General features: G+C 66.9%; 200 protein-coding genes, 2 tRNA genes, 22 pseudogenes and 1 riboswitch (1 of these 225 cut by a window edge). Of the genes and pseudogenes, 121 read left to right on the top strand and 103 right to left on the bottom strand.

Going from position 1 to position 226,279, the window contains the following annotated elements:
* The first annotated feature begins 46 nt into the window (after positions 1-46).
* The 5 genes from ACFQE0_RS25245 (at position 47) to ACFQE0_RS25225 (ending at position 4,440) form a co-directional block, all read left to right on the top strand.
* On the top strand, positions 47-1,306 hold the full coding sequence (locus tag ACFQE0_RS25245) for an adenylate/guanylate cyclase domain-containing protein (protein ID WP_378974574.1): 1,260 nt from the start codon (positions 47-49) through the stop codon (positions 1,304-1,306).
* 80 nt (positions 1,307-1,386) lie between these two features.
* Positions 1,387-1,515: riboswitch (TPP riboswitch) on the top strand.
* Between the two features lie 71 nt (positions 1,516-1,586).
* Positions 1,587-2,804, top strand: a complete 1,218-nt coding sequence (gene thiO, locus ACFQE0_RS25240) for a glycine oxidase ThiO (protein WP_378974572.1) — start codon at positions 1,587-1,589, stop codon at positions 2,802-2,804.
* Complete coding sequence (gene thiS, locus ACFQE0_RS25235; protein ID WP_378974569.1) at positions 2,801-3,013, top strand: sulfur carrier protein ThiS; 213 nt, start codon at positions 2,801-2,803, stop codon at positions 3,011-3,013. The genes thiO and thiS overlap by 4 nt, the downstream gene beginning before the upstream one ends.
* Positions 3,014-3,016: 3 nt before the next feature.
* Positions 3,017-3,817, top strand: coding sequence for a thiazole synthase (thiG, locus tag ACFQE0_RS25230; protein WP_378974567.1), 801 nt, complete (start codon positions 3,017-3,019; stop codon positions 3,815-3,817).
* Entirely contained in the window at positions 3,814-4,440 is a 627-nt protein-coding gene (locus ACFQE0_RS25225) for a thiamine phosphate synthase (protein ID WP_378974564.1), read from the top strand. The genes thiG and ACFQE0_RS25225 overlap by 4 nt, the downstream gene beginning before the upstream one ends.
* On the opposite strand, the gene ACFQE0_RS25220 is transcribed toward ACFQE0_RS25225, so the two are convergent.
* The 6 genes and pseudogenes from ACFQE0_RS25220 to map form a co-directional block, all read right to left on the bottom strand.
* Entirely contained in the window at positions 4,437-5,183 is a 747-nt protein-coding gene (locus ACFQE0_RS25220; RefSeq protein ID WP_378974562.1) for a proteasome-type protease, read from the bottom strand. The genes ACFQE0_RS25225 and ACFQE0_RS25220 overlap by 4 nt on opposite strands.
* Positions 5,184-5,210: 27 nt before the next feature.
* Positions 5,211-6,035, bottom strand: a complete 825-nt coding sequence (locus tag ACFQE0_RS25215) for a transglutaminase family protein (protein ID WP_378974559.1) — start codon at positions 6,033-6,035, stop codon at positions 5,211-5,213.
* 58 nt (positions 6,036-6,093) lie between these two features.
* Positions 6,094-7,040, bottom strand: a pseudogene (locus ACFQE0_RS25210) (alpha-E domain-containing protein).
* Positions 7,041-7,097: 57 nt separating this feature from the next.
* Positions 7,098-8,534 (bottom strand): circularly permuted type 2 ATP-grasp protein, encoded by a 1,437-nt coding sequence (locus ACFQE0_RS25205; protein WP_378974557.1) that lies wholly within the window; start codon positions 8,532-8,534, stop codon positions 7,098-7,100.
* A gap of 105 nt (positions 8,535-8,639) precedes the next feature.
* Positions 8,640-9,379 (bottom strand): annotated as a pseudogene (gene radC, locus ACFQE0_RS25200) (RadC family protein).
* A gap of 7 nt (positions 9,380-9,386) precedes the next feature.
* Positions 9,387-10,211, bottom strand: coding sequence for a type I methionyl aminopeptidase (gene map, locus ACFQE0_RS25195; RefSeq protein WP_378974554.1), 825 nt, complete (start codon positions 10,209-10,211; stop codon positions 9,387-9,389).
* A 210-nt stretch (positions 10,212-10,421) separates the two neighbouring features.
* On the opposite strand from map, the gene ACFQE0_RS25190 reads away from it, so the two are divergent.
* The 3 genes from ACFQE0_RS25190 (at position 10,422) to ACFQE0_RS25180 (ending at position 12,019) form a co-directional block, all read left to right on the top strand.
* Positions 10,422-10,676 carry a zinc-finger domain-containing protein gene (locus ACFQE0_RS25190; protein WP_378974552.1) on the top strand — a complete coding sequence of 85 codons (255 nt, stop codon included), beginning with the start codon at positions 10,422-10,424 and terminating at the stop codon, positions 10,674-10,676.
* Positions 10,677-10,692: 16 nt separating this feature from the next.
* Positions 10,693-11,898, top strand: a complete 1,206-nt coding sequence (locus ACFQE0_RS25185) for an FAD-dependent monooxygenase (RefSeq protein ID WP_378974550.1) — start codon at positions 10,693-10,695, stop codon at positions 11,896-11,898.
* A 34-nt stretch (positions 11,899-11,932) separates the two neighbouring features.
* A tRNA-Leu gene (locus tag ACFQE0_RS25180) sits at positions 11,933-12,019 on the top strand.
* Between the two features lie 7 nt (positions 12,020-12,026).
* Here the strand turns inward: ACFQE0_RS25180 and ACFQE0_RS25175 are convergent.
* A complete protein-coding gene (locus ACFQE0_RS25175) occupies positions 12,027-12,611 on the bottom strand; it encodes a PAS domain-containing protein (protein ID WP_378974548.1) in 585 nt (194 codons plus the stop codon).
* Positions 12,612-12,780: 169 nt separating this feature from the next.
* On the opposite strand from ACFQE0_RS25175, the gene ACFQE0_RS25170 reads away from it, so the two are divergent.
* Positions 12,781-13,155, top strand: coding sequence for a hypothetical protein (locus ACFQE0_RS25170; RefSeq protein ID WP_378974545.1), 375 nt, complete (start codon positions 12,781-12,783; stop codon positions 13,153-13,155).
* 4 nt (positions 13,156-13,159) lie between these two features.
* Here ACFQE0_RS25170 and ACFQE0_RS25165 read toward each other — a convergent pair whose 3' ends face one another.
* The 5 genes from ACFQE0_RS25165 to ACFQE0_RS25145 form a co-directional block, all read right to left on the bottom strand.
* On the bottom strand, positions 13,160-13,426 hold the full coding sequence (locus ACFQE0_RS25165) for a DUF6894 family protein (RefSeq protein ID WP_378974543.1): 267 nt from the start codon (positions 13,424-13,426) through the stop codon (positions 13,160-13,162).
* 76 nt (positions 13,427-13,502) lie between these two features.
* Entirely contained in the window at positions 13,503-15,188 is a 1,686-nt protein-coding gene (locus tag ACFQE0_RS25160) for a methyl-accepting chemotaxis protein (protein ID WP_378974540.1), read from the bottom strand.
* 156 nt (positions 15,189-15,344) lie between these two features.
* Positions 15,345-15,740: a hypothetical protein gene (locus tag ACFQE0_RS25155; RefSeq protein WP_378974538.1), complete on the bottom strand. Its 396-nt coding sequence runs from the start codon at positions 15,738-15,740 to the stop codon at positions 15,345-15,347.
* 96 nt (positions 15,741-15,836) lie between these two features.
* Positions 15,837-16,565: a YoaK family protein gene (locus tag ACFQE0_RS25150; protein ID WP_378974535.1), complete on the bottom strand. Its 729-nt coding sequence runs from the start codon at positions 16,563-16,565 to the stop codon at positions 15,837-15,839.
* 56 nt (positions 16,566-16,621) lie between these two features.
* The gene (locus tag ACFQE0_RS25145) at positions 16,622-18,217 is read right to left on the bottom strand and encodes a gamma-glutamyltransferase family protein (RefSeq protein WP_378974532.1); all 1,596 of its coding nucleotides are present in this window, start codon (positions 18,215-18,217) and stop codon (positions 16,622-16,624) included.
* Positions 18,218-18,317: 100 nt separating this feature from the next.
* Here ACFQE0_RS25145 and ACFQE0_RS25140 point away from each other — a divergent pair, with 100 nt between their 5' ends.
* Positions 18,318-19,853 carry a cation:proton antiporter gene (locus ACFQE0_RS25140; RefSeq protein WP_378974531.1) on the top strand — a complete coding sequence of 512 codons (1,536 nt, stop codon included), beginning with the start codon at positions 18,318-18,320 and terminating at the stop codon, positions 19,851-19,853.
* Here ACFQE0_RS25140 and gshB read toward each other — a convergent pair.
* Together gshB and ACFQE0_RS25130 are read right to left on the bottom strand one after the other, a co-directional pair.
* Complete coding sequence (gshB, locus tag ACFQE0_RS25135) at positions 19,850-20,806, bottom strand: glutathione synthase (protein ID WP_378974528.1); 957 nt, start codon at positions 20,804-20,806, stop codon at positions 19,850-19,852. The genes ACFQE0_RS25140 and gshB overlap by 4 nt on opposite strands.
* Positions 20,807-20,837: 31 nt before the next feature.
* Positions 20,838-21,125, bottom strand: a complete 288-nt coding sequence (locus tag ACFQE0_RS25130; protein ID WP_378974525.1) for a hypothetical protein — start codon at positions 21,123-21,125, stop codon at positions 20,838-20,840.
* A 401-nt stretch (positions 21,126-21,526) separates the two neighbouring features.
* Between ACFQE0_RS25130 and ACFQE0_RS25125 the strand changes: the two genes are divergently transcribed.
* Positions 21,527-21,712: a hypothetical protein gene (locus tag ACFQE0_RS25125; RefSeq protein WP_378974523.1), complete on the top strand. Its 186-nt coding sequence runs from the start codon at positions 21,527-21,529 to the stop codon at positions 21,710-21,712.
* Positions 21,713-21,816: 104 nt separating this feature from the next.
* Positions 21,817-22,599, top strand: a complete 783-nt coding sequence (locus ACFQE0_RS25120) for a hypothetical protein (protein WP_378975697.1) — start codon at positions 21,817-21,819, stop codon at positions 22,597-22,599.
* 10 nt (positions 22,600-22,609) lie between these two features.
* On the opposite strand, the gene ACFQE0_RS25115 is transcribed toward ACFQE0_RS25120, so the two are convergent.
* The 3 genes and pseudogenes from ACFQE0_RS25115 to ACFQE0_RS25105 all read right to left on the bottom strand — a co-directional run bounded on the left by ACFQE0_RS25115 (position 22,610) and on the right by ACFQE0_RS25105 (position 26,124).
* Positions 22,610-23,209, bottom strand: a complete 600-nt coding sequence (locus tag ACFQE0_RS25115) for a DUF1254 domain-containing protein (protein ID WP_378975695.1) — start codon at positions 23,207-23,209, stop codon at positions 22,610-22,612.
* Positions 23,197-23,867 (bottom strand): annotated as a pseudogene (locus ACFQE0_RS25110) (DUF1214 domain-containing protein). Before ACFQE0_RS25110 ends, ACFQE0_RS25115 begins: the two are co-directional and overlap by 13 nt.
* A 10-nt stretch (positions 23,868-23,877) precedes the next feature.
* Positions 23,878-26,124: a transglycosylase domain-containing protein gene (locus tag ACFQE0_RS25105; protein ID WP_378974520.1), complete on the bottom strand. Its 2,247-nt coding sequence runs from the start codon at positions 26,122-26,124 to the stop codon at positions 23,878-23,880.
* A 223-nt stretch (positions 26,125-26,347) separates the two neighbouring features.
* Here ACFQE0_RS25105 and ACFQE0_RS25100 point away from each other — a divergent pair, with 223 nt between their 5' ends.
* A complete protein-coding gene (locus ACFQE0_RS25100; protein WP_378974518.1) occupies positions 26,348-26,869 on the top strand; it encodes a YcgN family cysteine cluster protein in 522 nt (173 codons plus the stop codon).
* 46 nt (positions 26,870-26,915) lie between these two features.
* Here the strand turns inward: ACFQE0_RS25100 and ACFQE0_RS25095 are convergent, their stop codons facing one another.
* Both ACFQE0_RS25095 and ACFQE0_RS25090 read right to left on the bottom strand, forming a co-directional pair.
* Positions 26,916-27,566, bottom strand: a complete 651-nt coding sequence (locus tag ACFQE0_RS25095) for an NrsF family protein (protein ID WP_378974515.1) — start codon at positions 27,564-27,566, stop codon at positions 26,916-26,918.
* The gene (locus ACFQE0_RS25090) at positions 27,563-28,123 is read right to left on the bottom strand and encodes a sigma-70 family RNA polymerase sigma factor (RefSeq protein WP_378975693.1); all 561 of its coding nucleotides are present in this window, start codon (positions 28,121-28,123) and stop codon (positions 27,563-27,565) included. The genes ACFQE0_RS25095 and ACFQE0_RS25090 overlap by 4 nt, the downstream gene beginning before the upstream one ends.
* A 478-nt stretch (positions 28,124-28,601) precedes the next feature.
* Between ACFQE0_RS25090 and ACFQE0_RS25085 the strand changes: the two genes are divergently transcribed.
* A complete protein-coding gene (locus ACFQE0_RS25085) occupies positions 28,602-29,411 on the top strand; it encodes a glycosyltransferase family 2 protein (RefSeq protein ID WP_378974513.1) in 810 nt (269 codons plus the stop codon).
* Here ACFQE0_RS25085 and ACFQE0_RS25080 read toward each other — a convergent pair.
* The 3 genes from ACFQE0_RS25080 to ACFQE0_RS25070 all read right to left on the bottom strand — a co-directional run bounded on the left by ACFQE0_RS25080 (position 29,395) and on the right by ACFQE0_RS25070 (position 31,280).
* The gene (locus tag ACFQE0_RS25080; RefSeq protein WP_378974510.1) at positions 29,395-30,189 is read right to left on the bottom strand and encodes a creatininase family protein; all 795 of its coding nucleotides are present in this window, start codon (positions 30,187-30,189) and stop codon (positions 29,395-29,397) included. The two genes, ACFQE0_RS25085 and ACFQE0_RS25080, sit on opposite strands and share 17 nt — an antisense overlap.
* Positions 30,190-30,259: 70 nt before the next feature.
* Complete coding sequence (locus ACFQE0_RS25075; protein ID WP_378974507.1) at positions 30,260-30,796, bottom strand: protein phosphatase CheZ; 537 nt, start codon at positions 30,794-30,796, stop codon at positions 30,260-30,262.
* Positions 30,797-30,896: 100 nt separating this feature from the next.
* Entirely contained in the window at positions 30,897-31,280 is a 384-nt protein-coding gene (locus ACFQE0_RS25070) for a response regulator (RefSeq protein WP_238250447.1), read from the bottom strand.
* 242 nt (positions 31,281-31,522) lie between these two features.
* On the opposite strand from ACFQE0_RS25070, the gene ACFQE0_RS25065 reads away from it, so the two are divergent.
* Positions 31,523-32,509 (top strand): bifunctional riboflavin kinase/FAD synthetase, encoded by a 987-nt coding sequence (locus ACFQE0_RS25065; protein WP_378974504.1) that lies wholly within the window; start codon positions 31,523-31,525, stop codon positions 32,507-32,509.
* A 49-nt stretch (positions 32,510-32,558) separates the two neighbouring features.
* On the top strand, positions 32,559-32,777 hold the full coding sequence (locus ACFQE0_RS25060) for a DUF2093 domain-containing protein (RefSeq protein ID WP_378974502.1): 219 nt from the start codon (positions 32,559-32,561) through the stop codon (positions 32,775-32,777).
* A gap of 127 nt (positions 32,778-32,904) precedes the next feature.
* Here ACFQE0_RS25060 and lpxK read toward each other — a convergent pair whose 3' ends face one another.
* Genes lpxK through ACFQE0_RS25045 form a run of 3 tightly spaced genes read right to left on the bottom strand, consistent with a single transcriptional unit; the run spans position 32,905 to position 36,007 of the window.
* Positions 32,905-33,900: a tetraacyldisaccharide 4'-kinase gene (gene lpxK, locus ACFQE0_RS25055; protein ID WP_378974500.1), complete on the bottom strand. Its 996-nt coding sequence runs from the start codon at positions 33,898-33,900 to the stop codon at positions 32,905-32,907.
* Positions 33,900-35,219 (bottom strand): 3-deoxy-D-manno-octulosonic acid transferase, encoded by a 1,320-nt coding sequence (locus ACFQE0_RS25050; protein ID WP_378974497.1) that lies wholly within the window; start codon positions 35,217-35,219, stop codon positions 33,900-33,902. Before ACFQE0_RS25050 ends, lpxK begins: the two co-directional genes overlap by 1 nt.
* On the bottom strand, positions 35,216-36,007 hold the full coding sequence (locus tag ACFQE0_RS25045) for a lysophospholipid acyltransferase family protein (protein ID WP_378974495.1): 792 nt from the start codon (positions 36,005-36,007) through the stop codon (positions 35,216-35,218). The genes ACFQE0_RS25050 and ACFQE0_RS25045 overlap by 4 nt, the downstream gene beginning before the upstream one ends.
* A 211-nt stretch (positions 36,008-36,218) precedes the next feature.
* Here ACFQE0_RS25045 and ACFQE0_RS25040 point away from each other — a divergent pair, with 211 nt between their 5' ends.
* Together ACFQE0_RS25040 and ACFQE0_RS25035 are read left to right on the top strand one after the other, a co-directional pair.
* The gene (locus tag ACFQE0_RS25040) at positions 36,219-36,755 is read left to right on the top strand and encodes a VIT1/CCC1 transporter family protein (protein WP_378974493.1); all 537 of its coding nucleotides are present in this window, start codon (positions 36,219-36,221) and stop codon (positions 36,753-36,755) included.
* A gap of 20 nt (positions 36,756-36,775) precedes the next feature.
* Positions 36,776-37,738 carry a metallophosphoesterase family protein gene (locus ACFQE0_RS25035; protein WP_465264095.1) on the top strand — a complete coding sequence of 321 codons (963 nt, stop codon included), beginning with the start codon at positions 36,776-36,778 and terminating at the stop codon, positions 37,736-37,738.
* A 10-nt stretch (positions 37,739-37,748) separates the two neighbouring features.
* Here the strand turns inward: ACFQE0_RS25035 and ACFQE0_RS25030 are convergent, their stop codons facing one another.
* The gene (locus tag ACFQE0_RS25030; protein ID WP_378974489.1) at positions 37,749-37,898 is read right to left on the bottom strand and encodes a hypothetical protein; all 150 of its coding nucleotides are present in this window, start codon (positions 37,896-37,898) and stop codon (positions 37,749-37,751) included.
* A gap of 347 nt (positions 37,899-38,245) precedes the next feature.
* Between ACFQE0_RS25030 and ACFQE0_RS25025 the strand changes: the two genes are divergently transcribed.
* Positions 38,246-39,616 (top strand): amidase family protein, encoded by a 1,371-nt coding sequence (locus ACFQE0_RS25025; RefSeq protein ID WP_378974487.1) that lies wholly within the window; start codon positions 38,246-38,248, stop codon positions 39,614-39,616.
* Here ACFQE0_RS25025 and ACFQE0_RS25020 read toward each other — a convergent pair.
* The 5 genes and pseudogenes from ACFQE0_RS25020 to ACFQE0_RS25000 all read right to left on the bottom strand — a co-directional run bounded on the left by ACFQE0_RS25020 (position 39,613) and on the right by ACFQE0_RS25000 (position 46,969).
* Positions 39,613-40,740, bottom strand: a complete 1,128-nt coding sequence (locus tag ACFQE0_RS25020) for a M20/M25/M40 family metallo-hydrolase (RefSeq protein WP_378974485.1) — start codon at positions 40,738-40,740, stop codon at positions 39,613-39,615. The genes ACFQE0_RS25025 and ACFQE0_RS25020 overlap by 4 nt on opposite strands.
* Positions 40,740-42,209 (bottom strand): M81 family metallopeptidase, encoded by a 1,470-nt coding sequence (locus tag ACFQE0_RS25015; protein WP_378974483.1) that lies wholly within the window; start codon positions 42,207-42,209, stop codon positions 40,740-40,742. The genes ACFQE0_RS25020 and ACFQE0_RS25015 overlap by 1 nt, the downstream gene beginning before the upstream one ends.
* 40 nt (positions 42,210-42,249) lie before the next feature.
* Positions 42,250-44,582: pseudogene (locus tag ACFQE0_RS25010) on the bottom strand (penicillin acylase family protein).
* The gene (locus ACFQE0_RS25005; protein ID WP_378975691.1) at positions 44,579-46,123 is read right to left on the bottom strand and encodes an acetolactate synthase large subunit; all 1,545 of its coding nucleotides are present in this window, start codon (positions 46,121-46,123) and stop codon (positions 44,579-44,581) included. The pseudogene ACFQE0_RS25010 and the gene ACFQE0_RS25005 overlap by 4 nt, the downstream one beginning before the upstream one ends.
* A 132-nt stretch (positions 46,124-46,255) precedes the next feature.
* Positions 46,256-46,969, bottom strand: a complete 714-nt coding sequence (locus ACFQE0_RS25000) for a sigma-70 family RNA polymerase sigma factor (RefSeq protein ID WP_378974481.1) — start codon at positions 46,967-46,969, stop codon at positions 46,256-46,258.
* A 186-nt stretch (positions 46,970-47,155) separates the two neighbouring features.
* On the opposite strand from ACFQE0_RS25000, the gene nthA reads away from it, so the two are divergent.
* The 3 genes and pseudogenes from nthA (at position 47,156) to ACFQE0_RS24985 (ending at position 48,783) form a co-directional block, all read left to right on the top strand.
* On the top strand, positions 47,156-47,803 hold the full coding sequence (nthA, locus tag ACFQE0_RS24995) for a nitrile hydratase subunit alpha (RefSeq protein ID WP_378974479.1): 648 nt from the start codon (positions 47,156-47,158) through the stop codon (positions 47,801-47,803).
* Positions 47,800-48,460 (top strand): annotated as a pseudogene (gene nthB / locus ACFQE0_RS24990) (nitrile hydratase subunit beta). Before nthA ends, nthB begins: the two are co-directional and overlap by 4 nt.
* A complete protein-coding gene (locus ACFQE0_RS24985) occupies positions 48,457-48,783 on the top strand; it encodes a nitrile hydratase accessory protein (RefSeq protein WP_378974477.1) in 327 nt (108 codons plus the stop codon). Before nthB ends, ACFQE0_RS24985 begins: the two are co-directional and overlap by 4 nt.
* Before the next feature lie 4 nt (positions 48,784-48,787).
* Here ACFQE0_RS24985 and ACFQE0_RS24980 read toward each other — a convergent pair whose 3' ends face one another.
* Positions 48,788-49,675 carry an MBL fold metallo-hydrolase gene (locus ACFQE0_RS24980; protein ID WP_378974475.1) on the bottom strand — a complete coding sequence of 296 codons (888 nt, stop codon included), beginning with the start codon at positions 49,673-49,675 and terminating at the stop codon, positions 48,788-48,790.
* 168 nt (positions 49,676-49,843) lie between these two features.
* Between ACFQE0_RS24980 and ACFQE0_RS24975 the strand changes: the two genes are divergently transcribed.
* From ACFQE0_RS24975 to ACFQE0_RS24960, 4 genes are all read left to right on the top strand, one after another.
* Positions 49,844-50,071 carry a hypothetical protein gene (locus tag ACFQE0_RS24975; protein WP_378974473.1) on the top strand — a complete coding sequence of 76 codons (228 nt, stop codon included), beginning with the start codon at positions 49,844-49,846 and terminating at the stop codon, positions 50,069-50,071.
* An 82-nt stretch (positions 50,072-50,153) separates the two neighbouring features.
* Positions 50,154-53,576: an acyl-[ACP]--phospholipid O-acyltransferase gene (locus ACFQE0_RS24970; protein WP_378974471.1), complete on the top strand. Its 3,423-nt coding sequence runs from the start codon at positions 50,154-50,156 to the stop codon at positions 53,574-53,576.
* 47 nt (positions 53,577-53,623) lie between these two features.
* Positions 53,624-55,666, top strand: coding sequence for a penicillin-binding protein 1C (pbpC, locus tag ACFQE0_RS24965; RefSeq protein ID WP_378974469.1), 2,043 nt, complete (start codon positions 53,624-53,626; stop codon positions 55,664-55,666).
* Positions 55,667-55,756: 90 nt separating this feature from the next.
* Positions 55,757-56,809 (top strand): cytochrome-c peroxidase, encoded by a 1,053-nt coding sequence (locus ACFQE0_RS24960; protein ID WP_378975689.1) that lies wholly within the window; start codon positions 55,757-55,759, stop codon positions 56,807-56,809.
* A 142-nt stretch (positions 56,810-56,951) separates the two neighbouring features.
* Here ACFQE0_RS24960 and ACFQE0_RS24955 read toward each other — a convergent pair whose 3' ends face one another.
* The gene (locus tag ACFQE0_RS24955) at positions 56,952-57,131 is read right to left on the bottom strand and encodes a hypothetical protein (protein ID WP_378974467.1); all 180 of its coding nucleotides are present in this window, start codon (positions 57,129-57,131) and stop codon (positions 56,952-56,954) included.
* 227 nt (positions 57,132-57,358) lie between these two features.
* Here ACFQE0_RS24955 and ACFQE0_RS24950 point away from each other — a divergent pair, with 227 nt between their 5' ends.
* Positions 57,359-58,411, top strand: a complete 1,053-nt coding sequence (locus ACFQE0_RS24950) for a hypothetical protein (RefSeq protein WP_378974465.1) — start codon at positions 57,359-57,361, stop codon at positions 58,409-58,411.
* A gap of 7 nt (positions 58,412-58,418) precedes the next feature.
* Here the strand turns inward: ACFQE0_RS24950 and ACFQE0_RS24945 are convergent, their stop codons facing one another.
* Positions 58,419-59,123 carry a MarC family protein gene (locus ACFQE0_RS24945; RefSeq protein ID WP_378974463.1) on the bottom strand — a complete coding sequence of 235 codons (705 nt, stop codon included), beginning with the start codon at positions 59,121-59,123 and terminating at the stop codon, positions 58,419-58,421.
* 33 nt (positions 59,124-59,156) lie between these two features.
* On the bottom strand, positions 59,157-59,891 hold the full coding sequence (locus tag ACFQE0_RS24940) for a class I SAM-dependent methyltransferase (protein ID WP_378974461.1): 735 nt from the start codon (positions 59,889-59,891) through the stop codon (positions 59,157-59,159).
* A gap of 148 nt (positions 59,892-60,039) precedes the next feature.
* Here ACFQE0_RS24940 and gloB point away from each other — a divergent pair, with 148 nt between their 5' ends.
* The 9 genes from gloB (at position 60,040) to lpdA (ACFQE0_RS24895) (ending at position 72,051) form a co-directional block, all read left to right on the top strand.
* Positions 60,040-60,810 (top strand): hydroxyacylglutathione hydrolase, encoded by a 771-nt coding sequence (gene gloB / locus ACFQE0_RS24935; RefSeq protein WP_378974458.1) that lies wholly within the window; start codon positions 60,040-60,042, stop codon positions 60,808-60,810.
* A 349-nt stretch (positions 60,811-61,159) separates the two neighbouring features.
* On the top strand, positions 61,160-61,735 hold the full coding sequence (locus ACFQE0_RS24930) for a TetR family transcriptional regulator (protein ID WP_313898749.1): 576 nt from the start codon (positions 61,160-61,162) through the stop codon (positions 61,733-61,735).
* A gap of 381 nt (positions 61,736-62,116) precedes the next feature.
* Positions 62,117-63,079 (top strand): malate dehydrogenase, encoded by a 963-nt coding sequence (gene mdh / locus ACFQE0_RS24925; protein ID WP_378974455.1) that lies wholly within the window; start codon positions 62,117-62,119, stop codon positions 63,077-63,079.
* A gap of 116 nt (positions 63,080-63,195) precedes the next feature.
* On the top strand, positions 63,196-64,392 hold the full coding sequence (sucC, locus tag ACFQE0_RS24920; protein WP_378974453.1) for an ADP-forming succinate--CoA ligase subunit beta: 1,197 nt from the start codon (positions 63,196-63,198) through the stop codon (positions 64,390-64,392).
* 2 nt (positions 64,393-64,394) lie between these two features.
* Entirely contained in the window at positions 64,395-65,279 is an 885-nt protein-coding gene (sucD, locus tag ACFQE0_RS24915) for a succinate--CoA ligase subunit alpha (RefSeq protein ID WP_378974450.1), read from the top strand.
* Between the two features lie 147 nt (positions 65,280-65,426).
* Entirely contained in the window at positions 65,427-68,432 is a 3,006-nt protein-coding gene (locus ACFQE0_RS24910) for a 2-oxoglutarate dehydrogenase E1 component (RefSeq protein ID WP_378974448.1), read from the top strand.
* Between the two features lie 89 nt (positions 68,433-68,521).
* A complete protein-coding gene (gene odhB / locus ACFQE0_RS24905; protein ID WP_378974446.1) occupies positions 68,522-69,799 on the top strand; it encodes a 2-oxoglutarate dehydrogenase complex dihydrolipoyllysine-residue succinyltransferase in 1,278 nt (425 codons plus the stop codon).
* 32 nt (positions 69,800-69,831) lie between these two features.
* Positions 69,832-70,587 carry an SDR family oxidoreductase gene (locus ACFQE0_RS24900; protein WP_378974444.1) on the top strand — a complete coding sequence of 252 codons (756 nt, stop codon included), beginning with the start codon at positions 69,832-69,834 and terminating at the stop codon, positions 70,585-70,587.
* A gap of 63 nt (positions 70,588-70,650) precedes the next feature.
* Complete coding sequence (lpdA, locus tag ACFQE0_RS24895) at positions 70,651-72,051, top strand: dihydrolipoyl dehydrogenase (RefSeq protein ID WP_378974442.1); 1,401 nt, start codon at positions 70,651-70,653, stop codon at positions 72,049-72,051.
* Between the two features lie 3 nt (positions 72,052-72,054).
* Here lpdA (ACFQE0_RS24895) and ACFQE0_RS24890 read toward each other — a convergent pair whose 3' ends face one another.
* Both ACFQE0_RS24890 and ACFQE0_RS24885 read right to left on the bottom strand, forming a co-directional pair.
* Entirely contained in the window at positions 72,055-73,029 is a 975-nt protein-coding gene (locus ACFQE0_RS24890; protein ID WP_378974439.1) for a tyrosine recombinase XerC, read from the bottom strand.
* A 36-nt stretch (positions 73,030-73,065) separates the two neighbouring features.
* Positions 73,066-73,461, bottom strand: coding sequence for a (R)-mandelonitrile lyase (locus tag ACFQE0_RS24885; RefSeq protein ID WP_378974437.1), 396 nt, complete (start codon positions 73,459-73,461; stop codon positions 73,066-73,068).
* 121 nt (positions 73,462-73,582) lie between these two features.
* Between ACFQE0_RS24885 and ACFQE0_RS24880 the strand changes: the two genes are divergently transcribed.
* Positions 73,583-73,903, top strand: a complete 321-nt coding sequence (locus tag ACFQE0_RS24880; RefSeq protein ID WP_378974434.1) for a YnfA family protein — start codon at positions 73,583-73,585, stop codon at positions 73,901-73,903.
* A 3-nt stretch (positions 73,904-73,906) separates the two neighbouring features.
* Here the strand turns inward: ACFQE0_RS24880 and ACFQE0_RS24875 are convergent, their stop codons facing one another.
* On the bottom strand, positions 73,907-74,482 hold the full coding sequence (locus ACFQE0_RS24875) for a peroxidase-related enzyme (RefSeq protein WP_378974432.1): 576 nt from the start codon (positions 74,480-74,482) through the stop codon (positions 73,907-73,909).
* Between the two features lie 107 nt (positions 74,483-74,589).
* Between ACFQE0_RS24875 and ruvC the strand changes: the two genes are divergently transcribed.
* The gene (ruvC, locus tag ACFQE0_RS24870) at positions 74,590-75,225 is read left to right on the top strand and encodes a crossover junction endodeoxyribonuclease RuvC (protein ID WP_378975687.1); all 636 of its coding nucleotides are present in this window, start codon (positions 74,590-74,592) and stop codon (positions 75,223-75,225) included.
* Positions 75,226-75,245: 20 nt separating this feature from the next.
* Here ruvC and ACFQE0_RS24865 read toward each other — a convergent pair.
* Both ACFQE0_RS24865 and ACFQE0_RS24860 read right to left on the bottom strand, forming a co-directional pair.
* Positions 75,246-75,329 (bottom strand) — tRNA-Tyr (locus ACFQE0_RS24865).
* 386 nt (positions 75,330-75,715) lie between these two features.
* The gene (locus ACFQE0_RS24860) at positions 75,716-76,024 is read right to left on the bottom strand and encodes a hypothetical protein (RefSeq protein WP_378974429.1); all 309 of its coding nucleotides are present in this window, start codon (positions 76,022-76,024) and stop codon (positions 75,716-75,718) included.
* A 50-nt stretch (positions 76,025-76,074) separates the two neighbouring features.
* Between ACFQE0_RS24860 and ACFQE0_RS24855 the strand changes: the two genes are divergently transcribed.
* Complete coding sequence (locus ACFQE0_RS24855; RefSeq protein ID WP_378974427.1) at positions 76,075-76,476, top strand: DUF3597 domain-containing protein; 402 nt, start codon at positions 76,075-76,077, stop codon at positions 76,474-76,476.
* Positions 76,477-76,524: 48 nt separating this feature from the next.
* On the opposite strand, the gene ACFQE0_RS24850 is transcribed toward ACFQE0_RS24855, so the two are convergent.
* Both ACFQE0_RS24850 and ACFQE0_RS24845 read right to left on the bottom strand, forming a co-directional pair.
* Entirely contained in the window at positions 76,525-77,655 is a 1,131-nt protein-coding gene (locus ACFQE0_RS24850) for a polyamine ABC transporter substrate-binding protein (RefSeq protein ID WP_378974424.1), read from the bottom strand.
* 2 nt (positions 77,656-77,657) lie between these two features.
* A pseudogene (locus ACFQE0_RS24845) lies at positions 77,658-78,013 on the bottom strand (RidA family protein).
* Between the two features lie 218 nt (positions 78,014-78,231).
* On the opposite strand from ACFQE0_RS24845, the gene ACFQE0_RS24840 reads away from it, so the two are divergent.
* Complete coding sequence (locus tag ACFQE0_RS24840; protein WP_378974422.1) at positions 78,232-78,495, top strand: GlsB/YeaQ/YmgE family stress response membrane protein; 264 nt, start codon at positions 78,232-78,234, stop codon at positions 78,493-78,495.
* Positions 78,496-78,557: 62 nt separating this feature from the next.
* On the opposite strand, the gene ACFQE0_RS24835 is transcribed toward ACFQE0_RS24840, so the two are convergent.
* From ACFQE0_RS24835 to rpsO, 3 genes and pseudogenes are all read right to left on the bottom strand, one after another.
* Positions 78,558-78,779: a YgaP-like transmembrane domain gene (locus ACFQE0_RS24835; RefSeq protein ID WP_378974419.1), complete on the bottom strand. Its 222-nt coding sequence runs from the start codon at positions 78,777-78,779 to the stop codon at positions 78,558-78,560.
* Between the two features lie 148 nt (positions 78,780-78,927).
* Positions 78,928-81,155: pseudogene (pnp, locus tag ACFQE0_RS24830) on the bottom strand (polyribonucleotide nucleotidyltransferase).
* Positions 81,156-81,359: 204 nt separating this feature from the next.
* Entirely contained in the window at positions 81,360-81,629 is a 270-nt protein-coding gene (gene rpsO / locus ACFQE0_RS24825) for a 30S ribosomal protein S15 (RefSeq protein WP_378974417.1), read from the bottom strand.
* Between the two features lie 245 nt (positions 81,630-81,874).
* On the opposite strand from rpsO, the pseudogene ACFQE0_RS24820 reads away from it, so the two are divergent.
* Positions 81,875-83,307: pseudogene (locus ACFQE0_RS24820) on the top strand (APC family permease).
* Here ACFQE0_RS24820 and ACFQE0_RS24815 read toward each other — a convergent pair.
* Together ACFQE0_RS24815 and ACFQE0_RS24810 are read right to left on the bottom strand one after the other, a co-directional pair.
* Positions 83,258-84,157 carry a formyltransferase family protein gene (locus ACFQE0_RS24815; protein ID WP_378974414.1) on the bottom strand — a complete coding sequence of 300 codons (900 nt, stop codon included), beginning with the start codon at positions 84,155-84,157 and terminating at the stop codon, positions 83,258-83,260. The pseudogene ACFQE0_RS24820 and the gene ACFQE0_RS24815 overlap by 50 nt on opposite strands.
* A complete protein-coding gene (locus ACFQE0_RS24810; protein WP_378974412.1) occupies positions 84,109-84,867 on the bottom strand; it encodes an SDR family NAD(P)-dependent oxidoreductase in 759 nt (252 codons plus the stop codon). The genes ACFQE0_RS24815 and ACFQE0_RS24810 overlap by 49 nt, the downstream gene beginning before the upstream one ends.
* A gap of 309 nt (positions 84,868-85,176) precedes the next feature.
* Between ACFQE0_RS24810 and ACFQE0_RS24805 the strand changes: the two genes are divergently transcribed.
* A complete protein-coding gene (locus tag ACFQE0_RS24805) occupies positions 85,177-87,153 on the top strand; it encodes a capsular polysaccharide biosynthesis protein (RefSeq protein ID WP_378974409.1) in 1,977 nt (658 codons plus the stop codon).
* Here the strand turns inward: ACFQE0_RS24805 and ACFQE0_RS24800 are convergent.
* Positions 87,071-88,543 carry a capsule biosynthesis protein gene (locus ACFQE0_RS24800; protein ID WP_378974408.1) on the bottom strand — a complete coding sequence of 491 codons (1,473 nt, stop codon included), beginning with the start codon at positions 88,541-88,543 and terminating at the stop codon, positions 87,071-87,073. The two genes, ACFQE0_RS24805 and ACFQE0_RS24800, sit on opposite strands and share 83 nt — an antisense overlap.
* A gap of 292 nt (positions 88,544-88,835) precedes the next feature.
* On the opposite strand from ACFQE0_RS24800, the gene ACFQE0_RS24795 reads away from it, so the two are divergent.
* Positions 88,836-90,020 carry a polysaccharide biosynthesis/export family protein gene (locus ACFQE0_RS24795; RefSeq protein ID WP_378974405.1) on the top strand — a complete coding sequence of 395 codons (1,185 nt, stop codon included), beginning with the start codon at positions 88,836-88,838 and terminating at the stop codon, positions 90,018-90,020.
* 70 nt (positions 90,021-90,090) lie between these two features.
* On the opposite strand, the gene ACFQE0_RS24790 is transcribed toward ACFQE0_RS24795, so the two are convergent.
* From ACFQE0_RS24790 to ACFQE0_RS24780, 3 genes and pseudogenes are all read right to left on the bottom strand, one after another.
* Complete coding sequence (locus ACFQE0_RS24790; RefSeq protein WP_378974403.1) at positions 90,091-91,455, bottom strand: aminotransferase class I/II-fold pyridoxal phosphate-dependent enzyme; 1,365 nt, start codon at positions 91,453-91,455, stop codon at positions 90,091-90,093.
* Positions 91,452-98,949: pseudogene (locus ACFQE0_RS24785) on the bottom strand (SDR family NAD(P)-dependent oxidoreductase). Before ACFQE0_RS24785 ends, ACFQE0_RS24790 begins: the two are co-directional and overlap by 4 nt.
* A 306-nt stretch (positions 98,950-99,255) precedes the next feature.
* Entirely contained in the window at positions 99,256-100,587 is a 1,332-nt protein-coding gene (locus ACFQE0_RS24780; RefSeq protein ID WP_378974400.1) for a UDP-glucose dehydrogenase family protein, read from the bottom strand.
* 265 nt (positions 100,588-100,852) lie between these two features.
* On the opposite strand from ACFQE0_RS24780, the gene argB reads away from it, so the two are divergent.
* From argB to ACFQE0_RS24765, 3 genes are all read left to right on the top strand, one after another.
* On the top strand, positions 100,853-101,746 hold the full coding sequence (gene argB / locus ACFQE0_RS24775; RefSeq protein WP_378974398.1) for an acetylglutamate kinase: 894 nt from the start codon (positions 100,853-100,855) through the stop codon (positions 101,744-101,746).
* 121 nt (positions 101,747-101,867) lie between these two features.
* A complete protein-coding gene (locus ACFQE0_RS24770) occupies positions 101,868-102,602 on the top strand; it encodes a pyrimidine 5'-nucleotidase (protein WP_378974395.1) in 735 nt (244 codons plus the stop codon).
* The gene (locus ACFQE0_RS24765) at positions 102,599-103,009 is read left to right on the top strand and encodes a metallopeptidase family protein (protein WP_378974392.1); all 411 of its coding nucleotides are present in this window, start codon (positions 102,599-102,601) and stop codon (positions 103,007-103,009) included. The genes ACFQE0_RS24770 and ACFQE0_RS24765 overlap by 4 nt, the downstream gene beginning before the upstream one ends.
* Before the next feature lie 9 nt (positions 103,010-103,018).
* Here the strand turns inward: ACFQE0_RS24765 and ACFQE0_RS24760 are convergent, their stop codons facing one another.
* Positions 103,019-104,356, bottom strand: a complete 1,338-nt coding sequence (locus tag ACFQE0_RS24760) for an aminotransferase-like domain-containing protein (RefSeq protein ID WP_378974390.1) — start codon at positions 104,354-104,356, stop codon at positions 103,019-103,021.
* Between the two features lie 104 nt (positions 104,357-104,460).
* Between ACFQE0_RS24760 and ACFQE0_RS24755 the strand changes: the two genes are divergently transcribed.
* Together ACFQE0_RS24755 and rplS are read left to right on the top strand one after the other, a co-directional pair.
* A complete protein-coding gene (locus ACFQE0_RS24755) occupies positions 104,461-104,664 on the top strand; it encodes a translation initiation factor IF-2 (RefSeq protein ID WP_378974387.1) in 204 nt (67 codons plus the stop codon).
* A gap of 134 nt (positions 104,665-104,798) precedes the next feature.
* The gene (rplS, locus tag ACFQE0_RS24750) at positions 104,799-105,200 is read left to right on the top strand and encodes a 50S ribosomal protein L19 (RefSeq protein ID WP_378974385.1); all 402 of its coding nucleotides are present in this window, start codon (positions 104,799-104,801) and stop codon (positions 105,198-105,200) included.
* Between the two features lie 84 nt (positions 105,201-105,284).
* Here rplS and ACFQE0_RS24745 read toward each other — a convergent pair whose 3' ends face one another.
* The 4 genes from ACFQE0_RS24745 to ACFQE0_RS24730 all read right to left on the bottom strand — a co-directional run bounded on the left by ACFQE0_RS24745 (position 105,285) and on the right by ACFQE0_RS24730 (position 108,709).
* The gene (locus ACFQE0_RS24745) at positions 105,285-105,890 is read right to left on the bottom strand and encodes a LysE family translocator (protein WP_378974383.1); all 606 of its coding nucleotides are present in this window, start codon (positions 105,888-105,890) and stop codon (positions 105,285-105,287) included.
* A gap of 57 nt (positions 105,891-105,947) precedes the next feature.
* Positions 105,948-107,144, bottom strand: coding sequence for a lytic murein transglycosylase (locus ACFQE0_RS24740; protein ID WP_378974381.1), 1,197 nt, complete (start codon positions 107,142-107,144; stop codon positions 105,948-105,950).
* A gap of 153 nt (positions 107,145-107,297) precedes the next feature.
* Complete coding sequence (leuD, locus tag ACFQE0_RS24735) at positions 107,298-107,900, bottom strand: 3-isopropylmalate dehydratase small subunit (RefSeq protein ID WP_378974378.1); 603 nt, start codon at positions 107,898-107,900, stop codon at positions 107,298-107,300.
* A gap of 71 nt (positions 107,901-107,971) precedes the next feature.
* The gene (locus tag ACFQE0_RS24730) at positions 107,972-108,709 is read right to left on the bottom strand and encodes a HisA/HisF-related TIM barrel protein (protein WP_378974375.1); all 738 of its coding nucleotides are present in this window, start codon (positions 108,707-108,709) and stop codon (positions 107,972-107,974) included.
* A gap of 6 nt (positions 108,710-108,715) precedes the next feature.
* Between ACFQE0_RS24730 and ACFQE0_RS24725 the strand changes: the two genes are divergently transcribed.
* Complete coding sequence (locus tag ACFQE0_RS24725) at positions 108,716-109,759, top strand: hydantoinase/oxoprolinase family protein (protein WP_378974372.1); 1,044 nt, start codon at positions 108,716-108,718, stop codon at positions 109,757-109,759.
* Entirely contained in the window at positions 109,756-109,956 is a 201-nt protein-coding gene (locus ACFQE0_RS24720; protein WP_378974370.1) for a hypothetical protein, read from the top strand. The genes ACFQE0_RS24725 and ACFQE0_RS24720 overlap by 4 nt, the downstream gene beginning before the upstream one ends.
* A gap of 66 nt (positions 109,957-110,022) precedes the next feature.
* Here ACFQE0_RS24720 and hpnH read toward each other — a convergent pair whose 3' ends face one another.
* Complete coding sequence (gene hpnH, locus ACFQE0_RS24715) at positions 110,023-111,186, bottom strand: adenosyl-hopene transferase HpnH (RefSeq protein WP_378974367.1); 1,164 nt, start codon at positions 111,184-111,186, stop codon at positions 110,023-110,025.
* A gap of 535 nt (positions 111,187-111,721) precedes the next feature.
* On the opposite strand from hpnH, the pseudogene ACFQE0_RS24710 reads away from it, so the two are divergent.
* Positions 111,722-114,384 (top strand): annotated as a pseudogene (locus ACFQE0_RS24710) (MMPL family transporter).
* Between the two features lie 67 nt (positions 114,385-114,451).
* Here the strand turns inward: ACFQE0_RS24710 and hpnK are convergent.
* The 5 genes from hpnK to ACFQE0_RS24685 form a co-directional block, all read right to left on the bottom strand.
* Positions 114,452-115,291: a hopanoid biosynthesis-associated protein HpnK gene (gene hpnK / locus ACFQE0_RS24705; protein WP_378974365.1), complete on the bottom strand. Its 840-nt coding sequence runs from the start codon at positions 115,289-115,291 to the stop codon at positions 114,452-114,454.
* A gap of 124 nt (positions 115,292-115,415) precedes the next feature.
* Positions 115,416-116,849: a hopanoid biosynthesis associated radical SAM protein HpnJ gene (gene hpnJ / locus ACFQE0_RS24700; RefSeq protein WP_378974362.1), complete on the bottom strand. Its 1,434-nt coding sequence runs from the start codon at positions 116,847-116,849 to the stop codon at positions 115,416-115,418.
* Positions 116,850-116,896: 47 nt separating this feature from the next.
* Positions 116,897-118,105: a bacteriohopanetetrol glucosamine biosynthesis glycosyltransferase HpnI gene (gene hpnI / locus ACFQE0_RS24695; RefSeq protein WP_378974359.1), complete on the bottom strand. Its 1,209-nt coding sequence runs from the start codon at positions 118,103-118,105 to the stop codon at positions 116,897-116,899.
* Between the two features lie 49 nt (positions 118,106-118,154).
* Positions 118,155-118,808, bottom strand: coding sequence for an MlaC/ttg2D family ABC transporter substrate-binding protein (locus ACFQE0_RS24690; RefSeq protein ID WP_378974357.1), 654 nt, complete (start codon positions 118,806-118,808; stop codon positions 118,155-118,157).
* The gene (locus tag ACFQE0_RS24685) at positions 118,799-119,917 is read right to left on the bottom strand and encodes an HpnL family protein (RefSeq protein ID WP_378974355.1); all 1,119 of its coding nucleotides are present in this window, start codon (positions 119,915-119,917) and stop codon (positions 118,799-118,801) included. The genes ACFQE0_RS24690 and ACFQE0_RS24685 overlap by 10 nt, the downstream gene beginning before the upstream one ends.
* Positions 119,918-120,130: 213 nt before the next feature.
* On the opposite strand from ACFQE0_RS24685, the pseudogene ACFQE0_RS24680 reads away from it, so the two are divergent.
* A pseudogene (locus ACFQE0_RS24680) lies at positions 120,131-121,306 on the top strand (amidinotransferase).
* A 114-nt stretch (positions 121,307-121,420) separates the two neighbouring features.
* Here the strand turns inward: ACFQE0_RS24680 and ACFQE0_RS24675 are convergent.
* A complete protein-coding gene (locus tag ACFQE0_RS24675; protein WP_378974353.1) occupies positions 121,421-122,419 on the bottom strand; it encodes an alpha/beta fold hydrolase in 999 nt (332 codons plus the stop codon).
* 74 nt (positions 122,420-122,493) lie between these two features.
* On the opposite strand from ACFQE0_RS24675, the gene ACFQE0_RS24670 reads away from it, so the two are divergent.
* The gene (locus ACFQE0_RS24670) at positions 122,494-122,964 is read left to right on the top strand and encodes a hypothetical protein (protein ID WP_378974350.1); all 471 of its coding nucleotides are present in this window, start codon (positions 122,494-122,496) and stop codon (positions 122,962-122,964) included.
* A 9-nt stretch (positions 122,965-122,973) separates the two neighbouring features.
* Positions 122,974-123,819 (top strand): 3-deoxy-8-phosphooctulonate synthase, encoded by an 846-nt coding sequence (gene kdsA, locus ACFQE0_RS24665; RefSeq protein ID WP_378974348.1) that lies wholly within the window; start codon positions 122,974-122,976, stop codon positions 123,817-123,819.
* A gap of 12 nt (positions 123,820-123,831) precedes the next feature.
* Here kdsA and ACFQE0_RS24660 read toward each other — a convergent pair whose 3' ends face one another.
* Positions 123,832-124,503: a class I SAM-dependent methyltransferase gene (locus ACFQE0_RS24660; RefSeq protein WP_378974346.1), complete on the bottom strand. Its 672-nt coding sequence runs from the start codon at positions 124,501-124,503 to the stop codon at positions 123,832-123,834.
* Positions 124,504-125,128: 625 nt separating this feature from the next.
* On the opposite strand from ACFQE0_RS24660, the gene ACFQE0_RS24655 reads away from it, so the two are divergent.
* Positions 125,129-125,440 (top strand): hypothetical protein, encoded by a 312-nt coding sequence (locus tag ACFQE0_RS24655; RefSeq protein WP_378974343.1) that lies wholly within the window; start codon positions 125,129-125,131, stop codon positions 125,438-125,440.
* A 62-nt stretch (positions 125,441-125,502) separates the two neighbouring features.
* On the opposite strand, the gene queF is transcribed toward ACFQE0_RS24655, so the two are convergent.
* Entirely contained in the window at positions 125,503-125,955 is a 453-nt protein-coding gene (gene queF, locus ACFQE0_RS24650) for a preQ(1) synthase (RefSeq protein ID WP_378974341.1), read from the bottom strand.
* 202 nt (positions 125,956-126,157) lie between these two features.
* Between queF and eno the strand changes: the two genes are divergently transcribed.
* The 10 genes from eno (at position 126,158) to ACFQE0_RS24600 (ending at position 137,964) form a co-directional block, all read left to right on the top strand.
* The gene (gene eno / locus ACFQE0_RS24645; protein WP_378974338.1) at positions 126,158-127,447 is read left to right on the top strand and encodes a phosphopyruvate hydratase; all 1,290 of its coding nucleotides are present in this window, start codon (positions 126,158-126,160) and stop codon (positions 127,445-127,447) included.
* 131 nt (positions 127,448-127,578) lie between these two features.
* Positions 127,579-127,890 carry an FtsB family cell division protein gene (locus tag ACFQE0_RS24640; protein ID WP_378974336.1) on the top strand — a complete coding sequence of 104 codons (312 nt, stop codon included), beginning with the start codon at positions 127,579-127,581 and terminating at the stop codon, positions 127,888-127,890.
* A 168-nt stretch (positions 127,891-128,058) separates the two neighbouring features.
* A complete protein-coding gene (gene pdhA, locus ACFQE0_RS24635) occupies positions 128,059-129,123 on the top strand; it encodes a pyruvate dehydrogenase (acetyl-transferring) E1 component subunit alpha (protein WP_378974334.1) in 1,065 nt (354 codons plus the stop codon).
* Positions 129,124-129,181: 58 nt separating this feature from the next.
* A complete protein-coding gene (locus ACFQE0_RS24630) occupies positions 129,182-130,615 on the top strand; it encodes a pyruvate dehydrogenase complex E1 component subunit beta (RefSeq protein WP_378974331.1) in 1,434 nt (477 codons plus the stop codon).
* Positions 130,616-130,717: 102 nt separating this feature from the next.
* Positions 130,718-130,966 (top strand): DUF5076 domain-containing protein, encoded by a 249-nt coding sequence (locus ACFQE0_RS24625; protein ID WP_378974328.1) that lies wholly within the window; start codon positions 130,718-130,720, stop codon positions 130,964-130,966.
* Between the two features lie 11 nt (positions 130,967-130,977).
* On the top strand, positions 130,978-131,172 hold the full coding sequence (locus ACFQE0_RS24620; RefSeq protein ID WP_378974326.1) for a hypothetical protein: 195 nt from the start codon (positions 130,978-130,980) through the stop codon (positions 131,170-131,172).
* Positions 131,173-131,174: 2 nt separating this feature from the next.
* Entirely contained in the window at positions 131,175-132,581 is a 1,407-nt protein-coding gene (locus ACFQE0_RS24615; protein WP_378974324.1) for a pyruvate dehydrogenase complex dihydrolipoamide acetyltransferase, read from the top strand.
* A 113-nt stretch (positions 132,582-132,694) separates the two neighbouring features.
* Positions 132,695-134,134 (top strand): dihydrolipoyl dehydrogenase, encoded by a 1,440-nt coding sequence (lpdA, locus tag ACFQE0_RS24610; protein ID WP_378974322.1) that lies wholly within the window; start codon positions 132,695-132,697, stop codon positions 134,132-134,134.
* A gap of 558 nt (positions 134,135-134,692) precedes the next feature.
* Positions 134,693-135,625 carry a class I SAM-dependent methyltransferase gene (locus tag ACFQE0_RS24605; protein ID WP_378974319.1) on the top strand — a complete coding sequence of 311 codons (933 nt, stop codon included), beginning with the start codon at positions 134,693-134,695 and terminating at the stop codon, positions 135,623-135,625.
* Positions 135,626-136,041: 416 nt separating this feature from the next.
* Positions 136,042-137,964, top strand: coding sequence for a glycosyltransferase family 2 protein (locus tag ACFQE0_RS24600; RefSeq protein ID WP_378974316.1), 1,923 nt, complete (start codon positions 136,042-136,044; stop codon positions 137,962-137,964).
* Between the two features lie 117 nt (positions 137,965-138,081).
* On the opposite strand, the gene ACFQE0_RS24595 is transcribed toward ACFQE0_RS24600, so the two are convergent.
* Positions 138,082-138,357: a hypothetical protein gene (locus ACFQE0_RS24595; protein ID WP_378974313.1), complete on the bottom strand. Its 276-nt coding sequence runs from the start codon at positions 138,355-138,357 to the stop codon at positions 138,082-138,084.
* A 90-nt stretch (positions 138,358-138,447) separates the two neighbouring features.
* Positions 138,448-138,654, bottom strand: coding sequence for a hypothetical protein (locus ACFQE0_RS24590; protein WP_378974311.1), 207 nt, complete (start codon positions 138,652-138,654; stop codon positions 138,448-138,450).
* A gap of 92 nt (positions 138,655-138,746) precedes the next feature.
* Between ACFQE0_RS24590 and ACFQE0_RS24585 the strand changes: the two genes are divergently transcribed.
* Together ACFQE0_RS24585 and ACFQE0_RS24580 are read left to right on the top strand one after the other, a co-directional pair.
* Complete coding sequence (locus tag ACFQE0_RS24585; RefSeq protein WP_378974309.1) at positions 138,747-139,736, top strand: threo-3-hydroxy-L-aspartate ammonia-lyase; 990 nt, start codon at positions 138,747-138,749, stop codon at positions 139,734-139,736.
* A gap of 100 nt (positions 139,737-139,836) precedes the next feature.
* Entirely contained in the window at positions 139,837-140,214 is a 378-nt protein-coding gene (locus ACFQE0_RS24580; protein WP_378974306.1) for a HesB/IscA family protein, read from the top strand.
* Between the two features lie 20 nt (positions 140,215-140,234).
* On the opposite strand, the gene ACFQE0_RS24575 is transcribed toward ACFQE0_RS24580, so the two are convergent.
* Both ACFQE0_RS24575 and ACFQE0_RS24570 read right to left on the bottom strand, forming a co-directional pair.
* Positions 140,235-141,290 carry a diguanylate cyclase gene (locus tag ACFQE0_RS24575; protein WP_378974303.1) on the bottom strand — a complete coding sequence of 352 codons (1,056 nt, stop codon included), beginning with the start codon at positions 141,288-141,290 and terminating at the stop codon, positions 140,235-140,237.
* Between the two features lie 195 nt (positions 141,291-141,485).
* Positions 141,486-142,973 (bottom strand): DEAD/DEAH box helicase, encoded by a 1,488-nt coding sequence (locus tag ACFQE0_RS24570; protein WP_378974301.1) that lies wholly within the window; start codon positions 142,971-142,973, stop codon positions 141,486-141,488.
* 627 nt (positions 142,974-143,600) lie between these two features.
* Between ACFQE0_RS24570 and ACFQE0_RS24565 the strand changes: the two genes are divergently transcribed.
* On the top strand, positions 143,601-144,494 hold the full coding sequence (locus ACFQE0_RS24565; protein ID WP_378974299.1) for an outer membrane protein: 894 nt from the start codon (positions 143,601-143,603) through the stop codon (positions 144,492-144,494).
* 177 nt (positions 144,495-144,671) lie between these two features.
* Positions 144,672-145,169, top strand: a complete 498-nt coding sequence (locus tag ACFQE0_RS24560; protein WP_378974297.1) for a PRC-barrel domain-containing protein — start codon at positions 144,672-144,674, stop codon at positions 145,167-145,169.
* A gap of 56 nt (positions 145,170-145,225) precedes the next feature.
* Here ACFQE0_RS24560 and parE read toward each other — a convergent pair whose 3' ends face one another.
* The gene (gene parE / locus ACFQE0_RS24555) at positions 145,226-147,280 is read right to left on the bottom strand and encodes a DNA topoisomerase IV subunit B (protein ID WP_378974295.1); all 2,055 of its coding nucleotides are present in this window, start codon (positions 147,278-147,280) and stop codon (positions 145,226-145,228) included.
* Positions 147,281-147,578: 298 nt separating this feature from the next.
* Here parE and ACFQE0_RS24550 point away from each other — a divergent pair, with 298 nt between their 5' ends.
* Positions 147,579-147,764, top strand: coding sequence for a hypothetical protein (locus tag ACFQE0_RS24550; protein ID WP_378974293.1), 186 nt, complete (start codon positions 147,579-147,581; stop codon positions 147,762-147,764).
* 47 nt (positions 147,765-147,811) lie between these two features.
* Here ACFQE0_RS24550 and topA read toward each other — a convergent pair whose 3' ends face one another.
* The 3 genes from topA to ACFQE0_RS24535 form a co-directional block, all read right to left on the bottom strand.
* Positions 147,812-150,496, bottom strand: coding sequence for a type I DNA topoisomerase (gene topA / locus ACFQE0_RS24545; protein ID WP_378974291.1), 2,685 nt, complete (start codon positions 150,494-150,496; stop codon positions 147,812-147,814).
* A gap of 138 nt (positions 150,497-150,634) precedes the next feature.
* A complete protein-coding gene (locus tag ACFQE0_RS24540) occupies positions 150,635-151,555 on the bottom strand; it encodes a molybdopterin-dependent oxidoreductase (RefSeq protein ID WP_378974289.1) in 921 nt (306 codons plus the stop codon).
* Positions 151,552-152,433 (bottom strand): cytochrome b/b6 domain-containing protein, encoded by an 882-nt coding sequence (locus ACFQE0_RS24535; RefSeq protein ID WP_378974287.1) that lies wholly within the window; start codon positions 152,431-152,433, stop codon positions 151,552-151,554. Before ACFQE0_RS24535 ends, ACFQE0_RS24540 begins: the two co-directional genes overlap by 4 nt.
* A 155-nt stretch (positions 152,434-152,588) precedes the next feature.
* On the opposite strand from ACFQE0_RS24535, the gene ACFQE0_RS24530 reads away from it, so the two are divergent.
* From ACFQE0_RS24530 to ACFQE0_RS24515, 4 genes and pseudogenes are all read left to right on the top strand, one after another.
* Positions 152,589-153,542 carry an aspartate carbamoyltransferase catalytic subunit gene (locus ACFQE0_RS24530; RefSeq protein ID WP_378974285.1) on the top strand — a complete coding sequence of 318 codons (954 nt, stop codon included), beginning with the start codon at positions 152,589-152,591 and terminating at the stop codon, positions 153,540-153,542.
* 132 nt (positions 153,543-153,674) lie between these two features.
* Positions 153,675-153,997: pseudogene (locus ACFQE0_RS24525) on the top strand (phosphoribosyl-ATP diphosphatase).
* A complete protein-coding gene (gene coaA / locus ACFQE0_RS24520; RefSeq protein ID WP_378974283.1) occupies positions 153,994-154,965 on the top strand; it encodes a type I pantothenate kinase in 972 nt (323 codons plus the stop codon). Before ACFQE0_RS24525 ends, coaA begins: the two are co-directional and overlap by 4 nt.
* A gap of 112 nt (positions 154,966-155,077) precedes the next feature.
* Positions 155,078-155,401, top strand: coding sequence for a hypothetical protein (locus ACFQE0_RS24515; protein ID WP_378974281.1), 324 nt, complete (start codon positions 155,078-155,080; stop codon positions 155,399-155,401).
* Positions 155,402-155,410: 9 nt separating this feature from the next.
* Here the strand turns inward: ACFQE0_RS24515 and ACFQE0_RS24510 are convergent, their stop codons facing one another.
* Positions 155,411-155,626: a hypothetical protein gene (locus tag ACFQE0_RS24510; protein ID WP_378974279.1), complete on the bottom strand. Its 216-nt coding sequence runs from the start codon at positions 155,624-155,626 to the stop codon at positions 155,411-155,413.
* Between the two features lie 228 nt (positions 155,627-155,854).
* Between ACFQE0_RS24510 and ACFQE0_RS24505 the strand changes: the two genes are divergently transcribed.
* Positions 155,855-156,001 carry a hypothetical protein gene (locus ACFQE0_RS24505; protein WP_378974277.1) on the top strand — a complete coding sequence of 49 codons (147 nt, stop codon included), beginning with the start codon at positions 155,855-155,857 and terminating at the stop codon, positions 155,999-156,001.
* A gap of 8 nt (positions 156,002-156,009) precedes the next feature.
* Here the strand turns inward: ACFQE0_RS24505 and ACFQE0_RS24500 are convergent, their stop codons facing one another.
* Positions 156,010-156,501 carry a hypothetical protein gene (locus ACFQE0_RS24500; protein ID WP_378974274.1) on the bottom strand — a complete coding sequence of 164 codons (492 nt, stop codon included), beginning with the start codon at positions 156,499-156,501 and terminating at the stop codon, positions 156,010-156,012.
* A gap of 69 nt (positions 156,502-156,570) precedes the next feature.
* Entirely contained in the window at positions 156,571-157,836 is a 1,266-nt protein-coding gene (gene serA, locus ACFQE0_RS24495) for a phosphoglycerate dehydrogenase (protein ID WP_378974272.1), read from the bottom strand.
* A gap of 249 nt (positions 157,837-158,085) precedes the next feature.
* Here serA and ACFQE0_RS24490 point away from each other — a divergent pair, with 249 nt between their 5' ends.
* From ACFQE0_RS24490 to trpB, 7 genes are all read left to right on the top strand, one after another.
* Positions 158,086-158,934, top strand: coding sequence for a transglutaminase-like domain-containing protein (locus tag ACFQE0_RS24490; RefSeq protein WP_378974269.1), 849 nt, complete (start codon positions 158,086-158,088; stop codon positions 158,932-158,934).
* 262 nt (positions 158,935-159,196) lie between these two features.
* The gene (gene rpsA / locus ACFQE0_RS24485) at positions 159,197-160,909 is read left to right on the top strand and encodes a 30S ribosomal protein S1 (protein WP_378974266.1); all 1,713 of its coding nucleotides are present in this window, start codon (positions 159,197-159,199) and stop codon (positions 160,907-160,909) included.
* Positions 160,910-161,238: 329 nt separating this feature from the next.
* Positions 161,239-162,204 carry a signal peptide peptidase SppA gene (sppA, locus tag ACFQE0_RS24480; protein ID WP_378974264.1) on the top strand — a complete coding sequence of 322 codons (966 nt, stop codon included), beginning with the start codon at positions 161,239-161,241 and terminating at the stop codon, positions 162,202-162,204.
* Positions 162,205-162,263: 59 nt separating this feature from the next.
* Positions 162,264-162,572 carry an integration host factor subunit beta gene (locus ACFQE0_RS24475; protein ID WP_378974262.1) on the top strand — a complete coding sequence of 103 codons (309 nt, stop codon included), beginning with the start codon at positions 162,264-162,266 and terminating at the stop codon, positions 162,570-162,572.
* A gap of 15 nt (positions 162,573-162,587) precedes the next feature.
* Entirely contained in the window at positions 162,588-162,956 is a 369-nt protein-coding gene (locus ACFQE0_RS24470; RefSeq protein ID WP_378974260.1) for a LapA family protein, read from the top strand.
* A 46-nt stretch (positions 162,957-163,002) separates the two neighbouring features.
* The gene (locus ACFQE0_RS24465; RefSeq protein ID WP_378974258.1) at positions 163,003-163,638 is read left to right on the top strand and encodes a phosphoribosylanthranilate isomerase; all 636 of its coding nucleotides are present in this window, start codon (positions 163,003-163,005) and stop codon (positions 163,636-163,638) included.
* 95 nt (positions 163,639-163,733) lie between these two features.
* Positions 163,734-164,975 (top strand): tryptophan synthase subunit beta, encoded by a 1,242-nt coding sequence (gene trpB, locus ACFQE0_RS24460; RefSeq protein WP_378974256.1) that lies wholly within the window; start codon positions 163,734-163,736, stop codon positions 164,973-164,975.
* Between the two features lie 28 nt (positions 164,976-165,003).
* On the opposite strand, the gene ACFQE0_RS24455 is transcribed toward trpB, so the two are convergent.
* The 4 genes from ACFQE0_RS24455 to ACFQE0_RS24440 all read right to left on the bottom strand — a co-directional run bounded on the left by ACFQE0_RS24455 (position 165,004) and on the right by ACFQE0_RS24440 (position 168,083).
* Positions 165,004-165,564, bottom strand: coding sequence for a ComEA family DNA-binding protein (locus ACFQE0_RS24455; RefSeq protein WP_378974253.1), 561 nt, complete (start codon positions 165,562-165,564; stop codon positions 165,004-165,006).
* A gap of 104 nt (positions 165,565-165,668) precedes the next feature.
* On the bottom strand, positions 165,669-166,391 hold the full coding sequence (locus tag ACFQE0_RS24450; RefSeq protein ID WP_378974251.1) for an RlmE family RNA methyltransferase: 723 nt from the start codon (positions 166,389-166,391) through the stop codon (positions 165,669-165,671).
* A gap of 20 nt (positions 166,392-166,411) precedes the next feature.
* Positions 166,412-167,491 carry a Ppx/GppA phosphatase family protein gene (locus tag ACFQE0_RS24445; RefSeq protein ID WP_378974248.1) on the bottom strand — a complete coding sequence of 360 codons (1,080 nt, stop codon included), beginning with the start codon at positions 167,489-167,491 and terminating at the stop codon, positions 166,412-166,414.
* A gap of 118 nt (positions 167,492-167,609) precedes the next feature.
* Complete coding sequence (locus ACFQE0_RS24440; RefSeq protein ID WP_378974245.1) at positions 167,610-168,083, bottom strand: response regulator; 474 nt, start codon at positions 168,081-168,083, stop codon at positions 167,610-167,612.
* Between the two features lie 272 nt (positions 168,084-168,355).
* Here ACFQE0_RS24440 and ACFQE0_RS24435 point away from each other — a divergent pair.
* The 8 genes and pseudogenes from ACFQE0_RS24435 to ACFQE0_RS24400 all read left to right on the top strand — a co-directional run bounded on the left by ACFQE0_RS24435 (position 168,356) and on the right by ACFQE0_RS24400 (position 174,578).
* A pseudogene (locus ACFQE0_RS24435) lies at positions 168,356-169,143 on the top strand (cold-shock protein).
* 100 nt (positions 169,144-169,243) lie between these two features.
* The gene (locus tag ACFQE0_RS24430; RefSeq protein ID WP_378974242.1) at positions 169,244-169,492 is read left to right on the top strand and encodes a hypothetical protein; all 249 of its coding nucleotides are present in this window, start codon (positions 169,244-169,246) and stop codon (positions 169,490-169,492) included.
* A 140-nt stretch (positions 169,493-169,632) separates the two neighbouring features.
* On the top strand, positions 169,633-169,977 hold the full coding sequence (locus tag ACFQE0_RS24425; RefSeq protein WP_378974240.1) for an iron transporter: 345 nt from the start codon (positions 169,633-169,635) through the stop codon (positions 169,975-169,977).
* Positions 169,974-171,488 (top strand): PepSY-associated TM helix domain-containing protein, encoded by a 1,515-nt coding sequence (locus ACFQE0_RS24420; RefSeq protein ID WP_378974237.1) that lies wholly within the window; start codon positions 169,974-169,976, stop codon positions 171,486-171,488. Before ACFQE0_RS24425 ends, ACFQE0_RS24420 begins: the two co-directional genes overlap by 4 nt.
* Positions 171,485-171,832, top strand: a complete 348-nt coding sequence (locus tag ACFQE0_RS24415; RefSeq protein ID WP_378974234.1) for a DUF3325 domain-containing protein — start codon at positions 171,485-171,487, stop codon at positions 171,830-171,832. Before ACFQE0_RS24420 ends, ACFQE0_RS24415 begins: the two co-directional genes overlap by 4 nt.
* Positions 171,833-172,041: 209 nt before the next feature.
* A complete protein-coding gene (gene adh / locus ACFQE0_RS24410; RefSeq protein ID WP_378974231.1) occupies positions 172,042-173,565 on the top strand; it encodes an aldehyde dehydrogenase in 1,524 nt (507 codons plus the stop codon).
* A gap of 129 nt (positions 173,566-173,694) precedes the next feature.
* Entirely contained in the window at positions 173,695-174,120 is a 426-nt protein-coding gene (locus ACFQE0_RS24405) for a DUF779 domain-containing protein (RefSeq protein WP_378974228.1), read from the top strand.
* A 53-nt stretch (positions 174,121-174,173) separates the two neighbouring features.
* Positions 174,174-174,578, top strand: coding sequence for a cupin domain-containing protein (locus ACFQE0_RS24400; protein ID WP_378975686.1), 405 nt, complete (start codon positions 174,174-174,176; stop codon positions 174,576-174,578).
* A gap of 1 nt (position 174,579) precedes the next feature.
* Here ACFQE0_RS24400 and ACFQE0_RS24395 read toward each other — a convergent pair.
* From ACFQE0_RS24395 to gap, 6 genes and pseudogenes are all read right to left on the bottom strand, one after another.
* Positions 174,580-175,601, bottom strand: a pseudogene (locus ACFQE0_RS24395) (tetratricopeptide repeat protein).
* A complete protein-coding gene (locus ACFQE0_RS24390) occupies positions 175,598-176,251 on the bottom strand; it encodes a thiamine phosphate synthase (RefSeq protein WP_378974226.1) in 654 nt (217 codons plus the stop codon). The pseudogene ACFQE0_RS24395 and the gene ACFQE0_RS24390 overlap by 4 nt, the downstream one beginning before the upstream one ends.
* Before the next feature lie 36 nt (positions 176,252-176,287).
* Entirely contained in the window at positions 176,288-177,355 is a 1,068-nt protein-coding gene (gene fba, locus ACFQE0_RS24385) for a class II fructose-bisphosphate aldolase (protein WP_378974223.1), read from the bottom strand.
* A 195-nt stretch (positions 177,356-177,550) separates the two neighbouring features.
* The gene (locus tag ACFQE0_RS24380; protein ID WP_378974221.1) at positions 177,551-178,753 is read right to left on the bottom strand and encodes a phosphoglycerate kinase; all 1,203 of its coding nucleotides are present in this window, start codon (positions 178,751-178,753) and stop codon (positions 177,551-177,553) included.
* 32 nt (positions 178,754-178,785) lie between these two features.
* Positions 178,786-179,268: a hypothetical protein gene (locus ACFQE0_RS24375; RefSeq protein ID WP_378974219.1), complete on the bottom strand. Its 483-nt coding sequence runs from the start codon at positions 179,266-179,268 to the stop codon at positions 178,786-178,788.
* Between the two features lie 84 nt (positions 179,269-179,352).
* Positions 179,353-180,356 (bottom strand): annotated as a pseudogene (gap, locus tag ACFQE0_RS24370) (type I glyceraldehyde-3-phosphate dehydrogenase).
* Positions 180,357-180,789: 433 nt separating this feature from the next.
* On the opposite strand from gap, the gene ACFQE0_RS24365 reads away from it, so the two are divergent.
* Together ACFQE0_RS24365 and ACFQE0_RS24360 are read left to right on the top strand one after the other, a co-directional pair.
* The gene (locus tag ACFQE0_RS24365; RefSeq protein WP_378974217.1) at positions 180,790-181,080 is read left to right on the top strand and encodes a DUF4164 family protein; all 291 of its coding nucleotides are present in this window, start codon (positions 180,790-180,792) and stop codon (positions 181,078-181,080) included.
* A gap of 4 nt (positions 181,081-181,084) precedes the next feature.
* Entirely contained in the window at positions 181,085-181,480 is a 396-nt protein-coding gene (locus ACFQE0_RS24360; protein ID WP_378974215.1) for a cell division protein ZapA, read from the top strand.
* Between the two features lie 7 nt (positions 181,481-181,487).
* Here ACFQE0_RS24360 and ACFQE0_RS24355 read toward each other — a convergent pair whose 3' ends face one another.
* Positions 181,488-182,156, bottom strand: a complete 669-nt coding sequence (locus ACFQE0_RS24355; protein WP_378975684.1) for a GntR family transcriptional regulator — start codon at positions 182,154-182,156, stop codon at positions 181,488-181,490.
* A gap of 203 nt (positions 182,157-182,359) precedes the next feature.
* Here ACFQE0_RS24355 and mdcA point away from each other — a divergent pair.
* From mdcA to ACFQE0_RS24300, 11 genes and pseudogenes are all read left to right on the top strand, one after another.
* Positions 182,360-184,005: pseudogene (mdcA, locus tag ACFQE0_RS24350) on the top strand (malonate decarboxylase subunit alpha).
* Between the two features lie 5 nt (positions 184,006-184,010).
* Positions 184,011-184,325, top strand: coding sequence for a malonate decarboxylase acyl carrier protein (gene mdcC / locus ACFQE0_RS24345; RefSeq protein WP_378974213.1), 315 nt, complete (start codon positions 184,011-184,013; stop codon positions 184,323-184,325).
* A complete protein-coding gene (locus ACFQE0_RS24340) occupies positions 184,322-185,236 on the top strand; it encodes a biotin-independent malonate decarboxylase subunit beta (protein ID WP_378974211.1) in 915 nt (304 codons plus the stop codon). The genes mdcC and ACFQE0_RS24340 overlap by 4 nt, the downstream gene beginning before the upstream one ends.
* Complete coding sequence (gene mdcE / locus ACFQE0_RS24335; protein ID WP_378974209.1) at positions 185,223-185,951, top strand: biotin-independent malonate decarboxylase subunit gamma; 729 nt, start codon at positions 185,223-185,225, stop codon at positions 185,949-185,951. The genes ACFQE0_RS24340 and mdcE overlap by 14 nt, the downstream gene beginning before the upstream one ends.
* Positions 185,941-186,588 carry a malonate decarboxylase holo-[acyl-carrier-protein] synthase gene (gene mdcG, locus ACFQE0_RS24330; protein WP_378974206.1) on the top strand — a complete coding sequence of 216 codons (648 nt, stop codon included), beginning with the start codon at positions 185,941-185,943 and terminating at the stop codon, positions 186,586-186,588. The genes mdcE and mdcG overlap by 11 nt, the downstream gene beginning before the upstream one ends.
* Before the next feature lie 80 nt (positions 186,589-186,668).
* The gene (locus ACFQE0_RS24325; RefSeq protein ID WP_378974204.1) at positions 186,669-187,592 is read left to right on the top strand and encodes an acyltransferase domain-containing protein; all 924 of its coding nucleotides are present in this window, start codon (positions 186,669-186,671) and stop codon (positions 187,590-187,592) included.
* Between the two features lie 69 nt (positions 187,593-187,661).
* Positions 187,662-189,143 (top strand): aldehyde dehydrogenase, encoded by a 1,482-nt coding sequence (locus tag ACFQE0_RS24320; protein ID WP_378974202.1) that lies wholly within the window; start codon positions 187,662-187,664, stop codon positions 189,141-189,143.
* Between the two features lie 223 nt (positions 189,144-189,366).
* Complete coding sequence (locus tag ACFQE0_RS24315) at positions 189,367-191,073, top strand: IlvD/Edd family dehydratase (protein WP_378974199.1); 1,707 nt, start codon at positions 189,367-189,369, stop codon at positions 191,071-191,073.
* Positions 191,074-191,120: 47 nt separating this feature from the next.
* Positions 191,121-192,289 (top strand): annotated as a pseudogene (locus ACFQE0_RS24310) (acetyl-CoA acetyltransferase).
* Positions 192,290-192,343: 54 nt separating this feature from the next.
* Complete coding sequence (locus ACFQE0_RS24305) at positions 192,344-192,625, top strand: type II toxin-antitoxin system ParD family antitoxin (protein WP_378974197.1); 282 nt, start codon at positions 192,344-192,346, stop codon at positions 192,623-192,625.
* Positions 192,622-192,924 (top strand): type II toxin-antitoxin system RelE/ParE family toxin, encoded by a 303-nt coding sequence (locus tag ACFQE0_RS24300; protein WP_378974195.1) that lies wholly within the window; start codon positions 192,622-192,624, stop codon positions 192,922-192,924. Before ACFQE0_RS24305 ends, ACFQE0_RS24300 begins: the two co-directional genes overlap by 4 nt.
* A 20-nt stretch (positions 192,925-192,944) precedes the next feature.
* On the opposite strand, the gene ACFQE0_RS24295 is transcribed toward ACFQE0_RS24300, so the two are convergent.
* From ACFQE0_RS24295 to ACFQE0_RS24285, 3 genes and pseudogenes are all read right to left on the bottom strand, one after another.
* On the bottom strand, positions 192,945-194,237 hold the full coding sequence (locus tag ACFQE0_RS24295) for an O-acetylhomoserine aminocarboxypropyltransferase/cysteine synthase family protein (RefSeq protein ID WP_378974193.1): 1,293 nt from the start codon (positions 194,235-194,237) through the stop codon (positions 192,945-192,947).
* Between the two features lie 71 nt (positions 194,238-194,308).
* Positions 194,309-194,695 carry a response regulator gene (locus tag ACFQE0_RS24290; protein ID WP_378974190.1) on the bottom strand — a complete coding sequence of 129 codons (387 nt, stop codon included), beginning with the start codon at positions 194,693-194,695 and terminating at the stop codon, positions 194,309-194,311.
* Positions 194,696-194,813: 118 nt separating this feature from the next.
* Positions 194,814-195,471 (bottom strand): annotated as a pseudogene (locus tag ACFQE0_RS24285) (alpha/beta hydrolase).
* 267 nt (positions 195,472-195,738) lie between these two features.
* On the opposite strand from ACFQE0_RS24285, the gene ACFQE0_RS24280 reads away from it, so the two are divergent.
* From ACFQE0_RS24280 to ACFQE0_RS24235, 10 genes and pseudogenes are all read left to right on the top strand, one after another.
* Positions 195,739-196,908, top strand: a complete 1,170-nt coding sequence (locus ACFQE0_RS24280) for a cysteine desulfurase family protein (protein WP_378975682.1) — start codon at positions 195,739-195,741, stop codon at positions 196,906-196,908.
* 67 nt (positions 196,909-196,975) lie between these two features.
* Positions 196,976-198,445 (top strand): Fe-S cluster assembly protein SufB, encoded by a 1,470-nt coding sequence (gene sufB / locus ACFQE0_RS24275; RefSeq protein WP_378974188.1) that lies wholly within the window; start codon positions 196,976-196,978, stop codon positions 198,443-198,445.
* Positions 198,446-198,519: 74 nt separating this feature from the next.
* Positions 198,520-199,271, top strand: a pseudogene (sufC, locus tag ACFQE0_RS24270) (Fe-S cluster assembly ATPase SufC).
* Positions 199,271-200,593, top strand: coding sequence for a SufB/SufD family protein (locus ACFQE0_RS24265; protein ID WP_378974182.1), 1,323 nt, complete (start codon positions 199,271-199,273; stop codon positions 200,591-200,593). The pseudogene sufC and the gene ACFQE0_RS24265 overlap by 1 nt, the downstream one beginning before the upstream one ends.
* A 183-nt stretch (positions 200,594-200,776) precedes the next feature.
* Complete coding sequence (locus ACFQE0_RS24260) at positions 200,777-202,021, top strand: cysteine desulfurase (protein ID WP_378974180.1); 1,245 nt, start codon at positions 200,777-200,779, stop codon at positions 202,019-202,021.
* A 49-nt stretch (positions 202,022-202,070) separates the two neighbouring features.
* Positions 202,071-202,454, top strand: a complete 384-nt coding sequence (locus ACFQE0_RS24255; protein ID WP_378974177.1) for an SUF system Fe-S cluster assembly protein — start codon at positions 202,071-202,073, stop codon at positions 202,452-202,454.
* A gap of 81 nt (positions 202,455-202,535) precedes the next feature.
* The gene (locus ACFQE0_RS24250) at positions 202,536-202,835 is read left to right on the top strand and encodes a hypothetical protein (protein ID WP_378974175.1); all 300 of its coding nucleotides are present in this window, start codon (positions 202,536-202,538) and stop codon (positions 202,833-202,835) included.
* A 615-nt stretch (positions 202,836-203,450) separates the two neighbouring features.
* Positions 203,451-203,702 (top strand): hypothetical protein, encoded by a 252-nt coding sequence (locus tag ACFQE0_RS24245; RefSeq protein ID WP_378974173.1) that lies wholly within the window; start codon positions 203,451-203,453, stop codon positions 203,700-203,702.
* A gap of 96 nt (positions 203,703-203,798) precedes the next feature.
* Positions 203,799-204,725, top strand: a complete 927-nt coding sequence (locus ACFQE0_RS24240) for an ABC transporter ATP-binding protein (RefSeq protein WP_378974171.1) — start codon at positions 203,799-203,801, stop codon at positions 204,723-204,725.
* A gap of 8 nt (positions 204,726-204,733) precedes the next feature.
* Positions 204,734-205,495 carry an ABC transporter permease gene (locus ACFQE0_RS24235; protein WP_378975680.1) on the top strand — a complete coding sequence of 254 codons (762 nt, stop codon included), beginning with the start codon at positions 204,734-204,736 and terminating at the stop codon, positions 205,493-205,495.
* A gap of 4 nt (positions 205,496-205,499) precedes the next feature.
* On the opposite strand, the gene ACFQE0_RS24230 is transcribed toward ACFQE0_RS24235, so the two are convergent.
* Entirely contained in the window at positions 205,500-206,264 is a 765-nt protein-coding gene (locus ACFQE0_RS24230) for an alpha/beta fold hydrolase (RefSeq protein ID WP_378974170.1), read from the bottom strand.
* Positions 206,265-206,367: 103 nt separating this feature from the next.
* Between ACFQE0_RS24230 and ACFQE0_RS24225 the strand changes: the two genes are divergently transcribed.
* The gene (locus tag ACFQE0_RS24225) at positions 206,368-207,195 is read left to right on the top strand and encodes an FkbM family methyltransferase (RefSeq protein ID WP_378974167.1); all 828 of its coding nucleotides are present in this window, start codon (positions 206,368-206,370) and stop codon (positions 207,193-207,195) included.
* A gap of 6 nt (positions 207,196-207,201) precedes the next feature.
* Here ACFQE0_RS24225 and sfsA read toward each other — a convergent pair whose 3' ends face one another.
* Positions 207,202-207,912, bottom strand: a complete 711-nt coding sequence (sfsA, locus tag ACFQE0_RS24220; protein ID WP_378974165.1) for a DNA/RNA nuclease SfsA — start codon at positions 207,910-207,912, stop codon at positions 207,202-207,204.
* Between the two features lie 91 nt (positions 207,913-208,003).
* On the opposite strand from sfsA, the gene ACFQE0_RS24215 reads away from it, so the two are divergent.
* Positions 208,004-208,744 carry a competence/damage-inducible protein A gene (locus ACFQE0_RS24215; protein WP_378974163.1) on the top strand — a complete coding sequence of 247 codons (741 nt, stop codon included), beginning with the start codon at positions 208,004-208,006 and terminating at the stop codon, positions 208,742-208,744.
* A 36-nt stretch (positions 208,745-208,780) separates the two neighbouring features.
* Positions 208,781-209,644 carry a formate/nitrite transporter family protein gene (locus ACFQE0_RS24210; protein ID WP_378974161.1) on the top strand — a complete coding sequence of 288 codons (864 nt, stop codon included), beginning with the start codon at positions 208,781-208,783 and terminating at the stop codon, positions 209,642-209,644.
* Positions 209,645-209,872: 228 nt separating this feature from the next.
* Here ACFQE0_RS24210 and ACFQE0_RS24205 read toward each other — a convergent pair whose 3' ends face one another.
* From ACFQE0_RS24205 to ACFQE0_RS24175, 7 genes and pseudogenes are all read right to left on the bottom strand, one after another.
* Positions 209,873-210,358, bottom strand: coding sequence for a F0F1 ATP synthase subunit B family protein (locus ACFQE0_RS24205; protein WP_378975678.1), 486 nt, complete (start codon positions 210,356-210,358; stop codon positions 209,873-209,875).
* Between the two features lie 15 nt (positions 210,359-210,373).
* Positions 210,374-210,952, bottom strand: a complete 579-nt coding sequence (locus tag ACFQE0_RS24200) for a F0F1 ATP synthase subunit B family protein (RefSeq protein ID WP_378974158.1) — start codon at positions 210,950-210,952, stop codon at positions 210,374-210,376.
* Between the two features lie 143 nt (positions 210,953-211,095).
* Entirely contained in the window at positions 211,096-211,323 is a 228-nt protein-coding gene (locus ACFQE0_RS24195) for a F0F1 ATP synthase subunit C (protein ID WP_007566773.1), read from the bottom strand.
* Positions 211,324-211,388: 65 nt separating this feature from the next.
* Positions 211,389-212,144, bottom strand: a complete 756-nt coding sequence (locus tag ACFQE0_RS24190; RefSeq protein WP_378974156.1) for a F0F1 ATP synthase subunit A — start codon at positions 212,142-212,144, stop codon at positions 211,389-211,391.
* 67 nt (positions 212,145-212,211) lie between these two features.
* Positions 212,212-212,598: an AtpZ/AtpI family protein gene (locus tag ACFQE0_RS24185; protein WP_378974154.1), complete on the bottom strand. Its 387-nt coding sequence runs from the start codon at positions 212,596-212,598 to the stop codon at positions 212,212-212,214.
* A 193-nt stretch (positions 212,599-212,791) separates the two neighbouring features.
* Positions 212,792-213,432, bottom strand: a pseudogene (locus tag ACFQE0_RS24180) (DsbA family protein).
* 90 nt (positions 213,433-213,522) lie between these two features.
* Complete coding sequence (locus ACFQE0_RS24175) at positions 213,523-214,053, bottom strand: DUF721 domain-containing protein (RefSeq protein WP_378974152.1); 531 nt, start codon at positions 214,051-214,053, stop codon at positions 213,523-213,525.
* A 79-nt stretch (positions 214,054-214,132) separates the two neighbouring features.
* Between ACFQE0_RS24175 and mutY the strand changes: the two genes are divergently transcribed.
* The gene (mutY, locus tag ACFQE0_RS24170) at positions 214,133-215,368 is read left to right on the top strand and encodes an A/G-specific adenine glycosylase (RefSeq protein WP_378974150.1); all 1,236 of its coding nucleotides are present in this window, start codon (positions 214,133-214,135) and stop codon (positions 215,366-215,368) included.
* A gap of 113 nt (positions 215,369-215,481) precedes the next feature.
* Here the strand turns inward: mutY and ACFQE0_RS24165 are convergent, their stop codons facing one another.
* Positions 215,482-216,687 carry a site-specific DNA-methyltransferase gene (locus ACFQE0_RS24165; RefSeq protein WP_378974148.1) on the bottom strand — a complete coding sequence of 402 codons (1,206 nt, stop codon included), beginning with the start codon at positions 216,685-216,687 and terminating at the stop codon, positions 215,482-215,484.
* Between the two features lie 416 nt (positions 216,688-217,103).
* Between ACFQE0_RS24165 and ACFQE0_RS24160 the strand changes: the two are divergent.
* A pseudogene (locus ACFQE0_RS24160) lies at positions 217,104-217,453 on the top strand (septal ring lytic transglycosylase RlpA family protein).
* A 48-nt stretch (positions 217,454-217,501) separates the two neighbouring features.
* Here the strand turns inward: ACFQE0_RS24160 and ACFQE0_RS24155 are convergent.
* Together ACFQE0_RS24155 and ACFQE0_RS24150 are read right to left on the bottom strand one after the other, a co-directional pair.
* Positions 217,502-218,744 (bottom strand): annotated as a pseudogene (locus tag ACFQE0_RS24155) (peptide ABC transporter permease).
* Between the two features lie 128 nt (positions 218,745-218,872).
* Positions 218,873-219,397: a DUF2937 family protein gene (locus ACFQE0_RS24150; RefSeq protein WP_378975676.1), complete on the bottom strand. Its 525-nt coding sequence runs from the start codon at positions 219,395-219,397 to the stop codon at positions 218,873-218,875.
* Between the two features lie 131 nt (positions 219,398-219,528).
* On the opposite strand from ACFQE0_RS24150, the gene ACFQE0_RS24145 reads away from it, so the two are divergent.
* The 3 genes from ACFQE0_RS24145 to metH all read left to right on the top strand — a co-directional run bounded on the left by ACFQE0_RS24145 (position 219,529) and on the right by metH (position 225,490).
* A complete protein-coding gene (locus ACFQE0_RS24145) occupies positions 219,529-220,566 on the top strand; it encodes an ArsR/SmtB family transcription factor (protein ID WP_378974145.1) in 1,038 nt (345 codons plus the stop codon).
* A 101-nt stretch (positions 220,567-220,667) separates the two neighbouring features.
* The gene (metF, locus tag ACFQE0_RS24140) at positions 220,668-221,582 is read left to right on the top strand and encodes a methylenetetrahydrofolate reductase [NAD(P)H] (protein WP_378974143.1); all 915 of its coding nucleotides are present in this window, start codon (positions 220,668-220,670) and stop codon (positions 221,580-221,582) included.
* Positions 221,583-221,737: 155 nt separating this feature from the next.
* Complete coding sequence (gene metH, locus ACFQE0_RS24135; protein ID WP_378974141.1) at positions 221,738-225,490, top strand: methionine synthase; 3,753 nt, start codon at positions 221,738-221,740, stop codon at positions 225,488-225,490.
* 61 nt (positions 225,491-225,551) lie between these two features.
* On the opposite strand, the gene ACFQE0_RS24130 is transcribed toward metH, so the two are convergent.
* A protein-coding gene (locus tag ACFQE0_RS24130; protein ID WP_378974139.1) for a glycosyltransferase crosses the window boundary here: on the bottom strand, positions 225,552-226,279 show its end. Its footprint extends 835 nt past the window's final position; the window shows 728 of its 1,563 coding nt (coding positions 836-1,563); the start codon falls outside the window, past its right edge — the gene reads right to left on this strand; it ends in the stop codon at positions 225,552-225,554.

The following is a 226,279-nucleotide window of genomic DNA, read 5'->3' as shown; positions in this document are numbered from 1 at the left end:
ACCGGCAAAGCCTTGCTTTGCCGTACTGGAATCCCAACTTGGCGCCATGCTCGAACGACGTCCGCCTTTGCCCGTAACACCCACGGCCGATGCGGACGGGTCCGAGACCGGCGATGTGCCCTTCGGCGCGCTGGAACCCTCGGTCGGCATCCGTGACTGGCTGCTGGGTGAGGGCGCGCGCATCGACAAGGCCGAGCGGATGCTCGAAGGCCTCGCCGAACGGCTGATCGAGATCGGCGTTCCGGTCGATCGCGCTTCGACGGCCATCGATACGCTTCACTCAGAATATGCCGGTGTCGGTCGCGTCTGGACCCGCAACGGCGGCGTGACCGTACGGCTCTTCCCGCACGGTAGCCGTTCGCAGGAGGCCTATCTCCGGAGCCCCTTCGCGGAGGTGCACCAGACCGGTCGATGGCTGGTTCTCGACCTCTCGGAGACGCCGGACGAGGCCTACGCCATCGTCCCCGACCTGAAGGCCGAGGGCTACACGCACTACGTCGTGGCGCCCCTTTTCTTCACGAACGGCACGCAAAACGGCATCACCTTCGCCACCAAGTGCCCAACTGGTTTTGAGCGGGAGCACATCGCGATCCTGCGCTTCATCATGCCCGCCCTGGCGGCGGTGATGGAGATGCGGGTGCTGAACAAGCAGCTTGATCACGTGTTGCGGGTCTATGTCGGGGATGAGCCGCACCGGGCAATCCTGTCCGGCGACATCCGGCGCGGGCAGGTGACCCGCATCCGCTCCGCGATCCTGTTCGCCGACATGCGCGACTACACGCGCATCTCCGCCGATATGACGCCGGAAGAGGCGGTGGCCCTCCTCAACGTCTTCTTCGACTGTCTCGTGCCCCCCATTGAGGGAGAGGGCGGCGAGGTGCTGAAATATCTGGGCGATGGCTTGCTCGCCATCTTCCGCGAGAGCGGCGACGACCTCGGCGGTGCGGCCAAGGGGGCGCTGACGGCGGCCCAGCACATCCTGGCCGCGATCGACGAGGCCAACGCCCTGCATCAGTTTCCGGTGCCGATTCAGGCGGGCATCGCCCTGCATCACGGAGAGGCGGCCTACGGCAATGTCGGCTCGGGCTCGCGGCTCGACTTCACGGTGATCGGGCGCGACGTGAATCTTGCGAGTCGCCTCGCCAAGCTCAATCGCGGCTTGGGTGAGGAGCTTCTCATGTCCAAGCCCTTCGTGGATTTCCTCTGGGGTGACCCGGTCCCCGTGGGCACGCATGTCCTCCACGGCTTTGAGGAGCCGATGGCGGTGTTCAAGCCGAAATTCCTCCGGCCTCGCAAGCGGGACTGACCCGCAGGCCGGGACGTGACGAGCCAGCATCATTGACCGCGCGGGGGATTGACCCTGCGGACGCAAGGGGCCACATCTCGCTCTGTTCCAGGGAGATCCCCGGCAAGGGGCTGAGACACCGCTGGCACGCTCGCGAGAGCCTGCGGCGCGGAAATCCTTCGAACCTGATCCGGCTCATACCGGCGTAGGGATTGGACCGCGGCCGTCTTCCAGACAGGCCGATGCTTTTCAAGCGAAGCACCCGGCCACATCCCTACGCCCCGCATTTGGGAGCGTTTTCGTGGGATTGGACAGGCCCGTATCCCCCATCGGTCAACGCAGGCATCCCGGCTTCGCGCTGAAGTCCGTGCCGATGCCGGAACGCGCCGATGTGGCGATCGTCGGCGGCGGTTTGATCGGCCTCGCCTGCGCGTGGCGTCTCGCCGCGAGAGGTCTCGCCGTCACGGTGATCGAGCGCGACACGGTCGGTTGCGGGGCGAGCCTCGCCGCAACGGGCATGCTCGCGCCGGCGGCCGAGCACGAGCCGGGATCCGATCCGCTCCTGCCGCTCGCCATAGATTCTCTCGCCCGCTGGCCGGGCTTCCGCGACGATCTTGAAGCCGCCTCCGGCCTGCCCATCGATTACCGCCCGGACGGGACGCTGGTGCTGGCCATCGGCCGGGACGAAGTGGAGCGCCTTCGCTTTCGCTTCGACCTGCAACGCCGCTCCGGCCTGGACGCCACGTGGCTGAACGGCACGGAGGTCCGCCGCCTGGAACCGGTCCTCCGACCTTCCGTAACGGCGGGCGTACAATGCCCCCTCGACCATCAGGTCGATCCTCGCCTCGTCATGGCCGCTCTCGCGCAGGCCTGCGAAGCGGCGGGCGTGACGATCCTCCAACAGTCGCCCGTGACCGGTCTCGACTGGTCGGGTGGGCGCGTGACGGGCGTGGTTACCCAGAACGGCCGTCTCTCAGCCCAGACGGTCGTCCTCGCTGCCGGTGCTTGGAGCGGCGAGGGTGGGCTGTTGCCCGATGCTCTTGCGCTGCCGGTGCGTCCGCTGAAGGGACAGGCGCTTGCGCTCCGCACCACACGGCAAACCGGCACACTGACGCGCATGGTGTGGACCGAACAGGTCCACATGGCGCCCAAGAGCGACGGCCAGCTCATCATCGGCGCAACGGTGGAGGATTGCGGATTTCGTGAAGGCGTCACGGCGGGCGGGCTCTATGCTCTGCTGGAAGGCGCCCGCCGGGTGCTTCCAGGCATCGAGGAGATGGAGGTGGAGGCCGTCTGGAGCGGCTATCGCCCGACCTCCGACGACGATGCGCCGATCATCGACACGATCGCGCCGGGCCTCGTGGCTGCCACCGGCCATCACCGCAATGGCTACCTCCTGGCCCCTGTCACCGCCGACGCGGTGGCCGATCTCGTGACGTCGGGTGAGCTTCCGGCGGTGGCGCGCTCCTTCACCCTGGCCCGTTTCGCGCGGCCCGAGCCCAAGAGGGCAGCCCGATGAAGTTTTTCGTCAACGGCGAGCCCCGCGAGAGCGAGGCCGAGACCATCGAGGCCCTGTTCGCTCTCGAAGCCGAAGAATCCGGCATTGAGGGCCCGCAGGGCATCGCCATCGCACTGAATGGCCGCGTCCTCCGCCGGAAGGACTGGGCTGAGACCACCATCACGCCGGGCGACCGCATCGAGATCGTCCGCGCCATGCAGGGAGGCTAGAGCATGGATAGCACCGTCACGCCGCTGCGGCCCGAAGACGACGACGCCCTGGTCATTGCCGGGGTGCGCCTGTCGTCGCGCCTGTTCATCGGTACCGCCGGATATCCGACCCAGGCGATCATGCGCGATGCGGTGGAAGCGTCCGAAGCCGAAGTCGTCACGGCCTCGATCCGCCGGGTCTCCCTGCGCGGTCATGGCTCGGACACGGTCAGCCTGCTGAAAGGCCGTCGTTTCCTGCCGAACACTGCCGGGTGCGAGACTGCCCGCGACGCGATCATGACCGCCGAACTCGCCCGCGAGGCGCTGGACACGACGTGGATCAAGGTCGAGGTCATCGGCGATCGCGAGACGCTCTATCCCGACGTAGCCGAACTGATCGAAGCCTGCCGCCATCTCGTGGATGAGGGCTTCACCGTTCTACCCTATTGCAACGATGATCCCATCGTCTGCCGCCGCCTGGAAGATATTGGCTGCGCGGCGGTGATGCCGATGGGGTCACTGATTGGCTCCGGCATGGGCGTCGCCAACCCCGCCAATATCGAGTTGATCTGTCGCCGTGCGGGCGTGCCGGTCATCGTCGATGCGGGCATCGGCACTGCCTCGGACGCCGTGATCGCCATGGAACTCGGCGCCGCCGCCTGCCTCGTGAACACCGCCGTCGCCAAGGCAGACGATCCCGTCCGGATGGCCCGCGCCATGGCCCGCGCTGTCGAGGCGGGGCGTGACGCCTATCGCGCAGGGCGCATTCCGCGCCGGGGCCGGGCCGAGCCGTCGAGTCCGCAACTTGGTCTCGTCGGCTCATGAGCCTGCCGTCGCCGCTCATGGCGGTGACGGACCGCCACGGTCATGCCCGCCCGCTCCGCGAGACGGTGCGGGCGGTGCTCGCCGGGGGAGGGCGCTGGATCTGGTTCCGCGACCGCGACCTGCCTGACGCGGAACGGCGCGTGCTCGGGCAGATTGTGGTTGATGAAGTGCGCGCGGCCAGCGGCTTCCTGACGGTCGGCGGCGATGTGGATCTGGCACTCGCCCTGGGGGCTGACGGGATCCACCTGCCGATGTCGGCGCTGAACGGTGTGCGCGAGCGCGTGGGCTCGGACAAGCTCATCGGCGCGTCGGCGCATTCGCTCGGCGACGTCGCAGCAGCGGTTTCGGCGGGCGCCGACTACGTCACTCTCAGTCCGATCTTTCCCACTGCCAGCAAGCCGGGCTACGGCCCAGCGCTGGGGCCCGAGGCCATCGCCGCCGCGCGAAACCATGGACTGCCCATCGTCGCTCTGGGGGGAATGAGTGGCGACACGCTCGCTTCCTGCCATTCGGCAGGCGCGGCGGGGTTTGCCGTCATGGGCGAGTTGATGCGGGTTTCGGACCCCGCCGAAACGGCGGGCCTCCTTCTCCGAGGGTGGTCCGAGCCGCGAAGCGCTTCTTAGGCCGCAGGCCCGTAAGGCGGACGCGGGATCGCACGATGGGCGGCCCGCAGGGCAGCGGACCAGCGCTCGCGCAGATCGTGGAAATACCCCTCGCCCGCCTCGATCCGGTGGTTCACCTCGAGGTTCAGGGCATTACGCCGGGCCAACGCGATGTCGATCGGCAGGCCGACTCCGAGATTGGAGCGCATGGTGGAATCCATAGACACCAAACTCACCTTCAGGGCGTCGTAAAGGTCGGTCTCGAACTTCACGGCCCGGTCGAGAATCGGCTTTCCGTATTTGTGCTCACCGATCTGAAGGAACGGCGCATCGGTGCTGCATTCGATGAAATTGCCCGCCGAGTAGATGAGGAATAACCGCATCGGTTCGTTGCCGATCTGACCGCCGAACAGCAGAGAGATCGAGAAGCGGATGCTCGCCGCCTCGAAGCCCCTCTGCTCGATGGTCCGCACCCGGCGGATCGCTCGGCCGACGAGTTGCGCCGCCTGGAACATGGTCGGCGCCTCGATCAGGCGCTGGGGCGGATCGCCTTCCTCGCCCGGCACGCCTTCCTGAAGCATGCTCAGCACGGACTGCGTGATCGATAGGTTGCCCGCCGAGGCGAGCATCATCACGCGCTCACCCGGCACGTTGAAATGATGCAGCTTGCGATAGGTCGAGATGTCGTCGAGCCCCGCATTGGTGCGGGTATCGGCGACCATCACGAGGCCCTCCTCGACGAGGACACCGACGCAGTAGGTCATGATCTCAAGGTTCCGGCGTAGAGTGCGTCAGCATTGGACAGCCGACTTGCCTTGCTCGACCCGGAGCTTCACGTCCAGCGTTTCGGTGCCGCCACCCATGCGGCTGCCGCGGATCGGGGCCGCGCCGAGATAGTCGAGCCCCATGGCGAGGCGGATATACTGCTCCGAGGGGCTGATCTTGTGGACCGCGTCGAAGGCGACCCAGCCGAGATCGGGCACGAGCGCCTCGGCCCAGCCATGGGGGGCCTCGACCTCGGCCTCACCATCGTCACGCGCCCGATAGCCCGCGACGTAGCGCGCCGGGATGTTCAGGTGCCGCGCGGCCGCGATGAAGACATGCGTGATGTCCTGCGGGTTGCCGCTTCCGGTCGCCAGCGCCTTGGCAGCAGGCACGGCGGAGGTCGCGGGGCCGGGCTCGAACGTCATCGCACCGTGCACCGCCTCCATTAGCCGGTGCAGGATTGTCAGCGGGTCCTGCGCACCCTTCGCGGCGGTTGCCGCCAGTTCGTGCAATTCGGGGCTCGTCGTGCAGAAATCCGTCTCTCGCAGGTAGAACAGGTCCGGCAGACGCTCGACAGCACCGCGCACAACGCCATGCGTGTCGTCGGTGTCGGCCTCGCCGGTCACGCGGATCATCAGCGTGTCGGCGGCCTCATCGGGCGTGAACCAGTGGACGACATTGCCGAAGCCGTCCTCGCGGGCCGTCAGGCGGCCGTCGACGCTGGTGTCGATCCGCCAGCGGCGGATGTACTGCCCGTCATGGTCGCGCGGCGTCAGCCGCAGGATCTGGATCAGACCCCGCGCCGGTTGCTCGTAGGTGTAGCTGGTCTCGTGGACCACGCGGATGCGCATGCGCCTTTCCCGCCTGTCTTAGCTGTTGCGACTGCCCCGGTTTCACACCCGTGCGGCGTCAGCCGACGAGATACTGCTTGGCGATCGCTTCGCCCACCCCGTTATTCTCGGCGATGAACCCCTCCACGAACTCGTGCAGGCCGGCGCCGAAGATACGGTCGATGTTGTCGCTCTCGAGCTTCGCCAGCATATTGCCCGCCAAGCGCTGGCTCGGGCCGCGTCGGCCATAGGCATCGGCGATGAGGTCGAGATACTCGACGATCACGCCGTAGCAATTGGCGAAGGAGCGCGGCATCTGCTTGTTGAGCATGAGCAGATCCGCCACCAGGAGCGGCTTCACGCTCTCCCGGTAGACCCAATGGTAGGCGGTCAGCGCGGAGACCTCGCGCAGAATCGTCGTCCACTGGAAGTAGTCGAGGCTGCCGCCGACCTTCTCATCGTGCGGCAAGAGGATCTGGTATTTCACGTCGAGGATGCGGGCAGTGTTGTCCGCCCGCTCGATCGCCGTGCCGAGCCGCGTGAACCAGAAGGCATCGTTGCGCAGCATCGTGCGGAAGGCCGAACCATCATAGGTCAACGAGACGGTCTTCACCCAGTCGAGGAAGCGGCCGAATTCATCGCGGTTCAGTTCGCGGCCCGAATAGCTGCGCAGCTCTAACCAGGCTCCGTTGATCGCGTCCCACATTTCCGTCGTGAGCGCGGTGCGCACGGAACGGGCACTCTCGCGCGCCGCTTCGATGCAGGAGCGGATCGAGGACGGGTTGTGCGGACTGAAGGCGAGGAAGTCGCACACCGTGTCGGCATTGACGACGCTGTAGTGCGGCTTGAACAGCTCGGATCCCCCGCCGAGGCGAGGGCGGATTCCCATTCGTTGGTTTCACCGCCACCGTAACTCGTCGGCAGGGCAGCGAGGCGATGCGCGGCGTCGAGGATGCGCGCCACGAAGTCGGCGCGCTCGACGTAACGCGAGAGCCAGTAGAGGTTGTCGGCAGTCCTTGAGAGCATTGTACGGCTCGATCGTCCCGTCCCGTCAGGGCTTACGCGGTCTTGTGGAAGTGGCGGTCAGGCGTCGAGCACCCAGGTGTCCTTCGTCCCCCCGCCCTGGCTCGAATTCACGACGAGGGATCCTTCCTTGAGGGCGACGCGAGTAAGGCCACCGGGGACGATGCGGATCTCATCCGCTCCGCAGAGCACGAAGGGCCGCAGATCCACGTGGCGCGGCGCGACGCCGGAGGCGACGAAGGTCGGGCAGGTGGACAGCGACAGCGTCGGCTGGGCGATGAAGCCGTCCGGCGCGTGGCGCAACTTCTTGGCGAAGTCGTCGATCTCGCGCTTGCTCGCATGGGGGCCGACGAGCATCCCGTAGCCGCCTGACCCGTTCACTTCCTTCACCACCAGCTCGGACAAGTTGTCCATCACGTAGGCAAACGCCTCCTTCTCGCGGCAGCGATAGGTCGGAACGTTGTGCAGGATCGGATCCTCGCCGGTGAAGAACTTCACGATCTCCGGCATGTAGCTGTAGACCGCCTTGTCGTCCGAGATGCCGGTGCCCACCGCATTGGCGAGAGTGACCGACCCGCGCTCGTAGGCGTTCATGATGCCCGGCACGCCGAGCACCGAATCCGGCCGGAAGACGAGCGGATCGAGGAAGTCGTCGTCCAGGCGCCGATAGATCACGTCGACCCGGCGCGGGCCTTCCGTGGTGCGCATGTAGACGACGTCATCCTTGGTGAAGAGGTCGGAAGCCTCCACCAGTTCGACGCCCAGCTTATCGGCCAGGAACGAATGCTCGTAAAAGGCCGAATTGTAGCGGCCGGGGGTGAGCAGAACAACGGTCGGGTCGCGCGTCGCCGAGGCGGGGGCGAGGCTGCGAAGGGTCGCGAGCAGGGAATCCGGGTAGTTCTCGACGGGGGCGACGCGGTGCTTGGAGAACAGGTCCGGGAAGAGCCGCAGCATCACCTCGCGGTTTTCCAGCATGTAGGACACGCCGGAGGGAATCCGGGCATTGTCCTCCAGCACGAAGAAGTCCTTCTCGCCGGTGCGGACGATGTCGATGCCCGCCACATGGACGTAGAGATCGTGCGGCACCCGGAAATTGCGCATCTCCATGCGGTAATGGGCATTCCGGTACACGAGGTCGGCGGGGATGATGCCGGCCTTGATGCATTCCTGGGCGCCGTAGACGTCCTTGAGGAACATGTTGAGCGCTGTGACGCGCTGCTTCAGCCCGCGCTCGAGGAAATCCCATTCCGGCCGGGTGATGACCCGCGGAATGATGTCGAACGGGATCAGACGTTCGGTAGACTCGGTGTCGCCGTAAACGGCGAAGGTGATGCCGATGCGCCGGAACAGCAGTTCGGCTTGGCTGCGGCGAGTGTTGAAATGGTCCGCCGGGGTCGAGTCGAGCCAAGTCTTCAGTCGTCCATAGGCCTCGCGAAGGGTGGCCGGATCGGCTGGGCCGCCAAGGCCGGTCATTTCATCGAAGGCTGTGGCAGCCATGCTTTGCTCCCTCCACACGCTCAAGCTCTCAAGGCAAGAGGCGCGCCATGGCCGATACGTAGCGGCCGAAGCCGCGCTTGCCAAAGGCCAGGGCTTTTAGAAGAGCTATAGGCCTTTCAGGCTCGCGTGACCGTTACGAGCCATGATCACGTGATCGTGCACCACGATGTTCAATGGCGCCAGGACGGAGACGATCTCCCGCGTCATCGACACGTCGGCCGCCGAAGGCCTGGGATCGCCCGAGGGGTGGTTGTGGGCGAGAATGATCGCCGTCGCGGAGAGTTCGAGCGCCCGGCGCGCCACCTCGCGGGGATAGGCGGGCGTATGATCGACGGTGCCACGCCCTTGCACCTCGTCGGCGATGAGGTGGTTGCGCTTATCCAGGAAGAGGATGCGAAATTCCTCGCGCGGGGCGAAGGCCATGGTGGCGCGCAGGTATTCGGTGAGGGCGGTCCATGAGGCGAGAACGTCGCGATCGCGGATCTCACCCCGGGCGAGCCGCCGCCCGGCAGCTTCCACGAGCTTGAGATCGGTGACGACGCTCGGCCCGATTCCGTCGATCTCCAACAGCCGCGCCCGTTCGGCGCCCAGCACCTCGGCGAGACTGCCGAAACGGCGAATCAGCGCCTTGGCCAGCGGCTTCACGTCCCGGCGAGGGATCGCCCGGAAGAGAAGCAACTCGAGCAATTCGTAATCGGGGAGGGCATCGCCCCCGCCTCGGTGAACTTGTCTCGAAGGCGATCCCGGTGGCCGAGGTAATGCGGTTCCTCGACAGGGACGGAGAGCGCGGGCGTTGCCGCACCCTCGCTGAAACCCGGGCCGCGCCGCGACGGCGAGCGTGCCACGCCCGCCTCAGGCCGCCGGGTTGACCGGCTGGTGCAGACCCTTGGGCGAGGCCGTAAAGATCTCGACCCCCGTCTCGGTGACGGCGACCGTGTGTTCGAACTGAGCGGATAGCGAGCGGTCGCGGGTGACGGCAGTCCAGCCATCGCCCAGCACCTTCACCGCTGGGCGGCCGAGATTGATCATCGGCTCGATGGTGAAGAACTGGCCGGGCTTCAGCGGCACATCGTAGCTCGCTTCCACATAGTGGAGGATCGTCGGCGCGTCGTGGTAGATCCGCCCGAGGCCGTGGCCGCAGAAATCGCGCACGACCGAGCAGCGCTCCGACTCGGCGAAGGATTGGATCGCACGGCCGATATCGTTGGTGGAACCACCGGGCTTCACCGCCGCGATGCCGCGCATCAACGCCTCGTAGGTGATCTCGCACAGGCGCTGCGCCTTGCGCGGCACCTCGCCGACATACGCCATGCGGCTCGAATCACCGTGCCATCCATCGAGGATCAGGCAGATGTCGAGATTGACGATGTCGCCTTCGCGCAGCGGCTTGTCGTTGGGGATGCCGTGGCACACGACGTGGTTGATCGAGGTGCAGATCGACTTCGGGTAGCCTCGGTAGAACAGGGACGCTGGATAGGCCCCGTTATCCATGGCGAATTCAAAGGCCAGCTTGTCCAAAGCATCCGTCGTCACGCCCGGCTGCGTCGCCTCCATCAAGAGGTCGAGCGCCTGTGCGGTCAGGTGCCCTGCGCGGCGCATCCCCGCAAAATCCTCCGGGCCGTGAATCGGCGGCTCCGGCGCCCGGCGCGCCTGGGCGCTCGCCTGTTCCTGCATCATGATCAGAGGTTTCTGGTAGGATCGTCGTACTGGCGGTGGTCTCTATGTACGGTGCGTCAGGCGGGAGGCCAAGCGCCATGGGCGTCGGGCGTTGCGCAAGCGGCATGTCCTGTCCGCGAGGCTCATGCATCGCCTCCCTTGCGCGGCTGGGGGGCGGGGCGGCATAAGCGCAGGCGGACAGGCCCCGTTGGCGGGGCAGGTGAGGGCCGGATGGCAGGCAAGTCGGTACCGCATTTCCACAACGAACCCGGCGTCCCGGCCATCTCGGTCGGCGCGAAGGAGTTCATGTGCATCGGCGCGCTGCCGCCGTTCGACCATCCGCACGTGTTCCTGGACATGGGCGCGGACAACGAGATCATCTGCCAGTACTGCTCGACGCTCTACCGTTACCAGCCGTCGCTGGGCGCCGGAGCGGCCGATCCGGCGGAGTGCGTCTGGCACGACGATTCGGCGAAGGCGGCTTAGGCGGCGCTCGCTGGCGGTGTCCTCAGGACCGCAACCACACTCCACGCCTCTCGAGATCGGGATCGTCGGCGCCGGTATAGGCGGCCTGACGGCTGCGCTCGCGCTCTCCGACGCGGGCCACGCCGTCACGCTGATCGAGCGCCGTACCGGGTTCAGCGAAGTCGGCGCGGGCATTCAGATCTCGCCCAATGCCAGCCGGGTGCTGGCGGGCCTCGGCCTGGCCACTGCGATGCGGCGCGCGGCAAGCGAACCGCCGGGTGTCGAGGTCCGCTCTCTGGAGAGTGGCCGCCGGATCGGCGGCGTTACTCTGGGCGCCGAGGCGCGCGAGCAATTTGGCGCGCCCTACTATGTGATTCACCGGGCCGACCTTCAGACCCTGCTGCTCGATGCGGTGCGGGCGAGGCCCGGCATCCGCCTGCTGATGGGCCGATCCGCCGATGAGGCGCATGAGGGCTCGGAGCGAGTGAGCCTCACGGCGGAGACCGGCACCGGCACACAGAAGCTCGACTTCGATCTGCTGATCGCGGCGGACGGGCTGCGCTCGGTCCTGCGCCGCCGTTTCGACGACGCACCGCTCCGGCCCGGCCGGGCGGCGGCATGGCGGGCGCTCGTTCCGCGTGAAGCCGTGCCGGAAACCTTGCAGGGCGAGGCGACCGGGCTTTGGCTCGGGCGCGGACGGCACGTGGTGCATTACCCGGTGCGCGGTGGAAGCCTTCTCAACGTCGTGGCCATCGTCCCCGAGGCGGTGGGCGAGAAGGGCTGGGGCCGCCTGGGCGAACCCGCCGTGCTGCGCGCCCATTTCCGCCGCTGCGCTGGACCCCTACGGGATCTGCTGAGCCTGCCGGATTCCTGGCTGGTGTGGTCGCTGGCCGACCGGCCCGCGCCGCATCCGATGGCGCGGGGGCGGATCGCGTTGCTGGGTGATGCGGGTCATCCGGTCCTGCCGTACCTCGCGCAGGGCGCAGCGCTGGCGATTGAGGACGCGGCGGTACTGACGAGTTGCCTCTCGCAGGCACCAAGCGTGCCGCAGGCCCTGGATGCCTATGCACAGGCGCGCGAAACCCGTGTCAGGCAGGTGCAGAAGGCGGCGCGGACCAACGGGCGCAGCTATCACGCGGGCGGGGTCGTCAGCCTCGTGCGCGATGCGGTGATGCGGCGACTCGGGCCAACAGGCATGCGCGAACGTTACGCCTGGGTCTACGGATGGACGCCACCCGCTTGATTGCGGCGAGCGCGGCGGCTACCGGTGCGGCTATGCGGACGTGGCGGAACCGGTAGACGCACGAGACTTAAAATCTTGCGGCCGAAAGGCCGTGCGGGTTCGAGTCCCGCCGTCCGCACCATCATTGTTCAGTTGAAGCGAGATTTCCGATCGCTCTGTGCGGTTTGCGCCGCTGCCAGGGCGCGGCCCACGGCCCACAGCAAAGTGTCGATCGCCTTGCGGAGGGGCGAGCTCTCGCGTTCGCCGAGCTCATCGATCTCCCGCCGCACCATGATCGCGAGACTGGCGATCCGATCCAAGGCGGCCTCACCCCGATCGGGCATCACGAAGATGGCGCGGTCCGACATCTGCCCGTTGAGCTTGCTGTCCGTGATGTCGATGACGATGCCCCGGCCCATCATCGCCCCGGTGCGCGGGTCGCGCTCGTAGCGCCCCCGTGCAAGCACCCACCGGACATCATCGGGAGTCGGATGGGTGCGATACTCGACCACGAACATCCCACCGGACAACCGCACATGGTTGAGCCGATCGAACAACATCTCGCGGTCTTCAAGGGAGACATTCCGGATGTAGTCCGCCAGAGGCAGCCCGTTCGCCGCATCCAACGGATCAACCCCGAACAAGGCTGCTAAGGTTGCGTCGCCGAAGGTGAGGTCACTCTGGAAGTCTGTCTCCCACACACCGACTTGCGATGCGCTCAAGGCATCGGGCACAAAGGCGAGAACCGGCTGGGATCTTGGTCGCGGCATGGATTGTGGTCATCACTGTCGGACAGGGATTATAAATACACGCAAGCCGAATGGTTCCAAACTAAAAATAACCTCTCACAAATATCCAAGGCACGCTGATCACATTTTCTCCAGCACGTGAGAGCAAGAACAAATGATCGCGCGATCGCCGAAAGACGGACCCTATCGAATACATTGTCCCGAGGAGACGACGCTTCAGCAGATTGCCGATGCGTTAGGCGTGTCAACTAACGCGTTTAACACAGGTTTAAAAACTCATCTCTTCTTTACGGACCCGGATGGGTCTGAATGGTTCCTTTTCCAGGAGCCGATATCGGCTGTCCGCGTCCGCCGGGTGCGCGCTCAAACCGTTGAGCAAGACGCGAGGGAACCACCCCCAAACGACACGACGATCGCTGAATTCTTTGCGAAGAACTGGAACGAGCCACAGGGACAGGCTCTGGCGGCCATCATCGAAAGCCTACTCAAAGCCCATCTCAGCCTGAGCGCCGAACGCCTATCCGACTGAACGGTCAGTGGATCGTGCCGCCCCCGGAATTGGGCAGGGGCTCGGCCACCAGTGCCTCCGTCAGGGGAAATTCCAGCACGAGATCCTGCGAGTCGTCTGAGACGAAGAGAACCGCCTTGAGCAGATCGGGATCGGCATCCGCGCCCTGAAGCAATTGCAGCGCAAGCACCTTGGCGGCTTCATAGGCCGCATCCGCATCGTCCAGTTCGCGGCCTTCGGGATCGACCACGACGTCGTCGCCGATATGCGTGTGGAAGAAGTAGCGTGGCATCGGCCCTCCGCGTCATGCCTTGTACAAGCATAACGCGGAGGGCTTGGTTCGTCTCATCCGGCTTGGGTGGGTAGCCTCACGCGGCGCGCACGGTCGCCACGAAGCGAGTCATCTCGGCCTGGAGCCGCTCGGCGTGACGCGACAGTTCGGAAGCGGCGTCGAGCACTTGAGATGCCGACAGACCCGTCTCCTCGGCCGCTCCCGCGACATGGGTGATGGTCGCCGTCACCTCGTCGGTGCCGGACGCCGCCTGAGTCACGTTGCGCACGATCTCCTGCGTCGCCGCACCCTGCTGCTCGACAGCCGCCGCGATGGCGGTCGCCACGCCGCTGATTTCGCGGATGCGCCCGCCGATCGTGTCGATGGCGCGCACGGCGTTGCCCGTCGAGGACTGGATGCGGGCGATCTGAGAGGTAATGTCCTGCGTCGCCCGCGCGGTCTGGCCAGCGAGCTCCTTCACCTCGGTGGCAACCACCGCGAAGCCTCGCCCCGCTTCTCCGGCGCGGGCGGCCTCGATGGTCGCATTCAGGGCGAGGAGATTCGTCTGTCCCGCGATGTTGGCGATCATCGTCGCCACGTCGCCGATGAGCGAAGCGGCTTCGTTCAGCTCCTTCACAGAGGCCGCGGTCTCGCTCGCCTCCTGCACCGCCTTGCGGGCCAGTTCCGCCGAGCCCGAGACCTGTCGGCCGATCTCCTGCACGGAGGAGCCCAATTCTTCCGCCGAGGCCGCGACGGTGGTCACGTTGGCGGCCGCTTCCTCGGCTGCGAGGGCGACCGTGGTCGATTGTTCGGCCGTCCGAGTGGCCGTGCCAGACATGGCCTGCGCCGTAGCCTGCAACTCGGTGGCCGAAGAGGAAACCAAGGCCGCGATGCCGCCGATAGCGGATTCAAACCCATCCGCCATCTGGCGCATGCCCGCCTTGCGCTGCTCCTCCGCCGAGAGGCGCGCGGCGCGCGTTTCCTCTTCGAGGTTCAGAGCATGGACGAGGTTGTCGCGGAACACCTGCACGGTGGCCGCCATGGCGCCGATCTCATCCTTTCGGCCCGCGCCCGGGATAGTCACTGCCGTATCACCGGCGGCGAGGCTCTCCATCGCGCCGGTCATGCGCTGGATCGGCCGCGCGATCCACAGGAAGCCGAAGATGGCCGCGAGGATCGATAAGAGCGTGACGAGACCGGCGGCGATCGTAACCGTGCGAACGGCCGCATCGGCATCCGCGATCGTGGCTGCGGCGGCCGCCTCCGCCTCCTGTTGATTCATCAAGACGTTGGACTTCAGCGCGTCGGAGGCTCCGCTCGCCAGCTTGAGAAGGTCCGGGCCCAGAAGGGTCGCCAAAGCCTCGTCCTTCTGGCCCGCCGCGACCTGATCGATGACCTTCTGCTGCTTGGTGAGGTAGCTCTTCCAGAGCGTCGAGAACTTTTCGTAGAGCGCCCGCTCCGCCTCCGAGTTCGGCAAGGCCTCGTAGTCCCGGCGCAGCTTGTCGATGGCGTTGCTCACACCATCGAGCGTCGTGCGATTCTCCGCGAGGGCCTGCGGCGTGTCGGAGGAAAGGACCAGCCTGTACAGCTTGACCCGGTGGTCCCGCGTCGCCGTGTTGATCTGGTTGACGACATTGACGGCTGGGAGCTGCACCCTGCCAATCGCGGCGACACTCTGCTGGAGTTCGAGCAGGTTACGAACCGCAACGACACCCTGCCCAGCTGCGACGATTGCCGCGAAGCCGAACATGCCGGCGAGGGCGGACTTGATGGAAACTTTCATGTGAGCCCAGCCGAGTCTCTCAAAGCTGGCAGCATGCATAAAAGTACAAAATGAAATTTGACTAAATTGCGCTCAAACGAGCCAAGCCCATCGATAGGAATTATGCATCCGGTCCCGCGACGGCTCACACGCCGTCGCGGGGTGGAAGGACTTTAGTTACCAAGCGTCGTAGCCATAGGGCCGGTCGCAATGGCGCTCGCGGTGGGAGCCATATCCGTAGCCGTAACCGGCAGAACGGTACCCGTAATCCGGACCGGCATCGTACCGGCGGACAACGCGTTCGCTGCGATAGACCGGGCCGTCATAGACCTCGTAGGTGCGGACGCGGCGCGGCGGCGCATAATCGTAGGCGGGCTGGCGGTAGCCGTAACCGTATCCATAGGCAGGCTCGGCCTGGGCGTTGGAGACGGCCGCGCCGAGGAGGGCACCGGCCGCGAGGCCGCCGATCACCCCGGCGGCGATGGCGCCGCCGTCGCGGGCCTGCGCCTGCGGCGCGCCGAGGGTCCCGACCATGACCAGGGTAGCGGCGGCCAGGGTAGCAATCGTCTTCATGGCCTATCCCTCTCGCATCGTGTCGGCCGGGCTGTTCCGGCCATGGAGAGGAGAATGAAGGAGGGCGCCTGCACCGGCCCTGAAGTCGATTGGCAGCTATTGTTCAGCTTGGGAGAGCGCGAAAGTGTCCGCCTTACGGCTTCGCCGCGCCGTCGCGATGGTCGGGATGGCGAAGGCCGCCAGTAGCCCAGCGGCGGCGACGAGCAGACCGGTGCCGATGAGCCGGAACACGACCACGCCAACGATGCCGCCACCGAGAAAGGCCGCGACGGTCACGAGATTCAGCCGGAGTCGCGCCCGGTCGATATTGGGGTTGCGCTCCATCAGGTTGGCGAGGCCGATACCGATATCCGTGACCGTGCCGGTGACATGGGTGGTCCGCACCCGCGCATTGGTGATCTGCGTGACGGTGGCGTTCTGGAGTCCGAGCAGGAAGCTGAGGCCGAGGGCGAGCACCGCGCCGCGTGCCTCTTCCGGGAGGAATGGCGCGAGGATGCCGAGCAGCGTCAGCATCAGCGCCTCGGTGAGCACACCGTAGGCATAGACCCCCGGCAGGTGGCGCGTCCGCCCGGCATCGATCAGCAAAGTCGCCGCCATCGCCCCGGCGACGAAGGCGACGACGATCAACAATCCGAACAGCGCCATCCGCAGCTCGCCAAGGCCGAGGTGATCGGCCAGCGACGAGACGTTGCCGGTCATGTTCGAGGAGAAGGTGCCGAAGGCATAGAAACCGGCGACGTTGAGCGCCCCCGCGATGGCGGCGAACGCGCGCGCCAGCCGCTCATCGACCCGATACGTCCTCTCGGTGCCTTCACGAACAAGCATGGGAACGGCAGTCGTCTAAAAACGGGAAGCCATCATAGACGCCAAAGCCTTAACCGCTACAAACCGACCGCGCCGCCATCGGAGCGCGGATCGTGCGACGCCTCGATACGGCCGTCTCTCGGATGGCGCACCAGCATGCCGGCATGGCCGAGCGTGTCGCTGTAGGGCATGCCCACGGATTCGATTTCATGGCCCATGCGCTCCAAAGCGGCGATGCAGGCCGGATCGAACCGATCCTCCACCTTCACGCTGAGCGACGGCGCACCCCAGGTCCGGCCGTAGAGCAGGCGCGGCGCGTCGATCGCGTCGGCCACGGACATCCCGTAATCGGCGTAGCGCGCGAAGATCTGTGCCTGGAATTGCGGCTGCCCGTCGCCCCCCATCGAGCCGTAGGCCATCACGCGGCCATCGTCGAAATGGGCCAAAGCGGGGATCAGCGTGTGGAACGGGCGCCGCCCCGGCTCCAGCGGATTCACCGAGGCCGGATCGAGGGAGAACGACACGCCGCGGTTCAGCCATGCGAGGCCAGTCTTCGGCAGCACCGTGCCCGAGCCGTACTCCCAGTAGACCGACTGGATGTAGGAGACCGCGAGGCCATCCTTGTCGATGGCGCCCATCCATACCGTGTCGCCGGTATGCGAGACGACCGGGATCGAGGCGGCGCGGCCGCTATCGATCCGCGCCGCCTCGGCGGCGAGACGGGCGGCGTCGAGGAAGGTTGCCGGGTCGTGGCGCAGGCGCGAGAAATCCGTCACCACCCGGTCGCGAATGGCGAAGGCGCGCTTCGTTGCCTCGATCAGCCCATGATAGTGGGCAGCCGTCTCACCCTCCTTGATCCCCAAACGGTCGAACAGGCCGAGGATGATGAGCGCCGCCAGCCCCTGAGTCGGCGGCGGGAAGTTGTAGAGCGTCGCGTCCCGGCGGCGCAGGATGAGCGGCGCCCGCTCAGCGGCGCGATAATCGTTCAGGTCGGCCCGGGTCACGGGCGCGCCGAGGCGTTCGAGATCGGCGCCGATCTCGCGGCCGACGTCGCCGCGGTAGAAATCGTCGAGCCCGGCATGGGCCAGTTGCTCGAGGGTCGCGGCCAAAGCCGGAAGGCGGCGAGTCTCGCCGGCCGGAAAAGGCTTTCCGTCCTTCAGGAAGGTCGCGGCGAAGTTCGGGGCCTCGTGGAGCGTGTCGCCAGCCTGGGGCTTGTAGCGGGCCTCGCTCGCGGATACCTGCACGCCGTTGCGGGCCTGGGCGGTGGCGTCGGCGAGCAGCGTCTCGAGCGGCAGGCGCCCGCCCAAAGCCTTCGACAATTGCAGCGCCAGATCCCAGCCGCCTACCGCGCCCGCGACCGTGACCATCGCCTCCGGACCGCGGGGCGGAATGGCGTCGTAACCCTTTTCCCGGTAGCGGGCGATCGTCGCACCCCGGCCCGCCGGGCCGCAGGCCTCGATGCCGCGTACCCGGCCACCGCGCTCGCGCACCAGCCAGAAGCCGTCTCCGCCGAGGCCGTTCATGTGCGGGTAGACCACGGCGATGGAGGCCGCCATGGCGACCATCGCCTCGATGGCGTTGCCGCCCTGAGCGAGGACGGTCTGCCCCGCCTGAGCCGCGAGGCTATGCGGGGCGGCGACGGAGGCTGACGAGAAGATCGGTGTCTCGGGCATGGCGTGTCCGGCTGGCTCTGATGCCGAATAGGCGAGCGACCCGGCCAAAGCAAAGCCCATACCCGCCGTCGTACGACGCTTTCCGCCCTATGTCGGGGATATGCTCATCTTCGAATGGACCGTGGCGGTGCTGCTCGGCGCGGTCGTCCTGACCGGGCTCGCGCGCCGTCTCGGTGCTCCTTACCCGGCTTTCCTGGCCATCGGCGGCATCTGCCTCGCCTTCGTCCCCGGCGTGCCGAACCTGCAACTGGATCCGGAACTCGCCCTCGCCCTGTTCCTCGCGCCGGTCCTGCTCGATGCGGGCTTCGGTGCGTCGCTGCGCGATCTGCGGGCGAGTTGGCAGCCGGTGCTCGGGCTCGCGGTCGGCGCCGTGGTGGTGACGAGCCTCGCCGTGGCGGTGGTCGCGACGATCGTGGTGCCGGACATGCCGCTCGCGGCCTGTATCGCGCTCGGTGCCATCGTCGCCCCGCCCGATGCCGTGGCGGCGCTGGCCGTGCTGCGGCATGCGCCCATGCCCCACCGGCTCGCGACCATCCTGCGCGGCGAAAGCCTGCTCAACGACGCGGCCTCCCTGCTGCTCTACCGTCTTGCCGTCAGCGCCGCGATGACGGGCTCCATGGCCGTCTCAGAAGTCGCCCCCGGCTTCCTGCTCGGCGTCGTGGCGAGCGTCATCGTGGGGCCGCTGCTCGGCCTCGTCTTCGTGGCTGTGCGCAAGCGCGTCGATGACCCGCCCACCGCCATCGTGCTGCAATTCGTCGCCGCCTTCGGCCTCTGGCTCGCCGCGGAGAAGATCGAGCTGTCAGGCGTCCTCGTCGTCGTCACCTTCGCGATGATGGTGGCGCGGCGCGCCCCGGGCGTCACCGCGCCGAGAGCGCGGATCGTCTCCTACGCCGTATGGGACACGGCGGTTTTCGTGCTCAACGTGCTCGCCTTCGTGCTGATCGGCATCCAGATCGACCCGATTCTGGAACGGCTGAATGGCGCCGACCAATGGCAGGCGATCCTGCTGGCGATCGGCGTTTTCCTCACCGTTACGGTGGTCCGCATCGCCTGGGTGCTGCCGACAAGCGGGCTCCGTGGGTTCGGGCTCGGCCCGGATGGCGACCGGGCGCGGCTCGGAGCAGGTGTCGCGGTCGCCTGGGCGGGCATGCGCGGCATCGTTACAGTCGCGACGGCCCTCGCCCTGCCGGGAAACTTCCCGCACCGCGACCTCGTGGTGTTCACGGCCTTCGCCACCGTGCTCGGGACGCTCGTCCTGCAAGGACTGACCCTCAGCCCGCTCCTCAAAGTCCTGCAGTTGCCCGATGACGATCCCGTCGGGCGCGAAGTCGGCCGTGCGCGCGCGGCTGCCTATGGCGCAGCGCTCGAAACCCTCGAATCCTTCGAGGATTGCGCGGCCACTGACGCGCTTCGGGCGGAATTCCGCGCGGCTCTCGCCGAAGCCGAAGCGCACGAGGAAGGGCTCGCCCCGGAGAGCCTTCCCGCCGATGCATCGCGCCTCAACGCGGTGCTCGCCGCCCGCGACAAGGTGATGGAGATGCGCCGGAAGGGCGAAATCGGCGACGACGCCTATTTCCTGTTGGAGGAAGAGTTCGACTGGGCCGAACTCAGCGCGACGCCGAGAACGAAGCTCTAGCTCGCCTTGCGCGTGGCGATGCGCGTCTCGATGGCATCCCACACGGCCACGGCGAGGTTGGGGCCGCCGAGGCGCTCGATGGCGCGAATGCCGGTGGGGGAGGTGACATTGATCTCGGTGAGGTGACCGTCGATCACGTCGATACCGACGAGGATCAGCCCCCTGCGGGCCAGCTCCGGACCGATCGTCGCGCAGATCTCGCGCTCACGCTCGGTAAGTTCGGAGGCCGAGGCGGCACCGCCGCGCACCATGTTCGAGCGGATGTCGTTCGCCGCAGGCACCCGGTTCACCGCGCCCATGGGAACGCCGTCGACGAGGATGATGCGCTTGTCGCCCTCGGTCACCCGGTCGAGGTAACGCTGCGTCACCCACGCTTCCTTGAAGGTCGTGGCGAACAGGTCGAACATCGAACCGAAATTCGGGTCCTTCTCGGTGACCTTGAACACCGCCGCGCCGCCATGGCCGTGCAGGGGCTTCATCGCCACCGTGCCGTGTTCCAGGCGAAACGCCTCGATCTCCGCGCGGTCACGGCTGATCAGGGTCGGGGGCATCAGTTCAGGGAAGTCGAGGACGAACAGCTTTTCAGGAGCGTTGCGGACCTCGGACGGATCGTTCACGACCAGCGTCTTCGGGTGGATCCGCTCCAGCATGTGCGTCGCCGTGACATAGGCCATGTCGAACGGCGGATCCTGGCGCATCAGCACCACGTCGCATTCGGAAAGGTCGATCCGCTCCGGGGGTGCCAGGGTGAAGTGATCGCCCTGCACGTCCTGAACGGTCAGAGCCTCGACCCGCGCCGTCACCCGCCGACCCTGCATCGAGAGCCGGTCGGGTGTGTAGTGGACGAGCCGATGCCCCCGGCGCTGTGCTTCGAGCAGCAGCGCGAAGGTCGTGTCACCCGCGATCCGGATGTTCTGGATCGGATCCATCTGGACCGCGACGGTCAGGCTCATGGCGGCTCTTCCGGCGCTCGTTACGCGCGCATCAGTTGTTCGGCATCGACTTGCTGCCCGTCCGCCGGTCGTAATCACCGATGGCCGCGCGGCACTTGGCCGAGAGGCGGGCGCGGTTGCGGGTCATGCAGCGGTCGGCCTCGGGGCTGTTCGGATCGACGCCGATGCAGAGGCGGAAATAATCGTCCGCGCAGCCGAGTTGAAGACCCTGGTCCTCTCTCTGCGCGTAGGCTGGACCCGCCGTCAGCGCCAGGAACGTGAGCGCGGCGAGCGCAGCGGCACGCGGCAAACGAAGGGAATGGTCCGGAACCAGTCGCATCCAGCCTTGTCCTTAAACACCGGTTTGAGGGGCGGAAGACCGCCCGCGTTGCGTCGGCATATCGGGCCAGCCGGGCGGTAGGCAAGCACCCCCCGAGGCCACTTGTGTCGCGCGTTGCAGAAATGCGGCGGCTTGGGGCAGGCTTGAAAAAGGCCCCGCCCGCATTCGGGCAGGGCCAGTCACAGGGAGGAAACGCCCGCCATGGGCCCCCTCTCCAAGCAAACCCCGCGCCACTTGAGTTGCACCGCGCGATGGACCTCTCAAGCTTCTGTTAACCATCCCGTGATGATCTCATCGCGAAGCACAAGACCAGAATTCGGACCCACTCTTAGACGACGCCCTTGCCGACGCCCTTTGCCGGGCCTGGGCAACCCGCCCGGATCGCCGACAGGAGCCCAACCATGAACCGCCACCGAAAAATCGAGCGAAGCAGCACCCCGGATACCGTTCAGACGCCGTCCGAAGGCGTAGTGATCCCGTTCCCCGGCCTGACGCAGCGTCCAGCCCGGCCCGCACCCGATTCCAGCGAGGCGCGCGGTCAGATCCTCCTGTTCCTCGGCGTCCGGTACGAGCGCCGCGCGTCTTAAGCGCGACGAGCCCGCCCCCTTCGCCCGCGCGAACGTCCAGACCGAATGACGCGTCCGGCGCGGCCGGCGGATGCGAACGCATGCCCGCAGCCCCGTTCAGCGCCATGACAATTCCGTTTCGCCTCCTGCCTGTCGGCCTCGCCATCGGCGTTCTCGCATCCTGCGCTCAGCAGGGCGATTTCGGGCGGCCCAAGGCGGGCGCCTGGAACAGCCTGATCGATGCAACAGGCACCCTCGCCGCGGGGGAACGCCACGCTCCGGCCTCGGCCTCGCCGCTCACCGACGATGAGCAGGATCTGCGCAACCGCTCCTGGCGCTTCCTAATGCCCGCCATGACGCGGGACGCCTTCCTGGACATCCTCGCAAACCTGACACGTGCCCGCGTGCTGCCGCCCTCGTGGCGCCCGGACGATCCCGCGGGGTACCACGCCTCCCTGCGGACGGGGGACGCCCTCTCTCCGGTCTCACGCTATCGCCGCCTGTCGGACGACGCCGTCGCCGATGCCCGCCTGATTCCGGCTTTCGTCGCACTCGCGGTTCGGGTGGTCGATGCCGACGCGCGACGGCTGAAGAGCCTGCCCTTCGCGCGCACCCTCGATGATTGGGACGTGCGGCAGGCCGCGATGCGCGTCGCCGAGAACCGCTGCCTCATCGCGTGGGTCCGCCTGGAAACGGGCGTACGAATCGAGGGATACCGCTACGCGCTCGAGCATCTCTATGCCGAAACGCCGGATCCCGCCGCCGTCGAGGCCGAGCGTGCGCTGGCGATGCTGACGGCCCGGCGCCCGCTCCTCGACCCGGTCGTTCCCGCGGATGCGGCAATCCGCTGCGGTCTCGTCCCCGCTCCTGCCGTCGCCGCTCAGCCGCCGCTCGTCGTCAAATACTGACCGGGGTATTTCAGCGCCGCGTAGCGTCGTCACCTGCGGAATCGGTCGTGCAGGACACGGCCCGCACGGCCGCGTTCGCCCCCTCGCGCTGGCTCGGCAGGCTGGCGATCACGCGGATCACCACGAAGCCGCGCATCTCCGGCGCGACGATGCGTACGTCGCGGCTCGGCTCGCTCTCGTCGTCGTCGGCCAGCGCCTGATCGTACTGGGCGCGGGTGAGGATCACGAGGTCGAGGGCGCCGCGCACCGCCGCCTGATCCGTCACCGCGTAGAAGGAGCCCTGGCGGCCGTGGGCGGCCAGCGACAGGGCGAGGGCGCCCGTGCGTGCAGAGACACGCATCGGCCCGTCCGCGAGATCGTAGGCGCACACGCCCACCGCCACCGCCGGATCGGGGATCGGCAGCCACGCCTCCTGCGGCGCGGGGGTGTCCCCGATGGCGGGGGCGAAGACCACCTGCGGATGGTCCAGATTTTCGCTGGTTCGGGCGCGGGAGACGGCATCGGTCTCGGCGAGCCGTGGGATGGCCAGCACCGCCGCGATGTGGACGATCCCGGCGAGCACGAGGCCTGCCAGGGTGGCGTAGGCGAGACGCAGCTTCACGAGGCGCAGCCCTTCCGGACGATGGAGGGCACGACGTTCCTGTCGAGCGAGCCGACACTCGCCGCGGCCGGGGTATCGTAGAGGCGCAGGGCCAGACGCATCGGGCCGTTCGTCCGCGGGCTCGGAAGCCAGTTGCCGGGTTCGACGTCGGGAGCCAGCATGATGACGAAACGCCCATCCTGCTGCCGCAACACCTCGGTGGAGGTGAAGCCATCGCGAATATGCGGACGCTCGGGATCCCGCTTGCCGCGCCCGGCGACGGTGATCGTCCAGGCGCGGGCGGGGGAACGGCACCGCCGATCTCGTAAGCGCAGGTTGCATCGAGGGCGCGACCTTCATCGTCCTCCGCAGCGGTCAGGAGCAAACCTTCGCCGATAGCGAGGGGGACCTCGCCCCGCCGCGCATTTACGGCACGGGTATAGGGGTCGGCGTTGAGCGCCCCGGCGCGGGGCCACGCGACCCAGGCCCCGATGCGCACCCCGCCGAAGCGGTAGCCGCCACGCGTTGCCCAATCGGCGCTGGCAAGTCCGAGTACCGACCCCAGCGCCAGGGCGTAGAGAATCAGGAGCGGCGTGCCGCTCTTACGGACGATGCGGGCGAGGACACTTCCCGCGACTTCGGCGGATGCGGGCAGGCGAGCGGCCTGCTCGGAAAACGCGAGCTTCATGCGCGCTGCCTTACGGCACGGCGATGCGACCGCCCACCGCGCGAGCGCCTTCGGCGACCTCGCGGGCAGGCGCAACGGAGGCGCGATCATCGGAGCCCGGCTTGGCGCCCGCGCGGGGACGCTCGGCGCCCTTGAACAGTCCGTTCAGTCCGCCGATCACCTCGAAGGAACGCCGCGACAGCTTGCCGAAGGCGCTGGCATTGGGATCGACCGGGGCGGTGGCGCCGCCGGATGCCTGCTGCGCGGCAGCCTTCGGGCTGTCCTTCAGTCCGGGCAGGCCCTTGATCTCGATGCCCTTGTGCGCGGGATCCAGCACGTCATGGAAGGTCTGCGCGGGGAGGGAGCCGCCGGTCATCTTGTTGGTCGAGGTGTGGTCGTCATTCCCGTACCAGACGGCAGCGACGTAATTGCCGGTGTAGCCCACGAACCAGGCATCCCGATACGCATTCGTGGTGCCCGACTTGCCCGCGACCTTGATCCCTTCGAGCTGCGCCCGGCGGCCGGTCCCCTCTTCCACCACCTTGTTCAGCATGAAGTTCATATCGGCCACGACCTGGGGCGAGAGTACCCGCTCGGGGGCCTCGTCGGAATGGCGATACACGACCTCGCCCTGCGAATTGCGGATCTCGGTCGCCGCGTAGGGCTTGGCCTTGAAGCCGCCATTGGCGAACACGGCATAGCCCGCCGCCTGGTCGATCACGGTTACCTCGTCCGAGCCGATGGGAAGCGAAACAGTATCGATGAGCGGCGTGGTGATGCCCATGCTGTGCGCCATCGAGATGATTTTCGCCCGGCCCGCCTTGGCCGCCTTGGCCTCGTGGCTGATCCCCATCGCCTTACCCAGCTGGATCGAGATCTTGATCGGGATCGTGTTCACGGATTTCGCGACGGCGAGCCACATGGGCTGACGGCCGGAATAGGAGCGGCCGTAATTCTGCGGGCACCAATTCCCGATACAGACCGGTGAATCGACCACCGTCGTGTCCGGCTTAAACTGCCCCGAGGCGAGGGCAGCCGCGTAGACATAAGGTTTGAACGACGAGCCTGGTTGGCGCTGCGCGTCGGTGGCGCGGTTGAACTGGCTCTCGCCGTAATCCGCACCGCCGACCATGGCGCGCAGGGCGCCATCGGGATCGAGGATGACCATCGCGGCCTCGTCCACGTCATAGGCATCACCGGACTTGCGCAGGATGTCGGCCACGACCTCGTCGGCACGCTTCTGTACGGCGAGATCGAGAGGCGTCTTCACCGTCAGCACACGGTCACGGATCTTTCCGCTGTCGGCCATGGCCTTCACCTGACCGAAGGCCCAGTCGAGATAGTAGTCGGCTGTGATGTCGCGCGTGCGGGTGACCGGCGTCGCGGGATTGCGGAGCGCCGTCTGGATCTGGCCCTCCGTCACGAAGCCTGCCTCGACCATGTTGTGCAACACGTCGGCCGCCCGGGCACGGGCGGCGGGCAGGTTCACGTGCGGCGCGTACTTCGTCGGCGCCTTGAAAAGACCCGCGAGCATCGCGGCTTCGGCGAGGCTGATGTCCTTCAGCGGCTTGCCGAAATAGTAATCCGCTGCCGCTACCGCGCCGAAGGTGCCGCCGCCCATATAGGCGCGGTCGAGGTAGAGTTTCAGGATCTCGTTCTTGGTGAGGTGGCTCTCCAGCCAGAAGGCCAGGAACGCCTCGTTGACCTTGCGCTCCAGGGAGCGCTCGTTCGTCAGAAACAGGTTCTTGGCGAGCTGCTGGGTGATGGACGAGCCGCCCTGCGTGTTGCCGCCGCCGCGCGAGTTGTTGACCAGGGCGCGGGCGGTGCCGATCGGGTCGATACCGTAATGGTCGTAGAAGCGCCGGTCCTCCGTGGAGAGCAGCGCCTTGATCATGATGTCGGGGAACTGGTCTAGCGACAGGGAATCGTCGTGCTTGATGCCGCGCCGCCCGACTTCGGTGCCGTAGCGGTCGAGGAAGGTGACGGCGAGATCCTGCTGCTTCAGCCAGTTGTCGCTGGTCAGCCGGAAAGCGGGCTGCGCCATGGCGAGCATCAGCAGGATGCCGCCCGTGCCCAGCGTCATCACCTCGCTGGTGAGATCGAGGCCAATCCGCTTCCAGCCGCGCACGGCGAAGCGGCTCATGAAGCGTTGGTAACGCTCGTAAGCCGCACCAGTCGATTGACCGCTGTCGTAGAGAGACGCGTTGACCCAGGCATCGAAGGCCAGAGCCGCGCGCTCAATGCGGGTCTTGATCGCGTTCAGGTTGGGCAGGCGCACGGTATCGGATCCGGAGTTCGGGCGCCCTTTCGGCTGCCCTGTCTTAGCAGGCTTGCGCGGTCACGGCGAGGCGAAGCGATGCAGAGGTTAACGCGAGTGGCCCGTCCTGGGCCCATTCCCTAGGCGCAGGACCCGCAACGAGGTTAACGCGCAGAATGCGGCGGCGGCGGGACGCGAGGAGCGTTTCGCTTGCCAGAGGACGGCGGCTCGGGCAGACGGACGCGTGACCATGCCTCCCTCCAAGCCTGCCCGTTCCGAGCCTGCGGCGGATTCTCCGAGCGTCGACAAGCCGTTCTGGCAGACCAAATCCCTCGAGGAGATGTCTCCCGCCGAGTGGGAGAGCCTGTGCGACGGCTGCGGCCGGTGCTGCCTCATCAAGCTCGAGGACGAAGATACCGGCGAGGTACTGCACACCGATATCGGCTGCACGCTCCTCGACGGCTACGCCTGCCGCTGCCGGGATTACCCACGCCGCCAGAAGAAGGTGCCCGATTGCGTGCGCCTTACACCGGAGGCGGTCCGCACGATCCCCTGGCTCCCGCCGACCTGCGCCTATCGCCTCGTCCGCGACGGCCAGCCGCTTTATCCCTGGCACCCGCTGGTTTCGGGTAGCCGATCGAGCGTCCACGAGGCCGGGATGTCCGTGCGCGGGCGCATCGCGGGCACCGAAGAGGAATTCGGCGAGGACGAGTATCCCGACCGGATCGTGGAATGGCCCGCACTCCGTCCTGAGGACGAGGACTAGAGCGTCCTCTTGCGCCGAACTGGCGTCCCTTTCGGCGGAAAATGCTCTAGCTTCGCGCCGTCGAGAGGAGTCGTCCACCCGCCAGGGTGTTGAGGCCGATCACACCCAGGACGACACCGCCATGGATCAGCAGGTCCGAGAACGTGGCTTCCTGTGGGTGGAAGGGCACGATCAGCGTGGCCGCCGCTCCGGCGACGGCGAGACCGGCCAGGGCCGCCGTCAGGTTCGGCCGAAGCGGGCAGGCCCGCCGCAACATCATGACGATCAGCAGCGAGAGCGGGATCGAGACACAGACGAGGAAGCCGAAGCAATGAACCGCTTCGTGCGTCTCGGCCGGATCGATGCCCGGCGAGAACCAGGCTCTGAGGCACCCGAGCCCGCCCGCGCCGACCCACAGGATCGCGGGGGGCAGGGGCAGCAGCGCCCAGGCGGCCGAGCGGCCCGGCACCGAGGTGGCGAAGGCGGCATAGGCGGCGGCGATGGCGGTCAAGGCCGCTCCGATGGTGGGCAGCCACAGGTCCGCACGGCCCGCATGGGCGTCGAGCCCGACCATCGCGAGACGCGAGGCCAGCAGTAAACCGATCAGCAGCGCTGACCCGAGCCACAGGCCAGCCCGAAGGGAGGGGCGCGGCAACGGTCGTACCGGCTCCAGGCGCCCGGCAAGTTCCTCGACCAGCCGGTCGTGGCGAGCACTCATCGCTCTCCTCCCAGGGTCAGGCTGGCGCGCAGCGCCTTGAGCGCGCGATGCAGGTTCACCTTCAGGGCTCCCTTGGTCCGCCCGGTAAGCGCGGCCGTCTCTTCGAGGCTCAACTCACGTAAGCCCAGATGCTCCACCGCTTGTCGCTGTCCATCAGGCAGGGCCGCCACCGCCCGCGCGAGAGCGGCGCCACGCTCGCGCATTTCCAGACCCGCGCCGGGAGCGGGGAGGGGATCGATCTCCCCTTCGTAAGCGAGGGGATCGAACACTTCATGCGGACGCCGCGCGATCCGGCGCATGCGGTCGATGGCCCTGCGCTGGGTGATGGCGCGCAGCCACGGCAGGAAGGGTCGGGCAGGGTCGTAGCTCGCCCGCGCGGCATGGAGGGTCATCAATGTGTCCTGCACGACGTCGTCCACCGCGTCGCCGCGCACGCCCTGCGAGCGGGCGAACCCCGCGACGACCGGCAAGCATGTCTTGAGCAGGGCGCGATAGGCGGCGGCATCGCCTGCCTGCGTCGCGATCATCAGGCTCGCCAATTCTTCGTCGAGCGCCATGCCGGTGTCGGTCCGCTTCTCCCCTCGCGCGCTTTCTAGCGCAGGCGGACGGGCAGGGCGACCGACGGGCACGAAGCTTCCAGCTGCGAGCGCGAGTGAGCTGGCCATGGCTCAGCTTTCCCTTGCCGCTGCGGTGCAAGCCTTCCGCGGCCCGAGGCCGTTGCGAGAGGACCACGTGCGACGATGGGCCTGTCGATCCCGGATGGCGGCGTGAAAATCAGGCGAGGAAGGGACGGGGCTCATGATCGGCATGTTCCGGCGGGACGCAGACCTGCGCCCTTGCAGACCTTTTCGGATGGCGCAGGCGATAGTTACCTCGCCTATCGGCCCGAACGCGCCGATACTAGATTTAAAGTAGTAATTTCTCTGTCTTGTATATTGGTGGTTGAAAATATTGCTATATAAATATTTTTTTGATCAAAAACTTTCGCATCAACGATCTTAGTGAGAAACATGCAGCGCCTCAGGAGCGTTTTGCATGCCTAAAATCGGGCCCAGCCTTGTCGATGTCATCATGCCCGCGCATAATGCTGCGACAACAATCGAAGCGAGCATCAGAAGCGCACTCGCATCTCCAAGATGTCGGCGCGTGCTGGTGATCGATGATGCGTCGACCGATCATACGGCTGCGCTCGTGGAGTCTCTGGCCGCCAGGGCCGATGGCCGGATCGAATTGATCAGGCTGCCGGACAACAGCGGCCCCGCACGCGCCAGGAATATCGGCCTTTCCTACGTCGAAGCCGATCTAATCGCGTTCCTCGATGCCGACGATCTCTACGAACCCGAGGCGCTGACTGCCGCTGTCGGCGCCCTCGACGGCATGTCCGATCTCGCGGTGGTCCGCATGGCGCTGAAGCCGATCGGACTCGATCGCGCGTACCTCGCTCGCCCGGACTTCGAAGCCGCGTGGACGCTGGTGACGTTCACGGTGCAGAGCAACGTCGTCGTCCGCCGTCAGGTGCTGATCGACGCGGGTGGCTTTCCGGAGGATGAGCTTTTCCGGCGGTATGGCGGGGAGGACGTTGCCCTGATGCGGGCCATCACGCAGACCTGCCGCGTCGGAACGCTTTTTAATGAACCGGGCGTGTTCTATCGGATCAGGCCGAACTGCGGCGCCCTCAAACTCCTGCGCAGCGCCTTTTATGGCGAGCAGCCGCCGGGGATCGAGGCCGACTTGGCGGCAGCAGACGCCGTGACCCAGAAGATCATGGAACGGCTTAAGCTTGCGAGTTCGTTCGCCCGCCCGGACCCCTGTGTGGTCGAGGTGCTGCTCACCTGGGCGACCTGACGCCCTCACCGAACCGGCTCACATCGCGCAGAAGCTCGACGAAGACGGCCGCGCCATGGTCGAGCAAGGCATGGCCGGCCTCCGCCGTGCCGAGCCGGGCATCGCCGATCGCACCCGAGGGATTGAGATCCCCGGCCTTCCATGCCAGCGCCGCCGGGCGGCCGGTTCGGAGGACGGTGTAGTCTCGCGCCAATTCGGCACCGCGCGAGGGGAAGTCATCGATGGCGTCCCGGCGCACGAGGTCGGGACGCAGAGCCAGCATCAGCGCGGTTTCGATTCCGCCCGCATGGATGCCATGGGTGATCTCGTTCCGAGGAAACAACCCCTCGGGATAGCCGAGGCGGCTCCACGAGGTCGTCACCGCGACGAGCCCGAGCTTGGCGCGCAAATCGCCCGCCAGGATGTCGATCAAGGCCGAATTGCCACCGTGGCTCGTGACGATGACGAGGCGGCGGCAACCCGCCCGCGCGACACCCGTGCCGATCTCCGTCCAGGCCGCGAGGGCAGTGGCGGTGGTGAGGCTGAGCGTGCCGGGAAAGTCGTCATGCTCGTCCGACTTGCCGATCGTCTGCACGGGCAGGATCAGCACGTCGAGATCGGCGGGCGTCAGCGCCCTCACCCGGTCGAGATAGCCGAGCGCGATGTCGATGTCGGTGGAGAGCGGCAAGTGCGGCCCGTGCTGCTCCAAGGCGGCGACGGGTAGAACTGCGACCGTCCGCGACATGTCGCGGGCGGCGATCTCGACGGTGGTGAGGTCGGACCAAAGCCGCGCCGCCATGCCTCTTCAATTCCTTCCGCTGCCGGAGAGGAAACGGTTTAGCCGTCCCCTCGTGCCGGAGTCGACAGAATCAGGCGAACAGGGCGTCGATGTCGTCCTGGCTGGGTGCGCTTTCGACCGCCTGCGGACCGTTGAGCATGAGCTCGGAGGCACGCTCGCGACGGGCGCGCTCGGCCGGGTCGGAGATGGCGGCATCCCGAGCCCGGACGGCGCCGATGAACCGGTCCAGGCGCTGCTCGAAGCTCTGGAGAGCGCTGACGACCTTGGAGATGCGCTGCCCGGTGATGTCCTGGAAGGCGCAGGCCTCGAAGATCGTGCCGATATGTTCTTCCATGGCGGGCCGGTGTTCCGGTCCGTCCGGGAGGCTCAGTATCGATTCCGCGGCGTTCATGATCCGGTTGGTCGCACCGGCCGTGGCATTGAGGACGCTGCCCAGCTCCTCATGCGCCATGGGGATACGGTCGCGGGTCATCTCGTTGGCGCGCAATGCCGAGATCTCGTCACGCATATGCGTGATGTACTCGGCGATCTGTATGAGTTCGGAGACTACCGTCGCCGACTCGAATTCACGAATGTCTGCGGAACGTCTCCGCTGCGCGTCGGACATCTGATCAACCCTCGATGCCGGATGGCCTTGCAGGCCTCGCCCGCCCCCTCGCTACTTTGGGGGCACGCAGCGTTGGCGCCGTCGTGCCCCGATGGATCCGTCAGCTACCGCAGACGGCTTCGATCTTGGACTTCAGCGTCGCCGCATTGAACGGCTTGACGATGTAGTTGTTCACGCCCGCCTTCTTGGCAGCGATGACGTTCTCGGTTTTCGACTCGGCGGTGACCATGATGAACGGCGTGGTGCGCAGGCTTTCATCCGCGCGGACGTGGCGAAGGAGCTCGTAGCCCGTCATGGGCTCCATGTTCCAATCCGAGATCACGAGGCCATACTTGCGGCCCTTCATCCGGGCGAGGGCGGCCGTCCCGTCGGAAGCATCATCGACTTCTTCGAAGCCGAGCTGCTTGAGCAGGTTGCGGATAATGCGGACCATCGTCTGATAATCGTCGACGACGAGGATCGGCATGCTCAGATCGAGAGCCATGAACCAAATGCTCCGAAGTCATCCAGGAGACTGAAATCCTGGACTGTATGGATTGATCTGCCCGTCGGGATCATCCAACGGAACCTGTCGAGACCTTAGCGCCGACCATCTTGCAAAGGCGTTAAAGTGGACAAAGACACCTCGCTTGACCGGCCACGCCGGTTTCGGCAGGGTCCGGCCGCGTTGGGGCCGGATGGTGGCATCCGCTGCCGACGCTTCCGAGAGTTTCGACGTCAGCAAAGATGGCCTCAGGCGACGACACGACCGTGCGGCCCTTCCTGCTCTGCCGCGCGGACGAGCCCCTGCCGGACGCCCTGCGAGGGGCCGTGGCGGCCATCGGTAATTTCGATGGCGTGCATCGCGGCCACAGGGCGCTGGCGGCTGCCGTACGCGAGGAGGCGAGGGCGGGCGGCCATCCCGCCGTGGCGCTGACCTTCGAGCCGCATCCGCGTGCGTTCTTCCGGCCCGACGCGCCGATGTTCCAGCTAAGCGGGGAACACGCGAAACAAATCGTCTTCGCCAGATGCGGCCTAGATGGACTGATCGTCCGGCGCTTCGATGCCGACCTCGCCGGAACCAGCGCTCGCGCCTTCGTGATCGATTTTCTGCGCGATGGGCTCGGCCTGTCGGGCGTGGTCGTCGGTCACGACTTCCATTTCGGCCGCGCCCGGGAGGGGACGCCGTCCCTCCTGCGTGAATTGTGCCGCGAGGCCGGGTTGAGCTGCCGCCTCGTGGAGCCGGTGGCCCTGACGGGGGAGGAAGAGCAAGTGTCGTCGAGCAAGATCCGCATGGCGCTGTCGGAAGGCGACGTGGCGCGGGCGAACGCGCTCCTCGGCTACCGCTGGTTCGTGACCGCCACCGTCCGCCACGGCGACAAGCGCGGACGGACACTCGGTTATCCGACCGCGAACCTGATGCTCGCCGATTGCGCTCTGGCGCATGGAATCTATGCGGTGCGGATCCGGCTGCCCGACGGTACGATTAAGGACGGCGTAGCCAGTTATGGCCGCCGCCCGACCTTCGATGACGGCGCACCCCTGCTCGAAGTGAACCTGTTCGATTTTTCGGGCGATCTGTACGGGCAGGAACTCGGCGTCGAGTTCGTGGGCTTCATCCGGGGCGAGGAGCGTTTCGCCAGCGCGGAGGATCTGATCGCGCGTATGCATCTCGATGCGGCGGAGGCGAAAAGGCTGCTCGCGACCGACACCGTGCCGTCCATGCTCGCCTGAGACGGTCGGCCCGGTATAGAAGGGCGGAATCATCATCGCGGAGGCGGATGTGCTGGGCCGGTTGGATCGTGGGAATTCGGGTGAGGCGGTCGTCTCCTATGGCGACGGCACCATGCGCGTGGTGAAGCCCGGCAGCTTCGTGCGCTGCGCCGTGACGGGCGATGCCATTCACCTCGACAACCTCCGCTATTGGAGCGTCGCCCGGCAGGAGGCCTATGCCACGCCGGAAGCTCTCATGACCCGCCTCAAGGCTCACGGCCGGCCGTAAACCGTGCGAGTTCCACCACCGTCATTGTCCGCGCCAAGCTCGCAATGACGTTGTTTTAGAATGGCTTAGCAGACTTCTTCGATCGAGCGCATGAACGAGCGCTCATCCTGAAATTTGGCACCAAGTCTCACAGATAAGTCTCTGACGTCGCTCGCTGAATGACCGCCGTCAGCTGTCGGCGAACCGACTCCTCGTCCTCGAACCGCAGGACGACCTTCAGTACCTCGACCCGGGCGGCGAAGCCGGGCGGCAGCCGGACGGCGTCCTTCTCCGTCGTAATCATCCGGACGCCGAGCCTGTCCGCCTCCTCCGCCAGCGCCATGAGTTCCGCCTCGCGATAGGGGTGATGGTCCGGGAAGGACCGAGTGCCCACCAGGGCTGCGCCAGCCTCGCGCAGTGTCGTGAAGAATTTCTCGGGCCGCCCGATTCCGGCGAAGGCGAGCCAGCGTCCCGAGGACAGGTCGACCGCGTCGGGTACGAGCCGTGCCCGGTGAACGGGGCAGCCCCGCGTTTTCGCCTCCGCCGCAAGCGCATCGCCCGCAGCGCCTTCGCCGATCAGGATCACCCCGCCGATATGGGGCCATTGGCGCCGCAACGGCAGGCGGAGGGGCCCGGCGGGAAAGACCCGTCCATTGCCGACACCCGTCGCGGCATCGATCACGGCAAAGGCGAGGCTTTTCGCGAGGCTCGGGTTCTGCAACCCGTCATCCATCACGATGGCCGTGGCCCCAAGGCTCCGGCAAAGCGCCGCCCCGGCCGGGCGGTCGCGGGCGATGACGGCCGGGGCCGCGCGGGCGAGGAGGAGCGGTTCGTCCCCGACATCGGCCGAACCGTGGGTCGCGGAAACCTGGACCGGACCAGCGAGACGTCCACCATAGCCCCGGCTGAGGAAGACGGGCGCAGCGCCGAGGTCCTGCAGGATCGCAGCGACAGCCAGGGCGGCGGGCGTCTTGCCCGCACCGCCAAGGGTGAAGTTGCCGAGACAGATCACGGGGCAGGGGCCTATGGCGCCCGGTTGGTCCATGCGCCGCGCCCCTGCGGCGCCGTAGAGCGCGGCGAGCGGGGCCAGCAACCGCGCCGCGAGATGGCCGTGCCCGGCCTGCCAGAAGCCGGGCTCTCGCATCAGGCCCGCGAACGTCCAGCCGCGTGAAGGCCTTGCAACTTCATCTGGGCAACGAAGGGATCGAGCACCGACAAGGTGCGTGCTACGGCACCCTCGAAGGGCTTGAGCGCCGCCTGCCCCGCCTCGGCCATCGCGGTGAGACGGGACCGGTCGTCGAGGAGGCGCCCCACATTGTCGGCAAGCTCGGCCCCATTGGCGACGAGCGCCGCACCCCCGGCTCGATCCAGGGCTTCGTAGACCTGAGAGAAATTGCTCGTATGGGGGCCATGCAGCACGGCCGCTTCCAGGCGGACGGGCTCGATGGGATTCTGGCCACCGCGCGGCACGAGCGAGCCACCGACGAAAACGAGGGGACTCAGCCGGTAGAACAGGCCGAGTTCGCCGATCGTATCCGCCACATACAGATCGACGCTTGGATGCGGGCGCCCGCCCGCCGAGCGACGGGCGGTGCGCAAACCCGCTGCCGCGGCGCAGGCGGCCGCTTCCGCACCCCGTCCCGGATGGCGGGGCGCGAGCACGGTGAGCAGGTTCGGAAAGCGCGTTCTCAACTCGGCATGGGCATAGGCGATAGCCGCCTCCTCACCCTCGTGCGTGCTGGCCGCGAGCCAGACGGGGCGCCCGGCCATCATCGGGCGAAGGTAATTGAGCTGCTGCGGATCGACGGGCGGGATCGGTGCGTCGAACTTCAGGTTTCCCGTTACCGAGACGCGGGGCGCTCCGAGCATCGCGAAGCGGGCGCCGTCATCCTCCGTCTGGGCGAGGCAGATCGCGATGCGCGAGAGCAGCGCGGCGGCGGTGCGCTTGGACCGCTCCCAGCCCCGGAACGACCGCTCGGACATGCGCCCGTTCACGAGGATCAACGGGATATCACGCTCGTCGAGGGCGACGATCGTGTTCGGCCAGATCTCCGACTCCGCCACCACCGCGATGTCAGGCTGCCAGTGTTCGAGGAATCGCTCGATCCAGCGCGGCGCATCCAGGGGCACGTATTGGTGGACGGCACCGGGCGGCAGGCGGGAGCCGATGAGGTCGGCGGCGGTGCGCGTGCCGGTAGTGACCAGCACTGAATAGCGCCGGGCGATCATGCCCTCCACGAGAGCGACGAGGGACAGCACCTCACCGACGCTCGCCCCGTGCATCCACACGAGCGGGCCGACCGGACGGGCGCGCCCAGGTAGCCCCCGGCGTTCGCCCAGGCGGCGCGGGTCCTCTTTGCCGCGCCGGGCGCGCCATGCGAGGAGACCGGCCACCGCAGGCTCACCGATCCGCAGGCCGGTCCGGTAGAGCCGAAGCGGCAATGTCAGGGCAGGGCGCCTCACGCCACGCCCTCCGGCAGGGCGCCCACCGGGGCGATGGGGGCATCGTAATAGGCGGCGCGGTCGTGGCGCCCGACGAGGGCATAGGCGCGGACATGGACCCGGTCCATCTCCGCCTCGAGATGACGCCGCACCCGCTCGAATGCCTCGCCCTCGCATTCGCGCGGCACGAAGATCGGCTCACCCAGGACGACCGCTCCCTTGCCGAACGGCAAGGACAGACACGCCTTGTCCCACGAACCGAATCGGATGTGTCGGCTCGTCACCACGGCGGTTGGGACGATCGGCCGTCCGGCGAAGCGCGCAAGGGTGAGGATGCCCGCATCGCAGCGCCGCGTGATCTTGGGGACGTCCGCGCTGAAGGCCACCGATTCTCCCGCCTTCAGCGCCTTCAGCATGCCTCGCAGACCCTCGGCCCCGCCCTTGGACCGGGTATCGGCAGACCGGCGGCGACCACGGGCGCCGGAGGCACGCATCACCCGCACGCCGAGGCGTTCGAGGGCGATGGTGTTGATGTCCCCGTCCGGGTTGCGGGAGATGATCGTGGCGACCCGGTCGGTCGGCCGCATCATCAGCGACATCTGGATGTGCTGGCCGTGCCACATGCCGAAGATCGCGGGCAGTTGCGCATCGAGCCAAGGGTCGGCGGCAGACGGAGGCCCAGCGACGCCTGAGCCGACCTCGAAGGTAAAGCGATTCGTCGCGCGCAGCAGACGCAGGTAGCCGGCAGCAAGGCGCCCGAGCGCCTGCTTCACGAGCGGCTGTCGAAGAAGACGCTTGAAAAAACTCATTACGGCCCGCGTGTCAGGCCCGGCGGAATAGCCCCGTCGGGCGGCCGGGTTCAAGCCGCCGGGATCAGACATTCGGCGGCGCGGAGCCCCCAAGGCTCATAGCGCACAGAGCGACGATCAGACTCACAAACGTGTGTCGAACGCTTGTTTATATCCATTCCAAACTGTAGATTGGAACAATTCCAGAGAGACTCATTAAGAGGGTGTGGGCATGTCCATGGTGATCGACGATGCGGCGGCAGCCCTTGCGGAAGCGCGGCGCGACCTCGTCCTGCGCTACGTCCAGCCTGGCCTCGCGGGGCTGATCGACGGCTCGGTCTCGACCCTGGCGCCGATCTTCGCGGCCGCCTTCGCGACCGGACACAATTGGTCGACCTTCCTCGTCGGGCTCGCGGCCTCGGTCGGCGCCGGCATCAGCATGGGCTTCACGGAAGCGCTGTCCGACGACGGCAGCGTGACGGGAAGGGGCAGTCCGCTGGTCCGCGGCATCGTCTGCGGGGTGATGACGACGGTGGGCGGGCTCGGCCACACCCTGCCCTACGCGATCCCCGACACCCTGCCTCCCGGCTGGCCGAACGCGTTCTGGCTGGCGACGACGCTCGCCGTGGCGGTGGTGGTGATCGAACTCGCAGTGATCGCGGGCATCCGCACCCGCTACATGGCGACGCCGTTCTGGCGGGCGGCCCTTCAAGTCATGCTCGGCGGCGTGCTGGTCCTCGTGACGGGCATCCTGATCGGCAGCGCTTGACGCGAGCGCCTGCCGCCGCGATGCCGGGGGCGACGTCCGGAGCGCCCCCTCGCTTGACCTTCCGCCTCGCGCATCTCAGCGACCCGCATGTCGGCCCACTCGGCCGTCCTCGCTTCAGCCAACTCTTCGGAAAGAGGGCGACCGGCTACGCCAATTGGCGCCGGGGCCGCTCCCGCAGCCACGACATGGCGACCCTGTCGTCGCTGGTCACGGATCTGCGGGCACAGGGCGCGGGTCACATCGCCTGCACCGGCGACCTCTGCAATATCGGCCTGCCGAGCGAATGGGCGACGGCCCTGTCCTTCATGCAGGCCCTCGGGTCGCCGGACGAGGTGAGCCTCGTGCCGGGCAATCACGACGCCTATGTGCGCGGCTCCCTCGAAGGTCTGCTCGAAGCCTGCGGCGCCTTCACGTCGGACGATTCAGGGACGCGCGGCCATTTCCCCTACCTGCGGAGGCGAGGGCCGGTGGCGCTGATCGGCCTGTCGAGCGCCATCCCGACGAAGCCGTTCGTGGCGAGCGGACGCCTCGGCCCGCCCCAACTCGCGGCGGCCGAAACCTTGTTGCGCGCGCTGGCGACCGAGCCGGGGCGGCCCTGCCGGGTGGTGATGATCCACCATCCGCCGCATCCCGGCGGCGCGTCGCCGGGGCGGGAGTTGAAGGATTCTGCGGCCTTCGCCGCGATGATCGGCCGGGTGGGGGCGGACCTGATCCTTCACGGCCACAACCACGTTTCGAGCCTCGCCCACATCACCGGGCCGGGCGGACGGCCGGTCCCGGTGGTGGGGGTGCCCTCCGCCTCGGCGCTGCCGGACGGGCATGGCGCCCTCCCGGCCCGCCGTGCGGGCTATGTGCTCTATGAGATCGAACGGGCGGGCGAGGGCTTTGCCATCGCGGCCCGGCGGCGTGGCCTGGACGCCGCCGGAACCATGGCCGATCTCGGTCCCCTTGATCTGGGAGCGAGCCCGGCCTTGTCGGCTTGAGCCGGGACGATCAGACGACCATAAGCTCCTGCCTGCGGCTGAGCTTCGCTTCGTAGCGTTCTGCCTCGCTGCGGGTCAGGCCGCTCACCAGGGCGAGGGTGCCACGATAGACCGTGTAGGTGCCGTCATGGGTCGGCTTGACGCGAATGGCTTCGGACATGGGAACCTGCCTCTTGCTGGAGAAAGCTCTTGCAGGGGTTCTTGAGGCGCCGCACCCGTTCTGGGCCGACGCTCGGGTCAGATGCGCATCATGGTCGCGAGGTTAGGCAAGCGCGGCTTGGACGCAAGGCCGACCTGTGGTGAAGTACCGATGGTGCGAGATGTGCAATGCGGGAAATCGTTGAGGGAACGTGCAATCCCGCCTTTGCCCAAATTATCGGCAGGCGTGCTGCATTTTGAATTTAGCCGCCTGATCCGGTTTTAGCCGGATCAATACCCCGCGAATCGCGTCCACCGGGAAGGTTTGAGGTCGTTTCATGCAGGCTCTGGCGCCTGTCCGCGACGGAATTGGCGGCCCGCATCCGGGCACGCGAAGTCTCGGCCCGGGAGGCGGCGTCCGACGCCCTCGACCGGCTCTCGGCGGTCAACGGCGCGATCAATGCCGTCGTGGACCACCGGCCCGAGGACGTTTTGACTGAGGCCGAAGCCATCGATGCCGCCCTGGCGCGGGGTGGCGATCCGGGCCCGCTGGCGGGCGTGCCGGTAACGATCAAAGTCAATGCCGACCAGACGGGCTTCGCCACCACGAACGGCCTGCGTCTCCAAAAGGATCTCGTCGCGAAGGGCGACAGCCCGGTCGTCGCGAATTTCCGCCGGGCGGGGGCGGTCCTCCTTGGGCGCACCAACACACCGGCCTTTTCGCTCCGCTGGTTCACCACCAACGGACTACATGGCGAGACGAAAAACCCGCGCGATCCCGCACTGACGCCGGGCGGCTCGTCCGGTGGCGCAGGAGCTGCCGTGGCGGCGGGCATCGGTGCCATCGCCCACGGCACCGACATCGCGGGATCGGTGCGTTATCCGGCCTATGCCTGCGGCGTCCACGGCCTGCGCCCGAGCTTCGGGCGCATCCCGGCTTGGAACGCCTCGTCACCCGAACGGGGGATCGGGCCGCAGCTGATGGCGGTGTCGGGCCCACTCGCCCGCAGCATTCCTGATATCCGCCTCGGGCTCACCGCCATGGCGGCGGCGGACTCGCGCGACCCGTGGTGGGTGCCTGCGCCCCTCGAAGGCCCGTCCATGCCGCGCCGGGCGGCCCTGTGCCTGCGGCCGGGCGGGATGGCCATCGCCCCCGAGATCGAGTCTGCCCTCCGCGACGCCGCCCGCCGCCTCGAAGCGGCCGGATGGCACGTCGAGGAGATCGCCGATACCCCGCCCCTGCGGGAAGCGAACGAGATCCAGCTCACCCTCTGGCTCGGGGATGGATTCGCAGCGGTTCGCGCGGCGGCGGAGCGTGAGGGCGATCCGGCAGCCATCGGAATTCTCGAGGCCTTCCGCAGCCGGGCCGAGGCACTGGGGCCAGACGCGATCGCCCAGGCGCTGACCCGGCGTGCGACGCTGGTGCGGCAATGGTCGGTCTTCCTCGCGGAGAATCCGGTGCTACTCGTGCCTGTCTCGGGCGAGTTGCCGTTCCCGGACGGGTTGGACCGCACGCCAGAAGGCATTGCCCGTGTGTTCGAAGCGCAGCTTCTTCAGGTTGCGCTAGCGCCGCTCGGCCTTCCCGCCCTGACGGTCACGACCGGCCTCGTCGGCCGCACGCCGGTCGGCGTCCAGATCGTCGCCGGGCGCTTCCGGGAAGATCTGTGCCTCGCGGCGGGCGAAGCGATCGAGGCAGGCGGCGTTCCGCCCATGCCGGTCGATCCGGTGGACGCGGCCTAGGCGCCCAACCGCATCAGCAGTCCGGCAAAGAGAGAGGCACGGCGGGGCAGGGAATCGATCAGCACATGCTCATCGAGCGTGTGGAAGCCCGCGCCTAGCACGCCGAGGCCGTCGAGGGTCGGGATGCCCCTGGCCCCGGTGAAGTTGCCATCCGAGCCGCCGCCCGCGCTGCAATGGAATAGGTCTACGCCCGTTTCGGCCGCGAGGTCTCGCGCCATGGCATAGAGGGCGAGCGTGCCTGCATCGGGTTCCCAGACCGGGCGCGTGACGCCGCGCCTCACGGTGAAACGCACGCCCTCCTCCTCTCTGGACAGGGCGAGCATCTGATCGACCACCCGGTCGAGGTCGGCTTGGCGCTTGGCCATGCTGAGAGCCTGTCCCTTGCAGACGGTCGGCACGCAATTCACCCATTGCCCGCCGGACACGATGCCGGTCGAGACCGTGCAATCGGCATCCGACAGGGCATCGATGGCGAGGACCTTGCGCGCCATGGCGCGAATGGCCGAGCGCCCCTCGCCGGGCGACGTCCCGGCATGGCTCGGTCGGCCGACGGCTTCCAGATCGAACCGGGCGATGGCGTAGCGGCCGGTCACCACGCCGTCGCCGGGCTGACCGGGCTCCGGTACGAGCACAAAGGCATGCCGGGAGGCCTCGGCCTCGATCAGATCGCGGGTGGCTGGACTGCCGATTTCCTCGTCGCTGGTGAACAGCACCGTCACCGGCAGGGGCGTGCGCTGCCCAGCCTCGATCAGGGCACGGATCGCGGCCACCGCAATGACGTTGCCGCCCTTCATGTCGAGGATGCCCGGCCCATAGGCCCGGTTGCCCTCGATCCGCCAGGGAAGCTGCGCCAGCGTGCCGACCGGATGGACCGTATCGAGATGGCCGAGGATCAGGATGCCGGGCTCGTCCCGCCGCGGATGGGGCAGGCGGGCGCGCACGCAATCGCCGAGCCCCATCCGGCCGGGGATCGTCTCGACCTGCGCGCCGAGCAAAGCGAGGTCGCGGGCCGCGAGCGCCATCATGCGGTTCACCGCCGACCGGTCGTAGGTCGGGCTTTCGCATTCGACCCATTCGCGCAACGTGGCGAGCAGGGCATCGGTGGAGAAGGACAGGTCGCGCATCAGCGGGCGCTCTCGGCGAAGGGGTCGGCCACGCGCGGCCAATAGTTCGGATCGCGCTTCGTGAAGGGCAGCGCGCCGTAATCCGGCGGCACCGCCCCCGGCACCGCGACGTAGCGGACCTCCGAGGCGATGGGGACGAAGCCCGCATAGAAATGCTGCATCGACTTCACGACCACGATGCGCTTGTCGTCGAGGCTGAGGCCGAGGCCGGTGAAGGCATCGGGCGCGAAAGGCTGCTGGCGTTTGTGCGTCAGCACGATGTGAATGCCGTCCGCCTCGACCCAGGCCGCCGGGCCGAGATGGGCGCGCCCACCGCTGAGTCCGCCTTGGCTGTGATCCTCGGAGAGGCCGCGCACGGTCACGCGCAGATCGACCGGATCACCAGAGGTGACGCCGCATTTGCCCCCGATGCGCAGGTCGAAGGTCGCGCCGAGCCCCGCCTCGTGGCAGATGCCGACCGCGCCGGGGTCCCAGATCATCCCGAGCGCCGCGCCTTTCACGCGGCGGGCGACGAGCCGGGCGAGGATCGCCGTGTTGTCGGAGGGCGCGCCCGCCCCGGCATTGTCGGCGGTGTCGGCGAGAACCATCGGCCGCGGATCGTCCGAGGCGAGCGCCGCATCGATGGCGGCGTCGATCGTGTCGAACTGCGTCGCGGCACTCTCGCGCATCGCCCAGATATCCGCCGCAAGGTCGTCCGCCAGGGCCTGCGCCTTGGCCGCATCGCCATCGGCGACCACGAGCATCTTCGCGCCGACATCGGCCACGTCGGCATAGGGGAAACCGTGGCCGAAGGAGACAGACAGGATTCCGTCCTTGCCCTCCAGCGAAAGCATCTTGTGCACGAAGCCCGCGATCGGCTCGCGAGTCGTCTTCCACATGCTCACCATCCGGCAATCGGAATAGGCCATGACCGGGCGGATGCGCTTCTCTGCCGTTGCCACGACCAGCGGGTAGAGGTCGCGGGCGCGGTCCACGATGTCGGTGTGCGGGTACTCCTTGTAGATCACCATCACGTCCGATGAACGCCGCATCGTCTCGGTGAGGTGGCAGTGCAGGTCGATCTCAGCACCGATCGTCACGTCCGGCCCGACGACGTCGCGGACCTTTTCGAGGGTGTCGCCCTCGCAATCGTCGTAGCCCTCGGCCACCATCGCCCCGTGCATGAACAGCAGCACGGCGTCGACCGGCATCGCCGCGCGCAGATCGTCGAGCAGCGTGTCCCGTAAGTCCTCGTAGACCGCCTGCAGGGTGATCCCGCCGGGCTGCGCGAAGGTCGAGATGCTTTCGATCACCTCATGGCCGTCCGCCTCGCCCATCTCCCGCCAGGCCTTGAGGCCGATATTGCTCAGCGCAGGCGGGGCGGCCGTGCCCTCGCGGCGGGAGTAGTCGGCCAGAAAAGCCGCGCGGCCCGTAGGCAGCGGGGCAAAGGTGTTGGTCTCGGTGGCAAGGCCGGCGATGAAGATCTTCAAGGGGCATCCTTCGGAGCTGCGACGCCTCGGGGCGAGCAAGTCACGCGCCGTTTGCAGGCTCGAGGCGGATCGTGACGACGGTGGCCGCGGCCACCGCCGCGGGCGAATAGGGCATCGGCGCGTAGCCCTGCCGCCCCCAGATCTCCGCGAGGTCGCGGTAATGCGGGCTGAGCGGGTTGCCGGATTGGCCGGGTACGTTGACGTAGACCGAGTTGTCCCACTCCCCGACATCGACCACCATGCGGAACGAAGCGCCGTTGGTGATGCCGAACGTGTCGGTGCGATACTCCGCATGCATCACGCTGGCCCCGGCGCCGCCGAGCGGGAAGGGACCGACGTTCCATTCCTCCGCGCCGCAGGCCGCGAGGGGATGGGCGAAGAGCGCCCGATGGAGCGTCCCCCAGGCCCAGGCGGCGGGATCGTCGCCCATCAGCGTCCGGCAGGTGGCCCAGGCAGCCTTCAGCGACGGCAGCAGGATCGCGCCCCGGATCGAGGCATCGGCCTCCAGCCGCTCGATGAGGCTCTGGGTGTCGCCCGGCGGGATCAGCACGCGCAGCGTCGCATCGGGCACGAAGGCCTTGATTGCGGCGGGGCGGAGATGGCGCACCCACAGCACCTCGGTGAAGGCGGCTGCGGCGCTATCGGCGGTGAGAAGTCCATCGAAATCTTGCAGCAATTCCCGCACGGCGATGGTTTCGGCATCGCCATGCGGGACGGCACAGGCGAGCCGGGCTACGCGCAGAGCGGGTTCCGAAAAGACATCGGTTTGTAGGGCCTTTGAATCCGCGAGATCGTGGGCAGTCTGGCCACTCAAGACCGTTCGGATGCGCCGGGCGCGCCACGGCTCGTGCCATTCGAAGCCGACCTTGCGGGTCTCCGCCGGATAGCCGGGCGGCAGATTCATCTCGTTGGCGGTGGCGAGCCAGCCCTCGACCGGATCGATGGCGCGGGGCAGTTCCTCCGCGTCGAGGAAGCCCGCCCAATCGAACCCCCGTCGCCTGGGACGGGCAGCAGCCCGTCATGGGCCGGGCGGCGCGGAGCTTTGCCCGCCATGAACCACGCGACCCGCCCATCCCGGTCGGCATAGAGCTGGTTCACCGAGGGTGCCGACCAGTGCCGCAGGGCCTGCCCGAACGCCTCGGGCGACGTGACGTCGAGATAGGCAAGGCTGCCGAGATAGGCCGCGGCACCGGGTGAGGACCAGACCGTCGCCAACGCAAAGGCGCGCTGCCCATCCTCCGCGATCACCGGCCCGTGGCGGGTGAAGGCGAGGGTGACCGGCTCGTCCGGGCCGCCCCGCACGGGAATCGCCTCGTGCAGGCGTCGGATGGGCTCGAAGCCATTACCGTGGCGGACGAGATCGTTATCATCCGGATGCTTCTCGCAGACGAACAGATCCTCCTGATCCATCGGCGCGATGGTCAGGCTGAAGGCGGCGTGCCCGTTGTGGCCGATGGAGATGCCGGGGAGGGCAGGCTCGCCCGCGCCGATCACGTCGAGCCCCGGCGCCGTAAGGTGCACGGCGTATCGCAGTGATGGGTTCAGGTAGATCCGGTGCGGGTCGCTCGCCAAGATCGGCCGACCCGTCGCCGTGCGGCTGGGCCCCACGACCCAGTTGTTCGACCCCTCGCTCGACTCAGGCGGCGGCGCACTCTGCTGCCGCCCGATATGGCCATGCGCATCGACCTTCGACCAAGCCCAAGCCTCCTCTCGCGTGGCAGCGAGCCGCTCAGGCGTCAGGTGGACCTGCGCGGTGGCAAGGCGGAACAGGTCGAGGAGATCGTCGGGCCAATCCGACACGCCCAGTCCCGCCGGCACGACAGGATCGTGGGGCGGGCTCAGTCGCTTGCGCAGGTCGTCCACGGCATGACCGCCCCCACCCGCGAGGACCTTCGCGCGGGCCACTTCCGACGGCAGGTTCCGCACCAGCCCATGGCTGCGGATTCGCACCACATCCTCCGGCGCCCAAGGTGCAGGCCTCGTTCCCATCCGCGCGAATTCCGGGGGGAGCAGATCCGGCCGGCGGTCGGTGAGGGCGATGAAGGCGTTCAGACCGCCGACGAAGGCGGAGACGATGGCTTTCGTGTCCTGCGGACCGTAGGCGGCCCATTCGGCGGCCATGTCGCCCCGGTAGAGGAACAGCCGCGCGGCCCTGTCCTGGGCGATGAAGCCCGGACCGAAATCTGCCGCCAGCAGCCCGAGCCCGCGCTTGCGCCACAGGTCGAGCTGCCACAACCGGTCGCGGGCGGCGTTGAAGCCCTGAACCCGGAAGGCATCGAGCGTGCTGCCCGCCTGGATATGGGCGAGGCCGGACGCATCGATCCTGATCTCCGCCGGCCCGGACAGGCCGGCCAGCGCGAAGGTCTCACTCACAGGACGACCTCGATCAGGTACGGGCCCTTCTCGGCGATCCCGTGCTTCAGGGCGTCGATGAAGGCGGGCAGCGTCTCGACGCGGCGTCCATCGACGCCGAAGCCCCGCGCCAGGGACACCCAGTCGATCGCCGGATCATCGAGGCTCAGCATCCCGATGGCCTTCGGCCCGGGATTGTGCGCGCCGACATTGGCGAGCTCGCCGCGAAGGATCGCGTAGGCGCGGTTCGACCAGACCACCGTCACCACGTCGAGGCGTTCGCGCGCCTGCGTCCAAAGTGCCTGCACCGTGTAGAGGCCGCTGCCATCGGCCTGGAGGTTGATCACCTTCCGGCCGGGCGAGGCGACCGCGGCACCCGTCGCCATCGGGATCCCGACGCCGATGGAGCCGCCGCTGAGCTGAAGCCAGGAATGCGGGGCGCTGGCCTTTGTGAGCCCGAAATAGTTGCGGCCGGTGGTGAGGGATTCATCGCATATCACCGCGCCTTCCGGGATCAGCGCACCGATGACCGCGCCGATGGCGTCCTGATCGAGCTTTTCCGATGTCGGGATCTCCGGCCGAATACCCAGGTCGGGCAGGGCGGCTTCCGGCGCGTTCACCGCTTCGGCCAATCGTTCGAGGGCGTCGATCTGGTCCTGTTCGGGCGTCGCCAGGGTGATGGTGCGGCACCCTTCCGGCGCGAGCAGGCTCGGCTTGCCGGGGTAGGCGAAGAACCCGACGGGCTGGGTCGCACCGATCAGGATGATGTGGCGGAAGCCCTTCAGCGCCTCGATGGCCTGATCGATCGGGTAGGGCAGGCGCTCGATCGGTACCGTGCCGACGCCGCGGTCGATCCGGGCGTTCGAGGTCATGGCGAGGAGCTTCGCACCGGTCTTGCGGGCGATGCGGTCGGCAATCTGCCGCCCTTCCTTGCGCACGGCCTTGTCGCCGAGATGCAGAAGCACCGGTTCGCCGCTGGACAGAGCCTTTACCGCCTCCCTGAGCGCCTCGTCCCCGGCCTTCACTCGCTCGGGAATGGCGGGGACGGGGGCGATGCCGGTGCCGGGATCCCAGGCCGTGTTGGCGGGCAGGATCAGCGTGGCGACACCGCCCGGCGCGGTCCGGGCCGCAGCGATGGCATCCGCGCCGTCGCGGCCGATCTCGGCCGAGGACAGGCCGGTGCGCACCCAAGCCGACATGGGCTTGGCCAGCCCTTCGATGTCGGAGGTGAGGGGGGCATCGTACTGACGATGGTAGGTCGCATGCTCGCCGACGATGTTGACGAGCGGAGAGCGCGCCCTCCGGGCATTGTGCAGGTTGGCGAGACCGTTCGCGAGGCCGGGGCCGAGATGGAGCAGCGTCGAAGCGGGCTTATCCGCCATGCGGGCATAGCCGTCTGCCGCGCCTGTGGCGCCGCCCTCGAACAGGCACAACACGCAGCGCATGCCCTCGACCCGGTCGAGGGCGGCGACGAAGTGCATCTCGGACGTGCCGGGATTGGTGAAACAGACCTCGACCCCGCCCGCCACCAGGGTTCGCACCAGACTCTCGGCGCCGTTCATCGGCGCAGCCGCCGCCTCCGAAGTCGGTTCAGCCACGCCATTCCTCCCTGTACGCCGGATCGGGCGCATCGTGGCACGGGTGGGGCGAGGCGCAAGGGGGCACGGATGCAGGGCTGCTACAGCCCCGCCGCGCTACCTGATCGTCGGACGGCCCTCGCCATCCGAGGCTCCAAGGCCGAGGCCGGCCAGCAGCGCGACCCGCGCGCGGCTCACGCGGCTCTTCACCGTGCCGACCTGACAGCCGATACGTTCCGCTGCCTCCTCGTAGGTGAAGCCCTCGGCCCCCACGAGCAGCAGCGCCTCGCGCTGGACGGCGGGCAACTTGCCTAGATGCTCGCGGACCGTGGTGAGCGTGCTCACATCCTCCTGATCCGACAGGGCGACGAGTCGCTCGGCATGGACGCCATCTGCATCCTCAACTTCGCGCTTGGCCTTGCGAAGCTCGGAGTAGAATTGGTTCCGAAGAATGGTGAACAGCCAAGCGGTGAAGTTCGTGCCGGGGCGGAAGCGATGCTGGTTCGCCCAGGCGCGGGCAAAGGCTTCCTGCACGAGATCGTCGGCACGGCTCGCGTCGCCACAGAGGGACAAGGCGAAGGTGCGAAGGCCCGGCAGGGCGTTGATGATGTCGGCACGGAAATCGAAGACCAGCGTGGGGTCGGCCCCCGCGAACAGGGCCTCGAGCCGAGCGACGAGACCGGACAGGCGCTCAGGCAGAGCGTCCTCTTGGCGGAGCGCGAAGTAGTCCTTCAACGGCGCGGACAGATGGCGCCCCACATCCCGCGTTGCGCCTATGGCCGACGGCTTGGCGGCAAGCTCTTCCGGCGCATCCAGCGGCTCCGCGATCATCCCGTCTCCTCGAAAAAAATACTTCATCCTGGAACGGATCTAAGGTGTCGTACGGGCTGGGACATGAACCACTGCTAAACAGACCCGGACGAAATTGCCGGATCATCCCACAGGGCGTGTATGGCGGCATTCGGGGGTGGCGGCAGGACGTGGGCTTGTGCATCCTGTCCGCGCGAGGACGAGTGCATGTCGAACCATCATCACCACGGTCACGACCACGATCACGACCATAAGGGCAGCGACCTGAGCCCCATCGAGGCGCGGGTGAAGGCGCTGGAATCCCTCCTCGTGGAGAAGGGCTACGTTCAAACCGCCGCCCTCGATGCGCTGGTCGAGATGTACGAGACCAAGGTCGGCCCGCATCTGGGCGCCCGCGTCGTCGCCCGCGCCTGGACCGATCCCGACTTTCGCGCGCGGCTGCTCGCGGACGCGACACCGGCCATCGCCGAACTCGGAATCGGCGGACGAGGCGGCGAGCACATGGTGGTGGTCGAGAACACGCCCGACACCCACAACATGGTCGTGTGCACTCTTTGCTCCTGCTACCCGTGGCCGGTGCTGGGCCTGCCCCCGGTCTGGTACAAGGCACCGCCCTACCGTGCCCGCGCGGTCAGCGATCCGCGCGGCGTGCTGGCCGAGTTCGGCGTGAGCCTTCCCGAGACCACGCGGATTACCGTGTGGGACTCCACCGCCGAGACGCGCTTCATGGTGCTGCCGATGCGCCCCGCCGGGACTGAGGGTTATTCCGAGGAGGCCTTGGCCGGTCTCGTCACCCGCGATGCGATGATCGGCACGGGCCTGCCGCTCGCACCCGCTGCGGAGATCCGGGCATGAACGGCGCTCAGGATCTCGGCGGCTCACACGGCTTCGGGCCGGTTGTGCCCGAACCGAACGAGCCGGTCTTCCACGCCGAGTGGGAGAAGCGCGTGCTGGCTCTCGCCCTGGCCATGGGCTTCACCGGCACGTGGAACCTCGATGGCAGCCGCGCCGCGCAGGGAATCCCTGCCGCCCGCGCAATATCTCTCGTCGAGCTATTACGAGATCTGGCTCGAAGCCCTGGAGAAGCAGATCCTCGCCAACGGCCTCGCCACACCGGACGAAGTCGAGACAGGGAGGGCGACCGAACCGCCCGTCGCGGTGTCCCGCGTGCTGACGGCCGATATTCTGGAGCCTCGCTTCAAGGCGGGTTTCCCGAGCGACCGGACGCCGATGGCTCCCGCCCGCTTCGCGCCGGGCGATGAGGTCATCACGAAGGTGATGAACCCGGTCGGCCATACACGCCTGCCCCGCTACGTTCGGGGAAAGCGGGGGCGGGTCGAGGCGGTGCATGGCGCGCACGTCTTCCCCGATACGAACGCCTACAAGCAGGGCGAAAACCCGGCTTGGCTCTATACCGTCGCCTTCGAGGCCGCCGACCTCTGGGGGCCGCAGGCCGATCCAGGCGGGCGCGTCACCATTGCGGCCTTCGAACCCTATCTGGTTCCGGCATGAGCGCGCCGAGCCCGAAGGGGCCGTTCTCCGCGCCTTGGGAAGCGCAGGTCTTCGCTCTGGTCGTGTCGCTTCAGGAGGCGGGCCTGTTCACTTGGAGCCAATGGACCGATGCCCTGGGGCGGACCATCCGTCCCGAGGGCGAGGGCGAGCAGGCGGCTGATTACGGGCGCTGGCTCGTGACGCTGGAACGTCTGCTCGCTGAGCGCGGCGTCGCGGATGGAACCAGCATCGAGTGCCGCACGGCCGCATGGCTACGGGCGGCGCATGCCACGCCGCACGGGCAGCCAATCCTGTTGGAGAATGACCCGCAGGGGCGGCACTGACCCGTTATTGCGCGCGCGATGGCTGTGCCTTCGTCAGTTCGCCCAGCGGGACGGGGTAGGCGTGCGGTCGGCTTCCGAGCATGGAATCGATCAGAGCCAGCACTTCGGGTCGGCCGCAATTCGCGGCGGGCTCGAAGGGCGTCCAGGTCTGAGTAAAGTCCAGTCGCTCGAACACGTCGCGATAGCGGCGTAGCTCGTTCACGGTCAGCGGCACGCCACGCACGAACGCCTTGTGGGCCGAGATCGTGCGTGCCCGGCGGAAATCCTCGGGGTCGAGTTCGAACTTCAGGGCGTCGCCGCAGAAGCAGATCTTCCGTTTGCGATCGAACAGGACGGCATGGCCGTCAAAATGGCCCGCCGTGCGGTGCAGCTCGAGGCCGGGGAGGGGTTCGAGAAAATCGTCGTAGGGCCAGCTCACCTGAAGCGCCGCGCTCCACGTGAAGTCGGCAGCAGGCAGGCACAATTCCGGGTCGAACCGGTCCTGCAATTGCACCAGGGCGCCGTAGGAATGCGGATGCGAGGCGGACAGCACCTTCATGCCGCCGAGCCGCTCGATCTGGTCGAGGGCGGCTTCGCTGAAGACCGGGCATCCTTCGAAGCCCATATTTCCCTCGTCCGTCTGGACCAGATAGGCCGAAGGACCGATGCCCGAGACCGGCTCGTTCCAAAACCGCCAGACGCCCGGCTCCAATTCCTGCCAGTGACAGGGAAACGCGTCCTGCGCCTCACGCTCGGTGCGGAAGCGCCAGCCGTCCTGCGGCACCACGTGCCTAGCGTCGAGGCACATCGGGCAGGCGGGCGGCGGCTCGAAATGGCGCTGCCAGAACCCGCAATTATCGCATGTATACGCGGGCAGTTTCAGGGCGCCCGCGAAGGGCAGGTAACCGGGCATCGCTTCGTGTCCTCCGCCCTCACGCAGCGGTGAAAGCACCGCCTGAAACTGTCCCCGGACGCCACGGTTTCCAGGCTGCACCGCGACATCGCTGCCTGAAAGACGTGCTCGACGCCGCGCTCGATCGGGCACACAGTGCCCCTTCGGTGCGGATGGGAGACCCCGCCCATGACGACGACTCGCCCGATTCGGCTTCCGCTCCGGTGGCCCATCGATCCCTGGCCCCGCGCGTCGCTGGCCGAGCGCACGGCGGTCGGCTCGGTCCTCATCCTTTTGCTCGCCGTGCCATGCATGGCGGCGGCGCTCGTTCTGGCGTTGACCGTGATCCTCGTTCAGCACGCCTGCCGGTCGTACGATCTGGGGGCCATGGTGCGCGCGAGAATCGAACGCCGCTGAGGCGAAACCGCCTGCCGTTCCTTGCCGGATTTGACCTCGGCGTAGCGCCTGGGTCAGTCATGGCGCAGGGCCGGAGACCGACATGTTTCGTTCGTTGATGACCGCGCGACGTTTCGCGCCACTGTTCTGGTGCCAGTTCTTCTCGGCCTTCAACGACAATTTCCTGAAGAACGCTCTCGCCTTCCTGATCCTGTTCGGCATCGGGGGCCATGCGGGCGAGGGCGGCGAGGGCCATGGCGGCGTCCTCGTCACGCTGGCGAGTGCCGTGTTCATCGGGCCGTTCTTCATCCTGTCGGGGCTCGGCGGCCAATGGGCCGACCGCTACGACAAGGCGCTCATGGCCAGGCGGCTCAAGTTCGCGGAGATCTTCGCGGCGGGCTGCGCGGTGCTGGGCTTCCTGCTCCATTCCGTGCCGGTGCTGTTCGTCGCGCTCGGCCTGTTCGGGACGATTGCGGCCCTGTTCGGCCCGATCAAGTACGGCATCCTGCCGGACCACCTGCGCCGGGAGGAACTTCCCGCCGGCAACGCCCTGGTCGAAGCCGCGACCTTCCTCGCCATCCTCCTGGGCACCATTGCGGCGGGTACCGCCTCGGCCATGGGCGGATCGGGCGCGCTATTCGCTGCCCTGGTCATGGCCTTCGCCGTTCTGTGCTGGCTTTCGGCGCGAATGATCCCAGAGACGGGAGAGGGCGCCCCCGACCTCAAGGTCGACGCCAACGTCGCCCGCTCGACCTTTTCCCTGCTTCGCGACCTATGGGTCGACACGAGGCTCTGGCGCGGCTCGCTGATCGTGAGCTGGTTCTGGCTCGTCGGGGTCGTGGTGCTGTCGCTGCTTCCGGTGATGGTGCGGACCGCCTTCAACGGCAGCGAGTCGGTCATCACCCTTCTGCTCGCGACGTTTTCGGTCGGCATCGCCCTGGGCTCCGGCCTCGCCTCCTGGCTCGCCAGCGGGCGGATCGTCCTGCTGCCGACCCCGGTCGGGGCGCTGTTGATGGCCCTGTTCGGCTTCGACCTTGCCTGGACGATCTCGCATCTTCCCGCGCCGCCCTCCGAAATGATCGGTCCGGTCGCGTTCATCGGTACCGGGCACGGCCTGCGCACGATGATCGACTTCCTCGGTCTCGCCATGGCGGGCGGCCTCTACATCGTGCCGTCCTTTGCCGCCGTGCAGGCCTGGACCGAGAAATCCATGCGCGCCCGCATCATCGGCGCGGTGAACGTGATCACCGCCGCCTTCATGGTGGGGGGCACCTTGGCGCTGGCGGCGTTACAGGCGGCGGGGCTCTCCATGGCGAGCCTGCTCGCGGTGGTGGCCGTGCTCAATCTCGTCGTCGGCGCCGTGGTCCTCGTCACCCTGCCGACGAGCCCGTTCCGGGACGCCCTGTCGATCCTGTTCCGCGCCTTCTACCGGCTCGAGGTGCGCGGCCTCGACAACATCGACAAGGCGGGTCCGAACTGCATCGTGGCCCTCAATCACGTGTCCTTCCTCGATGCGCCGCTGGCCCTGTCGCTGCTCGATCAAGAGCCGGTCTTTGCCATCGACAGCGGCATCGCGAAGCGCTGGTGGGTGCGGCCGTTCCTGAAGATGACCAAGGCGATGCCGCTCGATCCGACGCGGCCGCTCGCCACCCGCACCCTCATCAACGCCGTGCGATCCGGCGAGACGCTGATCATCTTTCCCGAGGGTCGGCTCACCGTCACCGGCAGCCTGATGAAGGTCTATGACGGGGCCGGGCTCATCGGCGACAAGTCGGGCGCCATGGTGGTGCCGGTGAAGATCGACGGGTTGGAGCAGACCGTCTTCTCGCGCCTGTCCCGCAATCAGGTGCGCCGCCGCTGGTGGCCGAAAGTAACTGTCACCGTCATGCCACCTCTGCGGCTTACGGTGGACCCCGCGCTGAAGGGCAAGGCTCGGCGGCAGGCCGCGGGCGCGGAGCTCTACGACGCAATGTCCGAGTTGCTGTTCCGCACGGCCGAGATCGACCGCGGGGTGATGGCCGCGCTGATCGATGCGGGCGAGCGCCATGGCTGGCGCCGCAACGCCCTCGAAGACCCGGTGACCGGCCGCCTGAGCTACGGGCGCCTCGTGATGGGCGCCAACATCCTCGGCCGCAGACTGATGGCCTACGCTCCGGAGGGCGGGCATATCGGCCTGATGCTTCCGAACGCCAACGGCGCGGCAGTGACCTTCTTCGCCCTGGCCTCGGCGGGCCGCGTGCCGGCCATGATCAATTTCTCGGCGGGTGCCGCCAACGTCCTCTCGGCTTGTGCGACGGCGGAAGTGAGCACGGTGCTGACATCACGCGCCTTCATCGAGAAGGGCCGTCTCGGCTCCCTCGTGGAGGCGATGAAGGGCAAGGTGACGCTGGTCTATCTCGAAGACCTGCGCGCCACGATCACCCTGGCCGACAAGATCCGCGGCTTCCTGAGCCCCCGAAAGCCGCTGGTGAAGCGGCGGGGCGAGGATCCGGCGGCGGTCCTGTTCACCTCGGGCAGCGAGGGCGCGCCCAAGGGTGTCGTGCTGGCCAACCGCTGCATGCTTGCCAACGTGGCGCAGGTGGCCGCGAGGATCGATTTCGGGCCGACGGACAAGGTGTTCAACGTCCTGCCGATGTTCCATGCGTTCGGGCTCACCGCCGGGACGGTGCTGCCGCTGGTCTCGGGCGTGCCAGTCTATCTCTATCCGTCACCGCTGCATTACCGGATCGTACCGGAGCTCGTTTACGGCTCCAACAGCACGGTGCTCTTCGGAACGGACACCTTCCTTACGGGGTATGCTCGGGCCGCCCACGCCTACGATCTGCGCTCGCTACGCTACGTCGTGGCCGGGGCGGAGGCCGTGAAGGACACGACCCGCCGGACCTGGTTGGAGAAGTTCGGCCTGCGCATCCTCGAAGGCTACGGCGTCACCGAGTGCGGGCCTGTGCTCGCCCTCAACACGCCGATGTTCAACCGCTTCGGCACGGTCGGCCGTCTCCTGCCCGGCATCGAGGCGAAGCTCGAGCCGGTGCCGGGCATTGATGAGGGCGGGCGCCTTTCGGTGCGCGGCCCCAACGTGATGCTTGGCTACCTGATGACCGATGCCCCCGGGCATCTGAAGCCGCCGCCGGAGGGCTGGCACGATACCGGCGACATCGTGAGCATCGACAAGGAGGGCTTCGTCACCATCCGTGGCCGGGCGAAGCGCTTCGCCAAGGTGGCCGGCGAGATGGTCTCGCTCGCGGCTATCGAGAAGCTGGCTAACGACCTCTGGCCCGACCGATTGAGCGCCGCGGCCGCCGTACCGGACGCGCGCAAGGGCGAGCGGCTGGTGCTTTTCACCCAGGCCAAGGACGCGACCCGCGCCGCCTTCCAGAGCTTCGCCAAGGGCAAGGGCGCCTCCGATGTCTCGATCCCCGCCGAGGTGGTCGTGTTGGAGGACATCCCCCTGCTCGGCGCGGGCAAGGTCGATCTGGTGGCGGTCTCCAAGCTCGCCCGCGAGCGCGCCAGCGCCGAGGCCGCTTGAGCCCGGCGCTCTGAGGCGGCATCCTCCGGCTCGGCGGGGAGGGCGGCATGCGGAAGAGCGGGTGGCTGATCCTCATCCGGGTATGCGCCGCGCTTTCCGTGATCGGCCTGCTGGCGCTGCTGATCTACGCGGCTTCGCTCCCGCCCCTCGATCTCCATGCGGCGCAGGCCCGCTCGGTGGTCGTGCTGGACCGGTCGGGAGATCTGCTTCGGCCCTTCGCGACGCAGGACGGTCGCTGGCGCCTGCCGGTGAGCGCTGCCACGGTCGATCCGCGCTATCTCGCCATGCTCCGTGCCTACGAGGACCGGCGCTTCGACAGCCATATCGGGATCGATCCCCTCGCCGTCCTCCGGGCTGCATCCCAGGGGCTGCGCCACGGACGCATCGTGTCCGGCGGCTCGACGCTCTCGATGCAGGTCGCCCGCCTCGTGGAGCCACGGGCGCGGCGCTCGGCCTCGGCGAAGCTGCGGCAAGCCCTGCGGGCCGTGAGCCTGGAACGACAACTCGGCAAGGCGGCCGTGCTCGATCTCTACCTCGCACTGGCGCCCTTCGGCGGATCGCTGGAAGGGGTGCGGGCGGCGAGCCTCGCCTATTTCGGCCGGGAGCCCGCCCGCCTGACCCCCGCCCAGGCCGCCCTCCTCGTCGCCCTGCCGCAATCGCCCGAGACACGGCGGCCCGACCGTTTCCCTGAACGGGCGCGCGCGGCGCGCAATCGGGTGATCGACATCGCGCTATCGCGCGGCCTGCTCCGCGACGACGAGGCCGCACAGGCCAGGGCCGAACCAGTCCCGGCGGCCCGCCAGCCCTTTCCGATGCTGGCCGCCCACGCCGCCGAAGAGGCCGTGGCCGCCGAGCCTGCGAACCCGGTGATCCGCCTCAGCCTCGATGGCCGTCTCCAGGCGAGCCTCGAAGCCCTCGCCGCGGAGCGAGCCGCCTCGGCGGGGCCCGTCCTCTCGACGGCGATCGTGGTGATCGACAATCGCGACGGGCGGCTCCTCGCCCGGGTCGGCAGCGCGGGCTACCTCGATGCCAGCCGCCGGGGGGCCATCGACATGACCCGCGCCGTGCGCTCTCCGGGATCGGCGCTGAAGCCCTTCGTCTACGCCATGGCCTTCGAGGCCGGGCTCGCCCATCCCGAGACGCTGATCGAGGACCGGCCTTCGCGTTTCTCCGCAAGCTACGCGCCCGAGAACTTCGACATGACCTTCCAGGGCACCGTCACCGCCCGGCGGGCGCTGCAACTCTCACTCAACGTGCCCGCCGTCGCGCTGATGGAGGCGGTGGGACCGGCGCGCTTCGTCGCGCATCTGCGCGCGGCGGGAGCCGACCTGCGCCTGCCCCGCGAGGCGGCGCCCGGCCTTCCGGTAGCGCTCGGGGGGCTCGGGCTCACCCTTACCGATCTCGCCCGGCTCTATGCCGGCCTTGCCCGCGATGGGCAGATGCCGCCCCCGGCCGCGGGCAAGCGCATCGCAGGGGATGTGGCGGCGTGGTACGTCACCGACATCCTGCGCGGGACGCCGCCGCCCGACAACGCACTGCCCAATCGCATCGCCTACAAGACCGGCACGTCCTTCGGGTACCGCGATGCCTGGGCCGTGGGATACGACCGCCGCGTCACGGTCGCGGTTTGGGCCGGTCGCGCCGATGGCGCCCCGGTGCCCGGCCTCGTCGGGCGGATCGTCGCCGCGCCGATCCTGTTCGATGCCTTCGCCCGCTACGGGGGCGATCCCGTCTTCGGGCCGCGCCCGGCCGATGCGTTGGCCGTCGCCAACGCAGCATTGCCGCCGCCCCTGCGCCGCCTGAACCGCGATGAGCCGCCGGACGGAACGCCGATCCTGCGGATCGCCTATCCCCCGGATGGGGCGCGGGTCGATCTCGGCTTGGCCGCCCACGCGGGCGGGGCGGGGGAGGGGGTGATCCTGAAGGCATCGGGCGGCGTGCCACCCCTCACCTGGATGATCGACGGGCAGCCGGTCTCACGAACCATCCGGCGGCAATCGGCCTGGGTGCCGGAGGGCGCGGGCTTCGCACGAATCTCCGTCCTCGACGCGACCGGTGCTAGCGACAGCGTCGCCGTACGGATCGAGTAGGGGGTAAGTCCGCCGGCCCAAGTCATTCCGAATGAAATACTCTAACTGGTATACTGTTTTTCAACAGTCTGCCCGTAAACCACTCATGTGATGGTTTCGAGGCTACGAATTTTCGGCGTCGCCACGGCGACGCTTACTGCTTTGGCAGGTGTTGCTGGTTACGCCGGAACTGCGGCGGACGGGCATCGGGCCGCTTGGCGCCTCGACTATGTTCGTCCCACGACGATCCCCTTCCCCGAGACCAACCCCTATTCGCCCGCCAAGGCGGAACTCGGCCGCAAGCTCTTCTTCGATCCGATCCTCTCGGGCGACGGCAGCCGCGCCTGCGTGACCTGCCACCGCCCGGACCTGGCCTGGGCCGATGGCCGCGCCCGCGCCTCCACCCGCATGGGTGGAGACATGGACCTGCACACGCCGACGCTCCTGAATGTCGCTTGGCAGGATGGTCCGCTCGGCTGGGACGGCAAGTTTCCCGTGCTGGAGAAGGTCGCCCGCGCGCCCATCTCCGCACCGGGGAACATGAACCTCAAGATGCGCGATGCCGTGTCTCGTCTTTCGGCCGACGAGAGCTACCGCGAGGGCTTCGCCGCCGCGTTCGGAGATCCTGCCGTCAGCGAGGACCGGCTCGAAGCCGCCCTCGCGACCTACCAGCGCTTGATCATCGCCGGGAAGGCACCATTCGACCGCTGGATCGGTGGGGAGGAGGGCGCGATCTCCGAGCCCGCCAAGCGTGGGTTCGACGTGTTCAATGGGAAAGGTGGCTGCGCCGGTTGCCATTCCGGCTGGTCGTTCACCGACAACTCCTTCCACGACATCGGCACCGCCACGGGCACCGATCTCGGCCGGGGCCGCCTGATGCCACGCTCGGTCGCCCTGCAATACGCTTTCAAGACGCCGACGCTGCGCGAGATCGACCAGCGCACGGCCTACATGCACGACGGCTCGGTGCCGACGCTGGAAGCGGTGGTCGACCACTACGACAAGGGCGGGATCGACCGCCCGAGCCGGTCGCGGCAGATCAAGCCCCTGAACCTCAGTGCGCGGGAAAAGGCGGACCTGCTGGCCTTCCTGGCGACGCTGTCCACCGAGGGCGACCGCGACGAGACCGCGGCGGTGTTTCCCGCAAACGCGCCGACACCGTAGGCCAGAGAGCCTCTTCCACCTTTCATCGGCGAAGCGAGGCCATCCACAATTCGTTCTGGGCGGTTGCGCTGCCTTGTGTGGCGTCGCTGTGCTCGCAATGACGGGCTTGATGGGTCCTTCGGCTGTATGGCCGGATGTCGGCTCAGTGGAAGACCGGCAGGCCCGAGCCTAGCAGGACCAAGCCCGACACGAGGAAGAGACCGCCCGAGGTCTCGAAGGCCTTCGCGCGCAGACCGGCGGCGGGAGCACGGGCCGCGAGGGCGACGCCCAGGCAGAGGCTGAAGGCGCTCGCCAATCCGACCATGAGTGAACTCTCCGACAAGGCTCTCCGGGCGTGCCCGCTAGCCATTGCGGTCACGCTAAACGCCAACCCTTAACCCGAAGCTTCCGAGGACCGTTCCTGGATGGCGGGTTGGACGGAAAAAGCTCAGCTCGCGGAATCCACAGCGTTAACCTTTTGAGGAAAGCCATTAAGATTCACTTACCGGAGAGGCCGGGATTTGATTTAACTAGGTTTCACAAAGCGGCGCCGCCGAGGGCGAGGGTCTTATGAAGTCCCCACGGAAGACGTTTTTCAGTTCACTTCCAACCTTGGCCTTGGCGTTACCATTGACCTTGTTCGCGACGAACGAGGCCAGCGCGCACGTGAAATGGTTTTGTGCCTACGACGTTTCGGGCCAGCCACGGGGCCTGGAAAACGTCCTGTGCCTCAATTTCGAGTGGCTGGTCGGCCTCTCGCTGGTTTGCCTGATGTTCGGCTGCCTCGCGGAGGGCACGCCGCTCGGCACCGCGCTGATGAACTCCCTCGACCGGGTGCTGAGCCGCATCCGCACCGATACCGAGCTTCTGGTACGCGCGACGGTCGGCTTCTTCTTCGTGTCGCTCTGGGGTCTCGGCGGCATCATCCTGACGCCGGAATTGAAGACCAACCTCGAATGGATCTCCTGGCTCCAGCTCGGCCTCGCCGGGTGCCTGATCTGGCGGCGGACCATGCCGATCACCGGGCTCGGGATCGTTTTTCTCTTCGGATATGCGGTCTCGCAATACGGCGTCTTCCACCTCGCCGATTACCCGGTCTTTCTCGGCGTCGCCGCTTACCTGATCCTGCGCGGCCTCGACCTCACGCCTTATGGGATCCGTGCGCTCGACATCGTGCGCTGGACGGCCGCCGTCACGCTGATGTGGGCCTCGGTCGAGAAGTGGGCGTATCCGCACTGGACCGACCCGCTCATCGCCGCCAACCCGGCCATGACCATGGGCGCAAGCCCCGAGCTGTTCATGCAGGCCGCTGGCGTCATCGAGTTCACCCTCGCCTTCGCCCTCGTCTGGACGCCGCTGGTGCGCCGCACCTCCGCACTGATCCTGGCAGGCGTGTTCGTCTCGGCCATCTTTGAGTTCGGCAAGATCGACGCGATCGGCCATTCCGGCATCATCGTGGTGCTGCTCGGTATCGCTGCCGACGATGTGCGGGTGAAGGTCCGGGTGCGCGACACGGTGCTCGCCCCAGCCTGGTACGCGGCCTCCCTCGCGGGCTTCCTGCTCCTCTACTATCTCGGCCACGCCGCGATCTATGGCGGCCTCGCGGAACTGCCGGTGATCTGAATGCGGCTTAAGGACGGTGGAACGAGGCCACGGCGTCGTTCACACCGGTCAGCAGGATCTGACATCCGACGCAGAGCAGAAGGAACGCGAAGAGCCGCCCGAGCACCCGCGCGCGGGCGGGGCCGATCAGGGCGACCACTCGGTCGGCCGAGCCGTAGACCAGGACTACGATCAGGGCGACGCAGAGGGCCGCCGCCGACACGCTGGCATAGAAGCCGATCCGGTTGGCCAGGGCCTCGGGTCGGCTGGAACCCAGGGTGATCGCCACGGCGATGGTGCCGGGCCCGACGGTGAAGGGCAGCGTCAGCGGGAAGAAGGCGATTTCGTTGAGATTGCCGGAGAGCGCTTCCGCCGGGGGCTCCTGCATCCGCTTGTCCCGCGAGCCGGAGGCTTCGGCCTGCTTGCGCGCCTCCCGCGCCTCCGGCCGGTTGAGCTGCGTCCAGGCGGCGGACATCACCACCAGCCCGCCCGCGATCCGTAGCGCAGCGAGGCTCACGCCGAAGAAGTTGAGGATCGGCGTACCCGCCCAGAGCGCGCCGAGCATGATCACCGCCGCGTAAGTGCCGATCCGGCGGGAGAGCAGGACCCGCTCGGCATGGCTGAACTGGCCTGTCACCTGCGCGAAGATGAGAGCCCCGCCGATCGGGTTCACGATGGCGATGAGGCCGGACAGGGCCAGCAGGAATTGCTGGATCGTGATCTCGACGGTCAAACCGTGCTCTCCCGCGTGTCGGCGGGCGATGCTCTAACCCGGCGCGGGCGCGGGGACGAGTACGCGGGCCGGTGCGAGGCGGCGGGACCGGCGCACCTGGGCGACGGCAATCGGCCTGTAGAGCTGCTTCGTCGCGTCGATGACGTGCAGGCCCGCGAAAGGCATGGCCAGGGTCGTGCCGCAGGCCTCCCAGATCGGCCCCGTTCGCAGGAGCACGCGCGAGCGCACCGGAGGCATGTAGAGGGTCTCGGCCCATCCTTCCGGCGAGAACAGGGTGTCCCGCATCAATCGCCCGAGTTGGGAGCGGCTGTAGGGCTGGCCATGGCCGAAGGGCGTCGCCTCGCGCCGCGCCCAGATGCCCCGGCGATTGGGCACCACAAGCACCATGCGGCCGCCGGGCGTCAGCGTCCGCCAGACCTCCTGCAGCAATTCGGTCGGGCTTTCGACCGATTCGAGGGCGTGGACGAGGATCACTCGGTCGATGGCCGCCTCGGGGAGGGGCATCATCGTCGGGTCGGTCAGGGCGGTGCAGGAACGACCGCTGCCCGGCCAGTTCACCACGCCCTGCGAGGCGGGCATGAAGGCGAGCGTCCGCTCGGCGATGCAGTGGACGGGTGCGAGGTAGGGGGTCGCGTAACCGATCCCGAGCACGCGCAGTCCCGAGACCGAGCCGAGGAAGCCATGCACCGAGCGGCCGACGACCCGCCGGGTCGTGGCGCCGAGGGGCGTAGCGTAGAAGGCCCTCAGGCCGTTGACGTCGAGACGCATGGACTCATTACGCGCGGCTGGCTGTCATCGCGCCATCAATGGTGGCGGCGCGCGTCCGCCGCAAGTCGTCCCGGAACCGCGCCTCGCGAAAGCCGGTTTTTCCAGCCGCAGCCTTAGGCTAGCTTCATCTCGGGCCAGGGACCGCGACGTGGACGCACAGATCAAAACCTTCCTCTGCCGCTCGGACAATATCGGCGTCCTGATCCGAGACCCCGGAACGGGCGCCTGCGCCGCCATCGACGTTCCCGAGGCGGGCCCCGTCCTGAGGGCTCTCGAGGAAACGGGCTGGCGCCTCACCGACATCCTCGTCACCCACCGGCACGGCGATCACATCGCGGGGATCGAGGAGGTGAAGGTTCAGACCGGCGCCCGCGTCACCGCGCCGCGCAAGGCCGGCGATGCCATTCCCGCCGTCGACAGGACGGTGGGCGAGGGCGACACGGTCAGGGTCGGGGATCTCGTCGCCCAGGTGTGGGAGACGCCCGGCCACTGCAACGACCACATCACCTATTGGTTCGAAGACGCGAAGATCGTTTGCGCCGGGGATACATTGTTTACCCTCGGCTGCGGGCGGGTGCTTGAGGGTCCTCCCGAAGTTCTGTGGCGCTCACTCGAACGCTTCGCCGATCTGCCTGATGAGACCCAGGTCTTCAGTGGGCATGACTACGTACTCTCGAATGGCAAGTTCGCCCTGGCCGCAGATCCCGACAACGAAGCTCTGCGCGCCCGTGTCGCGGAAGCGGAAACCGCGCGGCGGGACGGGTTATTCCTGATCCCTTCGACTCTCGGTCAGGAAAGACGGACAAATCCCTTTCTCAGGAGTGGCACCTCAGAACTGGCGAAGGGAGTCAATCTCCCTGCTGGAAGCTCCTCTGAAAAGGTGTTCGTTACTCTAAGATCGTGGAAGGATCGGTTCTGAGAGTGATACGATCGGAAAATTTTGTTGCGTTCTCAAATCATTTTGAACATACGACAGGTAAGCGGCAACGAAGCCGCATGAGCACGCGGGCTCCCGGGGGGACACCGCTTTTTCAACCGGAAGCGTATTCGCGCTTCTTTCGGAACGATGGGGGTCCGCCTCGCCCTACCACCTGTCCTCCTCTCGCCTTCCCCTTCCGTTCCTGCGGCCGGAGATTGACTCGTCCAAGGATGACGAAGCCGATCTGAAGGTCGCCCTGACAGGGGTCGAAGGTGGCGCCCCCGCCAAGTCGTCCGACGATGCGGAACCGGGCAACACCCCGAAGGCACGGACTCCCGTCTCGGCCGATATTCGCCTTCTGGGCATCGCCACCGAGCATCTGGCCCGACTTGGGCCCAAGCGTGTCACCGTCGTCGCTGTGGCCGCCGAAGCGGGCATGACGCACGCCAACGTCTACCGCTACTTCCCCTCCAAGGACGCCCTGCTCGATGCCGTGGCGGGCCGCTGGCTGCGGGATGTGGAAACCCGGCTCGCCGGAATCGCCGACGCGCCGGATCCGGCCGACGACAAGATCGAACGGCTTCTCGTCGCCCTCGCGGCCCTTCAGCGGGACGCACTCGCGAACGAGCCGAACCTCTTTGCCGTCCATCTCGATGCCACAGTCGCCGCGCGGCCCATCGCCCGGCGCCACCGGGTCCGCCTGCGCAGCCTCGTCGAGCGGGTCGTCGAGGAAGGGATCACCTCCGGCATCTTCTCGGCCCGAGACCGGGAACGGGCCATCGCCTACATCTTCGATGCGAGCTACCGGTTCACTCATCCGCTCGCGATCCAACATGACGCGGATGTGCCTCGAGATCTGATCGAGGCCCGCTTCGGGGCGGTGATCCACGCGATCCAGAGGGTCCTGCGAGCAGGCGTCCTCTGAGACGAAACAGGGCGGGGCCCGCGGAGATCGCGGCCCCGCCCTTTCTCGTTCCGGGCGGTGATTCCCTCATCGCGGCCTAAGGCGGGTCCAGCAAGAAACCGTGAAATGACAGGTTTGGAAATCTGTCATTCTTGCTTTCCGGATCGCTGCACCGCACCTAAAACCCTCGCAGCACAGCGATTTCCGACGCAAGCCCGTGCCCTGGCATAGGGCCCGCCCATGCCTTCCGGCCTTTAGGCCAACCCGCATCGGGTTGAAGCGTCAGTGCTTTTCGGCCACACAGCCGCGCAGATTTTCGGTCGCGAACGACCCGGCGCAACGCACGCTGGAGCAGGCCACCACGCGCCCGGGAAGCAAGGTTTCTCAGGAGGCAGAACCGACATGGCACGCAGCAAGATCGCCCTCATCGGTGCCGGCCAGATCGGCGGAACCCTGGCCCTTCTGGCCGGACTCAAGGAACTGGGCGACATCGTGCTGTTCGACATCGTCGACGGCGTGCCGCAGGGTAAGGCGCTCGATATCGCCGAAGCCGCCCCGGTCGAGGGCTTCGATGCCAAGCTCGCCGGCGCCAGCGACTACTCGGCGATCGCCGGGGCCGATGTCGTGATCGTCACCGCCGGCGTGCCGCGCAAGCCCGGCATGAGCCGCGACGATCTCATCGGCATCAACCTCAAGGTCATGCAGTCGGTAGGCGAGGGCATCAAGGCGCATGCGCCGGACGCCTTCGTGATCTGCATCACCAACCCGCTCGACGCGATGGTGTGGGCGCTCCAGAAGTTCTCTGGCCTGCCGAAGAACAAGATCGTCGGCATGGCCGGCGTGCTCGACTCCGCCCGCTTCCGTCACTTCCTGGCCGAAGAGTTCAAGGTCTCGGTCGAGGACGTCACGGCCTTCGTGCTCGGCGGCCACGGCGACGACATGGTTCCGCTGGTGCGCTACTCCACCATCGCGGGCGTGCCGCTGCCCGACATGATCAAGCTCGGCTGGTCCACCCAGGAGAAGCTCGACGCCATGGTCGAGCGGACCCGCAAGGGCGGCGGCGAGATCGTCAACCTGCTCAAGACCGGCTCGGCCTTCTACGCCCCGGCCTCCTCGGCGATCGCGATGGCCGAGAGCTACCTGCGCGACAAGCGCCGCGTGCTGCCCTGCGCCGCCCATCTCGACGGCCAGTACGGCATCGACGGCCTGTTCATCGGCGTGCCGGTGGTGATCGGCGCGAACGGCGTCGAGAAGGTCCTCGAAGTCGAGTTCAACGGCGACGAGAAGGCGATGTTCGAGAAGTCCGTCAACTCGGTGAAGGGCCTGATCGAGGCCTGCAAGACCGTCGACGGCTCGCTGGCGTAAGTCACGGAGCGAAGAGCATTGAGGGAGCGGCGGGCGAAGGCGTAGGCCTTCACCGCTTCTCCCGAACGCTGTTCGCCATTCGCCACTCCCTCTTCGCCCCTCTGAACGAGGCTCCGATGAACATCCACGAATACCAGGCCAAAGCGGTCCTGCGGGAGTTCGGCCTGCCGGTGTCCCGCGGCGTCGCCATCTTCAACCCCTCCGAGGCCGAGGCTGCGGCCAAGGAGCTGGGCGGCCCGGTTTGGGTCGTGAAGAGCCAGATCCATGCCGGCGGTCGCGGCAAGGGCACCTTCGTCGGCGCTGCTGAAGGCGCCAAGGGCGGCGTGCGCGTCACCAAGTCGATCGACGAGGTGAAGCAATATGCGGGCGAAATGCTCGGCCAGACCCTGGTGACGATCCAGACCGGCCCGGCCGGCAAGCAGGTGAACCGCCTCTATATCGAGGAAGGCGCGCAGATTGCCGCCGAGTTCTACCTGTCGATGCTCGTCGATCGGGAAACCGGCGGCATCGCCTTCGTGGTCTCCACCGAGGGCGGCATGGACATCGAGGCGGTCGCCCACGACACGCCCGAGAAGATCCACACCATCCCGGTCGATCCGGCCACGGGCATCATGCCTCATCACGGCCGCGCGGTCGCCAAGGCGCTGGGCCTCACCGGCGCCCAGGCGAAGGAAGCCGGAGACCTGACCACCAAGCTCTACCAGGCGTTTACCGCCAAGGACATGAGCATGCTGGAGATCAACCCTTTGGTGCTTACCGGCGACGGCCACCTCAAGTGCCTCGACGCCAAGATCTCGTTCGACTCGAACGCCCTTTACCGGCATCCGGACATCGTTGCCCTGCGCGACGAGACCGAGGAGGACGCCAAGGAGATCGAGGCGTCCAAGTACGACCTCGCCTATATCGCCCTGGATGGCACCATCGGTTGCATGGTCAATGGCGCTGGGCTGGCCATGGCCACCCTCGACATCATCAAGCTCTACGGTGAGAGCCCGGCGAACTTCCTCGACGTAGGCGGCGGCGCCTCCGAGGAGAAGGTGACGGCGGCGTTCAAGATCATCACCGCCGATCCGCAGGTAAAGGGCATCCTCGTCAACATCTTCGGCGGAATCATGAAGTGCGACGTGATCGCCAACGGCGTGATCGCGGCGGTGAAGGCGGTGGGGCTGCAGGTTCCGCTGGTGGTGCGCCTGGAAGGCACCAACGTCGAGCAGGGCAAGGAGATCATCCGCGCCTCCGGCCTCAACGTGATCCCGGCCGACGACCTGGATGACGCCGCGCAGAAGATCGTCGCCGCCGTGAAGGGAGCCTGATCATGTCGGTGATGATCGACGCGAACACCAAGGTCATCTGCCAGGGCTTCACCGGCAAGAACGGGACCTTCCACTCCGAGCAGGCCATCGCCTACGGGACGAAGATGGTCGGCGGCACCTCGCCCGGTAAGGGCGGCTCGACCCATCTCGGCCTGCCGGTGTTCGACACCGTGGCCGAGGCGCGCGAGGCCACGGGCGCCGACGCCTCCGTCGTCTACGTGCCACCGCCCGGCGCGGCGGACGCGATTTGCGAGGCCATCGCGGCCGAGATCCCGCTGATCGTCTGCATCACCGAGGGCATTCCGGTGCTCGACATGGTGCGCGTGAAGCGGGCGCTGATCGGCTCCAAGTCGCGCCTCGTCGGCCCGAACTGCCCCGGCATCGTCACGGCGGGCGAGTCGAAGATCGGCATCATGCCGGCCAACATCTTCCGTCCCGGCTCGGTCGGCATCGTGTCGCGTTCCGGCACGCTGACCTACGAAGCGGTGTTCCAGACCACGACGGCGGGCCTCGGCCAGACCACGGCGGTCGGCATCGGCGGCGACCCGGTGAAGGGCACCGAGTTCATCGACGTGCTCGAACTGTTCCTCGCGGACGACAAGACCGAGTCGATCGTCATGATCGGTGAGATCGGCGGCTCGGCCGAAGAAGAAGCAGCGCAGTTCCTGAAGGACGAAGCCAAGCGCGGCCGCAAGAAGCCGATGGTGGGCTTCATCGCCGGCCGCACGGCGCCCCCCGGCCGCCGCATGGGCCATGCCGGCGCGATCATCTCGGGCGGCAAGGGCGGCGCCGAGGACAAGATCGCGGCGATGGAGTCGGCGGGCATCCGTGTTTCCCCGTCTCCGGCGCGCCTCGGCTCGACGCTGGTCGAAGTCCTGAAGGGCTGACCGGCCCCGGCGGCCGTGGGCCGACGGGCACAATTAATTGGGTGAGGGGCGCGAGGGCGCCCTTCACCGCTTTCTGACACCGGCCCGGCCGGTGCCGCCGAGCGGGCGGGCCCCGGCCCCCGCCGCGAGCGACAGGATGGACGCACCATGGCACGCCAGGACGTGAACGAAGCGCTCCTCGAAACCTCGTTCCTGTACGGCGCGAACGCCGCCTACATCGAGGAATTGCAGGCCGCCTACGCGCGCAATCCGCACTCCGTCGATCCCGAGTGGCAGAACTTCTTCAAGGCGCTCGGCGAGGACGAGACCCTGGTCGAAAAGAATGCCGCGGGCGCTTCGTGGGAGCGGCCGAACTGGCCCGTTCCGCTGAACGGCGAACTGGTATCGGCCATGGACGGCAACTGGGCCGCCCTGGAAAAAGCCGTTGGCGACAAGATTGTTGCTAAGGAGAAGAAGGGCGACGCGCTTCCCGGCAAGCCGGTCGATGGTGCTGTCCCTGGCGGCGTGCTGGCCACGACCGGCGTTTCCGTCGAGCAGGCGACGAAGGATTCGGTGCGGGCGATCATGCTGATCCGCTCCTACCGCATGCGCGGCCACCTCCACGCCAAGCTCGACCCGCTGGGGCTGGCTCCGCGCGGCGACCACGAGGAGTTGCACCCGCAACATTACGGCTTCACCGAAGCCGATTACGACCGCCCGATCTTCCTCGACAACGTGCTCGGCCTGCAATTCGGGACGATCCGCGAGATCGTGGACATCCTGGAGCGCACCTACTGCCAGACGCTCGGCGTCGAGTTCATGCACATCTCGGATCCGGCCGAGAAGGCGTGGATCCAGGAGCGCATCGAGGGCAAGGACAAGGAAATCTCGTTCACCCCCGAAGGCCGCCGCGCGATCCTGAACAAGCTGATCGAGGCCGAGGGCTTCGAGAAGTTCCTCGACCTCAAGTACACCGGCACCAAGCGCTTCGGCCTCGACGGCGGCGAGGCGATGATCCCGGCCCTTGAGCAGATCATCAAGCGCGGCGGCGCCCTGGGCGTACGAGAGATCGTGCTCGGCATGGCCCACCGTGGCCGTCTGAACACCCTCACCACCGTGATGGCCAAGCCCTTCCGGGCCGTGTTCCACGAGTTCAAGGGCGGCTCGTCCTCCCCGGCCGAGGTCGAAGGCTCGGGCGACGTGAAGTACCACCTCGGTGCTTCGTCCGACCGCTCCTTCGACGGAAATAACGTCCACCTGTCGCTGACCGCCAACCCGTCTCACCTCGAGATCGTGGATCCGGTGGTGCTGGGGAAGGTTCGCGCCAAGCAGGACCAGTGGGCCAAGCCCAACGTCGAGCGTCGCACCGTTCTGCCGCTGTTGATCCACGGCGACGCCGCCTTCGCCGGTCAGGGCGTGGTGGCCGAATGTCTGGGCCTCTCCGGCCTGAAGGGCCACCGCACCGGCGGCTCGGTGCACTTCATCATCAACAACCAGATCGGCTTCACCACCGATCCGCGTTTCTCGCGCTCATCGCCCTACCCGTCCGACGTGGCGAAGATGGTCGAGGCGCCGATCTTCCATTGCTGCGGCGACGACCCGGAGGCCGTGACCTTTGCGGCCAAGATCGCGGTCGAGTACCGGCAGAAGTTCGGCAAGCCGGTCGTCATCGACATGCTGTGCTACCGCCGCTTCGGCCACAACGAAGGCGACGAGCCCGCCTTCACCCAGCCGAAGATGTACCAGCGGATCCGCAAGCATCCGACGGTGCTGGAGACCTACGCCCGCAAGCTGGTTGAGAACGGCACCCTCTCGCAGGAGGCCCTGGACGCGCGCAAGGCCGAGTTCCGCGCGGTCCTCGACAGCGAGTTCGACATCGCCACCAACTACAAGGCCAACAAGGCCGACTGGCTGGACGGTCGCTGGTCGAACATGAAGGCCGTCCACGAGGATGTGGACGATCCGCGCCGCGGCCGCACCGCCGTGCCCGCCGAGACGCTGCAGGAGATCGCCCGCAAGATCACGTCCGCGCCCCCCGGCTTCCACCTGCACCGCACGATCCAGCGCTTCATGGATAACCGCGCCAAGGCGGTCGAGACCGGCGCGGGCATCGACTGGGCGACGGCGGAGGCCCTGGCCTTTGGAGCGACGCTCCTGGACGGCAACCGGGTCCGCCTGTCGGGCCAGGATGTCGAGCGCGGCACCTTCTCGCAGCGCCACGCGGTGGTGATCGATCAGGAAAACGAGCAGCGCTTCACGCCGCTCAACAACATCCGCGACGGTCAGGCCCAAATCGAGATCATCAACTCGATGCTCTCGGAAGAGGCGGTGCTCGGCTTCGAGTACGGCTATTCGCTGGCCGAGCCGAATGCGCTGACGCTGTGGGAGGCGCAGTTCGGCGACTTCGCCAACGGCGCGCAGGTAGTATTCGACCAATTCATCGCGTCCGGCGAGCGCAAGTGGCTGCGCATGTCCGGCCTCGTGCTGCTGCTGCCGCACGGCTACGAGGGGCAGGGGCCGGAGCATTCCTCCGCTCGCCTGGAACGGTATCTGCAGGCCTGCGCCGAGGACAACATCCAGGTCGCCAATTGCACGACGCCCGCGAACTACTTCCACATTCTGCGGCGCCAGCTGAAGCGCGACTTCCGCAAGCCGCTGATCCTGATGACGCCGAAGTCGCTGCTCCGGCACAAGCGCGCCGTCTCGACGCTGAACGACATCGCCGAGGGCTCGACCTTCCACCGTGTCCTCTGGGACGACGCGGAGAGCGAGGGCAGCGAGTACAAGCTCGTCCGTGACGACAAGGTCCGTCGCGTCGTGCTGTGCTCGGGCAAGGTCTATTACGACCTGCTGGAAGAGCGCGAGAGGCGCGGCATCACCGACGTGTACCTGATGCGCGTGGAGCAGCTCTACCCGTTCCCGCTCAAGGCGCTGGCGCATGAGATGGCCCGCTTCCGGAACGCGGACGTGGTGTGGTGCCAGGAGGAGCCCAAGAACATGGGCGCTTGGTCGTTCGTCGAGCCCTATCTCGAATGGGTGCTGGGCCAGGCCAATTCCCCCGTGTCGCGCGCCCGCTATGTCGGCCGCCCGGCCTCGGCTTCCACGGCGGTGGGCCTGATGTCGAAGCACCAGGCGCAGCTTCAGGCGTTCCTCAACGAGGCGCTGGCCGTCTGAATTCCGTGACACGCCGGCGGTCGCAGCACGCGGCCGCCGCACCATTCCTGGGTCCTTGTTCGGACCCGCCGACCTGACAGAGCGAGACCATGGCAACCGACATCCTCGTCCCGACGCTCGGGGAATCCGTGAGCGAGGCCACGATCGGCCGCTGGTTCAAGAAGCCCGGCGACACAGTGGCGGCCGACGAGCCGTTGGTGGAACTCGAGACCGACAAGGTCACCCTTGAGGTGAACGCCCCCGCTGCGGGCGAACTCGGCGAGATCCTCGTGAAGGACGGCGAGACCGTCGAGCCGGGCGCGATCCTCGGCTCGATCGTCGAGGGCTCGGGTGCCCCGAAGAAGGCAGAGCCGAAGGCCGCCGCCAAGGAGGCCCCGAAGGCCGCCGAGACCAAGGCCGAAAAGGCCCCCGACGCCAATGCCGGTTACGGCAACCACGATGCCGGCACCCCGGCACAGCAGCGCCCGGTGGGCGATAACGGCCCCGCCGTCGCCAAGCTCGCTCGCGAGTCAGGCGTGGACCCGTCGCAGGTCGGCGGCTCCGGCAAGGACGGCCGGGTAACCAAGGGCGACATGCTCGGCGCCATCGCCAAGGGCGTCAGCGCACCGGCTCCGGCCAAGGAAGCCCGCCCGAGCATGCCGCGCGCCCCGTCCGCCCCGGACGACGCTTCCCGCGAGGAGCGCGTGCGGATGACCAAGCTCCGCCAGACCATCGCCCGCCGCCTCAAGGACGCGCAGGACACGGCGGCGATGCTGACGACGTTCAACGACGTCGACATGTCCGCCGTGATGGCGATGCGCAGCCAGTACAAGGACATCTTCGAGAAGAAGCACGGCACGAAGCTCGGCTTCATGGGCTTCTTCACCAAGGCCGTGATCGGCGCCCTGAAGGACGTTCCGGCGGTGAATGCCGAGATCGACGGGCAGGACCTCGTCTACAAGAACTACTACCACATCGGCATCGCGGTCGGGACCGATAAGGGCCTCGTCGTGCCGGTGGTCCGCGATGCCGACGACCTGTCCATCGCCGGGATCGAGAAGAAGATCGCCGGGTTCGGCAAGAAGGCTCGCGACGGCAAGCTCTCCATCGAGGAGATGCAGGGCGGCACCTTCACGATCACCAACGGCGGCATCTACGGTTCGCTGATGTCGACGCCGATCCTCAACGCGCCTCAGTCGGGCATCCTCGGGATGCACCGGATCGAGGAGCGGCCGGTCGTGCGCAACGGCAAGATCGAAGCCCGGCCGATGATGTACCTCGCCCTGTCCTACGATCACCGGATCGTGGACGGGAAGGAGGCCGTCACCTTCCTTGTGCGGGTGAAGGAAGCTCTGGAGGATCCGGCACGCCTCGTGCTGGATCTCTGAGGATCCTGGTTCAATCAGTGAGGAGCGGAGACGTGAGCGGAGCATCCACCCCCGTCGCCGTCGTCACCGGCGGCAGCCGCGGCATCGGCCGCGCGGTGTCCCTGATGTTGGCGGAGCGCGGGTACGCGGTCTGCCTGAGCTACGTTTCCGATGCCGGGTCAGCCCAGTCGGTGGTCGATGCGATCACCGCCAAGGGCGGTCGAGCGACCGCTGTGCGCAGCGATGTCGGCGTCGAGGCGGATGTGCTGGCCCTGTTCGAGGCCGCCGACCGGCTCGGCCCGCTTAAGGCTCTGATCAACAATGCGGGCGTGGTCGATGTCGCCTGCCGCGTCTCCGACATGAGCGCCGAGCGGCTTCAGCGCATGATGACGACGAACATTGTCGGCAGCTTCCTTTGCGCCCGCGAGGCGGTGCGACGCATGTCTACGAAGCAGGGCGGGCAGGGCGGCTCCATCGTCAACCTGTCCTCGGTCGCGGCCCGCCTCGGCGGCCCTGGCCAGTACGTGGATTACGCCGCCTCGAAGGGCGCCATCGACACCCTCACCACCGGCCTTTCCCGCGAAGTCGCGGCGGAGGGCATCCGTGTCAACGCCGTGTCACCGGGCATCATCGATACGGAGATCCATGCCAGCGGCGGTCAGCCCGACAGGGTGGCACGCCTGGGGCCGGATCAGCCGATGGGCCGGGCCGGTACCGCCGAGGAGGTAGCGGCGCCGATCGTGTGGCTGCTCTCGGACGAGGCCGCCTACATGACGGGCGCCAACCTTCTCGTCTCCGGCGGTCGCTGACCGTCTCCCTCCGTTCGCGAACACCCTTCCGGCCCCGGGCCGGACCGAAGGAAACGAACCAGCATGTCCTACGATCTCGTCGTCATCGGCACCGGCCCCGGCGGTTACGTCTGCGCGATCCGCGCGGCGCAGCTTGGCCTGAGGACCGCCGTCGTCGAGAAGCGCGCCACCCATGGCGGCACCTGCCTCAATGTCGGCTGCATCCCGTCGAAGGCCCTTCTCCACGCCTCCGAAGCCTTCGAGGAGGCGAGCAAGCATTTCCCCGATCTCGGCATCGATGTCGGCACGCCCAAGCTCGATCTGAAGAAGATGATGAGCTTCAAGGCCGAGGGCGTTGCGGGCAACACCAAGGGCGTCGAGTTCCTCCTGAAGAAGAACAAGGTCGATACGTTCCACGGCACCGGCCGCATCGCCGGGGCGGGCCGGGTCGAAGTGCTGTCCGAGGATGGCGGCAACCAGATGCTGGAGACGAAGAACATCGTCATTGCCACCGGCTCGGATGTGGCGAACCTGCCGGGCATCACCGTGGACGAGAAGGTCGTGGTGTCCTCGACCGGCGCCCTCGACCTCGACAAGGTGCCGAAGAAGCTCCTCGTGATCGGTGCGGGCGTGATCGGCCTCGAACTCGGCTCGGTCTGGCGGCGCCTCGGCGCCGAGGTCACGGTGGTCGAGTATCTCGACCGGATCCTGCCGGGCATGGACGGCGAGGTCGGCAAGCAGTTCCAGCGCATCCTGGCCAAGCAGGGCATGGAATTCCGCCTGTCCACGAAGGTGACCGGCGTCGAAGTCGGCAAGAAGGGCGCGACCGTTACGGTGCAACCCGCCGCCGGTGGCGAGGGTGAGACCCTTCAGGCCGATGTCGTGCTGGTGTGCATCGGGCGCACCCCCTACACCGAGGGGCTGGGCCTGGAGACCGTCGGCGTCCAGAAGGACGAGAAGGGCCGCATCCACGTCGATTCGCATTTCGCGACCAACGTCACGGGCATCTACGCCATCGGCGACGTGATCGCTGGGCCGATGCTAGCCCACAAGGCCGAGGATGAGGGCGTCGCCGTCGCCGAGATCCTGGCCGGGCAGTCGGGCCACGTGAACTACGAGGTGATCCCGAACGTCGTCTACACCTTCCCCGAGGTGGCCTCCGTCGGCCGCACCGAGGAGGAGTTGAAGAAGGACGGCATCGCCTACAATGCAGGCAAGTTCCCCTTCACCGCCAACGGCCGCGCCAAGGCGAACGGCACCACGGACGGCTTTGTGAAGGTGCTGGCCGACGCGCAGAGCGACCGGGTGCTCGGCGTCCACATCGTCGGCGCGGATGCGGGCAACCTCATCGCCGAGGTCGCGGTCGCCATGGAGTTCGGCGCCTCGTCGGAGGACATCGCCCGCACCTGCCACGCCCACCCGACCCTCACTGAAGCGGTGAAGGAAGCGGCGCTCGCTGTGAGCAAGCGCGCCATCCACGTCTGAGGATCACGCTCGCATTCTTGCCCGGGGATGGGCCGCCTCGTAGGCGCTCATCAGCCGGGCGGCATCGACTTGCGTGTAGAGTTGCGTCGTCGACAGCGAAGCGTGGCCGAGCAGTTCCTGGATCGCCCGTAGCTCGCCCTGGCGGGCGAGCAGATGCGTCGCGAAGGAATGGCGCAGGGCGTGCGGCGTTGCCCCGTCAGGCAAACCGAGCGCCCCCCGCAGACGGGCGACGGCGTATTGGATGATCCGTGGCGAGAGCGGCCCACCGCGAGCTCCTACGAAGAGTGGCCCGTCCGGCGGCAGAGGCAGGGGACAGGCTGCAAGATAGGCGGCGACCGCCTCCGCGACGACCGGCAGGACCGGCACCATCCGCTCCTTGCCGCCCTTCCCGAGCACGGTGACCTGATCCGTCCCCGGAACTGGCGCGTCGATCCTGCGCAAGCCGAGGGCCTCGGAGATGCGCAGGCCAGCCCCGTAAAGCAGGGCCAGCACTGCCGCGTCGCGGGCCAGGATCCACGGCTCCCTGTCTTCTCCCGCGCGGATTCCTACATCCGTCAGCGCTACCGCTGCCGTGACGGGGAGGGGGCGCGGCAGGCGGCGGGGCACCTTCGGTGAGCGCACCGCTGCCAGCGCCGAGATCGCGCCATGCCCCTCCCGTTCGAGATGGCGGGCGAAGGAGCGCAATCCCGCCAGCATGCGCATGAGGGACCGCCCGGAAATCTCGTCAGCCCGGCGAGCGGCCATGAAAGCGCGGATGTCCCGCACCTTCAGCTCGGTCAATGTGGCGATGGTCGGCTCGCCCCGCCGCCCGGCGAGATGGACGAGGAACTGCCGCACGTCGCGGGCATAGGCCTCGACCGTGTTGGGCGACATCCGCCTCTCGCGGGCGAGGGCGCCGATCCAACCCTCGATCACTGCGCGTAGGGCGGCATCGCCGGGCGGCAGCAGGGAGGCGGCAAGGTCGGGCTCGGGGCGCATGGCGCCATCAGAGCGCGAGCGCGTTAACGCCTCGCTTCAGCGCGCGTAATCCGCGTCCGTCACCTTCTCCAGCCAGACGACCGCCGAGCCGTAGAAGGCCTCCTGCACCGTCACATGGCTCATCGACTCGGTCGCGGTTGCCCCGTGCCAATGCTTCTCACCAGGGGAGAACCACACCACGTCTCCGGGTCGAATCTCTTCGACAGGGCCGCCGAGCGTTTGCGCCCAGCCGACCCCATCGGTAACGATCAGCGCCTGCCCGAGAGGATGAGTATGCCACGCCGTCCGGGCGCCGGGCGCGAAGGTGACCCACGAACCGCATGCGCACGACGAATCCGTGGGCCCGAACAGGGGATCGATTTTCACGCTGCCCGTGAACCACTCGACCGCCCCCGCCTGGCATGGACGAGAGCCGCTACGTCTGATCTCCACGAAAAAACCTCCTGCCTATAGAGGAGTATACTGATTGCGTTCCTTTCGTGTCGAGAACTAGTGACAGTAGAATGCGATGTATACAAAATAAAGTTTGGAAATTCAGCAAAATGATGTCGCTGTGACACTCATCGTCTATAGTCTGGCGGCCGTCGCGGAAATCGCGGGCTGTTTCGCGTTCTGGGCGTGGCTGCGCCTCGGCCGCTCGGCCCTGTGGGTGGTTCCGGGAGTCGGATCGCTCATTGCCTTCGCCATTCTCCTGACCCTTGTCGAGAGCGAGGCCGCCGGACGCGCCTTCGCGGCCTATGGTGGCATCTATATCGCCGCCTCGCTCGCGTGGATGTGGTTGATGGAGGGCGTGCGACCGGACCTGCGCGACGGTCTCGGCGCGGCGGTTTGCCTTCTCGGCGCGGGCCTCATCCTGTTGGGCCGGACGCGCTGACTCTCAGCCCCGGCCCATTCCGAAAAACTCAAGATTGGGCCGCAGGTCCGCCGCGCTGGCGAGGCGGTTCGAAAGGGCGAACAGGCCGGTGATGGAGGCCACGTCCCAGATCTCGTCCTCGGTGAGGCCCTGTTCCGCCAAGACTGCGTGATCGGCAGCGCCGACCGAGCCGGGATCGAGCGCGAGCTTCACCGCGAAATCGAGCATCGCCTTCTGCCGGGGCGTGATCGCCGCCTTGGCGTAGTTCGTGGCGACCTCGTCCGCGAGCAGCGGATCCTTCGCCCGGATCCGCAGGATCGCCCCATGGGCGACCACACAGTAGAGGCAACGATTGGCGGCACTCGTTGCCACCACGATCATCTCGCGCTCCGCCTTGGTGAGGCCACCGGCTCGTTCCATCAGGGCATCGTGATAGGCAAAGAAGGCGCGAAACTCGTCGGGCCTGTGGGCGAGCGCCAGGAAGACGTTCGGTACGAAACCCGCCTTCTCCTGCACCTGCTCGATCCGCGAACGCAGATCCTCGGGCATGTCGGCGAGCGCGGGCACCGGAAAACGGCTGATCGGGTCCTCGCGATGCATCGTCGTCCTCGTCTGGCTCGGGCGCGGCCTTCGCGGTACGAAACCGGGCCGGCATTCGTCCTGATATTGGGCTCAGAGGCCCTCAAGCGAGCACCATGAGCAGCACCATGAAGTCCGGTCCCAACGCGGCGGTCCGTATCCTCGGGATCGATCCCGGCCTGCGCCGCACCGGCTGGGGGCTGATCACCGCCCGCGGAACGAGCCTGACTTACCACGATTGCGGCGTCGTCACTTCCGACGGCGAGCTGCCGCTGGCGCTGCGCCTACGCGAATTGTTCGAGGGGCTCACCCGGATCTGCGACGCGCTGCAACCCGACGAGGTCGCCGTGGAGGAAACCTTCGTCAACAAGGACGCGCAGGCGACGCTCAAACTCGGCCATGCCCGCGCCGTCGCGCTTCTGGTTCCTGCACTCGCGGGGAGGCCTGTCTTCGAATACGCGGCCAACCTCATCAAGAAGACCGTGGCGGGCTCCGGCCACGCCGACAAGACGCAGATCCAGGCCATGGTGCGCTTCCTGCTGCCCAAGGCGGAGTTCCGGGTTGCCGATGCGGCCGACGCGCTGGCCATCGCCGTGACCCATGCGAGCCATCGCGAGTCTCATGCCCTCAAGGCTAAGCACCTGCCGGGCCGGGCCCCGCGCAGCCTCTCAGGCGTGGCGCAGGCGGGTCAGACGCTGGAAGGCAAGGGCTACTCAGCCGCCGCCGCGGCCCGGATCGAGGCCGCGCTGGCGAAAGTACGCTGATGGTAGTGAGGTTGGGATCTTGGTGGGGGAAGTAGGACTCGAACCTACGAAGCTTACGCAGCGGATTTACAGTCCGCCCCCTTTGCCGCTCGGGACATTCCCCCAAGGTCGGTGACACCCGCTGGGCGTCCCGCGCCGCCCTTATGGTCAGGGGGTGGCTCCGTGTCAACGCTTCTCGCACGCAACCTGCGCCGTTCTTTTTGAGCCCCTCGAAAACGATGAGAACACCGCGCCCTGGCGCGAAGGCCTGCAGCGGCGGGATCACAGCGAAAGGTTGTGGGCGATCCTAAGATCGATTCCCAGTAGTGCTGAGGCCCTACACACAATCCTTCCGGGAATGCGTCCTATTCATTCGCAAGATCGCCAGACCTCTACTGAGAGCCCAGCCAGGCTGTCATAACAAGTCACGAAAAACGATCATATATTGTTTTAAGTCTTCGAATGGTTGGTTCTATCGTATTGAATCATACGCAGTCTGCTATGAAATACGTCAGTAGTGGGAATATTGCGTATAACCGTATTCTTGCTGCAAAAATCTCTTCGCGAATTCCGAAGTCTCACCTATGTATGAGCCGTGCGAATTCACAGCCTGCTCGAAGATCTCCTGATCGTGATCTGTGTCGGAAGCCTTTTGAGTGGCGTGGTTCTCGCCGCATTGTCCCTGCGGGATCGCGAGCGTTCGTACTTGTTCGAACGATGGAGCGGGATCTGCCTCGTCCTTGGCCTCTGTCTTCTGGGCGTAAGCTTGCGCCTCGCGCGGTGAAGCGCCTGATTGTGGAACGCCATCGCGATGCGACATGTTGTCGGTGCGTTGCGCTTCTCTAGACGCAGCGCAGACGGAGCAGACCTATGAGCCTACTCGGCAACATCGTCAGCAAGATCCTCCATCCGTTCGGTGGGGGAGAGGCGGAGGCGGCGCCATCGGCGACGACGTCCAGCTCGGGCCAGACCAGCACGCCAGCCCCCACCGGCAGCGCGGGTGGCAGCGGCGAGCCGGTGGATGTCGAGGCGGTGCTGACCGGGCTCGCCGAAAAGAACCCGCAGAAGCTCGATTGGCGCCACTCCATCGTGGACCTGATGAAGCTTCTGAACCTCGATTCGGGTCTTGCCTCGCGTAAGCAGCTCGCCGACGAGTTGCACTACACGGGCGACAAGGAGGATTCCGCCTCCATGAACATCTGGCTGCACAAGCAGGTGATGCAAAAGCTCGCCGAGAACGGCGGCAAGGTTCCGGACGACCTGAAGCACTAGGTTAGAAAGCCCTCCCTTGATCCTTGGATCAGGGGAGGGCGCTCTCGTTCAGCGCCCGGTACGGACCCGCGTCCAGAGCCGAGTGATGAAGCGCTGCGTGCGTTCGTCCCAGGCGGTGTTCACCGAGAGGCGCTGCATTGTCGCCTCGTCCGGGTAGATGCCGGGATTGTTCAGGATCTCGGGCTTCACGAAGGCCTTCGCGGCGAGATTGCCGCTGGCATAGGACACGAAGTTCGTGTTCGCCGCCGCCACGTCCGGCCGCATCATGTAGTCGAGGAAGGCCAGCGCCTCGTCCGGATGCGGAGCGTCCTTCGGAATCGCGAAGGAATCGAACCACATCAGCGATCCCTCCTTGGGGACCACGTAGGCGACCTCGACGCCGTTATTGGCCTCGTCGGCGCGTTTCTTTGCCTGAAGCACATCGCCCGAATAGCCGACCGCCATGCAGATATCGCCGTTGGCCAGCGCCTGGATGTACTCCGAAGAGTGAAACTTCCGCACGCTGCCGCGCACCTTGTAGAGTGCGTCGGTGACGAGGGTCATGTCGTCCCAGCGCTTGCTGTCGGCCTTGGCGCCGAAGAAGGGCAGCATGCTGGGGATGAGGTCTTCGGGACTGTCCAGCATCATGAGCCCGCATTCCTTCAGCTTGGCAGCCGAGGACGGGTTGAGCACGACGCTCCATGAGTTAATCGGCACGTTGGGGCCGAGCTTCTCCTTCACCAGCGCGGCGTTGTAGCCGATGCCGGTGGTGCCCCACATGTAATCGATGGCGTAGACGTTGCCGGGATCGTAGCCCGCCAGCCGGGACGTGATGTCCGGCCAGAGGTTGCCGAGGTTCCTCAGCTTCGCCTTATCGAGCGGCCGGAACGCGCCGGCCCGGATGAGACGCTGAAGATACGGCCCCGAGGGCACGACGATGTCGTAGCCCGAGCGCCCGGCGAGCAGCCGCGTCTCCAGGATCTCGTTGTTGTCGTACGTGTCGTAGACGACCTTGATGCCCGTCTCCCGCGTGAAGGCATCGAGCACCTGCGGGTCGATATAGTCCGACCAGTTGTAGATGTTGACGACCTTCTCGGTCGCCGGGCGCGCGGCTCCGGCGAACAGGGCGGTTCCGAGCGCTGCCGCGAGGCAGGCCCCGAGGGCGGCGAGCCGCCCCCGTCCCGGGAGACGGAACGCCACGCTCAGGCCGTCCGAGCGGCGACGACGACGATCTCGACGAGGTATTCCGGCGCGGCGAGCTTGGCCTCCACCGTGGCGCGGGCCGGGGGTTCTCCTTGGAGACCCAAGCATCCCAGGCTGCGTTCATCTCGGAAAAGGTCGCGATGTCGGCAAGGTAGATCGTGGTGGAAAGCAGGTGCTCCTTGTCGGTGCCTGCCGCGGCCAGCAGCCGGTCGATCTGGTCGAGGATGTTCTGGGTCTGCGCCGTGACGCCCATGCCCACCGGCTCATCGGCCACCTGGCCCGCGAGGTAGACGGTATCGCCGTACACCACGCCCTGGGACATCCGCGCCCCGGGCTCGATCCGCCTGATGGCCATGTGCTTGAACTCCGTCCGTTCCACTTGATCCGCCCGAGCGACGAGCTGGGCGGCGCCGTATCTGCCGCCGAGGACGGGTCGGCGTAAAGGGCATTGGCGCTCATCAGTGTCGCAGAAGGGAACCGCCAAAAAAATCAGTGTCTCGATGATGGGATGCGGCAACCCGTTCCAAAATCCAAACGTTTGGAGGGCGTCAGTAGCCCAATGCGGGGAGAAACATGGGCATTCTCGGGACCATCATCATCGGCTTCCTGGCCGGCGTGATCGCAAAGTTCATCATGCCCGGTCCGAATGAGCCTGCGGGCTTCATCATGACCACCATTCTGGGCATCGTCGGCGCCTTCGTCGCGACCTTCATTGGTCAGGCGGTCGGTTGGTACGGACCGAATCAGGGTGCGGGCTTCATCGGCGCCATCGTCGGCGCGGTGATCGTGCTCGCAATCTATGGCTTCGTCGCCAGCCGCCGCACCACGACCTACTAAAACGCTCGCCGCTGCGGGCTTGAGGCGGAGGGGCACCCAATCGGGTGCCCCCTTTTTCGTGCTTAGAACTCGTTCGCCGCGGCCTTCAGCGCGCAGTGGCCGGTGGCCCCGCGCATGGCGAGGCCGACGCCGACCACCAGAGCCGCGAGGCTCAGCCACTTGTTGGGACGCGGCTGCGCCGCCGCAGCCGCGATGCCGAGGCCCAGCGCAACTGAGACGGCCCGCTCCGTGGTGGTCAGGTTCGGCTCACCGCTGAAGATGTCGTGAATCATGTCGTTGGCCATAAGGCTCCTCCGCTTTCCGGGTCGCGGGGCGAACGCGGAGGCAGCCGGGGCGTTCCTTGCGGTGCGGTCGTGGCACGTCCGCAAAAAGAAGCGCGGCCCCATGGGAACCGCGCTTCGTCGTCACGTCAGATCGTGATGGTGAGAGCGATTACTCGCCCGCGTCGCGGCGGCGCTCGCCCCGGTGACGGCCACCCTCGCGGCCCTCGCGGGGTTCACGCGGCTCGTCGCCACGCTCGGCCCGCTCGGCGTCGCGCTGCGCCTTGATCTTGTCGGTGATGTCTTCGCCGGTCTGCTGATCGACGACCTTCATCGACAGGCGGATCTTGCCGCGATCGTCCTGACCAAGGAACTTCACCTTCACCTTGTCGCCTTCCTTGACGACATCCGTCACCTTGGCGACGCGGTTGGCGGCGAGCCCGAGATGTGGACGAGGCCATCCTTGGCGCCGAAGAAGTTCACGAACGCGCCGAACTCCATGCACTTCACGATGGTGCCATCGTAGATCGTGCCGGCCTCGGGCTCCGCGACGATGGAGCGGATCCAGTTATAGGCCGCCTTGATCGCCTTGCCGTCGGACGAGGCGATCTTCACGACGCCCGTATCCTCGATGTTGATCTTGGCGCCGGTCTTCTCGACGATCTCGCGGATCACCTTACCGCCGGTGCCGATCACGTCGCGGATCTTGTCCGTGGGGATCTGCATGGTCTCGATGCGCGGCGCGTACTCGCCGAGCTCCGGACGGGCCGCGGTGAGGGCATTCGCCATCTCGCCAAGGATGTGGGCACGCCCGTCCTTGGCCTGATCGAGAGCGACCCGCATGATCTCTTCGGTGATGCCCGCGATCTTGATGTCCATCTGGAGCGAGGTGATGCCCTCGTCCGTACCGGCCACCTTGAAGTCCATGTCGCCGAGGTGATCCTCGTCGCCCAGGATGTCGGACAGGACCGCAAAGCGCTCACCCTCGAGGATGAGGCCCATGGCGATGCCCGCCACCGGACGGCGCAGCGGCACGCCGGCATCCATCAGCGACAGCGAGCCGCCGCAGACCGACGCCATCGAGGACGAACCGTTGGACTCGGTGATCTCGGACACGACGCGGATCGTGTACGGGAATTCGTGAGCCGGCGGCAGAACCGGACGGATCGCGCGCCAGGCAAGCTTGCCGTGACCGATCTCGCGGCGGCCCGGCGAACCCATGCGGCCGGTCTCACCCACCGAATAGGGAGGGAAGTTGTAGTGAAGCAGGAAGCGCTCCTTGTAGGTGCCTTCCAGCGCGTCGATGAACTGCTCGTCCTCGCCGGTGCCAAGGGTGGCGACCACGAGGGCCTGCGTCTCACCGCGGGTGAAGAGCGAGGAGCCGTGGGCGCGGGGCAGCACGCCGACCTCGGAGAGGATCGGGCGAACGGTCTTCACGTCGCGGCCGTCGATGCGCGAGCCGGTGTCGAGGATGTTCCAGCGAACCACCTTCGACTGGGCCTCCTTGAAAGCGGCCTTGACCTTTTCGGCCGGGAACTTCTCGGCGCCCTCGGCGCAGAGGGCGGCCATCACCTTCGCCTTCACAGCGTCGACGGCGGCGTAACGCTCCTGCTTGACGGTCTTGGTGTAGGCGGAGCGCAGCTCGGCCTCACACACGTCGAGCACGGCCTTCTCGACATCGGCGTTCTCCGGCGGGGAGAAATCGCGCGGCTCCTTGGCGGCCTTCTCGGCAAGGCGGATGATCGCCTCGATGACCGGCTGGAAGTGCTTGTGGCCGAACATCACGGCGCCGAGCATCACGTCTTCCGAGAGCTCCTTGGCCTCGGACTCGACCATCAGAACGGCGTCCTGCGTGCCGGCGACGACGAGGTCGAGAGAGGACTCTTCCTTGGTCTCGGTGACGAGCGGGTTCAGCTTGTAGCCGCCGTTGACGTAGCCCACGCGCGCCGCGCCGATCGGGCCCATGAAGGGCACGCCGGACAGCGTCAGGGCAGCGGAGGCGGCGACCATGGCGACGATGTCGGGATCGTTCTCGAGGTCGTGGGTCAGCACGGTGACCGTGACCTGGGTATCGTTGCGCCAGCCATCCACGAAGAGGGGGCGGATCGGACGATCGATCAGACGGGAGACCAGGGTCTCCTTCTCGGAGGGACGGCCCTCGCGCTTGAAGTAGCCGCCCGGAATGCGGCCGGCGGCATAGGCGCGCTCTTGGTAGTTCACGGTAAGCGGGAGGAAGTCGATCCCGGCCTTGGGCTCCTTGGCGCCCACGACGCAGGCGAGCACCGAGGTCTCGCCATAGGTGGCGACGACGGCGCCGTCGGCCTGCCGGGCGACCTTGCCCGTCTCCAGGACGAGCTTGCGGTCACCCCACATCAGCTCTTCGCGTTGAACGTCGAACATATTGTCTATCCTTGCCTTCATGCGGCGGGCGCGAAACCCGGCACGGCGGGGGCAAGACGACAGGGCGCTTCACGAAGCGCCCTGCGATCCTGCCCCGACTTCATGCCTCGAAGCGGCCCGTGTGGCTTGCCCGAACCCCATGTCCGGACCTGCCGAAAGTGGAACGCGGCCCCGGAGCCCGGAGCCGCGTGAAACCGGTCGAGATTAGCGGCGGATGCCGAGCTTCTCGATGATCGCGCGGTAGCGCGGCTCGTCCTTGCGCTTCAGGTAATCCAGAAGCGAACGGCGCTGGGAAACCAGCTTCAGGAGGCCACGGCGGGAATGGTTGTCCTTGCTGTGGGTCTTGAAGTGGCCGGTCAGGTTGGCGATCCGCTCGGAGAGGATGGCGACCTGCACCTCGGGGGAGCCGGTATCCTTCGCATCCTTGCGGTGCTGCTTGATGAGCGCGGTCTTGCGCTCTGCCGTAATCGACATCGCGTGCCTTTCGGGTGTTTCAGTACAGAAGAGCGCCCTCATAGAGCGCCGATGCCTGCGGAACGGCCTGTGCCGGGATGTCGTCCAGCACGGTCTGCCGCAAGCGGTTCAAGCCCCGCCCGCTTCCGGGTCGAGGCCAGGGCGATCCATACACGAAACCAGGCCGGTTGCCACCCCCGGCGCGGGACTTGCCCCGGCGGCACCGCCACCGGCTTATGGTTGCCGGATACGGGGAAGACACGCGCATGACAGCACCGTCGGGGTCACCGGCAGCCTCTCCCCGAAGCCTTGAACGGGCGCTCACAGCACCGGGCCTCATCTGCATCGGGCTCGGCGGCACGATCGGCGCGGGCATCTTCGTACTCACCGGAACGGCGGCGGCGAATTATGCAGGGCCGGCGCTGATCCTGTCCTTCCTCATCGGCGGGCTGGTCAGCGGCCTCGTGGGTCTGTGCTACGCCGAACTGGCGGCGATGATCCCGGAGGCGGGATCGACCTACGCCTATACCCGCGTGAGTTTCGGCCTGCTCCCGGCCTGGATCATCGGCTGGGATCTCGTCCTCGAATTCGCCTTTGCCGCCGCGACGGTGGCCGCCGGATGGTCCGGCTATGCGCAATCGCTGATGGCCGATTTCGGCTGGCGCCTCCCTACGTCCCTCTCCGCTGCGCCGGGGGCGGGGGCTACGTCGATCTGCCCGCCGTGATCGTGGTGCTCGGTCTGACGGCCCTGCTGACGCGCACCATCCGCGAGGCCTCCGGCGTCAACGCAGCCCTGGTGGCCCTGAAAGTCGCGATCATCATCGCCTTCGTCGGCTTCGGCGCTACGGCGCTGAAGCCGGAGCTGTGGCACCCATTCGTACCGGCAAACACGGGCGAGTTCGGCCAATTCGGCGTAAGCGGAGTCTTCCGCGGCGCGGCCGTGGTGTTCTTCGCTTTCATCGGGTTCGAGACCGTCTCGACGGCGGTGGGCGAGTGTCGCGATCCGCAATCCGATGCACCCAAGGGACTCATCGGGTCGCTGCTCCTCAGCACGGTTCTCTACGTCGCGGTTGCCGCCGTGCTCACCGGCCTCGTGCCCTATCGCGATCTCAACGTGCCGGATCCGATCGCGAAGGCGGTCGACGTGATCGGCTTCCCAAGCTTCGCGCTCATCGTGAAGCTCGGCGCGCTGGTTGGGCTCACCACCTCCACGCTCACCGCCCTCTACGGGCAGGGACGTATCTTCTACTCCATGGCCCGCGACGGGCTGTTGCCCCGCGCCTTCGCACATGTCGATCCCGAGACCCATGCGCCCGCGCGGGGGCAGATCGTCATCGGCCTCGTCACCGCCGCGGTCGCGGGGCTGGTCCCCATCGACGTGCTGGGCGAACTCGTCAGCATCGGAACCCTGCTCGCCTTCGGCCTCGTCTGCGCCAGTGTGCCGATCCTGCGCCGCCTGCAGCCGAAGCGGCACCGGCCATTCCGGGTCCCGGCGGCCGATCTCGTCGCCGGGCTCGGTCTGTTCGCCTGCGCGGTGCTGATGGCCTCGCTGCCCCCGGAAACCTGGCTGCGTCTCGCCGCCTGGACGGGAATCGGCCTCGTGATCTTCTACGGATATGGCCGAAGACGGGCCCTCGCCCTGTCGCGCCCTACCGCAGCGACAGCTTCGCCGCCGCCGCGAGATCCGCCGCATCGGTGAGCCGCAATCCTCGGCGCTTGAGATCGGCGAGCATCGCCCGGTCTGGGAACGGGCAATAGGGCAGCACGTCCGCCATCCGCCCCTCGGGAATCGCACCCGTCGCGGCGATCGTGTCGAGCAATCTGTCGAGCATGGCCCGCCCATGCTCATGTAGCAGGATCGCCGCGCGCGTCGCCGTGACGTCCGCGGGCAGGCGCACCGCCTCCTGATCGAGGATCGCGCCGGCATCGATGGCCGCCGCCAGCTTATGCAGGGTCATCCCGAACGTATCAGGCCCATCGGAGAGGGCATGGATCGTCGGTACCGGGCCTCGATGGCGCGGCAGCAGGCCCGGATGGCCGTTGATGCCGCCGAGCCGGGCCAGTGCGATGGTCGCGGGCTTGAGGATCTGGTCGAAATGGTAGGTGAGGATCAGATCAGGCGCGGCTTGGCGCAGGGCCTCGGCCATTTCTGCCCCGTTCACGTCGTCCACCTTCACCGTGCGGATGCCGAGGCGGCGGCAGAGGGTGGCGATGGGCGTAGTCTCAGGTCTGTCGGCGCTGCCTGCGGCTGCCTGCGTGAAAGGCGCCAGCGGCCGGAGCAGATCCGGCAAGCCGAAATTCACCGCGAGATAGGGCAGGATGCCCGTGCCGGAGCGTCCGAGATGACGCCGCAACTGCCCGGTCAGCCCGCCGTTCGAGGGCCGTTCGGCATTGGACAGGCCGACGAGGACGATCTCGTGCCCCCTATCCGCGATCAGCCGCCGCACGGTCCGGGCGTTCGGCAGGGCTTCGAGGACGAGGAGCGCGATCCGCAAAGCCGTTACCTCTGATTGAACTTGAAGGCCGACAAGCTGACCCGCCGCACCCATTCGGGCAGCAACAGCACGCTCCGCGCCAGGATGGCGAGGGGCAGCGGGAAGGACACCACGTCCCGATCCCGTTCGAGGCCCTTGGCGATGATCGCCGCCGCCTTCTCGGCGCTCATCTCCAGGGGGCGCCATCCCTTCAGATCGCTGCCCATGGGTGTCTTCACGTAGCCCGGCGTCACGACGCTGATGCGCACGCCGAGCGGCCAGACCTTCTGGCGCAAAGCGAGACCATGGGCGACCAAGGCCGCCTTGGCGCCGCTATAGGTCGGCGCGTCGGCGAGCGGCGCATAGGCCGCGAGCGATGACATGAGCGCGATCTGACCGCGGCCGCGGGCGAGCATGAGGCTGAGCGTCGGCAGCATCACATTGAGCGAACCGATGTAATTGATATCGGCTGTCTCGAAGGCGACCTCCTCGGTCTCGACCCGGCCTTCCTTGCCGCCGCCGTTGATCGCCGCGTTGACCACCACGAGGTCCAGAGGCGATCGGGCATCGACCTCGGTAATCAGTCGTTGGATCGCCGCGCGGTCGCGGGTATCGCCACGCGCCACCTCGGCCACGGCGCCCTTGGCGCGGCAATCCTGCGCCACCGCCTCCAGACGGGGCTCGTTGCGCGCCACGAGGATCAGGCGCACCTGCGGCGCGGCGTAATGGCGGGCGAGGGCGGCGCCGATGCCGCTCGACGCCCCGGTGATGAGGATCGTCCTCACCGCGCGTTGCCCGGCCTGCGGCTGGTGATTCCCACCATGATATCGTCGTCCCCTCTTCGGCGCGGCCTCGAGACCCGCCTCGCTTGACGCTGTCCCGGCGATGTGGAAGTCCCCGCGCCGTCGCGGGCCTCGTAGAGTGCTCCCCGCCGGAGGGGAAGCCATTTCGGCCTGGACGGGTCCGGTGCTATGCCCGATGCCGCAGTGATCGGGCGGGACGGCTCGGTCGTCCGGCCTCGCCCGCCGCGCCTTTCGAGGCGCCATCTCCGCCGGTGAAAATGGCTCGGTTGTTCCGGATTGGATGAGTTTCGGATGGAAGGTGGCAAGCTCAAGCGCCTGTGGCCCCGGACACTCTCGGATATCGAGATGCCCGGAGGCCGTCAGGTGCGGCGCCTCGGCAGCGAGCCGGTTTCCCGGCGTGTCGGTCATGCCGACCGCTGGGACGAGGGCTTCCTGCGCCTGCCGGGTGCGCGGACGCAGCGCCCCCTGAGTTCGATCGTGGACGGCCTCGGCATCCATTATGACGCCACGGCCGCCAGCGAACTGGAGACGATGCTGCAGGTCGGCGGCTGGGAGGATGACGACATCCTTGCCCGCGCCGAGGCGGGCATCGCCCTCCTGCGCCAGGCGCGACTCAGCCTCGACAACGATCCCCGTCGCGCCGACCTCGCCACCCTACTCGGCAAAACCGATACCGCGCGGCCCCTCGTCGTGATTATCGATCAGGCGCAGCGCGACCCCACCATCGGCTTCGGCCTCGCCAGCGAGACCGGCTTCTCCACCATGCTCGCGGCCGCCGCCGCCGAGCACCCGAATGCCGACCGGGTGGTGGTGATGGACCCCGCTGCCAAAATGAACGCCGTCGGCCATCTCGACAGGGAAGCCGTCGAGGCGACCGGCGCGCGGCTTATCGCCGAGCCGGTCGAGGCCTGGTCGGTGATCGAGGCGGCGTCACGTCTCTACGTCGTCACGAGCCATATCGGTTTCGAGGCCTCGCTTGCCGGTCGGCCGGTCACCTGCTTCGGCGTGCCCTTCTATGCCGGATGGGGCTTCACCGACGACCGGCTCGATCCGATCCGCCGGACCCGCAGCCGCTCGCCGGTCGAGGTCTTCGCGGCGGTCTACCTGATCTGTTCGCGCTACTTCGAGCCCTATGGCGGCGAGACCTGCCGATTCGAGGAAGCGGCGGCGATCCTTCGCCTGATCGTGGAGGAGCAGCGTGCCAACGCCGCTAGGACGCTCTGCATAGGCTTTGCCGGGTGGAAGCGGCGCTGGCTGTCGCGGGCCCTGGCCTCGCCGGGACAGAGGCCGGCCATCGCCGCGCCCCGCCACGCACCGAAACCCAGCGAGATCGCACGCTACGATCGCGTGGTCGCCTGGGCGAGCCGCGCCCCTTCGGATCTGACCGCCGCCTGTCAGGAGGCGAAGGTGCCGCTCCTGCGGATGGAGGACGGCTTCATCCGCTCCATCGGCCTCGGCGTCGCCCTACGGCCGGGCGCGTCCCACGTCATCGATGCCACCGGCATCTACTACGATGCCACGGGGCCGAGCGATCTCGAAACGCTGCTGGAGGCGGGAGCCTTCCCCGCCGACGTGCTGGAGCGGGCGCAGCGCCTGCGGGGAGCCGTCGTCGAGGCCAAGCTCAGCAAGTACAATGTCGGCGCCGCGCCGATGCCCGCTATGCCGCGACCAGGTAAGGTGGTGCTGGTGGCCGGTCAGGTGGAGAACGACGCCTCGATTCACCTCTGCATGGCGACCGTGACCCGCAATGTCGATCTCCTCAGGCTCGCGCGCCAGCGCCACCCGGATGCAGTGATTGCCTTCAAACCGCATCCCGATGTCGAAGCCGGGCTTCGGCCGGGCCGTGTGCCGCCCGAAGAGCTGTCGTCACTAGCCGATATCGTCCTGCGCGACGTACCGGCCGCCGATGCCATCGCGGCCGCCGACCATGTCGAGACCATCTCGTCGCTGATCGGCTTCGAGGCGCTGCTGCGGGGCCGGAGCGTCACGACCCACGGGCTGCCGTTCTATGCCGGCTGGGGGCTCACCGAGAGCCCGGCCTGCCCCCGCCGCACACGGCGCATCACCCTGGACGAGTTGGTCGCGGGGGCGCTCATCGTCTACCCGCACTATGTCGATCCGCGGACGGGCCTGCCCAGCCCGCCTGAGGTGATCATCCAGCGTCTGTCGGAGGGCGACCCCGGCCTCACGCGGCGCGAGCCGACCGTTGAGGCCGCGATGAAGCAGGTCTGGTCCCTGGCCTCGCGCCACCTGTTGCGGCGGCGCTGAGGCACGAGGACGAAGGCTCAGGCGTTCTGCAGCCTGAAGGCGTGCTCGGGCACCATGGTGTCCTGCGGCGGGCCGTTGCGGCGGGCGCGGTTGCGCATTTCCAGCCACGCGCCCTCGGTGAGATCGAGCCGCGACGCGGTCGCCTGAACGGCAGCGGCAAGGCCCTCCTTGCCGTAATAGACGCCGCGGATCTGGATATGCGCCACGATCGCTCGGACGAAAGCGTGCCAGAGTCCGGACGCGGCGGACGGGCCTCGGTCCAGAAACGGTCGAGGGGGCCTTGGAATGTCATGCCTTCGATGTCGTACACGGCCGTGCCGAGGGTCATCGTCGGCACAGCCACGCGCATCGACCACAAGCCGACCGTGCTGTTCACGGTGATGCAGCCCTGCGAGGCGTCGAGCATGATCGCGAGGTTGCCGCCATCCACGAAATCGACCCGGCCCGACACGCCGTGCTTGGCGGCGGAGCGGCGGACGATCCGCGCCCAATTGCGCATCGCCGGATCGAGCGGATGGGCCTTGATGACGAGGCGCGAATTCGCCGGGGCGTTCTTGGCGAAGGAGGCGACCACGGCATGGATCGGCGCCTTGAAGTCGTAATACGGCGAATAGGCGCGCAGCTGGAAATCGTTCTCCATCTGCAAGGGGAGCACGTAATACGGCGTCTTGTCCGCCTTCAGCTTGGCGACGAAACGATCGACCCTCGGCGCGGTGAACTTGGCCTTCAGAATATGCAGGCCGGTGCCGAGATAGACGAGCGCCGGATGATAGATCTGGTGGGAGCGGTAGAACGGGAACAGGAACCACAGCCAGTTGCTGAACATGTGGTAGGCGATGTCCCACACGATCTGCGTCTTGAAGCTGTCCTTGAAGCGCGGCTCCAGATCCGGCTCCGGCAGGTTCTCGGCCAGCGCCATCACCGCCTCGGGTTCGCGGGGGAAGCAGCTGTCCCCCGACATGCCGTCACGCTCCAGCGTGATCCAATCCGGCCGGAGATAGCCGAAATCCGTCACGGTCACGTTGAGGTTGCGAGCCTTCGCCGCCGCGATCGCGACTTTGTGGTAGAAGCGCTGCTCGCCCAGCAGCATCAGGTCGGTGACGCCCTCGCGGTCGATCAGATCCGCAATGAAGGCGGGCCATTTCTCCCGGCGGCCACGATAGTTGATGGCGCCCGGACGGCGCCAGAACAGCACGTCGCCGACGCAGAGGTTCACGCGCAAGCAACGATGGCCCCGCGCCTCCAATTCGTCCGCCGTATGGGCGAAGTAGGGCGTGATCGGCCCCTGTAGGAACAGGAAGACCTGCCGTCCACCCCGTCCCGCACCGCGCGTGACGGCAGCGTCGTGCGGCGTGGGAGCGTCAGGGGCGGGAGCGGGGATCGCTGTCATGAAAGCCATACCTTCCGAGCGTGCACCGTCGGAGCAGGGCCGGCGCCCATTCGCGCCGAACGCCGCCGCGTTCTCGAGGACTGTCCTGCCGTGGAAAAGGCGGCAGCATCATGGTCGCCCCTCGACGTGACAGTGGGTTATGCCCCCTCTGTTGCCGAAGTGGCACGCAGCCCGACGCCGAAAGATGCGATCCTCGAACCGGCCTCAATTCACCGTTAAGCTGATGGCAGTCTTCCAGCCCCCTTATGGGGCGGCGGGCCGCATCGACGGGCCCGGCACAGCGGATTTCTGAATGATGCGTTTGGGCAAGCTTGCCGTTTCGACGGCCTGCATCGCCACGGTGGCGATGTCGGGCTGCACGCTCCTGCCTGCGGCGGGGCCGACGGCCAATGCGATCCAGGCGGGGGCCGAGGTGCCGGGAACCGGCGGCGGCCTGCTCGCCCGCTACGAGATCATCGACGTCACCCCCGCCGTCATCGAAGCCCTGCGCGGGCGTCCCCTCGACAGCCTGCTCGCCTCCTTCGGCGATCACCGCCCCTCCGCCGAGCCGCTGATCGGGGTCGGCGACATGGTCGCCGTCTCGATCTGGGAGGCCGGGTCCGGCGGCCTGTTCTCCGGCCCGCTCGTGGCCGACCGCTTCTCGGCGGGCTCGAAATCCGCCCTTATCCCCGAGCAGCCGGTGGGCCGCGACGGCGCGATCTCCGTTCCCTATGCCGGGCGCATCCAGGTCGCCGGGCGCAGGCCGCAGGACGTGCAGGCGCTGATCGAGAACGAACTCGCGGGCAAGGCCATCCAGCCGCAGGTGCTCGTCTCGGTCACCAAGCCGATCTCGCAAACGGTCACGGTGACCGGCGAAGCCGTGGCGGGCGCCCGCCTGCCGCTGTCCGGCCATGGCGACCGCCTGCTCGATGTGCTCGCGAGCGCCGGTGGCGTGCGCTCGCCGGTGTCCGAGACCTTCGTGCGGCTGTCGCGCGGGCCGGTGACGGCCACGGTACCGCTGACGACGGTGGTGTCGAACCCGAAGGAGAACATCTTCCTTCGGCCGAGCGACGTGCTGACGCTGGTGCGCGACCCGCAGACCTTCCTGGCGGTGGGTGCGCTCGGCAATGCGACGGAGCTGCCGTTCCAGGCGGACGGCATCACCCTGGCGCAGGCGCTGGCCAAGGCGCGCGGCCTGTCGGACTTCCAGGCCGATCCGGCGGGCACCTTCATCTTCCGGTTCGAACCTGCGGCCATCGTGCGCCGCCTCGCGCCGGGCTCGAAGCTGACGGGCACGCCGCTGGTGCCGGTGGTGTACCGGATCGACATGCGCGACCCGAACAGCCTGTTCACCGCGCAGGCGTTCCGCATGCGCAACCGCGATCTGGTCTACGTCTCGAACGCGCCGTTCACCGAGATCCAGAAGGTGCTGGGCGTGTTCTCCACCATCACGGGCCCTGTCGCCTCGGCGGCGGCCGTGTACAGCACCGCACGGTAGTAGCGAACTCACGAAAATGGGGCGCGGACCTCACGGTCCGCGCCCTTATCTATTTCCCGTCAGACGTTCGTCAGCGCTTGGCGAGCAACTGCTCGATCAGCGAGCCGCCCTTGTCGATCGCCGCGATCTCCTCGGCCACCGCGTTGACAGTGTCGGTGATCTGCTCCGGCGTATGCTCCGAGGTCAGGAAGAAGCGCAAACGCGAACTCCGCTCCGGCACGGCCGGGTGGATGATCGGCTGCACGTTGATCCCGCGCCGGAACAACCGGTCCGACAGGGTCACAGCCTTGAGGGAATCGCCCACGATGACCGGGATCACCGCGAGGCCGAGGCTGAAGCCCGTATCGAGCCCGAGCTTGCGCGCCGTGGTGAGGAACAGATTGCCGTTCTGCCGAAGACGCTCGACCCGCTCCGGCTCTGCCTGCATCACCGCCAGGGCGGCCTCCGCCGCCGCCGCGAGGGGTGGGGACATGCCGACGCTGTAGACGAAGCCGCCTGCCGAGTGTTTGAGATACTCGATCAGCGCGATCGGGCCGCAGATGTAGCCGCCACAGGCCGACAGGGTCTTGGACAGGGTGCCCATCCAGATGTCGACCTCCTTGGGGTCGACACCGCAATACTCGAAGAGCCCCGCGCCCGTGCGGCCGGTGACGCCGAGGCCATGGGCCTCATCCACCATCAGCCATGCATCGTAACGCTTCTTAAGAGCGACGAAGCCCGCGAGGTCCGGCGCATCGCCGTCCATGCTGTAGAGGCCCTCGACCACGATCAGAGCGCGGCGATGCTCGTGGCGCGTCGCCTGGAGGAGGTTCTCCAAAGCGTCGAGGTCATTGTGGGCGAAGGAACGGCGCTGCGCCCCGGACAGCTGGACGCCTGTGACGATGCTGTTGTGCGAGAGCGCATCGTGGAACACCACGTCGCCCGGCTCCAGTAGGGCGCCGATGGTCGTGACGTTCGTGGCGTGCCCGCTCACCATCACCACGCACCCTTCGGTGCGATAATGGGCGGCAAGCGCCTGTTCCAGGCTGATATGGCCGGGCCGCTCGCCCGCCACCACGCGGCTCGCGGAAGCCGAGGTACCGTAGGCCTCCATGGCCTCGCGAGCGGCGCCGCTGACCTTGGGGTGCCCGTTGAGGCCGAGGTAATCGTAGGACGAGAAGTTCGTGAAGATCTTCTGGTCGATCCGCGTCGTGGCGCCCGCCTTCGCGTCGTGGACGCGGAAGAACGGGTTGCCGAGGCCGATCAGCTCTGCGCCCGAGCGCTGAAGCTTCAGCTCGCGGTAGCCCGGGAGGTTCTCGAAGTTCTGCGCCGCGCTGATGCGCGACGCCTCTGGCGCCTTCGCCGGGGCAGGCCGGGGTGTCGCCCGCCCGAGGCGGTTCGTCACGAAGCCGGCCAGGGCCGCCCGCCCGCCGTCGGGCCGCGCCGATTGCGTCATCGCTGTGTCTCTTTGCTCTCGTTCTCGCGCGCCTCGATGAGATCGCGGAGCGGGCCGACCACGCTCGCACTCACCTCACCGCCGATATGCTTGGCCATGAGGCTCATCGCGACGCCCGCCGTGTCGTCCATGGGCGCGGAAACCGCCTGAATTAAGGACTCCGAGAGTTCATTGACCGTCATGCCCGCCGAAAGGCCCGCAGGCGGCGATTCGAGGCCGAACCGCTCCTGGAGGCTGGCGCCGAGCTCGACGCCCATGAGCGAGTCGAGACCGATCTCCGAGAGCTGCCGCACCCGGCTGATATCGTCCTTCGGCAGACGAAGGATTCGGGCGATGTCATCGACGATCGCATCCGACACGGTCTTGCGCACCGAGTCGATGTCGGAGGCCTTCAGCAGCCCCGCGATGTTGATCGTCTGGACCGAGCCGGATTCCGCCTGCTGGTCCGAGCCGAGTTCGGCGTAGCTCGGGGAGCGCATGGTGGCGAGCCGCTCGCGCGCCTTGCCCCAATGCATCGCCGCGATGGCGACCACGGCTTCGTCCGGCGCGGTGCCCTGGTTCGACAGGGCGTCGGTCATCAGGTCGAGGCAGCGGCGGGCCTCCATCGGCGTCACGCCGACGCGCCCGGCCAGGGTTTCCATCACGGCCTTGTTGCGGGCGAGCATGCCCACATCGCCGATGGCGCCCCAGGCGACGGCCAAGGCCGGAAGCCCCTTGCGGCGGCGCTGGCGCGCAAGGCCTTCCATGAAGCCGTTGGCGGCGACATAGGAGCCCTGGCCCGGATTGCCGATGAAGGTCGTGGCCGAGGAGAACAGAACGAAGTAGTCGAGCGACCGGTCGCGGGTCGCCGCATCGAGATGCTGCGCGCCGACCACCTTGGGACCGATCACCGCGTCCAGGGCCGAGACTTCCAGGTTGGCGATGAGTCCATCCTGAAGCACAGCCGCCGCGTGGATCACGCCCGCCAGCTTGCGTCCGCCGCGCTCGATCTCCGAGAGCATCCGGTCCACAGCCGAGCGGTTGGTGATGTCCACCGCCTTGGCCTCGACCTTCACCCCGCGCTCGGACAGTTCGCCAAGCAGCGCCTTCGCTTCGTCGGTCGTCGCGCCCTTACGGCCGGACAGGACGATGTGCTTCGCGCCGCGATCCGCAAGCCAGCGCGCCGCCTCCAGGCCGAAGCCGCCGAGGCCACCCGTGACGAGGTGCACGCCGTCAGCCGACACCACGAAGGGCTTGGCGACGTCCTTGAGCACCGTGCCCGGCTTGGGCGGGCTGATCACGATCTTACCGATGTGACCAGATTGCTGCATTAGCCGGAACGCGTCCGAGGTCTCGGCCGCCGTGAACGGCTGGTAGGGCAGGGGCTTCAGGCCACCGTCGTTGAACAGCGCCATCACCTCGCGGAACATCCGCGCGCCGTCGTCGCCCTGATGCTGGATTACCTGATCGAGATCGACGCCGAAATAGCTGAGGTTCCGCCGGAACGGCCTCAAGCCGATATGGGTGTTGGCGACGTAATCGCGCTTGCCCAGTTCGACGAACCGCCCGAAGGGACGAAGCGCGTTGAGGGAGCGCTCCATCGCCTCGCCGAACAGACTGTTCAGCACGATGTCGACGCCGTCGCCGGTGATCGCGCGGACATCGTCCACGAAGGCCAGCGAGCGGGAATCGAGCACATGCTCGGCGCCGAGCGCCTTCACCAGGGCACGCTTTTCACGCGAGCCCGCGGTGGCGATGACGCGAGCGCCCTTGAGCTTGGCGATCTGCAGCGCGGCGAGGCCGACACCGCCCGCGCCGCCATGGACCAGCACCCACTCGCCGCGCCGCATCCGGGCACAGGAAACCAGGGCGTAATAGGCGGTGAGGAAGGCCACGGGCACCGTCGCTGCCGCCATCGGATCGACGCCCTGCGGCATCGGCGCGACGACGAGGTCGGGCACCACGATATGCGTCGAGAAGCCGGACTGGGCGAAGGCGACGACGGCATCGCCGACCTTGAAACCCTTCACGCCCGGACCCACCGCCGTGACGCGGCCCGCGCATTCGAGACCTAGGCGGGGACCGGCGAAGCCGTCCTCCAGGATCTCCTCCGGCAGCATCGAGAGCGCCCAGAGAACATCGCGGAAGTTGAGGCCGGTGGCATCGACGGCGATTTCCAGTTCGCCCTTGCCCGGCGCAACCCGCTCGGCGGGCCCCCAGACCATCTCGTTCAGGCCACCGGTGTTGCTCCGCTCCAGGCGCGCGGCCTCGGCGGGCACGCGATCCACCGGATCGCTGTGACGCGGCCTGCCGGCATGGAAGCGCACGACCTGCGTGCTCTCGTCATCGAGCACGATCTCGGTCTCCGGCGTGCCGGAAAGGATGAGGTCGCGCAGCCGCTCGGAGGCGCGCTTCGAGGACATCTCGGGAGAGAGGTCGATGCGGCGAATATCGAGGTTCGGCACCTCGTTGGCCAGGGTGCGGGTGAAGGCCCATACGCCCGCCTCGACGTTGGTCATCTGGCCGCCGCGGTCGCGGGTGGCGCCCGGCGACACGACCCAGAGACAGGTCTGGCGGGCACCGAGATGCTCGACACACCGCTTCAGGCTCATGCACCGGTCGCGCAGCCGCTCGGCTGCCTCGCCGCCGCGGGAGAAGGCACCGGCGAGGAAGACCACCGTATCCGGGGTCTCCTTCTCCAGCTCCATCAGCGACGTCTCGGAATCGAGGATGATCGAGACGTGGACCCCGCCCGCGACCAGCAGGGTCGCCAGCGACGAGGCGGTCTCGGCGGCGAAATCGTCGTCCGAACCGATGATGAAGGCGAAGCTCTGGGCCGCAGCCGGGGTCGGCCGGACGGGCGCTTCCGCCACCAGAAGAAGGTCGTCGCCGTTGCCCGAGATAGCGCGATCGACGGAGACCGAGACGAGGCCTGCCGCGCTGAGCGTACGCTGCCAGCCGCCGATATCGTCGAGCCGCCCGATGGGCAGACCGCCCATCCCGTCCTCAAACCAATCCGGCGTGAGACCAAAGACGAGGTCGCGGAACAGGGAGATGCCGGGCTCCACGGCGACCATCAAGCCGCCCGTCGCCAGGGCGGCGGAGAGATCGCCGACGAGGCCGCGCTCGCCACGGTGCAGGCTGCCCGCGCCGACGATCAGGTCGAAGCCGCCCGCGGGGAGCTCATCCGACGCTTCCACGAGGGTCGCGGCGAGGCCGAAGGAGAGGCGGGCTCGCTCGGCCAAGCGCCGATCGGTCTCGAGGATGGTGAAGCGTGCGTGCGCTTGGCCCGTGAAGGCCGCGACCTGGGCAGAAAGCGGGCCGTAGCCGACCTGAAGCACGCGCAGGGCGCGTTCCTTCGGCATCTGGGCCAGAGCGCCGTCGAGGAGGCTCGCCAGGGCCGCCGCCGAATGGCGCGACGTGGCCGAACGCATGACGAAGGCGTCGATGGCGCTCTGCGGCAGGTTCGGAACGTCGGTAACGTCGCCCGCCAGAATGCGGTCGACGGTGGATCCGACATCCGCGATCAGGACCAGCTCAGCCGAAAGATCGGGATGGTCCGACGCAATCCAGCGCATGATCTCGTCGGGCGCGGGCAGGGCCGAGCCATCGCCCAGGCGCCACGCGTCGTTCTCGTGCTCGGCAAGGCCGCTGCTCTCCAGCGCGTATAGCGCGTTGACGAGCCACGGGCGGAGCGCCGCGGGCAGGCGAGAATCGGTAAGGGCGACGACACCCGTGTTCCGCGACAGACCTTGCGCAAGACGGAAGGCGAGGGAGGTCGCCCAGCCTTCGAGCAGGAGATGACCCGGCGAGAGCGCGGCATCGGCCGGACCCTTCGCCTGTTGCGTCAACGGCCGAAGGCGCGCGGCCACGCTCGGGCGGCGCTCCATCGGGATCGCCGTCGGCTCGGTGGCAAGTTCGGAGACCTGGCTGATCGCGTAGGCGGCGAGTTCGTCGCCACCCTTGCTGCGCAGCGCCTGGAACCGGCCTTCGCGGATCGTGGCGATCACCTCGCCGTCCGCATCGAGCAGGGTGAAATCGGCCAGAATCGACCGCTCGTTGCAGCGGCGCGTGCGGATCACCGAACGGGCAATGGAGGCGCCCGGCTTCACGAGGCGAATCTCGCCGAAGCGCACCGGAATGTAGGCCTTGCCCGCCCCCTCACCGAGGAGGTCGGCGAAGAGCAGAATCAGGCCGTGGAAACAGGCATCGAGCCGCGATGGGACAAGGGCGTAGCGCGGATCGGCCTCGGCGGGCACAAGATCCGAGACGATGGTCGCCTCGTCCACGCGGGCCGACAGAGCGACCTGACGGAAGCTCGGGCCGAAGCCCAGACCAGCCGCCTTCGCACGGGCATAGAGCGCCTCGCCGGACAAGACGTGATCGCCAGCGCTGTCGAAGTCGAAGCCATCGAGATCAGGCTTGCGCGGGGCCGAGAACTCGCCCTCTACCACCTTCGCCTGGGCGTGGAGCTGCCAGGGCGTCTGCGTGAGACGCGGACGGCTCAGAACCTGAATGCCGTTGCCGCTTCCCGATAGGCGAACCATCACCTCGCGCAGGGCATCCTCCGCGAAGATCATCGGCGCGACGATTTCGAACTCCGAGAGGACGACGGACTCGTCCTTTAAGGCGGCCTGCGCGGCCGACAGAGCCATCTCCACGAAGCCCGCACCAGGCATGATCACCTGCCCCTCGACGCGGTGATCCTCGAGTTCGGGCACGGTCTCGGGATCGACGTAGCCGTGCCATTCCAGCCCGTCCGACTCCGTGCGGGAGCCGATTAGCGGGTGGTAGGGGCGGGGGCTGAGGGCGCCCACGCTCTCGGTCGTGTCGTTCAGGCGGAACGGGCGGCGCTGCCACGGATAGGTCGGCAGGGGCACGTCGCCGCGCGGCACGGAGCCGAACAGCTTGTCCTCGTCCACCGCCGCGCCGAGCACGAGGGCTGCGTTCACAGCCTTGGCGATGGGGTCCGCGTTCGACGTCTTGCGGTGCATGACGCCGACGGTCGCGATCTCGATACCGAGCGGTTCGACAGAGTCACCGACATGCGACATGAGGGTCGCGCGCGGGCCGACCTCCACGAACACGCGGGCTCCCTGACGGGTCGCTTCCTGCACGGCGTCGCTGAAGCGCACCGGCTCGCGGATGTTGCGCCACCAGTAATTTGGCCCGAAATTCGACCCATCCAGCGCAGCGCCGGTGACGGTGGACATCATCGTCACCACGCCCGATTGCGGGCGCAGGCCCCGAGGTCGCGAAGCAGCGGCTTCTCGGTCGGGTCCATAAGCCTTCCGTGGAAGGCATAGGCGAGGTCGAGCTTGCGGCCACGACGGCGCTTGCGCGACAGCGCCTTGAGAGCGGCGTCGATATCGGCCACCGGCCCGGCTACCGTCACGGCCTTCGGGCTGTTGGTCGCGGCAAGGTCGAGGCTCGGGAAATCCTTGAGGAAGGCCGGAACCTCCTCCACCGGCATCAGCAACACCGCCATGGTGCCCTGGCCGTGCGTCGTCTCCTGATGATGGCTGCGGTAGTAGATGACCTTGACCGCATCCTCGAGCGTCAGGATCCCGGCGGCCTCGGCCGCTGCGATCTCACCGACGCTGTGGCCCAGCACGTAGCTCGGCATCAGGCCCTTGGCCCGCAGGGACGCGGTAGAGGCGCTCTCGATGGCGAAGATCAGCGGCTGCGAGACGCTCGTGAGGACCAGACGCTCGTCGAGATCCTCGGCGTAAAGCGCGTCCTTCAGGGACCAATCGGCATAGGTTTGGAACAGGCCATCGATCTTGTCGAAGGCGGCCCGGAAATCGGAATTCGCTCGTAGGCCTCGCGGCCCATGCCTGCCCATTGGCTGCCGTTTCCGGAATAGACGAAGGCCACCTCGGCGGCGCGGTCCACGGCGGTGCCGGTATGGGCCGCCTCGGAATCCTCGCCTTCGCCGATCGCGCGCAGGGCGGTGGCCACATCGGTCGCGCTGTCGAGGGAGATGGCGAGGCGCGCGGACATCCGCTCGCGGCGATGGGCGACGGCGGCAGCGACCTCGGCGATGGCCTCGGGCTCGGCCTCGAATCGCTCGGCATAGTCCAGAGCGAGTTCGTTCAGGGCAGCGCGGGTTTGCGCCGAGATCATCAAAACCTGCGGTGCCCGGTCGTCCGCAGCTTTGGCGGCCGGAACCGGATCGGCATCGGTGATGACGACGTGGGCGTTCGTGCCACCGAAGCCAAAGGAGTTGACGCCCGCGAAACGCTGGCGGCTGCCACGGGTGATCGGCAGGCCCTGGCGCACGACCTGCAGGTTCAGCTTGTCGAACGGAATCTCTGGGTTGAGCTCGGCCGCATGCAACGAGGGCGGAACGAGGTTGTGCTCAAGGGCAAGCGTCGCCTTCATCAGGCCCGCGAGGCCCGAGACCGGCTCGGTATGGCCGATATTGGTCTTGATGGAGCCCATCGGCAGCGGGGCGCTGCGGCCCTGGCCGAGCTTGGTGCCGATGGCGGACGCCTCGATCGGGTCGCCGACCGGAGTGCCGGTGCCGTGAGCCTCCATGAAGGCGAGGTCGTCCACCGCGATCTCCGCCTCGCGGTAGACCTTTTCCAGCAAGGCCGCCTGGGCATAGCCGGAGGGAAGTGAGATGCCGGTCGTGCGCCCGTCCGAGTTCACACCCGAGGCTGCCACGACCGCGCGCACGGTCGCGCCGTTGCGGCGCGCCGCCTCAGCGGATTGCAGCACCATCACCACACCGCCCTCGGAACGGACGTAGCCGTCCGCGTTCTTCGAGAACGCCTGGCACAGGCCCGTGCGCGAGAGCATCTGCGCGGCCGAGAAGCAGATGAAGTTGAACGGGCTCGCCAGCACGTTCACGCCCGCGACGACGGCGGTGTCGATCCGGCCGGACTGGATCGCTTGAATCGCGTTGTCGAAGGCGACGAGGGAGGACGAGCAGGCCGTGTCGACCGTGAAGCTCGGACCTTTCAGGTCGTAGATGTAGGAGATGCGGTTCGAGAGGATCGAGAGCGTGTTGCCGGTGGCCGTGTAGGCGTCGCCCGAGGGCGCATCCATGATGCGCAGGTTGCCGTGGTCGAGGGACGAGGCACCGACGAATACGCCGATCTGGCTGCCAGCCACGGCCGATGGCCGCAGGCCCGCATCCTCAAGGGCTTCCCAGGTCAACTCCAGCAGCATGCGCTGCTGCGGGTCCATCTGCTCGGCCTCGCGGGGCGAGATGCCGAACACGGTCGGATCGAAGGACCAGACGTCGTCCAGCGCGCCCGCCGCGAAGGTGTAGCTCTTCCCGCGCTCGTGGGCGCGGGGGTGCAGGAACCGCTCCAGGGAGAAGCGATCCGAAGGCAGGGTGCTGACCGCGCAGCGGCCCTCCGAAAGGAGCTGCCACAGCCCTCCGACGCTCGGCGCTCCGGGGAGTCGGCAGGCGCGTCCGACGATCGCGATGTCTGTGCGTTGTGTCACGTTCGGGTCGCGGGCGCTCGTGAGTGGGTGGCTCGGCTCTCGGCGAGTGAGGACCATCTGGTCCCTTAGTATGGCGTCAATGCGGTGTCCAACCTCGCATGACCACAGGTCTTCGCCTTAGAGGGAATTTGCAGGGCGATGTGACATGTATTCATCAGCGATGCGCGCAATCCCTGCCGCATAAAAGCCAATTTTCAACTCATGGCAGCACCACCAAGTTGAACGATACATCATCAGAGCATCCGCCAGGCGCCGCTGGGACTATTGCATCAGCCCTTCCGGTACGGTCGCCGACGCGGATTTCTGAAGTCTTTGGCCTCCGGCGCGGCAAGTATCCGTGCAAGGCGCAGCAAGTTTAGCCGGTCAAGCGACCGGAGCGGGCTCGTCTCCACCGCCGCGCCCGACGCCCTGATAGGCAAATCCATGTTGCGCTGCGGTAACAGGATCATAGATGTTGCGGAGATCGACCAGGATTGGCGTGCGCATCACACCGCGAAGACGCTTCAGGTCGAGGGCGCGGAAAGCGTTCCACTCGGTGACGATGACGATGGCATCGGCATCTTCTGCACAGGAATAGGCATCCTCGGCGAAGGACACGCTGGGAAGAAGGGCCCTGGCCTGCTCCATCCCCTCGGGATCGTAAGCACGCACTTTTGCGCCACCATCCTGCAACCCTGCGGCGATTGCGAGCGAGGGCGCCTCGCGCATGTCGTCCGTATCGGGCTTGAAGGTGAGACCGAGCAGAGCGATCGTCTTGCCGCGCACGGAGCCGCCACAGGCGCGGATCACCTTGCGGGCCATGGCGCGCTTGCGCTGGTCGTTCACCGCCACCACAGTCTCGACGATGCGCAGCGGCATACCGTGGTCCTGCGCCGTCTTGGCCAACGCCAGCGTGTCCTTGGGGAAACACGAACCGCCATAGCCCGGCCCGGCATGAAGGAACTTCGTGCCGATGCGGCCGTCGAGGCCGATGCCCCGGGCCACCTGCTGCACGTCGGCACCAACCGCCTCGCACAGATCGGCCATCTCGTTGATGAAGGTGATCTTGACCGCGAGGAAGGCGTTGGCGGCGTACTTGGTCAGTTCCGCCGTGCGGCGTCCGGTCACGAGGATCGGCGAGGCATTGAGGTAGAGCGGGCGGTAGACCTCCCGCATCACGGCCTCAGCGCGCGGATCCTCGGTCCCGACAACGATCCGGTCGGGACGCTTGAAGTCGCCGATCGCGGCACCCTCGCGCAGGAATTCCGGGTTCGAGACCACGGCGAAATCGGCCTGCGGGGCGGTCTCACGGATGATGCGCTCGACCTCGTCGCCGGTCCCGACCGGCACCGTCGATTTGGTGACGACGACCGTATAGCCGGTCAGGGCGCCCGCGATCTCGCGCGCCGCCTCATGGACGAAGGAGAGATCGGCGAAGCCGTCGCCCCGGCGCGAGGGCGTGCCGACGGCGATGAACACGGCATCCGCGCCTGACACCGCCTCGCGCAGGTCGGTGCGGAACGAGAGGCGGCCCTGGCGGACATTGTCGGAGACGAGGGATTCGAGCCCCGGCTCGTAGATCGGCATGCGGCCCGCTTCGAGGGCCTCGATCTTGGCCGGATCGTTGTCGATGCAGACGACGTCGTGGCCGAAATCCGCGAGGCAGGCGCCGGACACCAGCCCGACATAACCCGCCCCGATCATCGCGATACGCATGCCATGTCTCCCGGCAGCCGACCGGGCGGCTTGCCGCGTTGCAGCATGGGCCGGGAACGGCAAAGTCGCAACCGGACGGATCCCCCGCCGTCCGGTCTGTAGCCAGGCAGCAACACCGCGAAATCACGACGGTTTTTTGACGGGCCACGATCATGCCGAACCACGTCATCGCGGCTTCAATGCCTGGAACAAGTCCTGTAGAAGCACCTCGCCCTGAGACCCGAGCTTCCGCCAGACGCGGCGGGAAAGCTGGCAAAGGACCGCGATGACCGAACTGCCGAACGTGCATGTGCGCGCCGAGATCCTCGCCCAGGCGCTGCCGCACATGCAGCGCTATGATCAGGAGATCGTGCTCATCAAGTACGGCGGCCACGCGATGGGCGACGCCGAAGCGGCGCAGACCTTCGCGCAGGACGTGGTCCTGCTGGAGCAATCCGGCCTGAAGCCACTGGTGGTGCATGGCGGTGGGCCGCAGATCGGCAAGATGCTGAACCGGCTCGGCATCCAGTCCGAATTCCGGGGCGGCCTGCGCGTCACGGACGCTGCCACCGTCGAGGTGGTGGAGATGGTGCTGGCGGGCTCCATCAATAAGCAGATCGTCGGCTGGATCTCGGGGCAGGGCGGCCGGGCCATCGGCCTGTGCGGCAAGGACGGCAACATGGTGCGCGCCAAGCGCGCCCTGAAGACGTACCGCGATCCCGAGAGCAACGAGGAACAGGTTCTCGACCTCGGCCTCGTCGGCGAGCCTGAGCATGTCGAGCGCGGCGTGCTGGACGCCGTGCTGAAGGCGGAACTCATCCCCGTGCTCGCCCCTGTGGCCTACGGAGCGGACGGACAGACCTACAACGTGAACGCCGATACCTTCGCGGGGGCTATCGCGGGAGCGCTGCGGGCCAAGCGCCTCCTGCTGCTCACGGACGTGCCGGGCGTGCTCGACAAGAACAAGAAGCTGATCCCGGAACTGACAGTCGAGGATTGCCGCCGCTTGATCGCGGACGGCACCATCACGGGCGGCATGATCCCGAAGATCGAGACCTGCATGTACGCCTTGGACCGGGGCGTGGAGGCGGTCGTCATCCTCGACGGCAAGGTGAACCATGCCGTGCTCCTGGAGCTGTTTACGAATTACGGCGCGGGCACCCTGATTCGCCGGGGCTGAGGCTTCGCCGGAAACTCGTGCCGGTTCCGAAGAGAACTGGCACGAGTCTAGCAACCTTGGCCGTCTCGGCGCATTGTCTTCGCCCGGCCCCGTGCCGCTTCTCTATCCTGCGACGGATTCCTTGTATCAGCCGACGCAAGACCACTTCACCGCCCCAGGCGCCCGCGGCTTTGCCGATGTCGATACCTGGGTGTTCGATCTCGACAACACGCTCTACCCGAGCGATGCGATGGTCTGGCCGCAGGTCGATGACCGCATCACCCTCTACGTGATGCGCCTCTACGGTCTCGACGCGCTCTCGGCGCGAGCGCTGCAGAAGTATTTCTACCATCGTTACGGGACGACGCTGAAGGCGTTGATGATCGAAGACAGCGTGGACCCGCACGACTTCCTCGACTTCGCGCACGACATCGATCACTCGACCATCAAGCTCGACGCGGCCCTCGGCGACGCCATCGAGAAGCTGCCCGGCCGCAAGCTGATCCTCACGAACGGTTCGCGTCGCCACGCGGAGAACGTCGCAGCCAAGCTCGGCATCCTCGACCATTTCGAGGACGTCTTCGATATAGCCGCCGCCGATTTCGTGCCCAAGCCCGAGCGGGTGACCTACGAGCGCTTCCTGAAGGCCCATGGGGTTGAGCCGAAGCGCGCCGCGTTGTTCGAGGACATCGCCCGCAACCTCGCCGTCCCGCACGATCTCGGCATGGCGACGGTGCTCGTGGTGCCCCGAATCATCGATCCGTACCGCGAGGCCTTCGAGCAGGAGGCGGTGCGCGAGCCCCATATCGACCACATCACCGACGATCTCGCGGGCTTTCTCACCACCTGCGTCGCACCGGAGATCGGCGCCGCATGAGCGACCTCGCGTCTTTGCGGGCCCCGGACCTCGCGGAGATCGAAGCCCTCGCCCACGACGCCTTCGCCGCCTTGCCGGAGGCGTTCCGCGCCCGCTGTGAAGGCGTGGCCATCCATGTCGAAGATTTCCCCGACGAGGAGACGCTGGACGACATGGGCTGCGAGACCGAGTTCGATCTGCTCGGCCTGTTCCGGGGAGTCGGCCTCGCGCAGTCCGGTGAGGTCGAATCGGGGCGGATGCCCAACGCGATCTGGCTCTACCGCCGCCCGCTGCTCGATTACTGGGCCGAGCACGACGAGACGTTGGGCGATCTCGTCACCCACGTGCTGGTGCATGAGATCGGGCACCATTTCGGCCTGTCTGACGACGACATGGCCCGCATCGAAGCCGCCGCCGGGGAGGGATGAGGGGCACCCTCATTCCATGATCTGCTCGTCTCCGGATAGGGCGAGGGTGCGCAGGCGCCCCAGGGCCAGGGCGAGGTCGTTGCGGGCCGGGGCAGCGAGGGCGATCCGCACCGCATTCTGAGCGTGGCCCGGCACGACGGCGAAGGCTGAAGATGGGATGAGGGCGATGCCCCGCCGCAGAGCCGCCGTGGCATAGGCCTCGGCACGCCAGAACTCGGGCAAACGCAGCCAGAGGTGATAGGCGCGGGGATCACCGACGACTTCGAGATCCGATAGGACGGCCCTGGCGATGACCTGACGCTCAGCGGCATCCTTCCGCTTGATCGCGGCGAGACGATCGGCGACCCCGCTTCCCATCCAATGGATTCCGGCTGCGAGGGGAAAGCCGGTCGTTGTCCAACCACCCTGGCGGAGTGAGACGCCGAGCTGGTCGCCCATGCCGGGCGGCGCCGCGAGCATGCCGACCGTCAATCCCGGCGCGACGCGCTTCGAGAGGCTGTCGATCAGGATCGTGTGCTGCGGGGCCAGGGCGGCCAGCGGAGCTATCTCGGCGTGGAAGCCATAGACGGCGTCTTCGATCGCGATGAGGCCGGTCCGTTCGAGGATGGCGGCGAGGTCTGCCCGGCGCCGAGGCCCCATGGTCGTCCCCAACGGGTTCTGAAGGCTCGGCTGGAGGTAGAGCCCGCTCAGTGGCGTGACGCGGTGCGCCTGGATGATCGAATCGGGGCAGAGCCCCTCATCGTCCATGGCGAGGGGAATGAGCGCGATACCGAGACGCGACGCGATTCCCTTCACGACAGGATAGGTCAGCGGCTCGCAGCCGATCCGCTCACCCGGAGAGGCGAGGGCAGCCAGCGCGGCCGCGATGGCTTGGCGGCCATTGCCCGCAAAACGGATATCCGACGGGTTCGGGGCATAACCCTCGACGGACAGGAACTGCGCCGCGACCCGTTGCGCCTGCGGCGTGCCCATCGGCCCGACCTGCTGCATGGCGGCCTCGATCGCCGGGCCGCGCCCGAGCTTCGCCAGGGTCTCGGTGAGCAAGGCCTCCTGTTCGGGGAGGAAGGTCACCGTCCGTTGCAGGTCGATCGCGCTGGACGGCGGCTCGACCGGGATGGCGCGGGGGCTGTTGAGGTCGGAGCGAACATAGGTGCCGCGTCCAACCTCTCCGATCACGAGGCCCCGACGGGCAAGTTCGGCATAGACCCGGCTCGCCGTCGAGACGGCGATACCACGCGCATAGGCGAAGTCCCGTTGCGGCGGCAGCCGGTCTCCCGGTTTCAGCCTGCCCGCTGCCATGTCGGCGGCGACCTCGTCCGCGACGTCGCGAAAGTCTCTCGACGCCATAATTGCTCCGAGCACAATGTTCCGATTGATCCGACTCAATTAGCGGGGCAAATCGGAGCACGCAATCCCGGCCGGGCTGCTCCCCTCCCATTGGATCAGTCAGAATGTCCGTCGTTATCGCCTTTCCCTCACGCTCCGCGCTGATTTCGCGGCCGAATGAGCCTGGCCTTCCCTGGCGCGCTCTGTGGCTGCGCCGGTTGCGCGACCGCCGCGCCCTCGCCATGCTCGATGCCGAGCAGATCCGCGATGCAGGGCTCGATCCGCTCGCGCTGCGCGAAGAGATGCTGAAGCCGTTCTGGCGCGCATGAGAGATTTGTGACGCGTGTCGGTCGACAAAACCGGCACGCTCGTGTAGGAGCCCGGCCAACTCACAACAGGATCGCCGAAATCCTGGTGCTCGCCGCTCATACGAGTGGACGGGCGCGACGGCTGGAGCATTGCCATGAACATCATCGAGCAGCTGGAGCGCGAGGAAGTCGCGCGCCTTGCCAAGACCATTCCCGATTTCGAGCCGGGCGACACGGTCATCGTCAACGTCCGCGTGAAGGAAGGCGAGCGTACCCGCGTCCAGGCCTATGAGGGCGTTTGCATCGCCCGGTCCGGCGGCGGCCTCAACGAGAGCTTCACCGTCCGCAAGATCTCCTACGGTGAGGGCGTCGAGCGCGTCTTCCCGGTGCACTCCCCGATGATCGATTCGATCAAGGTGGTCCGTCGCGGTAAGGTGCGTCGCGCCAAGCTGTATTACCTGCGCGACCGTCGCGGTAAGTCGGCCCGTATCGTCGAGCGGACCGAGCGTACCGCCAAGCCGGCCAAGGAGGCCCAGGCCCCGGCCGCCGCCGAGTAATCGGCTGAGACATCGGGGCGATTACACGATCGTCCCTCTCGAACCCGCCCGGCGCGCCGCGGCGGGTTTTTTCATGGCCGAAGATCAGGGATGCCGCGCCAGGGCGAGGCCGATGCCCGCGCCTAGGAAGAAGCCCGCGCCGATGCGGTTGCGCCGCCGCTCCGGCATGGCCGCGAGGGCGCGCAGCCGTCCCGCCGCCAGCGCCCAGACCGAATCGAGCATGAGGGACAGGACGACGAAGGTCGCGGCCAGCAGCACGAGCTGCCCGAACGCCCCGGGACCCGGTTCGACGAATTGAGGAAGGAAAGATCCGAAGAACAGCAGCGTCTTCGGGTTCGTCAGGGACACGAAGAATCCCTTGGCGACGCTAAGCCCAGCCCCGACGGGCTGCGGGGCTGCAGCCTTCGGCTGCGCACGCCATGCATGGAACGCCAGCATGACGAGATAGGCGACGCCGATCCAGCGCAGCATCTCGAACCAACGGGCCGACATTTCGAGCAGGATGCCCGCGCCGAGGACGACGACCGTCAATTGCAGAACCATGGCCAGGGCGGCGCCGAAGACGGTCGCCAGCCCGGCGCGGATGCCCTGGCTGATGCTGGTCGCGAGGATGAGCGCCACGTTGGGGCCGGGCAGGAGAATCAGCCCGACCGAGGCGCCGACGAAGGTGAGATAGAGGGAGAGGGACATGGAGGCTCGGCGAATCGTTCCGCCGAACCTATCCCACTGCCGGAGCTACCCGAAGGGTCAGCGGCGCAGGGCTTCCAGCACCTTGCCGCCGGGACGGCCGGTGGTGGGCATACCGAGCTTACGCTCGATGTCCTTGATGGCGTCGCGGGTCTTCTGACCGACCTTGCCGTCCGGCTCGCCGACATCATAGCCCATGCTGGTGAGGCGCACCTGCAGGTCGCGACGCTCGGCCCGGGACAGGGGTGGGTCATCGGTCGGCCACGCCGCCTGCACGCCCGGACGCCCGCGCAGCCGGTCGGACAACACCGCGATGGCGAGACCGTAGGATTCGGCGGCGTTGTAGGAATAGATCGCGTCGAAGTTCTTCGTGACGAGGAAAGCCGGGCCGCTCGCCCCCGCCGGGGCGAGGATGCCCACCGGCCCCTCACCGGAGAGCGGCCGCCCGTCGAGCCGGGTGACGCCGAGAGACGCCCAATGCGAGACCGGCTTCTTGTTCTTGCGACCGGCGGCGGCGGTGTTGAAGCCGGAGGGAAGGCGGACCTCGTAGCCCCAGGGCTGGCCGTTATGCCATTTGGCGACGTGCAGGAAATTCGCCGTCGAGGCCACGGCATCAGCGACCGAATCGACCACGTCGCGGCGCCCGTCGCCGTCGCCATCCACCGCGAGCCGCTGATAGGTGGTGGGCATGAACTGGGTCTGGCCGAAGGCGCCCGCCCAGGAGCCGGTTAGCCGCTCAGGCGCGATATCGCCCCGGTCGATGATCTTCAGGGTGGCGATCAGCTCGCCCCGGAAGAAGTCCCTGCGGCGGTTGCCGGAGCAGGCGAGAGTGGCGAGCGACTGAACCAGGGGCATCTTCCCGAGGTTCTTGCCGAAATTGGATTCCACGCCCCACACGGCGGCGATGGTGTAGCGATCGACCCCGAAGCGAGCCTCGGCGCGGGCCAAGGCGTCGGCATGCTGGCGCATGGCGGCCCGCCCGTCCTCGACGCGCTCGTCATCCACCAGCGCCGCCATGTAGTCCCAGATCGGCGTCTTGAATTCGGGCTGCGCCTGCGAGAGCTCGATCACCTTGTCATCGTAGGAGATGCCGGAGGTCGCGGCCTCGAAGGCCCGGCCGGACACGCCCGCCGCAGCGGCCTGGGCGCGGATGCCGGAAAGGCACCCGTCGAAATCAGCCAGGGCGGGCGTGGCCGAGACACTGGCGAGAAGGCTCAGCGCGAGGGCGAGCCCCGTTCCGTTCGGCGGCTTCGGCATGGCTGTCGTCCTCATGTCGGCAGTCGGAATCTGGGCGCGGATTCAGGCGGCATGAGGGTTAACGAAGGATGACGAGGCGAAGTCCGCCGAGCGAACCTGTCATTCCGGGCTCGCCCTCAGTGGGAGCCCGGAACAGGGGTGCGGATGATGACGTCAGGCCCACTCGCGCTCGGCGAGCTTCTTCTCGTAGGCATCGATGGCCGTGCTGCGCTCCAGCGTGATGCCGATCTCGTCGAGGCCGTTCAGCAGAGTGTGCTTGCGGCCGGGTTCGATATCGAAATGCAGGGTGCCGCCATCCGGGCCGCGGATGGTCTGCGCATCGAGGTCGATGGTTAGGGTGGCGTTCGAGCCGCGCTCGGCATCCTCGAACAGCTTCTCCAGATCCTCCGGCGCGACGCGGATCGCCAGGATGCCGTTCTTCGCGCAGTTATTGAAGAAGATGTCCGCGAAGCTCGTGGAAATCACGCAGCGGATGCCGAAATCGGCCAACGCCCAGGGCGCGTGCTCGCGGGACGATCCGCAGCCGAAATTGTCGCCGACGACGAGGATCTTGGACTGGCGATAGGCCGGCTGGTTCAGAATGAAGTCCGGGTTCTCCGATCCATCCTCGCGGTAGCGCATCTCGGCGAACAGGCTCTTGCCGAGGCCGGTGCGCTTGATCGTCTTCAGATACTTGGCGGGAATGATCCGGTCGGTATCGACGTTGATCGTCCGCATGGGCGCGGCGACGCCCTCCAGGGTCGTGAACTTGTCCATCGTCTTCTTTAAAATCGGCGGGGTTTGTAGGAATCGCTCCGGTGTAGCAGCCCCGTGCGCGGGCCGGAAGATCATGCGAAATCCGCGGCATGCTCCCGGCGCAGGGTGCCGTCATGGAGTGCGGAGGCGACGAGGGCGCCCGCCAGTCCCGCTTCCGCCAGGGCGCGAAGGTCCTGAGGTCCGCGCACGCCACCCGCGGCATAGACCCGGCTCCCCGGCGCCCGCGCTTGCACCGCCATGAGCGCCGGAAGATCCGGCCCGGTCCCGGCGCCGACGCTGGCCAGGGTCATCGTGATGACATCGCGCGGCCACAGCGAGGGATCGTCATGCAGGCTATCCGGGCCAAGGCGCTCGCCGCCCCGCGTATCGAGGGACAAGACGGCCTTTTCCCCGAGGCTCGTGACAAGGGCAGAATCGGTCTGGCTCTCGCTGCCGATGACCGGGCGCCCAAGCCCCTCGGCCAGGAAGCTTTCCACACCCTCCCGCCGGGAAAATCCCGCATCGACCCAGAGGTCCAGTCCTGGGCAGGAGGCGGCGATGGCGCGCAAAGAGGTGAGATCCGGCGCGGCGCCATCGATGATGGCATCGAGATCGGCCACGTAGAGCCGTCGCGCGGGCCATGCCAAGAGCAATCCCGCCGCGATGGCGCCGGGCTCCGAGCCCTTTGCCAAGGGCGTCTCGATCGGGGCATACGAAGCGCGCTCGCCCCGGCGCGCACGGACCACGCGCCCCCCGCGCAGGTCCAGCACCGGAATCACCGCGAAGCCGTCCTGTCCGGCCGCGCCCCCTGCTGTTCCGAAATCCGTCATCCGCGCATGTCTAACGCCAAAACCATCGGGTGGGACCTCGGCGGGGTCCACGTCAAGGCGGCCCTCATCCGCGATGGGCGCGTGCAGGAGGCGGTGCAGGTGCCATGTCCCCTCTGGCAGGGCGTCACCGCGCTCGATGCCTCCCTGGCGCTCCTGCCCGATTGGGCACGGGACGAGGCAAGCCACGCTGTCACCATGACCGGCGAGTTGACCGATTGCTTCGCCGATCGCACGGCGGGCGTCGCCGCCCTTGCGGGCTGGGCTGCTGAGGAGCTGAAGGGGCGGGTCCAGATCTTCGCAGGGCGCTCCGGCTTCGTCGCCCCCAGCGAAGCGGCCGCACACGCGTTCGATATCGCCTCCGCCAATTGGTACGCCACCGCCGCTCAGATCGGCCGGATCGTGCCCGATGCGCTCCTGGTCGATATCGGCTCCACGACGGCCGACCTCATCCCGATCGTCGCGGGGCGTCCCGCCGCGACGGGCTACAGCGATGCCGAGCGGCTCGAGACGGGGGAACTCGTCTATACCGGCGTCGTGCGCACGCCACTGATCGGCCTCTGCGACCACGCGCCGTTCCGGGGACGACGCACGCGGCTGATGACGGAAACCTTCGCCCATGCGGCGGATGTCTACCGCATCCTCGGCGACCTGCCGCCGGAGACGGACCAGCAGGGCACGGGCGACCGCAAGGGCAAATCCGTGCCGGAAAGCGAGACGCGCCTCGCCCGCATCGTCGGTCGCGACCGGGAGGAGGGCGATGCCCAGGCCTGGGCTGCTCTCGCGGCGCATTTCGCCGAGACGCAGTTACGGCTTCTGTACGATTCGGCCTCCACCCTGCTGTCGCGCCCCGACATGCCGCCGGAGGCTCCCCTGGTGACCTGTGGCGCGGGGGCCTTCGTCGGCGACCGCCTCGCGGCCCGGCTCGGGCGGAAACGGACGGGGCTCGCCGAACTCCTGGCCTCACGGTCCGGGGAGGCGGCATCAACCTGGATCTCGACCTGTGGGCCGGCCGTTGCGGTCGGCCTCATCGCGGAGGACATCACTCGATGAGCGCCATCAAGATTCTCGCCCGCGTGCTGGCCATGCGCGTCGGCCCGCATATCGAGTTGGCCGTCGAGTCCGAAACCGGCGAAGTGCTGAAGGTGCTCGCCACCGAGGATCAGGTCGACAGGCTCATCGACGAGTTGGAGGATCTCCTCAACTCGCCCGCGGGGCCGGACAATGACGAGCCGCCGGAAGCCGCCTGACCAACGAGAAAGGGCCGCCGCGGGGATACCGCGGCGGCCCTTTTCTTGTCCCGGAGGAACCGCGCCTCAGGCGGCGGTACGCTTGCGGGCTTCCTGCTTCGTGTCGACGCCCGAGGCTTTGATCTCGGACAGCTTCTGCGCGACGTTGCGCGAGAAGACGAACTCGGCGGGGCGCTGGTTCTCGAGGCTGACATCGGGGGCCATGTCGCCCTCGGTCTTGATGCCGCGCAGCATCTGAACCACCGGCTTCCACGGCTTGCGGACCGAATCGACCACCGAGGACGCCTCGTAGCCCGAGTGGACCATGCAGTCGGCGCACTTCTCGTAGTTGCCGGTGCCGTAGGAATCCCAATCGGTGGATTCCATCAGCTCCTTGAAGGTTGCGGCATAGCCTTCGCCCAGAAGGTAGCAGGGCTTCTGCCAGCCGAAGACCGTGCGGGTCGGGTTGCCCCACGGGGTGCAATGGTAGGTCTGGTTGCCGGCCAGGAAGTCGAGGAACAGGCTCGACTGCTGGAAGGTCCACTTCTCGCGGCCCTTCTCCTTGCCGTGACGAAACACGCCGCGGAACAGGTCCTTCGTCGCCTTGCGGTTCAGGAAGTGCTGCTGGTCGGGGGCGCGCTCGTAGGCGTAGCCGGGGGAGACGGTGATGCCGTCGATGCCCATCCGGGTCACGCTGTCGAAGAAGTCGGCGATCTTCTCCGACTTCGAATTGTTGAAGAACGTGCAGTTGATGGTGACGCGGAAGCCCATCTCCTTGGCCTTCGCGATGGCCGCGACAGCCTTGTCGTACACGCCGCGCTGGCACACCGACTGATCGTGCATCTCCTTGTCGCCATCCAGATGGATCGACCAGGTGAAGTACGGGCTCGGCTTGTACTCCTTGATCTTTTTCTCAAGGAGGAGCGCGTTCGTGCAGACGATGGCGAACTTCTTCTGCGCGATGATGCCTTCCACGATCTGCGGAAGATCCTTGTGGAGAAGCGGCTCACCGCCCGCGATCACCACCACCGGTGCGCCGCACTCGCGGACCGATTCGAGGGCTTCGTCGACCGGCAGCCGCTTGTTGAGGATCTCCTCAGGGTAGTCGATCTTTCCGCAGCCGGCGCAGGCCAAGTTGCAGCGGAACAGGGGCTCCATCATCATGACGAGCGGGTAGCGCTTACGGCCCGTCAGGTGCTGCTTGAGGATGTAGCCGCCGATCTTCGCGACGTACCGGAGGGGGATACCCAAGTTGCGGCTCCTTAGTTTCGTCGGCCCCGGAAGAACGGGGTGCTTAGCGTGATAAGTGCTCGATTTCCAGCAACGTAGCTTGGAACAGTTCTCAAACTACGGTGCCGGAGGTGTCCGTGAACTCTTTAGTCCGGGGCTGACGCATCGGCGCCACAGGCGCACGCATAGCTGATGCCACGGTGCGGGGACCCGGACGATGCGCGACTTCCACGCGCACAATGCGTCGGCATTACGACCATTTGGGCCGATTGGGCACCCACGATCCAGTGTGCAGTGCGGCAGCGCACCCCTGTGGCCCGAAGGTGACGCAGGGGCGCCTCGCGTTGCAATCCGAGGCCCGCGTCTTTACTGAGCCTAGCGACCGCGCCGCAAGATGGCGCCGGACGCGGGGGAACCTCGCGCCGGTTGCCGGTTTGCCCCGCGCGTGGTCCCTCGGCGACCATGGGTCCGACGGTCTGTGACCGCTTCGGCCCTGCATGCGTTTCCCGGAACGAGAGGAACGGCCCGTCGGGCCGGACGAACTGGCAGGGTACTCGTGATCGAAGGTCTCGTCGCGTCTTCCGTCCGCTTTCGCTGGACCGTCATCGCCCTCGTCGCGCTGATGACGGTGGCAAGCGCCGGTATCGCCGTTCACCTGTTTCGAATCAACACGGATGTCGAACGGCTGATCGATCCCAAGGAGCCCTGGCGCCAGGACGAGATCGCGTTCGAGAAGGCCTTCCCGCAGCGGTCGAATCTGATCGTCGCCGTGATCGACGGCCAGACGCCCGAGGAGACCGAGGAGGCCGCTGCCTCCCTGACCCGCGCCCTGTCCGAGCGCAAGAATCTCATCGAGACCGTCTACCGGCCCGATGGCGGCCCGTTCTTCGATAAGAACGGCCTGCTCCTCATGCCCCAGGCGGAACTGGAAAAGACGCTCGAACAGCTGACTCAGCAACAGGGCTTGCTCGGGCCGCTCGCCGCCGACCCGTCGCTGCGCGGTATCATGCGCGTGCTAACGCTGGGCGCCCGTGGCGTGAAGTCCGGCGATGCCACGCTCGCCGACCTCGACAAGCCGATGGCGCAGATCGATGCGACGCTTCAAAAGGTGCTGAAGGGCGAGCCGGCCCGTCTCTCCTGGCAGGCGCTGCTCGCGAATGGCGAGACCCGCGTCACCGACCGGCTGAAATTCGTGATGATTCAGCCGGTGCTGGACTTCAACGCTCTGGAGCCCGGCTACGAAGCGACGCGGATGATCCGCGAGGTTGCCAAGGACCTCAAGATCGACGCCGCCAACGGCCTGCGGATGCGCCTTACCGGTCCCGTCGCCGTGGCGGACGAGGAATTCGCCACGCTTTCGCAGGACGCGCTGCTGAACAACAGCATCATCGTCGGCGCGATCGTGCTGTTCCTCTGGCTCGCCCTGCGCTCCGGACCGCTGGTTATCGGCGTCATCATCACCACCTTCGCAGGCCTGATCGTGACGGCGGCCCTCGGCCTGCTTCTGGTCGGAGAATTGAACCCGATCTCGGTGGCCTTCGCCGCCCTGTTCGTGGGGCTCGGCATCGATTTCGGCATCCAATTCTCGGTGCGCTACCGGGCCGACCGCTATGAGCAGCCGACGCTGCAGGCCGCCATCCGTGCCGCCGCTCGGGGCGTGGGCTGGTCCCTGACGCTCGCCGCAGTCTCGCTGCTCGCGGGCTTCTTCGCCTTTCTGCCGACCGCCTTCCGCGGCGTGTCCGAGCTCGGCCTCATCGCCGGTGTCGGCATGATCGTGGCCTATCTCTTCTCCCTCACGCTGCTGCCCGCGCTGATCGCGGTGTTCAAGCCGAAGGGCGAGAAGGAGGCGGTCGAGACTAAGTGGCTGGTCGGCGTCGATCCCTGGATCATTCGCAATCGCAAGCCGATCCTGATCGCGGTGGGCCTCGTGACGCTGGCGGGCACTCCGTTGCTCTACTGGCTGCCGTTCGACTCGAACCCGATGCATCTGCGCAGCCCGAAGGTCGAATCGATCGCGACCTATTTGGACCTGATCAAGAACCCGGAGACGAGCCCCAACGTCATCGACGTGCTCGCTCCGAACGTGGCGGCCGTGCCCGAACTGTCGAAGAAGCTCGGCGCCCTGCCGGTGGCGAGCCCGTCAACAGCATCGACACGTTCGTTCCTCAGGATCAGGACAAGAAGCTCGCGCAGATCGCCGATACGGCGCAACTCCTCGATCCTGTTCTGAACCCGGCCCGCAAGCCACCGCCGCCCAGCGATGCGGATAACGTCAAGGCACTGAAGGACGCGGCGACCGCGCTGAAGGCAACGGGCGACGAGGCTAAGGCGGGCACGCAGGGTGCGGACACCGCCAAGCGTCTCGCAGGAACCCTGAACACCCTTGCGGATGGCCCGGTGCAGAAGCGCGAGGCCGCCTCCGTCGCTCTGACCAAGGACCTGAATCCGCTTCTGACCCGCCTGCGCGACCTGCTTCACCCGGAGAAGATCACGCTTGAAAACCTGCCGCCGCAGCTCAAGGCGGACTGGGTGTCGGCCGACGGCCGGGCGCGGGTCGAGATCCATCCGAAGGGCAATTCGAACGACGACGAGGTTCTGCGCAACTTCGCCAACGAAGTGCTGAAGGTCGCCCCGCACGCCACAGGCGCGCCGATCTCGACCACCCGCTCGACCTACACGATCCTCGGGGCCTTCATTCAGGCGGCCATCACCGCCCTGGTGCTGATCTTCGTCATCCTCACGGTTGCCCTTCGCAAGCCGTGGGACGTGGCGATGACGCTTGGCCCGCTGGTCGTAGCGACCCTGTGGACGCTGATGGCCATGAAAATCATCGGCATGCCGCTGAACTTCGCCAACATCATCGCCCTGCCGCTGATGCTCGCGGTCGGCGTGGCTTTCCACATCTACTACGTGATCGCGTGGCGAGCGGGCGTAACCGACATGCTGGCCTCCAGCTTGACGCGGGCGATCTTCTTTTCCGCGATGACGACCGGCAGCGCCTTCGGCTCGCTGGTCCTGTCGAGCCACCCGGGTACGGCGAGCATGGGCGAATTGCTCGCGCTGTCCCTGTTCTTCACCCTGCTGGCCGCCTTCTTCGTCGTGCCGGCCACCCTCGGCGAGCCCCCGGCTCAGCCCGACCGCAACCGCCCCGAAGGCGATTCGGCTGGTCGCGGCCCCGCCTTCGGGCAGCGCAAGCCCGAGACCGTGGCGGTGAAGTAGAAGCAAGGCGCGCGGATGATCCTCCGCGCGCCTCTTCCGCGCCTGCCCGACTCAGCGGCGAGGGCGCTTACAGAAAGTCTGAAAACCCGGCCCTGACCGCGCCGGAGGCCCGCGCCGCCGCCACACTGGCCGGGGCGATGAGGGCATCGCGCTCTTCGGCGTAGTGATAGCCCGGCGCCTCGCACGGGAAGCCGCTGCCGGTGGCCGGGTGAGTGTAGAGTTCGGTCAGGCCATCCGGCAGATGGGATAGCAGCCCTGCGACGCGCTTCGGCGTCATCGCGCCCGACCATGCCAGCCCAAGGGTCCGGTCGGGGATGAGCAGGCCCGCCTGCCGGGCGCGGACGGCAAGCAGTGCCGCCCAGGGTGCGATGTCGAGCGCAGCACGGGGACGGGCGCCGGGTTCGGCGCGGCGCAGGATCTCGCGCGGCTCGCGCGGCACCCTCAGAGCGCGCATGCCGTAACGACGGCCGATCCGCAGCACGGCACCCGCGATCAGGGGGTGGACGTGGAAATGCTTGTGGGCGTTGACATGGTCGAGGGGTAGGCCGGTCGCCCGGTAGGCCTCGAACTGCGCCACGATCTCGGCGGACAATTGGCGGCGGGCGGCGGGGCGGCGGGCCATGTCGAGCCCGAGCTTGGCCATGTCGGCTCTGAGCAACCCGTCCGGACCGGCAAGGTCCGGCAACTCCGAAGGTGGCAGGGTCGGCCACGCCTCGACGAGCACGAGATGGAGCCCGACCCTCAACGAGGGAAGGCGCTTGGCCCGCGCCACTGCATCGGCGGCGGCGGGAGCCGAAACCATGAGGCTGGCGGCGGTGAGGATTCCCTCACGATGCGCCTGCTCGACAGCCTCGTTGACCTCGGTGCTGAGCCCGAAATCATCCGCGGTAACGACCAGACGCTTCACAGTAACCTCGTAACGGGTGTCGAGAGGGCGAGCCCTCTCGCGGGTCCAGGGCAGAGCCCTGGGTGGAGAGGCGGGGCTCTGTCCCGCACTCCCCGTCGGGGCCTCAGGCCCCGGATCCCTGACTTTACGCCGCCTTGGCGGTGCCCTGACGCTCCTTGAGGAAGCGGTAGAACTCCACGCCCTCGCGGAGGCGGCGCTTCATCATGTCGGGCGAGCGCACCATCTCCGAAACGATGGAGGCAATCTTCGGCGCACGGAAGTAGAACTTCTTGTAGAACTCCTCCACCGAGGTGAAGATCTCGGTATGGGACAGGTGCGGGTAGTGCAGCGGCGCGACCTGCACGCCGTTCTCATCGACGAGTTCGGCGTTCTCGACGTCGAGCCAGCCGTTCTCCACAGCCTGCTTGTACAGGAAGGTGCCGGGGTAGGGCGCCGCGAGCGAGACCTGGATCGTGTGCGGGTTGATCCGCTTGGCGAAGGCGATCGTCTCCTGGATCGTTTCCTTGGTCTCGCCCGGCAGGCCGAGGATGAAGGTGCCGTGGATCGCGATGCCGAGGTCGTGGCAATCCTTGGTGAACTTCTCCGCCACCTCGACGCGCATGCCCTTCTTGATGTTGTGAAGGATCTGCTGATTGCCGGACTCGTAGCCGACGAGGAGCAGGCGCAGGCCGTTCTCCTTGAGGACCTTCAGGGTCTCACGCGGCACGTTCGCCTTGGCGTTGCACGACCACGTGACACCGAGCTTCCCGAGCTCGCGGGCGATCTCCTCGGCGCGCGGCAGGTTATCCGTGAAGGTGTCGTCGTCGAAGAAGAACTCCTTGGTCTGGGGGAACTCCTTCAGGCAGTACTTGATCTCCTCGATCACGTGGGCGACCGAGCGCGTCCGGTAGGTATGCCCACCCACCGTCTGAGGCCACAGGCAGAAGGTGCAGCGGCTCTTGCAGCCACGGCCGGAGTAGAACGAGATGTAGGGGTGCTTCAGGTAACCGATGAAGTACTTCTCCATCTCCAGGTCGCGCTTGTACACGCTGGTGACGAAGGGAAGCTGGTCCATATCGGTCATGATCTCGCGGTCCTCGTTATGGACCACGGTACCGTTGGCATCGCGATAGGACAGACCCTTGATCTCGGACATTGGCTTGCCGTCGGCCACGTCCTTGACGGTGAAGTCGAACTCGTTGCGGGCGCAGAAATCGACCACCGGGGCCTGGGCCATGGCGCCCGCGGCGTCCACGGCGACCTTGGCGCCGATCAGACCGGCGATCAGCTTCGGGTTGGCGGCCTTCAGTGCCTCGATCGTCTTCACGTCGGACTTGAAGGACGGCACCGAGGTGTGGAGCACCACGAGATCGAAGTCGTTGGCCTGGGCCACGATCTCATCGAGCTTGATGTTGTGCGGCGGCGCGTCGATCAGCTTGGAGTTCGGCACCAGGGCGGCGGGCTGCGCCAGCCAGGTCGGGTACCAGAACGACTTGATCTCGCGCTTGGCTTGGTAGCGGGAGCCCGCGCCGCCGTCGAACCCGTCGAAGGTGGGGGCCTGGAGGAAAAGCGTGCGCATGGGGTTCAAGGCCTCGATGCTGAGCCGGGTGGGCGGGGTCGGGCGGATCAAGCGGTCGGAGCCTCGGCATCACGGCCGAGGTCTGCGTCGGGGATCAGCGTACCGTCCGCAACCACGTGATAATCGTGACCTTTCCATGTCACCGACCCCGAGAGGAAGGCACAGGAGAAGTTCATGAAGGAGAGGATGTCGCGAATCGGCAACAGCCAGTAGGCGTGCGGCGGCAGGCCGAAGGCCCGCTCCACCTGGCGGCAAAGCACGATGCGACAGGCCAAAGCGGTCGCCGCCATGGCCAGAGCCACGGTGCCCGCACCGGGAAGTGTCGCAGCGATGAGCGCCAGCGGGAAGGCGTGGGTGACGACGGAGCCCGCATATCCGGCCGGATCGACCGTGCGGATCGTGCGGTTCCAGCGCAGCTCGTGCTTCCACATGCCGTGAAGCTCGGTATCGACGCAGGTGTGGCCGATGGTGAAGTTCGGGATGGTCACGCGACCGCCGAGACCGCGCAGGGCGGCGCCGATCGCGTAATCGTCCGCGAGGTCATTGCGGAAACGGCGGAACCCGCCGACCGCGTCGAGGCTCGCGCGGGTGAAGGCGACGGTGGAGCCGAAGCAGGGCTTCGCGAGGCCGAGGCTCAGGCCCATCACCACGTTCGGCAGGAACTGCACGTCGATGGCGAGCGCCGAGAGCTGACCCATGGCCCCGGGGAAGGCCGGTACGCCGTGGTAGAGGCAGGTGACGCCGCTCACGCCCGGCTGCGCCAATTCCGCGGCGATGCGCTCCAGGTAATCGGGCGCGACCACCATGTCGCTGTCGGCCAGCACGATCACCGGATGGGCGATCCGCTCGGACATGTTGATCAGGTTCGAGACCTTGCGGTTCGAGCCGTGCTGGCGCGCATCCACCACGAGGTCGATATGCGCCTGCGGGTAGGCCTCGCTGAGGGCCCGGACCACGCCGATCGCCGGATCGCCTGCGTTCTGCACGCCGAAGACGATCTGCACAGCACCGGCATAGTCCTGACGCAGCACCGTCTCGAGGTTTTCGTAAAGGTTCGGCTCCAGCCCGCAGAGGGGCTTCAGCACCGTCACCGCCGGCCGCTCGCTTCCGGCGGGCAGGGTGGGAACGCGGCGCGCGCCATAGCGTCCGACGAAGAAGGCCGCCGCGAGCCCGTAAAGGCAACCCGCGCCCGCCACCACGAGGCAGAGCGGCGAGAGCCAGAGCAGCGCCTGCGACGCCAGGGTGGTGAGATCCATCCGTTGGGTCCGTAAGGTGTCCGGCCGCCGGCTGCGGCGTTGCGAGCGGCTACTGACCAGCCTTGGCGGGGGCGGGCTTCGCGGCGGGGGCTGCCTTGGGAGCGTCCTTCGGGGCGAGCATGCCTTCGGCGCGGTCGTTGAGGAACTTAACGACTCCGTCCGCGCCGCCGCTGGCGAGGGGCTTGGACAGCATCGTGCGCTGGGCCGCCATCTCGCTCACGTCGCCGTTCAGGAGCACGTCCTGCACCTTGTCTTCCGCGTTGACGACGAAGTCGACCGCGGAGTCATCGTCGTTGGCGGTGGTCACTTTGGTCGGTACCACGCGCTGCGAGCCGCGGGCCTCGACCTTCGGCGTCACCTCGAATTTGCCGCCCGCGGCTTGGCTCAGACGGTTGGCATAGGTGACGGTCAGGCTGCGCTTCAGCGCCTTGGTCACGGCCTCCTGCTGCTCCGGCGTGAAGCCGGACCATTTGGAACCAATGGCGATGCGGGCCATGACCGGAAAATCGAACACCTTGTCGATGACCGGGCTTACGGCCTCGACGCGGGCGGGGAGGGGTCCCGCGCCGTCCTTTACGGCCGAGGAGAAGGCTGCGTAGAGGTCGCGCACGTTCTGGATCGCCGTCTCGTCGCCCGCGAAAGCGGGAGAGGCGAGGAGCGGCGCCAGGGCGAACGCGGCGGCGAAGCGGCGGATCAGGCGCACTTCTTCAAGTCCTTCTCATCCAGCCGGGCAACCATGCGCGGCGGAGCGTAACTGTAGAACGGGCCCAGGGTGGCCGGCTGCGGGACCGGCTTAGGGCGGCGGGTGAGACCCGTCACCCTCCCCTCGTCCTGATCGGCTTCTTCCTCGCCACGGGCGCGCAGGCCGGCTTCGATCCGGTGCCACAGCCAGAGGCTCGGCAGGCCGACGCCGATATCGGCGAAGCGCTTCACCAGAGAGAGTGCGAGCGCCGCCTCGGCGGGGATGTTGAACATACCGCACAGGGCGATCAATCCGCCCTCTTGCGCGCCGAGCGCACCCGGAACGGCGAAGGCCGCACCGCGCACCGCCTGAGCCAAGCTCTCGATCACGAGAGCGTGGCTGAAGTCGACCGGGTAGCCCATGAAGTGCAGACACACGTAGACTTCGGCGGTGCCGATGATCCAGCCACCGAAATGGATGGCGATCGCTGCGGAGACGCGGCCGTGTTCGCCGTAGAGGCGGCGCAGACCGTCATAGAGCTGGTCGATGGCGCCGAGCGCCCGCCACTCGCGGCCCGAGGCGAAGCGGCTGAGGAGCGCCTGAATCACCCGGTGACCGGCCCGGCGCTGAATCAGGTAGAAGGCGGCAAGAGCGGGCACGGCCAGGGCTACGCCGCCCGCCACCGTGCGGGTGACCGGGCCATCGCCGACGAGCCAGATCACCAGGCCGAGGCCGAGGATGGTGAAGATCAGCTGCGTCACCGCCTGGGTCATCAGGTCGACGAACATGCTGGCGCCGGCCATCGCGCCGGTCACGCCGCGCTTGGCAAGCAGCCGCGCGCCCACGAAGTCACCCCCCACGGTCGCGACCGGCAAGAGGGTGTTGATGCCCTCGCGTACGAAACGCAGGGATATACAGTCACGCAGGCGGGGCTGCGAGCCCGCGGGGAACACCACGTGCCAGCCCAACCCGGCCCAGGCGACAGCCAGGAACCGTGCGAGCACGACGAGGAGAGCGCCCCATCCGGCGCTCGCAACGGCGGCCGTCACGTCCTCGACACCGGAGGACGCCAACAGGCCCACGACCGTGCAGAGACCGGCAATCGAGGCCAGTGTCGTGAGACGCTTCATCTTCGTCTTTCAAGCTCGCAAATGGCTTGATGCGGGAAATCGGTCACGGTCGCGGCGGAAATAGGTCGATGCGACCCCAACAGGTTGTTACGCCACGTTGCAGCATGGATGAGCCGTGTCTATCACCCGTTTGCTACACCAAAGGGCAAAGCGGCTGACGGGTCTGACGTCCCGGACACGAGACCGCGAAACGTCGCAGAAGGGGCACACGTCATGGACCGCGAATCACCCATCACGGCCGCCGAGGCCGTGAACGAAGCCGCGCGTGTCGAAGGTTATTCCTCGACGCGCGAGCCGTCCGTTCCCGCGCCGACCTCGCCGGTCATGGCGTGGAACGAGTGGGATCCGCTGGAGGAGGTCATCGTCGGCTCCCTCGACGGCGCGACGATCCCGACTCACCACCTCACGGTCATCTTCAACCTGCCCCGCGCCGCGCAGCCCTTCTACCGGCTCGCTTCGGGCTGGAAGTACCCGAAGTTCATGAAGAAGCTCGCCCAGGCCGAGCCGACAACTTCATCACGATCCTCGCGGGCGAAGGCGTCAAGGTGCGCCGCCCCGACACCGTGGACTTTTCCCGTAAATTCAAGGCGCCGCTCTGGTCTTCGCGCGGATTCTGCGTGGCCTGCCCGCGCGACCCGTACCTCGTCATCGGCGACGAGATCATCGAGAGCCCGATGTGCTGGCGCTCGCGCTACTTCGAGGGCGACGCCTACCGCTCGCTGTTCAAGGAATACTTCCGCAACGGCGCCCGCTGGACCTCCGCCCCGCGCCCGCAGCTCGACGGACGACCTCTACAACTACGATTACCGGGTGCCGAACCTGAAGGCCGGCGAGCCCATGCAGTTCACGGTGAACGAGTTCGAGCCGGTCTTCGACGCGGCCGACTTCGTGCGCTGCGGTCGCGACCTGTTCGTTACCCGCTCGAACGTGACGAACCTGATGGGCATCGAGTGGCTGCGCCGCCACCTCGGCCCCGGCTTCCGCATCCACGAGATCGAGAGCCGCTGCCCGCAGCCGATGCACATCGATTCGTCGTTCATGCCGCTGGCGCCGGGCAAGGTTCTGGTGAACCCGGACTACGTCGACATCGAGCGCCTTCCGGCCGTGCTCAAGAAGTGGGACGTGCTCGTCGCCCCGCGCCCCGACCCTGTCGAGGGCTTCATGAGCAAGATCTCGATGTGCTCGCCCTGGACCTCGATCAACGTTCTCGCGATCACCGAGAAGAAGATCGTCGTCGATCAGAGCCAGCCGACGCTCATCAAGGCTCTCAAGGATTGGGGCTTCGACCCGATCCCGGCGCCGTTCCTGAGCTACGGCCCGTTCGGCGGCTCGTTCCACTGCGCCACCCTCGACGTCCGCCGCCGGGGTACGTTGCAGTCGTACTTCTAGCGCACTCGTCATCGCGAGCGTCAGCGAAGCGATCCAGGGACCCGCCAAGGCCTAAAACGGCCCGCTTCCTTGGATTGCTTCGCCTTTGGCTCGCAATGACGTCGCGTGTCGCGTCTAACGCCCGATCCCGTCGATCAACGCCTTGTTGAACGCTTCCGGCTCGGACATCTGCGGGGCGTGGCCGGACTCCGGAAATTCCACCAGCGTCGCGCCGGGGATAGCCTTGGCGGCCGCCTTCCCGAGCTCAGGATAGTTCCCGAGGGTCGGCCGCACTTCTGGTGGGGCGAGGTCCTTTCCGATGGCGGTATTGTCCTTCTGCCCAATGAGCAGGAGCGTCGGCACCGCGATCTGCGGGAAGCGGTAGACCACCGGCTGCGTGACGATCATGTCGTAGAGCAGCGCCGAATCCCAGGCGACGGCTTCCTTTCCGGGGCCGCGATTGAGACCCGCCAGCATCTCGACCCAGGGCTCGTAACGCGCCTCCCAGCGGCCGGAATAGTAAGTCGCCTTCTCGTAGTTCCGGATCGACTCGGCCGACGTCTTCAATTCGCGCTCGTACCAGCGGGCGATGGAGATCGGCGGCAGGCCCTTGGCGCTCCAATCCTCGAGCCCCACGGGGTTCACCATCACCAGTTGCTCCACTTCCTTCGGGTAGAGCAGGGCGTAGTGGGCGGCGAGCATCCCGCCGGTCGAATGCCCAACGACGATGGGCTTGGCGATGCCGAGCTTGTCGAGGAGCGCGTGGGTGTTTTCGGCAAGTTGCCGGAAGCTGAACTGATACGCGCCCGGCTTGCTCGACTTGCAGAAACCGATTTGGTCCGGGGCGACGACGCGGTATCCGGCACCCGTCAAGGCGCGGATCTGTCCCTCCCAGGTGGCAGCGCAGAAATTCTTGCCGTGCAGAAGCACCACCGTGTGCCCGTTGGGCTTGTCCGGCTTCACGTCGAGATAGGCCATCTGCAACGGCTGGCGCTGTGAGGTAAATTCGTAGCGCTCGACCGGAAACGGATAGTCGAACCCCTGGAGTTCCGGGCCGTAGGCCGTCTCGGCCCGGCAGGGCAGGGCGGCGAAGCTGAATGCGAGAAGGGCCGGTGCGAGGGCGAGACGGGGCATGAGCACTCCGGATGGGGTCGTCCCATCAGATCGCCCTATAAGAGCGGGAGGAAAGCCCCTCCCGGACAGATCCGATGCTCCGATTTCTCATGCTCGCCGCGTGTCTCGCGGCCACACCCGCTGCGGCGGCTGATGCGTGCGATGTGCTCACCGCGAAGGTGATTCGCGTGACGGGTGCCTCCCTCGCAGGGCGGACGGGCTCCTATGCCGTGTTCCGCGCACAGGATGCCGAGCGCATGAGCCTCGATTGCCGGATCCCGGCGCGGATCACCCTCGCCTCCCTCGATCGCGAGCCGGGCCGCGCCTATTTCACGCTCGTCGGGCTCGCGACGCGAGCGCTCACCGGCGCCGACGCCGAGCAAGCCGAGGTGCTGGCGCTGAACCTCCATCAGGACAGCCTGCTCGCCGACGCCCCCCGGCGGGGCGCCACCGGCCGGGCTCTCATGCTGTGCGACACCGGACCCCGCCAGGACGCACTCGCCAGGGATCTGACCGTCTGCCGGATCGTACCCGCTGCTCTTTCGCGGCGGCGTCATGCCGGTTAGACCCGCGCCATGTCGAACTTCCGCTCCGGCCCGGTCGTGCATGCGCGCGACACCGCCTTCGCCAACCACCTGCCGCTCTCGCTGATCGCGGGGCCCTGCCAGCTCGAAGGCCGCCAGCACGGCCTGGAGATCGCCTCCGCCCTCAAGGAATTGGCGGCCAAACTCGGCATCGGGCTGGTGTTCAAGGCCTCCTTCGACAAGGCCAACCGCACCTCCGGCGGCGCGGCACGCGGCATGGGCCTCGACGGGGCGCTGCCGGTCTTTGCCGAAATCCGCGAGAGCCTCGGCCTGCCCGTCCTCACCGACGTCCATGACGCGGCCCAGTGCGCTCCCGTGGCGGAGGCCGTGGACATCCTGCAGATCCCGGCCTTCCTCTGCCGCCAGACCGACCTGCTGCTCGCCGCCGCCGCCACGGGGCGGGTGGTGAACGTGAAGAAGGGTCAGTTCCTGGCTCCTTGGGACATGAAGCATGTCGCCGCCAAGGTGACGCAGGCAGGCAACCCGAACGTCATCGTCACCGAGCGGGGCGCTTCCTTCGGCTACAACACCCTCGTCTCGGACATGCGCAGCCTGCCGATCATGGCCGAGGTCACGGGCGGCGCTCCTGTCGTGTTCGATGCGACCCATTCCGTGCAGCAGCCCGGCGGCCAGGGGGGCAGCTCCGGCGGTCAGCGCGAATTCGTGGCCGTCCTCGCCCGCGCGGCGGTGGCGGTGGGGGTGGCGGGCGTGTTCATCGAGACGCATCCCGATCCCGACCGCGCCCCCTCGGACGGCCCGAACATGGTCGCCCTGAAGGACATGCCCGCCCTGCTCGAACAGCTCATCGCCTTCGACCGGCTGGCGAAGGGGCTGTAACGCGACGCCTCGTCAGGCAACGGGCACCAACACATGGATCCGCAGGGGTTGGACCAGGGCAAAGCCCCCGTCCGCCCCCTGCTCGACAGCCCCGGCGAAAGCGGCCTCCGCCTCCGAGCGGCGCTCGCGGATCGCGTCGGCGCGGGCCGGATCGACCGTCGTGACGCGGGCGAAGAACGCTTCGATGTCGGTAAAGCTCTCGTGCCGCTCGACGATCACTTCGCGCTCGCAGGAGACTCGTCCCTGCGCCACGGTCTCGGCAATGGCGGCCTGCGCGGCGGCTCGGATCTCCGTCTCGTCCTCAATGGGCTTGAGCGCATCAAAGAACGTGCCCGAGGCCAGCGGCTCGACGACGACGAGGCGGCAACCCGGCCGCAGCACCCGGGCCGCCTCCTTAAGGGCTTTCGCGGGGTCGGGGACGTGGTGCAGCGAATTCAGCATCACCGCCCCGTCGAAGGTGCCATCCGGGAAGGGCAGGGCCTCCGCCGAGGCCGTCTCGAACCGAGCAGCCGGAACGGCTTTCCGCGCCTTGGCGAGGGCGTCCTGACCGGGATCGATCCCCGTGACGGCCGCACCCTCCCCTGTGAGCGCGCGGGCCAATGAGCCCGTACCGCAGCCGATATCGAGCAGGGCCTTCCCAGCCAGCGGCGCATAGGTCTCGCGAATGAGCGTGAGGGCGTCCATCAAACCGGGCTCCGGCGGCGCGGTGCTATCGCGCCTCATCCCCTATGCGCCGCTTCGCAGGCGGACGCATCCCGTCTCAGCGAATCGCGCATTTCCGCGAAGGCGGCGCCACGGCACAGTTGAGCACGCATTGCTGCCGCTCGGAGCAGAACCACGAGAGGGTTCCACTTTTCAGGCACTCACCGCCGCAATGGCGATACGGCCCACCATAGAGTGGCCGGACATACACGGCCTCGGTCAGAACTGGCTGGGCCGCGACCGGCGAACGCGGAGCCTGCGCTGAGGCGGGCGCCCCGGTAAGCATCACGAGAAAGGAAAGGAGAACGGACCTCATGGCGTGGCTGGCGCTCGCTGATGCCCGATCAAATGCCCGTGTGGAGGGATCCGTCGATTAAATTGCGTTTCAGCATTGGCGACCATGGGCCATCACTCGAAAGGTCCCATAGAAAACGGCGAAGCTTCTGCGCAGCGGCGCACGGGCAAAAATCAAAGATCCAGGCATCGGCAGCGGATGAACAGGCGTTCATCGTTCGTTATATCCTGAGGACGGTCGTTGAATCCTTGGAACCGTCAGGCGACGCCAACGTTATTCGCCCATATCGATCAGTGATCGAGAAAGGATAACATGCGTAAGCTTGCTCTCATCACCGCCGCCGCCACGATGGCCGTTGGCAGCATTGCCGCCACGACCGGCGCCGAGGCCCGTCCGTATGGCTACGGCTACCATGGCGGGGGTTACGGGCATCACGGTTACTACCGTGGCGGCCGTCGCGGCATCGGGACCGGCGCGGCTGTCGGCCTCGGCATCGCGGGTCTTGCCGCCGGTGCGATCGCTGCGGGCGCTGCCCGTGACTCGTATGGCTACGGCTACTCCCGCCCGGCCTACGGCTATGGCTACGGCGCCCCGGCCTATGATTACTACGGCTACGGCTACTAAGCTTTAGTCGGGCTAAAAGGGGCGGTCGGCGAGAGCCGACCGCCCCTTTTTCATGAGTGTTGTCAGCGGCCGCGATAGGGCGCCACGCCCGTATCGGGCAACCAGATCGTGGAAGGCGGCGTGCCCGTCTGCCAGAACACGTCGATGGGGATGCCGCCGCGCGGATACCAATATCCCCCGATGCGCAGGTAGCGCGGCTCCAGCAGCTCCGCGAGCCGCTTGCCGATGGCGACGGTGCAATCCTCATGGAAGGCGCCGTGGTTACGGAACGAGCCGAGGTAGAGCTTCAGCGACTTCGACTCTACGAGCCACGAGCCGGGAACGTAGTCGATCACGAGGATTGCGAAATCGGGCTGGCCGGTCACGGGGCAGATCGAGGTGAATTCCGGCGCCGTGAAGCGGGCGACGTAATCCGTGTCGGCATGGGGATTGGGCACCCGGTCGAGCCGGGCTTCCTCGGGGGACTGGGGGTACGGGGTCGCCTGCCCCAGCTGGAGATCGGATGTGTTGGTCATGCCGCCCCTATAGCGCGGGTGAGGCGCGTCCGCACGATCCTGCTCTGTCTTTGGAGTCGATTGAGCCGCGTCCGCAAAGATTTCGCCGGTATGCCGGGCCGCTCCGGGTTGCCGGGCGCCGAAGCATGGCGGATAAGCCGCCCGCGACGCGCGGCCACGCGGCCGGCGCGACCAACGGCCCGCGGCCCCCGGAGACACAACCATGACCGCGATCACCAACATCAGCGCCCGTGAAATCCTCGACAGCCGCGGCAACCCGACCGTCGAGGTCGATGTGCTGCTGGAGGACGGCTCCTTCGGCCGCGCGGCGGTTCCCTCCGGCGCCTCGACCGGCGCCCACGAGGCGGTCGAACTGCGCGACGGCGATAAGTCCCGCTTCCTCGGCAAGGGTGTGCTCAAGGCGGTCGAAGCCGCGCAGACCGAGATCCTCGACGCCATCGGCGGCATGGACGCGGAGGATCAGGTCGCCGTCGATGAGGCGATGATCGAGCTCGACGGCACCCCGAACAAGGCCCGCCTCGGCGCCAACGCCATCCTCGGCGTGTCGCTTGCCGTGGCGAAGGCGGCGGCGGAAGCCTCCGGCCTGCCGCTCTACCGCTATGTCGGTGGCGTCCAGGGCCGCATCCTGCCGGTGCCGATGATGAACATCATCAACGGCGGCGCGCATGCGGACAACCCGATCGACTTCCAGGAATTCATGATCATGCCGGTCGGCGCCGATTCCATCGCCGAGGCGGTGCGGATGGGCTCCGAGGTGTTTCACACCCTCAAGAGCGCCCTGAAGAAGGCCGGTCACAACACCAATGTCGGCGACGAAGGCGGCTTCGCTCCGAACCTGCCCTCCGCCGAGGCGGCCCTCGACTTCGTCATGCAAGCGATCCAGACGGCCGGCTTCAAGCCGGGCTCCGAGATCGCCCTGGCGCTCGATTGCGCGGCCACCGAGTTCTTCAAGAACGGCGCCTACCACTACGAAGGCGAAGGCAAGACCCGCGACATCGCCGCCCAGGTCGATTACCTCGCCGAGCTCGTTGGCAAGTACCCGATCGTGTCGATCGAGGACGGTATGTCCGAGGACGATTGGGAGGGCTGGAAGCTCCTGACCGACAAGGTCGGTGCGCAGTGCCAGCTGGTCGGCGACGACCTGTTCGTCACCAATGTCGAGCGCCTGTCGCGCGGCATCGCCAACAGCACCGGCAACTCGATCCTCATCAAGGTGAACCAGATCGGCTCTCTTACCGAGACGCTGGCCGCCGTCGATATGGCCCAGCGCGCCGGTTACACCGCCGTGATGTCGCATCGCTCCGGCGAGACTGAGGACTCGACCATCGCCGACCTCGCGGTCGCGACGAATTGCGGGCAGATCAAGACCGGCTCGCTCGCCCGCTCGGACAGACTGGCGAAGTACAACCAGCTCATCCGCATCGAGGAGGGCCTTGGCCCGCAGGCCCTCTATGCCGGCCGCGCCGCGATCAAGCACCTCGCCCGCGCGTAAGCTAGGAGCGGCCTTTCCCCATCGGGGGCGGATTTAGAAAAGGGGAGCCACGGCGACGTGGCTCCCCTTTTCGCATTAACGGTCGGGTTGTTCTCAACCCCTCGTTAACTGTCTCCGGCCAAGGTGCGGCCATGGTCGTCCGTCGCCGCGTCAGAATGATCGTTCTGCCCCTGGGTCTCTGGACCCTGTCGGCACTCGTCTGCGGCTACTTCATCATGCAGGCCGAAAGCGGCAATCGCGGCCTCGAGGCCAAGCGCGCGCTGAAGATGAAAGCGTTCGGACTGAACCAGGAACTGGCGACCGTGAAGGCCGAGCGCGCCGTGTGGGAGCACCGGGTCGCGCTGTTGAAAAGCGACCAGATCGATCGCGATCTCTTGGAAGAGCGCGCACGGATCGTCCTGGGCCGCGTCCACGCCAACGACGTGGTCGTCATCACCCCCTGATCGGCCCGCAATTCAAGCCCACTCAATTCTGCAATCCCCTCCTGCAACGGGGGAATTAGAGCCGTCTACTCTGACAACGGCGCCTCCCTGTTAGAGGGGCGGGCCTCGCTTTCGGACGGCGCCTAGCCTACACCCGCCTCAAGACAGCGAGAGCGCGGGAGAAACGACATGGATGCTGGCAAGACGGCCGAGACCGAGCCCGCTGCCGGCCCGTCGTCGGCGGCAGCAGCCGAGGCCCACCGGCCAGCTCCCAACATGCCGCAATTCTCGCGTGAGGAAGACCTTCACGCTTACCACGAGATGCTCCTGATCCGCCGCTTCGAGGAGAAGGCGGGCCAGCTCTACGGCATGGGTCTCATCGGCGGTTTCTGCCACCTCTATATCGGCCAGGAAGCCGTGGTCGTCGGCATGCAGATGGCGTCCGAGGATGGCGATCAGGTCATCACCGGCTATCGCGACCACGGCCATATGCTGGCCTGCGGCATGGACCCCAAGGGCGTCATGGCCGAGCTGACCGGCCGCCGCGGCGGCTACAGCCGCGGCAAGGGCGGCTCGATGCACATGTTCAGCCGTGAGAAGCAGTTCTTCGGCGGCCACGGCATCGTCGGCGCGCAGGTCTCCCTCGGCACCGGCCTCGGTTTCGCGGATCATTACCGCGGTAATGGCAAGGTCAGCCTCACCTATATGGGTGACGGTGCCGCCAACCAGGGCCAGGTCTACGAGAGCTTCAACATGGCGGCGCTCTGGAAGCTGCCCGTTGTCTACGTGATCGAGAACAACCGCTACGCCATGGGCACCTCGGTCGCCCGCGCCTCGGCGCAGACCGACTTCTCCAAGCGTGGCCTGTCCTTCGGCATCCCCGGCGAGTCTGTCGACGGCATGGATGTCCGCACGGTGCGTGAGGCCGCCGGCCGCGCCATCGAGCATGCCCGCTCGGGCAAGGGCCCCTTCATCCTCGAGATGCAGACCTACCGCTATCGCGGCCACTCCATGTCCGACCCGGCCAAGTACCGGACGAAGGACGAAGTCTCGAAGATGCGGGACGAGCATGACCCGATCGAGATGGTGCGCAAGCGCCTTCTGGAGCTGCACGGCGTGCCGGAGGCCGACATCAAGGCGACGGACGCCAAGGTCCGCGAGACGGTGAACGCCTCCGCCGAGTTCGCCACCAATGATCCCGAGCCCGATCCCTCGGAGCTGTGGACCGACATCCTGCTCGAAGTCGGCGCCTGAGCGCCGACACCTCACCCTTTAGGCCGCCCCCGAACGAGAGCGACGCGAAGAACTCATCATGGCGACCGATATCCTCATGCCCGCCCTGTCTCCGACCATGGAGGAGGGCAAGCTCTCGAAATGGCTGAAAAAGGTCGGCGACCCGATCAAATCCGGCGATGTGCTGGCCGAGATCGAGACCGACAAGGCGACCATGGAGGTCGAGGCAGTCGACGAGGGCGTGCTCGCAAAGATCCTCGTGGACGAGGGCACCGAGGGTGTCGCCGTGAACACCCCCATCGCGATCATCGCGGGCGAGGGTGAAGACGTCGAGGCCGCCGCTGCCTCCGGCGGCAAGAAGGCCGAGGCGCCGAAGACGAACGGCCTCGATACCTCCGTCGAACAGGGCGGCGACAAGCCCGCCACGATCGCCAAGACCGAGGACGATGCTCCCCGCGCGCCCGCTGCCCCGGCGAAGATCTCGTCCAAGGCGAACGAGCCGGTGATGGAGGAATTCCCCGCCGGCACCGAGATGGTCACGATGACCGTCCGCGAGGCGCTACGCGATGCCATGGCCGAGGAGATGCGCCGCGACGGCGACGTCTTCGTCATGGGTGAGGAAGTCGCCGAATACCAGGGCGCCTATAAAGTCACGCAGGGCCTGCTGCAGGAATTCGGCGCGAAGCGCGTGGTCGATACCCCGATCACCGAGCATGGCTTTGCCGGTATCGGCGTCGGCGCGGCGCTCGCCGGGCTGAAGCCGATCGTGGAGTTTATGACGTTCAACTTCGCCATGCAGGCGATCGACCACATCATCAACTCGGCCGCCAAGACCCTCTACATGTCCGGCGGCCAGCTCGGCTGCCCGATCGTGTTCCGTGGCCCGAACGGTGCGGCGGCCCGCGTCGCCGCCCAGCACAGCCACGATTATTCCGCGTGGTACTCCAACGTGCCCGGTCTCAAGGTCATCGCCCCCTACACGGCGAGCGACGCCAAGGGTCTGCTCAAGGCCGCGATCCGCGATCCGAACCCCGTCATCTTCCTCGAGAACGAGATCCTCTACGGGCAGACCTTCCCGGTGCCGAAGCTCGACGACTTCGTGCTGCCCATCGGCAAGGCGCGGATTCACCGCGAGGGCAAGGACGTCACCATCGTGTCCTTCGCCATCGGCATGACCTACGCCCTCAAGGCGGCCCAGGCGCTGGCCGAGCAGGGGATCGAGGCCGAGGTGATCGACCTGCGCACCATCCGCCCGATGGACACGGCCACGGTGGTCGAGTCGGTGAAGAAGACCGGCCGCTGCATCACCGTCGAAGAAGGCTTCCCGCAATCCGGCATCGGCGCCGAAATCTCGGCGCGCCTGATGGTCGATGCGTTCGACTATCTCGACGCCCCGGTGCTGCGGGTGACCGGCAAGGACGTGCCGATGCCCTACGCCGCCAACCTCGAAAAGCTGGCCCTGCCGAATGTCGGCGAGGTCATCGAGGCCGCCAAGGCGGTTTGCTACAAGTAAGGTCCGGCCTGCCGGTCCCCGTCGATCCCATCGTTCCCGCCTTACCGGCGGGACAGCGCCACTCCGGTCCCGCCCGATGAGCCCGACTTCGCCGAACTCGCCGTGCCTCCCGACGCCCTCGAACAGGGCGGCGTCGAAGTGCTGCGCGCGGCGGTGGTGGACGGGGCGGTGAGCGTCGCCCTGCGGCGCTCGTTCGATGATCCGGCGACCTGGGGGCGTCTGCTGGTCGATCTCGCCCGGCAGGCGGCCCGCGCCTATGCGGTCGACACCGACATGTCGGAGGAGGAAGCCTTCGAGCGAATCCGCGCCGCGATCGAGGCGGAATGCCTCGCTCCGGGCGAGTTCAACTGACGGGGCCGCGCATGGCTCAGGCGGCCGTACCGGTGACGCACCGGACCGAGCTTGAGGCCGTGCTGTCCACCTGCGTGAGCGTCGCCGAGAGACCGGCTGTGCCCGCCCCTCGCCATGCTCCCGCTTCGGCCCGAGAGCCGATCGCCTCCCACGAAAACCTGCCCCCTTTCGCCGATCCGGCCGCCCCGGCCGTGCCCGAGACCTGACCATGCCGATCAACGTCCTGATGCCCGCCCTGTCGCCGACGATGGAGAAGGGCAACCTCGCCAAGTGGCTCAAGAAGGAAGGCGATCCGATCAAGTCCGGCGATGTGCTGGCAGAGATCGAAACCGACAAGGCCACGATGGAAGTCGAGGCGGTCGATGAGGGCGTGCTCGCCAAGATCATCGTGCCGGAAGGCACGGCGGACGTGCCGGTGAACGACCTCATCGCCCTGATCGCTGGCGAGGGCGAGGATCCGGGCAGCGTGCAGGCGCCGGGCGGCGGTGCGAAGGCGTCCGAAGCCCCGAAGACCGCCGAGGCACCGAAGGCGGACGCGAAGACCTCGTCCGAGGGTCAGATGTCCTATGCGCGGGTGAACGAGGCGCCGGACGCGGCCAAGGCCGTGAACCCGGCCGCCGGTGCCGCACCGGCTCATGCGGGCGAGCGCCCGTTCTCTTCGCCGCTCGCACGCCGTCTCGCGAAGATGGAAGGCATCGATCTCGGCGCGATCCAGGGCAGCGGCCCGCATGGCCGCATCATCGCCCGCGACGTTCAGGCGGCGAAGGCCGGCGGCGCACTCAAGGCGCCCACGCCCCAGGCCACCGCCGCCGAGGCACCGAAGGCCGCCGCCCCCGCCCCGAAGGCAGCGTCCGCGGGCGGCATGCCCACCGGGCTCACGACCGATCAGGTCAAGGGCTTCTACGCCAAGGATGCCTACGAGGAGGTCACCCTCGACGGCATGCGTAAGACGATCGCCAAGCGCCTCACCGAGGCAATGCTGGTGGCCCCGCACTTCTACCTGACGGTGGATTGCGAACTCGATGCACTGATGAAGTTGCGTGAGACACTGAACGGCTCTGCCGGCAAGGACAAGGACGGCAAGCCCGCGTTCAAGCTCTCGGTGAACGACTTCGTCATCAAGGCGATGGGCCTCGCGCTCACCCGCGTTCCGGCCGCCAACGCCGTCTGGGCCGAAGACCGGATCCTGCGCTTCAAGCATGCCGAGGTCGGCGTCGCGGTGGCGATCGACGGCGGCCTGTTCACGCCGGTGATCCGCCGCGCCGACGAGAAAACGCTGTCGACCATTTCGAACGAGATGAAGGATTTTGCGGCGCGGGCGCGGGCCAAGAAGCTGAAGCCCGAGGAATATCAGGGCGGCGTCACCTCGGTGTCGAACCTGGGCATGTTCGGCATCAAGCACTTCACGGCGGTGATCAACCCGCCGCAATCGAGCATTCTGGCGGTGGGCGCGGGCGAGAAGCGCGTGGTCGTGAAGGATGGTGCTCCGGCCGTGGTCCAGGTGATGACCTGCACCCTGTCCTGCGACCACCGTGTCCTCGATGGAGCGCTCGGTGCGGAGTTGGTGTCGGCCTTCAAGGGGCTGATCGAGAATCCGATGGGCATGCTGGTCTAAGGCGAAGTCGTTTCCCTCCAGGGGAGAGACCACCTTTCCAGCTGCGCTGACCCGACAGGAACCACCTTCACCTCCCGCGCGCGGGCGCAGGGGGAAGTCCGCGAGGAGCCGCCATGGCTGACACCTACGACGTTCTCATCATCGGTGCCGGGCCTGGCGGCTACGTCACCGCGATCCGCGCCGCGCAGCTCGGCTTCAAAACAGCCGTGGTGGATCGCGAGCACCTGGGCGGCATCTGTCTGAACTGGGGCTGCATCCCGACCAAGGCGCTGCTGCGCTCGGCGGAAATCTTCCATTACTTCCAGCACCCGGGCGAATATGGCCTGACCGCCGAGAAGGTTGGGTTCGACACGGCGGCCATCGTCAAGCGCTCGCGCGGCGTCTCGGCCCGCCTCAACGGCGGCGTCGGCATGCTGCTGAAGAAGAACAAGGTCGATGTGATCTGGGGCGAGGCGAGCGTCGACTCCGTCGCCAGGGGCAACCAGCCCGGTCAGGTCACCGTGAAGGAAAGCAAGCGCGCCGAGCCGCCGAAGGGCGCCAAGGGCGCGGGCAGCTACAGCGCCAAGCACATCATCGTTGCGACCGGCGCCCGGCCCCGCGCGCTGCCCGGCATCGAGCCGGACAAGAAGCAGATCTGGACCTATTACGAGGCCATGGTTCCGGAGGCGATGCCCAAAAGCCTTCTGGTGATGGGCTCCGGCGCCATCGGTATCGAGTTCGCCTCGTTCTACCGGACGATGGGCGCCGAGGTGACGGTGGTCGAGGTACTGCCGCAGATCCTGCCCGTCGAGGATGCCGAGATCGCGGCCATGGCGCGCAAGCGGTTCGAGAAGCAGGGCATCAAGATCCTCACCGGCGCCAAGGTGACGAAGGTCGAGAAGGGTGCCAATTCGATCACCGCGACGATCGAGGGCGGAGACGGCAAGTCCCAGCAGATCACCGCCGAGAAGATGATCTCGGCCGTGGGCGTCGTCGGCAACATCGAGAATCTCGGCCTCGAGAAGCTCGGGGTAAAGACCGATCGCGGCTGCATCGTTACGGACGGGCTTGGCCGCACCAACGTGCCGGGCCTCTACGCCATCGGCGACGTGGCGGGCCCACCGATGCTCGCCCATAAAGCCGAGCATGAGGGCGTGATCTGCATCGAGACAATCAAGGGCCTGCACACGCACCCGATGGACAAGGGTAAGATCCCCGGCTGCACTTATTGTCAGCCGCAGATCGCCAGTGTCGGGCTGACCGAGGCCAAGGCCAAGGAGCAGGGCTTCGCCGTGAAGGTCGGCCGCTTCCCCTTCGCAGGCAACGGCAAGGCGATCGCGCTGGGCGAGCCGGACGGCATGATCAAGACCGTCTTCGATGCCAAGACCGGCCAGTTGCTCGGCGCTCATATGGTGGGGGCCGAGGTGACGGAGCTGATCCAGGGCTACGTCGTCGCCATGAACCTCGAGAGCACCGAGGAAGAGCTGATGCACACGGTGTTCCCGCACCCCACGCTCAGCGAGATGATGCACGAGAGCGTACTCGACGCCTACGGTAAGGTAATCCACACCTGAGGTCCGATCGGACGACCAAGAGAAGGCGGCTATAAATCGCCGAACCCAGGCTTCGCCTAGAAATCGCCGAGCCTGGGTTAATTGTATCGATGCGTTACTTGGCTCATGTCCATGTACGGTAATGATATCACGTATACATATTTACAACTTGGTTTTTGTGCGCATACTGATCTTTTTTTATTATCGCGCTTGGGAAAGCATTGTTTCAGAAAAAATGACGTTATTATTTTGATTGAAATTAATTTCATTGTCAAAACTGTCTTTCTCATAATGAGAATTTCAATTCCAGCGGCGAGGCGAGCCAAAATCTCGCGTAATAGTTTAGTTATAATTTCAGGAAACTTATTTGAGCGCAATTTGACCGGCCATACCCGCCGTGCGATTGGGCTGAGAAATCATCGATGATTTGTGACTTGGCTCCCCCTCCCTTGTGTTTTAGACCCTAGGAGGCACGTCCGACAGTCGAGCATCATCACCCTGCGAACGCTGGCCTGTCCTTTTCTGGATCCGCGGCAGCCTTTTGGTGGCGCAAGGGGGGAGATGAGTGAAAGGTCGAAAGTGGCCAACCTTTTCAAGCTCCTGAGCAAGATCATCCGCGCCGGCGAATCATCACCTGAGCTCGACTTAGCATTCTACCGGCTTGTCAACGACGACTTAGCAAATTTCGACGACAAAGCCCTCATCGCTCATTACGAACGGCACGGACGCTCTGAAGGACGCCTTGCTAATCCAGCAGCCGAGAGGCGAGGCTTCATCGCGCTCGTTCCTGAAGACGCGGATGTCCTGGAAATCGGCCCCTTTACAAAGCCAACCCTGCGTGGACCAAGAGTTCACTATTTCGACGTGATGGATCGGGCAGGCCTTCTTGCGCGGGCGGTCCATCACGCTCATCCAACGGATGACTGCCCAGAAATTGAATTCGTCTCGCCCACCGGAGATCTAAACGTCGTCGATCGACAGTTTGATATTGTCTTGTCGAGCCACTGCATCGAACATCAGCCAGACTTAGTCGCTCATTTACAGCAGGTCGAGCGAATTTTGCGTCCCAATGGGCGGTATATGCTACTTATTCCGGACAAACGCTACTGCTTCGATGCTCTCCTGCCAGAAAGCACCGTCGATGCGGTCCTTCAGGCTCATCGAGAGAAACGTCGCGTTCATACTTGGGCGAGCGTCCGCGAACATCGTGCGCTGACGACGCATAACGATACAGCGCGCCACTGGGCTGGGGATAGCGCAGATCCCCGTGGCCATTTGTTTTCCGAGCGCGAACACGCAGCGCGCGTGGAATTCGATGAATCCAACGGAAACTACATCGATGTTCATGCGTGGCAATTCACCCCGTCATCATTCCGCAACGTCGTCGCCACTATACGCCGCACAAAGTTGATGAATCTTACGGTGGAGCACGTCTATGACACTCCCCATGGATCGAATGAATTCACGGCAATACTTCACAAATCTCGCAATGGAACCTTGGTAAATGCATAAAATTTGGCCATTCAATAGGCTGAAAATAGCACCTATCGCACGCGGCATTCTCGAATTTGAAATATTCAATGGATCTATTCATGAATACAATATAAAATCAGATAACAACCCCCAAATATTTTTTAGATTGAAGAAATACATATGCAGTTCGTCTGCGCTTGTTCAGCTCGAAATAAAGACTGCCGACAGTTCTACGTGCTCAAATCCAATTATATACATTAACTACGGAAATGGGTTTTCCGAAGATCTCAAGCTATCGATGATACGACGGCATGATGGTGCCTGGATTGCATTCATTCCATTTCCGAATCTTATAAAGCGATTACGTCTCGATCCCATCCAGGGGGCCGGGACGTTCAGCTTTACATCGTTTGTAGCGAGGCGCGCGTCTCTGCTAGAGCCTGGCGCACACCCTGTTGCGCAGGGGGCCTGACGTAGCCCGAGCCCTTGCTGAACGTTACGCCGGAGAAGGTGCTGGTCTGCTCTTAAACTCGCTCGAATCAATTCCGAATGACGAGTCGAAGAGCCAAGTTGCGATCGCTTCACTGCTGCTGTCCACTCTGAATGCACCGATCCCGGAAGATGTTGTAATCGACGCTGCCTATCTCGAATGGATCGAACGCCATGAGCGACCGAACCAGGCCGATATCTCTTGGATGCAGGGTGAGATCAGCCGTTGGGCGCGCCATCCTCTCCTGTCGGTATTGATGCCGGTTTTTGACCCCCCCGTGGCCCTTCTTGAAGAGGCGGTCGCATCGCTACAGGCTCAAATCTACGAGAATTGGGAACTCTGCATCGCGGACGACGCCTCTCGCAATCCAGATGTGCGCACATGCATTGAGCGGCTTGCGGCGGCGGATGCACGCATCCGGCCCGTGTTTCGCGCCGAGAATGGCCATATCTCCGAGGCAACCAATTCCGCCGCTTCTATCGCGCGTGGCGAATTCTTCGTCTTGATGGACAATGATGATCTTTTGAGTTCGCATGCACTTTGGACTGTTGCTCATTATGCCTTGGCAAATCCAGATGCATCGATGTTCTATTCCGACGAAGACAAGCTCACCCCAGGAAAAAGCAGGGCGCAACCCTACTCCAAAGGGGCGTTTGATCGTTTCCTTCTTTACGGGCACAATATGTTTAGCCATCTCGGTGTATTCAGTCGAGATATATTCGAGAAGGTTGGCGGTTTTCGAAAAGGCTACGAGGGAAGCCAAGATTATGATCTTATACTCCGCTGCCTGGATGAAGCTGGAGAAGGTAGCATCGTTCACATCCCGCATGTTCTTTACCAATGGCGGCAGATCCCAGGATCGACATCCATGGGCGCCTCGGAGAAGAACTACGCTTTTACTGCCGCAAAGCGGGCAATAAATGATCATTTCTCACGCAACGATTGGCCGCTTCTTTCCGTAGATGGAGAGTTTCCCGGTATTTCTAGAGTGCAAACATTATCAACACCTAATCCTCAAATCGTCAGCGTTATCATCCCGACGCGGGACGGCTTCGAACATTTATCCCGGTGCCTCGAATCTCTTCGAAAATTTTCCGATCCGTTGATTGAGGTGGTCATTGTAGATAATGGTACCGTAGATCCCAAAACGCTCAGCCTGTTCGCTAGCCTGGAGCGCGAGAGTTATCGATATCGTGTTGTTCGCGATGACGGGGACTTTAACTTTTCACGGCTTGTGAACCTTGGGGTCGAGCACGCACGCGGCGCCATCGTTTGCCTTTTGAACGACGATACCGAATTCTTAGAGGCCGGCGCGTTTGAGCGAGTTCGCGCGTGGTTCTCAGTTTCCGATATCGGTATTGTCGGCGCGCGCCTTCTCTATCCCGACGGGACATTGCAGCATTTCGGTGTTCATCTTGGGGTCGGGGAGCATCGGATCGCTGAGCATGCTTATCTGGGCTTGCCTGACGATCAGCATGTCAATTTCAGCAAGAGCCGTCTGCTGCAGCAATTCTCAGCCGTCACAGGCGCCTGCATGTTCATTCGCAAGGCGGACTATGCATCCGTCGGCGGCTTTGATGAAAGCTTTCCAGTCGCATACAACGACATCGACTTTTGTCTTCGTGTAAGGGCGAAAGGCTTGAAGGTCATCTGCGACCCCAACATCCGCTTGGCTCACCACGAGTCGCGCACGCGCGGCAGCGACGCGTCACCCGAGCGACGCAAACGGCTCGATGACGATGCTCGAAGAGTGCTTGAGAGGTGGGATTCGGGCGGACTGCACGATCCATTCTACAGTCCGAATTTCGATCGGAAGCATTCGTGCTATCGCTTGAGCAACGATGCGCCGCGCGCCCCTTGGAAAGTCCCGCTCGCACCAACGAGATGATGCACGAGAGCGTACTCGACGCCTACGGTAAGGTGATCCACACCTGAGGTCCGAATACGAGAAGGGCCGCGACTGCTTTCGAAGACAGTCGCGGCCCTCGTTTTATTGAATCAGGTCTTAGCGGCCGCTATTGCCCGCGCCGCCTTTGAAGCCGGCGGCGTTGGGCGAACCCTGCATCTTGCCGTCCTTCATCTCCTGACCCGGCGCGGTGGTCGACGCCCCGGTGCTGCCAGTGGTCTCGCCCTTGCCGAACCCCGCGGCGTTGGGGGAGCCCTGCATCCGCCCGACGGCATTGCCCGTGGTGTTCTGCGTGGCCGGGCCGCTCTCGGTCGCCCAGGCGGCGCTGCCGAGCGCCATAAGACCGGCGGCGGCGAATAGGGTGGACATCCGCATGGTCGTCTCCTTCTCTGTCGAATGGCCTCTCATCCGGAGGCTTCACGCGACTAACGCTTCGGTCGCAGGGCCGTTCAATTCATCGTTGCACTATCGCGGCTCATCCGGTTGCGCATCCTTCTCGGAGGGCGTGTAGGCGCACCACTCGCAGATGCCGCGCTCGGCGCTACGGGGCGCATTCCGCTGGGAGCAGAGTGGGCAGACCAAGACGACGAAGCGTGAGCCGAGGCGCAACCCGCGCCCCCGGCCCCGGAACGTCACAGGCGTGCCTGCCGTGCGAGCATCCTCGCGTGCCATTGTGTGATCCCCCATGCGAGGATTAATCCACGGTGACGCTAATGGCTCCGCTCGGGGCGGAATGGCGTCGAAGATCCTTTCGGAGAGATGCGATGCCCGATCCGGTCACGGACAGCCCCGCCCGTCCGGTCTTCGCGGATGTGGAAACCGCCGCGCGACGCATCGCGGGGGTCGCGCACCGCACGCCCGTGCTGACCTCCCGCACCGCCGACGCGATGGCCGGGGCGCGCCTGTTCTTTAAGGCCGAGAATCTCCAGCGGGGTGGGGCCTTCAAGTTTCGTGGTGCCTATAACGCCATCTCCGCCCTGCCGGACGAGGTGCGGCGGCGCGGCGTGATCGCCTTCTCATCCGGAAACCATGCCCAGGCCATCGCACTGGCGAGCCGCCTGCTCGGCGTGCCCGCCGTCATCGTGATGCCGGAGGACGCGCCGCGCGTGAAGGTCGAGGCGACCAAGGGATACGGCGCCGAAGTCGTGTCCTACGATCGCTACAGCCAGGACCGGGAGGTAATCGGCCGGGAGCTTGCGCAGGCACGCGGCCTGTCCCTGATCCCGCCTTATGACCACCGTGAGGTGATCGCGGGGCAGGGCACCCTCGCGCTGGAACTGATCGAGGAGACCGGCCCCCTCGACATGCTGGTCGCCTGCCTCGGCGGCGGCGGACAGCTCGCCGGCTGTGCCCTCGCGGCGGCTGAGCGCTCGCCGGGCATCGCGATCTACGGTGTTGAGCCGGAAGCGGGCGATGACGGGCGCCGCTCCTTCCATGAGGGAAGGGTGGTGACGATCCCCGTGCCGCGGACCATCGCGGACGGAGCGCAGACGACCTACCTTGGGGCTCTGACCTTCCCCATCATCCGCGAGCGGGTCACCGATATCGTCACGGTGACGGACGAAGAACTCATCGAAACGATGCGTTTCTTCGCGAGCCGGATGAAGATGGTGGTCGAGCCCACGGGCTGCCTCGCAGCGACGGCGGTGTTGCACGGCAAGCTCGACGTGGCGGGCAAGCGCGTCGGTGTCGTCGTGAGTGGCGGCAACGTCGATATCACATCCTTCGCACGGCTCGTCGCACCCACCGCCTGACTTCCGCGCCGATGTGGACCCGCAGGCGCGGCATGCTTATCTTCAGATCATCCAGATAGCGTCCCACGGGCCTTGAACCCGTTCGGGCCGGAGAGAGTCGATGACGTCGAGTTTTAAGGTTCTGTCGCTGACCGATCGCGCTGCAGATCGGATCAAGGCCATCATGGCGCAGGCAGACAAGCCCGTCGCGGGGTTGCGCGTGGGCGTGAAGAACGGCGGCTGCGCCGGCATGACCTACACGATGGAATATGCCGAAGCGCGCAAGCCCGGCGAGGACGTGGTCGAGGATCGGGGCGTTCAGGTCTTCATCGATCCTAAGGCCGTGCTGTTCCTGCTCGGCACGGAGATGGACTTCACGACCACAAAGCTCGCGTCGCAGTTCGTGTTCAACAACCCGAACCAGACCTCTGCCTGCGGCTGCGGTGAATCCGTCGCCATCACGCCGGTATCGCCGGAGCGGGTTCCCGCCACGGCCTGAACGCCGACGACGCCTCGCCGTCAGGCCGCCTGCGGCGAGGCGATCGAAGCGTCGTCCGCCACGCGGTTGCGACCGCCGCGCTTGGCGGCAAACATGCAGAGGTCGGCGCGCTCGAGAAGCGAGGCCGGCGTATCCCCGAGGCGATATTCGGCGACACCGAGCGAGACGGTGACCTTGCCGAGCGACTCGCCGGTCGAACGCTTCACAAGTTCGCGACCGATCATGCTGGACCGGATGGTCTCGGCGATCTCGATCGCTTCGAGGCGGTTCGCGCCCGGCAGGATGATCCCGAATTCCTCCCCGCCGAAGCGGGCCAGCCGCGCATTCGACTGCACGCTCTCACGCATGACGACGGCGACGAGACGAAGAACCTGATCGCCGGTCAGGTGGCCATACTGGTCGTTGAACCGCTTAAAGTAATCGATATCGACGACGATAACGCTAAGGCGGTTGCCCCGGTTGGCCTCGGCCACCGTCGTGTGCAGCATTTCCTCGAAGTGCTTGCGGTTCGAAAGGCCGCTGAGCGGGTCGGTCAGGCTCTCCGTCCGAGTCGCCTCGAGCTTCTCGCGCAGGGCCTCCACCTCACTCCGGCTCTCGCGGATTCGCGCTTCCAGAACGCGGTTATCGGCCACCACCTCGCGGGTTGCCGCCGCAAGGGAGGCGACGACCTCCGCGAGCCGCGCCCGGCTCAGATGGGCCTGGGTGAGATCGGCCGAGAGGGTCGAGAGGGATTCGCCGTATTGCTGCGTCGAGCCCAGCGAAAGGTCCAGCACCTCGCTAATCGACGCGAGTTCGGCCAGAACCGTCTTGCTGACCACGCTCGCATCCGACGCGTGTTTCTGTCCGTCGAGATAGCTCTCGTGCAGATGATCGATATCGAGATCGGTGAGATGCCCCTTCTCCGCCGTCAATCGTTTGACAGCGTCGTTCAGAAGCGGCAGCTCGCCTGAGACATAGGCATACCACACGGCGTAGGCCCTCGGGGTTGCCGAAGGGCCGTAATCGCGCATGAGCTCGTTCGTCCGCTTCGCCAAGGCGAAGCTGCGGTCACGATCGGGGAAAGCGTCCTGGCCCATCCTCAGCCCATCTCGCGGAGACATTGCCCGATTAGGCATCACCGCATGACTGAGGGTTGTAACAAGACTTCCTACACGCCCAGTTAAGAGGCGCGGGCGGCTCCCGAGTACCGTTATACTGGTGGGGAGCAGCCTAGCGGCTGACAAGAAATCCAGGATCACCACCGGGCACAAGCCCGGCGGCCTCCCCTTTCCCTATCGCTCGCGCTTGGTCGTCGGTGCGCGCATCAGGAAGGCAGGCACATGCGAGCCGAGACCGACCGGCGTGTCGCCCTCTGCCTCAACCTCACGCGGACCGCGCTGATTTTGGCGGCGGGGCGCTTCCCGGCGGCTTTGCTCCGGTCTCGGCGTCTGGGCCTCAGCGCGAGCTGCGGGACGTTCACGCGGCGCGGACCGCTCCGAACGCTCGGGCCGGTCACGAGTCTCGCTCCGCTCGCGCGGCTCGGAACGCTCACGGCCTTCCCGACTGGACCGCTCGCTCCCGCGACCCCGGCGGCCTTCGCCGGAACGCCCGCGATGACGGCTGCGCGGTTCGGTCTCCGACGTGCCGAGGCTCGAGAGATCGCCGTCTAGCCACGGGATAGGCTGACCGATCAGCGACTCGATGGCGCTCAGCGACCGGTCGTCGTCCGGGCTGACGAGGGTGAAGGCAGCACCCGAGCGGCCCGCACGGCCCGTACGGCCGATACGGTGGACGTAATCTTCCGGATGACGCGGAATATCGAAGTTGAAGACGTGGCTCACCGCCGGGATGTCGAGACCACGGGCCGCCACGTCGCTTGCCACGAGCAGGGCCGTCTCGCCACTGCGGAAGCCATCGAGAGCGGCCATACGCGCCCGCTGATCCATGTCGCCGTGCAAGGCGACCGCATCAAAGCCGTGGCTCACGAGCGACTTCTGCAAGATCGCGACATCGCGTTTCCGGTTGCAGAAGATGATGCCGTTGGTCAGCCCGTCCTCGGCACGGATCAAGCGGCGCAGGCGGTCACGCTTGGCGTAGTCCTCGCCGGGGGTCGCCACGAGGCGTTGGGTGATGGTCGTAGCGGTGGAGGAGGGACGCGCCACCTCGATCCGCTGCGGGTTGTGCAGGAACATGTCCGCCAACCGTTCGATCTCCGGCGGCATCGTCGCCGAGAAGAACAGCGTCTGCCGGGTGAACGGCACCATCTTCACGATGCGCTCGATATCGGGGATGAAGCCCATGTCGAGCATGCGATCCGCCTCGTCGATGACGAGGAGTTCGACGCCGGTCAGCAGGAGCTTGCCACGCTCGAAATGATCGAGGAGGCGGCCGGGCGTCGCGATCAGCACATCGGTGCCGCGCGTCAGCTTCGCATCCTGGTCCGCGAAGGAGACGCCGCCGATGATGAGCGCAACGTTCAGCTTATGATTGGTACCGTAACGCTCGAAGCTCTCTTCCACCTGCGCGGCAAGCTCGCGGGTCGGCTCGAGGATGAGGGTCCGCGGCATCCGGGCGCGGGCGCGTCCGGTTTCGAGCAGGGTCAGCATGGGCAGCGTGAAGGCTGCCGTCTTGCCAGTGCCGGTCTGAGCGATACCCAAGACGTCCCGGCGTGCAAGCACATGGGGAATGGCCTGCGCCTGGATCGGCGTCGGCTCGGAATACCCGGCCGATGTGACGGCCTGGAGGACTTTCTCACTCAGTCCCAGATCGGAGAACGGCATTTCGTATCGGCAACATTCACGCACCCGGCCGGCGCGAAGGACATCGTCGCGGCAACGATCCGGGATCTAGGCAGACGCGCGGACGGAAACCGCGGCCGCCGAGCGATTACCGCATCACCTAGACCCTTGCGGCGACTTGTCAATCTTGCGAGCTCCGTAAGGACGGGATGAAGGGCGAACGGCGCCCGTTCACTCATTTGGAAGTCGCTTCCAAACCGGCTTCTCGCAGGACCGGCCTCCTCACTCGACTCGATCGAGGTGCGGGTCGACAGGGTTAAGTGTCTCCTAGCCGGCCCCATGCGGTCTGCCGCCGCACCGTCCTAAAATAAAACGTAGCTCCTGGGGCTCCCCGCGGACGACGACTTAAATGTTCGAAACGCCGCGCCGCGGTTTCGCCTCATTCTCAACTGCGTCGGAAAGATAATTCAGCAGCGACCACTTCCATGCTTAGCCCTGTGCGCAAGAGCACATCGCTTCGGTCCGCTCGTTACGTCTCCATAACCTTCACCTTTCGTTGACCCGATCTGGCTAATCTGGCCCAGCTTGTTGCAGGAAAGCGACAGACCCGTTCGCCGCAAGCGCCTAGAAGGCCGCTGGCCTAAGCCAACCCCAGGATCTGGTAACCCGATGAAAAAGCTTCTCCTCGCATCGACCGTTCTCGCCGGCATGACCGCGGCCGCTGCGGCCGCCGACCTTCCGCGCCGCGCTGCGCCGCCGCCGGTGTTCACGCCGGTGCCGGTCTTCACCTGGACGGGCTTCTACGCCGGTTTCAACGCCGGTTACGGCTTCGATGCCTCTTCCAGCCGCGGCCCGACCGTCGTCGGCGTCTCGCCGGGCAACAACCTGTTCGCCGCCGGCAACGTCCCGACCACCGGCGTCCTCGCCTTCTCGAACACCAACAACAACGAAGGCTTCGTTGGCGGTGGTCAGATCGGCTACAACTATCAGTTCACCCCGGGCTCGGGCATCGTCGTCGGTATCGAAGCTGACGCCCAGTACGCCGACTTCGGCCGTCAGCGGAACCGCTTCTCTGCCGCCGCCCCGGCCGGCTCGGCCATCATCCCGGGCAGCCTGGTCTACAACCCGAACGGCCTGTCGGGCCTCGACTACTTCGGCACCGTCCGTGGTCGCCTCGGCTACGCCTTCGACCGCACCCTCGTGTACGCCACCGGCGGTTTCGCCTACGGCTCGGGCGGCGGCCGTCAGTTCGGCACCGGCGTGTCCTCCGACGACTTCCAGACCGGCTACGCTGTCGGCGGCGGTGTCGAGTACGCTCTCCCGACCGACTCGTTCCTGAACTTCTTCCGCTCCTCGGCCGTCACGCTGAAGGTCGAAGGCCTGTACGTGAACCTCGAGCAGAACCGCCGCTCCGCCGGCGCTTTCGCCACCAACAACCTCGGCCAGACCATCACCACCACGTCCCCGGGCGTGACCCTGGTCTCCGGCCCGGCCAACAACCGCCGCGACACCGAGTTCGCCGTCGTCCGCGCCGGCGTGAACTACAAGTTCGGCTCGTACTAAGACCGACAACGCCGCGGCTTCGGCCGCGGCCCTTCACCTTGGAAGCCCGGCCGCACGGCCGGGCTTTTTGTTTTGGCGGGTTGTACGGTGCGACGTGGCGGTCAGGAACCCGTCTTGCGACCAGCTGATTGACCGCCGTCCGTCTCGAGACGGTCGCTGACTCCGGAAGTCCACCGCATGCCGCCGCGTACATCCCTCCTCGGCCTCCTGCCGCTGCTCTGCGCGCTCGGAGCTTCCCCGGTCTTGGCACAGGACGCCTCTGTCATCGGCAAGGATACGGTGCTGCCAGGTACCGGGCCCGGCACGAGCACGGAGAACCCAGGCGGCGGGCGCCTGATGCAGGCAGACAGCGCGGAGGATGCCGTCAAGCGCAGGGGCCTGAAGCCCGCCACTGTCCTGGCGTCCCATTTGATCGGCGTCGAGGTGCGCAATCCGGCAGGTGACAGCGTGGGGAAGATCGACGATCTGCTGCTGGCTGACGGCAACAGGGTGCGGGCCGTCGTCATCGACGTCGGCGGCTTCCTTGGGATCGGAAGCAAGCGGATCGCTGTGGGTCCGGAAGCCGTGGTCCTCAGGCCGGGAGGCGACCGCTATTCGGCAATCCTACAAATGAGCAAGGATACGTTGTCAGCCGCCCAGGCTTTCGACCCCGCGAAGGCGATCCCCTCTCGCTGAGAGGATCCCAAAAGACAGGTCCTTCGATGAGATCCAGAGGCGAAGCCTCTGGGGTCTCAGATGTCGAGGTCGGCACCTTCCGCGAAGGCGGCGCGTTCGGTGATGAAGGCGAAGCGCGCCTCGGGCTTGTTCCCCATCAGCCGCTCCACGGTATCGCCCGTCGATTCCCGTGCCTCGTCGAGGACGGCCACCCGCAGAAGCGTGCGCTTCTTCGGATCCATGGTCGTCTCCTTCAACTGGGCCGGCATCATCTCGCCGAGGCCCTTGAAGCGGCCGATCTCGACCTTGCCGTTCTTGAAGACCGTCTTGACGATCCGGTCCTTGTCCTCGTCGTTGCGGGCATAGGCGACCTTCGAACCCTGCTGCAGCCGGTAGAGCGGCGGGATCGCAAGGTACAGATGCCCCTTGTCGATGAGTTTGGGCATCTGACGATAAAAGAACGTGATCAGCAGGGAGGCGATGTGAGCGCCGTCGACGTCGGCGTCCGTCATGATGATCACCTTCTCGTAGCGAAGGTCCGTCTCCCGGAAGTTCGAGCCCGTGCCGCACCCGAGCGCAAGCGTTAGATCGCCGATCAATTGATTGGCGCCGAGCTTGTCGCGACTTGCCGAGGCGACGTTCAGGATCTTGCCGCGCAGGGGCAGAATCGCCTGTGTCGCCCGGTCCCGAGCCTGCTTGGCCGAGCCACCGGCGGAATCGCCCTCGACGATGAAGATCTCGGAGCCCGACGTTCCGGCAGCGGAGCAATCAGCGAGCTTGCCGGGCAGGCGCAGCTTGCGGGTGGCACTCTTGCGGGCGACCTCCTTTTCCTGGCGGCGGCGCAGACGCTCCTCCGCTCGGTCGATCACCCAGTCGAGGAGCTTGTTGGCTTGGGCGGGCGAGGCGGCGAGCCAATGGTCGAACGCGTCTCGCACCGCCGTCTCAACGATGCGCTGCGCCTCGACCGTGGCGAGCTTGTCCTTGGTCTGGCCCTGGAATTCCGGCTCGCGAATGAAGACCGACAGCATGGAGGCACAGGTCGCCATCACGTCGTCCGTGGTTACGGACGTCATGCGCTTGGCTTGGTTCACACGCTCGGCGTGCTCGCGCAGCCCCCGGAGGAGGGCGACGCGTAAGCCTGCCTCGTGGGTGCCACCCTCAGGCGTGGGGATCGTGTTGCAGTAGGAATGCGACACGCCATCGTCGGCCACCGTCCAGGCGACAGCCCATTCGAGGGAGCCATGTGAGCCGGGCTTCGTCACCTTGCCGGAGAAGACCGCATCGATGACGAGTTCCTTCCCGTCGATGTCGCGGGCGAGATAGTCCGACAGGCCGCCGGGGAAGCGGTGCACCGCCTCGGAAGGCACGTCCTCCATGCCCTCGACGAGCGAAGGCGCGCATTTCCAGCGGATCTCGACGCCGCCGAACAGGTAGGCCTTCGAGCGCGCCATCTTGAACAGGCGGCGGGGGTCGAACTTCAGCGAGCCGAAGATTTCGGCATCGGGGTGGAAGCGTACCCGCGTGCCGCGCCGGTTCTGCACGCGGCCGACGATCTCCAGGGCGCCCTGCGAATGGCCGCGTGAGAAGCACTGGCGATAGAGGGTCTGGTTACGTGCGACCTCGACCTCGAGAACGTCCGAAAGGGCATTCACCACCGAGATGCCGACACCGTGCAGACCACCGGAGGTCTCGTAGACCTTCGAATCGAACTTACCGCCCGCATGCAGGGTGGTCATGATGACTTCGAGGGCGGATTTACCCGGGAACTTCGGATGCGGATCCACCGGGATACCGCGCCCATTGTCGGTCACGACAAGGGAGCCGCCTTCTTCCAACTCCACCTCGATGAAGCTCGCATGGCCCGCGACGGCCTCGTCCATCGAGTTGTCGATCACCTCCGCGAAGAGGTGATGCAGGGCGCGCTCGTCCGTGCCGCCGATATACATGCCGGGGCGGCGGCGTACCGGCTCAAGCCCCTCCAGCACCTCGATGTCCGAGGCGGTGTAGCCGGCCTCGGGCGAGGCGGCGGCCAGGGATACGGGAGACGCCCCCTCGGTGAGGCGCCGCTTGGGTTCCGTCACAGGCACGGCCTTGGCCTTGCCCGCGAAGAGATCACGTGCCGGATCGCTCACGCGCCCGCTCCCGCGAGCAGGGGCAACCGGAGGGGTGGATGCTTTGCGTCTGGGAGCATGGGCCTTCATCTCGCCAGCATAACGGAACAAACAGGAAACATCAAAGCCGCCGAGGCGGAATCGACGGCCTTTCTGCCATGCTGCGATGCGGTGCGCGAGCGTTCCCACGCGACCTTTGCGCAGGGCAGGGTGGGCGCGCAGTGGTTAACGTTTTCAATCCGCCGCAAGCGAGACCGGAACCTGTCCCCGATCCCGGCGTTCTCGGAACAAAATTCGACACATTTCAGGAGGTGCGCCGATGAGCAGCGAAGCGATTGAAGCCCGCCACCTCGACCTGATCCGGTGCGAGCATGCGGCCGGGACCGCCTTCGGCTGCGTCGATGAAGACGAAGGCCGTTCCGCCCCGTTCGTCACCGCCCCCGCCGCCCTGGCAGTCGCCACCCTCGCAACGGCCTTCGCCGCGACCGTCACCTATCTGATCTAATCTCCCCGTCACTGCGACGGACGGGATCTGTCGGGCGGCAGGGCTTCTTAGCCCGCCGCCTTTTTCTTGGGCGCCGCCTTCTTGGCCGCTGGCTTCTTGGCAGGTGACTTCGCCGCCGCCTTGGCCTTGTCACCATCGGCGGCCTTGCGCGTCGCGGTCTTCTTCCGCGCCGGGGCCTTCTTGCCGCCACCTGACTCACGCTTTGCCGCGATGAGCTTCAGCGCCTCGTCGAGGGTCAGGGCCTCGGCGTTGGCACTCTTCGGCAGGGTCGCGTTCACCTCGCCATCGGTGACGTAGGGGCCGTAACGGCCCGCCTTCACCACCACGTCGCGACCGCTCTCGGCATCCTTGCCCAGCGACCGGCCGGGATCCCCCGCCGGACGGCCGCGTCCGCCGCCCTGCTCCTTGGCAACGATGAGATCGATCGCCCGGTTGCCACCGATCTCCAACACGTCGTCGTCGCGGCCGAGATTGGCGTAGGTTCGCCCGTGCTGAACGTAAGGTCCAAAGCGCCCGATCCCCGCGAGGATCGGCTCGCCGCTCTCGGGATGTTTGGCAACCTCCCGCGGCAGGGAAAGCAGGGCAAGCGCCTGGTCGAGAGTCACCTCAGAGGGCGAGAGTCCACGGGGCAGAGAGGAGCGCTTGGGCTTCTCCGCGCCCTTCTCCGCGCTCGCCTCACCGAGCTGGATGAACGGGCCGAACCGGCCGTCACGTACCGTCACCGGCAGGTTGGTGGCGGGGTCGTTGCCGAGCACACGCACGCCCGGCTGGCCGCCATCGACGGATGAGCCGTCGCCCTCGCCGTTGACGCCGGTCGCCGACAATTGCCGTGTGTAGGTGCATTCGGGATAGTTCGAGCAGCCGACGAACGCACCGAACTTGCCGAGCTTCAGCGAAAGCTGCCCCTCACCGCAATTCGGGCATGCGCGGGGGTCCTTGCCTTCGCCCCGGTCAGGGAAGATGTGCGGCCCGAGCAATTCGTTCAGGGCATCCAGCACTTCCGCGACGCGCAGTTCCTTTGTCTCGCCGATGGCGGCCGAGAAATCGCGCCAGAAGTCGCGCAGCACCGCCCGCCAGTCGATCTCGGCGTTCGAGACGCGGTCCAGCTGCTCTTCGAGGGCGGCCGTGAAATCGTACTCGACATAGCGGCGGAAGAAGCTTTCGAGAAAGCCGGTGACGAGCCGCCCCTTATCCTCCGGCTGAAGCCGCTTCTTCTCGATCTTGACGTATTCGCGATCGCGCAGGGTCTGCAGCACGGCGGCGTAGGTCGATGGCCGACCGATGCCGAGTTCCTCCATGCGCTTCACGAGGCTCGCCTCGGAATAGCGCGGCGGCGGCTCGGTGAAATGCTGGGTAGACGCGATCTTCTCGCGCTTGAGGTCGTCGCCCTGGCGCATCGGCGGCAGACGGCGGCTCTCCTCGTCCTCCTCGTCGTCCTTGCCCTCTTGATAGAGCGCGAGGAAGCCGTCGAACTTCACCACCTGCCCGGTGGCGCGCAGCTCGATCCGGCGCCCGCCCGCCATCGCATGAACTTCGACCGTGGTGCGCTCCAGCTCGGCCGATTCCATTTGGCTCGCCATGGTGCGAGTCCAGATGAGGTCGTAGAGCTTGGCCTGTTCCGGTTCGAGGTAGCGGGCCACGTTCTTCGGCAGGCGGCTCATGTCGGTGGGGCGCACCGCCTCGTGCGCCTCCTGGGCGTTCTTCGCCTTCACGCTGTATTTGCGCGGGGCGCCGGGCACGTAGCGGTCACCGAACTCCTTGCCGATCACCCGGCGGGCGTCGGCGATGGCCTCCGGCGCCATGTCGACACCGTCGGTTCGCATGTAGGTGATGATGCCGACCGTCTCGCCGCCGACATCGACGCCCTCATAGAGGCGCTGGGCGACGCGCATGGTCTGGGCGGGCGCCATTCCGAGCTTGCGGGAGGCTTCCTGCTGCAGGGTCGAAGTGGTGAAGGGCGGCTGCGGGTGGCGCTTGGCGGGCTTCGCCTCGATGCTCGCCACCTGGAAGGTCGCGGCTTCGAGGGCGCTCTTGAAGGCGGCGGCGTCCTCGGCGTTGCCGACATCGAGGCGCTGGATGCGCTTGCCGTCCGCCCCAACGAGGCGGGCTTCGAAGGTCGCCCCGTCCTGCGTCCGCAGGGTCGCGACGATCGACCAGTATTCACGCGGCTTGAACGCCTCGATCTCCATCTCGCGCTCGACCACGAGGCGCAAAGCGACCGACTGCACCCGGCCCGCCGAGCGGGCACCGGGAAGCTTCCGCCAGAGGACCGGGGAGAGGTTGAAGCCGACGAGATAATCGAGGGCGCGACGGGCGAGATAGGCGTCGACCAGCGCCTGATCGATCTGGCGCGGCTTGCGCATCGCCTGCTCGACCGAGGACTTGGTGATCGCGTTGAAGGTCACGCGCTCGACCGGGATGCCCTTCAGCACCTTGCGGGCCGACAGCGCCTCTAGGACGTGCCAGGAGATCGCCTCGCCCTCACGATCCGGGTCGGTCGCCAGGATGAGCTTCTCGGCGCCCTTGACCGCCTTGGCGATCTCGCTGACCCGCTTCGAGCCACGATCCTCCAACTCCCAGACCATATGGAAGTCCTGCTCGGGATCGACCGAGCCATCCTTAGCCGGAAGGTCGCGGATATGGCCGAAGGAGGCGATCACCTCGTAGTCGCGGCCGAGATACTTGTTGATCGTCTTGGCCTTGGCCGGCGACTCGACGACGACGACTTTCATCCAGATCCCTCTGCCCCTGAGGGCCCGGCGCGACGGAATGTTCGGAGCGCGACCGAACCCGCCGTCGACGGGGCCACGCGGGGCGGAGAAGTGGGTGAGAGGCGGCGGGTTGTCAAATGGTGGCCGCCCTGCCCACCGTCAGATCCCCGCGTACCATTCGTAGCCACGATCCTCCCAGTACCCACCCTTGCCATCGCCGAACCCGGTGAGCGACGAGACCATTTCGACCCGCATCACGTATTTGGCGTTCTTGTAGCCGAGCTGCCGCTCGACCCTCAGCCGAAGCGGCGCACCGTTGGAGACGGGCAACGCCTTGCCATTGAGGTCGTAGGCGAGGATCGTTTGCGGGTTGAACGCATCGAACAGGTCGATGCTCTCGTAATAGCGGATCGGACGGCGCCCGTCGGTGGCGTCGGGATCGGCCTGACCATCCGAGGCCGTGCCGCTCGGCGAGCCGCCCCAATCCCCCGCCGCCGCAAGTTGGACATAGGCGGCATGCGCCTCGCGCACCGTGCCGGGGCGGCTGGGCTTCAGCCAAGCGCCGTCCATGCTGGCATATTCGAGCGTATCCGCGCAGTGCAGCACGGCGTAGCGGGCCTGCGGCTTCAGCCCGGCCTTCTTCAACAACTCGGCCAGGGGCACGCCCGACCATTTGCCGATGCAACTCCAACCCTCGACACAATCGTGCCGGGTGATCTGGGTGCGGGAGGGCAAGGCACGCAGATCCGCGAGGCTCAGGGACAGCGGCGTTTCCACGAGCCCATCGACCTTCAGCTTGAAGTCCGAAAAGTTCTTGGCGGCTAAGGCCTTGTAGGCGCTGTCGGGCGGATCGATCGAGCCGTTCGGCTTAAACCACGGCGAGATCATCGACTCCGGGAATTCCCGCGCCGTCGTCACGTTCGACATCAGCAGGCGCTGGACATAGAGGTTGGCATCCTCCCCGATTCCCAGGGTGCGGCGACCGGCTGGGGTTCCTGCGAAGCGATCGCAACCGCCGAGCAGGGAGGCGCCGGCGAGGCCGGCCGTGGCGGTGAGCAGGCGTCGGCGGTGCAGAATCATCGCGTTTCCTCCCCGGCAGGGCGAACCTTGCCGATGCTGAACCAGCCGGTGATCATGCCGCGCAGGTTGTTGACGACGCCGGAGACGAGAACCAGCGCGAGGTGGACCACCACGAACAGCACCAGCAGGCCTGCGGCGATGAAATGGACGGTGCGGGCCGACTGGCGGCCTCCGAACAATTCGGGGAGCCATGGCCATGCGGCATCGACGCCGGGCGACATGGCGAGTCCCGCGAGGACCATGGCGGGCAACAGAATCAGCACCACGCCGAGATAGGTGAGCTTCTGGATGACGTTGTAGCGCTTGGCTTCCTCACCCTCGGGGAATTTCAGGAGCAGGTGCTCCTTCACCGATCCACCGAAATCACGGATCTGGTCGCCCTCGGGAATCAGGCGGCGGCGCAGTTGGCCGGAGAACAAGCCGTAGATCAGATAAATCGCCCCGTTGATCACGAGGAACCACGCGAACAGGAAATGCCAGCGGCGGCCGGTGGCGAGATCCTGCGTGGCGGGCAGGGTGACCCACGAGGGGAAGGCCCGGTCGGTCTCCATGCCGTTGTCCTTGGACAGGCCGAGCACGCCGGTCGTGTCGAACTTCCGGTCGCCGAGATAAACGACCCCGCGATTGCTGCCCCCGGTCTCCTCGCTGGTGATGGCCAGGGCGGGCGTGTCGAAGGTCGAGACCGAGCCCCAATACAGGGCAGGGTGGGCGTTGAAGATCTGAAGGCCGCTCATCAGCAGTACCAGCAGAACGGCCGCGTTGATCCAGTGGGTGAGGCGGATGACCAGCGGGTGCCGGTAGATCAGCCGACGCCCGTTGCGGCCCACGCGCTCGGGCGCGGCCTTGTCCGGGGCGTTCAGGGCAGGCGAGGCGTCCAAGCGGCCATCTCCGGGAAGTACGGTTCGTTGCGCGCAATACGTGTAGCGCGGCCGAGCGGTTACCAGCCGCGACGAAAACGCCGCAGCGCCGTCACCCGCCGGGGCGCGGCGACGCTTGCGAGACTCGCCGCCGACACCTACACCCGGCACCCGTCATGACAGCCCAGACGCCCGCGCCCATTCACTTCCCGCACCGGCATCTGCTGGGGATCGAGGGACTGACCCGGCCCGACATCGAAGCCCTGCTCGATGCGGCCGATGCCGCCGTCGACATCTCCCGTCAGGTCGAGAAGAAGCGCACGACCTTGCGCGGGCGCACCCAGATCAACCTGTTCTTCGAACCCTCGACGCGGACGCAATCGTCGTTCGAGCTCGCGGGCAAGCGGCTCGGCGCCGACGTGATGAACATGTCGGTCGCCTCCTCGTCGGTGAAGAAGGGCGAGACGCTCATCGATACCGCCGCGACCCTCAACGCCATGCGGCCGGACATCATCGTCGTACGCCATCAGGCGGCAGGCGCGGTGCATCTGCTTGCCCGCAAGGTCGATTGCGCGGTGGTCAATGCGGGCGATGGGGCACACGAGCACCCGACCCAGGCGCTGCTCGATGCCCTCACCATCCGCCGCAACAAGGGCCGGATCGAAGGACTGACCGTCGCGATCTGCGGCGATGTCCTGCATTCGCGGGTGGCGCGCTCCAACCTGATCCTGCTTCAGGCCATGGGTGCGCGGGTGCGGCTCATCGCACCCTCGACTCTCCTGCCAGCTGGCATCGAGCGTTTCGGCGTCGAGACCTTCACGGACATGCGGAAGGGATTGGCGGGCTGCGACATCGTGATGATGCTGCGCCTTCAGCGCGAGCGGATGAACGGTTCCTTCGTCCCCTCGGTGAAGGAGTATTTCCGCTATTACGGCCTCGATGCCGAGAAGCTTGCGCTGGCCGCCCCCGACGCCCTGGTGATGCACCCCGGCCCGATGAACCGGGGCGTGGAGATTTCATCGGAAATCGCTGATGGCGCTCAGTCTCTGATCCGCGAGCAGGTCGAAATGGGCGTCGCCGTGCGCATGGCCGTTCTCGACGCCCTGGCCCGACACCTGCCGAACGGGTGAGGATCCCCCGATAAACCCTTAGGGGACAAAGCGGCTCGCCTCTCACGTGCGGGTGCTTGCCCCAAGCGCCGCCGTGGCGCAGTTTCCTGCCGGAAAACCGCCTTCTGCGGCACCGTGACTGCAAGACATTTCATGAGCACCTACACCCTCGCCGATCTCGCCCGCCTCGTGGCGAGCCGTGCCGGCACGGATCCGGCGGCGTCCTACACCGCCAAGCTCCTGGCCGATGGCCCGGCTAAGGCCGCCAAGAAGCTGGGGGAGGAGGCCGTGGAGGCCGCCATCGCCGCCGTCCAGGGCGACCGCGAGGGGCTGAAGAACGAGGCGGCCGACGTGCTCTACCACCTGATGGTGGTGCTGAAGGCCGGGAACGTCGAGCCACCGAGGTGATGGCCGAACTGGAGCGACGCACCGCCCAGAGCGGCCTTACGGAGAAAGCGTCGAGGCGAACCGCGTGAACGCGCCGCCCGCTCTCTCGGACGGTACGAACAGTCTTTCGCCCTACCGTCACTTCACCCGGGAGGAATGGGCGCGCCTGCGCGCCGACGCCCCCCTGACGCTCAACACCGACGATCTGGAGCGGCTGAAATCCCTCAACGACCCGATCTCGATCGAGGAGGTCGTGGAGATCTATCTGCCGCTGTCGCGCCTGCTGTCGTTCTACGTCGCGGCGACGCAGGGCCTGTTCAAGGCGACCCAAAGGTTTCTCACGGCCGAGCGCGAGACCAAGCTGCCTTACATCATCGGGCTCGCCGGATCGGTGGCGGTGGGCAAGTCCACCACGGCGCGCATTCTGGCGGCGCTCCTCGCGCGCTGGCCGAACACGCCGAAGGTCGATCTCGTCACCACCGACGGGTTCCTACTGCCGAACGCCGAGTTGGCCGCAAACGGCTTGATGGAGCGGAAAGGCTTCCCCGAGAGCTACGACACCGCCGCGCTCCTGCGCTTCCTGCACGACGTGAAATCTGGCCAAAGGCGGGTGACGGCACCGCTCTACTCCCACCTCGTCTACGACCGGGTGCCGGGGGAGGAGCGGGTGGTGGAGAGCCCCGATATCCTCATCGTCGAGGGGCTGAACGTACTCCAGCCCGCCCGCCTGCCGCGGGACGGGACCGCGATTCCCTTCGTGTCCGATTTCTTCGATTTCTCGATCTACCTCGACGGTCACGAGGACGACCTGCATCGCTGGTACGTGACCCGATTCATGCGGCTGCGCCAGACCGCCTTCCGCGATCCGCGCTCGTACTTCCGCAAATACGCGGAGATCCCCGAGGCGGAGGCGCTCGATACTGCCGACCGGCTCTGGTCCACGATCAACCTGCCGAACCTGCGGGAGAACATCCTGCCGACCCGGCAGCGGGCGAGTCTCATCCTCACCAAAGGGGCGAGCCACCGAATCGAATCCGTTGCGCTCAGGCGTCTGTGATCGGCTGAGACGCATTCAAAATGCGAGTTCAGGCCGCTGTTGCCATTTGGGCGCTGCGGCAAGTGCGCCTGAGTGTCACAGTCGATTCGTCCAGCGAATCGGCGGCCCATTCATGACACGCGAAGAGAGAGCCCTCCTGCAGGAGCGGGTGAAGACCCTGGTCCTGGGCCATGCCCTTGAGGCCGTGTTGTCGAGGTTCGTTGACGCAGACCAGGCGGCCGGGCGTGATGCCGGGGCGGACCTGTCGCGGATGGAGGAAATGCTTCTGTCCGCCGCGCGCGGCCTCGCCGACCGAGCCACCACGCAGAAGCTGTCGGTCCTCGTCGCAGTCGAGGACGTGTCGGCCATCGTCCGGACGGCCTTCGATGCGGCACGGGAGAAGATCGAGCTGATCCGCCCGGCGGACGAGGCGACCGAAGCCGCCATCGCCGCCTGAGCGATGCGCCTATTGCTTGGCGCGGTTGATGATCTCCCAAAGGACGCGCGCCACGGGCTCCGTGACCGTGCGCCGGTACTTGCGGTGGACCAGTTGCCCGTTGTGGAAGACGTCCTGCTCCACATAGAGCCGGTTTCCGTCCCAGCGGACGATGTTGTCGGATTCGACCGTCTCCTCGACCCCGAGCTCGTTGCGCAGGATCGTGCTGCCGGTGTGGGTGAGCATACGCGCGTCCTCAGTCACGCCGGGCTTGATCGCAGTCCCGGTTCGGCCCGGCCACCATATTAGCCACCCGCGCGCCACGCCAGACGGGAGCGCACGACGAAGCTGTCACTCGGCCGAGAAAGTAGGGCGGCACCCCATGTGCGCTCCGGCACAGCCTTGGCCGTGAGGGCCTGCCAGTGTTGGCTCACGCGGGGAAGGCCAGGGGCCTCCGCCGCGGCGGAGGCGTCCATGATCCAGCGCCACACCACGACCCTCGACAGCGCACTCGCTGCCCTGATGCGTACCCTCGGACGCCTGACGCGCCGCGTGGTCGCTCCAGCCGCCACCACGGGCCGCCCTGTCGGCGGCCCGGTCGTCTTCCGGCACTACTTATAGGTTTGCGGTCAGCCCCGGCGGTCGAGGATCGTCGCGGCCGGGCAGGCGCCCGTCTCGAACGGACCCAGCACGACATCGCCCTGGCGCGGATTGTTGACCGTGAAGGGCGCGGTGCCCTGAAGGCCGATGAAGCCGCGCCCGAGTTGCGGCAGGAAACCCTGCCCGCCGAACCGGATGAAGCAGCGGTCGATCACCGCCTCGTAGGAAAAGCTCGCCTGCGTGACCAGCGTCTGCGCGCCGGCCGGGCCGGGCACACCGCAATAGGCGGCGAAATCGAGCGTCCCCGGATGAGAAAGGCGGATCTGCACCGACCGCCCCGGCAAGATCGTCACCGGCGGCCCGCCGTCGCGACGGGCCGTCAGCACGTAGGCCGAACGGTTCACGATCTGCCGGAGGCATTCGGCCGAAGCGGCTGATGCCGTGGCGGCCGTGCCAAGCACGGCCAGAGCCAGGGCCGCAGCCCCGCGCGATCGTCCTGCCGTCCAGACTCGCTTGCCCACTGCCTGCTCCCGATCAAAACCGTGGCAGGACTTGAACAATGCGGACGGCTCGCGCGCAAGCCGTAATCGCTAGCGGCGCTCGTACAGAAGTCGTGCGCGGATCGTGCCGGGAATGGCGCGGATCTGACCGAGCAGTGTCTCGGCATCCGCATCGGAGGCATCGGTTTCCAGAACCACGTAACCCACCTCACCATCCGTCTGGTAGAACTGGGCGGCGATGTTGACCTCGCTGCGGGCAAAGACCTCGTTGAGGCGCCCGAGCATGCCCGGCAGGTTGCGCTGGACGTGGATGAACCGCGTGCCGGTGGCGCGCGCCGGAAGCTGCACCTGCGGAAAGTTCACGGCACCGACCGTCGAGCCGATATCCGAGTAATCGACGAGCTTCTTGGCGACCTCGGCGCCGATGCGCTCCTGCGCCTCCTCGGTCGAGCCGCCGACATGCGGCGTGAGGATCACGTTGTCGAGGCCCTGGAGCGGGCTGACGAACCGCTCCGAGTTCGAACCGGGCTCCTTCGGGAACACATCCACGGCGGCGCCGCGCAAATGGCCGTCGCGCAAGGCGGAGGCCAGGGCGTCGAGGTCCACCACCGTGCCGCGGGCATTGTTGATGAGGTAGCTGCCAGGCTTCATCGCCCGGATCTCAGCCTCACCGATCATGTTGAAGGTTGCCTCGGTCTCCGGCACGTGGAGCGACACGACATCGCTCTGCGCGAGCAGATCGGTGAGCGAGTCGGTCGGCTCGGTGTTTCCGTGGCGCAGCCGGTCGGTGTGATCGTAGAACAGAACCCGCATGCCCATGGCTTCGGCCAGCGTCGAGAGCTGCGTGCCGATATTGCCGTAGCCGACGATGCCCAGCGTCTTGCCACGTACCTCGAGGGAGCCGACGGCGGATTTGTCCCACTGTCCGGCATGGGCACCGACGGACCGGGGCACGATCCGGCGCAGCAGCATCACGATCTCGCCGATCGTCAGTTCCGCGACCGAGCGGGTGTTGGAGAAGGGCGCGTTGAAGACCGGGATCCCCCGGTGCCGGGCAGCCTCGAGATCGACCTGATTGGTGCCGACCGAGAAGCAACCCACCGCGAGCAGCCTGTCTGCCGCCTCAAAGGCGGCCGCATCCATCTGCGTGCGCGAACGAATGCCGACCATATGGACGCCCTGAAGCGCCTCGTGAAGCGCCTCACGGTCCAGTGCCTTCGGCAGACGCGTCAGGTTGGTGTAGCCGGACGCCTGCATCAGGGCGACGGCACTGTCGTTGATCCCCTCCAAGAGCAGGATGCGGATCTTGTCCTTGGGGAGGGAGAGCTTCTCGGCGAGCAGTGAGGAGGCGGCCATCGGATCGATCGACAGGTGAAAATCGAGCCGCAGCGATAGGCAGGCCCCCACCGCGATGCAACATCGGCCGTGACAGGCCAGCCCTGCATGTCTGCCCGGAGCGATGCGGGCTGCATGATCTTTGTGCAACACATCCCGCCGTGTTTGCGCGATCAAGCGGAACCGCTGCCGAATAGACCGGTTGTCGCACCTGACAAAAGTCTTCGCTCTCGCGAGTGGCGGAGCAGACCAGCGACACGGCGTTCTACCATGCATATCCGCACCGGTTTCACCTTGGCCTTCGATACGAATGGTCCGACGGCCATGAACCTTCTGCTGAACATTCGGCCGGAGCGCCGAATCGATTTGGTGACGCCTGAGGTGATCACATTCGATCCGCCCGTTCCCGCCAAACAGCATGTCGATGACTTCGGGAACGTCTGCACCCGCATCGTCGCGCCGGGCGGACGGATCACGATGTCGGCCGATTTCATCGTTGCCGACAGCGGCTTGCCGGACGACCAGGCGCCGGATGCCCGCGAAATCCCGGTGCAGGACCTGCCCAATGACGTTCTCGTGTTCCTATTGGGATCTCGCTATTGCGATACGGACAAGCTCTCGCAGACCGCGTGGGGGTTGTTCGGGGGCGTCGCGCCCGGCTGGAACCGTGTCCAGGCGATCGTCGACTACGCTCACAATCGGCTGCGCTTCGACTACCAGCAGGCGGACGCGACCCGGACCGCCCATGACGGTCACGGCCAGCAGGTCGGCGTCTGCCGCGACTTCGCCCATCTCGCCATTACCCTGTGCCGGTGCATGAACATCCCGGCCCGCTACGCCACCGGCTATCTCGGCGATATCGGCGTGCCGAAGGATCCGGCCCCGATGGACTTCTCGGCGTGGTTCGAGGTCTTCCTCGAAGGCCCAGAAGGCCCGCGCTGGTACACGTTCGACGCCCGGCACAATCGGCCCCGGATCGGCCGGATCGTGATGGCGCGCGGTCGCGACGCCACCGATTGCGCCCTGACGACGAGCTTCGGCACGGCCTTCCTGGCCCGCTTCGATGTCCATACGGACGATCTCCCTGCCGAGGGCGCGGAACTGGCACAAGCGGCGTGACGCGCAGCGTGTTGAATAGATACCACTAATAGAGTATGTGACAGGCGCCTCGCCGTCCGCCGCGATGCTCGCCCTATGGGCGGCCTGCGTGGACGAGCCGGCCAGGTCGCCCTCGTCATTCGTATCGACGCGTCGGCAAACCGGTCTCCTGCGGGAGGCGGTCGCTTCCCTATCAGGAAGCCGCGGCGGCAGAGGGTGTTCGCAACGCGAGCCGCCGACGCAGCCGGTCCGTCCTGAAGGATGGGACCGCCCAGGAGAGAGAATGACCGCAGGGACAGCCGTGGCGCGGGATCAGTACCGCGATGATTTCGCCGCGCTTCTGGAGGAGAGCTTCCTCCAGTCCGAGATTACCGAAGGGTCCGTCGTCAAGGGTCGCGTCGTCGCGATCGAGAAGGACGTGGCCGTCATCGACATCGGCGCCAAGACGGAAGGCCGTGTCGCACTTAAGGAATTCGCTGGTCCCGGCCGTGAAGGCGACCTGAAGGTCGGCGACGAGGTCGAGGTCTACGTCGACCGGATCGAGAACGCGCTCGGCGAAGCCGTCATCTCGCGCGACAAGGCTCGCCGCGAGGAGAGCTGGGTCAAGCTCGAGAAGGCCTTCGAGGCCAACGAGCGTGTCACTGGCACGATCTTCAACCAGGTCAAGGGCGGCTACACCGTCGACCTCGACGGCGCCGTGGCGTTCCTGCCGCGCTCGCAGGTCGATATCCGTCCGGTCCGCGACGTCACCCCGCTCCTGGGCACGCCGCAGCCGTTCCAGATCCTCAAGATGGACCGTCGCCGCGGCAACATCGTCGTGTCGCGCCGGACCGTGCTCGAGGAGAGCCGCGCCGAGCAGCGCAGCGAGCTGGTGGCCAACCTTGAGGAAGGTCAGGTCATTGACGGCGTGGTCAAGAACATCACCGAGTACGGTGCGTTCGTGGACCTCGGCGGCATCGACGGCCTGCTGCACGTCACCGACATGGCGTGGCGCCGCGTGAACCATCCGTCCGAGGTCGTCACCATCGGCCAGACGGTCAAGGTCAAGATCATCAAGATCAACCACGAGACGCACCGCATCTCGCTCGGCATCAAGCAGCTCCTGGCCGATCCGTGGGAGGGCATCGCCGCCCGTTACCCCGAGGGTGCCAAGCTCAAGGGCCGCGTGACCAACATCACCGATTACGGCGCCTTCGTGGAGCTGGAGCCGGGGATCGAGGGCCTCATCCACGTCTCCGAGATGAGCTGGACCAAGAAGAACGTCCATCCGGGCAAGATCGTCTCCACCTCTCAGGAGGTCGAGGTTCAGATCCTGGAAGTCGATCAGGTCAAGCGCCGCATCTCGCTGGGTCTCAAGCAGACCCTGCAGAACCCGTGGGAAGGCTTCTCCGAGAAGCATCCCGTGGGCTCCGAGGTCGAGGGCGAGGTCAAGAACAAGACCGAGTTCGGCCTGTTCATCGGCCTCGAGGGCGATGTCGACGGCATGGTCCACCTGTCGGATCTCGACTGGAACCGTCCCGGCGAGCAGGTCATCGACGAGTTCAAGAAGGGCGACATGGTCCGCGCCCAGGTTCTCGACGTGGACGTCGAGAAGGAGCGCATCTCGCTTGGTATCAAGCAGCTCGCCGGCGATCCCTTCGCCGAGGGCGGTGAGATCAAGAAGGGTCAGATCGTGACCTGCGAGATCGTCGAGGTGAAGGATTCCGGCCTGGAGGTGCGCATCGCCGACACCGACATGCAGACCTTCATCCGCCGCGCCGAGATCGCCCGCGACCGTGCCGACCAGCGTCCCGAGCGTTTCGCGGCCGGCGAGAAGGTCGATGCCCGCGTGGTGCAGTTCGACCGCAAGGCGCGCCGCGTCACGGTCTCGATCAAGGCCCTGGAAGTGGCCGAGGAAAAGGAAGCGATGGCTCAGTTCGGCTCTGCCGATTCGGGCGCCTCGCTCGGCGACATCCTCGGCGCGGCCATGAAGAAGGCCCGCCCCGACGAGGAGTAATCCTCGCTCGATCGGCCGCCCGGTTCGCCGGGCGGTCCGACGGCAGACAGTCGAGCCGCGCGGATCCGCTTCCGCGCGGCTTTTCTTTGAGCACGAGGCTGCTGCGAGCGTGGCGGCGATCACAACGCGTGGGCGACACGTCGCGCAAATTCTTCGCCGCTCCCCGTATCCACGCCGCCGAAAAATGCTCTAGAACACGCCCTCCTGCGGGCTCGCCCCGCCGGGATGCCAAGGACGCCAAGGACTTGGCGCCGCATCGCGGCGCTCAGGCGCCTGTCGGCGGAATGGCTGGAGACACCTCCAGCCGGGGATGCAAGGGAACGGATCGCATGGCAGCCGATGCCGAATTGCTGATCGACAGGCGGCGCCTGCGCCGCAGGCTCGGCCTCTGGCGGGTGCTGGGGATCGGCGGGCTCATCGTCGCGGTCGGCGCCGTCGGCTATCGCATTCAGGCCGGCACGACCGGTGCCTTCGCCGTAAGGCCGCAGATCGCGCGGATCTCGGTCTCCGGCTTCATTGCCGGGTCCGAAGCCACCGCCAAGCTCATGAAGCGCGTGGGTGAGGCGGAGGCGGTGAAGGGCGTCGTCGTCTCGATCAACTCGCCGGGTGGCACCACGACGGGTTCCGAGGAAATCTTCCGCAACCTGCGGGCGCTCGCCGCCAAGAAGCCGATCGTGGCGTTCGTGGACGGGACGGCCGCCTCAGGCGCCTACATCACTGCCATCGCCGCCGACCATATCGTCGCCCGTGAGACGAGCCTCGTCGGCTCCATCGGCGTGCTGTTTCAGTATCCGGACGTGTCGGGCCTGCTCGATAAGGTCGGCGTGAAGGTCGAATCGGTGAAGTCGTCGCCGCTCAAGGCCGAGCCTTCGGGCTTCACGCCCACCTCGCCCGAGGCGCGGGCGGCGCTGGCCGCCGTCGTCGGCGACACCTACGCTTGGTTCAAGGGCCTCGTGGCCGAGCGGCGTGGCATGGATGCGCAACAACTCGCTACCGTCTCGGACGGGCGGGTGTTCAGTGGCCGTCAGAGCGTGCCCCTGAAACTCGTGGACGAACTCGGAAGCGAGCGGCAGGCCGTCGCATGGCTCGAGAGCGCGCGCGGCGTTCCGAAGGACCTTCCGGTCACCGATTGGAAGCCGAAGACCGAGAGCGGCTTCTCCCTGTGGTCGGCGGCGGGCACCGGTGCCGGGCTGCTCGGCTTCGAAGGCATTGCGGGGCGGTTGCAGGAACTCGGCGCCGAGGCGCAGGCGGGCGCGCAGGGTGGGCTGCTCGTGCTGTGGCGGCCGGAGCCCTGAGGATTCCAGGGTCTCGACAGGCCCCAAGAACAGCCGGATAGACGGGAATACGACACGCCATGATCAAGTCGGAGCTTGTCCTCAAGATCGCCGAGCAGAACCCGCATCTCTACCAGCGGGACGTCGAGATCCTGGTCAACGCCATCCTCGACACGATCGCCGACGCCCTGGCACGGGGCGACCGGGTGGAACTGCGCGGCTTCGGGGCGTTTTCAGTGAAGCGCCGGGAAGCGCGAAAGGGACGCAACCCACGCACGGGCGCGGCCGTTGCCGTGTCCGAAAAGGCCATCCCCGTCTTCAAGACGGGTAAAGAGATGCGCCTGCGTCTCAACGCGGCCAAGATCGGCGAAGGCGTCGCGGCGGAATAGGCGGGAGTCACACAGATGATCCGGTTCCTGAAAAGCCTCCTCCTGCTGCCGGTCGCGGCGCTGGTGGTCCTGCTGGCCGTCGCCAACCGGGCGCCGGTGCAGCTTTCCTTCGACCCCGTCAACATCGACGCGCCGGTCTTCAGCGTGAACCTGCCGCTCTATGCGATTCTGTTCGGCGCCGTGGCGCTCGGCATCATCGTCGGCGGCGTCTTCACGTGGCTCGGCCAGGGCCGGGCTCGGGCCAGCGCCCGCTACCACCGCCGGGAGGCGCGCAGCTACGAGCGCGAGGTGAACCGCCTGCGCCCCTACGCTCCCGACGCCCCGGGCCAAACTTATCCCGGCACTTCCGTCCCCGTTCGCACGGCGCTCCCCGCTCCGCGCTGAACCTGAGCCAGCGCGGAACGCCGCGCCGTCCCGAGCCTGTGATCCCGTGACCGAGATCAAGATCTGCGGCCTCAGCACGCCGGACACCCTCGACGCCGCACTCGGCGCCGGGGCTGACTGGGTGGGCTTCGTGCGTTTTCCCCGCAGCCCTCGGCATGTGGAGCTCGAAACCGCTCGCGCCCTGTCCCGTCAGGCGAAGGGCAGGGCGGGCCGGGTGGTGCTGCTGGTCGATCCCGACGACGCGTCGCTCCACCAGGCTGTCGAGGCGATGGAGCCTGATCTGATTCAGCTTCACGGCCGTGAGAGCCCGGAGCGCGTCGCCGAGATCCGCGCCTTGACGGGCCTTCCGGTGATGAAGGCGCTCGGAATCGCGAGCGCGGCCGATCTCGCATCCATCACTGCTTATGCCGGAATCGCCGATCGGCTGCTCCTCGACGCCAAGGCGCCGCCCGGAGCGTCGTTGCCCGGCGGCAACGGCGTAAGCTTCGATTGGGACCTGCTTGCGGGGGCTGCCTTGCCCGCCGGGACCATGCTTTCCGGCGGTCTCGGGCCTGCGAACGTCGCGGAGGCCCTTGCGCGGACGGGTTTGACCGCCGTCGACGTGTCCTCCGGCGTCGAGAACGCGCCCGGATCGAAGGATCCGGCGCGCATCGCGGCCTTCGTGGCGGCCGCTCGGGGCTGACACTGCGCCGTTGCGTCTAGGGTCCTGCCATTGCAGCGGGGCTCACATGGGTCTAGCAACCGGCAAAACGTTGTCGTGCCGCGAAGGACCGTGCCGTGACCATCGCCCCCGCCCCGAACTCTTTCCGCACCGGACCCGACGAGCGCGGGCGCTTCGGTATCTTCGGCGGTCGTTTCGTGGCCGAAACGCTGATGCCGCTCATCCTCGACCTCGAGAAGGCCTACGAGGACGCCAAGCAGGATCCGTCTTTCAAGGCGGACATGGAAAGCTACGGCACGCACTACATCGGCCGCCCGAGCCCGCTCTATTACGCCGAGCGGCTGACCGAGCATTTCCGCAGCCAAGCCCCCGCCGGCAAGGGCGCGAAGATCTATTTCAAGCGTGAGGAGCTGAACCACACCGGCTCGCACAAGGTGAACAACGTGCTCGGGCAGATCCTGCTCGCCCGCCGGATGGGCAAGCCGCGGATCATCGCCGAGACCGGCGCGGGCCAGCACGGCGTGGCCACGGCCACCCTCTGCGCCCGCTTCGGCTTAAAGTGCGTCGTGTACATGGGCGCCGTGGACGTGGCCCGGCAGGCTCCGAATGTCTTCCGCATGAAGATGCTCGGGGCCGAGGTCGTGCCGGTGGAATCCGGCACCAAGACCCTCAAGGATGCGATGAACGAGGCCCTGCGCGACTGGGTGACGAACGTCGCGGACACGTTCTACTGCATCGGCACCGTCGCGGGTCCGCATCCCTACCCGGCGATGGTCCGCGACTTTCAGTCGGTGATTGGCCGAGAGACCCGTGAGCAGATGCTCGCCCAGGAAGGCCGCCTGCCCGATTCGCTGGTGGCGTGCATCGGCGGCGGCTCGAACGCGATGGGCCTGTTCCATCCGTTCCTGGACGACCGCGAGGTCGAAATCTTCGGCGTCGAGGCGGCCGGTCACGGGGTGACGAGTGGCCTTCATGCCGCCTCGCTGACCGGGGGCAAGCCCGGCGTGCTCCACGGCAACCGCACCTACCTCCTCATGGATGCGGACGGGCAGATCGCCGACGCGCATTCCATCTCGGCGGGCCTCGATTATCCGGGCATCGGCCCGGAGCATGCGTGGCTGCACGAGATGGGCCGCGTGAAGTACCTCTCAGCGACGGATTCCGAGACGCTCGAGGCGTTCAAGCTCTGCTCAATGCTGGAGGGCATCATCCCGGCCCTCGAGCCGGCCCATGCCCTGGCGAAGGTTGCGGAACTCGCCATCGAGCGCCCGGCCGATCACCTGATGGTGCTCAGCATGTCCGGTCGGGGCGACAAGGACATCCCGCAGGTCGCGGAACTGTTCGGGACCAAGCTGTAGGACAGCGGAAACGGACGGTGCGCCGGTCTCAGCGCACCGTCACCTGTTCCTTGATGCGCTCGTAGACTGCCCGGCTGAGCACCCGCTTGGACAGCAGATCGGTCACCTGCGTGTAGGGCCGCTTGGCGATGATGGCCCGGCCGATGGCGCCGCCGCCGCGCAAGCCGTTCAATTCCGCCACGCTCGCCTTGTTGAGATCGACCAGATCGATGGCAGGCGGCCCCTCGGTAGCCTCCGCCTCCGTCACCTCGGCCCGGCCCTGTGGCGCGGCCGAGGACGGCGGCGCCGGAAAGGCAAGGCTGTCGCTCGGCATCACGCTCGGTGCGGCTGGGGCAGGGGCGGGCGAGGGCTCTGGAGGCGGGCGCCGCACGGGCTCGGCCGGAACCGGGATGGGCGAGGTGACATCCGCCTGCGGTCGCGAGGGAATCTGGCGCACGGCCGGGTCGCTCGGCGCCGGGGCTGGCGTCGCCATCGCTGTCTTGGCGGGGGGCTGCGGCGAGGCCGGAAGCCAATATTGCACGAGTGCGGCGAGGGCTCCGGCCAGGAGCAGCAGCACCGAGATGCGAAGAATTGCGGGTCCGCTGAGCACGCGCCGACTGTCGATACTATTTTCCCAAAATTAACCGAAAGCGCCACCAGCGCCTATGCCCACCAGCATCGTGCGCCGATCTGTCCCCAGCGGAACAATCTAGCCTAGTCTTCCTCGACCACGCCCTTGCCGGGCGCCCCGCGATAACCGGTGGCCAACACATAGAGTTCGCTCGAATCGGCGCGACTGGCCGACGGCTTCACGTGGCGGACTACCGCGAAATCGCGCTTGAGGTTGGCGAGCAATTCGCCCTCGGTACCGCCCTGCAGCACCTTGGCGAGGTAGGCGCCACCGGGGGCCAGGATCTCGCGGGCGAATTCGGCGGCGGTCTCCGCGAGGCCGATGATCCGCAGGTGGTCGGTCTTCTTGTGGCCGGTCGTGTTGGCGGCCATGTCGGACATCACGAAATCGGCCGGGCCACCGAGAAGATCGGTCAGCTGCTTGGGCGCGTCGTCGTCCAGGAAGTCGAGGGTGATGAACTCCACTCCGGCCATGGGCTCGATGGGGAGGAGATCGATGCCGACCACCTTGCCGGTCGGCCCGACGACGCGGGCGGCGACCTGAGACCAGCCTCCCGGCGCCGCGCCGAGATCCACGATCCGCTGGCCGGGCTTCAGCAGCTTGAAGCGCTCGTCGATCTCGATGAGCTTGAACGCCGCACGGGAGCGGTAGCCCTCGCGCTTGGCGCGGGCGACGTAGGGGTCGTTGAGCTGCCGTTCGAGCCAGCGCGTCTGCGAGACGGTGCGCTTTCGCGCAGTCTTCACCCGCTGCTTGAGATCCCCGCGCACGCCCCCGGTGGAGCCTACGCCGCCGCGCCTGTCAGTCATGAACCTTTGTCCGTGGCCGGTTACCGCACCGGCTTACGCGACCATACCCCATCTTCGCGCATCATGTTCACGAGAAGGCCCTCGCGCAGGCCGCGGTCGGCGATACGCAGACGCTCGGCCGGGAATGCCCGGCGCAACGCTTCCAGAATCGCACAGCCCGCGAGCACGAGATCGGCCCGGTCCCGGCCGATGCAGGGGTTGTCGACGCGCTGCTCCAAGCGCGTGTCGAGAAGATCGTCGATCGCCGCCGAGACCTCGTCGTCGCTCATCCACAGGCCGTCGACGCGGCGGCGCTCGTAGCGCGCGAGCCGCAGATGCATCGCCGCGATGGTGGTGACGGTGCCGGACGTGCCGAGCAGGTGGAAGTTCTGTGCGGTGGCGGCAGGGGCGGCGCGCAGGGCGAAGGCGGACAACTTCTCCGCCACTTCCTCGACCATGCCTTCGAACATGCGTCGCGTCACCTCGGCGCCGCCATGGCGCTCGGCGAGCGTCACGACACCGACCGGCAAACTGTCCCAGGCGCGGATGCGCAGGGTCGGGTCGGTCGAGGGGTTGGTCGCCGCCCCGTCGAGCCACGCCACCTCGGTGGAGCCGCCGCCGATGTCGAAAATGACGACTGATTCCGCCCGCGGATCGGCCAGGGCCGCACAACCGGTCACGGCGAGGTAGGCCTCGGTCTGCCGGTCCACGATCTCAAGATCGAGGCCGACCGACTGGCGCACGCGCTCCACGAAATCGGCGCCGTTCACAGCGAGGCGGCAGGCCTCGGTGGCGATGATCTTGGCTCGGCGGACCCGCCGCGCCTGCATCTTGGCCCGGCAGATGCGCAAGGCCTCGACGGTGCGCTCGATTGCGGCCTCGCTCAGGCGGTCGGACGTGCCCAACCCTTCCCCCAGTCGCACGATGCGCGAGAAGGCGTCGATCACCCTAAAGCCACCATAGGTCGGCTCCGCGATCAGCAACCGGCAATTGTTGGTACCGAGATCGAGAGCCGCATAGCTCTGCCGACGCTCGCGCCCCGCATAGAGGGTCGGCGTCGAGAGCGGCGCCATGGTGGTTGCGGGCCGGGCCGGCGCGGCCGCGGCGGTCTCGTCCCTCATCGGCGCGGCCGTCGAATCCTCATCGGCCCGGCTGACAGCCCGACCTCACTTGCGTGTGAGCCTACAGCCTCGGGCGGGAACTGCAACGGCCGAACGGGTCGTCGGGGTTGCGAATGCGTCAGGCGAAGATCTTCGCCGCCCCGGCGGCACGGGGAATCGGCCGCAACAGGCTCTTGACCTGAGAGTAGGGCCGTGGCCGGTTGATGATCTCATCGAGACGCGACCACAGCGTTTTCGGGGAGAACGGCTTGGCGATGATCTCGTTGACGCCGAGGCCGACCGCCCGGTCCACCACATTCCGGCGCGGCTGGGCCAGCATGAGGATGATCGGCAGGGTAGGGCAGGGGGAGGTGGTCGGGGTGCGGGCGAGGCGGATGAACTCCTCCCCCGACAGAATCGACAGGTCCCAATCGATGATGGCGATATCGGGCTTGCTCTCGGCGAGCACGCCCAGCGCCTCGGCGCCATCGGGCGCTTCCAGGACGCGCTTGATGCCCACACGCATCAGCATGTCCCGGACGATGCGCCGGATATAAAGGCTCTCGTCGACGACGAGGGCGGAGAGGTCGGGAAAGGTCGGTGTTGCGATCATCGGGTGCGTCGTCCCGTCGCGACGGTAACCGACCGCACTTTGCATTTCGCTAACGCCACTCACTTCCAGCGCGACGCTTGCCGCAGGAAAGTTCGTGAACCGCCGCGTCTCCGCCCAAAAGGACCTTGCGGTCAAGGCCCGATTGCGTCAGGACTAGGGCATTATTCTTGGTTAGCACGACCTGGGGTAATGCGCAGTGCGAGCCGCCGATCCTCCGCAATGGTCGGCGTGAATTTTGAATACGGGCGGCGGACGGTTTTTGCGAGCTTCTAATGGGACGTGGTCGTGATTTCAGGGGGCCGCAGAAGCGCGGCTTCGACGAGAGCGGTGAGCCGAGATGGCCTGATCAGGCACCCTCGGGCGGCGGCTTTGGCGGTGGCTACGGTGGCGGCGGCGGCGGTGGTTACGGCGGCGGTGGCGGCGGCGGATACGGCGGTGGCGGCGGCTTCGACCGTGGCCCGTCGCGCGGCGCGTCCCCGGCTCCGTCGGGCCCCGAGCGTGATGCCACCGTCAAGTGGTTCAACAAGGAGAAGGGCTTCGGCTTCGTCGAACTCGGCGACGGTTCGGGCGATGCCTTCCTCCACATCCGGGCCGTCGAGGCCGCTGGCCATGACGATCTCATGCCCGGCACCAAGCTGATGGTCACGACTGCCCAGGGTCAGAAGGGCCCGCAGGTCACGAGCGTGACCAGCGTGGACACCTCCACGGCCGAGGCTCCGGCTCCCCGCCGCGAGTTCCGTCCGCGCACCGAGGGCTTCGGCGGCGGTGACCGCTTCGGCGGCGGCGGCCGCGGCGGCGACCGATTCGGTGGCGGCGGCGGTGGCGGCGGTCGCGCCCCTCCGGCCCGTCGACCGAGATGGTCGGCACCGTGAAGTGGTATGACCCGGCCAAGGGCTTCGGCTTCGTGTCGGTGAACGACGGCGGCAAGGACGTGTTCGTCCACCGCTCCGCGCTCGCCCGCGCCGGCCTCGACTCCCTGGCCGAAGGCCAGCAGGTCACGCTCGGCGTCGTCGAGGGCATGAAGGGCCGTGAGGCCTCGTCCATCAACGTCGACGGCTGAGGCTGAGCCGCGCGGCGCCACTCTGTCGCCGCGATGCTCATGAGATTCGGAACGGCGGTCCTCGCGGGCCGCCGTTCTCGTTTGTTGGGCTGGATCTCACATGCTCCGTCGCCTGCCGCTCCTGTTCCTCCTCGCAGCCCTGCCCGCCCAGGCCGAGGATTTCACCGGCTTCTACGCAGGCGTGAATGCGGGTTACGGCTGGAGCCGTGAGAAGGATACGGGCGCTGCTCCCGCCGTCTCGCCGGGCGCCCCATCGAGTGAAAGCCGCGCGGCCACTTCCCTGCCGCCTAGTGCAACGGCCGCTGCCGCTTCTGTCCAACGTCCGGGCCGCGCCGCCACCGACCGGTAATCCTCAGCGCGATCGCGAGGGACGTGTCTGCGGGTGGGATGAATCACCCGTCCGAGACGTGCCAAGTCCTTGGCGTCTTGTTGGAATCGTTCCGAAAGATAGCGATTGCGGTGGCCCCTTGGCCGCTGCTACCCGACGCCATGCCCAGCGACTCGCCACCTGTCGACGCGATCCGCATTCGATCTTCGGAGAAGGGATGGCGTGACCGCCTGACCGTTGCCGGGCGTGTCGCCCTCGCGGCTTTCGGCGGGTACGCGGTGGCAGGCTTGGTGAGCGCCCTCGGCGCGATGACCCTGCCCCTGTCACGGGCCGAAGCCGTGTCGGCCTCGATGCTCGCGAGCTTTGCGGTGATGGCCGGCATCGTAATCTTCGTTTTCGCAGCAGCCTCTCTTCGCCGTGCGGCGCTGACGATCGCTGCCGCGGTCATTCTCCTGACGGCAGCCCTTTGGCTCTCCGGCGGCTTCTCTGCGACGGTGACGGCATGAGCGAGACGAAGCGTTTCCGGCCCGCTATGGCGTGGCTGCACACGTGGTCCGGCCTCGTGGTCGGCTGGGTGCTGTTCGCGATCTTCGTCACCGGTACGGCGAGCTACTACAAGGACGACATTACCCGCTGGATGCGTCCCGAACTACGCGAGACCGCCGTCGATCCTGCGGCGGCGGCTACTTTGGCGAGCGCCTATCTCGCCCGGCAGATGCCCGATGCCGGAGGCTGGTACATCCAGTTGCCGAAGCCGGAAGTGCCGGTGACCGAGGTCTATTGGTGGAAGAGCTTCGATGGGCCGTTCCATCATGCGCTCCTCGATCCCGCGACAGGCGCCCCGACCCATGCCCGCGAGACGAAGGGCGGCGATTTTCTCTACCGCTTCCACTTCGAACTTGCCCTGCCGAGCCTCTGGGGGCGCTGGATCGTCGGATCCTGCGCGATGATCCTGCTGATCGCGCTCATCTCCGGCATCATCACTCACCGCCGGATCTTCGCGGATTTCTTCACCTTCCGGCCGGATCGCTCCCGCCAGCGCGCATGGCTCGACGCGCACAACCTCTTCGGTGTGCTCGCGCTGCCATTCCACCTGATGATCACCTATACGGGTCTCGTGACCCTGGGGCCGATGCTGATGCCTTGGGCGACGCAGGCCGCCTATCACGACAACGCGCCGAACTTCTTCGTCGAGGCGGGGCTGATGCCCAAGGGCCGTATGCCCGCCGGCAAGCCGGCCGAGGGCAAGCCTCTCGGAGACATCATCACCGCCGCCGCCCGCGAAGCCGGGGAGATGCCCGAGGGCCTGTCCGTCTACGCGCCGGGCGATGCCGCCGCGACGGTCAACCTCGCATTCGAGGAACCGCACGGGCTCGCACACCTGCATCCGCAGACCGCCTACGACGCGGTGACGGGCGCGGAACTCGCGCGCAACACCGAGGCCGGGGTCGCGACGCGAACCGGCGCGGTCTTCGTCGGGTTGCACGAGGCGCATTTCGCCTCCTCGGCCCTACGCGTCGTGTTCTTCCTTTGCGGGGCACTCGGCGCCGCGGCGGTGGCCTCCGGGCTGGTGTTGTGGACCGTGGCGCGGGCGCCGAAGGGCGCGGCACCGGAAGGATGGGGCCTGCGCCTCGTGCGTGTCCTGAATATCGGGACCATCGCCGGATTGCCCGCCGGCATCGGCGCCTTCTTTCTGGCAAACCGGCTGCTGCCCGTCGGCTTGGCGGAGCGTGCCAATTGGGAGGTCGGGCTGTTCTTCGGCGCCTGGGTGCTGGTCGCACTGGTGGGCGCCCTCGCGCCTCGCCGACAGGCATGGCCCGTCACCCTCGGGATCGCTGCGATCGCCTTCCTCGCCGTGGTCCCGGCCGATCTCGCCCTGATCGGCGAGCCCCGCTTCGTGGCCTTCGACCTCGCGATGCTGCTCGTCGCCGCGCTTCTCATCGTCGCCGCGCGGGTGGCTGCGCGCCCGCCTGCCGCCCTGGCTAGGCGAGCCCCGGCGCAGGCGGCGCGGGCATGAGCGGGGCGACGCTCCTGCTCTGTACGGCCCTGGCCTTCGCCGGGCTCGCGACGCTCGCCTTGAGCCTCGACCGGCACCACCGGGTCGCCTTGCGCGGGCCGGTACCGCAGGGACGAACCCGGCCCCTGCGCGTCGCGGGCTGGGCCGGCATCCTTCTCTCATTCGGGGCGGCCATCGCTCTGGACGGATGGAATTTCGGGCCGGTCCTGGCGACGGGTGCCGTGACGGCAGCCGCGCTCGCGGTAGCCGTCTGCCTCACCTATCGGCCGGGCTGGCTGCGCCCGGCCGCCCTCGCAGCCTTGCCCCTGGCGGCGGCGTGCCTGCCCTTCGCGCTCGCCCCTTAAAGGGTGGGGTCGCCAAGGGTTTTGAGCGGGCGTAAGCTCGTGTTCGAGGAGGCGCCTCGGGCGCCTCGTCCAAAAGTCCACCTTGCTTCGGCAGGCCATCTGACATTGGCTAGCACCCGAGCCGAGGGAAGCGGCAGGACCTCCGAGACGGGGGCCGAATCGAACGAGCCGCGGTCCGCGAGGCCGGGCCCAAACCAGGGAGAACGCCCATGAACAAGCCCGAATTCTTCGGCGATAGCCGTACGAAGTCGCCGTTCTCGTCGCGCTACGAGAACTTCATCGGCGGCCAGTGGGTCGCGCCTGCCGCCGGCCGCTACTTCGAGAACACCTCGCCGATCACCGGCAAGGTCGTATGCGAGGTGCCGCGCTCCGACGCCACCGACATCGACCGCGCCCTCGATGCCGCCCACGCCGCGAAGGAGGCCTGGGGCCGCACCGCTCCGGCCGAGCGCGCCCGCATCCTGAACAAGATGGCCGACCGGATGGAGGAGAATCTCGATCTGATCGCCCTGGCCGAGACCTGGGACAACGGCAAGCCGATCCGCGAGACGACCCACGCCGACATTCCGCTCGCCATCGACCATTTCCGCTACTTCGCGGGCTGCGTACGGGCGCAGGAAGGCTCGATCTCCGAGATCGACCACGACACCGTGGCCTACCACTTCCATGAGCCGCTCGGCGTCGTCGGCCAGATCATCCCGTGGAACTTCCCCATCCTGATGGCGGTGTGGAAGCTCGCTCCGGCGCTCGCCGCCGGCAACTGCGTGGTGCTGAAGCCCGCCGAGCAGACCCCGGCCTCCGTGCTGGTGCTGATGGAAATCATCGGCGACCTGCTGCCCCCGGGTGTGCTGAACATCGTGAACGGCTTCGGCCTAGAGGCCGGTAAGCCGCTCGCCTCCTCGCCGCGCATCGCCAAGATCGCCTTCACGGGTGAGACGACCACCGGTCGCCTCATCATGCAGTACGCCTCGCAGAACCTGATCCCGGTGACGCTGGAACTGGGCGGCAAGTCGCCGAACATCTTCTTCGCCGACGTCGCGAACGAGGACGACGACTTCTTCGACAAGGCCCTCGAGGGCTTCACGATGTTCGCGCTCAACCAGGGCGAGGTCTGCACCTGCCCGAGCCGCGCCCTCGTCCACGAGTCGATCTACGACCGGTTCATGGAGCGGGCGATCAAGCGCGTCGAGGCTATCACGCAGGGCTCGCCCCTCGACCCGGCCACGATGATCGGCGCCCAGGCGTCGAGCGAGCAGCTTGAGAAGATCCTCAGCTACGTCGATATCGGCAAGCAGGAGGGCGCGGAGTGCCTCACCGGCGGTGAGCGCGGCGTGCGCGAGGGCGATCTGGCCGAGGGCTTCTACATGAAGCCGACCGTGTTCCGCGGCCACAACAAGATGCGCATCTTCCAGGAAGAGATCTTCGGCCCGGTCCTGTCGGTCACGACCTTCAAGGACGACGCCGACGCCCTCTCCATCGCCAACGACACGCTTTACGGCCTCGGCGCCGGCGTCTGGACCCGTGACGGGACCCGCGCCTATCGCTTCGGCCGGGCGATCCAGGCGGGCCGTGTCTGGACGAACTGCTACCATGCCTACCCGGCCCACGCGGCCTTCGGTGGCTACAAGCAGTCCGGCATCGGTCGCGAGACCCACAAGATGATGCTCGACCACTACCAGCAGACGAAGAACATGCTGGTTAGCTACTCGGCGAAGAAGCTCGGATTCTTCTGAGCCTAGCCGAGTCTCCCCCGAGACTGCCTTGGGCCCTGGCCATCCGGCCGGGGCCTCTTTGTGTCCGGGGCTCGCCGTCCCCATCTGCCGACCTTAAATCTGAATTCACGCCTTGAACGGGAGGAGCGCATGAGCGCCATGGAGACGGTCGAAGCCACCACCGCCGAGCAGGCCGGAGTGGACGGGACGCCCCTGCGCGTCACCGCAACGCCCACGGCGCTGGCGCTCATCGACGAATTGAAGGCCGAGTACGGCCCGGTGATGTTCCACCAATCGGGCGGCTGCTGCGACGGCTCCTCGCCCATGTGCTACCCCGTGGGCGATTTCATCGTCGGCGACAACGACGTGCATCTGGGGCAAGTCGGCGGAGCGGATTTCTACATCTCGCGCACCCAGTTCGAGGTCTGGAAGCATACCCACATCATGCTCGACGTGGTGCCGGGCCGAGGCGGCATGTTCTCCCTGGAAAACGGCCGCGAAAAGCGCTTCCACATCCGCTCGCGCCTATTCACGCAGGCCGAGAACGATGCCCTTGGCGGCGCGTGCCAGCTGTGATGTCCTGCCGCTGATTTTAGCGGGAGGGTAGGGTGAGCGAACGAGCGGGCCTCATGGTGGTGCGGGAGGGCGAACCCTTCCGGGGGAAGCAGGGCCACCTCTACCGCCACGCCATCTCGGCGGAGGCTGTGGGCGCGAAGGCGCTGCATATGCAGCTTCTTGAAATCGCCCCGGGGGAGCGAGCCCATGCCCACAAGCACGCGGCGCACGAGACGGCGATCCACGTCTTGAAGGGCGTGTCCGGCTGTTTCTGGGGCGAGCGGCTCGAACACCACGCCATCGCCGGGGCAGGCGAGTTCGTCTACATCGCGGCGAACGTGCCGCACCTGCCCTACAACCGCAGCGCGACGGAGCCGGTCGTGGCGGTGATCGCCCGCACCGATCCGAACGAGCAGGAGAGTGTCGTCCTGCTGCCGGAGCTCGAAGCGGGCGTCGATTGGTCGAAGGCCGAAGCCTGACCTATTGCTGCTCGATCCGCTCGTTGCCGAGCCGTTCCGCGCGCGCCTTCTCGTCCGTCGAGAGGCCCGCGACCGCTTGGTCGAGCCACGCGTCCGACAGACCCTGACCGGCGGCGGCAAGGTTCCAGGCTGCCGCTTCCACGAGGTTCTTCCCCACCCCCGTCCGGAGGCAAAGAGGCGCGCCACGCGGTTCTGAGCGATGGCGTTGCCGCGCTTGGCCGCGTGCAGGAAGTAGCGCGCGGCGGCGCGCTCGTCCTTGGTCACGCCGGTCCCGTTGAACAGCAGGATCGCGTACTCGACCTCGCCCGCGAGATCGCCATTATCCGCCGCGCGGCGGAACCATTGCGCCGCCTGCGCCGGATCCTTCTGCACGCCCCGCCCCTGAAGGTAGAGCACGCCGAGATCGTGTTGCGCCGGGCCCAGCTCGGCCTCGGCGGCCTTGCGGAACTGCTTGGCGGCCTCGGCCTCGTCGGCGGGGGCGCCCGTGGCGATGAGGATCAGCCCGAGATTGTAGGAGGCCGTGGGCGAACCCAGCGCTGCGGCCTGTTCAAGCCAGCGGCGACCGGCCTTGGGATCACGCGGCACGCCACGACCGTCGAGGGCCATGAGGCCGAGGGAGGACATGGCGGCGGGGTCGTTTTGCTTGGCGGCGAGCTTGTACCAATCGGCCGCCTTGACCGGGTTCTGCGCGACGCCGAGGCCCTGGTTGTACAATTCCCCGAGGAGCGTCATCGCCGACGCATCCTTGGGATCGGCCTCTATGCGCTTCGTCGCCTCCCGGAAGGCGGTGACGTATTGCCCGCGCTGGTAGGCGCCGTAAGCGAAGTCCGGCGCTTGGCCGGTTGCGGGCGGCGTGGCACCTCCCGCGTATCCCGGCGTGTAGGGCGACGGCAATTCACGTGTGGGCTTCTCGGGCGCCACGGTCGTGGCCTTCGGATCGGCAAGCGAGGCGGCCTGAGCGGCCCCCTGAGCCGCCCCCTGCGCGATCAGGAATCCGGCCAGCGCGAGGGTGAGCGACCTCATCCCTCTTGCGCTCCGATCAGCGCCTGGGCCCGGCCGACCGCATCGGCATCGGTCGCCCAGATCGTGCTTTCGAGCCCGATGAACTCGGCGCCGGTCTCGACAAGGCCGGGAAGCTCCGCTTCCGTTGCGGCGACGGCGACACAGGGCGTTTCGAAGATCTCGGCCCACCAGCCGGCCCGTGCCCGCACGATCTCGGTATCGGGCGCGGCGCCATCCGGGTAAAGGCCGCCGAACATCAGGTAGTCGACACCCGCCTCGCCCGCTTCCATGGCGATGTGCTTCGATTCGAGGCCACCGGTGCCGAGGATACGCCCGTCGCGCAGCCGCTTGCGCAGGTCGGAGAGCTCACCCTCGGGATCGCGTGGCTTGTCGAGATGGACGCCGTCCGCTCCGCCTCGCGCGGCGACCTGCACGAGGTCACCGTTGAAGCCGGGACAGGCAATGACGAGGGCGGCCTCGCGCACCTGCACAATGGCGGCAGCGCGCTTCACGAGGCCGGTCAATGCCCGCTCGTCGGCAGGCGCGAACCGCAGGATCACGGCCGCCACGTCGCCTGCGGCGCAGGCCGCTTCGAGGGCGGGAAGAAGGGTCTCGGCCCCCGCGGCGTCGAGGCCGTGGGGACCGAGGAGTGCGAGACGTTGATCGACCATGGGCCCTGAACGCGAGGCTGAAACTGCCTCCGCTTACTAGGCCCCGATCTTCGGGTCGAGGGAGCCGCTGGCATAACGCTTGGCCATCTCGGCCACGGAGATCGGACGGATCTTCGAGCCCTGGCCCGCCGTGTTGAACTCCTCGAAGCGCTGCTTGCAGAGCTTCGTCATCGCGTCCATGGCGGGCTTCAGGTACTTGCGCGGGTCGAATTCCGAGGGGTTCTCGGTCAGCACCTTGCGGATCTGGCCGGTCATGGCCATCCGGTTGTCGGTGTCGATGTTGATCTTGCGCACACCGTGCTTGATGCCGCGCTGGATTTCCTCGACCGGCACGCCCCAGGTCGGCTTCATCTGGCCGCCATACTGGTTGATGATGTCCTGCAGGTCCTGCGGCACCGAGGAGGAGCCGTGCATGACGAGGTGGGTCGTCGGCAGGCGGCGGTGGATCTCCTCGATCACGTTCATCGCCAGGACGTCGCCGTCCGGCTGCCGCGTGAACTTGTAGGCGCCGTGGCTGGTGCCCATGGCCACCGCCAGCGCATCGACCTTGGTGGCCTGCACAAACTTCACCGCCTCTTCCGGATCGGTGAGGAGCTGGTCGTGGGAGAGGGTGCCCTCAGCGCCGTGGCCGTCCTCGGCCTCGCCTTGGCCGCTTTCCAGCGAGCCGAGCACGCCCAGCTCACCCTCGACCGAAACGCCGGCCCAATGGGCCATCTTGGTGACGTTCTGGGTGATCTCGACGTTGTAATTGTAGTCGGCGGGGGTCTTGCCGTCCGCCTTGAGCGAGCCGTCCATCATCACGGAGGTGAAGCCGTACTGAATGGCGGTGGCGCAGGTCGCCTCGTTATTCCCGTGGTCGAGATGCATGCAGACCGGGATGTGCGGATAGATCTCGACGAGGCCGTCGATCAGCTTGGCCAGCACGATGTCGTTGGCATAGGCGCGGGCGCCACGGCTCGCCTGCAGGATCACCGGCGAGTCGGTGGCATCGGCCGCCGCCATGATGGCGAGGCCCTGTTCCATATTGTTCAGGTTGAAGGCGGGCACGCCGTATTCATGCTCGGCGGCGTGGTCGAGGAGCTGCCTCAGGGTGATGCGTGCCATGTGTCCCACCTCGGTTCGAATGAAGCGGCACCTGCCGCAGATTTCCCGTCAGAGCACCTCATCCTGAGGTGCCGTAGCGAAGCGGAGGCCTCGCAGGAGGCCTCCAAAACCCGTTGCGCTCCCTGGAGCTCCCCTGCGAGGCCCGCTTCCGCGGGCACCTCTGGATGGGTCGCGAAGGAAGACGCGCTCGTCTACTCAGCCCTTGGCGCGCAGCGCCTCGACACCCGGAAGGGCCTTGCCCTCGAGCCATTCAAGGAAGGCGCCACCTGCCGTGGACACGTAGGTGAAAGCCTGCGCCACGCCAGCGTGGTTGAGTGCGGCTACGGTGTCGCCGCCGCCCGCCACCGAAACGAGCTGACCGGCCTTGGTCCGCTCGGCCGCGTGCTGGGCCGCCGCGACGGTCGCCGCATCGAAGGGGGTTAGCTCGAAAGCGCCAAGAGGGCCGTTCCAGACGAGCGTCTTGGCGGTATCGATCGCGGCATTGATCTCGGCGACCGACTTGGGACCGGCATCCAGGATCATCCCGCTCTCCGGCACGGAGTCGACCGACACGGTCTCGTGCGCGGCGTTGGCCTTGAACTCGGCAGCCGAGACGGCATCGACCGGGAGAATGATCCGGCAACCCGCCTTCTCGGCGGCGGCGAAGATGCGGGTCGCGGTCTCGGCGAGGTCCTTCTCGCAGAGCGACTTGCCGACCGTCTTGCCCTGCGCGTGCAGGAACGTGTTGGCCATGCCGCCGCCGATCACCAGCATGTCGACCTTGGCGACGAGGTTTTCGAGCAGATCGATCTTCGACGAGACCTTGGCGCCGCCGACCAGGGCGATGACCGGGCGCTGCGGCGATTCCAGGCCCTTGGTCAGGGCGTCGAGTTCTGCCTGCATCTCGCGACCCGCATAGGCGGGCAGCCGGTGAGCGAGGCCTTCGGTGGAGGCGTGGGCGCGGTGGGCGGCCGAGAACGCCTCATTAACGTAGACATCGCCATTGGCGGCGAGCGCGTCGGCAAAGCCGGACTCGTTCTTCTCTTCACCCGCGTGGTAGCGGGTGTTCTCCAGCAGGAGCACATCCCCGTCCTTCAGGGCAGCGACCGCCTTGGCGGCGTCCTCGCCGATGCAGTCAGCGGCGAAGGATACGGGCTGGCCGAGGGCCTGCGACAGGGCGGGCACCACCGGCTCCAAGGAATCCTTGGCCTCGCGCTTGCCCTTTGGACGGCCGAAATGGGCGAGCAGCACCACCTTGGCGCCCTTGCCCGCGATCTCGCGGATCGTGGGGACGACGCGCTCGATGCGGGTGGCGTCCGTGACGCGGCCATTCTCCATCGGAACGTTCAGGTCGACGCGCAGGAGCACGCGCTTCCCCTGGATCGAGCCGGCGTCATCGAGGGTGCGGAAGGCGCTCATCGGGTCCCGTTGGATCGGTAAAGGAATGGGGTTCAGCGGATCGCAGCGGCGTTGGCCTTCGGGGGCAGCAGCCCATCGAGGTTCAGCCGCTGCACGGCGATCGTCAGCACGACGGTGAGGACGGCTGTGATGATCGCGGTCAGGACGAGGGCGCCGGTCCCGGGCAGGCGCCGGGTGCGCTCAGCGAGGCCACGCACCTCGGTGCGAAGGGCGGCAAGATCAGATTGACGGGCGGCATCGTTCATGCGGCCGGTCGCGGCGTCCACCTTGTCCTCGACGCGGGACAGCAGCGCCTCCGAGCGGGCGTACTTGTCCTCGATGCGAGAGGCCTTGTCCTCGATCCGGGCGAGCTGATCGAAGAGCTGATTGGCGGAAACGGGAGCCATCGCCGCTACGGCCGGGCCAGCGGCAGGGACGATGGCGGGGGAGGGCGACGGGGAAGGCGGGGGAGGGGAAGCGGAAGTCTGAGGGATGAAACCCTGTCCGCCCTGCGGACCCTGCGACGCGTCTGCCATCCCGAGAACAACCCTTCCGAAGGAACGCCGTGCCGTAAAAGAGCCCCGCCGCCCGGATGGAGCGGCGGGGCCGGTCGCGGTCGATCAGATGAGCTTGGCCATCGCCACGGCGGTGTCGGCCATGCGGTTCGAGAAGCCCCACTCGTTGTCGTACCAGGTCAGGATGCGGACGAGCACACCGTCCATCACCTTGGTTTGGTCGAGGTGGAAGGTCGAGGAATGGGGGTCGTGGTTGAAGTCGATCGAGACGTTCGGCTGATCGGTAACGCCGAGCACGCCCTTCAGCGGCCGGCGGCGGCCGCCTTGATCGCATCGTTGACTTCCTGGACCGTGGTCGCGCGCTTGGCCGTGAACACGAGGTCCACCGCCGAGACGTTCGGGGTCGGCACGCGGATCGAGGTGCCGTCGAGCAGACCCTTCAGTTCCGGCAGCACGAGGCCGACGGCCTTGGCGGCACCGGTCGTGGTCGGGATCATGGACAGGGACGCGGCGCGGGCCCGGTACAGGTCCTTGTGCATCTGGTCCAGCGAGGGCTGGTCGTTGGTGTAGGAGTGGATCGTGGTCATGAAGCCACGCTCGATGCCGATGGCCTCGTGCAGCACCTTCGCGACCGGCGCGAGGCAGTTGGTGGTGCAGGAGGCGTTCGAGACGACGAGGTGCTCAGCGGAGAGCTTGTCGTGGTTCACGCCGTACACGACCGTCAGGTCGGCGCCGTCGGCGGGGGCCGAGACCAGGACGCGCTTCGCGCCGGCGTCGAGATGCGCCTTCGCCTTATCCTTAGAGGTGAAGATGCCCGTGCATTCGAGGGCAATGTCGACGCCGAGGTCGCGGTGCGGCAGCTCGGCCGGGTTGCGGACGGCGGTCACCTTGATGCGGCGGCCATCGACCACCAGGAACTCGCCGTCGACGGCGACCTGGCCGGGATAGCGGCCATGCACGGAATCGAAGCGGAGGAGGTGGGCGTTGGTCTCGACCGGGCCGAGATCGTTGATCGCCACGACCTCGATGTCCTTGCGGCCGGACTCGGCGATGGCGCGCAGCACGTTGCGGCCGATGCGCCCGAACCCGTTGATGGCAACCTTCGTCACGGCTTTGATCCTTCCTGATGCCGGGCACCCGCCGCGCGCGGCGGGCCCGGTCGCCTGGTACCCCCGGCGCCAACGGCCCGATATTCGTCCGTCCGAGCACCCCTTAAAGAGGTGGATTGAACCGGGGATGAACCGGTGCGGCGCCCCTGCCGTGCAGCCGCCACACGGGGCGGTCAGCGCAACTGAAGACGCGTCACGGGCCAGGCCGGCCAAAGGCTCGGTGGTCCACTTTCGGGAACGCGCGGCTGTCTAACATGGTGCTTCGACCTGTCAAACGACTGGAAGTGACAAACCACCGGTTGTTACAGACTTCGGTGAATCCCGTGGGACGCTAGATACGGAGAGTCCTCCGAGCGGTCTTTTTCCCTGGAAATTGCAGGTCATCCGGTCGAAACTTGCGATCTCGCCTCATTGTGCAAAACCCAAGATGACGATGCCGTCCGACGACGAACTTGCGCCCGATCCAGTGACCGCCGCCCTGCAAAGGCTCGACGCCGTCCTGTCGCGGCTGGAGGCCACCGTGACCCGCCGCCTGGAGGCCGAGGCCGCCCCCGACGACCGGGACGCGGAACTGGCTCTGCTGGGCGAGGATCGCAGCCGCCTCGCCGCCGCACTCGACGCGGCGAGCGCGCGCCTTGCGCAGGTCGAGGCGACTTCGGGCGAGGTCGGACACCGGCTCGACAGAGCCATCGCCGCCGTCTCAGGCGTGCTGGAAAGGCACTGACCGGATGCCGATCATCACCGTCACCATCGACAACAAGACTTACCGCATGTCATGCGGGAAGGACGAGGAAGCCCACCTCACCGCCCTGACGCAGGATTTCAGCGAACGCGTCGCGCAGATGCGCACGAGCTTCGGCGAGATCGGCGACATGCGCCTTCATGTCATGGCCGCGCTCACCATCTCCGACGAGCTGTCGGACCTGCGCAGACGCTATGCGGCCCTTGAAAAGGAGGTGGGCCAGTCGCGCTCGGTGGTCGAGGCGGCGGAACGGCAGCGGGACGATGCCTCGGCCCGGGCGGCGGAGGGAATCAGCCAGGCGGCGGGCCGCCTTGCCCGCCTCGCCGACGCTCTCAACGCGCCGGTCGGCAGCCTGCCGCTCGGCCGAAGAGGCGAGGACTGAGAAGAGTCTACCCGGCGATGTAACGGCCGAGCGCAGCGGCGGCACGGATCATATGCGCCCGCATCCTCCGGGCGGCGGTCTCGCCATCGCCCTCGGACAGGGCGGAGAGGATCTCGGCGTGCTCCTCCCGCGAGCGGTGGATGCGGTCGCCCTGGCGCAGTTGCGTCCGCCGGAAGGCGCCGAGGCGTTCCCGCAACGCAAGAGCCTGTTCGGCGAGGAACCCATTATGCGTGCCGGCATAGAGCGCCTCGTGGAAGGCGCGGTTGAGCCGGTCGTAGGCATCGACGTCCCCGGCCGCCACCGCCTCGGCGGATTCGTCGTGCAGGTCGATCAGCGCCCCGCGCTCCAGCGGCGTCATCCGGTAGGTCGCGAGGCGCGCGCAGAGGGCTTCGACCTCCGCCGACGTCTCGAACATGTCGCCGATTCGCTGCGGCGTCAGTTGCGCCACCACCACGCCGCGCCGGGGGCGGATCTCGACGAGTCCCGAGGCGGCGAGTTGGCGTAGCGCCTCCCTGACGGGTGTGCGCGAGGCGCCGTAGCGGTCTGCGAGAAGCTGCTCATCCAGGGTCGTGCCGGCAGGAAAATCGCCCGAGGCGATGGCGTCGCTCAACGCGTTGCGAATGCGCTCGGAGAGCAGCCCCCGCTCTATGCCCTCCGTCGGCTCCCCCGCATCCATGACACGCCCCCACCGAACACCCGGCTCCTTGGCCCTCGCCACCCGAGGCTGTCGGGCCCGAGGAGAAGGCGCGCGTTGACACCCTGCATCCGTATGCACAGGCTGCCACTGGTCATTATAGAATATACAATCGTTAAGACCAGTGCGGTTTGAAAATCCACGGCGTTGCGCTAACCTGTATCCTGCATACAGGGAGACGAGCGATGGCCGACTGGCGCGGGGAGAGGAAAGCCCGCGACGCGCGTGTGGAGGCCGGGCGGGTCCATGCGCGGGGCAAGGTCGTCCCAGCGGACGCGGTGATCGCGCTGCTCGAAGCAATCCTGCGGCCGGGAGACCGGGTCTGCCTTGAAGGCGACAACCAGAAACAGGCGGACTGCCTCGCCCGCGCGCTGGTCCAGTGCGATCCCAGCAAGGTCCATGGTCTGCACATGGTGCAGTCGGGCATCGTGCTGCCGGAGCATCTCGACGTGTTCGAGACCGGCGTGGCCGAGCGGCTGGACTATTCCTATTCCGGCCCCCAGGGCGCCCGGATTGCTCGCATGCTCTATGGTGGCCAGATCAAGCTCGGGGCGGTGCACACCTATCTTGAGCTGTTCGCCCGGTACTTCATGGATCTGACGCCGCATGTGGCGCTGATCGCGGGCGTCTCGGCCGACCGGGAGGGCAACCTCTATACCGGGCCGAACACCGAGGACACGCCGACCATCGTGGAGGCGACGCATTTCAAGAACGGCGTCGTCGTCGCGCAGGTGAACGAGATCGTGGACAAGGTGCCCCGGGTCGATATTCCCGGCGACCGGGTCGACTTCGTGGTCCAGGCGGACACCCCTTCTTCGTGGAGCCGCTCTTCACCCGCGACCCGGCGGCGATGACCGAAACGCAGATCCTCATTGCCATGATGGCGATCAAGGGGATCTACGCCGAGTACGGCGTGCGCCGTCTGAACCATGGCATCGGCTTCGGCACGGCGGCCATCGAATTGCTGCTGCCGACCTATGGCGAAAGGCTCGGACTCAAGGGCGAGATCGCGACGCATTTCGCGCTCAACCCGCATCCGACCCTGATTCCGGCGATCGAATCTGGCTGGGTGAAGCAGATCCACTGCTTCGGCTCAGAGGTCGGGATGGACCGCTACATCCGCGAGCGGCCGGACGTGTTCTTCACCGGCTCGGACGGGTCGCTGCGTTCGAACCGCGCCTTCTGCCAGACAGCCGGGCTCTATGCGTGTGACATGTTCATCGGCGCGACCCTTCAGATCGACCTGATGGGTCATTCCTCCACCGTCACCCAATCGCGGGTGGCGGGCTTTGGCGGGGCGCCGAACATGGGCTCTGACCCGCATGGCCGCCGCCACCCGTCAGACCCGTGGATGAAAGCGGGGCGCGAGGGTCAGATCGTGGGTGATCCGGCCCTGATGCGCGGACGCAAGCTGGTGGTGCAGTTGGTCGAGACCTTCGGCGACAAGCTGGTGCCGACCTTCGTGGAACGGCTCGACGCCCTCGAACTCGCAAAGAAGATCGGCCTCGAACTCGCACCGGTCATGATCTACGCCGACGACGTCACCCACATCGTCACGGAGGAAGGCATTGCCAATCTCCTGCTGTGCCGCGACGCGGATGACCGCGAGCAGGCGATTCGCGGCGTGGCGGGCTACACAGAGGTCGGCCGGGGCCGGGACAAGGCGAAGGTCGAGGAGTTGCGCGCCCGGGGCGTGATCCGGCGGCCGGAAGACCTCGGCATCGAGCCGCTGGATGCCGACCGCTCGCTGCTTGCCGCCCGGTCGATCAAGGATCTCGTGCATTGGTCCGGCGGGCTCTACGAGCCGCCCGCGCGATTCAGGAACTGGTGATCGCCATGGAATCCCTGACGTTCCGCCACACCACGACGAAGCCGCTCCCCGGCTCAAAGACGCAGGCGATCACCGGGGTCGTCGCCTCCGGCAATCTCGAAATCCTTCTGGAGCGGGTGTTACCGCCGGATACGGTCGAGATCGCCATCGAGACGCCGATCGCAGGCTATGCCCAGGTCTGGGAAGCGGTGGTGGCCGATTTCGTCGCCCGCGCGCAGCCCGGCGGCGTGCGCATCTCGATCAACGACGGCGGCGCCCGGCCAGATACCGTCTCCCTCCGCCTGCTCCAGGGAGCGCGGCTCATGGAGATGGGGGCATGAGCCTGATCGATCGCGACCGCCTGTCCTGGTACGAGGCCAGTGCCCGCCAGCGCGTCGAGGCTCTGCTCGATCCCGGAAGCTTCGTGGAAGCCCTCGGCCCGGCCGAGCGGCGGATGAGCCCGCACCTGCCGCTGTTCGATCTGCCCCGCGCCTTCGATGACGGGATCGTCGTCGGATCCGGCACCCTCGACGGGCGCGCGGTGTTCGTAGCCGCCCAGGAAGGCCGCTTCATGGGCGGCGCCTTCGGGGAGGTCCATGGCGGCAAGCTCGTGGGCCTGCTCCGCGCGGCCATCGAGGTCAAGCCCGCCGCCGTGCTGATCCTGTTCGATACCGGCGGCGTGCGCCTGCAAGAAGCCAATGCGGGTGAGACCGCCATCGCGGAGACGATGCGGGCGATCGCGGAGGTCCGCGCGGCGGGCGTGCCCGTGATCGGACTGATCGGCGGACGGGCGGGCTGCTACGGCGGTGGCGGCTTGATCGCGGGCACCTGCTCGCGGCTCGCCGTCACGGAAGGCGGGCGCATTTCGGTCTCGGGACCCGAGGTGATCGAGACCAACAAGGGCGCCGAGGAATTCGACTCGAAGGACCGCGCGCTCGTCTGGCGCACCATGGGCGGCAAGCATCGCCGCCTGATCGGCGCCGCCGACGCCTTCTGCGAGGATAGCGTCTCTGCCTTTCGCGCCTCCGCCCTCGACCTGATCGGCCGGCCCCCGGCCTTCGACCTCGCCACATTGGAGGCCGAGCACGCACGCCTGCGCGGGCGCATCGCCCGATTCGGCGAGTGCCGGGACGCGACGGAGGTGTGGGCGCGGCTCGGGGTCAACGATCCCGATGCGGTGCCCGCCATGGACACCCGCTCTTTCGAGGAGACGGTGGCCCGCGTGACGGAGGCGACCCATGACGCCCGCTAAGTCGCTCACCGACATCCTGGCCTCTCTCTTCCCCGAGGGCCATGCCGTCTCAGTCGAAGAGGGCTTGATCGCGGGCGATGGGCCGTTCGCCCAGGGGCGGATCAAGGTGATCGGCATCGACGGCGACACGCCGCTCGGCGTCGAGGGCGCTCTGACGCTCGCGGGCCACGTCCTCGATACGGTGCGGGCGGGGGGCCGCACGCCGATCCTCGTGGCGATCGATTCCGACAGCCAGCGCATGAGCCGCCGGGACGAGTTGCTGGGCCTCAACGAGTACCTCGCCCATCTGGCCAAGGCTCTACTCCTGGCGGATCAGCAGGGGCACCCGACCATCGGGCTTCTCTACGGCCACTCGGCAGCGGGCGCCTTTATCGCCACGGCGCTGGCGACGCGCGTGCTGGCCGCGCTCCCCGGGGCCAATCCGAGCGTGATGGACCTGCCCTCGGTCTCCCGCGTCACCAAGCTGCCTCTGGAGAAGCTTCAGGAGATGGCGAAATCGACTCCGGTCTTCGCGCCGGGCCTCGACAACATGCTCGCCACCGGCGCCGTTCACGCGGTTCTCGATCCGGCCGAGCCCCTGCGGCCGCAACTCGAAACCCTAATCGCCGATCTGCCCGCGTCGGACGTGCGCGACCGGCTCGGCCGCGAGCGGGGAGGACGCCCGGTCGCGGAGGAGATCGCGGATCTCGTCTCCAGCCGCCTCCGTGCCGTCTGAGATCGCCCGCCACGACCTCGTTGCCGCCGATCCCGACGCCTGGGAGAGCCTGCTCGCCGGGCGGCGCGACTTCGACGGGGTGCCCCATCTGCGCGACTGGGCACGGATGGGCCGTCCGCTGATCGTCCGGCGCTTCGTGCCGGGGGAGCCGCGCGATGGCGTGCCGTTGGGCCTGCCCCTACCGCCCGCCGACGGCAAGCGTCGGATTGGTCTCGCCCTGCCAGCCAAAGCCGTGCGGGCGGTCGATCCACCTTCGCTCACCGATGTTGCGTCTCACGCACCAGCCGCGTGGCAAGCATCCATCGACGCGCTGCTGGTGCTGGCTCGCGGCCACGGCCTGACGCCCCGGCCGTTCGGGGCCCTGCTCTGGCAGGCGGTCACGGGCCTCACCTATCTCTCCGCCACCTCGGACCTCGATCTGCTCTGGCCTTGCACGGGCGGCATTCCGCCGGGCCTGCTCGATAGCCTCGCCCGCATCGACGCACAGTCTCCCATGCGCCTCGACGGGGAAATCCTTCTCGCCGAGGGCCGCGGGGTTCAGTGGCGGGAGCTCCACCGCGCTCCGCCGGGCAGTTCCGTGCTGGTCAAATCCCTCGACCGGGTGGCGATGCGACCGGCACAGGATCTGATCCAGTAAGGCGCTTCACCGTCTTTGCGAACGACGTGAAGCGATGGCGACGATGGTGGAATGGACTCGATGACCCCACGAGACAGGCCATGACCCTCGCGATCCTCCTGTCCGGCCAGGGCGGCCAGCATCCGGCGATGTTCGACCTCACGGCCGACCGGCCCGAGGCGGCCGCGGTCTTCGAGGCTGCCAAGCCGCTGCTCGGCGGACGGGATCCTCGGGATCTCGCGAAGTCGGGGGAGGGGCTGCATGGCAACAGCACCGGGCAGGTCCTCTGCTGCGTTTCGGCTTTGGCCGGATGGAGCGTCATCGCGGCGGCCAAGCCCGGCCGGGCGATCGTGGCGGGCTACAGCATCGGCGATCTCGCAGCCTGGGGTGTAGCGGGACGGCTCGATCCCGCCACGGTGCTGCGCTTGGCCGCCGCCCGCGCCGAGGCGATGGATGCCGCATCGGGCGAAGGCTTCGCCTTGGCGGGCATCAGGGGGATCGGCCTTCAGACCCTCACCGACCTCGCCCACTCGCATGATGGCCACCTTGCCATCCGCAATGCCCCGGACAGCTTCGTGGTCGGCGGGCGGCGGGACGCCTTGGAACGCCTCTGCCGTGAGGTGACGGAGCGTGGTGCGCAGCGCGCCGTGGTGCTGCCCGTCGCGACGCCCTCGCATACGCCGCTCCTGGCCACCGCCTCCACGCGCTTCCGGGATCTCCTCGCGGAGGCCGAGCCGCATCGCCCGCCCCCCTCGGCACCCCGCCTCTTGAGCGGGCTCGACGGGGCGCCGGTCTTCGATGCGCGGGCCGGGCTCGACAAGCTCGCGCGCCAGATCTCCGAGACGATCGATTGGGCGGCCTGCCTCGAAGCCTGCGGCGAATATGGAGCCGACCACGTGATCGAGCTCGGCCCCGGCCATGCGCTCGCGACCATGGCGCAGGCGGCGCTGCCTGTGGCACGGGTCCATGCGCTCGACGCCTTCCGTACCCTCGACGGCGTGCTCGACTGGATCGGCCGGGGGTAAGCCGAAGTCTGGCCCTCATCGGGGCTTGAACCATATCCGGCCAGTCCGCCATGTGAGGGAGATCGCCCCATGAAGACCTACCAGCACTACATCGACGGCCAATTCGTCGATCCGGTCGAGGGCGAGTGGTTCGACTCCATCGATCCCTATCGCGGCGAGCCCTGGGCGAAGATCCCGCGCGGTTCGAAGGCGGATGTGGACAGGGCGGTCGCGGCGGCCAAGCGCGCCATGACCGAGGGGCCCTGGGCCAGCATGACCGCCTCCGCGCGCGGCAAGGTGCTGCGCAAGATCGGGGACATCGTGGAACGCGAGGCGAAGCATCTGGCGGAGGTCGAGACCCGCGACAACGGCAAGCTCTTCGCCGAAATGCATGGCCAGACGCGCTACCAGCCGGAATGGTGGCACTACTATGCGGGCCTCGCGGACAAGATCGAAGGCGCACAAGTGCCGATCGACAAGCCCGAGACCTTCGCCTTTACCACCCACGAGCCGGTGGGCGTGGTCGGCGCGCTGACCGCCTGGAACTCGCCGCTGCTCTTCGTCGCCTGGAAATGCGCTCCAGCGCTGGCGGCGGGCTGTTCGGTGGTGATCAAGCCGTCCGAATTCGCCTCCGCCAGCACGCTGGAATTCGCTGCCCTGCTCAAGGAGGCGGGCCTGCCGGACGGGATGCTGAACGTCGTGACCGGCTATGGCGGCGAGACGGGCGCGGCCATCGTAGAGCACCCCGACGTCGCCAAGATCACCTTCACCGGCTCGGACGCGACTGGCGCGCGGATCTATTCGGACGCCGCGAAGCAGATCAAACGCGTCTCCCTCGAACTCGGCGGCAAGTCGCCCAACATCGTCTTCGCCGATGCCGACCTGAAGATGGCCGCCGCAGGCGCGATTTCCGGGATCTTCGCCGCCACCGGCCAGACCTGCATCGCGGGCTCGCGCCTCCTCGTGCAGAACAGTATCCGCGAGGAATTCACCGCCCGGCTGATCGAGCTGGCGAAGTCCGCCAAGCTCGGCGACCCGATGGACGCGGGCACCAATATCGGGCCGATCACCACTCCGCCGCAGTACCAGAAGGTGCTGGACTACATCGCGGTGGCCAAGAGCGAGGGCGCGCGCTGCGTGTTCGGCGGCAACCCGGCGACGGGCGAGGGCGTGAAGGGCGGCCAGTTCGTCGAGCCGACGATTTTCGCCGACGTTACCAACACCATGCGGATCGCGCAGGAGGAGGTGTTCGGCCCGGTCCTGTCCATCATCGGCTTCGAGGACGAGGCCGAGGCGCTTAAGATCGGCAACGACGTGATCTACGGCCTCGCGGCGGGTGTCTGGACGCAGGATATCGGCCGGGCAATGCGGATGTCGAAGGGCCTAAAGGCGGGTACCGTCTGGGTGAATACCTACCGGGCGGTGAGCTACATGATGCCCTTTGGCGGCATGAAGCGCTCCGGCCTCGGCCGCGAAAGCGGGATCGAGTCGATCAAGGAATATCTCGAGACCAAGAGCGTCTGGATCTCCACCAGCCGCGACGCGCCCGAGAACCCGTTCGTGATGCGGTAGGTTTGATAGCCACGCCGTCATCGCGGACGCGGTGAGGCGACCCGGGGCAGCGAGACATCGGCCGACGCTGGTACAGCCCTGGATTGCTTCGCTTCGCTCGCAATGACGGTGCGCTTTCGGGTGACTGAGATGCTCCCCGCCTATCGCTACGCCCTCACCGCGTTCATCCTCCTCGCCGTGGCGTGGATTGCCTTCCACCTGCGATGAGGCCTGAGGAGTCACGATGACCGACGAACCGCACGGCCTCGACCGGGGCCTGACGAATTACGGTGACCGGGATTTTGCCCGCTATCTGCGCCGTTCCTTCGCCCGCTCGATGGGAATTTCACCCCGGCTCCTGAACAAGCCGGTCGTCGGCATCGCCATGACGCCCTCCGGCTTCAACAATTGCCACCGGGGCATGCCGGAACTGGTGGAGGCGGTTTCACGCGGGGTGCTGGCTGCGGGCGCCCTGCCGCTGCCCTTCCCCACGGTGTCCCTGGGTGAGGTTTTCCTGAACCCCACCAGTATGATGTACCGCAACCTCATGGCCATGGACACGGAGGAGATGATCCTCGCCCAGCCCATGGACGCGGTGGTGCTGATCGGCGGCTGCGACAAGACCGTACCCGCACAACTGATGGGCGCGGCCTCCGCCGATCTGCCCGCGATCCAGCTCGTTACCGGGCCGATGTCCACCGGCCGCCATCGCGGACAGCGCCTCGGTGCCTGCACCGATTGCCGGGGTTTCTGGGCGAAATACCGCGCCGGGACCGTCGATGGCGAGGAGATCGCCGAGGTCGAGGGCCGCCTCTCGGTCACCCAGGGCACCTGCGCGGTGATGGGCACGGCTTCGACCATGGCCTGTATCGCCGAGGCGCTCGGCATGTCGCTTCCGGGAACGGCGGCGATTCCCGCCGTGCACTCGGATCGCTTGGTCGCCGCCGAGGAGACCGGCCGGGCCGCTGTCCGCCTGATCGAGACGAAGATCCGCCCGAGCCAAGTCATCACGCAGAAGTCGGTCGAGAATGCGATCCGCGTGCTGATGGCGGTGTCGGGCTCGACCAACGCCATCGTCCACCTCACGGCCATCGCCGGGCGCCTCGGCATCCGGGTGCCCTACGATCGCTTCAACGCCATTTCCGACGAGACCCCCGTGCTGGTCGATCTCAAGCCGGTCGGCGAGGGCTACATGGAGGACTTCCATGCGGCGGGCGGCATGGGCGCTCTGCTGCGCGAGCTGCGCCCGCTCCTCCACCTCGATACACTGGACGTGGAGGGCCGTACTCTGGCCGAGCGGCTCGATGACCCGGAATCCTGGGTGGATCGCGCTGTGGTGCGGCCGTTCGGGGATCCGGTATCCCCACAGGGCGGACTCGTGGCGCTGGGCGGGAGCCTCGCGCCGGAGGGGGCGATCTTCAAGCGCGCCGCCGCGACGCCGGGCCTGTTCGAGACCGAGGGCAGGGCCGTGGTGTTCACGAGCCTCAAAGACCTGAGCCGCCGCATCGATGATCCCGATCTCGATGTGACGGCCGATGATATCCTCGTCCTCCAGAATGCCGGGCCGCACGCGGCGGGGATGCCTGAAGCCGGCTACCTGCCGATCCCCAAGAAGCTCGCCCGAGCGGGGGTGAAGGACATGGTCCGGATTTCGGATGCGCGCATGTCCGGCACGGCCTTCGGCTCCATCGTGCTGCACATCGCGCCGGAGGCCGCCATCGGCGGACCGCTCGCCGCCGTGCGAGACGGCGACCGCATCCGCCTGTCCGTGAAGGACAAGCGGATCGACCTTCTGGTCGAGCCGGAGGAAGTGGCACGGCGCCTTGCCTCGCATACGCCGCCGCCCGCCCCGGCGCGCGGCTACAAGGCCCTCTACCGGCGTAGCGTCACCCAGGCGCCGGAAGGCTGCGACTTCGACTTCCTGACCGGCTCGTCACCCACCCACCCTTGATCCGGCACACGCCCAAGCCCATCGTCCGGGCAACAGGAGAGGAAACGATGACGCGCGCCTGCATCGTGGGCTGGGCCCACACCCCTTCGGCAAGCTCGAAGATCCGGACGTGGAAAGCCTGATCGCCCGCGTTTCCGGCGAAGCCCTGACCCATGCGGGCGTCGGGGCGGAGGAGGTCGACGGCATCTATGTCGGCGTCATGAATACGGGCTTCTCGAAGCAGGGCTTCGAAGGCTCCCTCGTCGCCTTGAACCAGCCCGCCCTGGCGCATGTCCCCTCGACCCACCTGGAGAATGCCTGCGCCACGGGTTCGGCGGCGCTCTATGCGGCGCTCGACTTCGTGGAATGCGGTCGAGGCCGGATCGCCCTCGTGGTCGGCGCCGAGAAGATGACCGCGAAATCCGTCGCCGAAACCGGCGATATCCTGCTCGGCGCCTCCTACCGGAAGGAGGAAGCCGAGATCGAGGGCGGCTTCGCGGGCGTGTTCGGCCGGATCGCGGCGGGCTACTTCCAGCGCTACGGCGACCGCAGCGAGGAACTGGCGCGCATCGCTGCCAAGAACCACCGCAACGGCGTGGGCAACCCCTATGCGCAGCTGCGCAAGGATCTTGGCTTCGACTTCTGCAACAGGGTCTCCGACAAGAACCCCTATGTCGCCGCACCGCTGCGCCGCACCGACTGCTCGCTGATCTCGGACGGCGCTGCCGCCATCGTCGTTGCCGATGCGGAGACCGCCGCGCGGTTGGAACGGGCCATTGGTTTCCGGGCGCGGGCGCAGGTCAACGACATCCTGCCCCTCTCCCGCCGTGACCCTACGGCCTTCGAGGGAGCCCGCCGCGCCTGGGACAAGGCGCGCGCCCAAGCCGGCATCGCCAACGAGGACCTGTCCTTCGTGGAGACCCACGACTGCTTCACCATCGCAGAGTTGCTCGAATACGAGGCGATGGGTCTGGCGGCGCCGGGTGAGGGGTTTCGGGTTGTCCGAGAGGGACTAACGGAAAAGGGCGGCAAGCTTCCGGTCAACCCCTCGGGCGGATTGAAGGCCAAGGGCCACCCGGTCGGCGCGACCGGCGTCTCGATGCATGTGATGGCCTGTCTGCAACTCATGAACGAGGCGGGCGAGATGCAGGTGCCCGGCGCCGAACTCGCCGGGATCTTCAACATGGGCGGCGCGGCAGTCGCGAATTACGTATCGATCCTTGAGCGTCGGAAGTAAGGCGTGGCGCCGCGGTGTGATAATCTCATACCGCGTCGTTCAAGCGGGGATCGCATGGGAAGTGTTGAGAAACGGACCTTCAGCCTACCGTCGGAACAGGCTTCGTTCATCGACGCGCAAGTGAAGGCAGGCTCCTTCGCGAGCGCCAGCGAAGTGGTTCGAGCAGGTCTCCGCGCGCTACAGGAGCGTGATGCCGCTGTGGAGCGATGGATACGCGAGGACGTTGCGGCGACTTACGACCGGTGGAAGGCAGATCCGACAGTGGGCCTCTCCCCCGAGGACATGGCTGAGCGCATGCGCCGCCGTCAGGCTGCGCACCTTAAGGGCGAAGCGTGAAGCGTCGGCAGATCATCTACACTGCTGACGCCGCCACCGACCTCGAAACGATCTACGATACAGTCGCGGAGGCCGCAGACACCGGAGTCGCGTCGCAGTACAATCGAAGACTCCGGGAATTCTGCGAAGGCCTCGCCTACGGCGCCGAGCGGGGAAGTTTGCGCGACGATATCCGTCCCCATCTTTGGGTTATAGGCTTCGAGCGGCGCATATCAGTCGCCTTCGCCGTCGAGGGCGATCGCGTTGTAATCCTTCGCCTCTTTTACGGCGGCCGTGACTGGAACAGCGCCCTGCGGTGAAAATGCAGGGCGCTGGGCCCTTAACCCACCTGATCCAGCGCCTGAGAGATATCCGCGATCAGATCCTCGATGGTCTCGAGTCCGATCGAGAGGCGCACCGTTTCCGGCCCGACGAAGGCGATGGCCCTCTCGCTGGGCGAGAGCTGCCGGTGCGTCGTGGTGGCCGGGTGGATCGCCAGCGTCTTGATCTCGCCGATGTTGACGAGGTGCGAGACGAGGTCGAGCGAGGTGATGAACTTCTTTGCCGCGGTCTCTCCGCCCTTGAGGGCAAAGGTGAAGATCGAGCCCGGTCCCTGCGGCGAGTAGCGCGCGACATTGGCCTCGCCGGTCTGGCCGGGCAGGCCGGGATAGCTCACCCATTCCACTGCCGGGTGATCCCGAAGGAAGGCCGCGACGGCCTTCGCGTTCGAACAGTGACGCTCCATGCGCAGAGGCAGGGTCTCGATGCCGGTGAGCGTCAGGAAGGCGTTCATCGGCGACAGGCCGGGGCCGAGGTCGCGCAGGCCGAACAGGCGGCAAGCGACGGCGAACGGCGTCTCCGGGAACCGCTCCGGGATGACGAGACCGTCGTAATCCGGCCAGGGCTGGTTGATCAGGTCGTAGCCGCCCGCCTTCACCCAATCGAAGGTGCCGCCGTCGCAGATCACGCCGCCGATCACCTGTCCCGACCCCGCCAAGAACTTCGAGGTCGAGTGCACGACGATGTCGGCGCCGTGCTCGATCGGCCGGATCAGGGCCGGGGAGGCGAGGGTGTTGTCCACGATCAACGGCAGGCCGTGACGCTTCGCCACCGCCGAGATGCCTTCGAGATCCATCACGAAGCCGCAGGGATTCACGATGGATTCGCAGACGATCGCCTTGCAGTCGGGCGTGATCGCCGCCTCGAAATCGGCGGGCTCCATGCCGCGGGCAAAGCGGGGCTTCAGATCGTAGCGACCGTCGAGACGGCGCATCAGGCCGAGCGAGCCGCCGAACAGCCGCGGCGAGGCGACGTAGGAATCGCCGCTGCGCATCAGCGTCATCAGCACGAGCAGTACCGCCGATTGACCGGAGGCGACTGCAATGGCCGCCTTCGCCCCTTCCAGCGCTGCGACACGGCGCTCCAGCGCCGCGACGGTCGGGTTGGAGCCGCGCGAATAGGAAAAGCCGGTCTTGCGCACGGCAAAGATGTCGGCCGCCTGCTCGGTGGATTCGAACACGAAGCCGTTCGTGAAATAGATCGGCTGTGCCCGGGCTCCGGTAGCCGGATCGGGGGCGGCGCCTGCGTGGATCGCCTTGGTCGCGAACCGGTGTTGTCGGGTCTCGTCGGTCATGGGACTCGTCGGATCGGGGCGCCCGCCGCTGTGCGGATCGGCCGCGGCCGGAAGGATGTGAACCTTATGGCTCAGGCCGCGCGACGAATGAAGGAGCGCAGGGTTCGGACCAGGGTTGTCGGCTCGTAGGGCTTCGGGATGAAGCGGGCCCCATCGGGCATGTCGTTCGGGCCGGGCGTGCCCATGCCGGACACCACCAGAACCGGGATGCCCGGCCAGCGATGGGCGACGAGGCGCGCCAGGGCGAAGCCGTCCATCGAGCCCTGTGGCATGTCCACGTCGGTCATCAGCACCTCAACGTCGTCCCGGTTCTCCAGGAGAGCGAGGGCCTTGTCGGCGTGCGGAGCCTCCAGAACCGTGAACCCGGCATCGGCAAGCGTATCCGAGGCCTCCATCAAGAGGAGGCCGTCGTCTTCGACCAGCAGGACAACCGGTTGCTCGGAGGGGCTATCCGTCATCAGGCCTGGATGCGTTCCGCAGGGGGCAATTCGAAAGGGCGGCCCTATTCCCCACGCCATCCGGCGTCAAGGTGAGGGGTGGGACGGCGACAACCGATCCCACCCGTTCTCCCGCGCCTCAGGCGGCCTCTTCCCGCTTGCCGAGGCGCTTATCGAGATAGGTGTCGACCGTCTGCGTCGAGCTCATCGACCTTGCCGTCGAAGAAGTGGTTCGCCCCATCCACGATCTGGTGCTCGATGATGACCCCCTTCTGCGTCTTCACCTTCTCGATCACCGGCATCACCTCGCGGGCGGGGGCCACGCGATCCTCGGACCCATGGACGAACAGGCCGGAGGAGGGGCAAGGCGCCAGGAAGGTGAAGTCGTAGCGGTTGGCCATGGCGGCGATCGAGATGAAGCCCTCGATCTCCGGGCGACGCATCAGCAGCTGCATGCCGATCCAGGAGCCGAACGACACGCCCGCGATCCAGCAGGCCTTCGCCTCCGGGTTCACCGCCTGCACCCAGTCGAGCGCCGCCGCCGCATCCGAAAGCTCACCCGAGCCGTGGTCGAACGAGCCCTGGCTGCGGCCGACCCCGCGAAAATTGAAACGCAGGGCTGCAAAGCCGCGATTGGCGAACGTGTAGAAAAGATTGTACACAATTTGATTGTTCATCGTGCCGCCGAATTGCGGATGCGGGTGCAGCACGATGGCAATGGGAGCGCCGCGCTTCTTGGGGGCCTGATAGCGGCCTTCCAGACGCCCGGCGGGACCGGTGAAGATGACCTCTGGCATGTCTGACCTTTCGCTCCGTCGCCCTCGACCGCCCGTTCCTGCACCGCAGCGAGCCACCTTGACTCAATGGACGCACGCCATAAAAGCACTCTTAGAACAATTCTAGGTCATTAGAACTATTCTAAAGAGCGGCGCTCATCCACCGTTCGATAGCCTGCCGGGATCTGCTCGGCCGGAGGGACCGGTATTTCTCTCGGCGCGCCTTAACACGGCGAGCCACCCTGCGCGCAAGCAATTCGCGCGAATTGGAGACGATGCTTTACGGTGATGGAGAACAAGCGCGCCTATCTCGACCATAACGCGACCGCCCCTGTCCGTCCGGACGTGGCGGAGGCGGTGGCGCGCGCGCTGACCCTGCCGGGCAATCCGTCCTCGGTTCATGCCGAGGGCCGGGCCGCGAGGGCGGCGCTGGAAGCGGCGCGCCATCAGGTCGCGACGCTTGTGGGCGCGCGCCCGGCGCAGGTGATCTTCACGAGCGGCGGGACGGAGGCGGCCAACGCCGTGCTTTCGGGCGCCTTGCGCCGCCGGGGCTGGGATGCCCCGACGCGACTTCTCTACAGCGCGAGCGAGCATCCCTGCGTCGCGGCGGGCCATCGATTCCCGGATGCGGCGGTCGAGATCCTCCCGGTCACGCCGTCGGGCCTCCTCGATCTCGCAGCGCTCCAGGCGCGACTCGCCGCGTTGACGGACGAGACCGTGCTGATCTCGGTCCATGCGGCCAATAACGAGACCGGCGTGGTCCAGCCGCTCGCCGAGATCGTGGCGCTGGCCCAAGCCCATGGCCGCACTCTCGTCCATAGCGACGCGGTACAGGCGATGGGTAAGATCCCTTTGGATTTCGCTGCCCTCGGCCTCGACGTGCTGACGCTCTCAGGCCACAAGTTCGCCGCCCCGAAGGGTGTCGGCGCGCTGGTCCTGGCCGACGACGTCACCCTCGAAGGCGCCTTCGTTCGGGGCGGCGGCCAGGAAAAGCGCCTGCGCTGTGGCACCGAAAGCCTTCCTTGCCTCGTTGGTATGGGTGAGGCCGCGCGGATCGCGGGTGAATCCCTCCGCGCGGAAGCCGAACGGCTCGCCGCCCTGCGCGATCGCGCCGAGGCGGGGATGCGCGCCCTGGCTCCGGATGCCGTCGTGTTCGGGGAAGGGGCGCCGCGCCTGCCGAACACGCTGAGCTTCGCCGTTCCGGGGCTCGACGCCCCGGCGGCGCTGATCGCCCTCGATCTCGCGGGGGTGGCGGTCTCATCGGGTTCGGCCTGCTCGTCGGGCAAGGTCGCGCGCTCGGCGACGCTCGCGGCGATGGGCGTTCCGAACACCCTGGCGGCGGGGGCGCTGCGGGTGAGTCTGGGCTGGAATACCGTGGAGGAAGATGTGTCGCGCTTCCTCCACGCCTTCGAACGGGTGGCGACATCCCTATATGAGAGGCGAGGGCGAGCGGCCTGAGGGCCGTATCCCGAGCCACATCCACACGCTTCCCGGCCCTTGACGCCGGGCATGCCAGGAGACGCTGATGCCTGCCGTGCAGGAAACCATCGACCGGGTTCGCTCGATCGACCTCGACCAGTACAAGTACGGGTTCGAGACCACCATCGAGATGGAGAAGTCCGAGAAGGGCATCTCCGAGGACGTCGTCCGCTTCATTTCGGCCAAGAAGAACGAGCCGGAATGGCTGCTCGAGTGGCGCCTCGACGCCTACAAGCGCTGGCTGACGATGCAGGAGCCGGAATGGGCCCGGGTGTCGTACGACAAGGTCGATTACAACGACATCTATTACTACGCCGCGCCGAAGCGTCAGGGCCCCGAGTCGCTCGACGAGATCGACCCGGAGATCCTGAAGACCTACGAGAAGCTCGGCATCCCGCTGCGTGAGGTCGAGGTGCTGGAGGGCATCGCCCCTGAGCGCCGGGTGGCCGTGGACGCGGTCTTCGATTCCGTGTCGGTCGCCACGACCTTCAAGAAGGAGCTCGAGAAGGCCGGCGTGATCTTCATGCCGATCTCCGAGGCCGTGCGCGAGCATCCGGAGCTGGTGAAGAAGTACCTCGGCTCGGTCGTGCCGGTGACGGACAACTTCTTCGCGACGCTGAACTCGGCCGTCTTCTCCGACGGGTCGTTCGTCTACATCCCGCCGGGCGTCCGCTGCCCGATGGAGCTGTCGACCTATTTCCGCATCAACGAGCGCGACACTGGCCAGTTCGAGCGCACGCTGATCATCGCCGACAAGGGCTCGTACGTTTCGTATCTCGAGGGCTGCACCGCCCCGAAGCGCGACGACAACCAGCTCCACGCGGCCGTGGTCGAGCTCGTCGCCCTCGAGGACGCCGAGATCAAGTACTCGACGGTCCAGAACTGGTACCCGGGCGACAACGACGGCAAGGGCGGCATCTACAACTTCGTGACGAAGCGCGGCGATTGCCGTGGCGCCCGTTCGAAGATCTCGTGGACGCAGGTCGAGACTGGCTCGGCGATCACCTGGAAGTACCCGTCCTGCATCCTGCGCGGTGACGACAGCCGTGGCGAGTTCTACTCGATCGCGGTGTCGAACGGCATGCAGCAGGTCGATTCCGGCACCAAGATGATCCACCTCGGCAAGAACACAACGAGCCGGATCATCTCGAAGGGCATCTCGGCCGGGCGTTCGCAGAACACCTACCGGGGCCTCGTCTCGGCTCATAAGAAGGCCAAGGGCGCGCGGAACTTCACGAACTGCGACTCGCTGCTGATCGGCGACCAGTGCGGGGCGCACACCGTGCCCTACATCGAGTCGAAGAACGCCTCGGCCGTGTTCGAACACGAGGCCACCACTTCGAAGATCTCCGAGGAGCAGAAGTTCTACTGCCAGCAGCGCGGCCTTTCCGAGGAGGAGGCGACCGCGCTCATCGTCAACGGCTTCGTCCGCGACGTGCTGCAGCAGCTGCCGATGGAGTTCGCCGTCGAGGCCCAGAAGCTGATCTCGATCAGCCTCGAAGGCTCGGTGGGCTAAGCCACACGCACGAAGCTCCTCCCTCCCCCGGCGCGGGGAGGGAGTCGACCGCTATTTTACGGGACTGACGACCTATGCTCGAAATCAAGAACCTCGTCGTGCAGATCGAGGACAACCGCATCCTCAATGGCCTCAACCTCACCGTGAAGGACGGCGAAGTCGCCGCGATCATGGGGCCGAACGGCTCCGGCAAGTCGACGCTCAGCTACGTCATCGCCGGCAAGGAGGACTACGAGGTCCTCGAGGGCGAGATCCTGCTCGACGGCCAGAACCTGCTGGAGATGGCCCCCGACGAGCGCGCCGCCGCCGGCGTGTTCCTGGCCTTCCAGTACCCGCTGGAGATCCCCGGCGTCGGCACCATGACCTTCCTGAAGGCGTGCCTCAATGCCCAGCGCAAGGCGCGCGGCGAGGATGAGCTGTCCACTCCGGATTTCATCCGTGCGGTGAACGGCGCCGCCGACAAGCTCGAGATCAATAAGGAGATGCTCAAGCGCGCTCTCAACGTCGGCTTCTCCGGTGGTGAGAAGAAGCGCATGGAGATCCTCCAGATGGCGCTGCTCCAGCCGAAGTTCTGCGTTCTCGACGAGACAGATTCCGGCCTCGACATTGATGCCCTGCGCATCGTCTCCGAGGGCGTGAACGCGCTCCGCGCGGAAGGCCGCTCCTTCCTCGTCATCACCCACTACCAGCGGCTCCTGAATCACATCGTCCCGGACGTGGTGCATGTCATGTCCAAGGGACAGATCGTGAAGACGGGCGGCAAGGATCTGGCCCTCGAGCCGAGGCGTCCGGCTACGCCGAGTACCGCACCGGGGAGGCCGCGTGATGGCCGAGGTCAAGAACCTCCGCACGGGCGCCGAGACCGGCCTGTCGGCTCTGTTCGAGGCCGGGCGCAAGAGCTTCGCCACTGAAGAGGCCATCGGCCGCGAAGAGGCGTTCAAGTTCTTCGAGGCGACCGGTCTGCCGAGCCGCCGGGTCGAGGCGTTCAAGTACACCGACCTGCGCGCCGCGATCACTGAAGCCGCGCCGCCCGCCGAGGCGCCCTCTGCCGAGGCCGCGCGCAAGGCGGTCGCCGCCGCCACGGGCTTCGCATCGATCGAGGCGGCTCGCCTGACCTTCGTGAACGGCCACCTGATCCGCGCCCTGTCCGACCTCTCCGGCCTGCCGGAGGGTGTGACCGTGACGCCGATCAACGACGCCATGGGCAAGAGCGATGCGCGTCTGAAGCGCCTCGCTCCCGTGGAGCAGGCGCGCGACAACCCGATCTATCAGCTCAACACTGCCTTCCTGGCGGATGGCGCGCTGATCACGGTCGCGGAAGGCGCCAAGATCGATCGGCCGGTGCACCTGCGCTTCGTCGGCGCCGGGACGGAGCCGTTCTCGACCGCCACCCGCGTGCTGGTCGATCTTGGAGACGAGTCGGAACTGACCATCCTCGAAAGCCACGAGGGGCCGAACGGCGTCACCTACCAGCCGAACGATGCCCTCGACGTGCGGATCGGCAAGAAGGCCGCCTTCCGTCACAGCCGCATCAACAAGGAGGGCGATGCCGCCGTCGCCCTCTCGACGATCAGCGTGCGCCTCGATGACGAGGCGGAACTGGAAACCGTCGCCGTGGTGACGGGTGCCGTGCTGTCGCGCCATCAGATCTTCCTGAACATCGCGGGCGAGGGCACCAACGTCGTCGTCAACGGTGCCGCCATGCTGCGGGATGGACAGCTCGCCGATTCGACCCTGCTCGCCGACCATGCAGCGGTGGGCGGCGTCGGCCGCGAGATGTTCAAGACGGTCATCGACGGCGATGCCACCGGCGTGTTCCAGGGCAAGATCATCGTCCGCCAGATCGCGCAGCAGACCGACGGCAAGATGAAGTCCGACTGCCTCCTCCTCACCGACGAGGGGCAGATGATGAACAAGCCGGAGTTGGAGATCTTCGCCGACGACGTGGCCTGCGGCCACGGTGCCACCTGCGGCGCGCCGGATGAGGACCTGCTGTTCTACCTGATGGCCCGCGGCCTGCCGCGTCCCCTCGCCCAGAGCCTGCTCGTCCAGGCCTTCCTCGGCGAGGCCATCGAGTCGGTCACGCATGAGGGCGCCCGCGCAGCGCTGATCGGCGAGACCGAAGCGTGGCTCGCGGCGCGAAGCTGAGCCCCGCTCAGGCGCCCGTCAAAACCTGGGCCTCATCCTGCGCTGCGGCGGCGGCCGCGTCGAAGGAGGGGTCCAGGGATCGCAATGCCAGCGGGAGGCCTCGTTCGAGGCCTCCGCTTCGCCCCGGCACCTCAGGATGAGGTTTTCGCCAGGGAGCGGTTAAGTCCTCGGAAGGTCGCGACCATGAACGCACCCGTCCTCACCTCGACCTACGATGTCGCCGAGATCCGGAAGGAATTCCCGATCCTGGCCGAGCAGGTCTATGGCAAACCGCTGGTCTATCTCGACAACGCCGCCTCTGCGCAGAAACCCCGCGCCGTCATCGACGCGATGGTGAACTGCATGCAAACCGGCTACGCGAACGTGCATCGTGGCCTGCACTACATGGCGAACGCGGCGACCGAGGGGTTCGAGGGCGCTCGCGAGACGACGCGTCAGTTCCTCAACGCCGCCTCGACGGACGAGATCATCTTCACCCGCAACGCCACCGAGGCCTACAACCTCGTAGCCAGCTCGATGGGCTGGGGCGGGATGATCGGGGAGGGTGACGAGATCATCCTCTCGATCATGGAGCACCATTCCAACATCGTGCCGTGGCACTTCCTGCGCGAGCGTCGCGGGGCGGTGATCAAGTGGGCGCCGGTGGACGACGAGGGTAACTTCCTCGTCAAGGAATTCGAAAAGCTGTTTTCGCGATGCACCAAGATGGTGGCGATCACCCACATGTCGAACGTGCTCGGCACGGTGACGCCTGCCGCCGAGATCGTGCGCATCGCTCATGCTCACGGCGTTCCGGTTCTGCTGGACGGAGCGCAAAGCGCCGTGCACCAGCCGGTCGACGTCCGCGCGCTCGATTGCGACTTCTTCGTCTTCACCGGGCACAAGGTCTACGGGCCGACCGGCATCGGCGTGCTCTATGGCAAGAAGGAATGGCTTGAGCGCCTGCCCCCCTACCAGGGTGGTGGCGAGATGATCCGCACGGTGGCCGAGGATACGGTGACCTACAACGATCCGCCGCACCGGTTCGAGGCGGGCACGCCTGCCATCATCGAGGCTGTCGGCCTCGGCGCGGCGCTCGAATTCATGATGACGCTCGGCCGCGACAAGATCGCGGCCCATGAAGCTTCGCTCACCACCTATGCCCATGAGCGCCTGGGCGCGATGAATGCCGTCCGCATCATCGGCAACGCCAAGGGCAAGGGCGGCGTGGTCAGCTTCGAGATGAAGGGCGCCCACGCTCACGACATCGCCACCGTGATCGATCGGCAGGGCGTCGCCGTGCGGGCGGGGACCCATTGCGCCATGCCCCTGCTGACGCGTTTCGGCGTGACCTCGACCTGCCGCGCCTCGTTCGGGCTTTACAACACGACGTCCGAGATCGATGCGCTTGCCGAGGCGCTCGCGAAAGCGGAAATGCTGTTCGCCTGATGGACGACAACCGGCCGCGCCTTGAACGCGGCGAGGGAAGGGTAGACCGATGAGCACCGACGCCACCATCACCGGCGGCAACAACACACCCGCCGTCGAAGGCGCCTCGGCGATCCCGCCGGAGGAAATGGACCGGCTGACCGACGCCATCGTCGTCGCGCTCAAGTCCGTCTACGACCCGGAGATCCCGGCCGACATCTACGAGCTCGGCCTGATCTACCGTGTCGATATCGACGACGACCGCAAGGTCGCCATCGACATGACCCTGACTGCACCGGGCTGCCCGGTCGCGGGCGAGATGCCGGGCTGGGTCGAGAACGCCGTCTCGGCTGTGCCGGGCGTGCAATCCTGCACGGTGACGATGGTGTTCGATCCGCCGTGGGATCAGAGCCGCATGTCCGATGAGGCGCGCGTCGCCCTCGACATGTGGTGAGGCCATAGTGTCATTAAGCCTCCGCTAACCATGAGCGGAGAGAATTCCGGCTCGGCTGGTATCAGCTCGCAGGTCGGTCAGATGGCACTCGGTTACGTTCTCGCTCTGGTGCTGGAAGCCGCCGGATTGGCCGGGCTCGTCCTCGGCCTCATCCGCTTGCGCACCGAGCGCCGGGCAAGGGCGGCGGAACTGCGCGGGCTGCTTCTCACCGGCAACGCGGTGGCGACGTCTTCGGCCCGCCCCGCATCGGCGAACCGCATTCCCCGTCAGGTCTTCGTCGATTGCGCCCCACGCGCCGCGTCACAGGTTAACGTGGATGCCCGCGCAGCGCTTGATCGCGCACTGGAATCCCTGCATCGAGTCGAAAGACGGGCAGCCTGACCGCCTCAGCGGAGGATGATGTCGAGCCCGCTGCCGAACAGCACCACGGTGCTGAGAGTGAAGAGGAATTTCAGGTCTTCGAGGCGGGCGCTCATCGGTCTCTCCGGTTCGTCTCTGACCGAAGATTTCCTCGATTAACGGATCGTTCGCGAGTCCTTTCCTTCTCGGTAACGATTTGATCGACCGTTTCCATATGTAAACCTTGATGAAAGGTAAACACTGACTTCGATCGGGTGGCCTACGTTAACTTTACGTAAGCTGGTGCCGTCGCGCACGTTTGTGATTTGCCGACGCGGCTCGATGTTGGCAGTGGCGCGTTTGTGCTGCGTATGTCGCCGAGACGGCGCGAATGTCTTTGGAAAAGACCCTCCACCGATGGTCGGAACCTCTGAATTTCGCCGCATGCTGGTCAGCATACACATCGATTGATCCATATCAGTTTTCGCTCTATGTACCCCGCTCATCAATATATACCCTGGAAATGGACCTTTACTACGGTCTATCGTTCTATAGAAATTTGCTTATCATCTGCCGCTGAAGTAGTCGCATTCTGCAGTGCGGATGATGTGATGGGTAAGGGCTGCGACCGCGTTGCGCTAGCGGGTGGACGGCACCATGACTGATGCGGGCGTCTTTCCCTTCAAGACGGATCGTGCGGCGACTGAGCGTGCCCGGCTGCTTCGCCAGATCGCGGACGTCCTCGACCTGCCACTCACGGCCTTTACGCATCCGCCCGCTACCGAGACGGGCGAGGAAGCGGCGAGCGACGAATGCGCGGCCGTCATCAAGGCCTTCTCTCGCATCCGAGACCCCAAGATGCGCGAGTTCTGCTTGAAGATGCTGGAATCCTTCGCCGAACGGGGATGATGGCGGCGCACCGGACGTGTGCCCGCACACGCGTGGGACCGTGAGCGGCGACACGGGCATGCTATAGGCCGGCACCCCGGATTCAGCCCCTGCGCAATGCCGATCATTTCCATTACGGACCTGTCGAAGACCTATGCGTCGGGGTTCAGCGCCCTGAAGCGCGTCAGCCTCGCCATCGAGCGGGGGGAGATCTTCGCCCTCCTCGGACCGAACGGCGCAGGCAAATCGACCCTCATCAACATCGTTTGTGGCATCGTCACGCCGAGTTCCGGCACGGTGAGCGTCGATGGGCATGACATCGCGCGCGATTACCGGGCCGCCCGCCGGGCCATCGGCCTCGTGCCGCAGGAACTGACCACCGACGCGTTCGAAACCGTGTGGAACACGGTGAACTTCTCGCGGGGTCTGTTCGGGCTGAAGCCCGACCATGCCCATGTCGAGCGGGTGCTGCGCTCCCTGTCTCTGTGGGACAAGCGGGACAACAGGCTCATGACCCTCTCGGGCGGCATGAAGCGGCGCGTGCTGATCGCCAAGGCACTGTCGCACGAGCCGCGCGTCCTGTTCCTCGATGAGCCCACGGCGGGCGTCGATGTCGAACTGCGCCAGGACATGTGGCGCCTCGTGCGCCAGATGCGCGACCAGGGCGTCACGGTCATCCTCACCACCCACTACATCGAGGAAGCCGAGGAGATGGCCGACCGGATCGGCGTGATCCGGGGAGGGGAGATCATCCTGGTGGAAGAGAAGGCAGCGCTGATGCACCAACTCGGGCGCAAGCGTCTGATCCTCCAGCTCCAGGCGCCCCTCGACCAAGTCCCGCCCAGTCTCGCTCATTTCGGCCTGGCCCTCGCGGGGCAGGGGAAGGAACTGGTCTACACCTACGACACCAAGGCCGAGCGTACCGGCATCACCGGGCTCCTCACCGCGCTGTCAGAGGCGGGGATCCGATTCAGCGACCTGCGCACCGAGCAGAACTCGCTGGAAGACATCTTCGTCGGGTTGGTGCGTGGGGAGGCGGCGTGATGGGCGGCATGAACTGGCCCGCGATCCGGGCGATCTACCGCTTCGAGATGAGCCGCTTCTGGCGCACCGCCGGGCAGAGCATCCTCGCCCCGGTCATCTCCACGACCCTGTACTTCGTGGTCTTCGGCGCGGCCATCGGCTCGCGGGTCTCGGCCGTGGATGACGTGCCCTATGGGCTGTTCATCGTGCCGGGGCTGATCATGCTCTCGCTGCTCACGCAGAGCATCGCCAACGCCTCGTTCGGCATCTACTTCCCTCGCTTCGCCGGCACGATCTACGAGATCCTTTCGGCGCCGATCTCCCCTGTCGAGGTGGTGCTCGGCTATGTCGGCGCGGCAGCATCGAAATCGATCCTGATCGGCCTGATCATCCTGGCGACCTCGTCGCTCTTCGTGCCGCTGCGAATCGACCATCCGTTCTGGATGATCGGCTTCCTGCTGCTCACGGCGACGACCTTCAGCCTGTTCGGCTTCGTCATCGGCCTCTGGGCGGACGGGTTCGAGAAGTTGCAACTCGTGCCGCTTCTGGTGGTGACGCCGCTCACCTTCCTTGGCGGCAGCTTCTATTCGGTGAGCATGCTGCCGCCCTTCTGGCACGCGGTAAGCCTCGCCAATCCGGTCGTCTACTTGATCAGCGGCTTCCGCTGGGCCTTCTTCGGCACGGCGGATGTGAGCATCGGCGTCAGCCTCGCGATGACGGGGCTGTTCCTCGTCATCTGCCTCGGGCTCGTCACCTACATCTTCCGCACGGGCTACCGGCTGAAGAGCTGAGGTCTCACGGCTGAGCCGCCAGGAAGGCGAGCACGCCGTCCCGGTGCGGCTTGGCGCCGACGGCCGTCGAGTGGTCCTTGCCTTCGAGTTCGAGCGCGCGCGCATCAGGCATGAGGGCAGCTAGGGCCGGGCCGGACCCCGCCACGGTGTCGAGGGTGCCGACCGAGACCAGAACCGGCATCTCGATCTGCGCCAGTTCGCTGCGGCTCAGCGTCTGGCGTGAGCCGCGCATGCAGGCGGCCAGCGCCCGCAGGTCGCTGCGGGTCTGTTCGGCGAAGATGCGGAACGCGGCTGCGGTCGGGTTCGGCGCCGGGGTCCCCGCCGGCGCTTCCAGGGCTTCCGCAATGCCGGAGGGCAGACCGCGCCCCTCGATCAGGTGCATCCCGAGCCCACCGATCAGTGCCGAGCGGACGCGCGAGGCGTAATCCAGCGCGATATGGGCGGTGATGCGTGCGCCCATCGAATAGCCCATGACATGGGCTTGCTCGATGCCGAGATGGTCCAGGAGCCGCACGGCGTCGCCCGCCATGGCCTCGGAGGAATACGCCTCCGGATCGTAGAGCTTCTCGCTCTCGCCATGGCCGCGATTATCCAGGGCAATGGTGCGGTAGCCTGCCTGGGTGAGGGCCCGGACCCATTGGGTGTTGACCCAATTGACGGCGTGGTTCGAGGCAAAGCCGTGGATGAGTAGGATCGCATCGCCGCGTCCGCCGATGGCCGGAATGTCGATATAGGCGATGCGCACGCCATCGGAATCGAAACTGTCCATCCCCGAACCCATTCTCCAAACCGCCGTTCGGCTTACTGGCGAGAGGCCGAGCCTACAACGCCCGCTTGCGACAGAGCGCCCCTGCTGGCATCACCCGGCGGCTATGAGTGAATCTCGACCCTACGGGACGTACGCGCCGTCCGGCCTCGTCGCCGCCATCACCCGGCGAACCAGCGGCATCGGCACGGAGAACTGGTATGGGCGCCGCATCGCTCTGATGCTGCGCCGCATTGCCATCTCCCTGCTCGGCGGCAAGCCCCTCGACGTGACGCGCTACGGCGCGAAGATGCGGCTGCACCCCTACAACAACAACTGCGAGAAGAAGGTGCTGTTCACGCCGCAATTCTTCGACCCGCAGGAGCGTGCTCTGCTGAAGGCGCGGCTGCCGCAGGATTGCGTCTTCCTCGACATCGGCGCGAATATCGGCGCCTACGCCCTGTTCGTGGCCGCCTTCGCCGGGCCGAATTCTCGGATCGTCGCGGTGGAGCCGCAGAAGGACGTGTTCGAGCGTCTGAGCTACAACATCGCCCAGAACCCGTTCCACACGGTCAAAGCCGTGGCCTGCGCCGTCGCCGACAAGACCGGCGAGCTGACCCTGTTCATCGATCCTCGCAACCGGGGCGAATCCAGCCTGCGGATCGTCGGAACCAACGAAGGCGCGCAAGTGACCGTGCCGGCGGTGACCCTTCTCGACCTGCTGCGCAGCGAGGGTCTGACGCATGTCGATGCGATCAAGCTCGATGTCGAGGGCGCGGAGGACTTGATCCTCGAACCCTTCCTGCGCGAAGCGCCCGAGGCCCTGTTGCCGCGCATCCTCCTCGTGGAAAACGGCACCGGCCAATGGCAGCTCGATCTGCCGAAGCTCCTCGGTGAGCATGGCTATCGCGAAATCGGCCGTTCGCGCCTCAACCTGATGTTCGAGCGCGCCTGAGGCTCGTCAGACCGGCGTGACGATGGGGATCTCCGCGACGATCGCCACGCCGTCCAGCCCGACATCGCAGCGATAGGCTCGCGTCTCGACGCCTGCCGCCCGGGCGTCGCGGAAGGCGCGGTCGAAAATCGGGTCGATGTCGCGGGCGACGTCGAAGGCCTCGGCCTTCATCTGCACAACGATCACCACCAGCGCCCGGCCGCCGCCCTCGACCACTTCCGCGAGGTCGCGCATGTGTCGCGCGCTGCGGGCGGCCTTGCAATCGGGGAACTCCGCAAGCCCGGCCCGGCGCAGGAGGTGACAGTTCTTCACCTCGACATGGCAGGGCCCGGCCGGGCCGCTCGCCAGGAAATCGACGCGGCTCGCCTGCGCGTAGCGCACCTCAGGCCGCAGGGATTCATAGCCGGCGAGCGGTGCGATGAGCCCACCGCGAAACGCCTCGGCCACCAGGGCGTTCGGGCGCATCGTGTTGATGCCGACCCATTGCGGGCCACCGGGTAGATCCGCCTCCACCGCCTCCCAGGTGAGGGGAAGCTTTCGCGTCTTGCTGTCCGAGCGGGAGAGCAGCACCCGGCTTCCCGGCGCATCGAGCCCCATCATCGCGCCAGGGTTCGGGCAATGGACAGTCTCAAGGCCCTCCGCCGTCTCGATATCGGCCAGGAACCGCTTGTAGCGGCGGAGCAGCCGCCCCTCGGTGAGGGCCGAAGGCCAAAGCATGGAATCGCCCGGGAATGAGGGGTGAAGACGAACGTGGCGGCGGGGCCGCAGCGCGCTATCTGCCCTTTAATCCCAAGAGACGACAGGTCCTATGAGCGCCACGCCCGACATGGTCACCGCTTCCATCCTCGTCATCGGCGACGAGATCCTTTCGGGACGCACCAAGGACAAGAACATCGGGACCATCGCCGATTACCTCACCGCCGCCGGAATCGACCTGCGTGAGGTGCGCATCGTCCCCGACGAGGAAGACCGCATCGTTGAGGCGGTGAACGCCCTGCGGGAGCGCTACACCTATCTCTTCACCACGGGCGGCATCGGCCCGACCCATGACGACATCACCGCCGACTGCGTCGCCAAGGCCTTCGGCGTCGGCATCGACATCGACGAGCGCGCCCGCGCCATGCTGCTGGAGCGGCATAAGCCGGAGGACCTGAACGAGGCACGGCTGCGCATGGCGCGCATCCCCTTCGGGGCCGACCTGATCGCAAACCCGATCTCGAAAGCGCCGGGCTTCCGCATCGGCAACGTCATCGTCATGGCAGGGGTGCCCGCGATCATGCAGGCGATGCTCGACGCCGTGGGGCCGACCTTGAAGGGCGGCGCGGCGATGCAATCCATGACCGTCGAAGCCAAGGGCATCCCCGAAGGCAATTACGCGGGCGACCTGGGCGAGATCGCCAAGCGGCACGGGGAGGTTTCCATCGGTTCCTATCCGATGATGACGCCAGAGGGGTTCCGCAACCGTATCGTCGTCCGCAGTCGGGACGCGTCCGCCCTCGCGGCGGCGCAGGAGGAGGTCGAGGCCCTGGTGGCACGTCTCTCCGCCTGACGCCCCCCGTTCAGACGGCGCGATGGAGCGGACCGGATGCCACAGAACGACAAGCCCGACGCGAAGGCGCGGCGCCACGAGATCCTGAAAACCGTCTCGCAGATCGCAAGACCAGACGCCTACGTGTTGCACGAGGCGATCCGCCTCGGCGGCGACGAGGAGTTGCGCCGCCATGGCGGAGCGCTGTTCCTCTCGGCCTTCGCCGCGGGCTTGAGCATCGCCCTGTCGCTCATCGTGCCCGGCGTGCTGAAGACGCACCTGCCCGAGGGGGATTGGACAAAGATCATCACCTCCATGGGCTATTCCGTGGGCTTCCTCGTCGTGGTGCTGGGGCGGCAGCAGCTCTTCACTGAGAACACGATCACGCCGGTCCTGCCCTTGTTGCACGACCGGTCGGTGAAGACCCTGTGGCGGGTGCTGCGGCTCTGGACGATCGTCCTCGTCGGCAACCTTCTCGGCACGCTGGCCATCGCGACGCTCATCGCCCATTCGGGGGCGTTCGAGCCCTCGATGCAGAAGGCCTTCGCCGAAATCAGCCACGATGCGATCGCGCATGATTTCGGCGCGACCTTTGTGAAGGCCGTCTTCGCGGGCTGGATGATCGCCCTGATGGTGTGGTTCCTGCCCGCCACCGGCAGCGCGGCCCCCTTCATCATCATGCTGATGACGTGGCTCGTCTCGCTGTGCAGCCTCGCCCACGTGGTCGCGGGCTCGGTTGAGTCGTTCTACCTCGTAGTCACGGGGGCGGCGACGCTGGCCGATTACGGGTGGCGCTTCCTGCTGCCGACGCTGCTGGGCAATCTTTTCGGCGGCACCGCCCTCGTCGCGGTGCTCAATTACGGCCAAGTCGCTCCTGAGGTCGAAGAGACTCGCGAGGTTGAGGGCAAACGTCCGGATTGAGGGCCTGACCAGCACACTCAAAGCCCTGCGTCATTGCGAGCGCAGCGAAGCAATCCAGGAAGCGAGACACGTCCGAATGTAGCGTATCGCTGGATTGCTTCGCTACGCTCGCAATGACGTTGAGGGTGCTGAGAGACCATTAGACCCGTCCGGCCACGGCATCGCCCAAAGAAAAGCCGCCGGATGGTGATCCGGCGGCTCGGTCTCTTCGGCTGATGTTGGGGACGATCAGGCCCGCAGGCGGGTCTGGATCTCGCCGAGGCTGGACCGAATAAGGCCCTGGGCGGCGTCGCCCTGCAGGCGCTCCTTCAGGATCGTCTCCGAGACACGGACAGCCGCCTCGGCCGCCGCAGCGCGGACCTGGGCCTCAGCCTGAGCCTCGGCCTGGGCGATCTTGGTGTCGGCCGCCTGGGTGCGGCGGGCGAGGAAGTCGTTCAGCTTGCGCTGGCCCTCGTCGGCAGCGCGCTGCGCCTCCTCACGGGCGCTGGCGACGATCGCCTGCGCTTCCTTCTCGGCCTCGACCTGACGGCGCTTGTAGTCGGCCAGTACAGCGGCGGCTTCCTCACGCAGGCGCTTGGCCTCGTCGAGTTCATGGCGGATGCGGTTGGCGCGACCGTCCAGCCCCTTGGTCATCATGGAGAAGGCACCAGCCTTCCACGCGATGGCCATGAAGATGACGAAGGCGACGGCAACCCAGAATTCGGCTTCGAGCAGCATGGCGATCCTCCGTCAGTGAGCCGTGGCGTCGAGCGCCCGGTTGAGGCTCGCTTGGTCGGGGGCCTGTCCGGTCAGCCGCTCAACGATCGCGGAGGCGGTCTCGCCGGCAATCGTGCGGACATTGCCCATGGCCGCATCGGTGCGGCTGCGGATGGTGGTTTCAGCGGCGGCGAGCTTGGTGTTCAGCTCGGCCTCCAGGGCCTTGCGCTTGGCGTCCGCCTCAGCGTTCAGCTCGTTGCGCGTAGCCTGCGCGATGTCGCGCGCCTTGTTCTGCGCCTCGCGCAGGGACGTCTCGTAGGCGACTCCGGCCGCATCAGCCTGAGACTTCATCGCCTGCGCCTGATCGAGATCGGAGCGGAGCCGCTCGGCGCGATTGTGGAGGATACCCCGGATGCGGGGCAGGGCCACCTTGTCCATCAGGTAGTAGAGCAGACCGAAGGCCAGCGCGAGCCAGATGATCTGGGCCAGGAAGCCAGAGGTCTCGAAGGGCGGGAAGGCGCTCGAATGCGCTTCCGTGTGCTCGGTATGCCCCGGCGCGATCTTGGTATCGGCGCCCGGAGGCGGCGTCGTGAGTGGGTTCGGCTGCGCCATCAAACCGGTCCGAGAAAACACCGTCGGGGGGCGCCAGGGGCGCCGGACGAGGAGGAGGGCGCCCGAGTGCCATCCTCCCGTTGGAAGGCGGCGCTCAGGAAGCGCCGCCGGAGCCGGGGCCGCGAGGCCCCGGCCGAAGCCGATTAGACGGCGAAGAGCAGCAGCAGGGCGATCAGCAGCGAGAAGATGCCGAGCGCCTCAGTGAGGGCGAAGCCCAGGAGCAGCGTGGCGCGCTGGCCATCGGCAGCGGACGGGTTGCGAAGGGCGCCGGCAAGGAACTGACCGAACAGGTTGCCGAGGCCGATGCCCGCGCCCGCCATGCCGAGGCAAGCGAGGCCGGCGCCGATGTACTTCGCAGCGACGGGATCCATGGTAACTCCTGAGGTCTTTCTCGAGAAACGTGCGCGAGGTTCGCGGCGGGGAAGCCGGCCGGTCGTCAGTGGCCGGGGTGAAGGGCGTCGTTCAGGTAGATCGCCGTGAGCGTCGCGAAGACGTAGGCCTGAAGGGCCGCCACGAGGAATTCGAGGGCGGTCAGGGCGATCGTCAGGAACAGCGGGAGGGGCGATAGCACGCTCCAGGCCCCGGCGAGAAGAAGCTGGACCACGAAGAAAGCGAAGATCTTCATGGCGATGTGGCCGGCGAGCATGTTCGCGAACAGACGAACCGAAAGGCTGATCGGACGCGAGATGAACGAGATGACCTCGATCGGAACGAGGATGGCCAGCAGCGGCTTCGGCACGCCCGACGGCACGAAGAGGCCGAAGAAATGGGCGCCGTGCTTGTACACGCCGTAGCCGACCACCACGCTGATCACCAGGGCGGCGAGGCCGAAGGTGATGATGAGGTGGCTGGTGACGGCGAATGCGTAGGGGATCATGCCGAACAGGTTCAGGATCAGCACGAACATGAAGAGCGAGAACACCAGCGGCATGAACTTGCGGCCGCCTTCGCCCGTCGCTTGGTACAACGTATCGTCGATGAACTCGTAGAAGACTTCCGCCAGCGACTGGATGCGCCCCGGAACAACGGAGCGCGACGCGGTCGCGACGATGGTGATCAGAGCGATCACGCCCACCGCGGCGAACATATACAGAGCGGACTGGGTGAACGCGAGCTGCTGATGGCCGATATGGCCGAGCGGCACCAGGGTCTTCAGCTCGAACTGATGAATCGGGTCGATCGTGACCGCCATGCCCGCTCCCGCCCTTCTCTTCTCTACTCTCCGGCACCGGTTCCGGCGCCCGCCCGTCAGGGCAATGTCAGTGGTCCGCCCCGTCACGCCGACCTGGGCGAATGCCCGGGCGCGACCCGGCGAACCCGGAGGCTCGCATCACGTTGTAGAAGCCCGCCACGCATCCCAGCAGCAGGAGCACCACCAATCCCCAGGGTTTCGTCCCGAAGACATGGTCGACGATCCAGCCGAGAATGCCCCCCGCGATCACACCGGCGACGAACTCCGTGGAGAGCGTCATCGCCTGAGCGAGCGGGGTGCGGTCAGTATCCCGAGGACGCGCAGACGTATCGGGAGAGGCCGAGGGCCGCTTCCGTTCGATCTGTGCTTCGAGACGCCTGAGCCTCGCGGAGAGGTCGCCCTCCGGCGGCTTGCCTGCATCCCCCGGTCCGTCCTTCGTGTCGTCGCCGTTCACGGCTCAAACCCTCGGGAAATCGGGACCCGGAATCTGCTGGAAGCCCCCTTCAAGCGCGGCGCACCATAGTTTCGCCTACCTTGGGTGTCAAGGCGACCGTCCATCGTCTCAACTCGTTGTTTTCATTACGTTTTCGGGCTTTTTGGCAAGCTTTTCCCGCCACCCGATTTCACGGCCGCGTGTGGTCGAGTGCTCAGGCGCCGATGATCGGCTTGATCACCTTCTCCATGGCGTCGATCGTCTGCTCGCCGGTGTAGCGCGTGCCGTTGATGAAGAAGGTCGGCGTCGAGTCGACCTTGAACACGTCCATGCCCCGCTGCTTCACGGAGTTTACGGCGCCATAGACCTGCTCATTCTTGAGGCAGGCTTCGAACTTCTCCTTCGTGTAGCCCGCCTGCTTGAGCATCTGCTCGAGGGCGTCGACTGGCTTCTGGGTGAAGGCCCAGTTCGGCTGCTGGTCGAAGAGGAGATCGGTGACCGGATAGTACATCTTATCGCCCTCGCACCGGGCCAGCATGAATGCGGCGGTGGCGAGGGGATCCAGGGAAACTCCCGCAGGGTGAAGCGAACCTTGCCGGTGTCGATGTAGCGCTTGCGCAGCTCCGGCCACGTCTCCTTGTGGAAGCGGGCGCAGTGCGAGCAGGTCATCGAGGCGTATTCGATGATCGTGCACTTGGCGTCGGCCGGGCCGAGCCAGACGTCGCCGAGGGGGCCCGCCTGCATCAGAGCGGCGGTGTCGACCGTGTCGGCGAAGGCCGGGCGGACGAAGGAGGGCAGGGCGAGGCCGGCGGTCACGAGACCGGTCAGCTTCAGGGCGTCGCGTCGGGTGGTCATGGTGTGAGGCCTCCGCCGGCTGGCGTGGTTCGTTCGGCCTTCCGGGTATCTGCGCGGCGCGGGGCTGGCAAGGCGGTGCGACGGCTTGAACTACCGCCGCGACTTCGTGAGGCTGCCCCCCATTGGACCAGGGGAGGGCGCCCCGGCGGTGGCGACGGCTGCGACGCCCAACCGGTCCAGCGCCTCGCGCAAGCCCTCGTTCTCGATATTCGCCACGGCCTTGGCCACTTCGCCACGCCGTGCGGGGTCGATTCCGCGCGTCGTTCCGGCCGAGCCGCGCACTCCGACGCGATCCTGCTTGAGGACGATCTTGCCGACGCAGGCCCAGCCGTAATGGGCGTTGATGCGCTGAACCACCACGGGGGCGAGATGCTGCAACTCGATGGCGAAGACGCCCTCGACGCGCACGATCAGCGTGCCGGGCTCAGGACCGCTGCCAGCCTCCGCGCCCCGGCGGCGGCGCGGCCATTCAAGCTTGGCGGGGCGGCAATAGCGCGCCAAACGCTCCCCGACGATCTCCGGCCACGCCGCGAGGATATCGGTCGAGGCGAAGCCCTGCGCGGCGAAGGCGGGGCCGATGCAGGAATCGATGAGTTCGGCGAGGGGCTTCGGTCGTGCCATGATGTCCGTTCCGGGCCGCCGTGATCCGGCTGCCGAAATCCCGCTCCCGTCGCCGCGAAAAAACGGTTAAGGCCACCGCATGGTAACGCCCGCGGCGTCATACTCAAGGCAGGACGCCCGGCCGGACGCCGCCGACCTTCTGGTCTGGTACGACCGCCATCGCCGCGTGCTGCCCTGGCGCGCCCTGCCCGGCGAGGTACCCGATCCCTACCGGGTCTGGCTGTCGGAAATCATGCTGCAGCAGACAACAGTCACGGCGGTGAAACCCTATTTCGCCCGCTTCCTCGAACGCTTCCCCGATGTCGCCGCCCTCGCGGCGGCGCCGGAGGAGGCGGTGATGAGTGCCTGGGCGGGGCTTGGTTATTACTCGCGTGCGCGAAATCTCCACGCCTGCGCCCGTTCGGTCGCTGCGGCGGGTGGCTTCCCCGACACGGTGGAGGGCCTGCGCAAGCTCCCGGGAATCGGCGCCTATACGGCGGGCGCCATCGCGGCCATCGCCTTCGATCGCCCGGCGGCGGCAGTGGATGGCAATGTCGAGCGGGTGGTCTCGCGGCTCTTCGCCGTGGACCAGCCCCTGCCTGCCGCACGGCCGGCCCTGCGGGTGCTTGCCGAATCGCTGGTACCGCAGAAGCGGCCGGGCGATTTCGCGCAGGCCGTCATGGATCTCGGCGCCACGCTTTGCACGTCCAAGCGACCGGCCTGCGCCCTCTGCCCCTGGATGGCGCCCTGCCAAGCGCGGAAGGAGGGCACGCAGGAGACCTATCCCCGCAAGCTGAAGAAGGAATCGGGGGCGCTTCGACGGGGCGCCGCCTTCGTGGTGGAGCGGGCAGGCGACGGCGCGGTCCTGCTACGCACGCGCCCTCCCACAGGCCTCCTCGGTGCGATGGCCGAGCCGCCGACGAGCGAGTGGCGGGCGGATTACGATCCGGCCCAGGCGCTGCTCGACGCGCCCCTGGACGCCCGCTGGAAGCGCCTGCCGGGCACTGTGCGGCATGTCTTCACGCATTTCCCCCTGGAACTGACGGTGTTCCAGGCGCGCGTTGCGGCCGACACCGCGCCACCCGAGGGCATGCGCTTCACCCCGCCCGCCGGATTGGCAGACGAGCCCCTGCCGGGCGCCATGAAGAAGGTGCTCGCCCACGCCCTGGAGCGGAAGCTGGCGCTGCCGCCCGCGCCGACGCCGGACCCCGAGCCCGACCTCGCGACGCCACCGCCCGCTGAACAGAAGGCGCGCCGGGCGCCGATCCCGAAGGTGCTCTCGCGGCGGCCCGTCGCCGCCGCGCCGCCGCGCAAGGTGCAGCCGAGGAAGATTTGACGTCCCGCCGTCATCGCGAACAACATGAAGCGATCCAGGTATGCGGGACGCCTGAAGCCGGAGCGACGCCCTGGATTGCTTCACTTCGTTCGCAATGACGTTCGGGGGTTCGTTCAGGCCCCGGCCATCGTCGCGCGGATCTCGTTGCGGAACGAGTCGATGCAGGTTTTCCGGCCGTTGCGCTCAGTGTGCCAGAAGGTCCAGCCGTTGCAGGCCGGGAGGCCCTGGACGAGGGCACCGATCTTGTGGATCGAGCCGATCACCAACCCATTGTCGAGCTGACCGTCCGGCCGCACCGTCGCGCGGAAGCGCCCGCGCTCGTCGGTCAGAGTCTCGCCCGCGCGAACATGCCCCGCCTCGATCACCGACAGGAACGGCACGCGCGGCTCTGCGCGCTTGGTCGGCGCCACGAGGAGCGAAGCCTGGGACAGAGTCTCGATCCCCGCGATGCGCTCCCGCGCAGCGGCGGCGTAACCGGGGTCGCGTTCGATGCCGATGAAGCGGCGGCCAAGGCGTTTGGCGACGGCACCGGTCGTGCCGGTGCCGAAGAACGGGTCGAGCACCACATCGCCGGGATTGGTCGCCGCGAGCAGGGTCCGGGCAAGCAACGCCTCGGGCTTCTGGGTCGGGTGGACCTTTCGGCCCTCGTCGTCCTTCAGTCGCTCATCCCCGGTGCAGAGGGGGATGAACCAGTCCGAGCGCATCTGGAGGTCTTCGTTGCCGCCCTTCAACGCATCGTAATGAAAGGTGTAGCCCTTCGATTCGGCCGAGCGGGAGGCCCAGATCAGAGTCTCGTGCGCATTGGTGAAACGCTTGCCGCGGAAGTTCGGCATCGGGTTGGCCTTGCGCCACACGATGTCGTTCAAGATCCAGTAACCGAGATCCTGAAGCGCGCTGCCGACGCGGAAGATGTTGTGGTAAGACCCGATGACCCAGAGGGTCGCATTCGGCTTCATCACCCGGCGCGCTGCGGCAAGCCATTCGCGGGTGAAGGCGTCGTAAGAGGGAAAGCTCGCGAACTTGTCCCAGTCGTCGTCGACGGCATCGACGCGGCTCTGGTCGGGGCGCAGCAGCCCGGCATCACCCAGCTGGAGATTATAGGGCGGGTCTGCGAACACGCAGTCGACGCTGGACGCGGGCAATGCGTTCATGGCCGCGATGCAATCGCCGACCAGCACCGTGTCGAGTGGCAGGCTTGAGGGCCTGAGTGGCGACGGCTGGGCAGGAAGCCCCATCCGTGGAGACGACGCGGGCCGCCCGGTACGCGAGACCTGTTTCCGGGCGAAGGCGTCGGCTGCCACGGTACGCTGGGAAGCCATGAGACACACCGTTTACGCGACTGACCCGGAGACCATGCGTCGAGTAGGGTAAAAGCCGCGTTCAGCATGTCGGGAAAAATTCGTCCCGTTCTGGAACCAGCCGTCCGATGGCTCCGGCCAGCGTCACCTTCAGCGGGACGCAGCCCTTCCCCGAGCGCAGATCTAGGATAATCGTCGTATCGATCGGCGAATTCGCGCCGTTGCGGCAAATCCAACGATTTACTTTGCAAGCATTGGCTCAAAGTATTCGATATTTGATCTGCAAATAACTTGACCGAACCGCGTATGTAATCGGCAGGTCCAGCACCAATGCGGCGAAATTGCGACCGCGAAATCTCAAATTTTCGCGCCACATTGCTGCCCGTTTCGGAAACGACTGGCGCCGCCCCGCTAACAACAAGGGAATGCGCGGACAAATGAAGGTTGGTTTCGGTAAGATCGCTGTCGTCCTCGGTTTGGTGGCCAGCGTCACTGGCGCAGTCGCCCCGGCCGCCGCACAGAGCGGCACCGCGTCCTGGTACGGCAGCGGACATCGCACGGCGAATGGCGAGCGCTTCAACCCCAACGGGCTCACCGCAGCCCACCGGACGCTGCCCTTCGGCACCCGCGTTCAGGTTCAGAACCCTCGGACCGGCCGTTCGATCGTCGTCCGGATCAACGATCGTGGCCCGTTCATCCGCGGCCGGATCATCGACCTTTCCCGTGGTTCGGCGCGGGCTCTCGGCATGGGCGGGACCAGCGGGTCTCCCTGCGCGTCGTTCACTAAGATCGAACTGCGACACGACCGGCGGCGCCCGCGAAGCGGGGCCGCCTCTTATTCCGCGACAGCAGCGCCGTCGCGGATCCGACGCAGCCGCGACACCTTCGGGCGGCTGGTGCGAAACTGTCCGCGCTCGACGGCGATGAATACCATCACCGCAATGCCGAGCGTCGCGAGCCACCAGACGGTCGTCAGCCCCACGCCGAGGCAAGCCACGGCGAAGGCGCTGGCGAAGCAGGCCATGGCGCCGGGCACCAGGGCAGGGACATCCCGGCCCGCCCGGCGGATCGAGGCATAAAGGGCGTAGGCCGCGGCAAGGGCGCCGACGATGCCGAGCTCATACCAGAATTCGAAAAGGGCCGTGGTCGGCGCATTGGCCGGCACAAGCCCGACGACGCGCCCGCGCAGGGCCGTCTCCAAGCCGTGGCCGGTCACGAGGCGTACGGGCTCGGATGTCACCACCTTCTGCCAGGCTCTTCAGCGACAGGGCGGCGGGGCTGAGCGGGCCGAAGGCTGCCGAAGCCACCGGCCGGGCCAGGAAGGGCAGGATCGGCGCCGCCGCGAGCAGCCCCGCCGCCACCAAAGCGGTCGCAGCAACACCAACCTTGGGCCGGAGGCTGGCGAGGGCGTAGGCCAGGGCACCAACGGCGAGGGCGGCGATCTGCGTCGCATCCGGTTGAACGGTCAGGGCCACGGCCACCAGCAGGGCGACGACCAGCGCCTCCCGGTCGCGGCGGCGCGAGCGCAGCCACGCCAGGGCCGGCCAGAGCAGGAGGATCAGGAGGATCAGGCCCCGGTCGAGGGCACCATCATCCTCGATGCCCGGCGCCATCCGGGCGCTGAACAGGCCCAGACCGATGGCGACGATGGCACCCGCCGTGACACCCAACGGCAGCAGGTAGAGGTTCGCCGAGCGCATCCGGTCGGGCAGGGCAAGGTAGGCGACCAGACCGAGGAGGATCGTGGCGACCAAATTGGCGAGCCGCTCCCCCGCCGGGCCGAGGAAGGGCGTCCAGACGAGGGACAGGGCCGACCACAGCACGACCAGGCTGCCCGCCAGGAAGGCGGGGGCCGTGAGCAAGCGCCGGAAGGCCGGGTTGATCGGCCTTTGCCGCCGGTCGATGCTGCTGGCGATGATCAGGAGCACGACGGCGATGGGCGCCAGGATCACGGCAGCTCGCCGGGCGACCTGCGCCAGGACCGGCAGGATCACGAATAGGCCGAAGAACCCGACGCGCCGCAGGAGTGCCGCGGCGTCGAGGGCAGGGTCGATCGTCTGTGTCGTCGCGCGTGGCATGTTACGCCCCTTCCGGTGCGGAGCGAGCGGGATCACGGCTCGATAAGCAAGCAACGGGCACAGTGCTGTAGACCTGCGGCAACACCCCGGCACTGCTCTTTATAAGTCTCGCCCATCCGTGACCCGCGTCAGGCCGTTGTCGGAGGCGCTTTCGGGCGGCGGCGGGCGGTGCGGCGTCCGAGATCGGACAGAACGCGCCAGCCACCCCAGGCTGCCAAAAACCCGACGAGACCCGCCGTCAGCCCATCCGCCGTGGTCGGGACGGCGGGCTGGTAGTCGCGCATCGTGGCTTGGGCGATGTCGAGATCGGGATTGCGGATCACCGCGACCGTCCGCCCGAGCGGACTTACCGCCTCGGTCAGAGCTTGCTGCTGTTCCGAGAGGCGGGCGAGCCGGGCGATATCCGCCTGAGCCGCCTCGCCGCGCCGGGCTACGAGCCCGTCCGGATTGCTGCGCAGACGCTCGACCGCTCCATCGCGGGTGGTGCCGTTGGCGCGCGCATCGGATTCGAGGGTCGCGATCTGACGGCGCAGCTCGTCGACGGCTCCGCCGAGCCGCTGCGCATATTGCTGCGCGAATTCGGGGGCCTGAGCCGCGATGGCGCCACCGAGAAGGCCGAGCGCCAAGCCGAGGGTGCGCAGGATACCGAACAAATGCCGCCTCGCCGGATCGAAACCGGCCGCCACAAGAGCACGCCCGCGCGGAAGCATCCAGGGCGACAAGTCAGATCGCATCGGTCGATTTGCCCTTGCGCCCCGTCCTGCGCGGATATAAAGATATCTTTATGTCTAACGATCGCCACCAAGAGGCGGGGTCAGTTCCCTTTCCGCAAGCCTTGGCCGTCCTGCGCGCCGCGGCGGAAGAGACGCGCCTGCGCATCCTCGCCCTGCTGGCGGAAGGGGAATTGTCCGTCTCGGACCTGACCGACATTCTCGGGCAGTCTCAGCCGCGCATTTCACGTCACCTGAAGCTCCTCGTCGAAGCGGGGCTGGTCGAGCGTCACCGCGAGGGCGCTTGGGCGTTCTTCCGCCTCGCTGAGAATCGGGCAGGTCTCGCGGATCCGCTCGTCGCCGGTCTCGACCGGTCGGCGCCGCCCCTATCGGAGGATCGGGCGCGGCTCGATGCCGTTCGCGCACAGCGGGCCGAGGCCGCACAGAGCTTCTTCGCCCGACTGGCTCCCAAATGGGACGAGCTGCGCTCGCTGCATGTGCCGGAGGCGATCGTCGAAGCGGCGGTTCTTGAGGCCCTCGGGCCGCGCCCCATCGGGAGCCTGCTCGATCTCGGAACGGGGACCGGGCGGATGCTCGGGCTCCTGGCGCCGCTGGCGGGGAGGGCGGTCGGGCTCGATTCGAGCCACGCCATGTTGTCCGTGGCCCGTGCCAATTTCGAGCGCCTCGGCATCGCGCGGGTGGAACTGCGCCAGGGCGATATCCACGCCCCGCCCTTCGCTCGGGCGAGCTTCGACCTCGTCATCGTGCATCAGGTGCTGCATTACCTCGATGATCCGGCGCGCGCCTTGAAGGCGGCCGCCCGTCTGGTCGCGCCGGGGGGCCGCCTTCTGGTGGTCGATTTCGCCCCGCATGATCTGGAATTCCTGCGCACCGCCCAGGCCCACCGCCGACTCGGCTTCTCCACGGAGCAGATCGCCGGATGGCTCGCCGAGGCCGGGTTGCCGGAGGTGACCGCCAGGAACCTGGCGCCGACGGCCTCGGGCCAACTGACGGTCACGCTCTGGCTGGGGTCGGAGGAAGGGCAGGGGGTCGATGCCCCCGCCGGGCCGGGTTGGGCGGCTTTGCCGCCCGATGGCCGCGCGGTGGCCTGAAGCACCGTAAAGGGATGCCTGGCCGTCTGGCCGGGAGATGTGAAGAGAACGGGTCAGTCGTCCGAACCGTCGGATCTTGAGGACGAGGAGCAACGAACACCATGCGCCGGACTACACGCGCCAGCCGCGACGGCTACCACCCCATCCGCGTCTCGATCGAATTCTTCCCGCCGAAGAGTGAGGAGATGGAGAAGGTTCTCTGGAGCTCGATCGAGCGCCTTGCGCCGCTCCAGCCGAAATTCGTCTCCGTGACCTACGGGGCAGGGGGCTCCACCCGTGAGCGCACGCACAACACCGTCGCGCGCATGGTGCGTGAGACCACCCTCAAGCCCGCCGCTCACCTGACCTGCGTCGACGCCACGCGCGAAGAGATCGACGCGGTGGTTCAGTCCTACTGGGATGCGGGCGTGCGCCACATCGTGGCCCTGCGCGGCGACCCGGCCGAGGGCGTCGGCCATGCCTTCCGGCCGCACCCGGGCGGCTATGCCTCGACCGCCGAACTGGTGGCCGGCATCAAGCGCATCGGTGACTTCAAGGTCTCCGTCTCGGCCTATCCCGAGAAGCACCCCGAGGCCGCGAGCCTCGAGGCCGATATCGATGCGCTGAAGGCCAAGGTCGATGCTGGGGCGGATCAGGCGATCACCCAGTTCTTCTTCGAGAACGAGGTCTACCTGCGCTACATGGACAAGGTGAGGGCGGCCGGGATCACTATCCCGATCCTGCCGGGCATCCTGCCGGTGCAGAACTTCAAGCAGGCGGCGAACTTCGCCCGCCGCACCGGTGCCTCGGTGCCGTACTGGCTGGCTGCCCGGTTCGAAGGCCTGGACGACGACGTCGAGACCCGCCGCCTCGTCGCCGCCGCCGTCGCGGCCGAGCAGGTGCTGGATCTCGTCGATGAGGGCGTCAACGACTTCCACTTCTACTCGATGAACCGTTCGGACCTCGTCTACGCGATCTGCCATCTTCTGGGCCTGCGCAACCAGGCGCCGAAGATCACCGCCGCGAAGGCCGCCTGACGGGGCTCACCGTCATCGCGAGCACAGCGAAGCGAGACCCCGGGGCAACGCTACTTACGAAAACGTAGCGCCGCCCTGGATTGCTTCGTGTCGTTCGCAAAGACGGACGTGGTTCGCTCCGCGCCGTCACCACAGAGTGACTTTTGGGACTGACGATGACCGACTTCGCCCCCGTCGATGGCACCGAGATCGCGAAGCTGCTTCGCGAGCGGGCCAGCCAGAAGATCCTCGTGCTCGACGGGGCGATGGGCACCGTGATCCAGCGCCTGAAATTCTCCGAGGAGGATTTCCGGGGCGACCGGTTCAAGGACCACGGGCATGACCAGAAGGGCAACAACGACCTTCTGATCCTCACTCAGCCCGACGCGATCCGGCAGATCCACCTCGATTACTTCCTCGCGGGCGCCGATGTCTGCGAGACCAACACCTTCTCAGGCACGACCATCGCCCAGGCCGATTACGGCATGGAATCGATCGTCCACGAATTGAACGAGCAGGGCGCACGCCTCGCTCGCGAAGCCGCCAAGCTCGCGGAGCAGCAGGATGGCCACCGCCGCTTCGTGGCAGGTGCCATCGGCCCGACGAACCGCACCCTGTCGATCTCGCCCGACGTGAACAACCCGGGCTACCGGGCCGTCACCTTCGATCAGGTGAAGACGGCCTATGTCGAGCAGGTGCGCGGCCTCATCGCGGGCGGCGCCGAACTCATCCTCATCGAGACGATCTTCGACACCCTGAACGCCAAGGCGGCGGTGGCCGCCGCGTGGCAGGTGTTTGAGGAGACCGGCATCAAGCTGCCGATCCAGATCTCCGGCACCATCACCGACCTCTCCGGCCGCACCCTCTCCGGCCAGACTCCGGCGGCTTTCTGGAACGCGCTACGCCATTCCGACCCGCTGACCTTCGGCCTGAACTGCGCGCTCGGCGCCCGCGAGATGCGCGGCCACATCGCCGAACTCTCGCGGCTCTGCGACACCCTCGTCTGTGCCTACCCGAATGCGGGCCTGCCGAACGAGTTCGGCCTCTACGACGAGAGCCCGGAGGCAATGGGCAAGCTCGTCGGCGAGTTCGCGGAAGCGGGCCTCGTCAACATGGTCGGCGGCTGCTGCGGCACCACGCCGGATCATATCCGCGCCATCGCGGAAGCTGTCGCGGACAAGGCGCCGCGCAAGATCCCCGAGATTCCGCGCCTGATGCGCCTCTCCGGCCTGGAGCCCTTCGTGCTCACGAAGGAGATTCCCTTCGTCAATGTCGGCGAGCGCACCAACGTCACCGGCTCGGCCAAGTTCAGGAAGCTCATCACCAACGGCGATTACGCCGCCGCCCTGGATGTGGCCCGCGATCAGGTCGCGGCGGGTGCCCAGATCATCGACGTCAACATGGATGAGGGCCTGCTCGACTCTCAAAAAGCGATGGTCGAGTTCCTCAATCTCGTCGCCGCCGAGCCCGATATTGCCCGCGTTCCCGTGATGGTTGATTCCTCGAAATTCGAGGTGATCGAGGCCGGTCTCAAGTGCCTGCAGGGCAAGGCCATCGTGAACTCGATCTCCATGAAGGAGGGCGAGGACAAGTTCATCGAGGCCGCTCGGATCTGCCGCTCCTACGGCGCCGCCGTGGTGGTGATGGCCTTCGATGAGCAGGGACAGGCCGATACCTACGAGCGCAAGGTCGAAATCTGCACGCGGGCCTACACGATCCTCACGAAGCAGGTCGGCTTCCCGCCGGAAGACATCATCTTCGACCCGAACATCTTCGCCGTCGCCACCGGCATCGAAGAGCATAACGGCTACGGCGTCGCCTTCATCGAGGCCACGCGCACCATCCGCGAAACCCTGCCCCACGCCCATATCTCGGGCGGTGTCTCGAACCTCTCCTTCGCCTTCCGCGGCAACGAGCCGGTGCGCGAGGCGATGCACGCGGTGTTCCTGTATCACTGCATCCAGGCCGGGATGGACATGGGCATCGTCAATGCCGGCCAGCTCGCCGTCTACGACGAGATCCCCGCCGAGTTGCGCGAGCTCTGCGAGGACGTCGTTCTCAACCGTCGCGACGATTCCACCGAGCGCCTCTTGGAAGCCGCCGAGCGGTTCAAGACCGGCGCTTCGGCTCAGGCGCGCACCGCCGATCTCTCCTGGCGGGAAGCCCCGGTCGAGAAGCGCATCGAGCATGCGCTGGTCAACGGCATCACCGAATACATCCTCGCGGATACCGAGGAGGCGCGCCTCACCGTAGAGCGGCCGCTCCACGTCATCGAGGGCCCGCTGATGGCCGGCATGAACGTGGTCGGCGACCTGTTCGGTGCGGGCAAGATGTTCCTGCCGCAGGTGGTGAAATCCGCCCGCGTGATGAAGCAGGCCGTGGCCTATCTCGAACCCTTCATGGAGGAAGAGAAGAAGGCCAATGGTGGTGACGGCAAGCGGCAGGCTGCCGGCAAGGTGCTGATGGCCACCGTTAAGGGCGACGTTCACGACATCGGCAAGAACATCGTCGGCGTCGTGCTGGCCTGCAACAACTACGAGATCATCGATCTCGGCGTGATGGTGCCCGCCGCCAAGATCCTCGAGACCGCCAAGCGCGAGAAGGTCGATATCGTCGGCCTGTCCGGTCTCATCACCCCGTCGCTGGACGAGATGGTCCACGTGGCGGGCGAGATGGAGCGCGAGGGCCTCGACGTGCCGCTCCTCATCGGCGGCGCCACGACGAGCCGCGTCCACACGGCGGTGAAGATCCACCCGGCCTACGAGCGCGGCCAAGCCGTCTACGTCACCGATGCGAGCCGCGCCGTCGGCGTCGTGTCGAGCCTGATCTCGAAGGAGACGCGTGGGCCCACCATCGAGAAGGTGCGCGCCGAATACGCCAAGGTCGCCCAGGCCCATGCCCGCGCGGAGGCCGACAAGCAGCGGCTGCCGCTCGCCAAGGCCCGCGCCAACGGCTTCAAGGCCGACTGGTCGGCCTTGAAGCCGAAGAAGCCGACCTTCACCGACGCCCGGGTCTTCGGCTCCTACGAGGTCGCCGATCTCGTGCCGTATATCGACTGGACGCCATTCCTGCAGACCTACGAGTTCAAGGGTCGCTTCCCGGCGATCCTGGATGACCCGGAGCAGGGTCCGGCCGCCCGCGCCCTCTACGAGGACGCGCAGGAGATGCTCAAGAAGATCGTCGAGGAGCGCTGGTTCAACCCGAAGGGCGTGATCGGCTTCTGGCCCGCGAACAGCGTCGGCGACGACATCGTGCTCTGGACCGGAGAATCCCGCAGCGAGAAGCTCGCCACGCTCCACGGCCTGCGCCAGCAACTCTCCAAGCGCGATGGTCGGCCGAACCTGTGTCTGTCCGACTTCGTCGCGCCCGCGGAGACGGGCGTCGCGGATTACGTCGGCGCCTTCGTGGTGACGGCGGGCCTGGAAGAGGTGCGTATCGCCGAGCGGTTCGAGCGGGCCAATGACGATTACCGGGCGATCCTCGTGAAGGCGCTGGCCGACCGGATCGCGGAGGCTTTCGCCGAGCGGATGCACGAGCGAGTCCGCCGCGAATTCTGGGGCTATGCGCCGGACGAGACCTTCACCCCGGATCAACTGGCAGGGGAGCCCTACGCCGGCATTCGCCCGGCGCCCGGCTATCCCGCCCAGCCTGATCACACCGAGAAGACGACCCTGTTCGACCTTCTCAAGGCCGAGCGCCGCATCGGTGTGAAGCTCACCGAGTCCTACGCCATGTGGCCGGGCTCCTCGGTGTCGGGCCTCTACCTCGCCCATCCCGACGCCCATTATTTCGGCGTCGCCAAAGTGGAGCGCGATCAGGTCGAGGATTACGCCGCGCGCAAGGGCATGGACCTGACTGCGGTGGAACGCTGGCTCGGCCCGATCCTCAACTACGACCCGGCCTCCTATCTGGCTCAGGCCGCGGAGTAAGAAAATCTCGGAGGGCTCAGCCCGTTTGAAGTGCCGGGGTAGAGCCCCGGCACTTTGCGTTTCAGATCGCCAGGGGCCAGAAGCCCATCCGGCTCACGGTCTCCTGTACGCCTGCCGCCGACTGGAGATACGCCATCATCTCCGCATCCGGCGGCATCTTGCTGTTCGCCGGCGCCGGCAGGTTCAATCCTTCGAAATGGCGCGTGTAGATCGTCGTGAATGCGACGGTCTTCTTGCGCGTGTAGCATTGCATGTGCCGCCGGTGCCGGATGCCGGTTATGAAGACACGGTCGCACCACGGGGTGAGGATCCGTGGCATGCTCGACCACAGCCGAGTGACCTCGAAGGCTGGGCTCGCGAGGACGATGCAGCTCGTATCGACGTGCCGCAGTTCCATCTCCTCCTGCTCGAAGATGGGCAGCTGTTGCCCATCCGGCCCGTAATAATCCCGCCATGAGCAGCCGACACTCGCCCCAGTCTGGTGCATGGCCTGGAGCGTGCTCGCGAGGTGATCGGGATAGAACCAGTTATCGGCGTCGAGGAAAGCGATGAACTCTGCGCCGTTCGTCTCCGCGAGGATGGAGCCCACGGCGCGAGGCGTGTTGCCGTTGTCGCCGTGCTCGCGCGGGAGCCGCACGTGCAGGACATCCCAGTCTTCGATCTCCTCGCGCGGATGCCCATCCGCGATCATGACGTGGGTCAGGCGAGCCGAGATCTGCTGGTTCATCACGCTCTCGTGGCAGCGCCTGAGAACCTCAATCGACTCCTTATGATACGGCGTCACCACGA

Source organism: Methylobacterium komagatae (genome assembly GCF_042661665.1).
In the GTDB taxonomy this organism is placed as follows: Bacteria; Pseudomonadota; Alphaproteobacteria; order Rhizobiales; family Beijerinckiaceae; genus Methylobacterium; species Methylobacterium komagatae.
Note: the sequence above shows the minus strand (reverse complement) of the source record. Positions and strands in the feature narration are given on the sequence as shown.

Coding starts and splice junctions, on each gene's coding strand:
- ACFQE0_RS25245 (WP_378974574.1), top strand. CDS start 47: ATGCTCGAACGACGTCCGCCTTTGCCCGTAACACCCACGGCCGATGCG.
- thiS (WP_378974569.1), top strand. CDS start 2,801: ATGAAGTTTTTCGTCAACGGCGAGCCCCGCGAGAGCGAGGCCGAGACC.
- thiG (WP_378974567.1), top strand. CDS start 3,017: ATGGATAGCACCGTCACGCCGCTGCGGCCCGAAGACGACGACGCCCTG.
- ACFQE0_RS25225 (WP_378974564.1), top strand. CDS start 3,814: ATGAGCCTGCCGTCGCCGCTCATGGCGGTGACGGACCGCCACGGTCAT.
- ACFQE0_RS25220 (WP_378974562.1), bottom strand. CDS start 5,183: ATGACCTACTGCGTCGGTGTCCTCGTCGAGGAGGGCCTCGTGATGGTC.
- ACFQE0_RS25215 (WP_378974559.1), bottom strand. CDS start 6,035: ATGCGCATCCGCGTGGTCCACGAGACCAGCTACACCTACGAGCAACCG.
- ACFQE0_RS25205 (WP_378974557.1), bottom strand. CDS start 8,534: ATGGCTGCCACAGCCTTCGATGAAATGACCGGCCTTGGCGGCCCAGCC.
- map (WP_378974554.1), bottom strand. CDS start 10,211: ATGATGCAGGAACAGGCGAGCGCCCAGGCGCGCCGGGCGCCGGAGCCG.
- ACFQE0_RS25190 (WP_378974552.1), top strand. CDS start 10,422: ATGGCAGGCAAGTCGGTACCGCATTTCCACAACGAACCCGGCGTCCCG.
- ACFQE0_RS25170 (WP_378974545.1), top strand. CDS start 12,781: ATGATCGCGCGATCGCCGAAAGACGGACCCTATCGAATACATTGTCCC.
- ACFQE0_RS25165 (WP_378974543.1), bottom strand. CDS start 13,426: ATGCCACGCTACTTCTTCCACACGCATATCGGCGACGACGTCGTGGTC.
- ACFQE0_RS25160 (WP_378974540.1), bottom strand. CDS start 15,188: ATGAAAGTTTCCATCAAGTCCGCCCTCGCCGGCATGTTCGGCTTCGCG.
- ACFQE0_RS25155 (WP_378974538.1), bottom strand. CDS start 15,740: ATGAAGACGATTGCTACCCTGGCCGCCGCTACCCTGGTCATGGTCGGG.
- ACFQE0_RS25150 (WP_378974535.1), bottom strand. CDS start 16,565: ATGCTTGTTCGTGAAGGCACCGAGAGGACGTATCGGGTCGATGAGCGG.
- ACFQE0_RS25145 (WP_378974532.1), bottom strand. CDS start 18,217: ATGCCCGAGACACCGATCTTCTCGTCAGCCTCCGTCGCCGCCCCGCAT.
- ACFQE0_RS25140 (WP_378974531.1), top strand. CDS start 18,318: ATGCTCATCTTCGAATGGACCGTGGCGGTGCTGCTCGGCGCGGTCGTC.
- gshB (WP_378974528.1), bottom strand. CDS start 20,806: ATGAGCCTGACCGTCGCGGTCCAGATGGATCCGATCCAGAACATCCGG.
- ACFQE0_RS25130 (WP_378974525.1), bottom strand. CDS start 21,125: ATGCGACTGGTTCCGGACCATTCCCTTCGTTTGCCGCGTGCCGCTGCG.
- ACFQE0_RS25125 (WP_378974523.1), top strand. CDS start 21,527: ATGAACCGCCACCGAAAAATCGAGCGAAGCAGCACCCCGGATACCGTT.
- ACFQE0_RS25120 (WP_378975697.1), top strand. CDS start 21,817: ATGACAATTCCGTTTCGCCTCCTGCCTGTCGGCCTCGCCATCGGCGTT.
- ACFQE0_RS25095 (WP_378974515.1), bottom strand. CDS start 27,566: ATGAGTGCTCGCCACGACCGGCTGGTCGAGGAACTTGCCGGGCGCCTG.
- ACFQE0_RS25090 (WP_378975693.1), bottom strand. CDS start 28,123: ATGGCGCTCGACGAAGAATTGGCGAGCCTGATGATCGCGACGCAGGCA.
- ACFQE0_RS25085 (WP_378974513.1), top strand. CDS start 28,602: ATGCCTAAAATCGGGCCCAGCCTTGTCGATGTCATCATGCCCGCGCAT.
- ACFQE0_RS25080 (WP_378974510.1), bottom strand. CDS start 30,189: ATGGCGGCGCGGCTTTGGTCCGACCTCACCACCGTCGAGATCGCCGCC.
- ACFQE0_RS25075 (WP_378974507.1), bottom strand. CDS start 30,796: ATGTCCGACGCGCAGCGGAGACGTTCCGCAGACATTCGTGAATTCGAG.
- ACFQE0_RS25070 (WP_238250447.1), bottom strand. CDS start 31,280: ATGGCTCTCGATCTGAGCATGCCGATCCTCGTCGTCGACGATTATCAG.
- ACFQE0_RS25065 (WP_378974504.1), top strand. CDS start 31,523: ATGGCCTCAGGCGACGACACGACCGTGCGGCCCTTCCTGCTCTGCCGC.
- lpxK (WP_378974500.1), bottom strand. CDS start 33,900: ATGCGAGAGCCCGGCTTCTGGCAGGCCGGGCACGGCCATCTCGCGGCG.
- ACFQE0_RS25045 (WP_378974495.1), bottom strand. CDS start 36,007: ATGAGTTTTTTCAAGCGTCTTCTTCGACAGCCGCTCGTGAAGCAGGCG.
- ACFQE0_RS25040 (WP_378974493.1), top strand. CDS start 36,219: ATGTCCATGGTGATCGACGATGCGGCGGCAGCCCTTGCGGAAGCGCGG.
- ACFQE0_RS25035 (WP_465264095.1), top strand. CDS start 36,776: ATGCCGGGGGCGACGTCCGGAGCGCCCCCTCGCTTGACCTTCCGCCTC.
- ACFQE0_RS25030 (WP_378974489.1), bottom strand. CDS start 37,898: ATGTCCGAAGCCATTCGCGTCAAGCCGACCCATGACGGCACCTACACG.
- ACFQE0_RS25020 (WP_378974485.1), bottom strand. CDS start 40,740: ATGCGCGACCTGTCCTTCTCCACCGATGCCCTGCTCGCCACGTTGCGC.
- ACFQE0_RS25005 (WP_378975691.1), bottom strand. CDS start 46,123: ATGAACGGCGCCGAGAGTCTGGTGCGAACCCTGGTGGCGGGCGGGGTC.
- ACFQE0_RS25000 (WP_378974481.1), bottom strand. CDS start 46,969: ATGATCGCGGAGCCGCTGGATGCGCCGGAAGAGCTTGCCGCCAAGCCG.
- nthA (WP_378974479.1), top strand. CDS start 47,156: ATGTCGAACCATCATCACCACGGTCACGACCACGATCACGACCATAAG.
- ACFQE0_RS24985 (WP_378974477.1), top strand. CDS start 48,457: ATGAGCGCGCCGAGCCCGAAGGGGCCGTTCTCCGCGCCTTGGGAAGCG.
- ACFQE0_RS24980 (WP_378974475.1), bottom strand. CDS start 49,675: ATGCCCGGTTACCTGCCCTTCGCGGGCGCCCTGAAACTGCCCGCGTAT.
- ACFQE0_RS24975 (WP_378974473.1), top strand. CDS start 49,844: ATGACGACGACTCGCCCGATTCGGCTTCCGCTCCGGTGGCCCATCGAT.
- ACFQE0_RS24970 (WP_378974471.1), top strand. CDS start 50,154: ATGTTTCGTTCGTTGATGACCGCGCGACGTTTCGCGCCACTGTTCTGG.
- pbpC (WP_378974469.1), top strand. CDS start 53,624: ATGCGGAAGAGCGGGTGGCTGATCCTCATCCGGGTATGCGCCGCGCTT.
- ACFQE0_RS24960 (WP_378975689.1), top strand. CDS start 55,757: ATGGTTTCGAGGCTACGAATTTTCGGCGTCGCCACGGCGACGCTTACT.
- ACFQE0_RS24950 (WP_378974465.1), top strand. CDS start 57,359: ATGAAGTCCCCACGGAAGACGTTTTTCAGTTCACTTCCAACCTTGGCC.
- ACFQE0_RS24940 (WP_378974461.1), bottom strand. CDS start 59,891: ATGCGTCTCGACGTCAACGGCCTGAGGGCCTTCTACGCTACGCCCCTC.
- mdh (WP_378974455.1), top strand. CDS start 62,117: ATGGCACGCAGCAAGATCGCCCTCATCGGTGCCGGCCAGATCGGCGGA.
- sucC (WP_378974453.1), top strand. CDS start 63,196: ATGAACATCCACGAATACCAGGCCAAAGCGGTCCTGCGGGAGTTCGGC.
- sucD (WP_378974450.1), top strand. CDS start 64,395: ATGTCGGTGATGATCGACGCGAACACCAAGGTCATCTGCCAGGGCTTC.
- ACFQE0_RS24910 (WP_378974448.1), top strand. CDS start 65,427: ATGGCACGCCAGGACGTGAACGAAGCGCTCCTCGAAACCTCGTTCCTG.
- odhB (WP_378974446.1), top strand. CDS start 68,522: ATGGCAACCGACATCCTCGTCCCGACGCTCGGGGAATCCGTGAGCGAG.
- lpdA (WP_378974442.1), top strand. CDS start 70,651: ATGTCCTACGATCTCGTCGTCATCGGCACCGGCCCCGGCGGTTACGTC.
- ACFQE0_RS24890 (WP_378974439.1), bottom strand. CDS start 73,029: ATGCGCCCCGAGCCCGACCTTGCCGCCTCCCTGCTGCCGCCCGGCGAT.
- ACFQE0_RS24875 (WP_378974432.1), bottom strand. CDS start 74,482: ATGCATCGCGAGGACCCGATCAGCCGTTTTCCGGTGCCCGCGCTCGCC.
- ruvC (WP_378975687.1), top strand. CDS start 74,590: ATGAAGTCCGGTCCCAACGCGGCGGTCCGTATCCTCGGGATCGATCCC.
- ACFQE0_RS24860 (WP_378974429.1), bottom strand. CDS start 76,024: ATGTCGCATCGCGATGGCGTTCCACAATCAGGCGCTTCACCGCGCGAG.
- ACFQE0_RS24855 (WP_378974427.1), top strand. CDS start 76,075: ATGAGCCTACTCGGCAACATCGTCAGCAAGATCCTCCATCCGTTCGGT.
- ACFQE0_RS24840 (WP_378974422.1), top strand. CDS start 78,232: ATGGGCATTCTCGGGACCATCATCATCGGCTTCCTGGCCGGCGTGATC.
- ACFQE0_RS24835 (WP_378974419.1), bottom strand. CDS start 78,779: ATGGCCAACGACATGATTCACGACATCTTCAGCGGTGAGCCGAACCTG.
- rpsO (WP_378974417.1), bottom strand. CDS start 81,629: ATGTCGATTACGGCAGAGCGCAAGACCGCGCTCATCAAGCAGCACCGC.
- ACFQE0_RS24815 (WP_378974414.1), bottom strand. CDS start 84,157: ATGGGTGCGGCGGGTCAGCTTGTCGGCCTTCAAGTTCAATCAGAGGTA.
- ACFQE0_RS24805 (WP_378974409.1), top strand. CDS start 85,177: ATGGAAGGTGGCAAGCTCAAGCGCCTGTGGCCCCGGACACTCTCGGAT.
- ACFQE0_RS24800 (WP_378974408.1), bottom strand. CDS start 88,543: ATGACAGCGATCCCCGCTCCCGCCCCTGACGCTCCCACGCCGCACGAC.
- ACFQE0_RS24795 (WP_378974405.1), top strand. CDS start 88,836: ATGATGCGTTTGGGCAAGCTTGCCGTTTCGACGGCCTGCATCGCCACG.
- ACFQE0_RS24790 (WP_378974403.1), bottom strand. CDS start 91,455: ATGACGCAATCGGCGCGGCCCGACGGCGGGCGGGCGGCCCTGGCCGGC.
- ACFQE0_RS24780 (WP_378974400.1), bottom strand. CDS start 100,587: ATGCGTATCGCGATGATCGGGGCGGGTTATGTCGGGCTGGTGTCCGGC.
- argB (WP_378974398.1), top strand. CDS start 100,853: ATGACCGAACTGCCGAACGTGCATGTGCGCGCCGAGATCCTCGCCCAG.
- ACFQE0_RS24765 (WP_378974392.1), top strand. CDS start 102,599: ATGAGCGACCTCGCGTCTTTGCGGGCCCCGGACCTCGCGGAGATCGAA.
- ACFQE0_RS24760 (WP_378974390.1), bottom strand. CDS start 104,356: ATGGCGTCGAGAGACTTTCGCGACGTCGCGGACGAGGTCGCCGCCGAC.
- ACFQE0_RS24755 (WP_378974387.1), top strand. CDS start 104,461: ATGTCCGTCGTTATCGCCTTTCCCTCACGCTCCGCGCTGATTTCGCGG.
- rplS (WP_378974385.1), top strand. CDS start 104,799: ATGAACATCATCGAGCAGCTGGAGCGCGAGGAAGTCGCGCGCCTTGCC.
- ACFQE0_RS24745 (WP_378974383.1), bottom strand. CDS start 105,890: ATGTCCCTCTCCCTCTATCTCACCTTCGTCGGCGCCTCGGTCGGGCTG.
- ACFQE0_RS24740 (WP_378974381.1), bottom strand. CDS start 107,144: ATGCCGAAGCCGCCGAACGGAACGGGGCTCGCCCTCGCGCTGAGCCTT.
- leuD (WP_378974378.1), bottom strand. CDS start 107,900: ATGGACAAGTTCACGACCCTGGAGGGCGTCGCCGCGCCCATGCGGACG.
- ACFQE0_RS24730 (WP_378974375.1), bottom strand. CDS start 108,709: ATGACGGATTTCGGAACAGCAGGGGGCGCGGCCGGACAGGACGGCTTC.
- ACFQE0_RS24725 (WP_378974372.1), top strand. CDS start 108,716: ATGTCTAACGCCAAAACCATCGGGTGGGACCTCGGCGGGGTCCACGTC.
- ACFQE0_RS24720 (WP_378974370.1), top strand. CDS start 109,756: ATGAGCGCCATCAAGATTCTCGCCCGCGTGCTGGCCATGCGCGTCGGC.
- hpnJ (WP_378974362.1), bottom strand. CDS start 116,849: ATGCGCACGCTTTTCCTCCAGGCCCCCACCTTCGACGGGTTCGACGGC.
- hpnI (WP_378974359.1), bottom strand. CDS start 118,105: ATGGATCTCACCACCCTGGCGTCGCAGGCGCTGCTCTGGCTCTCGCCG.
- ACFQE0_RS24685 (WP_378974355.1), bottom strand. CDS start 119,917: ATGAAGCGTCTCACGACACTGGCCTCGATTGCCGGTCTCTGCACGGTC.
- ACFQE0_RS24675 (WP_378974353.1), bottom strand. CDS start 122,419: ATGCCCCGTCTCGCCCTCGCACCGGCCCTTCTCGCATTCAGCTTCGCC.
- ACFQE0_RS24670 (WP_378974350.1), top strand. CDS start 122,494: ATGCTCCGATTTCTCATGCTCGCCGCGTGTCTCGCGGCCACACCCGCT.
- kdsA (WP_378974348.1), top strand. CDS start 122,974: ATGTCGAACTTCCGCTCCGGCCCGGTCGTGCATGCGCGCGACACCGCC.
- ACFQE0_RS24660 (WP_378974346.1), bottom strand. CDS start 124,503: ATGGACGCCCTCACGCTCATTCGCGAGACCTATGCGCCGCTGGCTGGG.
- ACFQE0_RS24655 (WP_378974343.1), top strand. CDS start 125,129: ATGCGTAAGCTTGCTCTCATCACCGCCGCCGCCACGATGGCCGTTGGC.
- queF (WP_378974341.1), bottom strand. CDS start 125,955: ATGACCAACACATCCGATCTCCAGCTGGGGCAGGCGACCCCGTACCCC.
- eno (WP_378974338.1), top strand. CDS start 126,158: ATGACCGCGATCACCAACATCAGCGCCCGTGAAATCCTCGACAGCCGC.
- ACFQE0_RS24640 (WP_378974336.1), top strand. CDS start 127,579: ATGGTCGTCCGTCGCCGCGTCAGAATGATCGTTCTGCCCCTGGGTCTC.
- pdhA (WP_378974334.1), top strand. CDS start 128,059: ATGGATGCTGGCAAGACGGCCGAGACCGAGCCCGCTGCCGGCCCGTCG.
- ACFQE0_RS24630 (WP_378974331.1), top strand. CDS start 129,182: ATGGCGACCGATATCCTCATGCCCGCCCTGTCTCCGACCATGGAGGAG.
- ACFQE0_RS24620 (WP_378974326.1), top strand. CDS start 130,978: ATGGCTCAGGCGGCCGTACCGGTGACGCACCGGACCGAGCTTGAGGCC.
- ACFQE0_RS24615 (WP_378974324.1), top strand. CDS start 131,175: ATGCCGATCAACGTCCTGATGCCCGCCCTGTCGCCGACGATGGAGAAG.
- lpdA (WP_378974322.1), top strand. CDS start 132,695: ATGGCTGACACCTACGACGTTCTCATCATCGGTGCCGGGCCTGGCGGC.
- ACFQE0_RS24595 (WP_378974313.1), bottom strand. CDS start 138,357: ATGCGGATGTCCACCCTATTCGCCGCCGCCGGTCTTATGGCGCTCGGC.
- ACFQE0_RS24590 (WP_378974311.1), bottom strand. CDS start 138,654: ATGGCACGCGAGGATGCTCGCACGGCAGGCACGCCTGTGACGTTCCGG.
- ACFQE0_RS24585 (WP_378974309.1), top strand. CDS start 138,747: ATGCCCGATCCGGTCACGGACAGCCCCGCCCGTCCGGTCTTCGCGGAT.
- ACFQE0_RS24580 (WP_378974306.1), top strand. CDS start 139,837: ATGACGTCGAGTTTTAAGGTTCTGTCGCTGACCGATCGCGCTGCAGAT.
- ACFQE0_RS24575 (WP_378974303.1), bottom strand. CDS start 141,290: ATGGGCCAGGACGCTTTCCCCGATCGTGACCGCAGCTTCGCCTTGGCG.
- ACFQE0_RS24570 (WP_378974301.1), bottom strand. CDS start 142,973: ATGCCGTTCTCCGATCTGGGACTGAGTGAGAAAGTCCTCCAGGCCGTC.
- ACFQE0_RS24565 (WP_378974299.1), top strand. CDS start 143,601: ATGAAAAAGCTTCTCCTCGCATCGACCGTTCTCGCCGGCATGACCGCG.
- ACFQE0_RS24560 (WP_378974297.1), top strand. CDS start 144,672: ATGCCGCCGCGTACATCCCTCCTCGGCCTCCTGCCGCTGCTCTGCGCG.
- ACFQE0_RS24550 (WP_378974293.1), top strand. CDS start 147,579: ATGAGCAGCGAAGCGATTGAAGCCCGCCACCTCGACCTGATCCGGTGC.
- topA (WP_378974291.1), bottom strand. CDS start 150,496: ATGAAAGTCGTCGTCGTCGAGTCGCCGGCCAAGGCCAAGACGATCAAC.
- ACFQE0_RS24540 (WP_378974289.1), bottom strand. CDS start 151,555: ATGATTCTGCACCGCCGACGCCTGCTCACCGCCACGGCCGGCCTCGCC.
- ACFQE0_RS24530 (WP_378974285.1), top strand. CDS start 152,589: ATGACAGCCCAGACGCCCGCGCCCATTCACTTCCCGCACCGGCATCTG.
- ACFQE0_RS24515 (WP_378974281.1), top strand. CDS start 155,078: ATGACACGCGAAGAGAGAGCCCTCCTGCAGGAGCGGGTGAAGACCCTG.
- ACFQE0_RS24510 (WP_378974279.1), bottom strand. CDS start 155,626: ATGCTCACCCACACCGGCAGCACGATCCTGCGCAACGAGCTCGGGGTC.
- ACFQE0_RS24505 (WP_378974277.1), top strand. CDS start 155,855: ATGATCCAGCGCCACACCACGACCCTCGACAGCGCACTCGCTGCCCTG.
- serA (WP_378974272.1), bottom strand. CDS start 157,836: ATGGCCGCCTCCTCACTGCTCGCCGAGAAGCTCTCCCTCCCCAAGGAC.
- ACFQE0_RS24490 (WP_378974269.1), top strand. CDS start 158,086: ATGCATATCCGCACCGGTTTCACCTTGGCCTTCGATACGAATGGTCCG.
- rpsA (WP_378974266.1), top strand. CDS start 159,197: ATGACCGCAGGGACAGCCGTGGCGCGGGATCAGTACCGCGATGATTTC.
- sppA (WP_378974264.1), top strand. CDS start 161,239: ATGGCAGCCGATGCCGAATTGCTGATCGACAGGCGGCGCCTGCGCCGC.
- ACFQE0_RS24475 (WP_378974262.1), top strand. CDS start 162,264: ATGATCAAGTCGGAGCTTGTCCTCAAGATCGCCGAGCAGAACCCGCAT.
- ACFQE0_RS24470 (WP_378974260.1), top strand. CDS start 162,588: ATGATCCGGTTCCTGAAAAGCCTCCTCCTGCTGCCGGTCGCGGCGCTG.
- ACFQE0_RS24450 (WP_378974251.1), bottom strand. CDS start 166,391: ATGACTGACAGGCGCGGCGGCGTAGGCTCCACCGGGGGCGTGCGCGGG.
- ACFQE0_RS24445 (WP_378974248.1), bottom strand. CDS start 167,491: ATGAGGGACGAGACCGCCGCGGCCGCGCCGGCCCGGCCCGCAACCACC.
- ACFQE0_RS24440 (WP_378974245.1), bottom strand. CDS start 168,083: ATGATCGCAACACCGACCTTTCCCGACCTCTCCGCCCTCGTCGTCGAC.
- ACFQE0_RS24430 (WP_378974242.1), top strand. CDS start 169,244: ATGCTCCGTCGCCTGCCGCTCCTGTTCCTCCTCGCAGCCCTGCCCGCC.
- ACFQE0_RS24425 (WP_378974240.1), top strand. CDS start 169,633: ATGCCCAGCGACTCGCCACCTGTCGACGCGATCCGCATTCGATCTTCG.
- ACFQE0_RS24420 (WP_378974237.1), top strand. CDS start 169,974: ATGAGCGAGACGAAGCGTTTCCGGCCCGCTATGGCGTGGCTGCACACG.
- ACFQE0_RS24415 (WP_378974234.1), top strand. CDS start 171,485: ATGAGCGGGGCGACGCTCCTGCTCTGTACGGCCCTGGCCTTCGCCGGG.
- adh (WP_378974231.1), top strand. CDS start 172,042: ATGAACAAGCCCGAATTCTTCGGCGATAGCCGTACGAAGTCGCCGTTC.
- ACFQE0_RS24405 (WP_378974228.1), top strand. CDS start 173,695: ATGAGCGCCATGGAGACGGTCGAAGCCACCACCGCCGAGCAGGCCGGA.
- ACFQE0_RS24400 (WP_378975686.1), top strand. CDS start 174,174: ATGGTGGTGCGGGAGGGCGAACCCTTCCGGGGGAAGCAGGGCCACCTC.
- ACFQE0_RS24390 (WP_378974226.1), bottom strand. CDS start 176,251: ATGGTCGATCAACGTCTCGCACTCCTCGGTCCCCACGGCCTCGACGCC.
- fba (WP_378974223.1), bottom strand. CDS start 177,355: ATGGCACGCATCACCCTGAGGCAGCTCCTCGACCACGCCGCCGAGCAT.
- ACFQE0_RS24380 (WP_378974221.1), bottom strand. CDS start 178,753: ATGAGCGCCTTCCGCACCCTCGATGACGCCGGCTCGATCCAGGGGAAG.
- ACFQE0_RS24375 (WP_378974219.1), bottom strand. CDS start 179,268: ATGGCAGACGCGTCGCAGGGTCCGCAGGGCGGACAGGGTTTCATCCCT.
- ACFQE0_RS24365 (WP_378974217.1), top strand. CDS start 180,790: ATGCCGTCCGACGACGAACTTGCGCCCGATCCAGTGACCGCCGCCCTG.
- ACFQE0_RS24360 (WP_378974215.1), top strand. CDS start 181,085: ATGCCGATCATCACCGTCACCATCGACAACAAGACTTACCGCATGTCA.
- ACFQE0_RS24355 (WP_378975684.1), bottom strand. CDS start 182,156: ATGGATGCGGGGGAGCCGACGGAGGGCATAGAGCGGGGGCTGCTCTCC.
- mdcC (WP_378974213.1), top strand. CDS start 184,011: ATGGAATCCCTGACGTTCCGCCACACCACGACGAAGCCGCTCCCCGGC.
- ACFQE0_RS24340 (WP_378974211.1), top strand. CDS start 184,322: ATGAGCCTGATCGATCGCGACCGCCTGTCCTGGTACGAGGCCAGTGCC.
- mdcE (WP_378974209.1), top strand. CDS start 185,223: ATGACGCCCGCTAAGTCGCTCACCGACATCCTGGCCTCTCTCTTCCCC.
- ACFQE0_RS24325 (WP_378974204.1), top strand. CDS start 186,669: ATGACCCTCGCGATCCTCCTGTCCGGCCAGGGCGGCCAGCATCCGGCG.
- ACFQE0_RS24320 (WP_378974202.1), top strand. CDS start 187,662: ATGAAGACCTACCAGCACTACATCGACGGCCAATTCGTCGATCCGGTC.
- ACFQE0_RS24315 (WP_378974199.1), top strand. CDS start 189,367: ATGACCGACGAACCGCACGGCCTCGACCGGGGCCTGACGAATTACGGT.
- ACFQE0_RS24305 (WP_378974197.1), top strand. CDS start 192,344: ATGGGAAGTGTTGAGAAACGGACCTTCAGCCTACCGTCGGAACAGGCT.
- ACFQE0_RS24295 (WP_378974193.1), bottom strand. CDS start 194,237: ATGACCGACGAGACCCGACAACACCGGTTCGCGACCAAGGCGATCCAC.
- ACFQE0_RS24290 (WP_378974190.1), bottom strand. CDS start 194,695: ATGACGGATAGCCCCTCCGAGCAACCGGTTGTCCTGCTGGTCGAAGAC.
- ACFQE0_RS24280 (WP_378975682.1), top strand. CDS start 195,739: ATGGAGAACAAGCGCGCCTATCTCGACCATAACGCGACCGCCCCTGTC.
- sufB (WP_378974188.1), top strand. CDS start 196,976: ATGCCTGCCGTGCAGGAAACCATCGACCGGGTTCGCTCGATCGACCTC.
- ACFQE0_RS24265 (WP_378974182.1), top strand. CDS start 199,271: ATGGCCGAGGTCAAGAACCTCCGCACGGGCGCCGAGACCGGCCTGTCG.
- ACFQE0_RS24260 (WP_378974180.1), top strand. CDS start 200,777: ATGAACGCACCCGTCCTCACCTCGACCTACGATGTCGCCGAGATCCGG.
- ACFQE0_RS24255 (WP_378974177.1), top strand. CDS start 202,071: ATGAGCACCGACGCCACCATCACCGGCGGCAACAACACACCCGCCGTC.
- ACFQE0_RS24250 (WP_378974175.1), top strand. CDS start 202,536: ATGGCACTCGGTTACGTTCTCGCTCTGGTGCTGGAAGCCGCCGGATTG.
- ACFQE0_RS24245 (WP_378974173.1), top strand. CDS start 203,451: ATGACTGATGCGGGCGTCTTTCCCTTCAAGACGGATCGTGCGGCGACT.
- ACFQE0_RS24240 (WP_378974171.1), top strand. CDS start 203,799: ATGCCGATCATTTCCATTACGGACCTGTCGAAGACCTATGCGTCGGGG.
- ACFQE0_RS24235 (WP_378975680.1), top strand. CDS start 204,734: ATGAACTGGCCCGCGATCCGGGCGATCTACCGCTTCGAGATGAGCCGC.
- ACFQE0_RS24230 (WP_378974170.1), bottom strand. CDS start 206,264: ATGGACAGTTTCGATTCCGATGGCGTGCGCATCGCCTATATCGACATT.
- ACFQE0_RS24225 (WP_378974167.1), top strand. CDS start 206,368: ATGAGTGAATCTCGACCCTACGGGACGTACGCGCCGTCCGGCCTCGTC.
- sfsA (WP_378974165.1), bottom strand. CDS start 207,912: ATGCTTTGGCCTTCGGCCCTCACCGAGGGGCGGCTGCTCCGCCGCTAC.
- ACFQE0_RS24215 (WP_378974163.1), top strand. CDS start 208,004: ATGAGCGCCACGCCCGACATGGTCACCGCTTCCATCCTCGTCATCGGC.
- ACFQE0_RS24210 (WP_378974161.1), top strand. CDS start 208,781: ATGCCACAGAACGACAAGCCCGACGCGAAGGCGCGGCGCCACGAGATC.
- ACFQE0_RS24200 (WP_378974158.1), bottom strand. CDS start 210,952: ATGGCGCAGCCGAACCCACTCACGACGCCGCCTCCGGGCGCCGATACC.
- ACFQE0_RS24195 (WP_007566773.1), bottom strand. CDS start 211,323: ATGGATCCCGTCGCTGCGAAGTACATCGGCGCCGGCCTCGCTTGCCTC.
- ACFQE0_RS24190 (WP_378974156.1), bottom strand. CDS start 212,144: ATGGCGGTCACGATCGACCCGATTCATCAGTTCGAGCTGAAGACCCTG.
- ACFQE0_RS24175 (WP_378974152.1), bottom strand. CDS start 214,053: ATGGCACGACCGAAGCCCCTCGCCGAACTCATCGATTCCTGCATCGGC.
- mutY (WP_378974150.1), top strand. CDS start 214,133: ATGGTAACGCCCGCGGCGTCATACTCAAGGCAGGACGCCCGGCCGGAC.
- ACFQE0_RS24165 (WP_378974148.1), bottom strand. CDS start 216,687: ATGGCTTCCCAGCGTACCGTGGCAGCCGACGCCTTCGCCCGGAAACAG.
- ACFQE0_RS24145 (WP_378974145.1), top strand. CDS start 219,529: ATGTCTAACGATCGCCACCAAGAGGCGGGGTCAGTTCCCTTTCCGCAA.
- metF (WP_378974143.1), top strand. CDS start 220,668: ATGCGCCGGACTACACGCGCCAGCCGCGACGGCTACCACCCCATCCGC.
- metH (WP_378974141.1), top strand. CDS start 221,738: ATGACCGACTTCGCCCCCGTCGATGGCACCGAGATCGCGAAGCTGCTT.